General features: G+C 64.4%; 208 protein-coding genes and 2 pseudogenes (1 of these 210 only partly in view). 124 read left to right on the forward strand and 86 right to left on the reverse strand.

The window, feature by feature from the left end:
* Positions 1-211: 211 nt before the first annotated feature.
* The 7 genes from I6F09_RS12660 to I6F09_RS12690 all read right to left on the reverse strand — a co-directional run bounded on the left by I6F09_RS12660 (position 212) and on the right by I6F09_RS12690 (position 5761).
* Complete coding sequence (locus I6F09_RS12660; RefSeq protein WP_225149880.1) at positions 212-859, reverse strand: pyroglutamyl-peptidase I; 648 nt, start codon at positions 857-859, stop codon at positions 212-214.
* Positions 856-1842, reverse strand: a complete 987-nt coding sequence (gene meaB, locus I6F09_RS12665) for a methylmalonyl Co-A mutase-associated GTPase MeaB (protein WP_225188195.1) — start codon at positions 1840-1842, stop codon at positions 856-858. Before meaB ends, I6F09_RS12660 begins: the two co-directional genes overlap by 4 nt.
* A 27-nt stretch (positions 1843-1869) precedes the next feature.
* Positions 1870-2211, reverse strand: coding sequence for a DUF86 domain-containing protein (locus I6F09_RS12670; RefSeq protein ID WP_074447491.1), 342 nt, complete (start codon positions 2209-2211; stop codon positions 1870-1872).
* Positions 2212-2526 carry a nucleotidyltransferase domain-containing protein gene (locus I6F09_RS12675; protein ID WP_036006010.1) on the reverse strand — a complete coding sequence of 105 codons (315 nt, stop codon included), beginning with the start codon at positions 2524-2526 and terminating at the stop codon, positions 2212-2214. It lies immediately after the preceding gene.
* Between the two features lie 94 nt (positions 2527-2620).
* Positions 2621-4132 carry a tripartite tricarboxylate transporter permease gene (locus I6F09_RS12680; protein WP_036023147.1) on the reverse strand — a complete coding sequence of 504 codons (1512 nt, stop codon included), beginning with the start codon at positions 4130-4132 and terminating at the stop codon, positions 2621-2623.
* Positions 4133-4135: 3 nt separating this feature from the next.
* On the reverse strand, positions 4136-4627 hold the full coding sequence (locus I6F09_RS12685) for a tripartite tricarboxylate transporter TctB family protein (protein WP_109144402.1): 492 nt from the start codon (positions 4625-4627) through the stop codon (positions 4136-4138).
* A 141-nt stretch (positions 4628-4768) separates the two neighbouring features.
* Entirely contained in the window at positions 4769-5761 is a 993-nt protein-coding gene (locus I6F09_RS12690; protein WP_036006004.1) for a tripartite tricarboxylate transporter substrate binding protein, read from the reverse strand.
* A 217-nt stretch (positions 5762-5978) separates the two neighbouring features.
* Here I6F09_RS12690 and I6F09_RS12695 point away from each other — a divergent pair, with 217 nt between their 5' ends.
* On the forward strand, positions 5979-6458 hold the full coding sequence (locus I6F09_RS12695) for an SRPBCC family protein (RefSeq protein ID WP_225188196.1): 480 nt from the start codon (positions 5979-5981) through the stop codon (positions 6456-6458).
* A gap of 7 nt (positions 6459-6465) precedes the next feature.
* Here I6F09_RS12695 and I6F09_RS12700 read toward each other — a convergent pair whose 3' ends face one another.
* The 10 genes from I6F09_RS12700 to I6F09_RS12745 form a co-directional block, all read right to left on the reverse strand.
* Positions 6466-7245 carry an RsiV family protein gene (locus I6F09_RS12700; RefSeq protein WP_225188197.1) on the reverse strand — a complete coding sequence of 260 codons (780 nt, stop codon included), beginning with the start codon at positions 7243-7245 and terminating at the stop codon, positions 6466-6468.
* Positions 7246-7267: 22 nt separating this feature from the next.
* A complete protein-coding gene (locus I6F09_RS12705) occupies positions 7268-7564 on the reverse strand; it encodes a nucleotidyltransferase domain-containing protein (protein WP_109144401.1) in 297 nt (98 codons plus the stop codon).
* A 35-nt stretch (positions 7565-7599) separates the two neighbouring features.
* Positions 7600-9756 (reverse strand): methylmalonyl-CoA mutase, encoded by a 2157-nt coding sequence (gene scpA / locus I6F09_RS12710; RefSeq protein WP_225133449.1) that lies wholly within the window; start codon positions 9754-9756, stop codon positions 7600-7602.
* A 23-nt stretch (positions 9757-9779) separates the two neighbouring features.
* Positions 9780-10244, reverse strand: a complete 465-nt coding sequence (locus I6F09_RS12715) for a GFA family protein (protein ID WP_057027174.1) — start codon at positions 10242-10244, stop codon at positions 9780-9782.
* Positions 10241-12112: a methylmalonyl-CoA mutase family protein gene (locus I6F09_RS12720; protein ID WP_225188198.1), complete on the reverse strand. Its 1872-nt coding sequence runs from the start codon at positions 12110-12112 to the stop codon at positions 10241-10243. The genes I6F09_RS12715 and I6F09_RS12720 overlap by 4 nt, the downstream gene beginning before the upstream one ends.
* Positions 12113-12193: 81 nt before the next feature.
* The gene (folK, locus tag I6F09_RS12725; protein ID WP_225188199.1) at positions 12194-12685 is read right to left on the reverse strand and encodes a 2-amino-4-hydroxy-6-hydroxymethyldihydropteridine diphosphokinase; all 492 of its coding nucleotides are present in this window, start codon (positions 12683-12685) and stop codon (positions 12194-12196) included.
* A gap of 1 nt (position 12686) precedes the next feature.
* The gene (folB, locus tag I6F09_RS12730) at positions 12687-13055 is read right to left on the reverse strand and encodes a dihydroneopterin aldolase (protein ID WP_036005989.1); all 369 of its coding nucleotides are present in this window, start codon (positions 13053-13055) and stop codon (positions 12687-12689) included.
* A complete protein-coding gene (gene folP / locus I6F09_RS12735) occupies positions 13052-13912 on the reverse strand; it encodes a dihydropteroate synthase (RefSeq protein WP_225188200.1) in 861 nt (286 codons plus the stop codon). Before folP ends, folB begins: the two co-directional genes overlap by 4 nt.
* A gap of 238 nt (positions 13913-14150) precedes the next feature.
* Positions 14151-14558 (reverse strand): DUF4332 domain-containing protein, encoded by a 408-nt coding sequence (locus tag I6F09_RS12740; RefSeq protein ID WP_036005985.1) that lies wholly within the window; start codon positions 14556-14558, stop codon positions 14151-14153.
* Between the two features lie 24 nt (positions 14559-14582).
* Positions 14583-14948, reverse strand: a complete 366-nt coding sequence (locus tag I6F09_RS12745) for a hypothetical protein (protein ID WP_057027235.1) — start codon at positions 14946-14948, stop codon at positions 14583-14585.
* 339 nt (positions 14949-15287) lie between these two features.
* On the opposite strand from I6F09_RS12745, the gene I6F09_RS12750 reads away from it, so the two are divergent.
* The 3 genes from I6F09_RS12750 (at position 15288) to I6F09_RS12760 (ending at position 19833) form a co-directional block, all read left to right on the forward strand.
* Positions 15288-16916 (forward strand): helicase HerA-like domain-containing protein, encoded by a 1629-nt coding sequence (locus I6F09_RS12750; protein WP_225188201.1) that lies wholly within the window; start codon positions 15288-15290, stop codon positions 16914-16916.
* A 170-nt stretch (positions 16917-17086) separates the two neighbouring features.
* Positions 17087-18433, forward strand: a complete 1347-nt coding sequence (locus tag I6F09_RS12755) for a glycosyltransferase family 87 protein (protein ID WP_225188202.1) — start codon at positions 17087-17089, stop codon at positions 18431-18433.
* A gap of 5 nt (positions 18434-18438) precedes the next feature.
* Complete coding sequence (locus tag I6F09_RS12760) at positions 18439-19833, forward strand: M20/M25/M40 family metallo-hydrolase (RefSeq protein WP_157281489.1); 1395 nt, start codon at positions 18439-18441, stop codon at positions 19831-19833.
* Between the two features lie 202 nt (positions 19834-20035).
* On the opposite strand, the gene I6F09_RS12765 is transcribed toward I6F09_RS12760, so the two are convergent.
* Positions 20036-20815: a class II aldolase/adducin family protein gene (locus tag I6F09_RS12765; protein ID WP_225188203.1), complete on the reverse strand. Its 780-nt coding sequence runs from the start codon at positions 20813-20815 to the stop codon at positions 20036-20038.
* Positions 20816-21023: 208 nt separating this feature from the next.
* A complete protein-coding gene (locus I6F09_RS12770) occupies positions 21024-22673 on the reverse strand; it encodes a glycosyltransferase family 39 protein (protein ID WP_074447486.1) in 1650 nt (549 codons plus the stop codon).
* A gap of 328 nt (positions 22674-23001) precedes the next feature.
* Here I6F09_RS12770 and I6F09_RS12775 point away from each other — a divergent pair, with 328 nt between their 5' ends.
* Both I6F09_RS12775 and I6F09_RS12780 read left to right on the forward strand, forming a co-directional pair.
* On the forward strand, positions 23002-23862 hold the full coding sequence (locus I6F09_RS12775; RefSeq protein WP_225188204.1) for a DUF308 domain-containing protein: 861 nt from the start codon (positions 23002-23004) through the stop codon (positions 23860-23862).
* Between the two features lie 147 nt (positions 23863-24009).
* Entirely contained in the window at positions 24010-24426 is a 417-nt protein-coding gene (locus tag I6F09_RS12780) for a MucR family transcriptional regulator (protein WP_036005917.1), read from the forward strand.
* 105 nt (positions 24427-24531) lie between these two features.
* Here I6F09_RS12780 and I6F09_RS12785 read toward each other — a convergent pair whose 3' ends face one another.
* Together I6F09_RS12785 and I6F09_RS12790 are read right to left on the reverse strand one after the other, a co-directional pair.
* The gene (locus I6F09_RS12785) at positions 24532-24960 is read right to left on the reverse strand and encodes a SufE family protein (RefSeq protein ID WP_057027182.1); all 429 of its coding nucleotides are present in this window, start codon (positions 24958-24960) and stop codon (positions 24532-24534) included.
* 70 nt (positions 24961-25030) lie between these two features.
* Complete coding sequence (locus I6F09_RS12790) at positions 25031-25489, reverse strand: DUF5330 domain-containing protein (RefSeq protein WP_036005913.1); 459 nt, start codon at positions 25487-25489, stop codon at positions 25031-25033.
* A 412-nt stretch (positions 25490-25901) separates the two neighbouring features.
* On the opposite strand from I6F09_RS12790, the gene I6F09_RS12795 reads away from it, so the two are divergent.
* The 4 genes from I6F09_RS12795 to I6F09_RS12810 all read left to right on the forward strand — a co-directional run bounded on the left by I6F09_RS12795 (position 25902) and on the right by I6F09_RS12810 (position 29215).
* Complete coding sequence (locus I6F09_RS12795) at positions 25902-27767, forward strand: ATP-binding protein (protein WP_225188205.1); 1866 nt, start codon at positions 25902-25904, stop codon at positions 27765-27767.
* On the forward strand, positions 27760-28464 hold the full coding sequence (locus I6F09_RS12800; protein ID WP_036005910.1) for a peptidoglycan-binding domain-containing protein: 705 nt from the start codon (positions 27760-27762) through the stop codon (positions 28462-28464). Before I6F09_RS12795 ends, I6F09_RS12800 begins: the two co-directional genes overlap by 8 nt.
* A 147-nt stretch (positions 28465-28611) precedes the next feature.
* The gene (locus I6F09_RS12805) at positions 28612-28824 is read left to right on the forward strand and encodes a hypothetical protein (RefSeq protein WP_024339804.1); all 213 of its coding nucleotides are present in this window, start codon (positions 28612-28614) and stop codon (positions 28822-28824) included.
* 46 nt (positions 28825-28870) lie between these two features.
* Positions 28871-29215, forward strand: coding sequence for a DUF1491 family protein (locus tag I6F09_RS12810; RefSeq protein ID WP_225144051.1), 345 nt, complete (start codon positions 28871-28873; stop codon positions 29213-29215).
* 84 nt (positions 29216-29299) lie between these two features.
* Here the strand turns inward: I6F09_RS12810 and I6F09_RS12815 are convergent, their stop codons facing one another.
* Positions 29300-30274 carry a DUF2336 domain-containing protein gene (locus tag I6F09_RS12815; protein ID WP_225188206.1) on the reverse strand — a complete coding sequence of 325 codons (975 nt, stop codon included), beginning with the start codon at positions 30272-30274 and terminating at the stop codon, positions 29300-29302.
* Positions 30275-30529: 255 nt separating this feature from the next.
* Between I6F09_RS12815 and I6F09_RS12820 the strand changes: the two genes are divergently transcribed.
* The 6 genes from I6F09_RS12820 (at position 30530) to I6F09_RS12845 (ending at position 36576) form a co-directional block, all read left to right on the forward strand.
* Positions 30530-30718, forward strand: a complete 189-nt coding sequence (locus I6F09_RS12820) for a hypothetical protein (RefSeq protein WP_036005903.1) — start codon at positions 30530-30532, stop codon at positions 30716-30718.
* Between the two features lie 16 nt (positions 30719-30734).
* On the forward strand, positions 30735-31496 hold the full coding sequence (locus I6F09_RS12825; RefSeq protein ID WP_036023191.1) for a hypothetical protein: 762 nt from the start codon (positions 30735-30737) through the stop codon (positions 31494-31496).
* A gap of 273 nt (positions 31497-31769) precedes the next feature.
* Complete coding sequence (locus I6F09_RS12830; protein ID WP_225188207.1) at positions 31770-35123, forward strand: CHAT domain-containing protein; 3354 nt, start codon at positions 31770-31772, stop codon at positions 35121-35123.
* Between the two features lie 24 nt (positions 35124-35147).
* Positions 35148-35591 carry a hypothetical protein gene (locus tag I6F09_RS12835; RefSeq protein WP_057027189.1) on the forward strand — a complete coding sequence of 148 codons (444 nt, stop codon included), beginning with the start codon at positions 35148-35150 and terminating at the stop codon, positions 35589-35591.
* 8 nt (positions 35592-35599) lie between these two features.
* The gene (locus I6F09_RS12840) at positions 35600-35809 is read left to right on the forward strand and encodes a hypothetical protein (RefSeq protein WP_036005954.1); all 210 of its coding nucleotides are present in this window, start codon (positions 35600-35602) and stop codon (positions 35807-35809) included.
* 2 nt (positions 35810-35811) lie between these two features.
* On the forward strand, positions 35812-36576 hold the full coding sequence (locus I6F09_RS12845) for a hypothetical protein (protein ID WP_036005895.1): 765 nt from the start codon (positions 35812-35814) through the stop codon (positions 36574-36576).
* A gap of 35 nt (positions 36577-36611) precedes the next feature.
* On the opposite strand, the gene arsC is transcribed toward I6F09_RS12845, so the two are convergent.
* Genes arsC through I6F09_RS12865 form a run of 4 tightly spaced genes read right to left on the reverse strand, consistent with a single transcriptional unit; the run spans position 36612 to position 38593 of the window.
* Positions 36612-37013, reverse strand: coding sequence for an arsenate reductase (glutaredoxin) (arsC, locus tag I6F09_RS12850; protein WP_225188208.1), 402 nt, complete (start codon positions 37011-37013; stop codon positions 36612-36614).
* Positions 37010-37711: an MIP/aquaporin family protein gene (locus I6F09_RS12855; protein WP_036005890.1), complete on the reverse strand. Its 702-nt coding sequence runs from the start codon at positions 37709-37711 to the stop codon at positions 37010-37012. Before I6F09_RS12855 ends, arsC begins: the two co-directional genes overlap by 4 nt.
* The gene (locus I6F09_RS12860; protein ID WP_225127215.1) at positions 37711-38238 is read right to left on the reverse strand and encodes an arsenate reductase ArsC; all 528 of its coding nucleotides are present in this window, start codon (positions 38236-38238) and stop codon (positions 37711-37713) included. Before I6F09_RS12860 ends, I6F09_RS12855 begins: the two co-directional genes overlap by 1 nt.
* Positions 38231-38593: a metalloregulator ArsR/SmtB family transcription factor gene (locus I6F09_RS12865; RefSeq protein WP_225127214.1), complete on the reverse strand. Its 363-nt coding sequence runs from the start codon at positions 38591-38593 to the stop codon at positions 38231-38233. The genes I6F09_RS12860 and I6F09_RS12865 overlap by 8 nt, the downstream gene beginning before the upstream one ends.
* Positions 38594-38723: 130 nt before the next feature.
* On the opposite strand from I6F09_RS12865, the gene I6F09_RS12870 reads away from it, so the two are divergent.
* The 9 genes from I6F09_RS12870 (at position 38724) to I6F09_RS12910 (ending at position 49101) form a co-directional block, all read left to right on the forward strand.
* Positions 38724-39041 (forward strand): metalloregulator ArsR/SmtB family transcription factor, encoded by a 318-nt coding sequence (locus I6F09_RS12870; RefSeq protein ID WP_036005951.1) that lies wholly within the window; start codon positions 38724-38726, stop codon positions 39039-39041.
* Positions 39042-39089: 48 nt separating this feature from the next.
* Entirely contained in the window at positions 39090-40451 is a 1362-nt protein-coding gene (locus I6F09_RS12875; RefSeq protein WP_225188209.1) for an NAD(P)-binding domain-containing protein, read from the forward strand.
* On the forward strand, positions 40436-41623 hold the full coding sequence (locus I6F09_RS12880; RefSeq protein WP_225188210.1) for an MFS transporter: 1188 nt from the start codon (positions 40436-40438) through the stop codon (positions 41621-41623). Before I6F09_RS12875 ends, I6F09_RS12880 begins: the two co-directional genes overlap by 16 nt.
* A 60-nt stretch (positions 41624-41683) precedes the next feature.
* Positions 41684-42868 (forward strand): MFS transporter, encoded by a 1185-nt coding sequence (locus I6F09_RS12885; protein WP_225188330.1) that lies wholly within the window; start codon positions 41684-41686, stop codon positions 42866-42868.
* A 141-nt stretch (positions 42869-43009) separates the two neighbouring features.
* Positions 43010-43372 (forward strand): hypothetical protein, encoded by a 363-nt coding sequence (locus I6F09_RS12890; protein ID WP_036005883.1) that lies wholly within the window; start codon positions 43010-43012, stop codon positions 43370-43372.
* Positions 43373-43465: 93 nt separating this feature from the next.
* Positions 43466-43858: a FixH family protein gene (locus I6F09_RS12895; protein WP_225188211.1), complete on the forward strand. Its 393-nt coding sequence runs from the start codon at positions 43466-43468 to the stop codon at positions 43856-43858.
* An 80-nt stretch (positions 43859-43938) separates the two neighbouring features.
* Positions 43939-45360, forward strand: a complete 1422-nt coding sequence (locus I6F09_RS12900) for an efflux RND transporter periplasmic adaptor subunit (RefSeq protein ID WP_225188212.1) — start codon at positions 43939-43941, stop codon at positions 45358-45360.
* Positions 45357-48548, forward strand: a complete 3192-nt coding sequence (locus tag I6F09_RS12905; protein ID WP_225188213.1) for an efflux RND transporter permease subunit — start codon at positions 45357-45359, stop codon at positions 48546-48548. Before I6F09_RS12900 ends, I6F09_RS12905 begins: the two co-directional genes overlap by 4 nt.
* Positions 48549-48621: 73 nt before the next feature.
* On the forward strand, positions 48622-49101 hold the full coding sequence (locus I6F09_RS12910; protein ID WP_036005872.1) for a DUF411 domain-containing protein: 480 nt from the start codon (positions 48622-48624) through the stop codon (positions 49099-49101).
* Between the two features lie 245 nt (positions 49102-49346).
* Here the strand turns inward: I6F09_RS12910 and I6F09_RS12915 are convergent, their stop codons facing one another.
* Complete coding sequence (locus tag I6F09_RS12915) at positions 49347-49754, reverse strand: GFA family protein (RefSeq protein WP_225133467.1); 408 nt, start codon at positions 49752-49754, stop codon at positions 49347-49349.
* Positions 49755-49885: 131 nt separating this feature from the next.
* Complete coding sequence (locus tag I6F09_RS12920; protein ID WP_225188214.1) at positions 49886-50965, reverse strand: Cj0069 family protein; 1080 nt, start codon at positions 50963-50965, stop codon at positions 49886-49888.
* Positions 50966-51412: 447 nt separating this feature from the next.
* Here I6F09_RS12920 and I6F09_RS12925 point away from each other — a divergent pair, with 447 nt between their 5' ends.
* Positions 51413-52297, forward strand: coding sequence for a DUF1259 domain-containing protein (locus I6F09_RS12925; protein WP_225188215.1), 885 nt, complete (start codon positions 51413-51415; stop codon positions 52295-52297).
* 426 nt (positions 52298-52723) lie between these two features.
* Here the strand turns inward: I6F09_RS12925 and I6F09_RS12930 are convergent, their stop codons facing one another.
* The gene (locus I6F09_RS12930) at positions 52724-53524 is read right to left on the reverse strand and encodes an IclR family transcriptional regulator (protein ID WP_036005860.1); all 801 of its coding nucleotides are present in this window, start codon (positions 53522-53524) and stop codon (positions 52724-52726) included.
* Positions 53525-53694: 170 nt separating this feature from the next.
* Between I6F09_RS12930 and I6F09_RS12935 the strand changes: the two genes are divergently transcribed.
* Genes I6F09_RS12935 through I6F09_RS12955 form a run of 5 tightly spaced genes read left to right on the forward strand, consistent with a single transcriptional unit; the run spans position 53695 to position 58103 of the window.
* Positions 53695-54855 carry an aminotransferase class V-fold PLP-dependent enzyme gene (locus tag I6F09_RS12935; RefSeq protein WP_225152776.1) on the forward strand — a complete coding sequence of 387 codons (1161 nt, stop codon included), beginning with the start codon at positions 53695-53697 and terminating at the stop codon, positions 54853-54855.
* Between the two features lie 22 nt (positions 54856-54877).
* Positions 54878-55771 carry an amino acid ABC transporter substrate-binding protein gene (locus tag I6F09_RS12940; protein WP_036005856.1) on the forward strand — a complete coding sequence of 298 codons (894 nt, stop codon included), beginning with the start codon at positions 54878-54880 and terminating at the stop codon, positions 55769-55771.
* Between the two features lie 49 nt (positions 55772-55820).
* Complete coding sequence (locus I6F09_RS12945) at positions 55821-56615, forward strand: amino acid ABC transporter permease (RefSeq protein WP_036005854.1); 795 nt, start codon at positions 55821-55823, stop codon at positions 56613-56615.
* Positions 56612-57307 carry an amino acid ABC transporter permease gene (locus I6F09_RS12950; RefSeq protein WP_036005852.1) on the forward strand — a complete coding sequence of 232 codons (696 nt, stop codon included), beginning with the start codon at positions 56612-56614 and terminating at the stop codon, positions 57305-57307. The genes I6F09_RS12945 and I6F09_RS12950 overlap by 4 nt, the downstream gene beginning before the upstream one ends.
* A gap of 37 nt (positions 57308-57344) precedes the next feature.
* On the forward strand, positions 57345-58103 hold the full coding sequence (locus I6F09_RS12955; protein ID WP_036005850.1) for an amino acid ABC transporter ATP-binding protein: 759 nt from the start codon (positions 57345-57347) through the stop codon (positions 58101-58103).
* 168 nt (positions 58104-58271) lie between these two features.
* Here I6F09_RS12955 and I6F09_RS12960 read toward each other — a convergent pair whose 3' ends face one another.
* The 4 genes from I6F09_RS12960 to I6F09_RS12975 all read right to left on the reverse strand — a co-directional run bounded on the left by I6F09_RS12960 (position 58272) and on the right by I6F09_RS12975 (position 62732).
* Entirely contained in the window at positions 58272-59054 is a 783-nt protein-coding gene (locus I6F09_RS12960; protein WP_225188331.1) for a sulfite exporter TauE/SafE family protein, read from the reverse strand.
* A 219-nt stretch (positions 59055-59273) separates the two neighbouring features.
* A complete protein-coding gene (locus tag I6F09_RS12965) occupies positions 59274-59858 on the reverse strand; it encodes a DUF1254 domain-containing protein (protein ID WP_036005846.1) in 585 nt (194 codons plus the stop codon).
* Positions 59855-60433, reverse strand: coding sequence for a DUF1214 domain-containing protein (locus tag I6F09_RS12970; RefSeq protein ID WP_036005844.1), 579 nt, complete (start codon positions 60431-60433; stop codon positions 59855-59857). Before I6F09_RS12970 ends, I6F09_RS12965 begins: the two co-directional genes overlap by 4 nt.
* A 10-nt stretch (positions 60434-60443) precedes the next feature.
* Positions 60444-62732 carry a PBP1A family penicillin-binding protein gene (locus I6F09_RS12975; protein WP_225188216.1) on the reverse strand — a complete coding sequence of 763 codons (2289 nt, stop codon included), beginning with the start codon at positions 62730-62732 and terminating at the stop codon, positions 60444-60446.
* 293 nt (positions 62733-63025) lie between these two features.
* On the opposite strand from I6F09_RS12975, the gene I6F09_RS12980 reads away from it, so the two are divergent.
* The 5 genes from I6F09_RS12980 (at position 63026) to I6F09_RS13000 (ending at position 69955) form a co-directional block, all read left to right on the forward strand.
* On the forward strand, positions 63026-63535 hold the full coding sequence (locus I6F09_RS12980; protein ID WP_036042979.1) for a YcgN family cysteine cluster protein: 510 nt from the start codon (positions 63026-63028) through the stop codon (positions 63533-63535).
* A 137-nt stretch (positions 63536-63672) separates the two neighbouring features.
* Complete coding sequence (locus tag I6F09_RS12985) at positions 63673-64806, forward strand: patatin-like phospholipase family protein (protein WP_225188217.1); 1134 nt, start codon at positions 63673-63675, stop codon at positions 64804-64806.
* A gap of 11 nt (positions 64807-64817) precedes the next feature.
* A complete protein-coding gene (locus I6F09_RS12990; protein ID WP_225188218.1) occupies positions 64818-66839 on the forward strand; it encodes a S8 family peptidase in 2022 nt (673 codons plus the stop codon).
* 11 nt (positions 66840-66850) lie between these two features.
* A complete protein-coding gene (locus tag I6F09_RS12995) occupies positions 66851-68173 on the forward strand; it encodes a hypothetical protein (protein ID WP_109144371.1) in 1323 nt (440 codons plus the stop codon).
* 198 nt (positions 68174-68371) lie between these two features.
* Positions 68372-69955, forward strand: coding sequence for an MDR family MFS transporter (locus I6F09_RS13000; RefSeq protein WP_225188219.1), 1584 nt, complete (start codon positions 68372-68374; stop codon positions 69953-69955).
* Position 69956: 1 nt separating this feature from the next.
* Here I6F09_RS13000 and I6F09_RS13005 read toward each other — a convergent pair.
* The 8 genes and pseudogenes from I6F09_RS13005 to I6F09_RS13040 all read right to left on the reverse strand — a co-directional run bounded on the left by I6F09_RS13005 (position 69957) and on the right by I6F09_RS13040 (position 82285).
* Positions 69957-71602 (reverse strand): annotated as a pseudogene (locus I6F09_RS13005) (alpha/beta-hydrolase family protein).
* Between the two features lie 83 nt (positions 71603-71685).
* Positions 71686-74178: a GAF domain-containing protein gene (locus tag I6F09_RS13010; RefSeq protein WP_225188220.1), complete on the reverse strand. Its 2493-nt coding sequence runs from the start codon at positions 74176-74178 to the stop codon at positions 71686-71688.
* 104 nt (positions 74179-74282) lie between these two features.
* The gene (locus I6F09_RS13015; protein WP_225188332.1) at positions 74283-75971 is read right to left on the reverse strand and encodes a thiamine pyrophosphate-requiring protein; all 1689 of its coding nucleotides are present in this window, start codon (positions 75969-75971) and stop codon (positions 74283-74285) included.
* Between the two features lie 52 nt (positions 75972-76023).
* On the reverse strand, positions 76024-78945 hold the full coding sequence (locus I6F09_RS13020; RefSeq protein ID WP_225188221.1) for a winged helix-turn-helix domain-containing protein: 2922 nt from the start codon (positions 78943-78945) through the stop codon (positions 76024-76026).
* Positions 78946-79106: 161 nt separating this feature from the next.
* Positions 79107-79517 (reverse strand): putative quinol monooxygenase, encoded by a 411-nt coding sequence (locus tag I6F09_RS13025; RefSeq protein ID WP_225188222.1) that lies wholly within the window; start codon positions 79515-79517, stop codon positions 79107-79109.
* 79 nt (positions 79518-79596) lie between these two features.
* Positions 79597-80430 carry a VOC family protein gene (locus I6F09_RS13030; protein WP_225188223.1) on the reverse strand — a complete coding sequence of 278 codons (834 nt, stop codon included), beginning with the start codon at positions 80428-80430 and terminating at the stop codon, positions 79597-79599.
* A gap of 30 nt (positions 80431-80460) precedes the next feature.
* Complete coding sequence (locus I6F09_RS13035) at positions 80461-81474, reverse strand: aldo/keto reductase (protein ID WP_225188224.1); 1014 nt, start codon at positions 81472-81474, stop codon at positions 80461-80463.
* A 55-nt stretch (positions 81475-81529) separates the two neighbouring features.
* Positions 81530-82285 (reverse strand): alpha/beta hydrolase, encoded by a 756-nt coding sequence (locus I6F09_RS13040; protein WP_036005822.1) that lies wholly within the window; start codon positions 82283-82285, stop codon positions 81530-81532.
* Between the two features lie 336 nt (positions 82286-82621).
* Between I6F09_RS13040 and I6F09_RS13045 the strand changes: the two genes are divergently transcribed.
* From I6F09_RS13045 to I6F09_RS13065, 5 genes are read left to right on the forward strand one after another with little or no spacing between them, the layout of a single operon-like run.
* Positions 82622-83620, forward strand: a complete 999-nt coding sequence (locus tag I6F09_RS13045) for an AraC family transcriptional regulator (RefSeq protein ID WP_225188225.1) — start codon at positions 82622-82624, stop codon at positions 83618-83620.
* 18 nt (positions 83621-83638) lie between these two features.
* Positions 83639-84103: a (2Fe-2S)-binding protein gene (locus tag I6F09_RS13050; RefSeq protein ID WP_036023261.1), complete on the forward strand. Its 465-nt coding sequence runs from the start codon at positions 83639-83641 to the stop codon at positions 84101-84103.
* Position 84104: 1 nt separating this feature from the next.
* On the forward strand, positions 84105-86360 hold the full coding sequence (locus I6F09_RS13055) for a molybdopterin cofactor-binding domain-containing protein (RefSeq protein ID WP_225188226.1): 2256 nt from the start codon (positions 84105-84107) through the stop codon (positions 86358-86360).
* A gap of 8 nt (positions 86361-86368) precedes the next feature.
* Entirely contained in the window at positions 86369-87001 is a 633-nt protein-coding gene (locus tag I6F09_RS13060) for a hypothetical protein (protein ID WP_225188227.1), read from the forward strand.
* A 58-nt stretch (positions 87002-87059) separates the two neighbouring features.
* On the forward strand, positions 87060-87749 hold the full coding sequence (locus tag I6F09_RS13065) for a type 1 glutamine amidotransferase domain-containing protein (RefSeq protein ID WP_036005815.1): 690 nt from the start codon (positions 87060-87062) through the stop codon (positions 87747-87749).
* A 280-nt stretch (positions 87750-88029) separates the two neighbouring features.
* Here the strand turns inward: I6F09_RS13065 and I6F09_RS13070 are convergent, their stop codons facing one another.
* The 6 genes from I6F09_RS13070 to I6F09_RS13095 all read right to left on the reverse strand — a co-directional run bounded on the left by I6F09_RS13070 (position 88030) and on the right by I6F09_RS13095 (position 93551).
* Positions 88030-88434, reverse strand: a complete 405-nt coding sequence (locus I6F09_RS13070) for a hypothetical protein (protein ID WP_225188228.1) — start codon at positions 88432-88434, stop codon at positions 88030-88032.
* 148 nt (positions 88435-88582) lie between these two features.
* Positions 88583-90178 carry an MBL fold metallo-hydrolase gene (locus I6F09_RS13075; protein ID WP_225188229.1) on the reverse strand — a complete coding sequence of 532 codons (1596 nt, stop codon included), beginning with the start codon at positions 90176-90178 and terminating at the stop codon, positions 88583-88585.
* A 3-nt stretch (positions 90179-90181) separates the two neighbouring features.
* On the reverse strand, positions 90182-91708 hold the full coding sequence (locus I6F09_RS13080; protein ID WP_225111882.1) for a thymidine phosphorylase family protein: 1527 nt from the start codon (positions 91706-91708) through the stop codon (positions 90182-90184).
* Between the two features lie 121 nt (positions 91709-91829).
* A complete protein-coding gene (locus I6F09_RS13085) occupies positions 91830-91994 on the reverse strand; it encodes a Flp family type IVb pilin (RefSeq protein ID WP_036005811.1) in 165 nt (54 codons plus the stop codon).
* A gap of 259 nt (positions 91995-92253) precedes the next feature.
* Positions 92254-92490 carry a hypothetical protein gene (locus I6F09_RS13090; protein ID WP_036023267.1) on the reverse strand — a complete coding sequence of 79 codons (237 nt, stop codon included), beginning with the start codon at positions 92488-92490 and terminating at the stop codon, positions 92254-92256.
* A 59-nt stretch (positions 92491-92549) separates the two neighbouring features.
* Positions 92550-93551, reverse strand: a complete 1002-nt coding sequence (locus I6F09_RS13095; RefSeq protein ID WP_225188230.1) for a Ku protein — start codon at positions 93549-93551, stop codon at positions 92550-92552.
* Positions 93552-93768: 217 nt separating this feature from the next.
* Here I6F09_RS13095 and I6F09_RS13100 point away from each other — a divergent pair, with 217 nt between their 5' ends.
* From I6F09_RS13100 to I6F09_RS13200, 21 genes are all read left to right on the forward strand, one after another.
* The gene (locus tag I6F09_RS13100; protein ID WP_167361642.1) at positions 93769-93924 is read left to right on the forward strand and encodes a hypothetical protein; all 156 of its coding nucleotides are present in this window, start codon (positions 93769-93771) and stop codon (positions 93922-93924) included.
* 241 nt (positions 93925-94165) lie between these two features.
* Positions 94166-94840, forward strand: a complete 675-nt coding sequence (locus I6F09_RS13105; protein WP_036005801.1) for a response regulator transcription factor — start codon at positions 94166-94168, stop codon at positions 94838-94840.
* A 109-nt stretch (positions 94841-94949) separates the two neighbouring features.
* A complete protein-coding gene (locus I6F09_RS13110) occupies positions 94950-96326 on the forward strand; it encodes a sensor histidine kinase (protein ID WP_109144361.1) in 1377 nt (458 codons plus the stop codon).
* Positions 96327-96487: 161 nt separating this feature from the next.
* Complete coding sequence (locus tag I6F09_RS13115; RefSeq protein WP_225188231.1) at positions 96488-97888, forward strand: hypothetical protein; 1401 nt, start codon at positions 96488-96490, stop codon at positions 97886-97888.
* A gap of 98 nt (positions 97889-97986) precedes the next feature.
* Positions 97987-98256 carry a hypothetical protein gene (locus I6F09_RS13120; RefSeq protein WP_036035217.1) on the forward strand — a complete coding sequence of 90 codons (270 nt, stop codon included), beginning with the start codon at positions 97987-97989 and terminating at the stop codon, positions 98254-98256.
* Positions 98257-98387: 131 nt separating this feature from the next.
* Positions 98388-99494, forward strand: coding sequence for a c-type cytochrome biogenesis protein CcmI (ccmI, locus tag I6F09_RS13125; protein WP_036005789.1), 1107 nt, complete (start codon positions 98388-98390; stop codon positions 99492-99494).
* 37 nt (positions 99495-99531) lie between these two features.
* On the forward strand, positions 99532-100041 hold the full coding sequence (gene ccmE / locus I6F09_RS13130; RefSeq protein ID WP_036005786.1) for a cytochrome c maturation protein CcmE: 510 nt from the start codon (positions 99532-99534) through the stop codon (positions 100039-100041).
* The gene (locus I6F09_RS13135) at positions 100038-102020 is read left to right on the forward strand and encodes a heme lyase CcmF/NrfE family subunit (protein WP_225139470.1); all 1983 of its coding nucleotides are present in this window, start codon (positions 100038-100040) and stop codon (positions 102018-102020) included. The genes ccmE and I6F09_RS13135 overlap by 4 nt, the downstream gene beginning before the upstream one ends.
* 4 nt (positions 102021-102024) lie before the next feature.
* Positions 102025-102507 (forward strand): cytochrome c-type biogenesis protein, encoded by a 483-nt coding sequence (locus tag I6F09_RS13140; RefSeq protein WP_036005780.1) that lies wholly within the window; start codon positions 102025-102027, stop codon positions 102505-102507.
* Between the two features lie 112 nt (positions 102508-102619).
* Positions 102620-103963: a HAMP domain-containing methyl-accepting chemotaxis protein gene (locus I6F09_RS13145; RefSeq protein WP_036005777.1), complete on the forward strand. Its 1344-nt coding sequence runs from the start codon at positions 102620-102622 to the stop codon at positions 103961-103963.
* A gap of 220 nt (positions 103964-104183) precedes the next feature.
* Positions 104184-105764: a Do family serine endopeptidase gene (locus I6F09_RS13150; protein ID WP_225155614.1), complete on the forward strand. Its 1581-nt coding sequence runs from the start codon at positions 104184-104186 to the stop codon at positions 105762-105764.
* A 276-nt stretch (positions 105765-106040) separates the two neighbouring features.
* On the forward strand, positions 106041-106721 hold the full coding sequence (locus I6F09_RS13155) for a response regulator transcription factor (RefSeq protein WP_036023302.1): 681 nt from the start codon (positions 106041-106043) through the stop codon (positions 106719-106721).
* A gap of 181 nt (positions 106722-106902) precedes the next feature.
* The gene (locus tag I6F09_RS13160; RefSeq protein ID WP_082641338.1) at positions 106903-108129 is read left to right on the forward strand and encodes a TetR family transcriptional regulator; all 1227 of its coding nucleotides are present in this window, start codon (positions 106903-106905) and stop codon (positions 108127-108129) included.
* Positions 108130-108404: 275 nt separating this feature from the next.
* Complete coding sequence (locus tag I6F09_RS13165; protein ID WP_036005770.1) at positions 108405-109637, forward strand: branched-chain amino acid ABC transporter substrate-binding protein; 1233 nt, start codon at positions 108405-108407, stop codon at positions 109635-109637.
* 114 nt (positions 109638-109751) lie between these two features.
* The gene (locus tag I6F09_RS13170; protein ID WP_036005767.1) at positions 109752-110699 is read left to right on the forward strand and encodes a branched-chain amino acid ABC transporter permease; all 948 of its coding nucleotides are present in this window, start codon (positions 109752-109754) and stop codon (positions 110697-110699) included.
* Positions 110696-112000, forward strand: coding sequence for a branched-chain amino acid ABC transporter permease (locus I6F09_RS13175; protein WP_225111756.1), 1305 nt, complete (start codon positions 110696-110698; stop codon positions 111998-112000). Before I6F09_RS13170 ends, I6F09_RS13175 begins: the two co-directional genes overlap by 4 nt.
* Positions 111997-112746: an ABC transporter ATP-binding protein gene (locus tag I6F09_RS13180; RefSeq protein ID WP_036005761.1), complete on the forward strand. Its 750-nt coding sequence runs from the start codon at positions 111997-111999 to the stop codon at positions 112744-112746. The genes I6F09_RS13175 and I6F09_RS13180 overlap by 4 nt, the downstream gene beginning before the upstream one ends.
* On the forward strand, positions 112746-113441 hold the full coding sequence (locus I6F09_RS13185; protein WP_225188232.1) for an ABC transporter ATP-binding protein: 696 nt from the start codon (positions 112746-112748) through the stop codon (positions 113439-113441). The genes I6F09_RS13180 and I6F09_RS13185 overlap by 1 nt, the downstream gene beginning before the upstream one ends.
* Positions 113442-113807: 366 nt before the next feature.
* Entirely contained in the window at positions 113808-115268 is a 1461-nt protein-coding gene (locus I6F09_RS13190) for an ATP-binding protein (RefSeq protein WP_036023279.1), read from the forward strand.
* A complete protein-coding gene (locus I6F09_RS13195) occupies positions 115265-118234 on the forward strand; it encodes a bifunctional [glutamine synthetase] adenylyltransferase/[glutamine synthetase]-adenylyl-L-tyrosine phosphorylase (RefSeq protein ID WP_225188233.1) in 2970 nt (989 codons plus the stop codon). The genes I6F09_RS13190 and I6F09_RS13195 overlap by 4 nt, the downstream gene beginning before the upstream one ends.
* Positions 118235-118420: 186 nt before the next feature.
* Positions 118421-119314, forward strand: coding sequence for a LysR family transcriptional regulator (locus tag I6F09_RS13200; RefSeq protein WP_057027218.1), 894 nt, complete (start codon positions 118421-118423; stop codon positions 119312-119314).
* A gap of 227 nt (positions 119315-119541) precedes the next feature.
* Here I6F09_RS13200 and I6F09_RS13205 read toward each other — a convergent pair whose 3' ends face one another.
* The 15 genes from I6F09_RS13205 to I6F09_RS13275 all read right to left on the reverse strand — a co-directional run bounded on the left by I6F09_RS13205 (position 119542) and on the right by I6F09_RS13275 (position 137009).
* On the reverse strand, positions 119542-121869 hold the full coding sequence (locus tag I6F09_RS13205) for a PAS domain-containing sensor histidine kinase (RefSeq protein WP_225188234.1): 2328 nt from the start codon (positions 121867-121869) through the stop codon (positions 119542-119544).
* Positions 121870-122084: 215 nt separating this feature from the next.
* Positions 122085-123458, reverse strand: a complete 1374-nt coding sequence (locus tag I6F09_RS13210; protein WP_225188235.1) for a cation-efflux pump — start codon at positions 123456-123458, stop codon at positions 122085-122087.
* A 208-nt stretch (positions 123459-123666) separates the two neighbouring features.
* The gene (locus I6F09_RS13215; RefSeq protein WP_225188236.1) at positions 123667-124638 is read right to left on the reverse strand and encodes a zinc-binding dehydrogenase; all 972 of its coding nucleotides are present in this window, start codon (positions 124636-124638) and stop codon (positions 123667-123669) included.
* A 25-nt stretch (positions 124639-124663) separates the two neighbouring features.
* Complete coding sequence (locus I6F09_RS13220; protein ID WP_036005739.1) at positions 124664-125659, reverse strand: nitronate monooxygenase family protein; 996 nt, start codon at positions 125657-125659, stop codon at positions 124664-124666.
* 311 nt (positions 125660-125970) lie between these two features.
* Positions 125971-126645, reverse strand: a complete 675-nt coding sequence (locus I6F09_RS13225) for a hypothetical protein (RefSeq protein ID WP_225188237.1) — start codon at positions 126643-126645, stop codon at positions 125971-125973.
* A gap of 54 nt (positions 126646-126699) precedes the next feature.
* Complete coding sequence (locus tag I6F09_RS13230) at positions 126700-126903, reverse strand: hypothetical protein (protein WP_036005927.1); 204 nt, start codon at positions 126901-126903, stop codon at positions 126700-126702.
* 516 nt (positions 126904-127419) lie between these two features.
* Positions 127420-128202, reverse strand: a complete 783-nt coding sequence (locus tag I6F09_RS13235; RefSeq protein WP_225188238.1) for a fumarylacetoacetate hydrolase family protein — start codon at positions 128200-128202, stop codon at positions 127420-127422.
* Positions 128202-129221 carry a 2-dehydropantoate 2-reductase gene (locus tag I6F09_RS13240; protein ID WP_225149837.1) on the reverse strand — a complete coding sequence of 340 codons (1020 nt, stop codon included), beginning with the start codon at positions 129219-129221 and terminating at the stop codon, positions 128202-128204. The genes I6F09_RS13235 and I6F09_RS13240 overlap by 1 nt, the downstream gene beginning before the upstream one ends.
* A gap of 180 nt (positions 129222-129401) precedes the next feature.
* A complete protein-coding gene (locus I6F09_RS13245) occupies positions 129402-129830 on the reverse strand; it encodes a CBS domain-containing protein (RefSeq protein WP_036005729.1) in 429 nt (142 codons plus the stop codon).
* A 174-nt stretch (positions 129831-130004) separates the two neighbouring features.
* Positions 130005-131327 carry an oxalate/formate MFS antiporter gene (oxlT, locus tag I6F09_RS13250; RefSeq protein ID WP_036005726.1) on the reverse strand — a complete coding sequence of 441 codons (1323 nt, stop codon included), beginning with the start codon at positions 131325-131327 and terminating at the stop codon, positions 130005-130007.
* 244 nt (positions 131328-131571) lie between these two features.
* Positions 131572-132864 carry an oxalate/formate MFS antiporter gene (oxlT, locus tag I6F09_RS13255; RefSeq protein WP_036005723.1) on the reverse strand — a complete coding sequence of 431 codons (1293 nt, stop codon included), beginning with the start codon at positions 132862-132864 and terminating at the stop codon, positions 131572-131574.
* 408 nt (positions 132865-133272) lie between these two features.
* Positions 133273-134772: a tripartite tricarboxylate transporter permease gene (locus I6F09_RS13260; RefSeq protein ID WP_036005721.1), complete on the reverse strand. Its 1500-nt coding sequence runs from the start codon at positions 134770-134772 to the stop codon at positions 133273-133275.
* Between the two features lie 42 nt (positions 134773-134814).
* Positions 134815-135312 (reverse strand): tripartite tricarboxylate transporter TctB family protein, encoded by a 498-nt coding sequence (locus I6F09_RS13265; protein ID WP_036005718.1) that lies wholly within the window; start codon positions 135310-135312, stop codon positions 134815-134817.
* Between the two features lie 85 nt (positions 135313-135397).
* The gene (locus tag I6F09_RS13270; protein ID WP_036005923.1) at positions 135398-136402 is read right to left on the reverse strand and encodes a tripartite tricarboxylate transporter substrate-binding protein; all 1005 of its coding nucleotides are present in this window, start codon (positions 136400-136402) and stop codon (positions 135398-135400) included.
* Between the two features lie 469 nt (positions 136403-136871).
* Entirely contained in the window at positions 136872-137009 is a 138-nt protein-coding gene (locus I6F09_RS13275; protein ID WP_167361641.1) for a hypothetical protein, read from the reverse strand.
* Positions 137010-137272: 263 nt separating this feature from the next.
* Between I6F09_RS13275 and zigA the strand changes: the two genes are divergently transcribed.
* Together zigA and I6F09_RS13285 are read left to right on the forward strand one after the other, a co-directional pair.
* The gene (gene zigA / locus I6F09_RS13280; protein ID WP_036023317.1) at positions 137273-138478 is read left to right on the forward strand and encodes a zinc metallochaperone GTPase ZigA; all 1206 of its coding nucleotides are present in this window, start codon (positions 137273-137275) and stop codon (positions 138476-138478) included.
* Positions 138479-138601: 123 nt separating this feature from the next.
* Positions 138602-139927: an Hsp70 family protein gene (locus tag I6F09_RS13285; RefSeq protein WP_225188239.1), complete on the forward strand. Its 1326-nt coding sequence runs from the start codon at positions 138602-138604 to the stop codon at positions 139925-139927.
* 41 nt (positions 139928-139968) lie between these two features.
* Here I6F09_RS13285 and I6F09_RS13290 read toward each other — a convergent pair whose 3' ends face one another.
* Together I6F09_RS13290 and I6F09_RS13295 are read right to left on the reverse strand one after the other, a co-directional pair.
* Positions 139969-140547: a c-type cytochrome gene (locus I6F09_RS13290; RefSeq protein ID WP_225188240.1), complete on the reverse strand. Its 579-nt coding sequence runs from the start codon at positions 140545-140547 to the stop codon at positions 139969-139971.
* A gap of 153 nt (positions 140548-140700) precedes the next feature.
* Positions 140701-141144: an SRPBCC family protein gene (locus I6F09_RS13295; RefSeq protein ID WP_036005710.1), complete on the reverse strand. Its 444-nt coding sequence runs from the start codon at positions 141142-141144 to the stop codon at positions 140701-140703.
* 262 nt (positions 141145-141406) lie between these two features.
* On the opposite strand from I6F09_RS13295, the gene I6F09_RS13300 reads away from it, so the two are divergent.
* Positions 141407-141652 (forward strand): hypothetical protein, encoded by a 246-nt coding sequence (locus I6F09_RS13300; RefSeq protein WP_225188241.1) that lies wholly within the window; start codon positions 141407-141409, stop codon positions 141650-141652.
* A 109-nt stretch (positions 141653-141761) separates the two neighbouring features.
* On the opposite strand, the gene I6F09_RS13305 is transcribed toward I6F09_RS13300, so the two are convergent.
* Together I6F09_RS13305 and I6F09_RS13310 are read right to left on the reverse strand one after the other, a co-directional pair.
* Positions 141762-142448 carry a hypothetical protein gene (locus I6F09_RS13305; RefSeq protein WP_225188242.1) on the reverse strand — a complete coding sequence of 229 codons (687 nt, stop codon included), beginning with the start codon at positions 142446-142448 and terminating at the stop codon, positions 141762-141764.
* Between the two features lie 199 nt (positions 142449-142647).
* Entirely contained in the window at positions 142648-143625 is a 978-nt protein-coding gene (locus I6F09_RS13310) for an AraC family transcriptional regulator (RefSeq protein ID WP_225188243.1), read from the reverse strand.
* A 384-nt stretch (positions 143626-144009) separates the two neighbouring features.
* Here I6F09_RS13310 and I6F09_RS13315 point away from each other — a divergent pair, with 384 nt between their 5' ends.
* From I6F09_RS13315 to I6F09_RS13345, 7 genes are all read left to right on the forward strand, one after another.
* Positions 144010-147312 (forward strand): outer membrane beta-barrel protein, encoded by a 3303-nt coding sequence (locus tag I6F09_RS13315; protein ID WP_225188244.1) that lies wholly within the window; start codon positions 144010-144012, stop codon positions 147310-147312.
* Between the two features lie 124 nt (positions 147313-147436).
* On the forward strand, positions 147437-148267 hold the full coding sequence (locus I6F09_RS13320) for an outer membrane beta-barrel protein (protein ID WP_109144348.1): 831 nt from the start codon (positions 147437-147439) through the stop codon (positions 148265-148267).
* A gap of 224 nt (positions 148268-148491) precedes the next feature.
* Entirely contained in the window at positions 148492-149214 is a 723-nt protein-coding gene (locus tag I6F09_RS13325; RefSeq protein WP_109144347.1) for a GrlR family regulatory protein, read from the forward strand.
* Positions 149215-150030: 816 nt separating this feature from the next.
* The gene (locus tag I6F09_RS13330) at positions 150031-150321 is read left to right on the forward strand and encodes a hypothetical protein (protein ID WP_225155628.1); all 291 of its coding nucleotides are present in this window, start codon (positions 150031-150033) and stop codon (positions 150319-150321) included.
* 1130 nt (positions 150322-151451) lie between these two features.
* Positions 151452-151928, forward strand: coding sequence for a hypothetical protein (locus I6F09_RS13335; protein WP_225155629.1), 477 nt, complete (start codon positions 151452-151454; stop codon positions 151926-151928).
* A gap of 156 nt (positions 151929-152084) precedes the next feature.
* The gene (locus tag I6F09_RS13340; RefSeq protein WP_225188245.1) at positions 152085-153047 is read left to right on the forward strand and encodes an ABC transporter substrate-binding protein; all 963 of its coding nucleotides are present in this window, start codon (positions 152085-152087) and stop codon (positions 153045-153047) included.
* 204 nt (positions 153048-153251) lie between these two features.
* Positions 153252-153815 (forward strand): group 1 truncated hemoglobin, encoded by a 564-nt coding sequence (locus I6F09_RS13345; RefSeq protein ID WP_036023379.1) that lies wholly within the window; start codon positions 153252-153254, stop codon positions 153813-153815.
* A 432-nt stretch (positions 153816-154247) separates the two neighbouring features.
* Here the strand turns inward: I6F09_RS13345 and frc are convergent, their stop codons facing one another.
* The 3 genes from frc to I6F09_RS13360 all read right to left on the reverse strand — a co-directional run bounded on the left by frc (position 154248) and on the right by I6F09_RS13360 (position 158093).
* Positions 154248-155525, reverse strand: a complete 1278-nt coding sequence (gene frc / locus I6F09_RS13350; protein ID WP_225186279.1) for a formyl-CoA transferase — start codon at positions 155523-155525, stop codon at positions 154248-154250.
* Positions 155526-155587: 62 nt separating this feature from the next.
* Entirely contained in the window at positions 155588-157321 is a 1734-nt protein-coding gene (gene oxc / locus I6F09_RS13355; RefSeq protein WP_225188246.1) for an oxalyl-CoA decarboxylase, read from the reverse strand.
* A 76-nt stretch (positions 157322-157397) separates the two neighbouring features.
* Positions 157398-158093: a GntR family transcriptional regulator gene (locus I6F09_RS13360; protein WP_157282741.1), complete on the reverse strand. Its 696-nt coding sequence runs from the start codon at positions 158091-158093 to the stop codon at positions 157398-157400.
* A 351-nt stretch (positions 158094-158444) separates the two neighbouring features.
* Here I6F09_RS13360 and I6F09_RS13365 point away from each other — a divergent pair, with 351 nt between their 5' ends.
* From I6F09_RS13365 to I6F09_RS13410, 10 genes are all read left to right on the forward strand, one after another.
* Complete coding sequence (locus I6F09_RS13365) at positions 158445-160574, forward strand: acetate--CoA ligase family protein (RefSeq protein ID WP_036005664.1); 2130 nt, start codon at positions 158445-158447, stop codon at positions 160572-160574.
* A 195-nt stretch (positions 160575-160769) separates the two neighbouring features.
* Positions 160770-161624 (forward strand): IclR family transcriptional regulator, encoded by an 855-nt coding sequence (locus tag I6F09_RS13370; protein ID WP_225188333.1) that lies wholly within the window; start codon positions 160770-160772, stop codon positions 161622-161624.
* A gap of 92 nt (positions 161625-161716) precedes the next feature.
* Positions 161717-162685, forward strand: a complete 969-nt coding sequence (locus I6F09_RS13375) for a tripartite tricarboxylate transporter substrate binding protein (RefSeq protein WP_225111777.1) — start codon at positions 161717-161719, stop codon at positions 162683-162685.
* Complete coding sequence (locus I6F09_RS13380; RefSeq protein WP_225188247.1) at positions 162682-163167, forward strand: tripartite tricarboxylate transporter TctB family protein; 486 nt, start codon at positions 162682-162684, stop codon at positions 163165-163167. Before I6F09_RS13375 ends, I6F09_RS13380 begins: the two co-directional genes overlap by 4 nt.
* Complete coding sequence (locus tag I6F09_RS13385) at positions 163167-164666, forward strand: tripartite tricarboxylate transporter permease (RefSeq protein WP_036023341.1); 1500 nt, start codon at positions 163167-163169, stop codon at positions 164664-164666. Before I6F09_RS13380 ends, I6F09_RS13385 begins: the two co-directional genes overlap by 1 nt.
* Positions 164667-164786: 120 nt before the next feature.
* Positions 164787-166589 (forward strand): adenine deaminase C-terminal domain-containing protein, encoded by a 1803-nt coding sequence (locus I6F09_RS13390; RefSeq protein ID WP_225145966.1) that lies wholly within the window; start codon positions 164787-164789, stop codon positions 166587-166589.
* A 152-nt stretch (positions 166590-166741) separates the two neighbouring features.
* Positions 166742-168526 carry a glyoxylate carboligase gene (gene gcl, locus I6F09_RS13395; protein WP_225145965.1) on the forward strand — a complete coding sequence of 595 codons (1785 nt, stop codon included), beginning with the start codon at positions 166742-166744 and terminating at the stop codon, positions 168524-168526.
* A gap of 13 nt (positions 168527-168539) precedes the next feature.
* Positions 168540-169325, forward strand: a complete 786-nt coding sequence (gene hyi / locus I6F09_RS13400) for a hydroxypyruvate isomerase (protein WP_036005630.1) — start codon at positions 168540-168542, stop codon at positions 169323-169325.
* Between the two features lie 100 nt (positions 169326-169425).
* Positions 169426-170313: a 2-hydroxy-3-oxopropionate reductase gene (locus I6F09_RS13405; protein ID WP_225145963.1), complete on the forward strand. Its 888-nt coding sequence runs from the start codon at positions 169426-169428 to the stop codon at positions 170311-170313.
* 112 nt (positions 170314-170425) lie between these two features.
* A complete protein-coding gene (locus I6F09_RS13410) occupies positions 170426-170809 on the forward strand; it encodes a DUF1236 domain-containing protein (protein ID WP_036005622.1) in 384 nt (127 codons plus the stop codon).
* Positions 170810-170849: 40 nt separating this feature from the next.
* Here I6F09_RS13410 and I6F09_RS13415 read toward each other — a convergent pair whose 3' ends face one another.
* The 3 genes from I6F09_RS13415 to I6F09_RS13425 form a co-directional block, all read right to left on the reverse strand.
* Entirely contained in the window at positions 170850-171221 is a 372-nt protein-coding gene (locus I6F09_RS13415) for an antibiotic resistance protein VanZ (protein WP_036005619.1), read from the reverse strand.
* Between the two features lie 77 nt (positions 171222-171298).
* Entirely contained in the window at positions 171299-171895 is a 597-nt protein-coding gene (locus tag I6F09_RS13420; protein WP_225111779.1) for a thiamine pyrophosphate-dependent enzyme, read from the reverse strand.
* A gap of 8 nt (positions 171896-171903) precedes the next feature.
* The gene (locus tag I6F09_RS13425; protein ID WP_036005614.1) at positions 171904-172455 is read right to left on the reverse strand and encodes a thiamine pyrophosphate-binding protein; all 552 of its coding nucleotides are present in this window, start codon (positions 172453-172455) and stop codon (positions 171904-171906) included.
* Between the two features lie 242 nt (positions 172456-172697).
* Here I6F09_RS13425 and I6F09_RS13430 point away from each other — a divergent pair, with 242 nt between their 5' ends.
* Both I6F09_RS13430 and I6F09_RS13435 read left to right on the forward strand, forming a co-directional pair.
* Positions 172698-173747 carry a hydroxyacid dehydrogenase gene (locus I6F09_RS13430; protein WP_036023381.1) on the forward strand — a complete coding sequence of 350 codons (1050 nt, stop codon included), beginning with the start codon at positions 172698-172700 and terminating at the stop codon, positions 173745-173747.
* A gap of 116 nt (positions 173748-173863) precedes the next feature.
* Positions 173864-174304, forward strand: a complete 441-nt coding sequence (locus tag I6F09_RS13435) for a flagellar basal body rod C-terminal domain-containing protein (RefSeq protein ID WP_225188334.1) — start codon at positions 173864-173866, stop codon at positions 174302-174304.
* Between the two features lie 36 nt (positions 174305-174340).
* Here the strand turns inward: I6F09_RS13435 and I6F09_RS13440 are convergent, their stop codons facing one another.
* Positions 174341-175282 carry a dehydrogenase gene (locus tag I6F09_RS13440; RefSeq protein ID WP_225188248.1) on the reverse strand — a complete coding sequence of 314 codons (942 nt, stop codon included), beginning with the start codon at positions 175280-175282 and terminating at the stop codon, positions 174341-174343.
* 164 nt (positions 175283-175446) lie between these two features.
* Here I6F09_RS13440 and I6F09_RS13445 point away from each other — a divergent pair, with 164 nt between their 5' ends.
* Positions 175447-175659 (forward strand): hypothetical protein, encoded by a 213-nt coding sequence (locus I6F09_RS13445; RefSeq protein WP_036005605.1) that lies wholly within the window; start codon positions 175447-175449, stop codon positions 175657-175659.
* Between the two features lie 3 nt (positions 175660-175662).
* On the opposite strand, the gene I6F09_RS13450 is transcribed toward I6F09_RS13445, so the two are convergent.
* The 6 genes from I6F09_RS13450 to I6F09_RS13475 form a co-directional block, all read right to left on the reverse strand.
* Positions 175663-176238, reverse strand: coding sequence for a GNAT family N-acetyltransferase (locus I6F09_RS13450; RefSeq protein WP_036023349.1), 576 nt, complete (start codon positions 176236-176238; stop codon positions 175663-175665).
* Between the two features lie 6 nt (positions 176239-176244).
* On the reverse strand, positions 176245-178602 hold the full coding sequence (locus I6F09_RS13455; RefSeq protein WP_225188249.1) for an Orn/Lys/Arg decarboxylase N-terminal domain-containing protein: 2358 nt from the start codon (positions 178600-178602) through the stop codon (positions 176245-176247).
* Between the two features lie 96 nt (positions 178603-178698).
* On the reverse strand, positions 178699-180903 hold the full coding sequence (locus I6F09_RS13460) for a xanthine dehydrogenase family protein molybdopterin-binding subunit (RefSeq protein ID WP_225188250.1): 2205 nt from the start codon (positions 180901-180903) through the stop codon (positions 178699-178701).
* 7 nt (positions 180904-180910) lie between these two features.
* Positions 180911-181927 (reverse strand): xanthine dehydrogenase family protein subunit M, encoded by a 1017-nt coding sequence (locus I6F09_RS13465; protein WP_036005597.1) that lies wholly within the window; start codon positions 181925-181927, stop codon positions 180911-180913.
* Positions 181924-182409, reverse strand: a complete 486-nt coding sequence (locus I6F09_RS13470; protein ID WP_225128850.1) for a (2Fe-2S)-binding protein — start codon at positions 182407-182409, stop codon at positions 181924-181926. Before I6F09_RS13470 ends, I6F09_RS13465 begins: the two co-directional genes overlap by 4 nt.
* Before the next feature lie 140 nt (positions 182410-182549).
* Positions 182550-183029: an Lrp/AsnC family transcriptional regulator gene (locus I6F09_RS13475; protein ID WP_225188251.1), complete on the reverse strand. Its 480-nt coding sequence runs from the start codon at positions 183027-183029 to the stop codon at positions 182550-182552.
* Between the two features lie 143 nt (positions 183030-183172).
* Between I6F09_RS13475 and ald the strand changes: the two genes are divergently transcribed.
* From ald to I6F09_RS13490, 3 genes are all read left to right on the forward strand, one after another.
* The gene (gene ald, locus I6F09_RS13480) at positions 183173-184288 is read left to right on the forward strand and encodes an alanine dehydrogenase (RefSeq protein ID WP_225188252.1); all 1116 of its coding nucleotides are present in this window, start codon (positions 183173-183175) and stop codon (positions 184286-184288) included.
* Between the two features lie 268 nt (positions 184289-184556).
* Positions 184557-184775, forward strand: a complete 219-nt coding sequence (locus tag I6F09_RS13485; RefSeq protein WP_027546306.1) for a hypothetical protein — start codon at positions 184557-184559, stop codon at positions 184773-184775.
* Between the two features lie 111 nt (positions 184776-184886).
* Positions 184887-185945 carry a putative sulfate exporter family transporter gene (locus tag I6F09_RS13490; RefSeq protein WP_036005585.1) on the forward strand — a complete coding sequence of 353 codons (1059 nt, stop codon included), beginning with the start codon at positions 184887-184889 and terminating at the stop codon, positions 185943-185945.
* A 132-nt stretch (positions 185946-186077) separates the two neighbouring features.
* On the opposite strand, the gene I6F09_RS13495 is transcribed toward I6F09_RS13490, so the two are convergent.
* The 5 genes from I6F09_RS13495 to I6F09_RS13515 all read right to left on the reverse strand — a co-directional run bounded on the left by I6F09_RS13495 (position 186078) and on the right by I6F09_RS13515 (position 190628).
* Complete coding sequence (locus I6F09_RS13495; RefSeq protein WP_225188253.1) at positions 186078-186950, reverse strand: ABC transporter ATP-binding protein; 873 nt, start codon at positions 186948-186950, stop codon at positions 186078-186080.
* Positions 186947-187819, reverse strand: coding sequence for an ABC transporter permease (locus I6F09_RS13500; RefSeq protein ID WP_225188335.1), 873 nt, complete (start codon positions 187817-187819; stop codon positions 186947-186949). The genes I6F09_RS13495 and I6F09_RS13500 overlap by 4 nt, the downstream gene beginning before the upstream one ends.
* A 35-nt stretch (positions 187820-187854) precedes the next feature.
* The gene (locus I6F09_RS13505; RefSeq protein ID WP_225188254.1) at positions 187855-189276 is read right to left on the reverse strand and encodes an ABC transporter substrate-binding protein; all 1422 of its coding nucleotides are present in this window, start codon (positions 189274-189276) and stop codon (positions 187855-187857) included.
* 182 nt (positions 189277-189458) lie between these two features.
* On the reverse strand, positions 189459-190232 hold the full coding sequence (locus I6F09_RS13510; protein WP_036023359.1) for a Crp/Fnr family transcriptional regulator: 774 nt from the start codon (positions 190230-190232) through the stop codon (positions 189459-189461).
* 99 nt (positions 190233-190331) lie between these two features.
* A complete protein-coding gene (locus I6F09_RS13515; protein WP_225188336.1) occupies positions 190332-190628 on the reverse strand; it encodes a gamma-butyrobetaine hydroxylase-like domain-containing protein in 297 nt (98 codons plus the stop codon).
* Between the two features lie 204 nt (positions 190629-190832).
* On the opposite strand from I6F09_RS13515, the gene I6F09_RS13520 reads away from it, so the two are divergent.
* From I6F09_RS13520 to mmsB, 14 genes and pseudogenes are all read left to right on the forward strand, one after another.
* Entirely contained in the window at positions 190833-191606 is a 774-nt protein-coding gene (locus I6F09_RS13520) for a ferredoxin--NADP reductase (RefSeq protein ID WP_225186272.1), read from the forward strand.
* A 101-nt stretch (positions 191607-191707) separates the two neighbouring features.
* The gene (locus I6F09_RS13525) at positions 191708-193450 is read left to right on the forward strand and encodes a fumarate reductase/succinate dehydrogenase flavoprotein subunit (RefSeq protein ID WP_225188255.1); all 1743 of its coding nucleotides are present in this window, start codon (positions 191708-191710) and stop codon (positions 193448-193450) included.
* 32 nt (positions 193451-193482) lie between these two features.
* Complete coding sequence (locus I6F09_RS13530) at positions 193483-193716, forward strand: ferredoxin family protein (protein ID WP_007593252.1); 234 nt, start codon at positions 193483-193485, stop codon at positions 193714-193716.
* A gap of 2 nt (positions 193717-193718) precedes the next feature.
* A complete protein-coding gene (locus tag I6F09_RS13535) occupies positions 193719-194696 on the forward strand; it encodes a HEAT repeat domain-containing protein (RefSeq protein WP_225188256.1) in 978 nt (325 codons plus the stop codon).
* Between the two features lie 112 nt (positions 194697-194808).
* On the forward strand, positions 194809-195981 hold the full coding sequence (locus I6F09_RS13540; RefSeq protein ID WP_225188257.1) for a fumarylacetoacetate hydrolase family protein: 1173 nt from the start codon (positions 194809-194811) through the stop codon (positions 195979-195981).
* 300 nt (positions 195982-196281) lie between these two features.
* A pseudogene (locus I6F09_RS13545) lies at positions 196282-196416 on the forward strand (sugar ABC transporter substrate-binding protein); the annotation flags it as partial.
* Between the two features lie 5 nt (positions 196417-196421).
* Positions 196422-196568: a hypothetical protein gene (locus tag I6F09_RS13550; RefSeq protein WP_157784002.1), complete on the forward strand. Its 147-nt coding sequence runs from the start codon at positions 196422-196424 to the stop codon at positions 196566-196568.
* Entirely contained in the window at positions 196565-197341 is a 777-nt protein-coding gene (locus I6F09_RS13555) for a FadR/GntR family transcriptional regulator (protein WP_036005559.1), read from the forward strand. Before I6F09_RS13550 ends, I6F09_RS13555 begins: the two co-directional genes overlap by 4 nt.
* Entirely contained in the window at positions 197338-198264 is a 927-nt protein-coding gene (locus tag I6F09_RS13560) for a Gfo/Idh/MocA family oxidoreductase (RefSeq protein WP_225188258.1), read from the forward strand. The genes I6F09_RS13555 and I6F09_RS13560 overlap by 4 nt, the downstream gene beginning before the upstream one ends.
* 2 nt (positions 198265-198266) lie before the next feature.
* Complete coding sequence (locus tag I6F09_RS13565; RefSeq protein WP_225188259.1) at positions 198267-199343, forward strand: aldose epimerase family protein; 1077 nt, start codon at positions 198267-198269, stop codon at positions 199341-199343.
* Positions 199343-200221, forward strand: coding sequence for an SMP-30/gluconolactonase/LRE family protein (locus tag I6F09_RS13570; RefSeq protein WP_225111884.1), 879 nt, complete (start codon positions 199343-199345; stop codon positions 200219-200221). The genes I6F09_RS13565 and I6F09_RS13570 overlap by 1 nt, the downstream gene beginning before the upstream one ends.
* Before the next feature lie 71 nt (positions 200222-200292).
* Positions 200293-201363: a multiple monosaccharide ABC transporter substrate-binding protein gene (gene chvE, locus I6F09_RS13575; RefSeq protein WP_036005529.1), complete on the forward strand. Its 1071-nt coding sequence runs from the start codon at positions 200293-200295 to the stop codon at positions 201361-201363.
* Positions 201364-201608: 245 nt separating this feature from the next.
* Positions 201609-203186, forward strand: coding sequence for a multiple monosaccharide ABC transporter ATP-binding protein (gene mmsA, locus I6F09_RS13580; protein WP_225145951.1), 1578 nt, complete (start codon positions 201609-201611; stop codon positions 203184-203186).
* Positions 203183-204373, forward strand: a complete 1191-nt coding sequence (mmsB, locus tag I6F09_RS13585; RefSeq protein WP_036005525.1) for a multiple monosaccharide ABC transporter permease — start codon at positions 203183-203185, stop codon at positions 204371-204373. Before mmsA ends, mmsB begins: the two co-directional genes overlap by 4 nt.
* 100 nt (positions 204374-204473) lie before the next feature.
* Here mmsB and I6F09_RS13590 read toward each other — a convergent pair whose 3' ends face one another.
* Positions 204474-204641 carry a hypothetical protein gene (locus I6F09_RS13590; RefSeq protein WP_085974376.1) on the reverse strand — a complete coding sequence of 56 codons (168 nt, stop codon included), beginning with the start codon at positions 204639-204641 and terminating at the stop codon, positions 204474-204476.
* Between the two features lie 170 nt (positions 204642-204811).
* Here I6F09_RS13590 and I6F09_RS13595 point away from each other — a divergent pair, with 170 nt between their 5' ends.
* The 15 genes from I6F09_RS13595 (at position 204812) to I6F09_RS13665 (ending at position 219841) form a co-directional block, all read left to right on the forward strand.
* Entirely contained in the window at positions 204812-205387 is a 576-nt protein-coding gene (locus I6F09_RS13595) for a cytochrome c oxidase subunit 3 family protein (protein ID WP_036005523.1), read from the forward strand.
* A 2-nt stretch (positions 205388-205389) separates the two neighbouring features.
* Positions 205390-205650, forward strand: coding sequence for a cytochrome C oxidase subunit IV family protein (locus I6F09_RS13600; protein WP_225188260.1), 261 nt, complete (start codon positions 205390-205392; stop codon positions 205648-205650).
* A 95-nt stretch (positions 205651-205745) separates the two neighbouring features.
* Positions 205746-206198 (forward strand): cytochrome c, encoded by a 453-nt coding sequence (locus I6F09_RS13605; protein WP_225188337.1) that lies wholly within the window; start codon positions 205746-205748, stop codon positions 206196-206198.
* 41 nt (positions 206199-206239) lie between these two features.
* A complete protein-coding gene (locus tag I6F09_RS13610) occupies positions 206240-207586 on the forward strand; it encodes a cbb3-type cytochrome c oxidase subunit I (RefSeq protein WP_036023400.1) in 1347 nt (448 codons plus the stop codon).
* A gap of 63 nt (positions 207587-207649) precedes the next feature.
* Positions 207650-208462 carry a CbbQ/NirQ/NorQ/GpvN family protein gene (locus I6F09_RS13615; protein WP_225133530.1) on the forward strand — a complete coding sequence of 271 codons (813 nt, stop codon included), beginning with the start codon at positions 207650-207652 and terminating at the stop codon, positions 208460-208462.
* A 10-nt stretch (positions 208463-208472) separates the two neighbouring features.
* On the forward strand, positions 208473-210389 hold the full coding sequence (locus I6F09_RS13620) for a VWA domain-containing protein (protein ID WP_225188261.1): 1917 nt from the start codon (positions 208473-208475) through the stop codon (positions 210387-210389).
* 64 nt (positions 210390-210453) lie between these two features.
* The gene (locus I6F09_RS13625) at positions 210454-211116 is read left to right on the forward strand and encodes an HAD family hydrolase (RefSeq protein WP_128262526.1); all 663 of its coding nucleotides are present in this window, start codon (positions 210454-210456) and stop codon (positions 211114-211116) included.
* Positions 211117-211122: 6 nt separating this feature from the next.
* Complete coding sequence (locus I6F09_RS13630; RefSeq protein WP_225188262.1) at positions 211123-212073, forward strand: sugar-binding domain-containing protein; 951 nt, start codon at positions 211123-211125, stop codon at positions 212071-212073.
* Between the two features lie 216 nt (positions 212074-212289).
* Entirely contained in the window at positions 212290-213603 is a 1314-nt protein-coding gene (locus I6F09_RS13635) for a sugar ABC transporter substrate-binding protein (protein ID WP_225124741.1), read from the forward strand.
* A gap of 84 nt (positions 213604-213687) precedes the next feature.
* The gene (locus tag I6F09_RS13640) at positions 213688-214560 is read left to right on the forward strand and encodes a sugar ABC transporter permease (protein WP_057030030.1); all 873 of its coding nucleotides are present in this window, start codon (positions 213688-213690) and stop codon (positions 214558-214560) included.
* Position 214561: 1 nt separating this feature from the next.
* The gene (locus tag I6F09_RS13645; RefSeq protein WP_036005504.1) at positions 214562-215392 is read left to right on the forward strand and encodes a carbohydrate ABC transporter permease; all 831 of its coding nucleotides are present in this window, start codon (positions 214562-214564) and stop codon (positions 215390-215392) included.
* A gap of 14 nt (positions 215393-215406) precedes the next feature.
* A complete protein-coding gene (locus I6F09_RS13650; protein ID WP_036005503.1) occupies positions 215407-216414 on the forward strand; it encodes an ABC transporter ATP-binding protein in 1008 nt (335 codons plus the stop codon).
* Between the two features lie 31 nt (positions 216415-216445).
* Positions 216446-217219, forward strand: a complete 774-nt coding sequence (locus I6F09_RS13655; protein ID WP_036023419.1) for an SDR family oxidoreductase — start codon at positions 216446-216448, stop codon at positions 217217-217219.
* A 34-nt stretch (positions 217220-217253) separates the two neighbouring features.
* On the forward strand, positions 217254-218900 hold the full coding sequence (locus I6F09_RS13660; protein ID WP_225188263.1) for an FGGY-family carbohydrate kinase: 1647 nt from the start codon (positions 217254-217256) through the stop codon (positions 218898-218900).
* A 5-nt stretch (positions 218901-218905) separates the two neighbouring features.
* Entirely contained in the window at positions 218906-219841 is a 936-nt protein-coding gene (locus I6F09_RS13665; RefSeq protein WP_225188264.1) for a carbohydrate kinase, read from the forward strand.
* Between the two features lie 6 nt (positions 219842-219847).
* Here I6F09_RS13665 and I6F09_RS13670 read toward each other — a convergent pair whose 3' ends face one another.
* Entirely contained in the window at positions 219848-220735 is an 888-nt protein-coding gene (locus I6F09_RS13670) for a LysR substrate-binding domain-containing protein (RefSeq protein ID WP_036005494.1), read from the reverse strand.
* Positions 220736-220859: 124 nt separating this feature from the next.
* Here I6F09_RS13670 and I6F09_RS13675 point away from each other — a divergent pair, with 124 nt between their 5' ends.
* The 7 genes from I6F09_RS13675 to I6F09_RS13705 all read left to right on the forward strand — a co-directional run.
* Positions 220860-222281: an amidase family protein gene (locus I6F09_RS13675; protein WP_225188265.1), complete on the forward strand. Its 1422-nt coding sequence runs from the start codon at positions 220860-220862 to the stop codon at positions 222279-222281.
* 84 nt (positions 222282-222365) lie between these two features.
* Entirely contained in the window at positions 222366-223316 is a 951-nt protein-coding gene (locus I6F09_RS13680; RefSeq protein ID WP_036005490.1) for an ABC transporter permease, read from the forward strand.
* Positions 223313-224200, forward strand: coding sequence for an ABC transporter permease (locus tag I6F09_RS13685; protein WP_036005488.1), 888 nt, complete (start codon positions 223313-223315; stop codon positions 224198-224200). The genes I6F09_RS13680 and I6F09_RS13685 overlap by 4 nt, the downstream gene beginning before the upstream one ends.
* Positions 224201-224202: 2 nt before the next feature.
* Complete coding sequence (locus tag I6F09_RS13690) at positions 224203-225216, forward strand: ABC transporter ATP-binding protein (RefSeq protein ID WP_036005531.1); 1014 nt, start codon at positions 224203-224205, stop codon at positions 225214-225216.
* Positions 225213-226217, forward strand: a complete 1005-nt coding sequence (locus tag I6F09_RS13695) for an oligopeptide/dipeptide ABC transporter ATP-binding protein (protein ID WP_225188266.1) — start codon at positions 225213-225215, stop codon at positions 226215-226217. Before I6F09_RS13690 ends, I6F09_RS13695 begins: the two co-directional genes overlap by 4 nt.
* Positions 226218-226273: 56 nt before the next feature.
* Entirely contained in the window at positions 226274-227767 is a 1494-nt protein-coding gene (locus I6F09_RS13700; RefSeq protein ID WP_225188267.1) for an ABC transporter substrate-binding protein, read from the forward strand.
* Positions 227768-227995: 228 nt separating this feature from the next.
* Positions 227996-229452, forward strand: partial view of an amidase family protein gene (locus I6F09_RS13705; protein ID WP_225188268.1) — the 5' portion only. Its footprint extends 199 nt past the window's final position; only the first 1457 of its 1656 coding nucleotides appear in the window; it begins with the start codon at positions 227996-227998; the stop codon falls past the right edge of the window.

The following is a 229452-nucleotide window of genomic DNA, read 5'->3' on the forward strand; positions in this document are numbered from 1 at the left end:
CGCCAGGGCGCGGGTCCTACGTCGGTGCTCTAGGCACAGGTGGGCAAGGCGGCTCCCGGCGGATCGGCCCGGCGACCAGCCTACACCAACTGACTGGCCTCCGAACGCCAGAAGGGTACAGGGTGGGTTAGCCGAAGGCGTAACCCACCATGTCACCGCGAGTACGGAACCGTTGATGGAGATGAGGTGGATTACGCTTTGCTAATCCACCCTACGAAGCGCGCGCCTTGCGTGCCAACTGCACCATCTCCATCAGCATCGCTTCCCCCGCATCCACCAGTTCCTCCAGCGTGATGCGGGCTGCGCCCTTGCGGCGCACGCCGCCGCTGCGCGCGAGCAGCGGAATGTGGATGAACGCCGCAAGCCTGGGTCCGCCCGCCTTCACGCGCTCGATCGCGCGCCAGCTTAAGTAGTTGCAGAGATAGGCGCCGGCGTCGCGCGAGGGACGCGCGTCGATGCCGGTGAGTCGCGCGGCGCGCAGCAGCCTTGCGGTGTGCGGGCCGAACATCATCGCGTCGGCATGACCGGCGATACCGCGCTTGGTCGAGTGGGTGTTGGCGGCGTCGGGCCAGAGCATGGTGACGGCGTTGCGCGCCCGCGTCTCGATGCGCAGGTAAGGCGTGCGGGCGGCGAGGCCGAACATCAGCAGCGCGTCGGGCTTTTGCGCAGCGAGCACGTCGGGCAATTGCCGGTCGACCGCGGCATAGGTGACCGGGAAGATGTGGCTCGAGAGCACGACATCGTCGAGCGCGGGCCGGCGCAATTGCGCCAGCCGCGCCACCAGCGGCTGGGTCGGATTATGGGGCGCACCGGGAAACGGACCGAAGCCGGTGAGGAGAATGCGGAGCTTGTCGCTCATTGCAGCAACTCCAGCATCTGCTCGGCGGCGAGCGCCGGCGTAAGATGGCCATCGGCGACCTCGGCCTCGATCTTTCGGACCTTGCTCCGCACCGAGGCCTCGCTGCGCAGCCGTGCCAGCATGCGCTGCTCCAGCATCGACCACATCCACTTCACCTGCTGCTCGCGCCGCCGCGCGGCGAAATCGCCGGAGGCGTTCATCGCCTTGCGGTGATCCAGGATCTTCTGCCAGATCTTTGCGATGCCGTCGCCGGTCAGCGCCGAATAGGTCTCGACCGGCGGATGCCAATGCTCGGACCGCGGCGCCAGAATATGCAGCGCGCCGCGATAATCGGCCGCGGTGATCTTGGCGCGCTTTAAATTGTCGCCATCGGCCTTGTTGATCGCGATCATGTCGGCGAGCTCGACCAGGCCCTTCTTGATGCCCTGCAGCTCGTCGCCGCCGCCCGGCAGCATCAGGGCGAGGAAGAAGTCGGTCATGTCGCACACGGCGGTCTCGGACTGGCCGATGCCGACGGTTTCCACCAGCACGACGCCGAAGCCCGCGGCCTCGCACAACAGCATCGCCTCGCGCGTCTTCGCCGCGACACCGCCAAGCGTGCCCGAGGACGGCGAGGGTCGGATGAAGGCTGCATCGGAAGCTGACAGCCGCGCCATCCGCGTTTTGTCGCCGAGGATCGAGCCGCCGCTGCGCGCCGAGGACGGATCGACCGCGAGCACCGCGACCTTGTGGCCCTGCTCGATCAGATACGTACCCAGCGCATCGATCGTGGTCGACTTGCCGACGCCCGGCGATCCCGTGATGCCGACGCGAAACGCCTTGCCGGTGTCCGGCAGCAGCATCTGTACCAGCTCCCGCGCCAGCGCCTGATGGTCGGCGCGCCGGCTCTCCACCAGCGTGATCGTCCGGGCGAGGGCCGCACGACTGCCGGCGCGAAGGTCACGGGCGAGGGATTTGATGTCGGTGGATTTGGGACTGGTCATCATTGCTTATGGGCGTGCGAGTCCACGTCAACTGGACGGTCGCATGCGCCCTTCGACGAAAGATTTCATTGGAAAGAGATGATCTTGAACGATCGCCCATACAATCCCAACATCCGTTGCATGATAGGCGTGGCGCAAACGATTGCCGAAATTCACCATTGCTTGCCAATCTATGCTCGACGCATCTTTCTTCATCTCGTCGGGCAATCGCCGTGCGGCCTCGCAAATGACTTCCAAATAGCGTTCAGTGGCCATACGGCTGGTCTTGTCGGCGGTGAAGCGCGCGAAGTCATAGCCCGCAAGCAACGCCTCGATCTCGACAATGGCTTCGAGAATGTCTCGCAACCGGTCCTCGACGGTGGGCCGCATTCAGAACACCTCGACCAAATCGTCGGCGATGCGTTCCGCCATGCGGGGCTTTAGTAAGTTTCGCATCGATATTTGAGTTTCGAGGCCGATGTGATCCTCGATCAGTTTTACAGCCTTGAAGTAATCGAAACGTGGCTCTTGCCCATGCGGGGTCGTCTCGACCAGAACATCGAGGTCGCTGTCGGGGCGCGCGTCGCCGCGCGCTCGGGACCCAAACAGGAACAGGCGATTGATGCCCGCAGCCCTCAAGGCGGGAGCAAGCTCTCGGAGCTTTCCGACAATCGTCTGGAGTGGAATGTCTGCGACCTCGGTCATGGCCGGACATTAGCACAGGGCGAGGGCCCGGCCCAGCGATAGCAGGCCTGCTCGGCCTGCCCCGGCGGGGCAGGCGAGGCCCGCCCGCCCGATATCACCGGGTCGTTGCCGCGGCGGTCTGCGGCTGTTTCACCTTGCGCCAGATCCACACCATGACCGGCCAGAGCAGCGCGCCGATCGCCATCGCGGCGAGGATGGCCGCGACCGGACGCTCGAAGAACGGCAAGATGCTGCCGTCCGACTTGATCAGCGAGGTGACGAAGGCCTGCTCCACCATGGTGCCCATGACGATGCCGAGCACCATGGCGGCGACGGGATAGCCGTTCGTCTCCATGACATAGCCGATCACGCCGAAGGCGGCGACGGTGACGACGCCGAACATGTTGTTGCCGATCGCGAACGAGCCAACCGCGCAGCACAGCATGATGATCGGCATGATCGCCGAGCGCGGTGCCAGCAGGATGTAGGTGGCGACGCGGATCATCGCGATGCCGAGCGGGATCATGAGGATATTCGCGATGATGAACATCAGGTAGATCGCGTACATGCTCGACGCCTTCTCGGTGAACAGCGTCGGGCCGGGATTGAGGCCCTTCATGTAGAGCACGCCGATCGCGATCGCGGCGATGGTGTCGCCGGGGATGCCGAACAGCAGCGAAGGCACCCAGCCGGAGGCGATGCTGGCATTGTTGCTGGCGCCGGCCTCGACCAGGCCCTCGACATGGCCGGTGCCGAACTTTTCCGGCTCCTTGGAGAAGCGCTTCGACATCGCATAGGAGACCCAGGCGGCCATGTCGGCGCCGGCGCCGGGCAGCACACCGATGATGATGCCGACGATGTTCCCGCGCGTCATCTGCCAGCGATAGAGCTTGGTCAGCTTCCATTGGCCGGCCATGATGCTTCCGAATTTGCGCCGCGGCAGCGGCGGCGGTTCGGGCGTCAGCATCGCGCGCATCACCTGCGCCACCGCGAACACGCCGACGAGGGCCGGGATCGGCTCGATGCCGCCGAACAGATCGGTCAGGCCGAAGGTGAAGCGCGGGATGCCGCCGGGATTCTCGATGCCGATGCAGGCGACGAGCAGGCCGATGAACATGCCAGCGATCGCCTTCACGGGCGAGGAACGCGCCACCAGGGTGGCGCACATCAGGCCGAGCAGCGCCAACCAGAAATATTCGAAGGTCGAGAACGACAGCGCGATCTCGGCCAACGGCGGCGCCAGGATCATCAGCGACAGCACGCCGGCGATGCCGCCGACCGCGGAGAACCAGACGCCGGCCCCTAGCGCCAGCTCGGCCTGGCCCTTGCGCGTCATGGCGTAGGCTTCATCCGCGTAAGCCGCGGATGCGGGCGTGCCCGGGATACGCAGCAGCGCGCCGGGAATGTCGCCGGAGAAGATCGCCATCGAGGACGCCGCGACGATAGTCGCGATCGCCGCGATCGGTGACAGATAGAAGGTGACCGGGACGAGCAGGGCGGTCGCCATCGTCGCCGACAGGCCCGGCAGCGAGCCGATCACCAGCCCATACACGGAGGCTGCGAACATGGAGATGATGACCTCCCAGGTGGAGATCAGCGCGAACGCATCAATCAGGGTCTTCAACATCGATCACCAGGGCGTCGGCAGCAGGCCAACCGGTAGCGGCACGCGGAGCAGCTTGCCGAAGATGAGATGGATGGCGAATGGCGAGAGCATCGCGAGCGGCAGCGCCAGCTTCCACTTCGCCCCGAGCGCGGTCGAGGTCACGTAGACCATGATTGCCGCGGTGATGATGAATCCGAGCCGGTCGGCGGCAACAACGTAGAACAGCAGCAGCGCCGGCGGCAGCAGCGCGCGCAGGCCGTAGAGCTTGCCCTGCGGTGGCGGGGCAGCCGCCTGGCCGTCCTCGAACGGGACCAGCTCTTCCTCCTCCTCGAAGGAACGGCCGATACCGAACACGATCGCGAGCCCGCACAGTGCAAGGCCGCAGCCGATCACCAGCGGAAATACATTGGGGCCGACCGGCTGCCCCGGCACCGGCGGCAGAATGTAGCCGCCATAGGCGGCAGCCGCGCCGAGCGCGACGAGAAACGATCCCGTGACGGAGTCGGGAAGACGCATAGGGGGAGTCCTACAGGGGGTGCGCTCCCTCTCCCCGCTTGCGGGGAGAGGGTTGGGGTGAGGGGGAGTCTCCGCGGAGGAGGTGAGAGATGGACTTGCGGAGAGTTCCTCGCACCCCGATCAAGGCGTCGCAGGTGCGGATCACGCCTTGCTCAGGCCCGCGGCCTTCATCGCCTCGCCCATCTGGGCGTCGCCCTTGTCCATGAAGCCCGCGAAATGGGCCGCATCGCCCCACACGGTGCCGAAGCCGCGATTGCTCATGAAGTCCTTGAACTCGGCGGAGTCGTAGACCTTCTTCAGTGCCGCAGTGAGCTTGGTTGCGATCTCCGGCGGCAGATTTTTCGGCCCCGCAATGCCGCGCCAGGCGCCGGTTGCGTAGTCGATGCCCATGGCCTCCTTCAGCGTCGGCACGTCCTTGAACACCGGATTGCGCGCGGGCGCCATGATGGCAAGGCTCCTGGCCTTGCCGGCCTCGATGATGGCGCGCGCTTCCGGCACCGAGCAGGTGGTGAGGTCGACACCGCCGGCCGCGAGATCCTGCATTGCGGGTGCCGCGCCATTCGACGGCACCCAGGCGACCTGGTTGGCGGGCAGGCCCATCGCCTGCATCCAGCCGACCAGCGCCAGATGCCAGATGCCGCCCTGGCCGGTGCCGGAAGCCTTGAACTTCCCCGGAGGCGCCGCCTTGATCGCATCGGCGAGCTCCTTGACCGTCTTGTAGGGCGAGGAGGAGGAGACCTGGATGCCGGGCGGATCCTCGTTCATCAGCGCCAGCGGCGTGTAGCTCTTCGGCGTCAGGTCGGTGAGGCCCTGCCAGTGCATCATCGAGATTTCGACGGTCAGCATGCCGATGGTGTAGCCGTCGGGCTGCGCGGTCGCGATCGCGCTATGGCCGACCACGCCGGAGCCGCCGGTGCGGTTGACCACGTTGAAGGGCTGGCCGAGGTCTTTCTCCAGCAGCGCTGCGACGATGCGCGCGGTGGCATCGGTGCCGCCGCCGGCGCCCCAGGGCACGATCACGGTGACGGGCCGCGCCGGATAGGCTTGTGCGAGCGCGGGCTTGAAGCCAAAAGCGGCGGAGGCCGCGAGAGCGGCGGTGGAAGCCGCAAAGCTGCGGCGCGAAATCTTGGACATTTAATGCCTCCCAGCGGCGCCCGTGATGTCAGGCGCTCTTGTCAACTCCGGCATTCTAGTCGGCTTTACGTCGCCGCCGCAAGGTAGCGCTACCAACTGGAATCGCCATGTTGTGTGAAAGCAGACGGCCCGTCGAATGGCCGGTCGGAAATCGGGTGGGTTTTGTCCGCGCGCCTAGCCAACCTGTGCGCGCAACGAAACCAAAGGCAAGCCACCGATGACCCAAGCCTATTACAGCGCCGTGCTGGACCACCCGCTCGACGACGTCTGGTCCCTGATCCGCGATTTCAACAACTACCCCGCCTATATCGACGGCGTGAGCGAGAGCGAGATCGAAGACAACAGGCGCGGCGATGAAGTCGGCGCCGTCAGGCGCTTCTGCTATCTCGGAAACTGGATCCGCCAGCGCCTGGTCGATCACTCGGACCTGCAGCACAGCCTGACCTATGCCGGTCTCGAAGCGATACCCTATCCGCAAGACGACGACGGCCGGAGTCCGGCGCCGGCGCGATACCAAGGCACCATGCATCTGCGTCCGATCATCGAGGGCAACCGAACCTTCATCGAATGGTCGGTTGCGCTCGAAACTGAACCTGCGGACGCCGAGCGCTGGAAAGCGCTGTTTGCCTCCTGGATTCCCGATTGGACGGATTCGCTCGCGCGGACGCTGGCCCGAACCCGTCCGCGATCCCGTTAGCCTCAGCTCACGGCTCGTCCGCGTCGCCCTTGGGCCGCGCGCCGCCGAAGATGCGGGCGCCCTCCGATGTGAGGTAAGGCTTCAGCGTCTCCCACGGCACGAAAGCGACATACTCGCCCTCAGCGTAGGGGCCGACGGCATAGGGCGGATAGTGGAAGTTGAGGCCGGAACTCCTGCCGGCCTCGGTGGAGGGCGCGAGCGTCACCGCGCCGATCTTGAGGAGGCGCGGCTCCACGGACTTGAACCACTCGTCGGTCGCGGTCTCTCCGGCGCCGCGCTTCTTCTTCTCGTCCGTCAGCGAAGCGATGATGGCCTTCACCATCGCCTTCATGGTGGGGCCGCCATCGGCGGTCTCGGTGAAGAATGGACGGATCGAGATGCGCTTGTTGGCGGCCTTGTCCCACAGGATCGTGTTCACGTCCGAATTAGGATGGGCGCCGCGTGTGTTCATGTAGTCGTTGCGCAGGACGCTGACATAGCGGTCGGCAACCACGGAGCGGATTTCATATTTGCGCTCGAACTCCCAGCCGCCCTCCTTGAAGAACTGCGGCTCCGCTTTGCGCGCGGCAGCGGCTTCCGCGGCATTCTTGTCGAGCCACTTCTTGCCCTCCGCGAGGCAGTCCGCCGCCAGCGCCGCATCCGCCTTGATCCTGTCGCCGAGGAAGACGCGCGCTTCGATGCTCTTGGTCTTGACGATCGCATCGGGTTTGGGATCGGCGGCGTGGGCGGAAAACGCACATGTTGCGCTCAGCGCCAGGGCGACGCTCAAACCGGCGATGAACTTCAAGGTTAGTGCTCCTGCGTGAGCGTCAGAATATTTCGACAATATCGTCTGCGATCCGCTCCGCAAAGCGGGGAGAGATGGAGCGGCGAACAGTTGCCTGTGCTTGCAAGCCAGTCGCATCCTCGATGATGTGCTCGACATCGATCAAGTTGAGCAGGGAAAACGAGGTGTCCGGCTCGATCTCGACGAGCACGTCGATATCGCTATCAGGCCGATAATCGTTGCCGGCTCGCGAGCCGAAGATGGCAAGCTTTGCTACGCCCTTGCCTCGGATGGCATCCGCGTTCTTGCGTATCGCAGCGACGATTTCGTCACGCGTCATGGACACACCTGGCCGTCACACGGCCAGTCTATCATCTACTCCGCCGCCTCGCTATGCCCCAGCCGGGCGTTCAGCTTGCGGATCAGCTCCTCGGCGGCGTCCGCGATCACCGTGCCGGGCGGGAAGATCGCCTCGGCGCCGGCGGCATAGAGCGCATCGTAATCCTGCGGCGGCACCACGCCGCCGACGATGATCATGATGTCGTCGCGGCCCTGCTTCTTCAGTGCGGCTTTCAGCTCCGGCACAGCGGTCAGATGGGCGGCGGCCAGCGAGGAGACGCCGAGAATGTGCACGTCATTCTCGACCGCCTGCCGCGCGGCTTCGTCGGCGGTGGCAAACAGCGGCCCGATGTCGACGTCGAAGCCGATATCGGCGAACGCCGACGCGATCACCTTCTGGCCGCGGTCATGGCCGTCCTGGCCGATCTTGGCGACCAGGATGCGCGGGCGGCGGCCCTCGGCCTCCTCGAAGGCGTCGATCAGCGCCTGAACCTTTTCGACCTGGGTGCCCATGCTGGACGCCTCCCGCTTGTAAACGCCGGTGATGGATTTGATCTCGGCGCGGTGCCGGCCGAACACTTTCTCCATTGCGTCAGAAATTTCGCCAACGGTCGCCTTGGCGCGTGCCGCATCGATCGCGAGCGCCAGCAGATTGCCGTTGCCTTCGCCCGCCGAACGGGTGATCGCAGCGAGCGCGGCGTCGACGTCCTTCTGGTTACGCTCGGACTTCAGCCGCGTCAGCTTGTCGATCTGAAGCCGGCGGACATTGGTATTGTCGACCTTCAGGATCTCGATTTTGTCCTCGTCGGTCGGCTTGTACTTGTTGACGCCGATCACCGCCTGCTTGCCGGCGTCGATCCGCGCCTGCGTCTTGGCCGAGGCCTCCTCGATGCGCAGCTTCGGCACGCCCGCTTCGATCGCCTTCGCCATGCCGCCAAGCTCCTCGACCTCCTGGATGTGGCCCCAGGCCTTGGCGGCGAGGTCGCGCGTGAGCCGCTCCACATAATACGAGCCGCCCCAGGGATCGATGATGCGGGTGGTGCCGCTCTCCTGCTGCAGGAACAGCTGGGTGTTGCGGGCGATGCGCGCCGAGAAATCGGTCGGCAGCGCCAAGGCCTCGTCGAGCGCGTTGGTGTGGAGCGATTGGGTGTGGCCTTGGGTGGCCGCCATCGCTTCCACCGTCGTGCGCATCACGTTGTTGAAGACGTCCTGCGCGGTCAGCGACCATCCCGAGGTCTGGCTGTGCGTGCGCAGCGACAGTGAGCGCGGGTCTTTCGGATTGAACGGCTTGAGCAGCTTCGCCCAAAGCAGGCGCGCCGCGCGCAGCTTGGCAACCTCCATGAAGAAGTTCATCCCGATCGCCCAAAAGAACGACAGCCGCGGCGCGAAGCGGTCGACGTCGAGCCCTGCGGCAAGGCCGGCGCGCAAATATTCGACGCCGTCAGCCAGCGTATAGGCGAGCTCGAGATCCTGCGTCGCGCCGGCCTCCTGCATGTGATAGCCGGAGATCGAGATCGAATTGTACTTCGGCATCTTTTGAGAGGTGTAGGCGAAGATGTCCGAGATGATCCGCATCGAGGGCGCCGGCGGATAGATGTAGGTGTTGCGCACCATGAACTCTTTCAGAATGTCGTTCTGAATGGTGCCCGACAGCTTCTCCGGCGGCACGCCCTGTTCCTCGGCGGCGGCGACATAGAGCGCGAGGATTGGCAGCACCGCGCCGTTCATGGTCATGGACACGCTCATCTGGTCGAGCGGAATCCCTGCAAACAGCGTGCGCATGTCGTAGATGGAATCGATGGCAACGCCGGCCATGCCGACATCGCCGCCGACGCGCGGATGATCCGAGTCATAGCCGCGATGGGTGGCAAGATCGAACGCGACCGAGAGGCCCTTTTGCCCCGCCGCGAGATTGCGGCGATAGAACGCGTTGGAATCCTCCGCCGTGGAGAAGCCGGCATATTGCCTGACCGTCCAGGGCTGGTTGACATACATGGTCGGGTAGGGGCCGCGCAGATACGGCGCGATGCCCGGATAGGTCTCGAGGAAATCGAGCCCGGTCAGATCAGCCTCGCCATAAGCGGGCTTCACCAGGATGCCCTCCGGTGTCAGCCACGGCTCGGCGCTGCCAGTGGGCGCGGCGGTTGCGGTCCGCTCGAAGGCGACGTCGGCGAAATTCGGAATGCGGCTCATGGCTTCAACCATTTCATAAGCGCTCAATCATGATCCGGATGCTGATGGCTGACGATGGTCGCCATCTTCTCCGGTCCGTAGTTCTGTTGCGTGGTCTGGCTCGGCAGATTGGCGATGCCGACCACCCAGCCGAGGCGGGATTCGATGCCGAACTGCCGCGTCGGCACGACCCGGTCAGGGCGATCGAAGGTACCGGTCATGATCTCGATGCGATCGCCGTCGATGCGGCCGAAGCTCAGCGGCGTGCCGCAGGCGGCGCAATAGCCGCGATCGGCGATCGAGGAGGAGCGGAAGAACGACGGCTTGCCCTTGGTCCAGGCGAAATCGGTCTTGTTGATGTCGGCCAAAGAGGCGAACGGCGCGCCGCTCGCCTTCTGGCACATCCGGCAGTGGCAGATCGAAATCCTGGTCGGCGCCGTCATGACCGCAAATCGCACGGCGCCGCATTGGCAGCCGCCGGTGAGAACGGGTTTGCTGGTGTCGGTCATCGCTGTTCCATCCGTCGGTAGGCGTCCTGCAGTGCCGCAAGCGCATCGCCTCCGGCGAAGACAAAGCCCGTGACGCCGGCGGCTCGCAGCGCCGCCTCGGCCTCGGCCGGCCTGCCTGCCAGGTAGATATGTCGCCCGCCGGCCAATTGCAGGGCCTTTGCCGCGGCTTCGGCGTGTTCCGCATAGACCTTGTCGCTGGAACACAGACAGGCCAGCTCGGTGCCGGAGGCCTTGAAGGCCGCGGCCAGCTTCGCCGGATCGGCAAAGCCCTCGCTGTCAATGGCCTCAATGCCGCCCGCCTCGAAGAAGCTCTTCGCGAACGTCGCGCGCGCGGTGAAATCGGCGGGCGTGCCGAGATTGGCCAGGAACACCTTTGGCCGTGCGCCCCGCGCCTTCAAACTCGCGTCGGATTTGTCGCGCAGCGCCTCGAACGGTTCCGCGAGACGGATCGGAGGCAGCGCCTCAAACTTGTAGGTCTGTTCGCCGTAGGGTGGAAGCGCGATCGGCGCTGCCTTCAGGACAGTGGCTTCGCTCTCGTGCAGGTTCGGAAACTCGCTGGCGCCGGTCAGTATGTCCCGGCGCTTCGCGATATTGGCCTCGCGCGCCTTGCGCGTGGCCGCGACCTTGCTTTGGAACACACCCTGCTGAAGCGCCGCGAACGCGCCACCGGCGCTCTCGCTCTCCTGGAACAGGGCCCACGCGGCATCGCACAGCTGCGCCGTCAGAGTCTCGATGCCACCAGCCCCCGCCGCGGGATCGCTGACCTTGGCGAGGTTGCTCTCCTCCAGCAGCAGAAGCTGCGTGTTGCGCGCCACGCGCCGCGCGAACGGATCAGGCAGGCCGAGCGCCAGCGTATGCGGCAGCACGGTGATGGCGTTGGCACCCGCCAGTCCCGCGGCGAACGCCGCCATGGTCGCGCGCAGCATGTTCACGTAGGGATCGCGCTGCGTCAGCATGCGCCAGGCGGTATCGGCGGCGATGAACAGCGGTTTCGGCGTCAGGCCGCAAGCGCTCCCGATGCGCGCCCATAACAGCCGCAGCGCGCGGAACTTGGCCATGGTCAGGAATTGGTCGGCATCAGCGGCGAGCCGCGCATAGACCATGCCCTGCGCGGTCTCCAGCGGAATGCCCGCACCTTCGATCGCGCGCAGGTAAGCGATGCCGCAGGCCAGCACGAAAGCGAGCTCCTGCACCTCCGAGCCGCCGGCATCATGGACCACGCGGCCGTCGGCGGAGGCGAACGGCCCCTTGAAGCCGAGCCCGGCGAGGCCCTTGATGGCGCCCGTAATCACGGGGGCAATTTCGTCCCAGGTATAGGGGCTGTGGCCCCACACCGCGCCCGCCGCGAGCGGATCCAGCCCGAAGCGGATGTTGCAGGTGCCGGGATCGAGGCCGTTGCTCTTCACATATTCCGCGACATGGATCGCGGCCATCCGCGATTGCGGTCCGATCTCGAGCTCGATGCCGATGCCGGCGTCGAGGTGAATGTCTTTCAGGATCTTTGCCACCGCCTCGGCCGACGGTTCCAGGCCGAAACCGCGCGCGCCATTGGCGCCGGCGAACACCAGCGCAAGCCCGGTCGCACCGTTCTCCAGATCCTGCAGCGCCTGCGCATTCGCGAGCGCCGCATCGGGATGGTCGATCCGCTGCACGACCTGCCACGGCGCAGCCGGCGGCCGGCCCATCACCGGCGCAATGCCCTTCGCGCGCGGATAGAGCGGTTCGATCTTGATGCCGTCATAGGTCTTGCCGACCAGCTTTTCGAACGGCGCGCCCTTCAGCACGCTGTCGACCAGCTTGCGCCAGTCCTCAGGCGTGGCCTTGGGAAAATCCGCCGCCAGCGGCAGGTCGTCAGTCACGGAGGTCATGCGGCGCGGGGCTCCCGAACGTCTTGTTATTCGCAGGCGAAATTGCCATGGCGGTCCGTTCCTGCAAACGGTTGTTTTTGGTTAACCGGTATCCGGAAGCCGCTCAATGCCTTGCGCCGAGACGCTGGCGAGCCCGTCACGCACACGAATGCCCGAGATCACGCGGTCAGATGCGATTTCGGCCAGCGGCACCAGCACGAAGGCGCGCTCGAACAGGCGCGGATGCGGCAGCGTCAGGTCGGGCTTCCGCAAGGAGACATCGTCATAGGCGATCATGTCGAGATCGAGCGTGCGCGGGCCCCAGCGCCGCGCCTTGGTTCGCGTGCGGCCGAACTTCTGCTCGACTTTCTGCAGCACGAACAATAGCGCATGCGGATCGAGGCTGGTCTCGATCTCGATGCAGGCGTTGATGAAGGGATCCTGGTCCTCGTCGCCCCAGGGCGGGGTCGTATAGTCGGACGAGCGCGCGATCAGCGCCGCCTGTGCCATGCCGCAGATATGAGCGATCGCCTTCTTGAACGTCGCGCGGACATCGCCGACATTGCCGCCGAGTGCGATCAGCACGCTCGCCATGCTAGGGATGCCGCGAGCGCGTCAGCACGATGCCGACATCGTCGAAGATCGCGGCGATCGGCGCGTGCGGCTTGTGCACGGTGACCTTCACGGCGCGGATGCGCGGAAAGTGCGACAGGATGGCATCGGCCACCGCGCCGGCCGCGCGCTCCAGGAGTTTGTAATTGGTGTTCTTGAACGCCGCCGTCGTCGTCGCCACGACATCGGCGTAGGACACCGTGTCCGCGAGCCGGTCGCTGCGCGCAGGCTCCGACAGGTCGGTATAGAGCTCGAGATCGATGACGAAACGCTGGCCGACCTCGGTTTCGTGATCCATCACGCCGTGGCGGGCATGGATCGACAGGCCGGTGACGAAGATCGTGTCGGTCATTGCTTGCTCTCGATGGCCTGCGCCACCCGCAGGGCCTGCAGGGTTTCGGCGACGTCGTGGGTCCGGATGATCTTGGCGCCGCGCTGCGCGGCGATCAGATGCGCCGCGATCGAGCCGGCGAGCCGCTCCGATGGCTCCGACGGCGACACCGAGGCGATGAAGCGTTTGCGCGAGGCGCCGACCAGGATCGGCAGGCCGAACATGTCGAGCTCGCGCAAGCGCGCCAGCGCGGTCATGCTCTGCTCGGCGGTCTTGCCGAAGCCGATCCCGGGATCGAGCACGATTTTTTCGCGCGCGATACCTGCCTTCGCGGCAATATCGAGCGACCGCAGGAAGAATGTCTTGATGTCAGCGACGATGTCGATGGCGGGATCGACGCTGTCGCGGTTGTGCATGACGATGACCGGAACGCCTCTGGCGGCGATCAGCGGTGCCATGCCGGCGTCGCGCTGCAGGCCCCAGACGTCGTTGGCGATCGCCGCGCCCTGGTCGAGCGCGAAGGCCACCACCTCCGCCTTCATGCTGTCGATCGAGACAGGCACACCGAGCGCCACGACGTCCGAGAGCACCGGCTTCAGCCGCGCGAGCTCTTCCGCCGCCGTGACCGACCGGGCGCCCTTGTAGGGCCGGGTGGATTCGGCGCCGATATCGATGATGTCGACGCCGGCGGCGACCATCGCCCGCGCCCGCTCCAGCGCGCGCGCCGGCGCGATGAACTCGCCGCCGTCGGAGAAGGAATCCGGGGTGATGTTGAGCACGCCCATCACCGCAGGAAGCCGCCGGCCCACGAGCGTCCGCAGCACGTCGATCCCGGCCGAGCCGGCCGGCGGGACGGAAGGGGAGGGCGAGGCATTCATGCGCGTGGCATTGCGCTGTCGGGCAGGGGGAGTCAAGACGGGATTGGGGCCATTCGCGGCCATTCCGATGCGTGCAGACGGCCGAGAGGATGCGATGTTCTTGCCCACCCTCCGTCATTGCGAGCGCAGCGAAGCAATCCAGACTGTCACCGCGGCAAGATTCTGAATTGCTTCGCTGCGCTCGCAATGACGATCTGGGAGCAGTGGTACCCCAACCTCTCCAGCTTGGTCCGCAGCGCTAATACGTAATCTTCGGCGGCAGCTTCTTGGCCTTGGCGATGATGTCGCCGACCGACTTCTCGGAAGGCAGGACGCGGACCAGCTTCTTCTTCTCGTTGGCCTCGCGCATGCTCTGCGCCAACCTTGCCGGATTTCGATAGGCGAGCTCCCGCACCGTCGTGACGCCGGCGGCGCGGACGAGCCCGACCTTGGCCCTGCCCATGCCGGGGATGCGCATGTAGTCGGAGACGTTGGCCCATTCCAGCAATTGCTGCTCGCTGATGCCGGTCTTGGCCGAAAGCGCCTTGCGGCCCTTCACGGTGGACGCCGCCTCGAGCAGCGCGTCGGTGGTGCGGATTCCTTGCGCCTTCAACTTGTTGGCGGCAAAGGCCGGCAGGCCCTCAATCTCGGAAATCGGATATGTCATGATGCTCGATATGAAAAGCGTCGCTCAGGCGAACTGGCTGAGGCCCGGCGTCCCCGCGATGATCTTGCCCATCTGATCCGCTCCGATTTTGTCTCGCCCGTAGCGGAAAAGTTCACGGGCGACGTTTTGAATCTCGGACATGCCGAGCCCCAGGCCCATCAGGCGGGTGCCGACGGCCATCAAGCCGCCGCCCATCAGCCGCGACAGACCGCCACCGCTCTTGGAGGCTTCGATCGCAGCTTCCGCTCCGGGGATCTGGTCGATCAGGGCCTGCACACTGTCGGAAGGGCCCTCGTTGCGAAGGAAGGCCAGGATAATGCCGACGGTCTTTTCAGCGACAGCACCATCTATGCTGGCGTTTGTCGCCAGCCGTCCGATCAGCTCGTCCATAAGACCCCGCCCCTCAGCCGGTTTGCATGCCGGAATATTGCTTTCGAAAATGATCTTGAGCCGGTGTGACGTGAAATACAAGCGATGAACGCAGGCGCCGTCGCGAACGCGCGAAAAGTGTTGCCGCCGTGCAAGAGCCTAGAACGAATCGGCAAAAAATTGCCGCTATGCGAACGCCCCATTCCGACTTTCGGCCGATGTTGTCCGTCTGTTTCCGACAATGTCGCATGCGCAGGAGCCGCTGAACCGATTTAATCGGCGCACGAGATGCGTTAAACTACGGAATTGGTGCATTCGGGTTTCGCGACGCGAAACTCGGCAGAAAGATCAGAGAGAATAATGACCGCACAGGACAGCAAGCTCGGCGATACCGACGACAAGATCTTCGTCGGCAAGGGAGACGAGCAGGCTTGGCTGACGCTTGCGCTGGCCAATCGCCACGGCCTCGTCACGGGTGCAACCGGAACCGGCAAGACCGTGTCGCTGCAAGTGATGGCGGAAGGATTTGCGCGCGCCGGTGTTCCGGTCTTCGCGGCCGACATCAAGGGCGACCTCTCCGGCATCTCGGAAGTCGGCGAGGCCAAAGACTTCATCCTCAAGCGCGCCGGCGAAATGGGTCTCAAGTTTCAGCCGGACCAGTTCTCGACCGTGTTCTGGGACGTGTTCGGCGAGCAGGGACATCCGGTCCGCGCCACCGTCACCGAAATGGGGCCGCTATTGCTGGCGCGGATGCTCGACCTGAACGAGGTGCAGGAAGGGGTTCTCAACGTCGCATTCCGCGTCGCGGACGAGAACGGCCTGCCATTGTTGGACATGAAGGATCTGCGATCGCTGTTGGATGCGATTGTGCCCGCCAGCGGCAAGAAGGGACCGGATGCTGAGGAAGATCCTTTAGCCGAGATCCGGAAGGCCGCGCAGAGCTTCGGCAATGTGAGCAAGGCGACGGTTGGAACCATTCAACGCCAGCTGCTGGTGCTGGAAAACCAGGGCGGAACGAAATTCTTCGGTGAGCCTGCACTGGAGCTGAAGGATTTCATGAAGACCGATAGCGACGGTCGCGGCATCGTCAACATCCTGGTTGCCGACAAGCTGATGGAGAGCCCCAGGCTCTACGCTACCTTTCTGTTGTGGTTGCTGTCGGAGTTGTTTGAGGAATTGCCGGAAGCCGGCGACCTGCCGAAGCCAAAACTGGTGTTCTTTTTCGACGAGGCGCATCTGCTGTTCAACGATGCGCCGAAGGCGTTGATGGACAAGATCGAGCAGGTGGTTCGTCTGATCCGCTCCAAGGGCGTCGGTGTCTATTTCGTCACCCAGAATCCGATCGACGTGCCGGACAAGGTGTTGGCCCAATTGGGCGGTCGCGTGCAGCATGCGCTGCGCGCCTTCACGCCGCGCGACCAGAAGGCGGTCGCCGCTGCGGCGCAGACCTTCCGGCCCAACCCGAAGCTCGACACCGCCAAGGTGATCACGGAGCTCGGCAAGGGCGAGGCGCTGGTGTCCTTCCTCGAGGGCAACGGCACGCCTTCGATGGTGGAGCGGGTGATGATCCGGCCGCCGACGGCGCGGATCGGGCCGATCACGCCCGAGGAGCGCAAGGCGATCATGAGCAGGAGCCCGGTGAAGGGCAAATACGATACCGCGGTGGATCGTGAGTCCGCCAATGAGATGCTGCAGAAGCGCGTAGCCGGCACGGCTGCGCCTGCCGACGCACAAAATGGTGGAGCCGGCGCAGGCGGCGGCGTTCTCGGCCAGATCGGCTCGATCGTCGGCACCATCTTCGGCACCAACGTCAAGCGAGGTCGTCTGTCGACCGGCCAGGTCATTGCCCGCGACGTGACGCGATCGGTCACCAACCAGGTGATCGGCGGGATGGCCGCCAATATCGGCAAGTCGCTCGGCGGCCAACTCGGCGGCTCGATCGGCCGTACGCTGGTCCGCGGCGCGCTCGGCGGATTGCTACGGCGTTAGGCAGAGCGCCCGGTTTGAGGCAGTCGTCGTATCCGGTGAAGCTCTAGAACGTTGACCGTCGCCTGATATCTGCTCGTCCGAGCTACCACGGCGCACAAATTCAGGTGAAGGGCTCTGCAAGCCTTCGCCGGTCTGCTAGGTCCTGTGTCGTCGCCGCTCAGGACTACATCGTGACCCCGCCCGCCCCGTTGGCCAAGCCTGACGCACCCAGACGCCCGTCGCTGGGTGCGCCGCTGGATCTGCTTTTTCTGCTCTGCTGCGTCCTCCTGATCGCCCACGTGCTCGTCCCCGAGATTTTCGGCCGCGGCAAGACCAAGGACTACTCGCTCTGGTACTGGGCCGGACAGCAGGTCCTGGAGGGTGGGCCGCTGTATCCTGCCACGGCCGTCGAGCATTTCGATTTCATCTATCCACCGCTGCCGGCAATCCTGCTGGCGATCCCGAGCTGGTTCGGCAAGATCCCGCTCTATGTCGTCCTGTCGATCTTGAACGCCGTGGCGTGGTGGTACACCGCGGCGTTCTCCCAGGTCATGACCGGCTCGGACCGCGCGCCGGGTCGTTGGCTCGAGGCGCTGCCGGTCGTCGCCACCGTGACCTTCGTGTTCGACATGTTCGACCTCGGCCAGCCGAACCTCCTCCTTCTGGCGATGATGCTCTACGGCTTCTGGAGCTTGCGGCATCAGCGATCGTGGCTGGCCGGCTTCATGTTCGCGCTCGCCGCCGCCATCAAGGTGTTCCCGATCGCCGTGCTGCCCTATCTGGCCTGGCGGCGCAAATGGGCGGCCCTGGTCAGCGCGATCGTCTTCACCGGCATTCTTCTCTATGTCGTGCCGGCACCGATCCGCGGCTTCGAGCGCAACGCGGCCGAGCTGGCGACCTGGTACCAGGGCATGGTCGGGACCAGCTCGGAAAAGGGCTTTGGCCAGCGTGACGAGCAGAACTGGTCGTGGGTCAACCAGTCCCTCATTGCCGTCACGCATCGGCTGGTCCGGCCGATCAACTACAATCAGGACGATCCCAGCAAGCCGCCGCGCACCATGAATCTGATCGAGGTCGACTACAGGACGGCGAACTGGATCGTGCTCGCGCTGTCGGCGCTGCTCGGGCTCGGCTTCGTTGCGGTCATGCCGCGGCAAGCGCGGCGGACGGCGCGCTCGGATGCCGAAGAGCTCGGCATCTTGTTCTGTCTCATGACGGTCGCCTCGCCTCTGGCCCGGCAATACTATTTCATGTGGCTGTACTTCCCGGTGACGGTGTTGATGCATCGGGCCGCCTTCGACGAGCGAGCGCATGTGCGCCTGGGAACCTGGCTTGCCCTCAGTGCGGCCGGCATCCTCATGCTGTTGTCGCTGCCGTGGTTTCCGCTCGCCTTCCAGGCTTGGGGCAACAACCTCGCTGCGACCGCCATCCTCGCAGGGTGTCTCGCCTGGCACATCCGGCATCCGCCGCTTGCGGCTAGCCCTAAGGCCGCACCGGCGCTAAAACCCGGACCTCTTGAGACTCAACAATCAGGATAGCAATCATGGCCAACGCGCAGCTCCAATCCGTGCTCGACCACATCGACAAGGATTTCGATAACAGCCTGCAGCGCCTGTTCTCGTTGTTGCGGATCAAGTCGATCTCGGCCGATCCCGCCTTCGCCGATGATTGCAAGGCTGCCGCCGAGCATCTCGCCAGGGACATCGCCAGCCTCGGTGTTGCCACCGAGGTGAGGCCGACCGCGGGTCATCCCGCCGTCGTCGGCAAGACCGGCGCGGGCGGCCGGCCGCACGTGCTGTTCTACGGCCACTACGATGTGCAGCCGGTCGACCCGCTCGATCTCTGGCACCGTCCGCCGTTCGAGCCCGTCGTCACCGATCATGCCGACGGCCGCAAGATCATCGTCGCGCGCGGCGCCGAGGACGACAAAGGACAGGTGATGACGTTCGTCGAGGCCTGCCGCGCCTGGAAGAAGGTGACGGGCTCGCTGCCGGTCGACGTCACCTTCCTGATCGAAGGCGAGGAGGAGGTCGGCTCGAAGAACTTCGTGCCCTTCATCGAGGCCAACAAGGACGAGTTCAAGGCCGATTACGTGCTGGTGTGCGACACCAGCATGTGGGACCGCAACACGCCGGCGATCACGACCTCGCTGCGCGGCCTGCTCTATGAAGAGCTCAAGATCACCGCCGCCAATCGCGATCTGCATTCCGGCGTGTTCGGCGGCACCGCGATGAACCCGATCCGCCTGCTCACGAAGATCCTGGGTGGCCTGTTCGACGACGACAACCGCATCACCATCCCCGGCTTCTATGACGGCGTGAAGGACACGCCGCCCGATATCCTGGAGCAGTGGAAGAAGCTCGATTTCACGCCCGAGACCTTTCTCAAGCCGGTCGGGCTGTCGCTCCCGGCTGGCGAGAAGGGCAGGCTGCTGGTCGAGCAGGCCTCGACGCGCCCGACCTGCGACGTCAACGGCATCTGGGGCGGCTATATCGGCGAGGGCTCAAAGACCGTGATCCCCTCGCATGCCTCGGCCAAGGTCTCGTTCCGCCTGGTTCAGGGCCAGGACCCGCAAAAGATCCGCAAGGCCTTCCGTGATTACGTGACGGCGCGCATTCCCGGCGACTGCAAGGTCGAGTTCGGCGACCATTCCGCCGCGCCCGCAGTCGCGCTCGACTGGACCATGAAGCCGCTCGCCGCCGCCAGCAAGGCGCTCGCGGAGGAATGGGGCAAGGAGACCGTGCTGATGGGCTCGGGCGCCTCGATCCCGATCGTCGCCGACTTCAAGCGCACGCTCGGCCTCGACTCGCTGCTGGTGGGGTTTGGCCTCGACGACGACAACATCCACTCGCCGAACGAGAAATACGACCTGCAGAGCTTCCAGAAGGGCATCCGCTCCTGGGCAAGGATCCTCGCCGCGCTGGCGGAGGTGAAATAGGCACGGTGCGGTAGGGTGGATTAGCCGAAGGCGTAATCCACCAACTCTTGCGGGCTGCACCAAGAGAAGAGGTGGATTACGCTTCGCTAATCCACCCTACGAAGTTCACGAAACAAAAACGCCGCCCGGAATTGGGCGGCGTTTCATTCCAATACGTGCAGAGGTAGTTCGACGGAAACACTACCTCAATTTCGTGAATATCTCAAGACCGGTAGCCGGGATTGACGCGGTCGAGCTTGCGCAGCAAGGGCGGCCACACGAGGTTGTTTGCGCGCAGCTCGGCGCGGTCGCGGTTGGCGAGCAGCTCGGTGTTCTTCTCGATCGCGATATCGTCGACCGGATAGACCGGCGTGCCGAGCGCGCGCGTGCGCACCTGCATCGAGCAGGCGCGCTCGAGATGGTACATGCGCTCGAACGCGGAGGCGACCGAGCGGCCGACCGTCAGCGTGCCGTGATTGCGCAGGAGCATGTGGTTGTGGTCGCCGAGATCCTTCTGCAGCCGCGGCCGCTCCTCGTGGTCGAGCGCGATGCCTTCATAGTCGTGATAGGCGAGGTCGTGGGTGACGAGCTGGGCGGTCTGGTTCAGGGGCAAGAGCGCTTCCGCGCTGCTCGACACCGCGGTTCCGTCGAGGGTGTGAAGATGCAGCACGCAGATCGCGTCCTCACGCACCTCGTGGATCGCCGAATGGATGGTGAAGCCGGCAGGGTTGATGCTGTACTCGCTCTCGGAGAGCTGGTTGCCGTGCAGGTCGACCTTGACGAGGCTGGAAGCCGTGATTTCATCGAACATCAGCCCGTAGGGATTGATCAGGAAGTGATGGTCGGGACCGGGCACGCGCGCGGAGATGTGGGTGTCGACCAGATCGTCCCAGCCGTACAGCGCGACCAGGCGATAGCATGCGGCGAGATTGACCCGTTGCTGCCACTCGGCCTCCGTCATGTTGGAGGGGACTTCCCTCAGGCGGGCTTCTGCTGGCGACATGGCTGATCTCTCCGAACCTCGTTGTTGCGGAGGAGGAGCGTAGTCGCGGGAGAGGCTTGCGGCAAGGCGCGAGGAGCGTGGCTGTCAAGCGTGGCCCGCATGGAGCACGTAGCCCGCATGGAGCGAAGCGGAATGCGGGGCAGCTCGCACGATACCACAGGTCCCGGATTACGCTTCGCTCCATCCGGGCTACGGATACGGAGAAATCCTACGGCGCCGGGATCGACAGCAGGCTGGAAATGCCGCGGCCGCGGATGTCGTAGACGCGCGCGAACACCACGTCGTCGCGCTTGATCTCGACCATGACCGGGGCGGTGAGGCCCTTGCAGTAGAACTCGCCGAGCGTCATGGCGAAATCGGCCGCGTTGGAATCCCAGCCGATGGTGAAGTCGGGCCCGAGCGCCACCTGGGCCGGGCGCTGCGGACCGCACACCGCCACCTTCCATTTGCGGTTGCCGGGCGGCACTTCCTGGCGCTCGACGAGCTGCTCGCGCAATCCGTCGGAGGCCTGCTTCAAGGCGAGGCCCCAATAGTCCAGCATGAAGCGGTCGTCGGCGCCGCGCACGGTGCCGGCAATGTGGTTGAAGTGCGTGTATTGATAGGGGTGCAGCCGGATCATCTCGGCGAGCGACAGCGCAAGGCCGAAGCAGAAGGTGGCGAGCACGACCGGCTGCCAGGTGCGGTGATTGGCCCGCAGGCGCTCCATGGTCCAGGCGAAGGCGACGCCGCCGAGCACCGCCATCGGCGGGATCACGAAGACGAAATGGCGGATGCCGTTGTAGAGCGCCGGGCGCTTCACCATCGCGATCGCGAGCGGCAGGGTAGCAGCCAGCGTCAGCATCAGGAGGATGGTCTTGCGGCGTGCCGGAACCTCGCGCCGCGGCAGCATGGCGAAGGTGCTGACGATCGCACCGCCCATCAGAACCAGCATCACCTCGGGCAGCTGCAGGGCGAACAGCGTCGGCAGATACGACCAGGGCATGTCGGGCACCGACACGATCGCACCGTCGAACATCTCCTTCCATGGCTTCTCGAAGAAATGCGAGAAGTAGGTCAGCGCCGCCAAGGGATTGCCGGGCTCCATGATCGACCACGGCCAGATCAGGCCCATCACGAGGTAGCCGAGCACGAGGCCTGGCAGCAACACATAGACGACATGGGCGAAGCGGCGAACGGATTCGCGCGGACCTTCGGTGCGCAATTCCTCCAGGAACAGCGGCACGAAGCCGACCACGGCGTAGACCAGCGCGAGTCCGCCGAGAACACGGCAGCCGAGCGAAAGGCCGGCCCCCAAGCCGACGATCAGGATCGTGCGCGGCGATGGCTGCGGATATTCCTCGGCGAGCCGGACGAGGCCGAGCATCAGGACGACCATGGCGACCGCGAAGGGTGCATCCTTCGGGTTCATGAACATGTGGCCGTAAAAGGTCGGGCAGAGCGCAAGCAGGAGGAGGGAAGCCAGACCGGCAAGCGGTCCGCCGATGCGGCGGCCGAGCCGCCATGTCACGGCAAGCCCGATTACGCCGACGATGGCGCCGACCAGACGGCGGGTCTCGAACAGCTCGAGCGGAATGACCTTGTGCAGCAGGGCCGCGACCATGTCGAAGCCGCCGCCATACATGTAGAGATTGGCGAAGGAGAGCGCCGCGGTGTCCTTGAAGCCGGAACCGAACATGCGCAGCAGCAGGTCGGCATATTCGGCGTGGGTGTAGTCGTCCCAGCCGAGCCCGTAGTCGCGGAAGGTCAAGCCTGCAATGACGGCGACCGCGGCCAGCACCAGCATGGCGAGATCGTCGCAAGTCCGTTCGATCGAGCGCCGCTGAGGCGTGTCGATCGCCGAAGTCGTGATGGATGTCATGGCTATCGGTGCCCCGGAATCCCCTTTTGGCCCTGCTGGCGCGCGCGGGCCTCAACCCCGGACTCCCTATAGCGCAGTTCCATTACCAAGTAATTGGGCATTATGGCTAAATTCCTGATGCGACGCAGCAATTCCGGTTGGCACCCATTCAGATGACTTTGCGAGCAGCTTTAGCAGTAGCGAGCCCCGGCTGAAGGGAATGTGAATAAGTCCCTGATTTCCTTCCCTTTAGGAACACTGCCCAGAATTGGCCGTTGGCGTGGAACAGCGTATGACGGTATCGTGGCGTAGCGGTTCTCGCGCGTGATGCGCGGCCGGGGGTGGTTCGATGAATTTGGCATTGCTGATCGTGGGGATTTGCGCCGTACTGGCGGGTCTCCTCGCGGTGATTTTCGGCATGACGATCAGGGAATTCAGCCTCGGTGGGACTCTCATAGTCTCCGGCACCATTGGCGTCTGCTCCGGAATGTTACTGGTCGGCCTGCATCTGGTGCTGCTCGAGCTCAGGGGCATCGCGCGCCGGCTGGCCGGTGCGGTCGCGCCATCCGAGGTTCGGGTCAGGCCCGCGCTGCCGGGCCTCGCTGTGCCTGGCGTAGTCGCGCCCGAGCCGGTGCCCGCTGCGGCGGTGAGAGCCGAGCCGGCGCCGCCGCCACCGCCCGCAAGTCCGCCGCCGTGGCAGAGCGAAGCTGCAGCGCGCGAGCGGCCGCGTGCCGAGGCACCGCAGCAGGAGCCGGAAGCCCCGACACCGCCTCCCGCTCCGGAAGCGTCGCGCCGGCGCAACCTGCTGTTCGCCTCGACCTCGCGCAAGGAGCGCGAGCGCGCGGAGGCAAAATCCACTGAAACTGCCCCGCCGTCTGCGGAGCCCAGCGAGGCCCCGAACCTTTCGCCCCCTGCGAGCTTTGACGTGGCCTGGCCGAAGCCGGACCGTACGCGCGCGTCGGAGCCGCAGGCCGCCCCGCGCCGTCCGCCGCCGCGCTCGCCGTCGACCCCCGCAGAGACCGCCCCACCGTCGCCACCCGAGCCGCCGCCCGTGGAGCCCGCACCCGTGACGGTGCTCAAGTCCGGCGTCGTCGATGGCATGGCCTATTCGCTCTATTCCGATGGCTCCATCGAGGCGCAGATGCCGGAGGGCATGATGCGCTTTGCCTCGATCGACGAGCTCCGTGCCCATCTCGACCAGCGCGGTTGAAGCGACCGCGCGCTCAAGTAGACCGGCGCCTTTCACCAGTAATCAGTGCGTCGCCGTCAGTCATCGTGTTTCAGCCGAATGTATTCTTGACAGGGAATACTTCGGTGTCGTCAATCCTGTAAGCCACAAGCGGACAAGGGAGGGCGCATGTCGGATGCGGGGGCGAAGAATTTCATCGAGCTGACCGCGAGCATCGTGTCGGCCTATCTCAGCAACAATCCGACGCCGGCGGCCGAGATTCCGAACCTGATCAGTCAGGTGCATGGCGCCTTGGTGCGGGTTTCGTCAGGCCGCACCGAGACTGCGCCGCTGGAGCCGGCCAAGCCCGCCGTCTCGCTCAAGAAGTCGATCGCGCCCGATTATCTCGTGTGCCTCGAAGACGGCAAGCGCTTCAAGTCGCTGAAGCGCCATCTGCGCACGCAGTACAACATGACGCCGGAGCAGTACCGCGAGAAGTGGGGCTTGCCGGCCGACTATCCCATGGTCGCCCCGAACTATGCGGTGGCGCGCTCGCAACTGGCCAAGCAGATGGGCCTCGGGCAGCAGCAGCGGAAGCGGAAGTAGTCGGGGTCTTGTAGGGTGGGCAAAGGCGCAAAGCGCCGTGCCCACGAGTTTTCATTATACACAGGAGGTGGGCACGCTCCACTTTGCCCACCCTACGAGAGCATCTTACGACGCTTCCGCGAGCGCCTCTCTCGCATCGGTCTTGATGCGCTCGACCATCGAGCGCAGGCCATTGGAGCGCTGCGGCGTCAGATGATCGCGAAAGCCGAACTCGTTGAACACGGCGATCGCGTCGGTATTGAGGATCTCCCGCGGCGTGCGGCCCGAATACAGCGCGAGCACGATCGCGACCAGCCCGCGCACGATATGGGCGTCACTGTCGCCGCGATATTTCAGGACCGGCTCGCCATTGCTGCGATCGACCGTCTTCTGCAGCCAGACCTGGCTGACGCAGCCCTGCACCTTGTTCTCGGCCGAGTGTTCCGCCTCCGGCATCGGTTCCAGAGTGCGGCCGAGCTCGATGACGTACCGGTAGCGGTCGTCCCACTCGTCCAGAAGTTCGAAATTATCCCTGATGTCGTCGATCGTCGTCATATCGGCCCGCAGTTCCCGCTTACCGCCAATATAGAGACGCGAAGCCCTGAAATCGATAGGGCCTGGACGCTTAATTCGCCGGCCCCGGTCCGCGCCATTCGAGCGCAAGGTCGTCCTGGGTCAGGGTATCGCGCGGCGCCTCGCTCGCTGCAAAATCGCCTTCGCCGGCCAGCGCGATCGAGCCGGTATGGTCGGGCGCCTTCTTGCTGTCGGTCTTGCTGCCGTCGTTCCTGCCGCCGTCGATCTTGTCGTTGGTGATCTGCTCCTTCTTGTCGTTGATGATCTGATAGAGCTTCTTCGCGCCGTCCTGGGCGCGCTGGCCGATGATGGTCGCGGCCTGGCCGCCGACCTCGCAGGCCGCCGGCTGGCGCTTGCAGAACTGGGTCACGTCGGAAACGGCCGCGGTCGCGGCTTGCACCGCATCGGCGGCGCCGATCTGCGGCAGCTTGTCCGATTCGGGCGTCTTGTCCCGCGGCAGGAGCACCAGCACCAGCCCGAGCCAGAATGTGATGCGGAGCAGAAAGCGCATCTTATCGACCTGTCCGTTAGACTCCGCCCGCGGCGATCTCCCGCGGATGTCGGACCTAGCGATCCTCGATAAATCGCAAGTGATTGCCTTGAGCTTAATTCGCGGAAAATTGACGCAAGATTCTTCGGGAGCGACGTTCCGGTAAATTTTCGATTGACGCCCGTACCCATGGTTCTGCCGGCCGCCCGCATCCACCAATTCGAAACCATGCGGAGCAGGGTGAAACCCCGCGTTCACCATTCGCAGCGAAGACGTCGCCAAATCGTCTAAAAAGCTCCGCGATAACGCGGTGTCCGGCCACACGCTGTGCCGCCTTAGCACTCGTTTAAGGTCGCTCTGACACGGTGGCTCAACGACAAGGAGGCGTTCCGGCGCGTCTTCCAAGAGACGATTGAGCCGAAGCGCGAGACCCGTGACAGTTTTGAGTATCATCCGCGATTGTCTCGATGCACTGCTGCATCCCTCCGCGCGCTACGATGCGCTGATGCGCGCGCGCCATCGCGCCTTCATGGCACCGCGGCTGCTCGGCAGCCTTGCCGCCTTCGCTGCATTTCCGGTCTATCTCGCCATGCGCGGCGCGCCGAGCGCGATCGAGGTCGCGGCCTTTGCCTGGCTGATCGCGCCGATCATGTTGTCCTGGTTCCTGTCGCGCACCGGCCGTTACGAGGGCGCACACGTGCTGTCGTCGCTGGCGCTCGCCGGCCTGATCATGGCTGTCGCGATCACGACAGGCGGCATCGAATCCTTCGCCGCGGTCTGGCTGATCGTGGTTCCGCTCGAAGCTGCGCTGTCGGCCTCGCGCCGCGTCGCGGCGTTTGCCTCGCTGCTTGCGCTGTCCTGCGCCGGAATGCTGATTCTGGTCAGCCAGCTCGGCTGGCTGCCGGTGGTTGAGCCGAGTGCCGCCGAGCGCGGCGTGCTGATGGCTTTCGGGGTCACGTCTGCCACTCTTTATGCCGCCGGCCTCGCCTTCGGCGCGGAATCGCTCGCGCGCACCAGCGTCGCGCTGTTGTCGCGCGAGGAGGAGCGTTACCACCTGCTGGCGCGCAACATGAGCGATGTCATCTCGCGGCATCAGCGCAACGGTGCGGTGCAATTCATCTCGCCGGCGGTGGAGGCCATGCTCGGAGCGCAGGTGGCGCAACTGCTCGGCCACGGCCTGTTCGACCGTGTCCATGTCGCCGATCGGCCGGCCTATCTCACGGCACTGTCCGACGCGGCGCGCGGCGAGGTGCGCAGCGTCGAGTTCAGGCTGCGGCGCGAGCCCGCCGCCGAGCGCGGCCAGGTCGATTTCATCTGGGTCGAGATGCGCTGCCGTCCGCTCGATCAGGACAGCGCGCGTGACGTCACGCGCGAAGCCGAAGTCGTCGCGGTGATGCGCGACGTCACCGACCGCAAGCTTTTCGAGCAGGCGCTGGACCAGGCGCGCAGCGCCGCCGAGGCGGCCGATGCCGCCAAGACGCGCTTCCTCGCCACCATGAGCCACGAGCTGCGCACGCCGCTCAACGCCATCATCGGCTTCTCCGAGATGATCGCGCAGGAGCAGGCCTTGATGCTGGGTGCTGCGCAGCGCAAGGAATACGCCCAGCTGATCAACGATTCCGGCCAGCACCTGCTGTCGGTCGTCAACGGCATCCTGGACATGTCGAAGATGGAATCGGGCAATTTCGAGATCGCGTCCGAGCCGTTCGCGCCGCGCGCTTCGCTATTGCATTGCTGCAATCTGCTGGCGCTGAAGGCGCGGGAGAACGGCATCGACCTGATCACCGACGCGCCGCAGGACCTGCCCGTCATGACCGGCGATCCCAGGGCCTTCAAGCAGATCGTGCTCAACCTCGTCGCCAACGCCATCAAGTTCACAGAGCGCGGCGGTCAGGTCTGCGTATCGGCCGCCGTGTCCGGTTCGCAGCTGACGCTGCGCATCAGCGACACCGGCGTCGGCATCGCGCCCGACGATCTCAAGCGCATCGGCGCGCCGTTCTTCCAGGCCGGCACGACCTATCAGCGCCGTCACGAGGGCACCGGCCTTGGACTTTCGATCGTGAAGAGTCTCGTGGCGTTGCATCTCGGCGAATTGACGGTACAAAGCAGGTTGGGCGAGGGCACGGCGGTCACCATCAAGCTGCCGCTCGTCTACACGCCGCCGCAAGCCAAGCCGGCCGAGCGCAAGATTGCGACGCTGACGCCTGTGCTGCGCCAGGATCTTCAAGACCAGGATCTTCAAGACCACGCTCACGACCAGTCTCAGGACCAACCCGCTCTGGTGAAGAAAAGTGCCTAAGAAGTCTGCCAAGGACGAAGCCGCTCCGCGCCGCCGTGGTGCCAAAGCTGCGGTTGTCGACGTCGAGACCGAGCGCAACCTCGTGATGCGCGTGCTGCTGCACAGCCCCAAGGACACGCTGGCCGGCCTCGTCGCCGTCGCCGCGATCGCCGCGATCGTTGCCAATGCGCTGTTCCTCCAGACCGGCCGGCATCCCGCGCCGATGTTCGGCACGGTGATCAATCTTCCCGCGCCGTCGTCCGTGCCGCTGTCGAATCCCATGCCGCGTCCGCGCCCCGTCGGCGCCGATACCTCGCCGCTCGAGCCGCGCGCGACCGAGTTCCGTGTCGAGCCTAAGCCTGCCGAGCCCAAGCCCGCCGAGCGTGCTGCCGAAAAGCCGGTCGAGGCGACCGCCTCGACCCGCTCGAACGATCCGATGACCAATCTGGTCAAGGCGACCACCTCGACGCCGCCCGCGGCCCTGCGTCCGCCGGCGCCGATCCCGGCGCAAAGCCCGGCCGCACGCCGCATTGCCGGCGTGCAGCGCGCGCTGTCCGAATACGGCTACGGCAATCTGAAGATCACGGGCACCATGAGCGGCGAGACCCAGGCCGCGATCCAGAAGTTCGAGCGCGAGCACAAGATGCAGGTCACCGGCCAGGTCTCGGACCGGCTGCTGCGCGAGCTCGCCGCTGCGATCGGCCGCCCGGTCGAATAGCCGCACGTCGAGTGTCGTTGACGCAGGTCAATTGCCGGCGCCGGCACGATGGACCGGATCCGATACGATTGCGATTTGAGTGGGATCAATGACGGCCGGCGGCCGCAGGAACAAGATGGCTCATCTCATCAAGGAAGAGAGGTCGTCATGTTCAAGGTCTCGATTCTCGTCTGGATCATGCTCGGCACGACGCTGGCGGGCATCAGCCTCATCGTGGTGCTGATGGTCCCGAGTTTTGCCGCCGACGCCATCAGGAACATCCCCTATGCCGTGGCGGTAGGATTTGCACTCGCTATGCCGCTGTCATACTTCATCGCAACGCAGATTCGCGGTGGTCAGGACGGCACGCGCAAGGCGTGAGACGTAAAGCTGGCGTGAGGCCTCGCACTGGCCTATCGTCGAATTCATGCGTTTGAAATCCAATATTTGGGTGGCGGCTTACTTGCGCCGGTGCCAGACCGAGGGCGTGTTCGGCGCCGTGCGGCGTCGCGGTGCCGAGGAGGCGGGCGCGGTGTTCGTGAAGGTGTCGCTGCTCGACGGCCATGCGATGCTGTATGCGCCGGCGCCGCAGACCGTCTATGACGATGGCCGGCCGGTCGATCGCTTCTTCGTCCCTGTCGCGCCGCAGCCTCTGCCGGATCACACGATCGAGGAGCGGCTGATCAAGGAAATCCGCTTCGATCCGGATGCGTGGATCGTCGAGACCGAGGATCGCGCGGGCCGGCATTTTCTGGAATTGGCCAAGGCGTAGCCTCAACCGTCATTGCTCGCAATGACGGGGTTGGAGTTCGTTGCGTGCCTCACCGCTGCCGCTCGCTGAGGCGGCGTAAGCAAATCAGCGATCCGACGGATTAGTCCCCGTCCGCACCGCCGGGCTCGAGCCGGGCTGCACGCCCGGCCGCGTCTGGCTCGCGCCGGCGCGTGCGCGCTGGCGCTCCCCGTCATGCAGCGAGGACTGATACTTCGCGCGGGTGACCGCGAGCGTCGAGCCGCGCCAGGCCGCCAGCATCACCAGCGCCGATCGCTCGGCGAGACGGTCATAGAGCCGCGACAGGCGGTACACGGCGTTCACGGACGTTCCGATCTCCGGCTTGAAGAACAAGAGAATGCGCTGGAACACCGGGCTCGGCATGTCGAGCGCGCGTGCGGCAACGGCAAGCGCCTCGCCGCCGGCATCGTCGACGATCTGGGCTGCGACGCGCGAGGGCAGGATCAGGCTGTCGCCGAGCTCGAAGGTGAAGCTTTCGATATCGCCCGCGATCGCCGCCATCTCCAGGATCTGGATCGCGCGCTTGGCGCGCGCGGTCGGAATACGGGGGGCGGCTTTCAGCGGGGTCTGCGCCAGATTGTGCAGGATCAGCGCGCGCTCGGAGGCGCCGGCGCGGAAGAACATGTCGTGGATCTCGGCCGCCTCTTTCGGCTGCATCGCCAAGTTGGCGGCCATGCGTTGCTCGGCCTCGGTCGGCACGCGCGCCGGAGCAGACGCGCGCGGCGGGGCGGGGATCTCCCGGGCCAGTGGAACCCTGCGGCCTTCCTGGGTGGCGACCAGGCCGAGCTTCTGCAGGATCGGGACGGGCGTCTGCGGATAGACCGCGAGGCGGGCCTTGACGGCCGCGCGCGTCGCATCGTCGACCTGGTCGATCAGCCGCGTGGCGAGCTCGACGAATTGCCGCTGCTCGTCGTCGCTGTGGGTGCTCGTCTGGACATAGAGGTCGGTCAGCACGCGCAGCAGCGTCGGACGGACATCGACACCTTCGCGACGGGACAGGGTCATCAGCCCGTCGAATCCGGGAAACAGCGACTTGGTCATGGAGGCGTACGCAACTCGGGAAAGATACTTGGGGGCGAGCCTAGCGCAGCTTCGTTTAAAGCCTCGTTAAGGAAAACGAGGCGTGAAGCCGGCCCTGCAATTTGAGGCGTTGTCGTGCCGCAACGGGACGGCGCGGCGCGGTCCGTGCGGTTACGGTTGAAGCGGCCTGTTTACACCCCGTTAACCATGAGCTGATCTTAATGAATGCATGTTGCTGGGGCGCGTTCGGTCGCGCGGCAATTGAAGAGAGCTGACATGGGGACCATCATCGAATTTCCGGCCGGTCGCCGGGTGGGCTCGTCCGGGGATGTCGCTCCGCGCGCGGACATGGGAACGGTTCTGATCCTTCCCGTGATTCGAATCGAGCGCGAGGCGGACGAAACCAGCGGCGATCGCGGGCCGGAGCAGGGCACAGCGCCGGGGCGCCGTCGTCGCCGCCGCTGACATCCGGCTTCATGCAATGCCGGACGTCATCCGCCAGATCCGGCCTGTCCTATCGGCCGTCCTGCTCACGCTGCTGGGCGCCTTGCTCGCGGCGTGTAGCGGCGGCGACTTCGGCCGCACCCGCGAGAGCATGCGCAGCGACGACATGCATCGCTGGCTCGGTGCGGAGGTCACCTCCAGCGTCGGCCTGAGACCATCGCAATTCCAGCTCACCGACGAAGAGCGCCAGCTCCGCGATCTCGCCTATCCCATGATCGAGCCGCCGCTGTCGCGCCCCGCATGGAAGAGCGTGTTCGGCGACTACAAGGCGCTGCCCTCGCCGTGGCGTCAGAAGGTCGTGTTCGACCGCACCATGTACGGGCGCACGCTGATCGACGAGCCGCACCGCTCGCATTCCTCGCGCTATGCGCAGCTGATCGAGGACGTGCGCAACGACATCACCCGATTCGAGCCGTTCTTCGCATCCGCGATCCGCGTCATCGATCTCGACAGGAAGCGCGATGCCAGCATGGCGCGCGTCTCCGCGCTGTCGCCTAGGGAGAGGGACGACGCGGTCGCGCGCATGCAGGAGAACTCGCTGATCATCCAGTGGGTGCAGCAATGCCTGGAGCAGCGAATCTCGTCCTACCGCTGGGCGCTGGAGCGCCTGGTGATCCAGGCCCCCGACGGCATGGCCGCCGATGCCGACCGCCTGATCGGCGAGCTCGCCGCCCAGACCGCCAATCCGCCGGTTCAGGGGCAACCGCCCTATGGTCGCGCGGTGGTCTCGAAGGGCTAAGCACGCGTCCTCAGCCCTTTGAGCGCGGCCGCCCCGCGGCCGATCGGCCCGATTCCCCGGGCCGCCTGACCGGTTCCACAGGAGTGCGCCGCCTGTCGCCGCCCACCAGTTGAGGTCCTCCGGGAACCGCATTGATTGCCCTTGTCCTTCCGCGCAGGCCGGATAGGATCACCACGTTTCTTTCGAATTCATTTTGTCCAAAGGTCCTTCGAGATGAGCTTAGACGCCGCGCGTCTGCGCAAGTGCCGTCGGGACATTTCCTCGCGCCGCCTGTTGGCAGTTGCCATTCTGCTCGGATCGACCGGCTCCGCAGTCGCGCTGACCAAGGATGCGGCGCTCGATAATTGCCGGATGAGGGTCGGCAAGCCGATCGTGCAGGCCTGCATGCGCGCCGGCGGCGGACCTGCCGGAGGCGCAAATCTCGAAGCCTGCCGGGCAAAAGCAACGCCGCAGGTCAGGGCCTGTGTCATGGCGGCGCTCAATGCCGCCAATGGCCGCGCCAATGTCGCCGTCGAGCTTCCCAAGGAAACGGCGCCCAAGCTCGATGCAGGCACGGCACTGCCGAAGGATTTCGTCGCCCCGCCGCGCAGCATCTCCGACATCACGGCGATCCTCGACGGCGACAAGCCCAACGAGAAGATGATCGCGGAATTGAAGTCGGAGGCCGACGCCGTGCCCACGGGCAAGGAGTCCCGCCAGGACCTCGCGCAGCTCTATTTCGATCGCGCCAATGCACGCGCGCAGCTCGGCCGGCTCGCCGAAGCGATGGCTGACGCCGACAAGGCCGTGGAGGTCGGGCGCGGCGCAGTCGGCCCGAATTTGCTGGGGCGCATGTTGCAGCTCCAATCCCTGCAACACTCGCTCGCGGGCGATCCGAAGCGCGCGCTCGAGATCATGCAGAGACTTTTGCGCGAATCGGCCAGCATGCCGGGCGCCAAGGGATTTCAGTTCGTGACAAACCGCGGGATCGCGGTCGTTCTCATCCAGATGGGCGACCTCGCACAGGCCGAAGCCTATCTCCGCCGCACCCAGACCGCGATCCAGGAGGCCCGCACCAGCGGCCATCCCAATTGGCGTGCGGCCTATGCGAAGTTCGGCCAGAGCTGGGAAGGCGAGCTGGAGCTCACTCGCGCCGCGATCTTCGAGGCGCGCGGACAGTTCGCAGACGCCGAGGCCGCCTATCGCACCGCCGAGCTGCGCAAGCGCGCAAGCACGAAGGCCATCATGGCGTCGGACAGTGCGCCGGCCGAGACCCTTCTGCTGCAGGCGATCGATGGCACCGTGTTGAGCCAGGCGCGCATGAAGGCGAAGCAGGGCAAGCTGGCCGAGGCCGAGGTGGATGCGCGCCGCGCGCTGCTGTCGCGCCTGAAGGATACCGGCAAGTACAATCCGGTCACGCCGCGCTTCGTCATGGGGCTGGCGGGCATTTTGGTCGACCAGGGCCGCTACGAAGAGGCCGAGAAGCTCGGCCGTGTCGCCCTCGACATCAACAAGACGGTGGGTGTGCCCGAGGATTCGCAGGCGACGGTGCAGCTGCTGTCGCAGCTTGCGGGCATCCTGACGCTTCGCCGCCAGAACGCCGAAGCGGGCGAAATGTTTGCGAGGATAGAAAAGGCCGTCGCCGGCTGGGACCCGCAGCGCCGCCAGGTGTTCGAGCTCAATCCCTCTCGCATCCTGTCCCTCTATGATTCCGGACAGCTGGACGCCGGCATTGCCGCCGCGGAGCAGCTCGTGAAGAGGCAGATCGCACGGGTGGGGGAGAATCATTTCGACGCCGCCTCGGCACGCGGCACGCTGGCGGTCGGATTGATGCGCGCCCGCCGCGATGCCGATGCAATCCGCGAGTTTAGGGCCGCCATTCCGGTGATGATGGCGAGCGCCAACGATAACGCCGACGACGAGAACACGACGGTGGTGGCCGCGCGCAGCCAACGGCTGCAGACCATCGTCGAGAGCTATCTGCTGCTGCTCGGCAGGGAAGGAGGCGGCACCAATGTCGGCGAAGAGACGTTCAGCCTGGCCGATGCCGTCCGCGGCCGCTCGGTGCAGCAGGCGCTGGCTGCCTCGAGTGCGCGTGCGGCGGCAAAGGATCCCGCGCTCGCCGAGCTCGTGCGGAAAGAGCAGGATCTGAGCAAGCAGGTCAACGCCCAGCTCGGTACGCTTAACAACGTGCTCGCGCTTCCCGCAGCGGAACGTGACGAGAAAGGCGTGCAGCAGATACAGGCCTCGATCGCAGCGTTGCGCGGCCAGCGCGACAAGGCGCGCCAGGAGATCAAGCAGAAATTCCCGATCTATGCCGATCTCGTCTCGCCCAGGCCGCCGAGCGTCGCCGAGATCCGCGCGACGCTGACCGACGGCGAGGCCATGCTGTCGTTCTATTTCGGCCAGAACGGCAGCTTCGTCTGGGCCGTGCCGAAGTCGGGGCCGGTGGCATTCGCCGCCGTCCAGGCCAGGATCGGCGACATCGAGAGCAAGATCCGCAAGCTGCGCGAGGCGCTCGAGCCGCAGGCGGCGATGATCTCGGACATTCCGCCCTTCGATCTCAAGCTCGGCCATGAGTTGTACGAGCTGCTGCTCAAGCCGGTCGAGAGCGGCTGGAAGCCGGCCAAGAACCTGATCGTTGTCACCAACGGTGCGCTGGGCCTGCTGCCGCTCGCCTTGTTGCCGACGGCACCGGCGGAGGTGGCCGTCGACGAAGACCCGCTCTTCGTCGGTTATCGCAACGTGCCGTGGCTGGCGCGAACCCATGCCGTGTCGACGGTGCCGTCGGCGGCGGCTCTGCGCACGCTGCGGCAGTTGCCGCCCGGCAAGCCCGGCCGCGGCGACCTCGTCGCGTTCGGCGATCCCTATTTCAACAGCGATCAGCACGCCGAGGCGGAAGGCACGGGTGAGAAGATTCAGCTGGCCGATGCCGGCGGCAACATCACGCGCGGCGGGCCGCTGAAGCGGCGCAACAGTCCCAAGCTCGACGGCGTCGATAGCGCCGAACTCGGTCTGTTGCCCCGTTTGCCCGACACCGCGGACGAGTTGAAGTCGATCGCGCTGGCCTTGCAGGCGGATCCCTCGAAGGTGCTGTTCCTCGGCAAGAGCGCGACCGAGAGCGCGGTGAAGACGATGAATCTCTCCGGCTTCAGGATCCTGGCCTTTGCGACCCACGGTCTAGTCCCGGGCGAACTCAACGGGCTGACGCAGCCGGCGCTCGCTCTGTCGTCGCCGGTGGTGACGGGCGAGGGCGGCGACGGACTGCTGACGATGGAAGAGATTCTCGGTCTCAAGCTCGATGCGGACTGGGTCGTCCTGTCGGCCTGCAATACCGGCGCCGGCGCAGGCGCAGGGGCCGAGGCGGCCTCCGGGCTGGGCCGCGCGTTCTTCTACGCCGGCACGCGCGCCCTGCTGGTGACGAACTGGTCGGTGCACTCCCAGTCGGCGCGGCAATTGGTGACGGACCTGTTCAAGCGACAGGCCGACGATCCCAAGCTGTCGCGCAGCGAAGCGCTGCGCCAGGCGACGATGGCTCTTGTCGATGGTCCCGGCTATCTCAACAGCGAGGGCAAGACCGAGTTTGCCTATGCGCATCCGCTGTTCTGGGCGCCTTACACGATCATCGGCGATGGCGGCTTGCGTTGACGAATGGGAAAGGGGGCAAGGAAAATGAAGCGGAATGCTCTACTGGCTCTGGTGGTTGCAGGTCTGTTGGCCGCGGGATCCTCGCGCGCCGCGCCATTGATCACGGAAGAGGAGGCCAAGCTGCCGCCTCCCAAGGGCGCGGTCGCCGTCGATCAGCGCGGCATCATGCGCGGCCCGAAGATCGAGTTCGTCTCGCCGGGCGCTCCCGCGAATTCTCCTCTGCGGCTGGTGTTGAAATTCCAGTCCTATGGCGGGGCCAAGATCGATCCGGAATCGGTCAAGGTGATCTTCCTCCGAACGCCGAACGTCGACCTGACGCCTCGGGTCAGGCCCTTCGTGCAGCCAGATGGCATCAACATGCAGGATGCGGAGTTGCCGCCGGGCGAGTACACGATGCGTGTCGACATCAAGGACAGCGATGGCCGGCCGGGCACGACCGTCTTCACCCTGAAGGTTGCGCCCAAGTGAGCTCGCAGGTGAACTCGCAAGTGGCGTGCCTCTACTGCCGGTCGGAAAATGCCGAGGGTGCGCTGGTCTGCGCCTCGTGCGGGCGCGACATCGCCGTTCCCGCCACGTTGCTTGCCGAGCGCGACGATCTCTTGCGCAAGCGCGAGGATCTGCGCGATGAACTGAAGCGGGCCAGAGGCGAGATCGAAGCCATTATGAGGCGAGGGAAGTCGCGCTAGCGATGGAATGTCCGTTCTGCGCCGAGACGATCAAGGACGAAGCCATCGCGTGCAAGCATTGTTCGCGCGACTTGCGCGTCGTGCGACCGACGCTCCTCGAGATCGACGAGATCGTTGCCGAGCTGGACAAGCTCAGGCGGGATCTCGATCGTGTCAACGTCCGTCTCGAGCGCTACAACAATCCGCTGCGCTATTACGGAACGCATGCGGTGCTCTATGTGGTCATTCCAGCCCTGCTGCTGGTGATCGCGCACGTGCTCGTGACCATCACCTTCAACGTGTCCCCGATCCCGCTCCGGATTGCATCGATCGCCATACCGCTGCTGTTCGGCTTCGTGGCTTATCCGTTGCACCGGGTATCCGCCCTGACGGCGTTCGTGCTGGCGTTCCTGGCAGCGGCCGTCAGCGTCCTGTCAATGCTGACGGTTACGGGGATCCATGACCATGTTCCGATCCTTCCGACGATCTGGATCGAATGGCGTGAAGTGTTCGAATATGGCGCGAGCATCCTGCTCGCCTTCGTCTCCGGCAACATTCTCAGCGTCGTGATCTTCCAGATCCTGCCGCGTGTGCTGACGCAGGGAGGCAAGCCGAACGCTTTCGCATTCAGGGTGGCGCGGCTGCTCGGGCAGCACGTCGGCGAGGAACAGCTGCGCCGTCGTGCCCGCTTGATTCAGGATCTCATGCAGACCGTCGGGCCGCTCGCGGGCGTTGCTGCGACCGGTATCGGCTCGATCTATGCGGGGTTGAAGGGCTTGCTGGGCTAGCTCGACTGCATCTGTCTCACGGCGCGCCTTCAGGCCTAGCGCGCTTCCACCACCTCGCCGTCCTCTTTCACGAACCGGCCAACCGGATTGTCCAGGAGATCGACCACGGCTTCCGACGGCCGGCACAAGCGCGTGCCCTTTGGCGTCACCACGATCGGCCGGTTGATGAGGATAGGGTGGGCGATCATGACATCGAGGAGCTGCTCATCGCTCCATTTGGGGTCGTCCAGGCCGAGCTCCTTGTAAGGCGTTCCCTTCTCGCGCAGCAGCGCGCGGCCCGGAATGCCCATGCTCGCGATCAGTTCCTTGAGCTTGTCCCGCGAGGGTGGAGTCTTCAGATATTCGATGACATCAGGCTCAACGCCGCTCTGCCGGATCATCGCCAGCGTGTTGCGCGAGGTGCCACAGGCGGGATTGTGATAGATCGTGACGGTCATCGAACTGTCTCCGTGATTGCGACCGAGGCGGACGCGCGTGAGCGGCCGAGCAACCAGTTCATCAGCAGCATGCCCGCGAAGGCGCCGCAGAGTTCCGCGAGGATGAATCCGGGCAGGTCAGCGGGGCGAATGCCGGCGAACGTGTTCGTCAGCGACCTTGCGATGGCCACCGCAGGGTTGGCAAACGACGTGGAAGCCGTGAACCAATAGGCGGCCGTGATGTAAAGGCCGACCAGCCAGGGGATGGCCGTCCGCTGAAACCGGATGCCGGCCAGGATCGTCGCGACCAGCCCGAACGCAGCGACCGCTTCGGCGAACCATTGCGGCCCTCCGGTTCGGACCTTGGTCGAGAGGTCGAGCAGCGGCAGGCCGAACATCAGATGCGCCGCCAGCGTTCCCGCGATGCCGCCAGCGATCTGCGCGATTACGTAAAGCGCGGCCTCGTTGACCGGCAGCTCGCGCTTGCCGGTGAAGACGAGCGTCACTGCGGGATTGAAGTGGGCGCCGGAGATCGGACCGAGCACCGTGATCAGGACAACCAGGATGGCCCCGGTCGGCAAGGTGTTGCAGAGCAGCGCAAGGGCGACGTCCTTGGTCAGCGTTTCCGCCATGATGCCGGAGCCGACCACGGTGGCGACGAGAATACCCGTGCCGAGCGCTTCAGCCGCGAGGCGCCGCGGGAGATCGAAACTGTCCATCAGCCGGCCTTCGGCGCCAAATCGGTTGCACCTTCGGAGCGGCCGATTTCGCGCAGCTTGATGCCGAGCGAAAGCTTGTCGATGCTCCTCAGCGGGAGGTTCACGAATGTAGCGATGCGGTTTCTCAGATAGCGAAACGCGGTGACGAATGCCGCCTGTTTCTCCAGTTCTGAACCCTCTGCCGCGGCAGGATCCTCGATGCCCCAATGTGCCGTCATCGGCTGGCCCGGCCAGATCGGACAGGACTCGCCCGCTGCGTTGTCGCAGACGGTGAAGACGAAATCCATCACCGGTGCATCCGGAGCGGCAAACTCCAGCCAGCTTTTCGAGCGCATTCCGTCGGTGGGATAGCCCGTCTGTTCCAGCGTGCGCAACGCCAGCGGATGAACTGCGCCTTTCGGGGCGCTGCCGGCGGAGAAGGACTGAAAGCGGCCGCCGCCGTCCTTGCGCAGGATCGACTCAGCCAAGATCGATCGCGCCGAGTTGCCGGTGCATAGGAACAAGACGTTAAACCTGTGATCAGACACGGCTTCGCTCCTTTCGTTTTGGCGAGCAGCACGATTGCAAGGTCTCGACGACGGGCTCGCAAACCTCCGGCCGTCCGCCGCAGCAATCGCGCAGCAGGAAGAGCGCGACGTCGCGGAATTCGCCGAGATTGGCGCGGTAGACGATCGAGCGACTGTGCCGCTCGGAGGACACGAGGCGGGCGCGGCTCAGAATCGACAGATGCGCCGACAGCGTGTTTTGCGGGACTTCCAACAGGCGGGCGAGATCGCCGGCCGCAAGACCGTCAGGCTCGTGCCTGACCAGCGTCCGGAACGCCTCCAGACGGGTCGGTTGAGACAGCGCGGCGAGCGCCAGGACGGCTTGCTCTGTTTCCATATATCCAGATTTATGGAATTATAGGGGGCAAGTCAATCTGGAAACCTCCGGTCCATGGAGTGAGCGGTAATTTCCAATATTCTAGAAATATGGTTTGACGATTGATGCGCACGGGCGCATCATGTCGCGCATGAAGATCGACGACGCAGCAGCACGCCTGGAAGCCTTGGGGAATCGGACCCGCCTGCAGATTTATCGCGCGCTGGTCCGGGCCGGGCACGCGGGCATGCCGGTCGGCCGCTTGCAGGACAAGCTGAAGATCCCGGCCTCGACGTTGTCGCACCACATCAAGACGCTGGTCTCGGTCGGATTGGTCAGTCAGATCAGGGAATCGACCACCCTGATCTGCCGCGCCAATTTCGACGCCATGCGCGGGCTGGTCGATTTCCTGGCCGCGGAGTGCTGTGCGGAAGAAGCGGGATGCAAGGCTGCGCAGACCGCAGCCTGACTCATTTGATCAGTTATTCCATAATTCTAGAAGGATGGAGAGTTCGGAATGGACAAGACTGTAGCCATCATCGGGGCGGGGCCGGTCGGCCTCGCGGCCGCCGCTCATGTGCTCGAACGCGGCATGTCCCCTGTCGTGCTCGAAGCCGGACCCGAGGCCGGGCATGCGGTGCGGCAATGGCAGCACGTCCAGCTCTTCTCGCCGTGGGAATACAACGTCGACAAGGCCGCGGCGCGCCTGCTTGCGCCGACGGGATGGAATTCGCCGGATCCAAGCTCCTATCCGACCGGCGGCGAACTGATCGAGCGCTATCTTGCGCCGCTGGCAACGCGAACGCCGCTGCGCGAGACGATCCGGACCTCGAGCCGCGTCACGGCGATCAGCCGCGCCGGCTTCGACAAGGCGAAGACGAAGGGGCGGGACCAGGCGCCGTTCGAAATCCGTTACCAGAACGGCAAAGGCGACGAAGTGCTGCGCGCCGATGCCGTCATCGACGTCTCCGGCACGTGGTTCTCGCCCAATCCCGCCGGCAGCAACGGTCTGCCGGCGCTCGGCGAACGCGAATGCGCCGGTCGCATCGCCTATGGCATGCCGGCGGTGCGCGGCTCCGCTCGCAGCAGATACGCCGGCAAGTCCGTAGCCGTGCTCGGTGCCGGCCATTCCGCGCTAGGCACGCTGATCGATCTCGCGCGGCTCGCCGAGGAGGCGCCCGGCACCAGGCCCGTTTGGCTGCTGCGCGGCGACGATCCGGCAAAGGCCTTTGGCGGCGGCCGCAACGACAAGCTTGCCGCGCGCGGCGAGCTGGGCGCAGCCTTCGCCGCGCTCGTGACTGCCGGAAAGATCGCGGTCGAGACCGGCTTCGCTGTCACTCGCATTTCGGAGCTCGAGGGCCGCCTCAGGATTTCGACAGGCGCCGGCGCGGCTGCGCGGAGTGTCGTTGCCGATGAGCTGGTGGTGTCGACCGGCTTCCGGCCCGATCTCTCGTTTCTGTCCGAGCTGCGGCTGCGGCTCGATCCGGCGATCGAGGCGCCCCTCGCGCTCGCGCCGCTCATCGACCCCAACGAGCATAGCTGCGGAACGGTGCGGCCTCACGGCGCGCGCGAGCTGGCGCATGATGAGCCGGGCTTTTATCTCGCCGGCATGAAATCCTACGGACGTGCGCCGACCTTCCTGATGATGACGGGATACGAGCAGGTCCGATCGATCGCCGCCGACATCGCCGGCGACAAGAAGGCCGCGGCACGGGTCGAGCTCGTGCTGCCGGAGACCGGCGTCTGCACCCGCGGCAGCGTGGCGTCCGCCGCCGCGGCGGGATGCTGCGGCGGTCCGGCCAAGGCCGAACCTTCGGCCTGCTGTGCCGCCGATGAATCCGTCAAGAAGGCGGGCGGTGCGGGGTGCGGCTGCTCATGAGTCGAGGCACTGCAGGCCCGCTCACCGTCGTCATCGCCCTCGGCACCGCGCAGACCATCGCGTGGGCGTCGAGCTACTATCTTCCTGCCATCCTGGCCGCGCCGATCGCGGGCGATCTCGGTCTTGCGCCGACTTACGTGTTCGGCGCGTTGTCGGGAGCGCTCGTCATCTCCGGCCTGCTTGGTCCGAGGGTTGGGCATGCCATCGATACGTTCGGTGGGCGCAGCATGCTTGCCGTCTCGAACCTCGTTTTCGCGGGTGGCTTGCTGCTGCTGTCCGTGGCCTATGGCGTAGCGGTGCTGATCGCAGCCTGGATCCTGCTCGGCATCGGCATGGGCATGGGCCTCTATGAAGCCGCGTTCGCGACGCTTGCGCGCATTTACGGCGCCAATGCGCGACGAACGATCACCGGCATCACCCTGATCGCCGGTTTCGCCAGCACGCTCGGCTGGCCGCTCACGACTTGGCTCGCCACGGAGTACGGCTGGCGCGCGGCCTGCCAGCTTTGGGCGGTGATCCACATCAGCCTTGCCTTGCCGCTCAACCTTGCGCTGCCCGGTGCCGCTCCGTTGCATCAGGAGGCTGGACCGAGCACGGGCGCAAGCCAGCAATCCGGCGGTCAGAGCGAAACCTTCGCAATGATATTGCTGGCGTACATGTTTGCGGCCGCGAGTTTCGTCAGCTCTGGAGTCTCGGCCATCCTGCCCACCATGCTGGTTGCGTTCGGTGCCACGCCAGCACAGGCGTTGCTGGCGGGAGCACTGGTCGGACCGGCGCAGGTCGGCGCCCGCCTTCTGGAAGCAGGATGGCTTGGCCGGTTTCATCCGCTGCTGTCGGCGCGGCTCGCCATGCTCATGAATCCGATCGGGGTGCTTGCGCTGGTCGCGGGCGGTCCTTTGCTCGCACCGCTCTTCACGGTGCTGTATGGCGCGGGCAACGGCATCATCACCATTGCCCGTGGTACGCTGCCGTTGGCGCTGTTTGGGCCGGTCGGGTTCGGTAGACGGGTCGGGATGATTTCGCTGCCTTCCAGGGCAACGGGCGCCTTCGCGCCGCTTGCGCTGGGACTGATGGTGGAGCATCTCGGCAGCAGCGCGCTCTGGATCGGCGCGCTGGCCTCGGTCTCTGCATTCTTCGCGCTTCTGCTGCTCCGTGGGGATCACACGACATGAGTCGCTGTCCGATGGGAGGGGAACATTCGTAGCTTGCGCGGCTGGCCGCTGATTGCGGTGATGTGTATCGGCCAGCTCGGCAATCTGCTGCCGCACGTGACGTTGTCCGCGAATTTGGCCCAGCATCTGATGCCGGTGTGGGGATTGTCCGCCGCCGAAGGCGGGACGATGGCGAGCGGCTACGCGTTTGGCTACATGCTGGCGGTGCCCGTGCTGACGACACTGACCGATCGCATCGACGCACGGCTCGTGCTCCTCGGCGGCTCTGTCGTCAGCGGACTTGCGACCGTCGCGTTTGGCATCTTCGCGCAAGGCTTCTGGTCGGGGACCATCATCTGGTCGCTCGCCGGCCTTGGTTTTGCCGGTGCCTACATGCCGGGGCTCAAGGCACTGACGGACCGGCTGCCCGCCGGCGACACCTCGCGGGCGGTCACGCTCTACACGTCGAGCTTCTCGGTGGGCGTCGGCCTGTCGTTCCTGATCGCCCAAGTCCTCGCCGACGGCTGGGGATGGCGGACCGCGTTCTACGTGACCGGCATCGGTCCCATCGCGATGGTGGTCACGTGTCTCTTGATCGAGAGCCGCAGTCCCGCTCCAAGATCAGGACGCCTTTTGAACTTTGCGCCCGTCTTCGCCAACCGGGAGGCGCTCGGTTACATCTTCGGCTACGGCGCGCACTGCTTCGAGCTCTACGGCATTCGCACCTGGCTGGTCGGGTTCTGGACCTACGTCGTCGCGCATCAGGGTGCGCCCTCATGGCTGAGCCCGGTCCTGATGAGCTTCTGCTTTGCAGTGATCTCCATGCCGGCCAGCATCCTCGGCAACGAGGCCGCACTGAAATTCGGGCGACATCGGGCGATCACGGTGGTGATGATCGCCTCGGCTTGCGTTGCCCTCATCATCGGCTTGAATGCGACGGCTCCGGCATGGGTGCTGGCGCTGCTGCTGATGATCTATGGCCTGACAGTGCCAGCGGATTCCGGTGCATTGACAGCCGGGATGTCGGCCGCGGCTGTCTCGGAGCATCGCGGGGCGACTCTCGCCCTGCATTCGACCGTCGGGTTCGGCCTATCGGCGATCGGAGCCTGGGGAACCGGGGTTGCCCTCGATGCCGCTGGCGGCCCCCAGAGTGCAGAGGGCTGGTTGCTGGTCATCGTGCTCGCGGCCGGGATCGCGCTCGGCCCGCTCGCCTTGCTATGGTCGCGGACGGCTCGGTCCGACGAGCTGGTATCGAAGTCGCAATAGGCGAGGCAGGATGCGGGCGATCGGCCTAACAGGCCTCGGAGCCTTGGTCACGAATGCTTGACTTTGATCAAAGAATGCTTTCGGCCGCAGACTATGCTACTGAGGCTGCGTTGCGGTTCCAAAAGGTTAAAAGCACGTTTCATGCGGATCGTTCGGACCATCCTGGCATTCGCCATCGCCATCTCCCTGGCGATGCTGCCGGCTGGCGCGTCCGCTTCCGGCGTCGCGATGTCGTCGGGTGACATGAAGGCGGCCATGCAGGTCGGCGGCGACGACGATATGTCGGTGCACGATTGTTGTCCCGACATGAAGGGAACGGGCTCCGACACCGGCTACCAATGCGGGATGGGCTTCTGCTGTGTCGGCGGCACCGTCGCACTGGCAGACATTCGTCCCCTGGCGTTCGAATTCCTTGCCGTCGCGGCAGCGGAAACCGCTATTCCTGCCGATCAGGTCGTCGACTCGCGCGGCGGCAGTCCTCCCTTCCGGCCTCCTCGAATCTGATCTCTCAAGACGCGCGCGGGCACGCCCCGCGCGGCGATGACTGATGTGCGCATTCATGCGTCGCGGTCGAGATCAATTCATGAGGACAGGACAATGCTTTCCAAGTTCAGCACCGCGGCTGTTGCCGCCACCCTTTCGCTCGCCGCTTCAGTCGCCTTGGCGGGTGCCGGCGATTACGCTTTCGAGCCGGTCAATCCCGAGATGAAGAAGGGCGACGACGTCACGCTCGCCGTTCGCCTGACCAACAAGCAGACCGGCAAGCCGGTGCTTGATGCCGTCATCTTCAAGACGCGCGTCGACATGGCTCCGGACGGCATGGCCGAGATGGAATCGGCGGTCGCGCCACTGCCCTCCAAGGAGCCGGGCGTCTACGCCTTCAGGACGGACCTGCCGATGGCCGGCCGCTATCAGGTCACGCTCTCGGCGAAGGTGCAGGGCGAGCCTGAGACGGTCACCGGCAAGGTCATCGTCAAGGCGACCAAGTGAGCTTTCTGGCGCCGTCGGACGGCGCCCGAACTTCTCTTTCCCATTCACATGGACGCGCGCTCCGAGCGCGCGAAACAACCATGAAGACGTTGCGTCTCTTGACGACTCTCGCGCTCGGCAGTGGTCTCGCCCTTGGCGCGTACTGGTTCTCGAACGAGGGGCGCTGGTCGGTCCATGCCGAGGTGACCCCGGCTGCGGCGCCAGCGGACCGGACTCCGCTCTACTATCGCGATCCGAGCGGCGCGCCGCTTTGGTCCGCCGGGCCAAAGAAGGACGACCGCGGGCGGGACTATCTGCCGGTCTACGATGACGACAAGGCCGCCCAGGCAGAGCCGAAGCCACCGCAGGCGGCTTCATCGCGAAAAATCCTCTACTACCGCAATCCGATGGGGTTGCCCGACACCTCGCCGGTGCCGAAGAAGGACCCGATGGGGATGAACTATATCCCCGTCTACGAAGGCGACGACGCCGATGACGGCACGGTGAAACTGTCGCCCGGCAAGATCCAGCGCAGCGGCGTGAAGTCCGAGCCGGTGGCGCGGCGATCGGTCCAGGTCCTGGTCAAGGCGCCCGGTACGATCCAATTGGACGAGCGCCGCGTCTCGGTGATCGCGATGCGGGCCGAGAGCTTCGTGCAGAAGATCGCGGACGTCACCACCGGCTCCCGCGTCAAGGCGGGCCAGCCGCTGATGGAGATCTACAGCTCGGCGGTCGCCTCCGCGGCGGCCGACTATCTTGCGACCATCACCTCCAAGACCGTCGGCGGGGTCGAGATCTACGGCCGCGGCTCGCGGCAACGGCTGATCAATCTCGACGTCCCCGAGCGGGTGATCGCCGAGATGGAGAGAACGCGTGTCGCGCCCGTCACCATCCATTGGTCGGCGCCGCGCGACGGGATCGTGCTCGAGCGCAACGCGATCGAAGGCATGCGCGCCAATCCCGGCGACGTGCTGTTCCGCATCGCCGACACCTCGCTGGTCTGGGCGCTGGTCGACGTCGCCGAGCGCGATCTCGGCAACATCGCGGTCGGGCAGTCCGTCGCGGTGCGCGCGCGCAGCTTCCCCGGCCGAAGCTTCACCGGCAAGATCGCGGTGATCTATCCGCAGGTGAACCGCGAAACCCGGACGGTTCGCGTCCGCATCGAGCTCGCCAATCTAGATGCGATGCTGCTGCCGGACATGTATGTCGATGCCGACGTCGACACGGCCGATAGCGCGCTTGTCCTGGCGATCCAGGACAGCGCGGTGCTCGACACCGGCACGCGGCAGGCCGTCCTCGTCGACAAGGGGGACGGGCGCTTCGAGCCGCGGGAAGTGAAGCTCGGCCGGCGCGGCGGCGGCTTTATCGAGGTGCGCGACGGCCTTGCCGAAGGCGAAGCGGTGGTCACATCAGCCAACTTCCTGATCGATGCGGAAAGCAATTTGAAGGCCGCGCTCAAAGGCTTTGCCGAGGCTGCGCCTCAAGCCTCCGACGCCGGCCATGCGACGGGAGAGCACAAATGATCGCCCGCATCATCGCCTGGTCGGCGCGCAACCTGCTGCTGGTGCTGTTCGGCACCGGCTTTGCGGCGGCCGCCGGCTTCTACGCGCTGCTGCATCTGCCGCTGGATGCGATCCCCGACCTCTCGGACACCCAGGTCATCGTCTACACCGAATATCCCGGCCAGGCGCCGCAGGTGATCGAGGACCAGGTCACCTATCCCTTGACGACGGCGATGCTGACCGTGCCGAAATCGAAGGTGGTGCGCGGCTTCTCCTTCTTCGGCGTGTCGTTCGTCTACGTGATCTTCGAGGACGGCACCGACATCTATTGGGCGCGCTCGCGCGTGATGGAGTTCCTGAACGGCGCCACGTCTCGGCTTCCCGTCGGCGTCACCCCGACCATCGGGCCCGATGCGACCGGCGTCGGCTGGGTCTATCAATACGCCGTGATGTCGAAAGAATTGAACCTCGCCGACACGCGCACGATCCAGGACTGGAATCTGAAATTCGCGCTCGCCAAGGCCGAAGGCGTGGCCGAGGTCGCCAGCATCGGCGGCTTCGTCAAGCAGTACAACGTGGTGCTCGACCCGCAGCGCATGCGCGACCGCGGCATCAGCATGCAGAAGATCCGGGAGGCGATCCGTGCCAGCAATGCCGACGTCGGCGGCCGCACGGTCGAGCTGTCGGAGTTCGAATACGTCATTCGCGGCAAGGGCTACATCAAGAGCATCAACGATCTCGGCAACATCGTCCTGAAGACCAGCAACGGCACGCCGGTGCTGCTGCGGGACGTCGCCAATGTCGAGCTCGGACCCGACGAGCGGCGCGGCATTGCGGAGCTGAACGGCGAGGGCGAGGTCGCAAGCGGCATCGTGCTGCAGCGCTTCGGCGTCAACGCGCTCGACGTCATCGAAAACGTCAGGAAGCGTTTCAAGGAGATCGCGAGCAGCCTGCCGAAATCGGTCGAGATCGTCCCGGTCTACGACCGCTCGGGCCTGATCTATTCGGCGATCGACACGCTCAAGCACACGCTGTTCGAGGAGAGTATCGTCGTCGCGCTCGTCTGCATCGTGTTCCTGCTCCATGTCCGCAGCGCGCTGGTCGCGATCTTGATGCTGCCGGTCGGCGTGCTGATGGCGTTCGGCGCCATGAAGCTGCTGGGCCTGGGATCCAACATCATGAGCCTCGGCGGCATCGCGATCGCGATCGGCGCCATGGTGGATGCCGCGATCGTCATGATCGAGAACGCGCACAAGCACCTTGAGCGCGCCGAGCCCGGTCAGTCGCGCGTCCAGATCCTGATCGACGCGGCATCCGAGGTCGGGCCGGCACTGTTCTTCAGCCTGCTCATCATCACGGTCTCGTTCATGCCGATCTTCACGCTGGAATCGCAGGAGGGGCGGCTGTTCAGCCCGCTGGCGTTCACGAAGACCTTCGCGATGGCGGCCGCGGCCCTGTTGTCCGTCACGCTGGTGCCGGCGCTGATGGTGATCTTCGTCCGCGGCAGGATCGTGCCGGAGAGGAAAAACGTCATCAACCGCTTCCTGATCTTTATCTACCGCCCGGTCATTAAGGGCGTGCTGCGTGCCAAGACGCCGGTGATCCTGGCTTCGCTGGTCGTGCTCGCCGTTACGATCTGGCCGGCGCGGCAGCTCGGCACCGAGTTCATGCCGACGCTGAACGAGGGCACGCTGCTCTACATGCCGACGACGCTGCCCGGCATCTCCGTGACCAAGGCGGCCGAGCTGATGCAGACGCAGGACCGCATCATCAAGTCGTTCCCGGAGGTCGAATCGGTCTACGGCAAGGCGGGACGGGCGGCGACCGCGACCGATCCGGCCCCGACCGAGATGTTCGAGACGGTGGTCAGCCTGAAGCCAAAGGAGCTTTGGCGGGAAGGCGTCACCGTCGACAGCCTGATCGCGGAGATGGACAAGGCGCTGCAGTTTCCGGGCGTCTCCAACGCTTGGACCATGCCGATCAAGGCGCGCATCGACATGCTGTCCACCGGCATCCGCACCCCCGTCGGCGTCAAGGTGATGGGCACCGACCTCGTCGAGATCGACCGGCTGGCGAAGCAGGTCGAACGGGTGATCAAGACGGTGCCGGGCACCTCATCGGCCTATGCCGAGCGCGGCATCGGCGGCTACTATCTCGAGATCGTCCCGGATCGCGAGGCGCTCGCCCGCTATGGCATCCTGATCCAGGATGTTCAGGACACCATCGCGGCGGCGCTTGGCGGCCAGACCGTCACGACGACGGTGGAGGGGCGGCAGCGCTTCACGGTGAACATGCGCTATCCGCGCGACCTGCGCGACAATCCCAAGGCGATCGCCAGTGATATCCTGGTGCCGATGCCGGCGGGCGGCGCGGTGCCGCTCGGCGAGGTCGCGAAGGTCGAGCCGGCGCGCGGGCCGACCTCGATCCGGACCGAGAACGGCCAACTCGCGACCTACGTCTACGTCGACATCCGCGATCGCGACATCGGCAGCTACGTCGCCGATGCGCAACGCGCCGTGACTGACAGCATCCACTTCCCATCAGGATATTACGTGGTCTGGAGCGGTCAGTACGAATATCTCCAGCGCGCCGCGGCGCGCCTGAAGATCGTGGTGCCGGTGACGCTGACGATCATTTTCCTGCTGCTGTACCTGAATTTCAGGGCCATGACCGAAACCCTGATCGTGATGCTGTCGCTGCCCTTCGCGCTGGTCGGCGGCATCTGGATGATGTGGTGGCTCGGCTTCAACATGTCGGTCGCCGTCGCCGTCGGCTTCATCGCGCTTGCCGGCGTCGCCGCCGAGACCGGCGTCGTGATGCTGATCTATCTCGAGCATGCCCTGGCCGAGATCAAGGCGACGTGCAGCGCCGAGGGCAGGGGCCTCACCCGGCAGGATCTCCACGAGGCGATCATGGTGGGCGCGGTCGAGCGCGTCCGTCCCAAGATGATGACGGTCGTCGCCATCATGGCGGGCCTGCTGCCGATCATGTGGAGCACCGGAACCGGGTCGGAGATCATGCAACGAATCGCGGTGCCGATGATTGGCGGCATGATATCGTCGACGCTGCTGACGCTGATCGTGATCCCGGCGATCTTCGGGTTGGTGAAGGGTGTCCGCCTGCCGCCCACGCGCGAGGACAGAGAACAACCGGCTGAGATGCCCAAGCCGATCGGCGCCAGATTGCGCGTCGTGGAGCCGGCCGGATGAGGCGAGCCGTGACGCACGATCATATGTCAGGGCGACGGAGTGACAGAAGAGGAAGCCGAAGATGAAGCCGAAGATGAAGCAACGCGCATACCTGATGACCCGCCGGTCCCTTGTCGGGCTGATGGCCGCGGCAGCTTTTGCAAGGCCCGCCGCGGCAGCATCCGACGCAGCCGCGCTCACGGTGCACCGGGATCCGAGCTGCGGCTGCTGCGCCGGCTGGGTGCAGCATCTGCGGGACGCAGGATTTACCGCCCAGGTGGAGGAGACTCCCGACCTCGAGCCGATCCGGGCGCGTCTCGGCGTCCCCTCGAACCTGGTCGCGTGTCACACGGCAGAGGTCGCCGGTTATGTCGTCGAGGGGCACGTGCCGGCCGCGGCCGTGCGACGCCTCCTCGCGGAGCGTCCAAACGCGAAGGGAATAGCCGTGCCGGGCATGCCGGTCGGATCGCCGGGCATGGAAGGCGGCAAGCCGCAGCGTTACGAGGTCGTGCTGTTCGGTGCCGACGGTCAGAAGCCGTTCATGCGCTTCATCGGCGCGCAGGAAATTGATTGATAAAGGAGCGGACGGTGCTGCGCGATGCCTAAAGCGGAATGGCTTTAGCTCGAGTCTATAGCCGCGGGCTCGGTGCAACCTCTCCCGCTTGCGGGAGAGGTCGCGCCGAAGGCGCGGGTGAGGGCTTTCTCCTCTTGGGGACTATCCCATTGCGGAAGCACCCTCTCCCCAGCCCTCTCCCGCAAGCGGGAGAGGGGGCGCACTTACGTTGTAGCAATCAAACTACTCATTCCGCCTAGCCACCACTACGGCTGCGGCGGATAGCGCTCGAATGCCGGCAGTTCGTGCGCATGCTCCATCCAGCGCAGGCGCTCGGCGACCTGGATCTGTATCGTGGCAGGCACGGCCTCGGGATCGTCGTAGGTCGCGCTCTGGATGTCGATGATCCCCGGCAGGATGCTGGCATTGACGTAGAACAGTCCGGTTCCGCACGCGCTGCAAAAGTGCCGCCGCCCGTGTTCCGAGGAGCGGTAAACCTTCGGCTCGCCCTTGGTCACCTTGACCGCGCCCTCGGGGTACATCGTCCAGCCGACGACCGGAGCCCCGGCGTGTAGCCGGCAATCGCGGCAGTGGCAAAGCGCGTGCACGATCGCCTCGCCTTCGACCTCGTAACGGATTGCACCGCAGTGACAGCCGCCCGTGATTTTGCTCATGCGTTCCTCCGATCGAAGATGACTTCAGATCGATAGCTCTCGAGCGTTTTGGCTTCAACAATGCAACCAATTCGAGATTGCGTCCTACTGTCGCCTGACAGCTGCTGCCATTTCCGACGAGCGCGACCAGGCTAAGTTCGCGCCCGTGTGCGTTCAGTCCGCATCAGCCGTTGCTTCACCGTCCGGGCGATCGCAGCCGGCGCCTCCTCGGGGATCGCAAAGCACGAGCTCGCGTTGATCTCGCAGAGCACGTAGGTGTCTGCGCCGGCCGCATCTTTCGGCCCGTACAGGAAGTCCGCATCCCAGATCACCGGCAATGACGACTCATCGATGCCGAGCGTTGCCATCATCTGCGGCGTCCATTCGTCCTCCATCGCTCCTCGCAGCGCCTGGAATGGCGGAGCATCAAGCCCGTGCATGATCCGCGGCCCGGGCTGCGCCTCAGGCGCCTCCGGTCCCTCCGGCGGCGGCGGGATCAGCGCCTTGATCTTCTGGTGTCCGAAGCCTGCGACTTTGGCGCCGCTCATGTAGCAGCGGATCATGCCGTCGGGCAGGCGCGGTTGAAACGCCTGGTCGATGATGCAGCCGCCCCAACCGAAATAGGGCTCGCACCGTGCGAGCAGCGCATCGATCGGCATGTCCTCAGGCGTGCTGCCGCGCTGCGCATGCAGCACGCGAACCATGCCTTCGGTATCGGGCAGGGCCTCAACCTTCCAGACCCCCTGGCCGCCATTGCCGCGGTTCTGCTTCAGCACGCGCGGGCCGCTGGCACGAAGGCGCGCCGGAAACTGGCTGCGGAAGCTTGTGGCGGTGTCATAGCGGTGCGTGTCGGCGCCCCAGCCCAGATGCCGTGTCCGGTAGAGCACCTCCTTGACGCCCATCTTCAGAATGATGTCCGGATGCGCGCTCACCCATGGCCCTTGCGCCGCGACGTCGCGCAGCAGGGCGTCGAGCTCGGCGCGGGTCTTGCCCTGGTGGATCGGATCGACCCAGACCAGCACGCCGTCGGCTGCAAGCAATTGGTCGCGGACCGCGCCCGCAAAGCTCTCGTCATAGATCACTGGGAAGGCGTCGATGCCCGCGGCGGCGAGCGCTTCGAAGACGCGGACGAAGCGGCTGTTCTGCGCCATCGCCTCGCGCCGCGCGGCCGCGTCGCCGCGCGAGAGGATGGCTATAGTCTGGCGGGGAGAGGGGTGACGTTCGGTGTCCATGCGCAAGCTCCACGGATTTGCGTGCTGCGCAGAGCTTGGACCTGGGTCTCACGGGGAGTCTGCATCGTCCCCACGCCGACAATGTATGTGAAACCGCCTCGTCGTTTCAAGATGGCGGCTGGCGGGTTCCTTCAAAGGGTGAACTCTTCGTGACGTGACGCGGCCGTGCGCCGGTTGACAGTTCTGCCCTGCGGGTTTTTAGTCAGCGCGACGGGGATGTGCGATCTCCCCGCGAGGCGACATGCCCAAGCATCGCGTCCTGATCACCAAGGGCGCAGCATGTTCACACACCGCAACTCCATTCCACGACCCTCTCGGCTTGCCGGCATCCGAACCGCCATGGCATGCGCCTCCGCGGCGAGTCCGCTGTGTGTGGCGGAACGGCCGGAGCGGCCTCACTTATCCGATTGGGGCAGGGACACACCCACAGCTCAAGGGAGCTGATCCATGCATAAGACGGTTTCGGCACTGATCGGCGTCGCTGCCTGCTTCATCACGAACGCTCACGCGCAGGGCATCGACTGGCAAAAGGTCGATGAGGCACTGGGCCGCAAGCCAACCGTTGCGGACGATGTCCATCGCTACGGCTTCCCGCGCACCGATCTCACCGTGACGTTGGATGGCGTCACGATCAAGCCGGCGCTGGCGCTTGGCGGCTGGCTGGCGTTCAAGCCTGCGCATGGCGGAACGATGGTCATGGGTGACCTCGTGCTGCTTGAGACCGAGATCAATCCAGTGATGGCGAAGATGATTACGAGCGGTCTCGAGATTACTGCCGTGCACAACCATCTGCTGCGCGCAAGCCCGGCGACATTCTACATGCACGTCGCCGGACACGGCGACCCTATCAAGCTGGCGTCGGCAATCCGTGATGCGCTCGCCGAAAGCAAGACGCCCCTGACGGTCGCCGCAGCCGGGAATCCGCCCTCTATCGATCTCGACACCGCAAAGCTCGATCAGATCATCGGCGTCAAGGGGCAGGGCAATGGCGGCGTCTACCAGTTCAATGTGAAACGGCGCGACCCGATCACGGAGAACGGCATGCTGCTAACCCCCGTCGGTCCAATGGGCGTCGCGACCGCCATCAATTTCCAGCCGACCGGCGGCGGCAAGGCCGCCATCACCGGCGATTTCGTGCTGACCAGCGACGAGGTGAATCCAGTCATCGCGGCGCTGCGGACGCATGGCATCGAGGTGACGGCGCTGCACAGCCATATGCTGAACGAACAGCCGCGACTCTTCTTCATGCACTTCTGGGCCAATGACGACGCGATCAAGCTTGCTGAAGGCTTGCGCGCGGCGATCGACAAGACCGCCAGCACCAAGAGCTGATCGAAGGCACAGAAAATGCACCGTGAGGCGTTTCAATGATTGAATGTCTGACGTGTTGGGGCAGCCGACGATGCGCGCCGCTTTGGCCTTTGCGTCGCGGGCGTCGGCACGGGCCGGTCTCGTCCTGGCGCCTATGCTTGGCTGTGCTGATGGGAGGGAACGCCATGGCCGAGAGCCTGAATATTTGACGACGCTCCTGCAGGAACAGCGCCGGCAGGGTCCGAAATTTCCGGCCTTCTGTCGATGGCGGGACTCATGGAGAGCCAGCCGGCGATACAGAAGTTGCGCGCCATCCTGCCGCCGCAAGAGCCCATCGCACATGCCCGCGAGTGGGCGAAGTCGCACCGCCCGAGATATTGACCAAGGCCTGATCCGGCTTGCAGGGCGAGGACAATCTCGGTGACTGTGGACGACGTTCGAGCAGCATCAGCTTGCCGACACGGCTTCGCTTACGCCGTCCTCATTGTCCGCGAGGATCGTCTCCGATAGCAGCGCAGCGGCCTTCTGCAGGGGAGCTATGAACCGATCCAGCTCGGTGAAGCTCACCCGTGCCACGGGAACAGACACACCCAGGCACGCGATCAGCTCGCGATCCGGTGAGAGGATGGGAACGGCACAGCCGACCACGCCTCGCACATATTCTTCATTGGTCTTGGCCCAGCCGCGCTTGCGGGTCTCATCGAGCACCTTCATCAGGTGCTCGACGTCCACGATCGTGGTTTCGGTGTATCGCGTCAGCGTGAGCGCGTGGCACAGCTTCTCGCGCGCGCGTTCCGGCAGCCGGCTCATGTAGATCTTGCCGGTCGACGTGCAGTGGAGCGGGGCCGCTTCGCCGGGATTGAATTGCAGGCCTTGAGGTTGCGATACGCGGACGCTGTCGACGTAAGCAACGACGTTGTCCCGCACGACGCCGATCTCGCATTGCTCGCCGATTTCGGCGGCGACGGCGCGGAGCACCGCGTGCCGGCGGGCGGTACGGAAAGCTGCGCCGATGACGCGGGCCGACAGCGTGACCATTTGATTGCCGACCACGTACCGCTTCGTTCCCACGGCTTTCTGAAGCAGCCCGCGCTGCTCCAGATTTCCGATGAGCCGATGCGCAGTCGGCAGCGGCAGGGACAGCGCAGCGGCGATGTCCGCGACCGAGGCTGCTCTGGTCTGGCTGGCGACATAGCCAATGATCGCGAAGGCGCGGTCCAATGGCCCGTCGGTGCTCGGCTGCTGCATTTCGCCAGTCTCCACCCGAAGTACAAATTATCATTTTTCGGAATGAAATATACTGGAATATGAAAATTTGTATAGGCACTTTTGTGTCGTGCCCATATCGTTGGCGCTGCTCGGTGGTGAACAGGATTTGTGCAGTGCGAGCCACCGGGGAAGTGCTTCAGGAGATCGGGATGTCAGGCCATTACGACGTCGATGCCGTGCGGAGGGAGTTTCCGGCTGCCGAGCGGATCACCTATCTCGATTCCGGCTTCCAGACGCCGCTTGCGCGCCCCGTCAAAGCGGCGATCGATCGTTTTCTGAGCGAAGGTCTCGAGACCGCCGGCCCGAAGAGCGTCTGGCTCGATCGCGTCGAGCAGACGCGCGAAAAGCTGGCGCGGTTTCTCGGCGTATCGGGCGACGGGATCGCCTTCACCAAGAACACCTCGGAAAGCATGAACATCGCCGCGAATGCGCTGCCGCTGCGCGCCGGTGACAAGGTCCTGATGATCCACGGCGATCATCCGAACAACGCCTACGCGTTCCTCAATCTGCGGCGCAAGGGTGTGACCGTCGCATTCGTGCCGATGACGGAGATCGTGAACGCCGACAGTCTTCGTCCCTACATCGATGCGAGCACGAGGGCGATCTCGATCTCGCAGGTGACATTCCATGCCGGCCATCGTTTCGACATCGAAAGCATCGGCGCCCTCTGCGCGGAGAAGGGGCTCCATTTCGTCGTCGACGTGATGCAGGCGATCGGTGTTGTGCCAATCGATGCGAAAGCCATGCGCGCGACCTTCATCGGTTCGGGCAGCCATAAGGGGCTGCTCGTGCCGCAAGGACTGGGCCTGCTCTATTGGGACAAGTCGAGGGCTGAGATCGAGCCGACCTATCTTGCGGCCGCGAGCCTCGCTGAAGTCCCGGCCGATCTGATCGCCCGGCCTGACAGGCTCGATCCGGCCCCGAGCGCGCGCCGCTTCGAGCTCGGCAATTTCAATCTTCCGGCGATCCATGCCCTCGATGCCTCGCTCGACATGATCGAAGCGCTGGGCGTCGAGAACATCCAGAACCATTGTTTCGATCTCGGCGATCATCTCATCGCCCGGCTCGATGTGCTGGGCGTTCGCCTGGTCGGCCCTCGCGCGCGGCAGCATCGCGCGCCGCACATCTACGTCATTGCGCTGCCCGCGGCCGAATGGCTCGGCCATTTCGAGGAGAATAACGTCCGCGTGTCGCCGGAGCGGGACGGCATTCGCGTGTCGTTCGGGATGTTCAACACGATTGCCGACGTCGACCGCCTGATCGAGGTCATCCAGCGGCGCGGCGTGAAGCCATCATCGAGAGCCGCATAGGCTGTCCAGCAAGGAGACGTACATGACGAAGTTTGCATGTGTCTTGAGCATTCTGTCGGTCATTGGCGGCCTCGGCAGCGCCGCTTCTGCCGCCGACAGCCCCACGCTGGCCAGGATCAAGTCGAACGGCGCCATCACCATCGGTCATCGCGAGGCCTCGATCCCGTTCTCCTATCTCGGTCCCGACCAGAAGCCGATCGGGTTCTCGCTCGACCTCTGCGCGGCCATCGTCGAGCGCATCAAGGCGGAGACCGCCTTACCCAATCTCAAAGTCAATTACGTTCCGGTGAACTCGTCCAATCGCATCCCGCTGATCCAGAGCGGCACCGTCGACATCGAGTGCGGCGGCACGGCCAACGACAGGAAGCGGCAGGAGCAGGTCTCGTTTTCCGTCACCACCTTCGTCAGTCAGCCGCGCTGGCTGGTCAAAGCGGACAGCGGCCTGAAGACGGCCGGCGATCTCAAGGGCAAAACCATCGTCGTCACCCAGGGCTCGAATGCCGTCGGCTTCGCGCAAGGCGTGAATGCGAAGGAGCAGCTCGGCTTCAACATCGTCCAGGCAAAGGACCATGCCGAATCCTTCCTGATGTTGAACACCGGCCGCGCGGCCGCCTTCATGGAAGACGATATTCTGCTCGCCGGCCTCAAGGCCGCAGCTCCGAAGCCGGATGCGCTGATATTTCTCCCCGAGGGTTACGCCAAGATCTATTATGGCCTGATGTTCACGAAGGGCGATACTGGCTTCAAGGCGCTCGTCGACGACGTTCTGTCGAAGCAGATGGCGTCGGGCCAGTTCGAAAAGACCTACGCCAAATGGTTCACGAGGCCAATTCCGCCCAAGAATGAGAACCTGGCGTTTCCGCTGACGGTCGAGCTCACGGAACGGATCGCGCGTCCCAGCGACGCGGTGGACTAATTGCGACGTCGGCGGAGAGTGTCCCGCAAACCGAGCCCTGAGGTTCGCCATGTTTGCAGTGCTTTTTGAACAGACCGCAGACGGCCAGCGCTATATCGACTGGCTCGTCTCGGGCCTCGGCTGGACCCTCACGCTGGCGTTTTTCGGCTGGTGGATCGCCTTCGCGGTGGGGGTCATCGTCGGCATCGGCCGCACCGTGCAGAACCGAGCCGTCGCGGCGCTTGCCCGCCTCTATGTGGAGATCTTCCGCAACATCCCCGTGCTGGTGCAGATGTTTCTCTGGTACTTCGTCCTGCCGGAGATTCTTCCCGCCTCGCTCGGGAACGCCATCAAGCAGATTCCGCCGCCCTGGGGATCGTTCTTTCCGGCGCTGGTGTGCCTCGGTCTCTACACCGCCGCCCGGATCGCCGAACAGGTGCGTGCCGGGATCGAGGCCCTGCCGAAAGGTCAGGTCGAAGCGGCAAGCGCGCTCGGGCTCAGCGGGTATCCGACCTATCGCTACGTCATCGTGCCGCAGGCGCTGCGCCTGATCATTCCGAGCCTGACCAGCGAGGTGATGGGCATCTACAAGAACACCTCGGTCGCGCTCACCATCGGGCTGATGGAGCTGACGGCGCAGGCCCGCCAGATCAGCGAAGCGACATTCCAGACCTTCACCGCTTTCGGCGCCGCGACGCTTGTCTACCTCGCGCTGGCGCTCATCGCCTATCAGGGGATGGCGTTGATCGACAGGGCCGTGCGCATTCCGGGGACGAGCCCTGCGGACGACGCAGTCAAGCCGGGCGCGACGCACGCCATCCAACCGCTTGATTCCCTGCCTGACGCGATGGAGGTCGTGAAGTGACCAGCCTCGATTTCTCCGTTGTGCTTCAGGCGTGGCCTTACCTCTGGTCGGGCCTGCTGTTTTCCCTGGCGCTGACCGCCGTTGCTTTCGTGGTCGGCCTCGTCCTCGGCACCTGCCTGGCCCTCGTGCAGCACTTCGAAGTGCCCGTGCTCGGCAAGCTCGTGCGCGGCTATGTCGCCCTGATGCGCTCGATCCCGCTGATCCTGGTCCTGTTCTGGTTCTTCTTCCTGGTGCCGATCGTGCTCGGTCATCTCGGCGGAAGCGGGCGACCGGTCCCGATCGGCGCCACCTGGACCGCCTTCATCACCTTCGGCCTTTTCGAGGCGGCCTATTACTCGGAGATCATCCGCGTCGGATTGCGCGCCGTGAACCGGGGTCAGTTCGAGGCCTGTCAGGCCCTCGCATTGTCGACCTTCGATACCTATCGCGCCGTGATCCTGCCGCAGGTGCTTCGCGTCGCCAGCCCGATCATCCTGAGCCAGACCATCATCCTGTTCCAGGATACCTCGCTGGTCTACGTGCTCTCGCTCACCGATCTGCTTGGCGCAGCCTCGAAGCTGGCGCAGCTCAATGGCCGTCTGGTCGAGATGTATCTGGTGATTGCGGTGGTCTACCTCGCGATCAGTTCGGCGGCATCGCAATGCGTGGCGTCCTTGCGCAAGCGATATGCGATCGCGGGACTACGCCGCTAGCGCTGCGCACGGTCATCCCAGTCTTTGGAGAGGAAAAATGCTTGAGTTCGCTGAGGGGAATCGGGCGTCCATCGTCACCGTTGAAAATTTGGTGAAGCGGTTCGGCCATTTCACGGCCCTGAACGACGTCAATCTCACGGTCGCGGTCGGCGAGAAGATCGTGCTGTGCGGCCCCTCCGGCTCGGGCAAGTCGACCTTGATCCGCTGCATCAACCACATCGAAAAGCACGATGCGGGGCGCATCGTCGTCGACGGCATCGAGCTGTCGGACCGGATGACCGACGTCAACGGCATACGTCGCGAGGTCGGCATGGTGTTCCAAAGCTTCAACCTGTTTCCGCACCTCTCCGTCGTCGAGAACTGCATGCTGGCGCCGATGAAGGTGCGGGGCCTGTCCCGCACTGATGCGCATGAGCGCGCGATCGGTCTGCTCCGCAAGGTGCGCATCCACGACCAGGCGAACAAATATCCGGGGCAGCTCTCCGGCGGCCAGCAGCAGCGCGTCGCCATCGCGCGGGCGCTGTGCATGCAGCCGAAGATCATGCTGTTCGACGAGCCGACCTCGGCGCTCGACCCGGAGATGGTCAAGGAGGTGCTCGACACCATGGTGGAGCTCGCGAAAGACGGCATGACCATGGTCTGCGTCACGCACGAGATGGGCTTTGCCCGCGAGATCGCGGACCGGGTGGTGTTCATGGATCGCGGCTCGATCGTCGAGGAAGCCGATCCCGAAACCTTCTTCCGCGCGCCGAGGACGGAGCGGGCGAGGGATTTCCTCGGCCAGATCATCCATTAAAGCGCGATGCGATTAGGATGAATCGTCATCGCGCTTTAGGTTATTGTTTGAAGCATGATCTTTTCGGAAAACCGCTTCACACTTTTCCGGATCATGCTCTAGCGATCCGTCTCGATCTGCGAACCGATCGAGGGCGCATCGCCGGTTGCGGCATTGTTTCGAACCAGCCTACTCATGCCGCCAGATTCTCACCGCCGAAATGACCAGGATCACGGCCAATCCCGGCAGAAGAATCGAATTCGGGACGACGCCGAGAAGCAGGCCGCCTATGAATGTCCCGACGACCGACCCGATGGCCATTGCAAGCATGAACTGCCAATTCGCGCGGAGCACCGAAAAGCTCTGGTCGCGACTATAGCGCGCAAATCCCACCAGCATGGTCGGCAGGCTCACCGCGAGCGAGAGGCTGCCCGCGAGCTTCACGTCCGCGCCGAACAACAAGATCAGGGTGGGAATCAGGAATTCCCCTCCGGCAACGCCGAGCAACGATGCCACGATCCCGATCGCAAAGCCCGCTGCTATGCCCGCGACGATCAGGCTCACGCCTATCAGCGCCGGTGGGGTTGCCGCCTCGTTGCCATGTGCGAACAGAAGCATGCCGGCGATCAGGAGCAGCAGGACGGCAATGATCCTGTAGAGCGTCCCGGACTCCAGACGCGTCGCCCAGGATGCCCCCGCATAGGCGCCGACGAGGCTGCCCGCCAGCAGGTTCAGGATTATCGGCCAATGGGCATGTATCTCCGCGAGCGGAACGGCGCGTGCGCGAAACGGCAGTGCGCTCGCCACCACGATCAGGCTCGTCGCCTTGTTCAGAATCACGGCCTCGAGGCCGCGAAATCCGAACAGGCTGATGAGCAGGGGCAGCCGAAATTCTGCACCGCCGAGACCGATCAAGCCGCCCAGAGTGCCGATGATTGTGCCCGAGCCGAACGCGGCAGGATTGTTTCGCATGGACACGGAAAGATGCGCCAAAGACAACACCCGCGACGGACGGCTCCGTGCGGGTGTGATCAACTCTCGATGATGCAGTATGCCCCTGTTTTGCCCGACGAGTCAAAGGTACGCACGCGTCCCCGGCGGTATCGTTGCGGTCGGCGGAAGAGCGTAATGATTTCAACGCCCCGCTACTGTGCATGGGGTTGTTTTCGCACTTTTTGTTGGCGGCCGCGCTCACCGCCGGCTGCGCGGTGCCTCGGCCTTGGCCGGCGGCTCGGTCTGCGGGGCGCAGGTCGCAGCCTGGAGCGAGCCTTGCGCCTGCTGCATCAAGCCGGGCTCGGGCGCGAGCGCCTTCATCAGGATCAGGCCGGTCGTGGTCGGGGAATCGATGATCAGGCGGTCGGCCGCGGTGACCTCTTCGTCCTCCGGCAGCTCGCTATGCTGCGCTTCCGTCATCAGGTCGAGCTCGATCACCTTGCGGCCCGCGGAGCGGTCGTTGATGGCGTAATAGGCGATCTCGTTGCGGGTGTAGAACGACACCGAGGTGTAGGCCTGGCTCACCGGCACGGTGAGCTTGATCGGCCCGCCAGACAGATCATAACGACAGATCGCCAGCGCGAAGGCCGGATCCATGAACGGCATCGGCGAATTGTTGGGATCGGCGAGGGGAAGCTGGGTGACGGCGTTCACCCTGGTCATCGGCGTCAGCCGCGAATAGGCATCCTGTGTGGCAATCCGCGGCAGCGCCAGCACGCTGACGAGATGGACCACGAGGCCCAGCACCACGCCGGCGACGACGGTGAAGACGAGCCGGATCATGAGCAGCCCACCGTGGTGATGCTCGGCATCGGCGCATCGCGCTGGGTGCGCGTTCCAACGCCGACCGGCGTGTCGTAGAGACGCAGCATCAAGGCGTAGCGCTCGATGCCGCCGGTCGGCAGCCAATTGCCGGCGCGCGAGCGCGAGGCGATCCGGATCTCGAACGAGCCGTCGGAGGAGCGCACGATCTCCTGGCTGGTGAAGCCGTAGCGCTGCAGCGAATTGGCGACGAGATGGCCCTTGCGGTCGTAGAGCGTCAGCGTCCAGAACCGCGCCGGCGGCGTCACGCCGGAGACGACCACGTCGCAGCGGCCGTCGAGCGCCTTCTTCCTGTCGTCGGTGGTGGCGGTGAAGGCGACACCGTCGCCGGTGCCGATCGGCAGCTCGCCGTTGCGGACGATGGTGGCGCGCGAATAGGGATCGACGTCGGCGGTGCCGGTGCGCGGCCGTGCCGTCCAGGGGCCGATGGTCAGCGCGCCGATCTCGGTGCCGCGCGTCGTGGTCATCCACGTCGCGCCGACGCCGACGACCGTCGCGAGAAGGAGCGCCGTCAATGTGGTCAGGATCAGCCGCACTTGCTTTCGATCAGTTCTTGCGCGGGGCAGAGGCGTTGGCGTTGTCTTCCGCATAGTTCTGCGGGAAGGCGAGCGCGCTCGTCGACGAGGACGGCCTGGCCGGCTTGCTGTCATTCGCCGTCGATTTGTTCGCGGCCTTGGCCGCATCATCCAGCAGCTTCTCGACCCGCACCAGGATGTCCGCGCCGCGCTTGGTCAGCACCGGCGGCGGACCGGGCTTGGTCTCCAGCACCTTCGGCGCCGCGTTGGCCTGCGCGTTGCTCACATGCTGCGGCGGCAGCTTCTGGCCCATGCCGATGCCGGGAATCTCCCGGACCTCCACGCCCTGATGCGCCACGAGCATGATGTCGTGCCAGGTCTGCGCCGGCAGCGAGCCGCCGGTCATGCGGTTGGTCGGCGAGTAATCGTCGTTGCCGTACCACACCGCGCAGGTGAAATTGCCGGTGAAGCCGACGAACCAGGCGTCGCGATAGGCATTGGTCGTGCCGGTCTTGCCCGCGGTCGGAATGCCGTCCAGCGCGGCGCGCCGTGCGGTGCCTTCGCTGACGACGTGGCTCATCATGCCGGACATGTCGGCGGCGACGGAGGCGGGGATCGCCTGCCGCGGCTTCGGCCCGTCGCGGTCCCAGCGCCAGACCAGATCGCCCGCGCCGGTGCGCACTTCCAGCACCGCATGCGGCGTCACCGCCTTGCCGCGATTGGGGAAGGTCGCGTATGCGACCGCGTGCTCGAGCACGTTGACCTCGTCCGAGCCGATCGGCAGCGACGGCGTGTCGGGCAGCGGCGCCTTGATGCCGAAGCGGCGCGCGACCTCGACGATCTTGGCGCGGCCGACCTTGGCGGGGTTCTGCGTCTTGGGCTCGTTCTTCCGGCCGATCTCGATCGACAGCTTTACCGGCACGACGTTGATCGAACGCGTGATCGCCTGCGTCAGCGTCACCGAGCCGGAATAGGAATGGCCATAATTCTGCGGGCACCAATTGCCGATGCAGACCGGGCCGTCGACCACGATCGAGTTGGGCGTGTAGCCGTTCAGCAGCGCGGTGGTGTAGACGTAGGGCTTGAACGAGGAGCCGGGCTGGCGATAGGCGTCGGTGGCGCGGTTGAACTGGCTGGCGCCGTAGTCGCGGCCGCCGACCATGGCGCGGATGCCGCCGTCGAGATCGGCGACGACGGTCGCGGCCTGCGTCGCGTGATAGTCGCGGCCGAACTGGCGCAGCTGGTTCTCGACAGCGTCTTCGGCCGCCTTCTGCACGTTGGCATCGATCGCGGTGCGCACCACGAAGACGCGCTCGGTGTAGGACTTCGGGAAGGTATCGACCAGCTTGCGCATCTCGTCGAAGGCGTAGTCGAGATAATAGTTCGGCGAGGCCTCGTCGCGGCGGTCGACCGCGAAGGCCGGGTTGCGGCGGGCGCCGAACACCTGGCCCTCGGTCATGAAGCCGGCATCGACGAGGTTGTCCAGCACGACGTTGGCGCGCGCGCGGGCGGCGGGCAGGTTGATGTGCGGGGCGTACTTGGTCGGCGCCTTGAACAGGCCGGCGAGCATCGCCGCTTCCGCCAGCGTCACGTCGCGCGCGGACTTGTTGAAGTAGAAATGCGCCGCGCCGTCGACGCCGAAGGTGCCGCCGCCCATATAGGCGCGGTCGAGATAGAGCTTGAGGATCTCGTTCTTGGTCAGGCGCCATTCCAGCCAGATCGCGAGGAAGGCCTCGTTGACCTTGCGCTCGATGGTGCGCTCGTTGCTCAGGAACAGGTTCTTGGCGAGCTGCTGGGTGATCGAGGAGCCGCCCTGGCGCACGCCGCCCGCTTGCGCGTTGGTGACGAGCGCGCGCGCAGTGCCGGCGATGTCGATGCCGAAATGCTCGTAGAAGCGGCGGTCCTCGGTCGCCAGCGTCGCCTTGATCAGCACGTCCGGAAAGTCTTCCAGCGGAATGGAGTCGTTGTGCTTGATGCCGCGGCTGCCGATCGGGCTGCCGTAGCGGTCGAGGAAGCTCACCGCGAGGTCGGACTTCTTCAGCCAGTCCTCGTCCGCGGTCTCGCGGAAGGCCGGGATGGCGAGGGCGAGCATCACGACGAGGCCGCCGAGCCCGAGGGTTGCGGCCTCCGAGAACGGCTCGATGAACACCCAGCGCTTCCACCGCCCGACATAGAAGCGGTCCATGAAGGTCGAGTAGCGCTCGTAGAGCTCGCGGATGCCCTTGGCCGAGGAGAACAGCGAGGAGTCGATGCGCGCATCGAGATCCAGGAAGAAATTCCGGATCCTCTGCTTCCAATGCGGTGGTATGATCTGGCGCACCTAGAACCCTTGCGGCTTGCTTCGAAAGCGTTCAAGCACCCGGCCGGGGCGGCATCGAGACGTCTTGCGGGTATGTTGCGGCAAACCCAAGGCGCCCGGCCAGCATCCGAGGGACTTGCTGTTCCTTCTAGCCGAGCGGGGCTCATAAACCAATGGCCACGCTCGCTATTTTGAACAACAGGCCTAATTGACCCCCGGTTCATTACAGGCCTCAAAGGGGCCTCGCTTGCACCATTGCCGCCGCGCGCCCTAGATGGCGTTGCCGTAGCTCTTTCGAACTGTTGTTGAGGCGCATGACCGCAGCTCCCAAACGATCTCAAGGCCAGGAAGGATTCTTCTGGAAAACCAAGACGTTGGAACAGATGTCGGAGCGCGAGTGGGAAAGCCTGTGCGACGGCTGCGGCCGCTGCTGCCTGAACAAGCTCGAAGACGAGGATACCGGGCAGATCTACTTCACCCATATCGGCTGCAAGCTGCTCGACGGGACGAGCTGCGCCTGCAAGGACTATCCGAATCGTTCCGACAAGGTTCCGGACTGCGTCCGCCTGACCCCGGCCAATGTCCGCACCCTGAACTGGCTGCCGCCGAGCTGCGGCTACAAGCTCGTCGCCGAAGGGCGCGACCTCTATTGGTGGCATCCGCTGGTTTCGGGTGACCCCAACACCGTGCACGAAGCCGGCGTCTCCGTGCGCGGCCGCGTGGAGGGCAGCGAGGAGGAGGTCCCGGACGAGGAGCTCGAGGACCACATCGTGCAATGGCCGGCGACCTTGCCGAAGCGGGCGCGTCTGAAGAAGCGACCTTGAACAGCTGTGCGCAGCGGTCGCATGCAGATGCGCTTCACATTCAGGGGTTGAGGTGCTAAGCTGGTTGTAGATTCTGCTATGGCTATATTCAGGTTGTTTTGAATTGCTGAAGGTACCCTAGGATTTTTGGGGGCCCCATGATTTCCGATCCGGTTCACCCGATACCGACCGACGACGAGAACAAGCCGCTGGAACCAACCACTGCGCTCTGCCTTTCCGGCGGAGGATATCGCGCGATGGTGTTTCAAGTCGGCGTCCTGTGGCGCCTATATGAAACAGGACTGCTGAAGAACGTCAGGCGCATATCGAGCGTTTCCGGCGGGTCGATCACTGCCGGCATGTTGGCGCTGGCGTGGCCGGGCCTCAGCTTCACACCCGACAGCGTCGACAGCGATTTCATTCCGAAATTCGTCGCGCCGTTGCGCGCCTTCGCCGGCATCACAATCGATGCCGAGTCGGTCATCCTGGGCGCGCTGTTACCAGGCAGCATCGGCGACCGGATTGCCGAGTCGTATGACGATCACCTGTTTCGCGGCAAGACTCTGCAGGATATGCCTGACGAGCCGCGCTTCGTGATCAATGCGACGAACGTGCAGTCAGGCGCGCTCTGGCGCTTCATGAAGCCCTATATGCGCGACTACCGCGTCGGCGAGGTGAAGAATCCAGAAATTCTGCTGGCGCAAGCCGTGGCGGCGTCCTCCGCTTTTCCTCCGGTCCTCTCTCCCTTCGAATTGCGCCTCAAGGACAGCGATTTCGTGCCCGGTACCGGGCTCGACCTGCAGCGGCCTCCATTTACAACGCGCGTCGTTCTCAGCGATGGCGGCGTCTACGACAATCTCGGCCTCGAGACCGCATGGAAGCGCCACCAGACCGTTCTGGTCAGCGACGCCGGCGGCAAGATCGAGGCTGAGGAGGAGCCGGAGACGGATTGGCCGCGGCATTCCTACCGGATCCTCAATCTGATCGACAATCAGGTGCGTTCGCTGCGCAAGCGCCAGGTCATCGACTCCTTCAAATCGGGAACGCGCAAGGGCGCCTATTGGGGCATCCGCACCGACATCGTGAATTACGGGCTGGCCGATGCTCTGCCGTGTCCTTTCGAGCGTACATTGCAACTTGCGGAAGTGCCGACACGTCTGAAGCGGTTGGACGCGACGACGCAGGAAAGACTGATCAACTGGGGCTACGCCGTGTGTGATGCAGCCCTGCGCAAGCATCTCGCGGCGGTCGGGCCGCCGCCCGCCTTTCCCTATCCGCAGTCTGGTGTCTGAGGAAGACGACAATGGCGGACGACAAGGGGCGTAAGCGGCGTGCAAAACCGCAAAGCGGCACACCCAAGAGCCGCGGGCCGACTTGGCCGGTCTCGGCCGACGGAAGACCCAAGCAGTTCTCTGTTCCGCCCGAAGTGGTCGAACATATCCTCCTGGGTCCCCGCGACGACAGGCGCGTGCTGCAGGACTCGCCGCTGCTCGGCGATGTCTGGGCGGCTTACGCTCTCGATCCGGGCATCGCCCAGGACGTTCTGATTACGCCGCACAAGAATGCGACCGCGGTGAGCGTGGCCCGTACCATCGCAGGCGCGCTGAAAGTGCCGGTCGAATCTGCGCCGCCTGGCCGGCCTCCAACAAAGGCCAAGGTCGCCTATTTGCAGGGGCTCGTCGGTGCGCGGCTCTATTTCGACCAAGTGCTGCGCATCCTGGTGCCGCGGACACAATGGTGGCGCGAGCCGAAGGTGGCCGAAAGGATCGAAGGCGTGGATGCCGGCGATAATGAGGGGACGATCAAAAAGCTGCTCCAGCAAGGGCCGAAGAGATCCAACGCGCTGCGCGAACGCACATTGGACAATGCCACGTCGCTCCAAAGGTATATCGCGCTCGCCGGATTGATCTACTGGATTTGCAAGCTGGAACGTCCCGTCGGTTGGGACGAACCACTGGAGCCACTGACCTTTGAGCAGGCATTGGAACGATACCGGGACTATGCTGACGAGATTCTCTCCGGCATGTTCGCACTTTATGAAGTAGTCAAAGCGGACGAGAATGCTCGGCAGCAGAACGACGGCGTCGATACCAGGAGCGAGCCGGCGGAAGAGAGACCAACTTGTATTTTCCAGGTATCGCTCAACCGATCGGCCGTTCCCGCGCTCGATCGGTCGGTGCCAGCGGTCAAGGCCGACGCTGCGAGGTCGCTGTTCAACGTCCAGTGCAAGAACATCGTTTGGGCAGTTCTTGATTCCGGTATTCAAAACAATCACGACGCGTTCATGACGTCCGGCGAGAAGCCGACGTCGCGTGTCAGGAAAATCTTCGACTTCACGAATATTCGAGAGATCGTTAGCAGTGAGACGGGTGACGTCGATGCTCAAACCCGCGAAAAGCTGATCCGAACGTCCGGGCTCGCTGAAGCCGAGGTGGACGTCAATCTAGAGAAGATTGCCGAAGACTTCGAGAAGGAGCGCCCCATCAACTGGGCGACCGTCGAAAGGCTAATCACGGTCAAGAGGCCGGATCCAAACGACAAGTCTGAAAAGCTGCCCAGTTCGCACGGGACCCACGTTGCCGGAATCATCGGAGCGGACCAGAAGGACGGCAGATACGCTGGCGGCATGTGCCCGGACATCGGACTGTACGATTTCCGCGTGCTGGGTGCGAGCCTGGAGGAGACCGAGTTCGCCGTTATCGCTGCCATGCAGTACATCCGTTACGTCAACGAGCGGCACAACTACATCATGATTCACGGCGCGAATCTCAGCCTCTCAATTCCCCATAACGTGCGCAATTTTGCATGTGGGCGGACGCCGATTTGCAACGAATGCGAGCGTTTGGTCGAAAGCGGAGTGGTGGTCGTGGCCGCAGCGGGCAATCGCGGCTTTCAGAAATTCGAAACGAAGGACGGTCCGTTCGAAAATTACGCCGCCTTCAGTATTACCGATCCAGGAAACGCCGAGGGCGTCATCACGGTTGGATCGACCCACGGGAATTGGCCGCATACATACGGAATCAGCTTCTTCTCGAGCCGCGGTCCAACTGGCGATGGCCGCGCGAAGCCGGATCTCGTCGCGCCCGGTGAGCGAATTCTATCGACCGTTCCGAATGATGATTGGGCTCCGGAATCGGGCACCAGCATGGCGGCTCCCATGGTCAGTGGAGCCGCGGCGATGCTGCTCGCCCGATACGAAGAGCTGATCGGGCAGCCGCGTCGGGTCAAACGCATCCTGTGCGAGAGCGCGACGGATCTTGGCCGCGAGCGCAGCTTTCAGGGGCACGGCATGCTCGACGTGTTGCGGGCTCTTCAATCGATCTGAGGAGGAATGCGATGCATTTTAGCCTTGACGTCTTGCGTGCCCGCAAGGGCGATTGCCTGATCCTTCATTTCGGAACAGCTGACGATCCGCATCTGATGCTGATCGATGGAGGACCTGCCAAGGTCTATAAGCCACATCTGGCGCCGAGAATCGCGCAGATTCACCGTTCGCGCGAATTGGAGCCGAATGATCCCTTGCCGATAGACGTTGTGATGATCAGTCATATCGACGACGATCACATCAGGGGCATTCTCGAACTAACGGCGGATCAGCTGGGCAACAGTCCCGATCTCCGTCTCAAGGTCGCCAGCCTGTGGCACAACAGCTTTGACGATCTGCTTACGACTGCGCCTGAAGAACTGTTGTCCGGATTTGGGCCGGCGTCATTCGAGGCAGGCACTGCGCGCAGGCCGGATTTTGACGCAATTGAGCCCGACGAAGAGTCCGACGAGGAAGAGGTGCATCAGACGGTGGATGTTCTCGCCGGCATTTCGCAAGGCCGTCAATTGCGTGATGATCGGGAAGTCTTGCAACGTCGGTCGCCGGCACGTCGGCAATGGAAACTGAACCACAAATTCGACGGCGAGCTGATCGTCGCAACCGAGGATACGGAAGCGGTGACGTTGGATGGCGGCCTCAAGATGACCGTGGCCGGACCGATGCAGCCGGAATTGATGGCCCTTCAGGAGGCCCACGATAAATGGCTGCGGGAGCAAAAGCAGGGGAAGAAAAGCCCGGAAGCAATGCTGGCGGCATTCGTCGACAAGTCGGTGCCCAATCTCTCCAGCATCGTCGTTTTGGCTGAAATGGGCGGCAAGAGCATGCTGCTGACCGGCGACGCGCGTGGCGACAAGGTCTTGGAGGGACTTGAGCTAGCCAGGTTGCTCGCCCCCGGAAAGACGCGCCACGTCAATCTTCTCAAGGTGCCGCACCACGGCAGCGACAACAATATGGAGACGATCTTCTTCGAACGTCTGCCTGCCGATCACTACGTCTTCTCAGGCGATGGCGAGCACGGTAACCCCGAACGAGCGACCCTGGAAATGCTGCTGAAAGCACGGGGCGTCGACGCCGAATACACAATCCACCTGACCTACCCGATTGACGAGATCGATATCGAGCGCCAAGCCGACTGGGAAAAGGAGCAGGCGAAGGAAAAGGCGCGCAAGAAGAAGAATCCGGCAACCAAGAAGCCGGTTCGAGAAAATTGGTCGCCGGAAAAGCACAGCCTCGGCGCTCTGTTCCGGAGCAATCCCAAGTTCGGCAAGAAAGTGGTCATCGTTGATCCCGGCAAACCGCATCTGATCAACTTGCTGGACCCCATTGAGCTTTAGTGGGCTTGGGGGCGCTCAGGCCCCAAGTAGACCTCAATACTGCGCCGCTCCGCCTGTCGATCACGGAGCCGCGAGGATGCGTCGGCGGGATGCACCCATGCGTCGCGGTGCCTGCCTGGGAAGAAATTTCCCCTCTACATTGGGCTGCATAGTACGAATCCTTCGCGGTGTTGCACCGCGTCACGACGCCCGATCGAGATGAACAAGTTCGACCGGCAGAGCGATTCTGCCGACATCCAGGCCTTGCCCGACGACATTGCCGAAGAGCTGTCCCGCCTGCCGAGCGAGGTCATCAGCGTCGACGACGCGCCCTCGATCGCCCCGCCGGTGCCGCTGAGCTCCGACGAGGTCCGCACCATCGTCATCAGCCTGATGCTGACGATGTTCCTGGCCGCGCTCGACCAGACCATCGTGGCGACGGCGCTGCCGACCATCGGACGCCAGTTCCAGGACGTCTCCAATCTGTCCTGGGTGATCACCGCCTATCTGCTCGCCTCGACTGCGGTTGCGCCGGTGTTCGGCACGCTCAGCGACATCTACGGCCGCCGCGTCATGATCATCATCTCGCTCAGCCTGTTCGTCGCGGGCTCGGTGCTGTGCGCGATCGCGCCGAACATGCCGATGCTGATCCTGGCACGCGGGCTTCAGGGCCTCGGCGGCGGCGGCATCATGCCGGTGGTGCAGACCGTGATCTCCGACGTGGTGAGCCCGCGCGAGCGCGGGCAGTACCAGGCCTATTTCTCCAGCGTCTGGATGGTCGGCGGCATCCTCGGCCCGGTCATCGGCGGCGTGTTCGCCGAGCATCTGCACTGGTCGATGATCTTCTGGATCAACCTGCCGCTTGCGGCCGCAGCACTCGCATTGCTGCTGCCGAAGATGAAGAAGATCCCGGTGTTCCACCGCAAGCGCAAGGTCGACTGGCTCGGCGGCCTCTTGCTGATGGCGTCCGCCGTGGTCTTCATGCTGGTGCTGACCTGGGGCGGGACGCGCTATGCTTGGCTTTCGCCGACGGTGCTGGCGATGGTGGGCGGTGCCGTCGGGCTCGCGGTGACCTTCGTATGGCATGCCCGGCGGGCCGACGAGCCGTTCCTGCCGCTGCCCTTGCTGACGGGATCGGTGGCGCCTTTCGCGCTGACCGCGGGCGGCTGCGGCCTCGGGGCGATCACCGGCCTGACCGTGCAGCTGCCGCTCTATTACGAGCAGGTCTATCATCTCACCGCCAGCGAGGCGGGGCTTGCGCTGATCCCGCTCGCGGCGGTCTCGACCGTCGGCGCGGCCGTCGCCGGCCGCACCATGGCTCGGGCCAAGCACTACAAGCGCGTCGCCATCGTCGGCACGTCATGGGCCGCGCTGTGCGGTCTCGTTCTCACGGTCACCACCTTGCCGCTCTGGGGCCTGCTGCTGCTGATGGCCGCGTTCGCGCTGGGACTCGGCACGACTTTTCCGGTGTGCGTGGTCTCGCTGCAGAATTCGGTGGCGCGTCCGCAAGTCGGCACCATCACCGGCGCGATGAACTTCTTCCGCTCGCTGATGTCCTCGTTCACGGTGGCGGCCTTCGCCGCGATCCTGCTCATCGCGCTCGGCACCGACGTCCCGCTCGCCGGCGAGCATCACGCCGCGGGCGCCGTCGCGATACCCGCCGACGACATGCGGCACGCCTTCCGCTACGTGTTCGGCGCCGCCACCGCGCTGATGACGATCGCTGCGCTGTGCCTGATCGCGATGGAGGAGCGGCCGCTGGCCGGACCGTCGGCCAAGCAGTCCGTGGAGATGGCCGAGTAGGCTAGCCGCCTCGATCGGCGTAAGGCTCGTTTGCGACATTGCCCTCGGCGGCCTTTCGCGCCGCCGCTGCAAGATGGGTCTTGAGCTGCGCCGCGTCGGGGGACCAATCATGGACATCGGTGACGGCGACCCAGGCATCGACGTAATGTTCGGGCGCATAGACATGGCCAAAGCCCATCGGCGTATTGGTCGCGACCGCCATGTCGAGGGCGAGCTGCAGCATTGTCACGACTGGATACCATCGCAGCTCCGGTGACACATCCGGCCCGCGCGGCGCCGTCATCCAGTCAGGGGCCCGATAGGCGTCGTGATAGGCGAAGAAGGTGATCGCGTCGCTCGCATATTGCAGATAGACGACGCGCATCGGACCCCAGGGCGCATCTGCCGGCACCGTCGGTCCATTCTGGTTCATGAAGCGCACGAAGCGGCCGTCGCGGAATTCCGGCAGCCAGGCCGGCGTGCCCGGATTGCGGTTTGCCGTGATCGAGCGCCAGATGCAACTTTCGAACGGCGCGCCGCTCAAAAGTGCGCCCGCAATCGGATCGCCGATCATCTCAGACAGCTCTGCGGATTTTTCCGAGTTCATCGCGCCGAGGCTCAGTCCGTGCAGGTACAGCTTCGGCCGCCGGTTCTTCGGCAGCGTCGCCCAGTAGCCGTAGATTTCCGAAAACAGGGCGCGCGCCGCCTCTGCACCGGATTCGGGCTGAAACAGCAGCGTCAGCGGACTGTTGAGATAGGAATACTGCATCGCGACACTGGCGACGTCGCCATGGTGGAGATATTCGACGGTGTCCATCGCGGCAGGGTCGATCCAGCCGGTTCCGGTCGGCGTAACGACGATGAGTGTGTCGCGTTCAAACCCGTGCTGCCGCTTGAGCTCGTCGAGCGCAAGCCGGGCGCGCGCTTGCGCCGTCTCGGCGCCGCCAAGGCCGACATAGACCCGCACGGGCTCCAGCGCGGGCCTTCCTGTAATGGCACTGATCTCCGTTGCGGTCGGCCCCGAGGCAATAAATCTCCGCCCCATGCGTCCAAGCTGCGTCCACTTCACCAGCGAGGCGGCACTTCCCGTTCGTTCGGGCGCGGTCGGCTGCGGCCGCTCGGGCTCGAGCAAGGCGTCGACTTCGCGAAAGGACACATCGAGCGCGTTGAACGCCGTGCGGATCAGGACATTGCTGGCGATTGACCAAAACAACAGGCCCGCGGCGAGCACGCCGATGACGTTCGCGATCCTCCGGGGAATGACGCGCCTCGCACGCGCGGCGATGAGGCGCACGGCAAGCGCGAACAGCCGCGCCAGCACCAGCAGCACGACGAACGTCATCACGGCGATGGCGCAGACCTTGAGCGGATGGGCGTCTCGACTGGCGCCATCTTCATCATGGTGCGGATCGAGTTCTGCCATCCGGCCGCCCGCCACAGAAAAACAACGACGACGAGCAGGCAGGCGGCCGCCACCAGCGCGTTTGCGGTCGATCTCAGGCGCGCCGGCGGCTCGGGCAATTCCAGATAGTGCCACAGCCAGCGCCAGACGTTGCCGGCGAGATAGCCGATCCCGAAGCAGGCGCCGGCGATGGCGCCCTGCGTGAGATAGCTCCGCGGGATCAGCGTCGGCGTCAGCGCGGCTGCGAAGAACAGGGCACCGAGCATGAGGCCGACGCCGGAGAACGACAGCAATTGCCGCCGAATGAGCCACGCCAGTTTGCCGAAAGCACCCACCGCGCGATTCAACCTCAGCTATTGCCTGACAGACCACTCTTGCGCGGCAGCACGATCGTGAATTCAGTAAACTTGCCCGGCGCGGTCGCGACGTCGATCGTGCCGCCGTGCTGCTTCACGACGATGTCGTGGGTCATCGACAGCCCGAGGCCGGTGCCTTCGCCGGCTGGCTTGGTGGTGAAGAACGGATTGAACATTTTCTCCTTCACATCGTCGGCAATGCCGGTGCCGTTGTCGCGGATCGTGATCTCGACGTCATCGCCGCGATCGCGCGTCGCGGCGGTCACAATCGGCTCGTAACCGGCGGCACCGTCGGCCTTGCGCCTGATGACCGCGTGGAAGCCGTTCGAGATCAGGTTCAGGAGCACGCGGGTGATTTCCTGCGGAAACACTTCGGCCTGTCCGGCCGCTGGATCGAGCGCGCGCTTCAGCGTCACGTGGAATCCGGGCTTCTCGGCGCGTGCGCCGTGATAGGCGAGATTCAGGCTCTCCTCGACCAATGCATTGATGTCGCTCAGCCCATGCTCGCCGCCGCCTTCGCGCGAATGCAGCAGCATGTTCTTGACGATGGAATCGGCGCGGCGGCCGTGCTGCACGATCTTGTCGAGGTTGTCCTGCAGAAGCCCCGTCAGCTCGTCGACCTCGCTGCGGACATTCTCGGGGAGCGGGACCGGCGCGAGCACCTCGTTCAGCTCCTCGGTCAGCTCGGCAGACAGCGAGGCGAAGTTGTTGACGAAGTTGAGCGGGTTCTTGATCTCGTGCGCGATGCCGGCCGTGAGCTGGCCCAGTGACGCCAGCTTCTCGGTCTGGATCAGGCGGTCCTGCGCGGCGCGGAGATCATCGAGCGATTTGGCGAGCTCGCTGGTGCGGTCCTGAACCTCGTTGAACAGGCGCGTGTTCTCGACCGCGATCACGGCCTGGTCGGCAAAGGTCTTGAGCAGGTTGATGGCTTTGTCCGGAAAATAACCGGGCTCCCGCCGCGTGACGGCGATGGTGCCGATCGCAAGGCCATCGCGCAGCATCGGCACCACGAGGATGCTGCGATAACCGCGTGTTCGCGCCAGCTCCTTCATGGCCTCGGTAAGATCAGGCTCGTTCTGCATGTCGCTGCGGAAGGCATACTCGCCGCTGCTCGCCACCCGGCTGTGAATGCCCGACGAGGACAGCGGCGTCGGAAACGAGCTCAGCAGATCCGCATTGCCGGCCTCATTGTCGGTCGTGAAGGCGGCCAGATGCAGCGTCCCGTCGACGACGCGGGTGACGGTGGAGGAGTGCGCTCCGATCAGCGCCTTGGCGCTGTCGGAAATGGCCTGGAACACCGGCGTGACATCGGACGGTGAAGCCGCGATCACCTTGAGAATGTCGGCAGTCGCAGTCTGACGTTCCAGTGCTTCCTTGGTCGCGTTGAACAGGCTGACATTCTTGATCGCGATCACGGCCTGGGCGGCGAAGGTCTGCAGCAGGCGCACGTGATGCTCGGCGAAGTTGCCGGTCGCGCGGCGCGTCGCGATGATGATGCCGATGGCTTCGCCTTCGCTCATCAGCGGCGCGAACAGCATGCTGCGATAGCCGCGGGCCCGCGCGATGTCGCGCGCGGCCGGCTCGAGCTCGGTGTCGGGCAGTTGAGCGGCGGCACCATTGGCCACCAGCTGGTAGGGCGGAAATTGTGCGAACGGCACCGGAAAGGACGCTTGGAGCACGCGATCGCCGGCCGGATCGGTCGGCGTGAATGCCGCAAGGTGCGCGGCACCGTCGATATAGCGGAGCACCGCGGTGGAGAAGCCGCCGATCAGCCGGTTGGCGTTGGTGGCGATGGCCGCGAATACCGGCTGCACGTCGGACGGGGATGCCGCCATCACCTTCAGGATGTCGGCCGTCGCGGTCTGGCGCTCCAGCGCCTCCTTCGTCTCGTTGAACAGGCGCGCGTTCTCAATCGCGATCACGGCTTGGTCGGCGAAGGTCTGCAGCAGCTGGACGAGGTCGGGCGCGAATGATCCTGGCTCGGCGCGGGTGACGCTGATCATGCCGACCGGCGCGCCCCGGTTCATCAGCGGCATGAATAGCACACTGCGGAAGCCGCGCAGCCGCGCCAGCTCCCGGTTCAGTTCAGGGACGTCGGCCGCCTCGCTGTCGGGAAACTGGATCGTCTGGCCCTCCCGCACGAGGCCAAAAGTCGGGAAGTCCGCGATCTTGCGCGGGAACGACGCCTTGAGCCCCGCGTCCGCCTCCGGATTGGTCGGCGTGAACGCCACGAGGTGAAGCTCGTCGCCGATGAACTGAAGCACGGTGGCGGAGAAGCCGCCGAGCAGGCGCTTTGCGCTGGCGGCGACCGCCGTAAAGACCGGCCGCGCATCGGACGGCGAGGCCGCGATGGTACGCAGGATCTCGGCGCTGGCGCTCTGGCGATCCCGAGCCGTCGCAAGCTCGGCCCGCAGCTGCGCAATCTCGGCGGCGGCCGACCGCAATCGGCGCTCGAGTTCCTCGATTTCCTGCAAAACGGTCGTCATTCCCGGTCCAGCTTGATGCCGCGGCGTGCGCGGCACCGGGCCGGATTATCACAACTTCTGCGGCCGGAGCCAGCGCCTCGCAGCCGTGCCCGCACCGGCTCCGCTCACGTGCCGGGCCGCGACACCTCGGTCTCCTTGGCTGTGATGAACTCCAGCAGCACCGGCACGCCTTCCCTCGTCTTCGCGATGCCGCGCTTGATCGCGGGCACGATGTCCTCCGGCCGCGTCACCCGCTCTCCGTAGCCGCCGAAGGCGCGGGCCATCGCGGCGTAGTCGCCGGAAATGTCGGTCGAGCGATATTTTTCGGTCGAGATCGGCATCACCTTCAGCTCGATCGCCATCGAGAAATTGTTGAGCAGGATCGACATGATCGGGATGCGCTCGCGCACCGCGGTCTCGAAATCCATGCCGGTGAAGCCGATCGCAGCATCGCCCCAGACGTTGATGCAGAGCTTGTCGGGCTTTGCCAGCTTGGCGCCCATCGCAAGACCGAGGCCGTAGCCAAGCTGCGTGGTTTTGCCCCAGCCGAGATAGGTGAGGGGCTCGACCGATCGCCAGAACGGCGAGAGCTGGTCGCGCGGGCTGCCGGCATCGTGGGTGATGATCGTATTCGCGATGTCAACGGTGTGCTGGAGATCCCACAGCACGCGGTAGGGGCTGAGCGGCGCGTCATTGCTGGTCAGCTTCGGCATCCATTTCGCCAGCCATTCCTTGTGCGAGGCTGCGATCTCGGCCGCGACGGCGGATGCATCGCGATCCGCGGTGACGGTCTTGCCGATCTCCTCCAGCAGCGCGTCGAGCACGAGGCCGGCATCGCCGACCAGGCCGATCTTCGCTTCGACGTCCTTGTTGAGATGATTGGGATCGAGCGTCGAATGAATGATGGTCTTTCCCTTCGGCATCGCGATGCCGAAATTGGTCTCGGTGAAGGAGCAGCCGATGCCGAAAATGACGTCGGCCTCGGCCAGAAATTTCGGCACCGCGCGCGGCACTGCAAGGCCGCCGGAGCCAAGCGACAGCGGATGAGTCTCCGGAAACGATGATTTGCCACCCAAGCTGGTGGTGACGGGGATCGCCAATCGCTCGGCGAGCCGTTTCAGCTGCGGCCAAGCCTGCGCGTAATGCACGCCCTGGCCGGCATAGATCACCGGCCGTTTTGCGTTCACCAGCAGGCTGGCGGCTTCCTTGACGTGAACGGGGTCGGCGCCGTAGCGGGTGCGCAGCACCGGCGTGTAGTTCAGCGGCTCCGGCACCTCCTCGTTCCACATGTCCGAGGGGATCTCGACGATGACGGGCCCGCCGCGGCCGTTCTTCAGCCTGGTGAAGGCGCGGCGGAAGATGTTGACGACTTCGGTCGCGAGAATGATCGGCTCGGACGATTTCGCGAACGGCTTCATCGCCTCGCTGGAATTGAAGTTCGGCTCGATATGCGCCAGCCGGCGCTGATAGCCCATCGGCAGCACCAGCACGGGAACGGATTCGCCGAAGCACTGCGCCACGCCGCCCATCGCATTCTCCGCGCCCGGCCCGTGCTGCATGCAGAAGGCACCGATGCTGCGCCCCGACGTTACCCGCGAAATCGCATCCGCCATGTGGATGCCGACGCGCTCCTGCCGCACCATCACGGGGCGGATCTCGGCCTTGGCCGCGTGTTCGATGAGATGGTTGACCGGATAGCCGCAGAGGATCTCGATCCTCTCGCGCCTCATGATTTCCGCAATGGCGGTGCCGAGCTTCATGGCGTCTCTCTCCCTGGCAAGGCCGGTTGATCCGGCTTGTTGGGAGGAGAGGATCAGGAATTTCCGGGAGCGTAAAGCGCGGGCGGCGAGCGCGGCGGTAGGCCAGCTATGCGTCGCGAGCGTGCACCGGCTCCATCCTGCGATGGTCGCTGCAGCCGCTCGCGGTCGGCTGCAGCAGGCGCTGGGCCGCAAGCAGATCCGGTGTCCCGAACCCCTCGGTGAACTCGTGATAGATCGGCGAGAGCAGCCGGACAGCCTTGGATCTGCGGTCGGTGGCGATCCAATGTGCCGCGAGATCGGTCGCGATCCGCAATTGGAACGTCAGCGCGCCTATCCTGCGCGCTTCCGCGAGCGCTTGCTGAAACCGCTTTTCGGCGCGCAGCGGCTCGCCGGTGTGGAGAAGGATCGCGGCGTCAACTCTCTGGAGCTCCGGACGGCACCAGCGCTCGCCTTGGCGTTCCTGATGCTCGATCGCCCGCGTGATGGCTTCTTGCGCCTCCGCGATCCGCCCTTGCCTCAGATAGGCGCGGGCGAGGACCGCGAGATAGCTGCCGATCCGCATCAAGAACCGGCATTCTGTCAGTTCGTCGATCGCGGCTCGAATATCCTCCACCGCGCGTGGATCGCCCCGCAGGTCGCGAAGGCATGCGGAGAAATAGCGCTCGACCGGAACCCAGCGTGAGATGCGCTCGCGTTCAAGGTTGCGACGCAATCGCTCAGTGTAGCTCGCGAGCGCGTCAAGATTGCCGGTTTCGAGCGCAACGGGAAGGGCGGCGAGCCCAAATGCGTTCGACTGTGACACCCAATGGCCGCTGCGGTCCGCGGCATCGATGGCGTCCTTGGCGAGCCTCGCCGCGTAGTCCGCTTGCCCTTGCATCCACGCGACGAAGGGCAGATTGAAGCGGACGGTGATGAACCGATAGACTTCGTTCGCGTCCTTGCGCGAACGCCCTTCGGCCAGCGAGTAGGTCGCTGCAAGACGGTCGAGAACAGGGCGGCTCCTGCTCAATTCGCCGGCAAAAGCGCGAGCCCAGGCCAGCGCGCGATCGGCTTCGGACGTCGCCGTCAGATCGCGATCGCGGTCGGCGAGCTCAGTGGCCTCTTCAAGATAAGATATGGCGCGCTCGACCTGGCCGATCTGCAGCAGGTAGAAGCCGAACCCGACCAGCGCCCGCTGCTGATATTCGATGTTGCCGGCCCGCTTTGCAAAGAGGATGGCATCGAGCCAGGCAATCTCGTTCTCATTCGACATCTTGCGGGCGTAGAAGAGGCTCCACCCAAGGGCGCAGGCGAGTTTTGTCTTCGACAGATCGTCGCACGGGACGGTCTTGGCCAATGCGAGCGCGTCCGCATACCGCGCCTGCGCTTCCGACAGGATCGACGTCTCCGACCACAAGGTGATCGCCGCAACCGTGAGCCTGATCCCGAGTACGGCATCGCCGTGCTCGCCGAACGCCCATGAAAGAGCGGCGCGCAAGTCGGCGATGCGGCCAAGGTAACGCTGGGTCCAATCGGCCGGCTCGCGCCAGTTCCACTCCTCCTCGGACTGCTCGAACAGCGTGAGGACACGTTGCGCATGACGGCGCAGCGCCTGGTCGCAGGCAGGATCGGCCCGGCGCCGCTCGCTCGCATAGCGGCATGTGCTGTCGAGCAGGCGATAGCGCAGGCTCGCGCCATGTGCCTGCGCGCCCAAAAGCGATTTGGCAACGAGACTGCCGAGGCCGGTGACGACGTCGACCGGCGTGAGCCCAGCCGCTTCGGCGACGAAGACCGCGTCCTCGACCTCGAATGCGTCGCTGAACACCGAGAGCAGGCCGAACAGTCTGGCTTCCCGCTGCGACAGCAGTCTGAAGCTCCAGTCGATCGTCGCCATCAGCGTTTCATGACGCGGCGGCGCGCCATCGGCGGCGGGGGCACGAAAACCCAAATTCTGGTCGAGCAACTCCACCAATTGGTGAGGATTGAACCTGCCGATCTGGGCTGCCGCCAATTCGATGGCCAGCGGGAGGCCGTCGAGCGAGTGGCAGATTGCGGCAACGGCCTCGCAATCATCATCGACGAATTGGTAGTCCGCCCATTCGGCGGCGCGGCTGACGAACAATTGCACTGCCGGAAACCTGACGGCTTGATCTGGGGTCAGGGCGTGGCCGGGTTTGGGTGAGACCAGGGAGCCGAGCCGGACGACGTGCTCGGTGGCGGTGCCGAGCGGTTCGCGGCTCGTCGCAAGCAGCTTGGACGGCGATGCCTCCGCCATGAACCTGCCGGCGAAGATCGTTGCGGCTGGCAGGACGTGCTCGCAATTGTCCAGAATGACCAGCATCTGCCGCGGTTTCAGATAGTCGATGGCCGCAGCCAGGCTGTTGTCCGGATTGCCCCTGATGCCCAATGCCGTCACCAGTGCGGCGCCGAACAGCGTCGGGTCGGAGATCGTTGCGAGATCGACGAAGCACACGCCGTCGCGGCACTGTGGCGCAAACGCCTGGGCTACAGCCAAGGCAACCGTCGTCTTGCCGATTCCTCCGGCGCCCGCCAGGGTCACGTGCCTGTTGCCGGTCAACAGACCGGTAATTTCGTCGATTTCCGCTTCACGACCAACGATGCCGCGCAGCAATGGCGGACTAGACGAGGGAAGCGGTTCGGCGAGCGCAAGATCGTCCTCGACCTCGCCGATGCTGATCTGCACCTGCGCGATGAACTTGTATCCACGGCGCGCCACGGTCGCGATGTAGAGGGGCTCGATCTGGGTGTCTCCCAGCGAACGCCGCAAGCTCCACATGTTGACCTTGAGATTGCTGTCGTGGACGAAGGTGCCCGGCCAGGCCGCCGCCATCAGTTCGGTCTTGCTGACGAGTTCGCCGCACCGCTGTACCAGCACATGCAAGAGTTCGAATGCGCGTCCGCCCAGCTTGACCGGACGCCCGTCGAGAAGCAGCAACTGGCGGCGCGGAATCAGCCGAAAGGGGCCGAAGCAGTAAGTGAGCTCCCGTCGGTCCGTGCCCCGTTGGCGTGTCTCCGTGGCAGCCCGCATTGCTCATTCCAGTCGATCAATCAGATCGCCAGAATTATCATGCACTGCACAATAGTTAAAGAGAGCCGTTCGGAATTCGCCCGATTGCGCGGCTTTGTCCGAAACAGGGCTGCGACAAATTCGCTCGCGTGCTGCGGCGTGCTCGCTTGCGCAGCCTTCAGCTAATTTTTGGGCTTGCCAAGAACGGCCATGTGCATGACCTCGACGCCGCCGTCGGCGAGTTCTGGCAGCCTGGCGAACCAGTCCTTTACGTATGGCATCGCGTTGTGCGCGTCGAAATCGGCTCGGGTGGCGAAAATCTCGTAGAAGATGAAATGACCCGGCTTGGTGCGATCTTCCTGAAGGAAATAGACCAGGTTTTTGGGATCGCCACGGACCAGCTCGATCAGCGGCAGGGTGGCCGCGCGCAGCAGATCCTCCTTTCCAGGCTTGGCTCGCACCTGCGCCACGACGGAATATGCGCCTTCCTGAACCTGTTGATAGCGAACGCCTGGCGCTTCCTGCACTGCGGCGGAAAGTGTCGTCGTTACGAGCAACAAGGCGGTTAGCAAGAGAAATCGGACAGTTTGCATGACGAGGTCCTCTGCAGGTAAGTAAGCCGCGGGCGGCCGGGTCAGGGGCGCTGACCGGTCGCCTGCCGCGTCCAAGGAATTAGCGCACGATCTTTTGCTGCCGCTTCGCCAAGGCCTCGCTGAAGCGCTTCTTGACGGGGCCGAGCGCCTTGACGAACTCGAGCTGCTCGCCTTCGGGCCCCTTGCAGTAGATCAGCTCCCAACCGTTCGAAGGTTCGGCGGTCACCCGGTTCGTGTTGGTGCTGCGGGGCGCGGCCTTGCGATCCGCTTCCGTCATGAGACGGATGGTGCGGTTCGCTCTCACCTGCGTCATGCCGCGGCGCGCCGATTCCGCTTCGAGATCGGCAATGAACTTGTTGAAGTCCACATCGTCGCGAACATAGAAGCAGATGTGCATCATGCGCGGGAAAGCAGGACTCATGTGCTCCAGCGGTTCGGCGAAGCTCTTGGCGCTGCCCATGGGCTGATCAGCCTCGCGATATTGCAGCAGCTCCAGCACCATGTTGTCGAACTGGATGAAGCGGACATCGAGCCGCTGTGCCCCGCTTCGCAAGTCGGGCACGCCGATGGTTCGCGGATTGACCCCACGTGCATTCGCCTCGATTTCCTGGTCGGCCAACAGCGTGTTCTGCACCCCGTCGCCCTGGAAGTCGCCGTGCCGGAACACCTCGGTGCCGCCAAGCACCTCCGTGTAGAACTGGTAGGCCCGCTCCATGTTCTGGACCGTCAGCCCGAAATGCTGGACGCCCTGGAGCCGCGCCCCGAGCGGCGCCTCGTCGCGCTCGCCATCCTGTGTCGCGGCCCGCGCGTCGATGGCCGTGCCGGCGACGAGGCCCGTGACGACGGCGGCGCCGGCGGTCTGAAGCAGGGCGCGGCGGTCCATGCCGGTGGGGTTGTTGGTTTCATCTGTCATGTTGCTCTCCTTGGTCATTGGGTGGATTGGTCAATCGGCGGCGGGAAGCGGAGCTGCGGGGCTGACCAGCCCATCGGAGCGGAGCTCGCGCCAGAAGTCCGCCGGGATGCCCTGATCGAGCGCAGCGCGATCCTCGGCGATGCGCCCCGGGCGGCTCGCACCGGGAATGACGGCGGCAACCACCGGATTGGCGAGCGCGAACTGCAGGCCGGCCGCTTTCATGCTGATCCGATAGCGGTCGGCGATCGCCTTGATCCGCGCCACCTTCTTGAGGATTTCGAGCGGCGCCGGCGCATATTCGAAGTTCGGGCCGCCGACGAGCGCGCCGGAACTGTAGGGGCCGCCGACGACAATCGCGAGCTCGTGCTCGGCGACCACCGGCATCACCCGCTGCAGCGCCCTTGCGTGGTCGAGCAGCGTGTATCGGCCCGCGAGCAGGAAGCCGTCGGGGCGCGGCTCTTCGAGCGCGAGCAGCAGCTCGATCGGCTCGACCCGGTTGACACCGAGTCCCCACCCCTTAATCACGCCCTCGTCCCGCAGCTGGTCGAGGGCCTTGAACGCGCCCTTGCGGGCGCTTTCGAACACCGAGAGCCACTCGTCGCCGTAGAAATCCTGCGCAACGTCGTGCACGAAAGCGACGTCGATGTGGGAAGTCGCGAGCCGCTTCAGGCTGTCCTCGATCGAGCGCAACGTTCCGTCCCGGGAATAATCGTTCACGATCCGGTTCGGGCGGCCGTACCTGAATACGCCGCCCTTCTCGCCGAGGTCGCGGGCATCGACGTCCTCGATCTCGTCCAGGATCAGGCGGCCCACCTTGGTGCTGAGCACGTAGTCGCTCCGCGGCCGGCCGGCGAGTGCGGCGCCGATGCGGATCTCCGCAAGCCCCGCGCCGTAGAACGGCGCGGTGTCGAAATAGCGAATGCCGTCGTCCCAGGCTGCGTTCACCGTCGCGAGCGCTTCCCGCTCCGGGATGTCGCGGAACATGTTGCCGAGCGGCGCCGCGCCGAACCCTAGTCGTCCCGGCAGAATATCCTTGAGGGCCATGTTGCTAGTCCTTGTCTGCGAGGGCCAAGTCCGTCGGTGTGCGGCGCAGCCGATCTCAGTCGGTCGCTGACGTGTCTGCGCTTCTGATGAACGCCGCGACCTCGCGCGGATGCGACAGCATGACGGCGTGGCTGCTCTTCATCTCCGTCACCTTCGCGCCGGAACGCTTGGCCATGGTGCGCTGTGCCGTCGGCGGGATCATGCGATCCTCGCTCGTCACCATGTAATAGGTCGGCTTCGTCTTCCACGCCACGCGATCGACCTTGGTCTGCACCGCCTGCAATCCCCAGGGCAGCTGCGCGGCGCCCATGAAGCGGGTCGTGGCCGGGTCGACATCGGCCGCGAAAGAGGTGGGGAATTTTGCGCGGTCGACGAGCAGATAATTGCCCTCGGTGACCAGCGGAGCTTTGTGCTCGCCGGCGGGCACCGGGGCTTCCGCCAGCGTGCTGACGGACTCTCCGGCGTCAGGAGCAAAGGCAGCGAGATAGACCAGGCTGCGAACCTTGGGATTGTCGCCGGCTTCCGTGATGACCATCCCACCATAGGAATGCCCGACCAGAATGACGGGATGCCGCGCCTTGGCGATCACGCGCTCGGTCTCGGCGACATCGTCGCGAAGCGTGATCGTCGGCTGCTGAACGACGAGCACCTCATAGCCCGCCTCCGAGAGGATGCCGTAGGTGTCCTTCCAGCCCGAGCCATCGACGAAGGCGCCGTGCACGAGAACAATCGAAACATTCCTGTCGGCCGCGGCCGCGGGGGCGGCGGTTGCGATCGACAACGCGGCAAGCGCGGAGGTAAGCGGCTTCATGTCAGGCTCCTGTCCTCTATACGGCGACATTGTCGTTGGTGCGCCTTCACTAGCGCACGCCCGCATTGCGATATTTCCGATTCCTGCGCGATGACGCACGCATCTTGCTGAGGTGCGAGGAGATCAAGCTTGCGAAGCCGAACACGTCTGGCGCCAAGCCTTTGCCTTGGCTGGCTTTTACCTCTTTTAACCGTGCCGCCTCTGGACTTCGCTGGCGCAGCTTGTGAGTAATTCGCGATCGGCGTGGCAGTGACCGGGGCTGCAACTCACCACCGGATGGAATGATCGCTCGCGCGATACGGGGCCGGGAATCGCCGCAACGAAGCGGAGGTCGTAATGGCGCTCGTGACGCATGGAGATCACAAGTACAAGAACAGCGAGAAGCTCGCGGGGGTCAATGATTGGCCGGGGCTGAGCATCGAGCATCGCAAGTTCGAGGCAGGCTGTCAGGCAACGCCCGTTCCCATCTGCACCGAGCTAGTCATGCTGCTGTCGGGCGGGGGCATGGTGTGCCGTGCCGGCAACGGCGAAATCCAGAAAAGTCTTGCGCGTCCGGGCATGACTTATCTCGTGCCCGTGGGGACGCAGGAGAGCCATCTCGAGCTTTCGGACCGGATGGAATGTCTTCATCTCTATCTGCCGTCGACACTGCTTGACCACAGCGCGCTTGCGGATTTCGGCATCGATCCGGCCAAGGTCGAGATCGCCTATGCTCACGGCCTGGCGGACCAGGCGCTCTTCCACATCTGCTCGCCGCTTCGCGATCTGCTCCATCGCCCGCGCCAGCCGACCGACGCGCTGTTCGTGGAGGGGATCCAGGTCACCCTCGCGGCGCATCTCCTGGGCAATTACACGATCGACCGCTGGCGCGCGCCCGACAAGTCGCCGGCGCTCGACGCGCGACGCCTGCAGCGCGTGCTGGACTATATCGAGGCGTCTCTCGGCAGCGATATCAGGTTGGAGGATCTGGCGACCCAAGCCTGCCTCAGCCCCTATCATTTTTCCCGGCTGTTTCGCGAGGCGACCGGACTGTCACCGCACCGTTATGTCACCGATCGCCGCGTCCACGCCGCGCGAGAGGAGCTCGCGCGCGACCACCTGTCGCTGGTCGAGATTGCCCTGGAGTTCGGTTTCGGCTCGCAGGCCAATTTCACGCGCGTATTCCGCAAGGCCGCAAATCTCACCCCAGGGCAGTATCGCGAATTGTGCTGTGGCCAGGCGGAGGTGAAAGCCGATTGGCTCGAAAGCCATTCCGCAGGGATTGCGCATGATCCAGCAGGATTCGGAAATACGGCGCAATGGGCGTCGAGCATTGCTGTTGCAGCGACCAGGTAGGCGAGAGGACATATCGGCATGATCGAGCTCAAGGTGAACGGGATCAAGCGCCAGGTCGACGTCGTGCCCGAGATGCCCCTGTTGTGGGTGCTGCGTGACGAACTGGGCATCACCAGCGCCAAATACGGCTGCGGGGTCGCGCAATGCGGGGCCTGCACCGTTCACATCGACGGCAAGGCGGTGCGGTCCTGCCAGGCCCATATCGGCGAGGTCGCGGGCAAATCGGTCGTCACGCTCGAAGGCTTGCACAACAAGGACCAAAATCCGGTCTTGCAGGCCTGGATCGCGCATCAGGTGCCGCAATGCGGCTACTGCCAGACCGGTCAGATCATGCAGGCCATCTCGCTTCTTGCATCGATCCCAAAACCGACTGACGAGCAGATCAACCAGGTGATGTCCGGCAATCTCTGCCGCTGCGGCACCTATCCGCGCATTCGTGCGGCGATCCATGCGGCCGCCGCAAACAAGATGGCGGAGAAGTGAGATGGGCGACATGCAAACCCTTTCGCGTCGGGCTTTCGTGTTCGGTTCTGCCGCGGTCGCCGGTGGCATCGTTTTCGGTGCCTATGGTCCGGCCGAAGCGGCCGCGCCGAGTGCCGATGGCAATCCGCTGGCCGCCGGACTCGGCCCGAATTCCGTCACCTTCAATCCATGGGTCGAGATCAGCCCCGACAAGATCACGCTGATCGCGCAACACGCCGACATCGGCCAGGGCGTCGGCTCGGTGCAGCCGATCATGATCGCCGAAGAGATGGACCTCGACCCCGGCCAGTTCGAAGTCCGCTTCGCCGGTCCGAGTCCCGCTTACTTCAACACCGGATTCAAGGAGGAGCTGGCGCCGTTCCTGGCCGCGGACCAGAGCCCTGCGGCCGAAGCGGCACGTGCTGCGGCGCTGGAAAGTCTTCGCAAATCCGGCCTGCAGATGACGGGCGGTTCGAGCACGATCCCGGACACCTATGAGAAGCTGCGCGTGGCAGGGGCAGTTGCGCGCGAGACGTTGAAGGCAGCTGCGGCCAAACGTTCGGGCGTCGCAATCGCCGACATCCGCACGCAATCCGGCCACGTGATCCTGCCCGACGGAAGCAAAATTCCGTACGTCTCACTGGCGGCCGAGGCCGCAAGAATTCCGCCGGTGCTCGATGCGCAGCCGCGCGATCCCTCGACCTGGCGCATGCTGGGCAAGCCGATGACGCGCCTCGACGTGCGCGCCAAAGTTATGGGCGAATTGCAATTCGGCATCGATCAGAAGATGGAGGGCATGCTCTACGCCTCAGTCAAGCTGAACCCCGGCAAGGGCCAGCCGCTGAAATCCTACGACGCCAGCAAGGCGCGCGCGATGCCGGGCGTGAAGAAGATCCTCGAGATCAAGAACGGCGTTGCGGTGATCGCCACCAACAGCTGGTACGCGATGAAAGCCGTCGACGCCATCGCTTGCGAGTGGGCGCCTTCGGCCTATCCCGCCGAGCAGGCCGATCATTGGAAAGTGCTGGAATCATCGTTCAAGCCCGAATTCCTCGGCAAGGAGTGGCGGACGATCGGCGACGTCGGAGCCGGCCTGAAGACGGGCAAGCTCGTCGAAGCCGAATATCGCGCCCCTTACGTGGCGCATCAGCCGCTCGAGCCCTTGAACGGGATCGGTCTCGTCACCGACAAGGGCATGGAAATCTGGGTTGGCCATCAGAGCCCGCAGGCGGTGCAAGCCATCGCGGCGAACGCTATCGGCCTCAAGCCGGAGCAGGTCACCTTCCACAATCAATGGACCGGCGGAAGCTTCGGCCATCGTCTCGAATTCGAGAACGTCCGCGTGCTCGCCGAGATCGCCAATCAGATGCGCGGGACGCCGATCAAGCTCGTCTTCTCGCGCGAGGAGGATTTCCTTCAGGATATTCCGCGGCAGATTGCGATCGCGCGTCACAGGGGAAGCGTCGCCAACGGCAAGATCGTTGCGACCGACCTGCAATTGGCATCGACGGCGCCGTTCAAGGGACTGCTCGAGCGCATGGGTGCACCCTCGAAGGATCCCGATCCTCAATTGGCCGCCGGCACGTGGAACGTCTATTACGACATCCCCAACTTCCGCGCCATCAGCTACGAGGCGCAAGGGCTGTCGCCGTGCACCACGTGGCGCTCCGTGGGAGCGTCCACAGCCGGCTTCTTCACCGAAAGCTTCATTGACGAATTGATCCACGCAGCCGGCCTCGATCCCATGAAGGCGCGCATCGCGATGTGCAATGTGCCGCATTATCGCAAGCTGCTGGAGACAGTCGCGGAGATGTCGACCTGGAAGGGGCCGCTCGGCAACGGCAGGGGCCGCGGCGTCGCCTTCGTCGAGTCGTTCGGGACACCGGTTGCCGAGGTCGTCGAGGTGACGGCGACGGACCGTGGCATCCGGATCGACAAGGTCTGGGTCGCGGTCGACGTCGGCAAGGTGATCGATCCCGTCAATTTCGAGAACCAGGTCCAGGGCGGCGTCGTCTGGGGCCTAGGCCACGCGATCAATTGCGAAATCACCTACTCAAAAGGCGCGGCGCAGCAGACCAATTACAATCACCATGAGGCGATGCGGATCCACCAATGCCCGGTCATCGAAGTTCGCGGGCTCGAGAACGATCCGAAGGTGAGGGGCCTCGGAGAGCCGCCGGTGCCACCCGCCGCGCCTGCGCTTGCCAATGCGATCTTCGCGGCGACCGGAAAGCGCATCCGCGAAATGCCCTTCAACAAGTTCATCGATTTCGTGTGAGACACGCCATGCAGAGATCTCTGATCGCGTTGGTCTTGGCAGCGTCGGCCGTCGCCGCCCTGACCGGGATCGTCGCCGCGAAGGACGAGGCCGCCAAGGACCTGCTGCCGCCCGGTAGCGTCAGCCGCGCCGAGGGGCTGGAGGCGTGGAAGCGGATCGAAGCCGTCGTGACCCATCCACGGTGTGCCAACTGCCATGTCGATGCCAAGGCGATACCGATCTGGACGCCGGCCGGCGAAACCAAGCCTCGCCCGCATGGCATGAACATCCATGGCGGCGAGAGCCGCATCGGAGCGGAAGCGATCCCGTGCTCGACCTGCCACATGACCTCGACCCAGGCGAACGAGCCGGCGCCCTCGCCGCCGCGCGCCGGCATCGATTGGCAGCTCGCCCCGCTGGCTTTCATCTGGTTCGGCAAGAGCGGCGCCGAGATCTGTGCCCAGATGAAAGATCCCAAGCGCAACGGCGGTCGCGACGCCGCTGGTCTCGTCGGGCATTTGCGGCACGATGCCTCGCTGAGCGGCTTCATCCCGCGCGGCTGGGCGCCCGGAGCCGGCCGCTCAACGCCGCCCGGCACCTTCGAGGATCACGTCAAGGACATGGCGATGTGGGGCGCGGCCGGACAGCCCTGTCCGAATTGAGGTGGTCTCCGCACCGCGGCAAGGCGATCCCAGATAGCATTATCGAAAGGAGAAAACCATGACCCAACACGTCCTCTTCATTGTCACCAACGCAGCCGTGATCGGACCGCATAGTCGCAAGACCGGCTTCTTTTTCGCCGAGGTTGCCCATCCTTTCGAGGTGCTCGACAAGGCTGGGATCGCGGTGGAGTTCGCGTCGCCGGCCGGGGGGTGGACGCCTTACGATGCATATGACGAGAAAGATCCTGCTCAGAAGGATTTCCTCGCCAGCAAAGCCTTTCGCCGCCTGAATCACAGCCGTAAATTATCCGAGGTGGATGCCGCCGACTACGACGCCATCCTGATACCCGGCGGTCTTGGTCCCATGGTGGACATCCAGCGCAATGCGGCGGTCCAAAGTGCCGTTGTGCGAGCCTGGAGCACCGGCAAGCTCGTCGCCGCTGTCTGTCACGGGCCGTGCGCGCTGCTTGGCGTCGACCTCGGCGATGGCGTCCCGTTCGTGCGCGGCAAGAAGCTGACATCCTTTTCGAAGAAGGAAGAGTACGACTATGCGCGCGATGACGTACCTTACGAGCTCGAGGATGCGTTGAGGGCAGAGGGTGCCGAGTACTCGTCCGCGGCCAATTGGCAACCTCACGTCGTCGTCGATGGCCGGCTCATCACGGGCCAGAACCCCGCCTCTGCCGGAGCGCTCGGAAAAGAGTTGCTGGCCGCCCTCAAGGATAGGAGCAGCGGCGCGAAAACCTGAAGATTCGCAAGGACGAATTCGAGCGGGATGGGCGCGGCATCTGAAGCTGTGCTTACATCCCTCTTTGCAGCAGGGCTATCGCATTTGGGAGTTTCCCCGGCGGCCATCCTTCGAGACGCCCGCTATGGGCGGGCTCCTCAGGATGAGGGCGGAGTGCGCGGCAGCCATTTCAACGAGCACTGATGCTGACTAGCCTCATCCTGAGGAGGCGCGTCAGCGCCGTCTCGAAGGACGAGGCGTGCGCGCAGGCCGCCGCCACAAGTCATATCCGATTGCTCTGCTATTTGCAGCTCTGGCAGATCATCAGCTTTCGCTTCAACGCCTCATCTTCTTGATCGAGACCATCCGGATTGGACCTGGTGTCCCTTGCTGCGCGCGAACGCGCAGGCGGCGTCACGCGGCTCGGAGTGCCAACGTCATCGACGGTGCCGACGCTGAAGCCATCGTAGTCGGCGGCCGGATTCGGTTGAGGCCGGCCAATCACGGAAGGCTCCCTGCTGGACGTCGCTGCTGGAGTTCCGTTCGTCGTTACCCGGGCGGGCTTGGTGGCACCCGGGCGTGGCGGCGCTGCATCGGGCCGAGCAAGCGAAACCGGCGGCGCGGCCGAAGTTTGGCCTCTGGCGCTGTCGTGCGGCCAGGCGACGACAGACATGAGGCCGATCGTCAGGAGCATCACGCGTCTCATCCGCATTCTCTCGGCAGCGCTGGTTGATCGATTGGCGGCATGGCTCGTCGAGCCCGTTCCGCCGGAGAATATCAGCACCCAGAGGGCCGTCAAAGCGCCGTAGCCTGGATGAAGCGAGGCGCAATCCGGATTATTGTTTCCACGAGCGCTACGCCGTTTCCTGCAGCGCCCGCCGCAGCCTTCGGATGATGACGCCGCGGGCGCGGTCGTCGGCGGCGGCTGCGACGCGATCGTTGATGTCGAGCATCAGCTCGGACATCTCGTTGTGCCAGTCGAGACGCGTCACGGCCTCCGGCGACAGTCGCCGGCGATGATCGGCGTCGAGCACGCGCGGTTCGGGTGCCGCGAGCTCGAAAGTGTCGTCCAGCATCGGCTGGTAGATCCTGGCCGCGGGAATGATGCGCTCGGCGACGCGCTCGGCCAGGCCCGCAACCGCCGCTTCCTCGCCGTGGACCAGGAACAGCCCGCGCGCGATGGGACGACGCGCCGCGATCCAGCTGGCCATGCCGGCGCCGTCGGCATGACCCGAATATTCGTCGATCATGCGGATGCGGGCGGCGACCTTGATCTCGTCGCCCTGGATGCGGACGGCCTTGGCCCCGTTCTGAAGGAAGCGGCCGAGCGTGCCGTTGGCCTGGAAGCCGGCCAGAAGCACGGTCGCGCGCTCGTTCCACAGCCAGCGCTTCAGATGATGGCGGATCCGGCCCGCATCGCACATGCCGCTCGCGGCGATGATGATGTGAAATCCGGACAGACGCATGATCGCCTTGCTCTCGTCCGCGGTCTCGGTGAATTTCAGATGCGGCGAGTTGAGCAGGCGCGTGGCGTCGACCGACGGATCGAGGCTCTCGGAATGGCGGCGGAACACTTCGGTCGCGCGGATCGCGAGCGGTGAATCAAGGAAAATCGGCGCCGTCGGAAACTCGCGGTGCTCCATCAGGTCGACGAGATCGACGATCAGCTCCTGGGTGCGCTCGACCGCGAAGGCGGGCAGCAGCAGCGCGCCGCCGGCCGCCGCGGCAACGCGCACCTCGGCCGCGAGGTGCTTGCGGCGAAGCGCAGGTGTCGTGGCCTCGCGCACGCGGTCGCCATAGGTCGATTCCGAGATGACGTAGTCGAAATCGCTCGGCGCTTCGGGATCGGGCTGGAGCAGCTTGGCCTCCGGCCCGACGTCGCCGGAGACGAGCACGCGCAGCGGCCGCGCCGCGCCTTGCTCGGCGATTTCCAGCTCGATCGAGGCGGAGCCGAGCAAATGGCCGGCGTTCCAGTAGCGTGCGCGGACGCCGGGGATCACGTCGGTCCAGCGTTCGTAGTCGACGGCGCGGAACGATCGCAGCGATGCGATCGCATCGGCCTGCGTGTAGATCGGCTCGACCTCCTTGCGCCCGCGCGAAGCATTGCGCCGGTTGAGCTGCTTGACCTCCGATTCCTGGATGTTGCCGGCATCGGGCAGCATGTAGGAGCAGAGGTCGATCGTGCCGCGCGTCGCCAGGATCGGCCCCTCGAAGCCCGCGCGCACGAGCTTCGGCAAGAGACCGCTATGGTCGATGTGAGCGTGCGTGAGCAGCACCGCATCGATGTCGGCGGGGCGAAACGGAAAGGCGCGATAATTGAGCTCCTTCAGCGTCTTCTGGCCCTGGAACAATCCGCAATCGACCAGGAAACAGCCGCTTGCGGTCTGGAACAGATAGCTCGAGCCGGTCACGGTGCGGGTGGCACCGCAGAATCGAACGGTGATGCTCATCTGTCATTCTCCGAGGGGCTTGCCGTTGATCGCATAGCCGTCGTCGGCCGCAGTCGCGCTGGCCGCCAAATCGTGCTCCGACCGGCCGAACGTGTAGACGCGATAGAGTGGCTCGCCCTGCTCGACGCGGTCGCCGATCTTCTTGAACAGGCGGATGCCGGCGCCCTTGTCGAGCGGCGCGCCGGCGGTGCGGGCGAGGCGGTTCAGACGCAGGCAGTCGATTGCGGACACGATGCCGTCATGCCTCGCCTCGACGTCGAAGCTGAGCGGTCCGAGCTCGTTGCTGCATGTCGAGGGGCCCTGTGCGTCGATGATCTTCTGCATCTGCTGCAGTGCCGCGCCGCTATCCAGCAGTTCGCGCGCCCGGGCATAGCCGGCCCCGCCGCGCAGCTTGGGATCGTATTCCAAGAGATGGGCGGCGAGCCGGAGCGACTTCTCGCGCAGATCGCGCGGCGCATCCTTGTCATTGCCGAGCACCGCCATGACGTCGTTGGCCTCCAGCACCGGCCCGATGCCGTTGCCGATCGGCTGGCTGCCGTCGGTCGTGATCACCTCGACGGTCCGGCCGAAGCGGTCGCCGACGAATTCGAACAGCTTTCGCAGCCGCATGGCCTCGACGCCGCCGGTGACCTTCGCGGTCGGCCCGACCGGAATGTCGATCAGCAGATGGGTCGAGCCTGCCGCGATCTTCTTGGACATGATGGACGCGACCATCTGCTCGCGAGTATCCAGGCTCAGCGGGCGCTCGACCGAGATCAGGACGTCGTCGGCCGGCGACAGGTTCACGTGCCCGCCCCAGATCAGGCAGCCGTTGCAGGAGGAGACGATCGCCTTCATCTCCTCGACGGAGATATTCACCCGCGCCAGCACCTCCATCGTGTCGGCGGTGCCGGCCGGCGAGGTGATCGCGCGCGAGGAGGTCTTCGGGATCGGCAGGCCATGTGCGGCGACGATCGGCACCACCACCATCGAGGTGCGGTTGCCGGGGATGCCGCCGATGCAATGCTTGTCGACGACGACAGGGGTCGGCCAGACCAATTGCGTGCCGGCCTGCGCCATGGCCCCCGTGAGGGCGAGCAACTCGTCGCTGGTGATGAAGCTCGCCGACCCGATCAGGAAGGCGGCGATCTCCATGTCGGAGTAGCGATAATGGGCAAGGTCGCTGATGATCGCGCCGATCTCGGCCTGGCTCAGAGTTCGTCCGCGGATCTTCGCACGCACCGCTTCCAGGCTCTCCGGAGGCGAGGCGGGCCTGACCGTGACCTCCGTTCCGACCGCTTCGGCGAAGCGCCGGAACGCAGGCTCGGAGAGGCCGATCTCGTCGGGAGCCGCGAGCGTATCGTCGTCCGTGATCAGCAGGGTCGCCAGCAGAACCTTGCCGCCCTGACGAAGCTCGACGCGGCTGAAGCCGCGGAAGATCTCCGCGCGCAGCGCCTTGGAGCGCCTCGAGACGACGACGACGTTCTCACGGCCGGTGTCGAGGCGGACGCGGCGGATCTTCAGTTGGGAATGCGGAAGGTCTGGATGCATGGACGGGCCGGCAGCAGGGAGTCGGACCTCCATGCTTAGACGTCGCCGTCCCGATGCTGTTGACCCAGATCATGGCCCGCCGCTACGGCGGGCAGCCGCTGCGCAGGCCGTTGGCCGGCGGTTACTTCATCGCCGTGCTGACAGAGTTGAACTTGTTGTTGAGCAGCGCAGCGCCCGTGCTGTTGACGATGGTCACGATTGCCAGAGCGATCCCTGCGGCGATCAGGCCGTACTCGATTGCGGTTGCGCCATTCTCATCGGCAAGGAAGGACCTAAGCAGACGCATTGCCAACTCCTGTTCATCCGATCCGATGGATGGTCGCGTCGTTATCGGACTTGCAAATCGATCGAATAAATCTTCGAGCGCGCCAAAACACGGCGATCGCACCTTACCTCGTACGACGGCATTCATTAAATTAGGGTTCCGTCGATCCGTTCAAATGAAGTCAAACCGACAGCCCGGTGCATTGCCCCCATTGGCTTGACCGCTTAACCGATTGTTGAGCCTGTTCGTCAACGAATAGGCAAGGATGTCTCGATCGCGCTCATCCGCGCCGGCCGTCCGTATTCAGCGCCCGCAACATCGCGATGCGGGCGAACATCACCCAGCCGCCGCCGGTCTCGGCCGCATTGATCAAGGTCTCGATCGCGGTCTGCCAATGCGCCTCGTGCTGGGCGTCCTCGGGCAGCTCCATGATGTAGTCGGCGGCTTCTTGAAGCGTGAGCAGCTTGCGCTTGTTGCTCACGCGAACGGGATCGTCGAACGCCGTCGACCAGGGCATGTCAGGCCGGCCGATCGGCGAGGAGAGACATCACGGCGTGATCGCGGGGCGTGGTGCTGTCAGCCGGCCTTCTTTGCCCGCGCCGGCGCGCGCACCGGCTTGTCGGCGGCCGTCTTCGGCGTGGTCGCAGCCTTCGCCGCAGCGTCCTTGCCGCCCTTGCCTGATATCGGCAGCAGCATCTCGCGCTGGCCCTCGACGCGCTTCTTCGGCTTCTTGGCCTTGGTGTACTTGGCGGTCTCCTTGTCCGTGTCCCTGGCGACCTTCGCCGCGGGGGCCGCGTCCTTCTCGTTCGCGATGCTCTTCTTCAGCGCGTCCATCAAGCTGATGACGTTGCCGCCGGTCTTCGGTGCGGCCTTGGCGGTGATCGGCATGCCGCTGCGCTTCTTGTTGATGAGATCGATCAGAGCGGTCTCGTAATGATCCTCGAACAGCTCGGGCTCGAACGCGCCGGACTTCTTCTCAACGATGTGCTTGGCGAGGTCGAGCATGTCCCTCGTCAGCTTCACGTCCTGGATGTCGTCGAAATATTCCTTCTCGCTGCGGACCTCGTAGGGGTAGCGCAGCAGCGTGCCCATCAGCCCGTTCTCGAGCGGCTCCAGCGCGATGATGTGCTCGCGGTTGGTCAGCACCACGCGGCCGATCGCGACCTTGTCCATGCTGCGGATGGTCTCGCGGATCACCGCATAGGCGTCGTGGCCGACCTTGCCGTCCGGCACGAGGTAGTAGGGGCGGATCAGATAGCGGTTGTCGATGTCGGCCTTGGGCACGAACTCGTCGATCTCGATCGTGTGGGTGGAATCGAGCGCGATGTCGTCCAGCTCGTCCTTGGTGACCTCGATATAAGTGTCGGTGTCGACCTTGTAGCCCTTGACGATGTCCTCGGAGGTCACCTCGTCGCCGGTCTCGGCATCGACCTTGAGATACTTGATGCGGTGGCCGGTCTTGCGGTTGATCTGGTTGAACGAAACCTTCTCCGTATCCGAAGTGGCCGGATAGAGCGCGACCGGGCAGGTCACGAGCGACAGACGCAGAAAACCCTTCCAATTGGCGCGGGGGGCCATGGGCTACTCCAGACGCAACAGCGGACAAGCTTTGAGGATACCATCGCCCAGTTGCGAATCATAGCAACCGCCGGCGCGGAATCTTGCAACGGCGTTAATCGCCGCCTGCGCCGTGTTTGCTGGACCGGAACATCGCCCGAGATGACGCGTTGCCCTGGCAATTCATCGCCGAGGAGGTCGCGGCCATCCGACGCGACAGCCACAGATCGAGGTCACCATGGCAACCAGGCGAGAGCAGAACCGGATCGTCGAAACTCCGACCGAGGCGCGCCAGGGCGAGCCCGGACCTTCGGTGGCGGCGCTGCTCGCCATCTCGACCGGGCTTGCGATCCTGATCCTCGCCGTCGTCTGGTTCGTGTTCTTCCGGACCTGACGGCCGGATCGGCACGCCGGCACCTTCCGGCTCGCCGCGCGATGCGGCACGTTGCGCCCACCATGCCACCGGCTCCTCCGGCGGCATGGTGGGCGCAGTCGCATTTGCGCGCGCCGGGTCGTATATGACCAAAAAGTAACGTAGCCCGGTTCCCTGCGTTCATATTCAGTTCACGCCGGAATTGCTCATCTGTGGCGGTGTTCATGTCGCCTGTTCTTGCAGCCTATCCTTGGAGAGAAGCGTGCGCCTGCTCGTTGTTGAGGACGACCCCGATCTCAATCGCCAGCTCACCAAGGCGCTGACCGACGCCGGCTATGTCGTCGATCGGGCTTTCGACGGGGAGGAGGGGCACTATCTCGGCGACAACGAGCCGTATGACGCCGTGGTGCTCGATATCGGCCTGCCGAAGAAGGACGGCATCTCGGTGCTGGAAGCCTGGCGCCGCAACGGCCGCACCATGCCGGTCCTGATCCTCACTGCACGCGACCGCTGGAGCGACAAGGTGCAGGGCTTCGATGCGGGCGCCGACGACTACGTCGCAAAGCCGTTCCACCTCGAGGAGGTGCTGGCGCGCATCCGCGCCCTGCTGCGCCGCTCCACCGGCCATGCCCAGAGCGAATTGACCTGCGGCCCGGTTACGCTCGACACCCGAACCGGCCGGGTCAGCGTGTCGGGCAATCCCATCAAGATGACCTCGCACGAATATCGGCTTCTGGCCTACTTGATGCACCATTCCGGGCGGGTGGTCTCGCGCACCGAGCTGGTCGAGCATCTCTACGACCAGGATTTCGACCGCGACTCCAACACCATCGAGGTCTTCGTCGGCCGCATCCGCAAGAAGCTCGACGTCGACATCATCCAGACCGTCCGCGGCCTGGGCTATCTCCTGACCCCGCCGCCGGCCCCGGGCGCCTGAGGCGTTCCGGCCTTTGAAGTATCTTGGCTTGACGGGAGGCCGAACAGGGCCCTTGGTCCGGTCATGACGTCCGACCACCTGCCATCCTGCGCCGCCCGGGATCATTCCGATGGCCGCTAGCTCGCTTGCGAACCGACTGTTCCTGTCGGCGACCGCCTGGCTCGTGGTGATCCTGGCCATCACAGGCGTGGTGCTGTCGTCGGTCTACAAGAACGCCACCGAGCGCGCCTTCGACCGCCGGCTCAATCTCTACCTGCGCACCCTCATCGCCGAGGTCGCAACGCCCGACGAGCCGCCGGACCGTCAGTTCCAGTCGCTTGGCGAGCCCCTGTTCGACCTGCCGCTGTCCGGCTGGTACTGGCAGATCACGCGGACCGACACCGAAAAGCCGGAAGTGCGCTCCTCGCGCTCGCTTTGGGACAAGAAGCTACCGAAGCTCGAAGAGCAGGGTGCCGAGCTCACCGCCGCCGGCATCCGCCTCGCCTATGTCGATGGGCCGGAAGGGCAGAATCTGCGCATGGTGGAACGGCCGGTCGATCTCGGTGCCGACGGCAAATTTCTGGTCAGCGTCGCCGGGGACGATACCGAGATTTTCGACGAGACACGCAGCTTCGACTACTATCTCGGCGGCACCTTCACGGCGCTCGGCATCGTGCTGCTGCTGACGACCGTGTTCCAGGTCCGTTTCGGCCTTGCACCGCTCAAGCGCATCTCGGACGCGATCGCCGACATCCGCTCCGGGCGGGCGGAACGGCTCGAGGGTGAATTCCCGGTCGAGATCGCGCCGCTGGCGCGCGAGACCAACGCGCTGATCGACGCCAATCGCGAGATCGTCGAGCGGGCGCGCACCCATGTCGGCAATCTCGCTCATGCGATCAAGACGCCGCTTTCGGTCATCGTCAACGAAGCCAGCGCGCATGCCGCCGATCCGTTCGCGGAGAAGGTGATGGAGCAGGCGGATGTGATGCGCGACCAGGTCGCCCATCATCTGGAGCGCGCCCGCATCGCGGCACGGGTCTCGGTGGTCGCGACCGTGACGGAGGTGGCGCCTGCCATCGAGGGGCTGCGGCGGACCATGGAGAAGATCCATCGCGACCGCGGCATCGTGGTCGAGGCCAAGGCCGATCCATCCGCCAAGTTCCGGGGCGAGCGGCAGGATCTTGAGGAGATGGTCGGCAATCTCGTCGACAATGCCTGCAAATGGGCGGCCTCCCGCGTCCTCATTGAGGTCCTGGTCGAGCCGCAACAGCGGGCCGGCGCCGGCCCGCGTTTGCGGGTCATCGTCGACGACGACGGCCGTGGTCTGTCGGAAGCCGAGCGCGCCCAGGTCGCCCGGCGCGGCAAGCGCCTCGACGAGTCCAAGCCCGGGTCGGGACTGGGGCTGTCGATCGTGACCGACCTCGCGGCCCTCTATGGCGGCAGCCTTTCGCTCGGCAGCGCTCCGACTGGGGGTCTGCGCGCCGAGCTGGTTCTTCCCGGACTATAATCCCTTGTTTCGACGACAATTTCCGGCGTGGCCGAGGCTCCTCCAGCGAAGCATGGGAGGCATTCGAGGCAGCTTCCTAAACGGCTTCTTAAGTGGGGACCCCCTATGATCGCGCCGGACCCATCCCATGTCCGCCATTTTACCGTGCATTACCCGGGCGCATGAGCCAGACATCGATCGAGCGGCTGAGGGAATATCTCGCGCAGCTCCCGCCGCAGTCGCAGGCACTGCTGATGCGGGAGTTCGAGCGTGCGCTGGAGCGCGGCCAGGACACGGCGGTGGCCACCCTCGTGCTCGAGCAGCTGCGCAAGATCGTCCGCAAGAGCGAGGCCGACGAGACTTTGCCGCCGCGCACGGACGATCTGTCGCGGCTCCTATTCCAGGTGTTGGAACCGTTCCTCGTCGAAGCGGGCACTCCTGTCAGGGCCGGCCAGATTCGCCGCTCCTCGCTGCAGCCGATCTGGCAGTGGCTTGGCCGTGACGGCGCACCGGACAAGGTGAACGAATTCGAGGCGGCGCTGGCGCGCATGCCGGCGGACAGTGCTGGGCAGGTCGAAGCCCTGGCGCAGAAGCTTCAGGCGGTGGCCGCGGACGCCATCTTCGAGCTGACGGGGCCGGGCGGCGGCGACAAGTCGCGGGCGCTGGCCCGGGTCGGACCGCCCAACGTGATCGAGGATCTCTATTCGATCGGTGCGGTGCTCCAGGTCCGGGACGCCATTGCGACATTGAACGAGAAATTACCGCGCACCTTGCGGGCCTTCGGGGATTCCCAGATCGCCTCGGTGACGTCGGCGCTCAACATTCCGGCGCTTCAGACGCCGCAGATGCTGCCTTTCGCCTTGTCGATCGTCGTGCAGCGGATGACCGCGCCCTGGCAGATCATCCGCCTTGCGGTCAAGATAGCGGCGTCCGATGACGAGATCCGCGTCGCGGCGACGCCCTACGGTATGGCCGTCACGATAGCCCTGCACGATTTGTCCTGCGTCGCCGCGGTCCTGCGCATGGACATCAAGCGCGGCCATTTCGACAATGTCGCCGGCAACCTCAAGACGCTGCACGACGGCGTGCGCGGACTGCGCACCGAGCTCGACCTGCGCAACGATTCGACCTGGGGCAAGCAACTGACGTCGATCCGGGCCGACATCTCCAATGCGCTGCAGTCCGAGATCGACAGCGTTCCCGGCCGCGTCCGCCGCATCCTGCGCCAGCGCCCCGAAAAGGACATTCCGCCGGGCGCGCGGATCGACAGCACCGAAGTCGAGGAAACGGTGGCACTGATCGACTTCGTCGCGACGTGCCGCAACTATGCGAGCGAGCTTGCGATCAACGAGGTGACGCTGCGTACCTTCTCCGATCTCCAGCAATATGTGGAACGGTCGACCGAGCAGCTGGTGCAGTCGCTGCGTGCCGCCGATCACAAGGTCCGCACCTATCGGCAGCAGCAGGTGCAGGCCGCGATCCGCTTCTGCCAGGTGCTGTTCGGCGACGATTACGCCTCATTGATGAGCCGGGCCGCCGAAAATGCACTCACGGGCGAGCGCAAATCGTCGCGCGCAGGCTGATCGGCGCGCATTTTTCCTGATCACAATTTTAAGTTGACGACGCCGATGGCGCACCGTACTTTCGCGGTGCAAGTCTGGAAATTTCCATCTGTAGGCGCATGAAACCGGTCATCAGCTCGATTGAAATTGAGAACCGCGTCATCGTTGCCAAGTATCAACGGCTGATGGTTGGAGCCAAGGTGGTGCTGGTCGAGAAGGCCAGCGATCGGCAGCTGCCTGAGACCGCCACCAGGGTTGCATCTCGGGTTCCGGTCGGAGCGCTGCGCATCAGATTGCCGGATGCAATCAAGCCGGGAACATACTTCCTGAAGGCCTTCAACGGGCACGGCGAGCAGGCCGCGCAAAGTGTCGACTTCGAGATCGGCTAAGCCGTTGGATTTTCACCTTTTCGGCACTACATGCGGTTGCGCCGCCTTGACAATTGTCAATTGCCGCATCGTCCGGCCGTGGTGTAAAGGCACCTACAGGCGCGGTTCGGGCGCCGCCGGAAGCTTGCCAGATGACGCTATGGTTCGTGTTCGCGCTGATGACGGTCGCGGCGATTTTCGCCGTGCTCTTGCCGCTTGGCCGCACCAGCCGCGCGCAGGATCAGGGCAGCGAGGTCGCGGTCTACAAGGACCAGCTGGCCGAAATTGAGCGTGATCTCGCCGCAGGGTTGATCTTGGCGCCGGAGGCGGAGGCTGCGCGCGTCGAGGTCAGCCGCAGGCTGCTCGCGGCGGCGGCCAGCGAGCCGGCAACGGCGCCGAAGTCGAACCTCAAATGGCGCCGTGCGGCGGCCGTGCTGGCGCTTGCCGGACTGCCGCTCATCGCGGCCGGCGTCTACATGCCACTCGGCTCGCCCCGGCTGCAGGACTTTCCCCTTGCGCAGCGGGAGCGCGGGGGTGGCATGGCGCAGTCGCTCGAGAACCTCGTCGTGCAGGTCGAGCAGCATCTTGAGAAGAATCCGACGGACGGGCGCGGCTGGAACGTGCTCGCGCCGGTTCTGGAGCGGCTCGGCCGCTTCGACGACGCGGTGCGCGCCTATCGCAACTCGCTCACCTACAATGGCGAAAGCGCGGAGCGCAGGTCCGATCTCGGCGAAGCGATCTCGGCTGCCGCCGGCGGCGTGGTGACCGCCGAGGCCAAGGCCGAATTCGAGCGCGCACACGCCTTGAACGCCGACGATCCCAAGGCGAATTACTTTCTGGGCCTTGCCGCCGAGCAGGACGGCCGCAAGGACGACGCGGCCAATATCTGGCGCGCGCTGCTTGCGAAAGCGCCTGCGGATGCGCCGTGGCGTGCCCTGGTGCAGTCCTCGCTGGCGCGGGTCGGTGGCGGCGGCACGCTGCCGGCGCTGTCCGACGAGACGATTGCTGCCTCCAAGGACATGGCCGAAACCGATCGCAACGCCATGGTGCGCGGCATGGTCGATCGTCTCGCGACGCGGCTGAAACAGAACGGCGACGATGTCGAGGGCTGGCTGCGCCTGGTGCGCGCCTATCTGGTGATGGGCGAGCGGGACAAGGCAATGGGCGCTTCGGCCGATGCCCGGCAGGCGGTTGCCAGCAACGCCGAGCGGCTGCGCCAGCTCAACGAAGGCCTGAAGACTCTCGGGATCGGCGGATGATGATTTCGGGACGAGAGATGCGGAGAACGGATACGCCATGACGCGCAAGCAGCGACGTATGACCATCATCGGCGGATCGCTCGCCGTGCTCGCGCTCGCCGCCGCGCTGGTGCTCAACGCGCTGCGCGACTCCATCGTGTTCTTCTCGACCCCGACCATGGTCGCCGAGAAGCATGTCGAGCCCGGCAAGCGGTTTCGCCTCGGCGGCTTGGTGCAGCCCGGCTCGCTCCAGCGCGGCGACAATCTCGCGGTGACGTTCGAGGTCGCCGACGGCAACGCCAAGCTGCCGGTCGCCTTCAAAGGCATTCTGCCCGACCTATTTCGCGAAGGGCAGGGCGTCGTGGCGGAAGGCGCACTCGATGCCAACGGCGTGTTCAAGGCCGATACCGTCCTTGCCAAGCACGACGAGACCTACATGCCCAAGGACGTCGCCGATGCCCTGAAGAAGCAGGGGCACTGGAAGGACGATTACGGCGCCCAAGCTTCTGGCGCTGCCAAACCCGCGGCGACGACCGCCCAGGGCAATCCGCAGGGAGCGGTGCGGTGATCGCGGAATCAGGACATTACGCGCTGGTGCTGGCGCTCGCCCTCGCACTGATCCAGTCCGTCGTGCCGCTGGTCGGTGCGCGCCTTGGCGACGCCGCCCTGATGAACGTGGCGCGCTCCACCGCGCTCGCGCAGCTGCTGTTCGTCGGCGCCTCGTTCACCGCGCTGGTGATGCTGCACGTGAACTCGGATTTCTCCGTCGCCAACGTCTACGAGAATTCCCACTCGATGAAGCCGCTGCTCTACAAGATTACCGGCGTGTGGGGAAACCATGAAGGCTCGATGCTGCTGTGGGTGTTGATCCTCGCGCTGTTCGGCGGCTTGGTCGCCAGCTTCGGCAATAATCTGCCGCTCTCGCTGCGCGCGCATGTGCTGGCTGTGCAGGCCTGGGTCGCCAGCGCGTTCTACCTCTTCATCCTGATGACATCGAACCCGTTCCTGCGCATCGCGAGCCCCCCGATCGAGGGACGCGATCTCAATCCCGTGCTCCAGGACATCGGTCTCGCCGTGCACCCGCCGATGCTCTATCTCGGCTATGTCGGCTTCTCGATCTCGTTCTCCTTCGCGATCGCGGCGCTGATGGAGGGACGGATCGATGCGGCCTGGGCGCGCTGGGTGCGGCCCTGGACGCTGGTCGCCTGGATCTTCCTGACCCTCGGCATCGCCATGGGCTCGTATTGGGCCTATTACGAGCTCGGCTGGGGCGGCTGGTGGTTCTGGGATCCGGTGGAGAACGCTTCGCTGATGCCCTGGCTCGCCGGCACCGCGCTATTGCATTCGGCGCTGGTGATGGAGAAGCGCAACGCGCTGAAGGTCTGGACCATCCTGCTCTCGATCCTGACCTTCTCGCTGTCGCTGCTCGGCACCTTTCTGGTGCGCTCGGGCGTCATCACCTCGGTGCACGCCTTCGCCACCGATCCGACCCGCGGCGTGTTCATCCTCTTGATCCTGTGCCTGTTCATCGGCGGCAGCCTGTCGCTGTTCGCGGGCCGCGCCACCTCGCTGAAGCAGGGCGGCCTGTTCGCGCCGATCTCGCGCGAGGGCGCGCTAGTGCTGAACAATCTGCTGCTCACCGTGGCCTGCGCGGTGGTGCTGTTCGGCACGCTCTATCCGCTCGCGATGGAGATGCTCGCCGATTTCAAGATGTCGGTCGGCGCACCCTTCTACAATCTGAGCTTCGCGCCGCTGTTCGCGCTGCTGCTGCTCGCGGTGCCGTTCGGGCCGATGCTGGCGTGGAAGCGCGGCGACCTGCTCGGCGTGATGCAACGTCTGCTCGCGGCCGGCGTTGCCGGACTGGTCGTGGTCGCCATCGTCTGGGCCTGGGTGCGGGGCGGCAGCGCGCTGGCGCCGCTCGCGATCGGCCTCGGCGTCTTCGTCATCGCCGGCGCGGTCACCGATCTGGTCGAGCGGACGGGCCTGGTGCGCCTGCCGTTCGCAACGGTGCTGCACCGGGCGCGCGGCCTGCCGCGCTCGGCCTGGGGCACCGCGTTCGCGCATGCCGGCCTCGGCGTTGCGCTGATCGGGATCGTCTGCGAGACCACCTGGAACAGCGAATACATCGCGACCATGAAACCGAACGAGACTGCCCATGTCGCCGGCTACGATCTGAAGCTCGACGGACTGTTTCAACGCCAGGGCCCGAACTACCGCGAGATGATCGCAGAGTTCAAGATCAGCCGCGATGGCGAGGCGGTCACGGTGATGACGCCGTCCAAGCGCAGCTTCACCACCCGCGGCTCCTCGACGACGGAGGCCGCGCTGTTGACCAGCGGCGCGAGCCAGCTCTACGTCTCGCTCGGCGACGCCACCGCCGAAGGCGCCATCGCCGTGCGCATCTATCACAAGCCGCTGGTTCTCCTGATCTGGTGGGGACCGGTGCTGATGGCGTTCGGCGGCGTGCTCTCACTCTCCGACCGCCGTCTGCGGGTCGGCGCGCCGAAGCCGGCGCGGGCCAAGCAGCGCCTCCAGCCCGCGGAATGACCCGATGCGCCGGATGATGGCCGCGTTCATCGCGTTGGTGTTGCTGGCTTTGCCGGCGGCCCACGCCGTGCAGCCCGACGAGATCATGCCGGATCCGGTGAAGGAATCGCGCGCGCGCGAATTGTCGCGCGAGCTTCGCTGCATGGTTTGCCAGAATCAGTCGATCGACGATTCCGATGCGCCGCTGGCACGCGATCTCAGACTGCTGGTGCGCGAGCGCATCGCGGCCGGCGACAGCAATTCGCAGGTGCTCGATTTCCTGGTGGCGCGGTACGGCGAGTTCGTGCTGCTCAAGCCGCGCTTCGAGCTGCAGACCCTGCTGCTGTGGCTGCTCGGGCCGGTGCTGCTGATCGGCGGCGGCCTGGCGCTGTGGCTGCAAATCCGCCGCCGCTCGCGAACTGGTGTGGACGTACCGGCACCGCCGCTCACGCCCGACGAGAAGGCACGGCTCGCGGCCTTGATGTCGGACGAACCCAAATCGCCCTGAAGCCGTCTACGTCGTGCCACGCAGTGCGCGGCAACGGCTGCGTGGTTCATGCTAAATTGACCTTTGTCTGGAAGCTTGTCGCGAGATTTGATTCCAGCTCCTGAGTCCCCCGATGTTCGCGAACAGCAATCTGACGATCCGCTTCCTGGTCGGCGCCGTCGTCGCTGCGTTATTGTTCCTGCTTGGCATCGGCGGCGGCACCGGCTTCATCGCGGTCCTCTATCTCAACAACGAGATCACCAGCCTGTCCTCGAACTTCGCCGCGCTGAGCGGCCCGGCGCGCGACCATGCCATGCAGATCTACCAGCAGGCGCAGACCGCGTTTTCTTATTTCCTGGTCGCCTGCGGCGTGATCGCCGTCGTCGCTTTCGCGATCTGCTTCACCACCTGGTTCGCCGTGCGCAACGGCATCCTCAATCCCCTCGCGGCCATCGTGCATGCCATGCGCGAGGTTGCCGACCAGAAGTTCGAGACATCAGTCCCGGGGCTCGGCCGCACCAACGAGATCGGCCTGCTCGCCGGTGCGCTGGAGGTGTTCAAGACCAACGGCATCGAGCGGCGCCGCCTCTCCGAGCAGCAGCTGCATGAAGCGCAGCATCAGGCCGAGCGGTCGAAATTCCTCGATAACAGGATCAAGCGCTTCAACGATCTCGTCGCCAGTGTCGTCGCCAGCGTGGCGTCATCGGCCGTGCATCTGAAGACCAACGCGGAGACGCTGTCGCGGACCGCCAACGACACCAGCACCAAGGCCAATGCGGTCGCGAGCGCGGCGAGCCAGGCCAGCGCCAGCGTGCAGACGGTTGCAGGGTCCGCCGAGGCGATGACGAACTCGATCGGCACGATCAGCCGCCGCGTCACGGACGCGACCCAGCGCGCCGAAGGCGCTGCAAGCCAGGCGGAGAAGAGCCGCGATACCATTCACACGCTGTCGGATGCCGCCGAAAAGATCGGTGAGGTCGTCCAGCTCGTCCAGGCGATCGCATCGCAGACCAATCTCCTGGCGCTCAACGCCACCATCGAGGCGGCACGGGCCGGCGAAGCGGGCAAGGGGTTTGCGGTGGTCGCCTCGGAAGTGAAGAACCTGGCGCATCAGACCAGCAAGGCGACGGAGGAGATCACCTCGCAGGTCGCCAGCATTCAGGGCATCACCGCGGAGACCCGCGGCGCGATCGACGGCATTTCCAGGACGCTGTCGGAGATCTCGTCGATCATGTCGGGCATCGAGGTCGACACAGCCCAGCAGCGCAACGCCACACAGGAGATCACGCGCAGCGCCCAGGACGCCGCGCGCGGAACCCTCGACGTCTCCAACCATATAGTCCAGATCACCTCCACCTCGGCCGAGACCGGCCGCATGGCGGCCGAAGCCAGGGATTCGGCCGTCGATCTGTCGCGGCAGGCCGAGACCTTGAAGCGCGAAGTCGACGAGTTCATCGTCAGTGTCAGGGCGAGCTGAGGGGCCAGAATTCGCGCCTGCCGCTTTGTCGGGAACTCGATTAAGTTCCTGTAAGACCACGATTTTTGGCCTGTGCTGAACTGCCGCATCCGCCTCGACACATCATTACGAAAGTTTAACCCCGCCGCCAGCGCGCGGTAAGGCGGGAGTCCCCATCTTCAGGTCCGCAAGGTGCCGGCATCTGGCACCAACAGGAATTCAGGGCTCTGGAGATTTCCGCATGAACGATCGTATCGACCTTTCGAACCTCCCGTCCTACCGGCAGCCGCGCCGGTCGGTGTTTTCCGCGCGCAAGCTCGCGTTGATGGCTTCCGTCGTCGCCGGTCTCGGCGCGGCCGTCTATGGCTTCAGCCCGTCGTCCTCGCCGGCCGACCTGTTCTCCAGCCCGGCGCATGCGCAGGTCAACAACGAGGTCCGCAAGGTCGAGCGTCCGGTCGGATTCGCCGACGTCGTCGAGCGCGTGAAGCCTTCGGTGATCTCGGTCAAGGTCAACATGAAGGAGAAGACCGCGAGCAATGACGACGGCGACGATTCCTCCTCGCCGTTCCAGCCGGGCTCGCCGATGGAGCGCTTCTTCCGCCGCTTCGGTGGTCCGGATGGTTTGCCCCCCGGCCTGAAGGGCGGCCGTGGCCGCGTCGTGCAGGGGCAGGGCTCCGGCTTCTTCATCTCGGCTGACGGCTATGCCGTGACCAACAACCACGTGGTCGATGGCGCCGACAAGGTCGAGGTTACCACCGACGACGGCAAGACCTACACCGCCAAGGTGATCGGCACCGACCAGCGCACCGACCTCGCGCTGATCAAGGTCGAAGGCAGCACGAACTTCCCCTTCGCCAAGCTCGCCGACAGCAAACCGCGGATCGGCGACTGGGTGCTCGCGGTCGGCAATCCCTTCGGTCTCGGCGGCACCGTGACCGCGGGCATCGTCTCGGCGAGCGGCCGCGACATCGGCAACGGCCCGTATGACGATTTCATCCAGATCGACGCGCCCGTGAACAAGGGTAATTCCGGCGGTCCGGCCTTCGACACCAACGGCGAGGTGATGGGCGTCAACACCGCGATCTACTCGCCCTCCGGCGGCAGCGTCGGCATCGCGTTCTCGATCCCGGCCAACACCGTCAAGAGCGTGGTTGCGCAGCTCAAGGACAAGGGCTCGGTCAGCCGCGGCTGGATCGGCGTCCAGATCCAGCCCGTCACCTCCGACATCGCCGACAGCCTCGGCATGAAGAAGGCCGAAGGCGCGCTGGTGGCGGAGCCGCAGGCCAACGGTCCGGCCGCGAAGGCCGGCATCGAGTCCGGCGACGTGATCACCGCGGTCAACGGCGACCCCGTCAAGGATGCCCGCGAGCTCGCCCGCACGATCGGCGGCATGGCGCCCGGCGCGTCCGTGAAGCTCAACGTGCTGCACAAGGGCCAGGACAAGGTCGTCAACCTCACCCTCGGCCAGCTGCCGAACACGGTCGAGGCCAAGGCCGACACCGACAAGGACAGCGGCAAGGGCGCCAGCAAGGGCACCGACGTGCCGAAGCTCGGCATGACCGTTGCGCCGGCCAATTCCGTGGCCGGTGCCGGCAAGGAAGGCGTCGTGGTCACCGAGGTCGATCCGAAGAGCGCGGCGGCCGAACGCGGCTTCAAGGAAGGCGACGTGATCCTCGAGGTCGGCGGCAAGAGCGTGGCGACCGCCGGCGAAGTCCGCGACGCGATCAACGCGGCGCGGACCGACAACAAGAACAGCGTCCTGATGCGCGTGAAGAGCGGCGGCCAGTCGCGCTTCGTCGCGGTGCCCATCGCCAAGGGCTGAGGCCTTCAGGAGGCCTACGAGATGAAGGGTACCGCCGGCATCAGTCGCCCCCGCCGCCGGTGCCCTTCGGGGAAGCAGCGCAACGCTGGCTTCCCTCATCTACCTTCCGGTGGAATTACGCCCCCCTCCGTCGGAAGGCCTAGGGCGGTGAGGTCCCCCCAGCTTCACCGCCCGCCTTTTTCCCCGCTTCGAGCCTCTCCTGCTCGGCTTGCATGCGGTCGCCGCTCGCGCCATGTTTAGAGAAGGTTGACCTCCTTGACCGCCGCCGAACGCACGATGCGCCTCCTCATCATCGAAGACGACCGCGAATCCGCCGACTACCTCGCCAAGGCGTTTCGCGAAGTCGGACACATCGCCGACCACGCCGCCGACGGCGAGGAAGGCCTCGCCATGGCCGAGAACGGCGAATACGACGTGCTGGTGGTCGACCGCATGCTGCCCAAGCGCGACGGCCTGTCGCTGATCGGCGCATTGCGCGACAAGGGCAATACGACGCCGGTGCTGATTCTCTCCGCGCTCGGGCAGGTCGATGACCGCATCAAGGGTCTGCGCGCCGGCGGCGACGATTATCTGCCGAAACCCTATTCCTTCGCCGAGCTGCTGGCCCGCGTCGAAGTGCTGTCTCGCCGCCGCGGCGGTCCCGCCGAGGAGACGCTTTATCGCGTCGGCGATCTCGAGCTCGACCGGCTCTCGCATCGCGTCGCCCGCGGCAAGGACGAGCTGACGCTGCAGCCGCGCGAATTTCGCTTGCTCGAATACCTCATGAAGCACGCCGGCCAGGTGGTGACGCGGACCATGCTGCTGGAGAATGTCTGGGACTATCATTTCGATCCGCAAACCAACGTCATCGACGTGCACATCTCGCGGCTGCGCTCCAAGATCGACAAGGGCTTCGAGCGCCCGCTGCTGCACACGATCCGCGGCGCCGGATACATGATCCGTGACGGCATGAGATAGGGCGTTCGGCGTCGATCTACGGCGCGCCTGCAATCATCGGCTGCGTCTTCATTTGCACCGCCGTCCGAGGGTTGCGGGCGATACTGGCCTAACGCCTCGTCCGATGGCAAGAATATCCGACGTGTGGTAGTGGACGTTTCACCGGGGTGAATCCGTCCACGATAAGGAAGGATATTCAAGCTTGCAAGTCGCCGCCTTCCCGTCCGACCGAGCTGAAGAGATCCTCGTGTCGGCTTCCAAGCTGTTTGCCCGCCATAGCTATGCGAATGTGACGATGGAGCAGGTCGCAGCATCGGTTCGATCGGTGCCGGGAGCGCTGTACCACTACTTCCGCGACAAGGAAGACCTGATCTTTCACTGCTACCTGCGCGGTCTTGCGATCTACAGGCACGAAATCGAGACGGCGGCCGAACCCGGGATAGACGGGCTCGAAATCGTCAGGCGCTTCATAAGAGCCCGGCTGCGGCCTGAAGGCCAGCGCATGATCCTGTTCTCCGACATCGATGCACTGGCTGCGTCTTACAGCAAAGACGTGCATGCCAGGCGCTGGCAGAATGCCGCGCTACTCGCCGACTTTCTGAAGCGTGGCATTGCCGACGGCTCGATTGCCTGCGAGGAGCCGCTCCTTACGGCCGTCGCCCTCATCTCCATCCTGGATTGGGTTCCGTTCTGGTTCTCCGAGCGCGACTATTATTCGCGCCAGCAGGCGATTGATGCCATTGACGACATCATCACGCATGGGGTGTATCGGCGTGAGATTGCCTTACCGGACATGCCTGAAGCGCCGAGCCTGGCACCATTTCTCCAGTCCCGCTCGAAATTGAACAAGCGCGCCGCGAAGCTGGACAGGATGCTCTCGATTGCTTCGGACAGTTTCAATCGAAGGGGCGCGTCCGGTACGTCGCTCGAGAGCATCGCGGCGGAGGCAGGCATGACCCGCGCCGGCATCTATTATCATTTCAGCGAGAAGGAGCGCCTCTTGCTGGCTTGCCTGCGAAGAGGTCTGGCCGGTGAGATCGGGATTCGAGAATATTTGCAGGACCTGAGGCTCGGGGCGTTCGATTACGTCGTCCAGAGAGTCCGCCTGTTGTTGATGCTGCACGATACCCCTTGCGGCCCGAAGGCGACCTACCACAACATCAACTATCTCAACGACGTTGACCGCAAGCACTATGTCAGGCAGGTGCTCGCAACGATCCAGCAGGACCAGAGAAACCACCAGTGTTGGATCGACGAGGGATACTTCCGCAGCGTCGACACTTACTTCGCCGAACGCGTTCTGACTGGAATGGGCCACTGGTACCCGATCTGGTTCAGGGACGAGCGGAGCTGGTCTCCGATGCAGATTGCCGATTATTTTTCGCGGCTGTTCCTTTTGGGGCTCAAGCCCCGTCGGGGAGTGGTATAAAGCAACCAATCTGAGACCCTGATCGCGCTCTTCATCCTTTCCCGTTCGGACTTGATGTCAGCCGCAGATTGAGCGCGGCTTTGATCCCAAAAGTTGCCTGTGAATTCAATATTCCGGACGGCGCGCGGCAATCTTCACGTTGGGGCCGCAATTATTTCTTGCACCAAAACTTTACACAGTATTCAATATTGGAGTAGCGAAGAGTGGGCGCGACCGACGTTGTGAGTCAGCTTCGATCGCCAAGGACAAGAACATACAAAAGGGAGAAGGCCAGGATGCACAAGCTCGCAATTGCTGCGGCGGCAGCGCTGACGATGCTCGGAGGAGCGGCATTCGCGCAGGAAACAATCAAGTTCGGCTACATCGATCCGCTGTCCGGCGGTGGCGCCAGCATCGGTGAAGGCGGCTTGAAGACGTTCCAGTATCTGGCTGACGAGATCAACGCCAAGGGCGGCATATTGGGCCGCAAGATCGAGATTCTGCCTCTCGACAACAAGACCAACCCGCAGGAAAGCCTGGTGCAGGCGCAGAAGGCCATCGATGCCGGCGCCCGCTTCATCACGCAAGGCAACGGCTCGTCGGTCGCCGCAGCGCTGTCCGACTTCGTTACCAAGAACAACACGCGCAATCCCGGCAAGGAAGTGCTCTACTTCAACTATGCCGCCGTAGATCCGAGCCTGACCAACGAAAAGTGCAGCTACTGGCATTTTCGCTGGGATGCGAGCTCCGACATCAAGATGGAAGCGCTCACCAGCTACATGAAGGATGTCCCCGCGATCAAGAAGGTGTACCTGATCAACCAGGACTACTCCTTCGGCCAGTCGGTGCGTGCGGATGCGCGCAAGATGCTGGGCGCCAAGCGGCCCGACATCCAAATCGTCGGTGACGAACTGCATCCGCTGTTGAAGATCACCGACTTCTCGCCTTATATCGCCAAGATCAAGGCTTCGGGCGCCGATAGCGTCGTGACCGGCAACTGGGGCCAGGACATCGCACTGCTGCTCAAAGCCGCGGCGGACGCCGGCCTGAAGGTCAATTGGTACACCTACTATGCCGGCGGCGCTGGTGGTCCGACCGCAATCAAGCAGACCGGTCTCGACCATCAGGTCTTCCAGATCACCGAGGGCTTTGCCAATTCCGGCCACCAGCCGGCGATGGACTTCGAAAAGACCTTCCGTGCCAAGGTCAACATGTCGCTTTGGTATCCGCGCGCCGTCAACGAGATGCGCATGTTCAAGGCCGCGGCCGAGAAGGCCAACTCGCTCGACCCGGTGAAGGTCGCGGCTGCCCTCGAGGATCTCAAGTTCGAGGTGCTGGATGGCGGTGAGGGCGTCATGCGCAAGGACGATCACCAGTTCTTCCAGCCGATCTACATCTCCTCCTTCGGCAAGCTCGCTGCAGACGAGCCGTTCGACGAGGAAGGCACCGGCTGGGGATGGCATCTGGTTTCCAAGATCGACACATCCAAGACGATGGTTCCCACAACCTGCAAGATGACCCGGCCGTAAGCCTGGAATAGCTTTGCCTTCCCGCAGCCGACAGCGGCTCGCGGGAAGGTTGCTGCTCGCATCCGGACCGACTTCGCCGGGGCCGTTTCTGTCCCGGCCAGAGGTGTGATTACTGTGCTTGAACTGATCGTTATATCGACGCTGAACGGTCTGCTGTTCGGCATGCTGCTGTTCCTGCTGTCGAGCGGCCTGACCGTCATCTTCAGCATGATGGGCGTGCTCAACTTCGCCCATGCCAGCTTTTACATGCTCGGCGCCTTCTTCGGTTTCCAGCTCACCAAATGGATTGGCTTCTGGCCGGCCCTGCTGCTGGCTCCGCTGCTGGTCGGCGCGATCGGCATGGCGGTCGAGCGCTACGGCCTGCGCAATACGCACAAGCACGGCCATGTGGCGGAGTTGCTCCTGACCTTCGGTCTTGCGTTCGCGATCGAAGAAATCGTGGCGATGATGTGGGGCAGGAGCCCCGTCGATTACCGCGTGCCGGCGCTGCTCGACTTTCCGGCCTTCACGATCTTCTCGACGAATTATCCCGCCTACAAGATTTTCATGCTGGCTGTGTCGATCCTGATATTCATCGTGTTGCTGATGGTGCTCAAGCGCACGAGGGTGGGCCTGATCGTTCAGGCCGCGCTGACGCATCCCCATATGGTGGGGCATCTCGGTCACAATGTCGGACGCATATTCATGCTGGTGTTCGGCGTCGGCAGCGCGCTGGCGGGAATTGCCGGCGTGATCGCCGGTCCGGCGCTGGTGACGCAGTCCGACATGGCCGCGGCGCTGGGACCGATCCTGTTCGTCGTCATCGTGTTTGGCGGCCTCGGCTCCTTGCCGGGCGCCTTCATCGCCTCGCTGGTGATCGGCCTGATACAGACCTTCGCGGTGGCGCTGAACGGTTCGTTGGCGAGCGCCTTCGGTCCGCTCGATCCGTCGGCAGGGCCGTCCGTGCTCACCGACATCTGGAACGTCACCATTGCCCAGGTGGCGCCGATCGTACCCTACCTGCTGCTGGTGATCATTCTGATCGTACGCCCCATGGGCCTGATGGGGACGCGCGAGACATGAACGCCAAAACGACATCGACGCCGACATCGACAATCGCAGGGAAGCCGGCCGGCGACGGCCTGCGCTTCTACGGCATATGGCTTGCCGGCATCGCCGTGCTGATCGTGCTGCCGCTGATCTTCTCCTCCGGCGGCTCGCTGACGTCCTTCAGCCTGATCGGCATCGCGATCGTGTTCGCGCTGTCCTACAACATCCTGCTCGGCCAGACCGGCCTCTTGTCGTTCGGCCATGCGGTGCATTACGGCCTCGGCGGCTTCGCAGCGTGCCACATGATGAATGCAGTGGTCTCGCACGGCTGGCCAATCCCGCTGCCGTTCATACCGCTGTTCGGTGGACTCGGCGGCCTCGTTTTCGCGATCATCATCGGCTGGCTGATGACCAAGCGGGCTGGTACCGTGTTCTCGATGATCTCGCTCGGCATTGCCGAACTGGTGGCGTCGTCCTCGCTGATCCTGCGTTCGGTGTTCGGCGGCGAGTCCGGAATATCGACCGACCGCACGGCTTTGCCGAAGATCTTCGGCTTGAGTTTCGGCCCGCAGCTTCAGGTCTATTACCTCATCGCGTTCTGGCTGGTGATCTCGGCCGTCGCGATGTATGCGCTGACGCGGACCCCGCTGGGGCGAATCAGCAATGCGGTGCGGGACAACCCCGAGCGCGTCCAGTTCATCGGTTATGATCCGCACGTGGTGCGCTACATCGCCTTCTGTTTTGCCGGCTTCTTCGCTGGCGTGGCAGGGGGCCTGGCCGCGATCAACTTCGAGATCGCCAACGCCGCCTATCTCGGCGCGATCCAATCCGGCCTCGTGCTGTTCTCGACCTTCATTGGCGGCGTCGCGTACTTCTTCGGACCCATCCTGGGTGCAATCCTCGTGACCTATCTTCAGCTCGGGCTGACCAGCGTCACCGGCGTGTGGCAGCTCTATTTCGGCATTATCTTCATCGGCATCGTGATGCTGTCCCCCGGCGGCATCGCCGGGCTGGTCATGATGCACCGGCCGCTGGTTCGCGCCGGAACTCTGCCGACGGTGATCCCTTCCTATCTGATCGCGGCGGTGCCGACCTTGGCACTGGCTTGCGGTGTGATCCTGACGATCGAATCGATCGCGCGCACGCATAGCGGTCAGGGCAATCCGATCAACCTGTTCGGCGTTGCCTTCAGTCCGGCGTCGCCGCTGACGTGGGCGAGCGCGGCGGTCCTCCTCATCGGCGGCTTCTTCGTCGCGCGCCTGAGCTGGCGGCGCGTCGCCGAGGCATGGGACCGCGCGGCGACGGTCGCGCGCGATCGGGGGTACTTGGCATGACGGCAGCGATCGAAGTCCGCGCCGTTGAGAAGCGCTTTGGCAATGTCGGCATCATCCGCGATCTCAATCTCAGCGTCGCGCAAGGTGAGCGTCACGCCATAATCGGTCCGAACGGTGCCGGGAAATCGACGACGTTCAATCTCATCAGTGGCCACATCAAGCCGACCTCGGGCGAGGTGAGACTGAACGGCGATGTGATCTCCGGCCTCAGGCCGTTCGAGATCAACCGGCGCGGCCTGTCGCGGTCGTTCCAGGTCACCAACGTATTCGCGCGCATGTCGGTCTGGGAGAACGTCCGCTGTGCCGTGCTGTGGGCGACGGGGCACCGTTACGCCTTCTGGAAGAACGTCGATAGCCTGCCGGAGGTGCGCGAGCGCACGGCGCAAATCCTCGACGACATCCATCTGACGCATCGGCGCGATGTTCCGGCCGGCTTGTTGACCTACGCGGAGCAGCGCGAACTCGAGATCGGCATCACCATCGCCAGCGGCGCGACCGTCGTGCTGCTGGACGAACCGACGGCGGGCATGAGCCACGCCGAGACCGACCGCGCGGTGTCGCTGATCCGGCGCCTGACCGAGGGCAAGACCCTGGTCATCGTCGAACACGACATGAGCGTTGTGTTCGGCCTGGCCGACCGCATTTCCGTGCTGGTCTACGGCCACATCATTGCTTCCGGCACGCCGGAGGAGATCAGGCGGGACCCGAAAGTTAAGGAAGCCTATCTCGGCGAGGAGGCGCACTGATGCTGAAGGTCAGGGACCTGCACGCCTATTACGGCAAGAGCCACATTCTCCAGGGCGTCGATCTCGACGTTGCGGCAGGCGAGGTCGTCAGCCTGCTCGGCCGCAACGGCGTCGGACGTTCGACAACTGTCAAGGCGATCATGGGCGAGGTTGCGCCGCAAGGCACGATCCGCTTCAAAGGCAAGGACATCGCGGGGCTGCCGAGCTACAGGATCGCGCGCCTCGGTCTCGGCTATGTGCCGGAGCATCGGGACATCTTTCCGGGGCTGACGGTCCGCCAGAATCTGCTCCTCGGCATCAAGGATACGCGGCGTCCCGGCAAATGGCAGCTTCAGGACATGCTCGACATGTTTCCGAATCTTGCCGCGCGGGCAGATACGCCTGCGGGGGTGCTGTCAGGCGGCGAGAAGCAGATGCTCACGACGTGCCGGACCCTGATGGGCGACCCCGATCTCATCATGATCGACGAGCCGACCGAAGGTCTTGCGCCCTTGATCGTGCAGCAGGTCGGCGATCTCATCGCCCGCATTGCGCAGGCCGGCGTCGCAATTTTGCTCGTCGAGCAGAAGCTGTCGATTGCGATGAAGATCTCCAACCGCGTCTACGTCATGGGGCACGGTCGTGTGGTCTTCGAAGGTACGCCCGAGCAACTGAAATCAAACAGCGACGTTCGCGCGCAATGGCTGGAAGTGTGAGGGAAGCCGGCGGGTTTGACCGCAATGGCGCGATGCCCTCGACAAGGACGTCCGCCCGTAACGGCTGATGTTCCTCAGCGTGGTCGGAAGGGGAGGCCCACAGCGGATCACTGCTCCCGCAGGCTCCGTCCGGTGTCCGCATGGCCCGAGCTTGCGGGGATTTAACTTGGTTCCGATCGAGTGCCCCTTTAACGTTCCGCGTGCGCCTATCACGTGTGGTCACGAATGCCTTTCGCGTTGCTCGTTCCACAAGGGACCTAGGCGCAGGTGCGACAATCTAAAGGCTATGTTATTGTAAACAAAGCGAAATACGTGAGTGTCGATGCTCGTGATGCAGGCGCGTGGTTGAAACTGGGTACATGATCCGTGACGGCATTCGGTAAACTCGTCCGCACCACGGCGTTCCGGCTGACGCTGGTCTATCTGCTGCTGTTCGCGATGTTCGCGGCCTCGCTGCTGGCCTATTTCGCCTGGAATACGCGGCGGCTGATCACCGAGGAGATCACGCAGACCGTCAATGCCGAGACCTCGGAGATCAACGAGATCTACGACCGCCGCGGCCTAGTCGGTCTCGTGCGCACGATCGAGTATCGGGCGCTGCGGCCAGGCGCCAATCTCTATCTCGTGACCACGCCGACGGGCCAGGCGATCGCCGGCAATGTCGGCTCGCTGGCGCCGGGCGTTATGGCGACGCGCGGCTGGTCGGAGACAGCCTACCGGCGGATCGAGGACAGCGATGACCGCGATCATCGCGCGCTCGTTCGCGTCACCGAATTGGAGAACGGCTTCCGGCTTCTGATCGGCCGCGACCTCGCCGAGCGGCGGCGCCTGTTCGGCATCGTCGCCAAGGCGGCGCAGTTTTCGGTCTTGATCGTCGTCGTGCTCGGCCTCGGCGGCGGCATCTTCGTCGCGCGGCGGGTGCTGAGGCGCATCGACGCGATGACCGGCACGGCGCAGCGGATCATGACCGGCGATCTCAGCGAGCGCCTGCCCGTGGGGCGCAGCGGCGACGAGATCGATCGCCTCGCCGAGAACCTGAACGCCATGCTGGAGCGGATCGAGGCGCTGATGGCGGGGCTGAAGGAGGTTTCCGACAACATCGCCCACGACCTCAAGACGCCGCTGACGCGGCTGCGCAATCGCGCCGAGGAGGCGCTGGCGAGATCGGGCTGCGAGGCGGATTATCGCGCCGCGCTGGAGCGGACCATCGAGGAGTCCGACGGGCTGATCCGGACCTTCAACGCGCTGCTGATGATCGCGCGCGCGGAATCCGGACAGGCGCGCGGCAACATGGACGACTTCGACGCCGCAGAGGTCGCGGAGGGCATCCACGAGCTCTACGAGCCGCTCGCCGAGGACGACGGCATGACCCTGAAGGTCAAGTGCGAGCCGACGCCGGTTCATGCCAATCGCGAGCTGATCAGCCAGGCGCTCGCCAATCTTGTCGAGAACGCGATCAAATACGGCCAGCCCGCGGCACAGCCGGCGGGAACCGTGGTCAGCATGGACGCGAGGCAAATCACGATCGAGGCGAGGCGCGAGGGCGACCAGGTGCTGCTCAGCGTCACCGATCGCGGCCCCGGCATCCCCGAAGCCGACCGCAAGCACGTCATCGAGCGATTCGTGCGGCTGGAGGCCAGCCGCACGCTGCCGGGCTCGGGCCTCGGCCTCAGCCTCGCCTCGGCGGTGGCGACGTTGCACGGCGGCGAATTGCGCTTGGGCGATGCCCATCCCGGCCTCGTCGCCACGCTCGTGCTGCCGGCGCGCGCGGGCGCCGGCGACAGGGTTGCTCCGCCAACACCGGATGTGCCACAGAAGGTGGCATGAACCACTCCGCGCCGGGAAACGCGGACAAGCATGGTGAGAGGCTGGCCGCACGCTTCGCGGAGGCTCCCCATATTGCCGCTTCCGCAACCGATGAACCCCGTTTCGAAAGCTGGCTGGCCGAGCTCGAGCCGGCACAATCGGCCCGTCTCGAAACGCATCTCGGCCATCCCTTCGCCCGCGAGATCCTGACCGGGATTGCGGAATTCTCGCCGTATCTGTTCGAACTGGTGCGCGCCGATGCCTTGCGCCTGATCCGGCTGCTCGAATGCGATCCGGATGCGCATCTGACGGCGCTGATCGCGGAGGCGCGCAGCGCGGTGCTCGCGGCTTCGGAGGAGGCGGAGGTGATGCGGCTGCTCCGCCGCATGAAGGCTGAGGCTGCGCTCCTGATCGCGCTGTGCGACATCGGCGGTATCTGGCCGGTGATGCGGGTGACGGCGGCGCTGACCGATGTCGCGGTGTCCTCGGTGCAGGCGGCACTGCAATATCTGCTGCGGCAGGAAGCCGCACGCGGCAAGCTCTCACCGCCCAATCCCGAGGCACCCGAAGAGGGCTGCGGGCTGATCGTGCTCGCGATGGGCAAGATGGGTGCGGGCGAGCTGAACTATTCCAGCGATATCGATCTCATCGTGTTCTTCGATCCCGATGCGACGACCCTCGCACCCGATATCGAGCCGCAGCCGTTCTTCGTCCGCGTGACGCAAGGCATGGCGCGCATCCTGCAGCAGCGCACCTATGATGGTTACGTCTTCCGCGTCGATTTGCGACTGCGGCCCGATCCGTCCTCGACGCAGGTGGCGATCTCGCGGGACGCCGCGCTGAACTATTACGAGCGGGAAGGGCGCACCTGGGAGCGCGCCGCGATGATCAAGGCGCGGACCTGTGCCGGCGATTCAAAAGCGGGCGAGGCATTGCTCGCCGAGATCGCGCCGTTCGTCTGGCGCAAGCATCTCGACTTTGCCGCACTTGCCGACGTACACGACATGAAGCGGCAGATGCAGACCTATCGCGGCCAGAGCGAGGTTGCGGTCGAGGGCCACAACGTCAAGGTCGGACGCGGCGGCATTCGCGAGATCGAATTCTTCGCGCAGACCCAGCAATTGATCGCCGGCGGCCGCCATCCGGAATTGCGGGTGCGGCCGACACTGCGGGCGCTTGACGTGCTCGCCGCCAGCAACTGGATCACTGTGGCGGCGCGTGACGAGCTGGCGACCGCCTACGAATTCCTGCGCCGTGTCGAGCATCGCCTGCAGATGATCGCCGACGAGCAAACCCACACGCTGCCGGAGGACAAGCAAGCGGTCGAGCGCTTTGCGTGGTTCTTCGGCTATCGGACTCGGGAGGCCTTTGCGCGCGACCTCTTGCGCCAGCTCCAGATCGTCCAGGGCCATTACGAAAAACTGTTCGAGGGCGATGACCCCACCGGCACGGCGAGGCTGCCGGCGCTCGACTACGGTGCGGGCCCCGATGATCCGCGCCTGCTGCAGCACCTCGCGACGCTCGGCTTCAAGAAGCCCGCCGCGGTCGCGCAGACGGTGCGCGACTGGATCACCGGCGACTATCGCGTCTTCCGCGTTGAGGCGACGCGAAGCGCCTTCGTCGAGTTCGTGCCGGCCTTGATCGACGGCCTTGCCCATGCCGAAGAGCCGGATCGCGCCGTCGTTTCGTTCGATCATTTCCTCGGCGCGCTGCAGCGCGGCGGCCGGCTGATTACGCTGCTCGGCCAGAACCGCGATCTCGTCGCGCTGGTGGCGCTGGTGCTGGGAGCCGCGCCGCGGCTCGGCGACATGCTGGCGCGGCAGCCTCAGCTGATGGATGGCCTGATCGATCCGCGCTTCTTCGGCGCCATGCCCGACAGGCAGGAATTGTCGGGGCGGCTCGCGACCACCGTGCAGGACGCCGGCTCATACGAGGAGTTCCTCGATCGCCTGCGCCTGTTCGGGCAGGAGAGCCTGTTCCTGATCGGCACACGCATCCTCTCCGGCACCGTCTCGGCGCAGCAGGCGAGCACGGCCTTCGCCGACGTCGCGGAGGGAATCGTCCACACCGTGCACGGTCTCGTCGCCGATCGCTTCGCCGCCCAGCACGGCCGCATCAAGGGTCAGGAGACCGCGATCGTCGCGATGGGCCGGCTCGGCAGCCGCGAGATGACGGCCTCGTCCGATCTCGACCTGATCCTGCTCTATGATTTCGACGGCGACCATCCGGACTCCGACGGGGTGAAATCGCTTCACGGCGCACACTATTTCGCCCGTTTCACCCAGCGCCTGATCAGCGCCTTCACGACCCGCACCAATTACGGCGTGCTCTACGAGATCGACATGCGGCTGCGACCCTCGGGACGCGCAGGTCCGGTGGCTTCGAGCCTCGTCTCGTTCGCGGACTACCAGGCGAACGAAGCCTGGACCTGGGAGCACATGGCATTGACGCGTGCGCGCGTGGTCTCGGCTTCGCCCGAATTCCGGGAACGGATCGAGCGCGTCATCCGCGATGTCCTGACCCGCCGCCGCGATCCCGCCATCACCGCCAACGACGTCGCCGACATGCGGCGCGCGATCGCGCAGGAGAAGGGCGAGGCGGATTGCTGGGATCTCAAGCATGCCGCCGGCGGCATGGTCGATATCGACTTCATCGCGCAGTATCTGCAGCTCGTGCACGCGCACGACAAGCCCGAGATTCTCGACGTCAGCACCATGCAGGTGCTGGAGAATGCCTGCAGGATCGGCGTGCTCGCGCAATCCGAGACGGAGATTTTGCGGGCCGCGGCGCGGCTCTATCACGACCTCACGCAGATCCTGCGTCTCTGCGTCAGCGAGCGCTTCAAGCCTGATACCGCCGGCACCGACCTGCAGCGCGTCATGGCGCGCGCTGGCGACGCGCCGGACTTCTCCTCACTGGAGGCGCGGGTGAAGGAGACCCAGAGCGAGGTGCGGCGCGTGTTCAGGGCGCTGCTGGAAGGGTCATAGCCTGCTTCAGCGCGGTGACCGAGCTCATCGCTCAGAAGCTGCGATTGCGGATTCGGACCGATTTGCAACCGCAATCGAGCGATACGGATTGGTCATGAAAGTTGGACCGGCTGCGGGTTTTTACGTGTTGGTGCAGGTCCGGCGTGCTAACTTGCATGCCAAGATGGAATCCGAGGGGACGACCGGTTGATCGACAAGCTTGAACTATTGCTGGCGCTGGCGAAGGAGCGGCATTTCGGACGCGCGGCCGAGGCCTGCGGCGTGACGCAACCGACGATGTCGACCGGGCTCAAGCAGCTCGAGGAAATTCTCGGCGTGATGCTGGTCCAACGCGGCTCGCGCTTTCAGGGATTTACGCCGGAAGGCGAGCGGGCGCTCGACTGGGCGCGGCGGATCGTGGGCGATGCCCGCGCGATGCGCGACGAGATCAACGGGCTGAAGCATCAGCTCTCCGGCGAGATCCGCATCGCGGCGGTCCCGACCGTGCTCGGCATGGTCGCCGCGCTGACGACGCCGTTTCGTGCCAAGCATCCGGAGGTGCGCTTCCGCATCCAGTCCACCACCTCGTCCGAGGTGCTGGGGCTCTTGGAAAATCTCGAGGTCGATGCGGGGCTGACCTATATCGAGAACGAGCCGATCGGCAAGGTGCGCACCATCCCGCTCTACAACGAGAGCTATCGCCTGCTCACCGCGCCGGACGCGATGTTCGGCGATCGCGAGACGGTGACCTGGACCGAGGTCGGGCAAGTGCCGCTGTGCCTCTTGACGCCAGACATGCAGAACCGCCGCATCATCGACCGCGCATTGCGATCGGTCGGCGCGGAGGCGACACCGACGTTGACGTCGAACTCGCTGCTGGTGCTGTTCACGCACGTCAAGACCGGACGCTGGGCGAGCGTGATGCCGGCCAAGCTCGCCGAGACACTCGGCCTGTCCGACACCGTGCGGTCGATCCCGATCGTCGATCCCGAGGTCACTTACAGCATCGGCCTGGTGATCCCGCAGCGCGATCCCATGACGCCGCTGATCGCAGCTCTGGTCAACGTCGCGCGCGAAGTCGCGCCGACGCTGCAATCGTAAGCGGAAGGTCTTTTGGCTGAGCCGAGTGAACCGAGAGCTCTTCTTCCCCTCTCCCCTTGTGGGAGAGGGTGGCTCGCCGCGTAGCGGCGAGACGGGTGAGGGGTATCTCTCCTCCCGAAAGTATTGCGCGTGGATAGACACCCCTCATCCGGCGCTTCGCGCCACCTTCTCCCACGAGGGGAGAAGGGCATCCCAGATCGAAACTAACTCGATCGTTGCTCGCGGTTTTAAGCCGCAGCCGATATCCCGGCCGCCTTTACCGCATCCCGCGGAAGGGTCACGCGGACGACGGTGCCGACCTCGATCTTCGAGCGCAGGCGCATCGAGCCGCCGTGGAGCTGCGCCAGTGAGCGGGCGATGGCAAGGCCGAGGCCCGAGCCGTGATAGGTCTTGGTGAGCTGGCTCTCGACCTGCTCGAAGGGACGCCCGAGCCGCGCCAGCGAATGCGGTGCGATGCCGATGCCGGTGTCGGCGATCATCAGCACGATCCTGTCGTCGAGCTGCCGGCTGCGCACCACGACGCGTCCGCCGTCCGGCGTGAACTTCACCGCGTTGGAAAGCAGGTTGACGATGATCTGCTTGGTGGCGCGGCGGTCGGCGACGACCGAGATGGGTTTCGCGATGTCGGCATCGAGCGTCAGGTGCTTGTCCTGCGCACGGCCGGTGACGACCCTCAAGGATTCGGCGAGCGTCTGCGCGAGGTCGAGCTCTTCCATGTCGAGCTTCATGCGGCCGGCCTCGATCTTGGACATGTCGAGGATGTCGTTGATGACCTCGAGCAGATAATGGCCGCTGGTCAGGATGTCCTGGCAGTATTCCTGGTACTTCTCGCTGCCGAGCTCGCCGAACATGCCCGAGCCCATGATCTCGGAGAAGCCGATGATGGCATTGAGCGGCGTGCGCAGCTCGTGGCTCATATTGGCGAGGAATTTCGACTTGGTCTGGTTGGCTTCCTCGGCGCGGGTCTTCTCGCGCTGGTACTTTTCGGCGAGGTCGGCGAGCTCGACCGCCTGACGCTCCAGCGCGGCCTGCGAGCGCTTGAGGTCGATGACGGTGGCGCGCAGGCGCAGATCGTTGTCGACCAGCTTCTGCTCGTGCTCCTTGATGCGGGTGATGTCGGTGCCGACCGAGACGTAGCCGCCGTCCTTGGTGCGGCGCTCGCTGATGTGCAGCCAGCTGCCGTCGTCGAGCTGCGCCTCGAAGGTGCGCGCCCCCGGGCCCTGGGCCGCGGTCTCGTTGTGGCGGGTGCGCACCTCCGGCATGCGGCCGACCTCGAGCACGGTCTCGTAGGAGGTGCCGGGGATGACGGCGCTGTCGGGCAGCTTGTGCAGGCGCTGGAAGTGCGAGTTGCAGAGCACCAGGCGGTCGCTCGCATCCCACAGCACGAAGGCCTCCGGAATGGTCTCGATCGCGTCGCGCAGGCGGAGGTCGGCTTCCACGGTCTTTTCGGCGAGGCTCTTCTGCTCGGTGATGTCGACGGCGATCCCGATCAGGTGGACGCTGGAATCGGTCGCCCCGCGCGTCTTCTCGCAGCGGACGCGGAGCCAGATCCAGTGGCCGTCGACATGCTGCATGCGGAAGGTCTGGTCGATATGGTCGATCTTCTCGGAGATGAGCTGGTCGGCGATCGCGAACAGGTCGATGTCGTCGGACTTCACCAGCGCATTGACCTCTCCGAAGGTGAGGAGTTCGTGACGGCCGTCGAGACCGAGGATCGAGAACATCGACTGCGACCAGAAGATCCGGCCGCGCGACAGGTCCCAGTCCCACAGCCCGCAGCGGCCGCGGTTGAGCGCCGTGTCGATGCGGCCGCGCACCGCGTCGTTGATGAGGTCGCCTTCGCGGGCGCGGGTCGACTGCCAGTGGAAGGCGAAGCCCAGGATCAGGACGACGAAGCCCGTGGTCGCCGACAGCGTCACTGAAAGCGCGGCGTCCGAGCCCCAGATCGGCTCGTTGCGCTCCTGGATCACGGTGACGAAGCCGGGCAGTGACTTGATCTGCCGCGAGGTCGCCATCGCCGCGTTGCCGCTCGGCAGCGTCAGGTCGGAGACGTTGGCGTCGCGTGGCGGCGCCGCGACCAGCTGCGCGGTCGTGATCGCATCGAGCAGGCGGTCGTTGCCGATCGGGTCGCTGTCGGCCGGGATGCGCGCGAGGATGCGGCGGTCGATGCCGGCGGAGGTGACGATGACGTGCCGGCCCGAGGCCGTGGCCCAGGACGGAATGAGATCAGGCAGCAGCGTCGGCAGGCCCTCGATGGTCTTGAGCCGCTCCTGGCGAACCGAAGTGAGGCGGTCGATGCGCTCGGCGAGCAGGTCGGCGAGCGCCGAAATGTCGTGTCGGATCACCAGCCGCTTCTGGCGCGTTTGATCGACCACCTGCACGAAGGCACCGAGGCAGATCGTGATCAGGAAGGCGATGATGAGCGTCGGCACGGCGCGACGCAGCGCCGGCTCCGCGATCAACAGCCGATGATAGGCAGGTTTCGCGATCGATTGCGCCAATCCCTTGATCGAATCGGATTGGACGCACGCGTTCGCGGCGTCTGCACGCGACATGCCTTCGGCCCCCTGAAAAACGAGTTCCGGAAGCAGCCCCACGTCACTTCCGAATCACACCGATTTGAATCCAGTTTTCGCGGGCTGTCGAGAGTCAACGAATCGTTAACGCGAAATTATTCTTATCCAACACGCAGTTTGTGCGTCGCGCGTCCGCAAAGGCACGGGTGCAACGAGTCCGAAACGAGAACGTGTGACTCGTCGCGCATTCTTCATCACGCCCGCGGCGGCTCGGCGTGGCTGATGACGCGCTTCACGCTCGGGAACGCGCGCCGCAACGCACGCTCGATCGCGTCGACATGCTCGTGCACCTTGATCACGCTCATCGACGGTGTTGCGCGGCAGTGGAAGTTGACGATCTCGCCGGCATCCGTGTTGCGGACGCGCACATTGTGGATGTCGTGGATCTCGCCGCCGGCGGCATATTCCGTCAGCGCGGCGGCGATGGTCCGCACCCGGTCCGGCGTGGCATCGACCCCGAACGGAAGTTCCGGTTCCAGCGGCTCGATGTGAACGTCGACCTCGACGTCCTCGCCAAACTCCTCCTGGATGTTGCGCTCCAGCGTGTTGGCGATGTCGTGCGCGGCCTCAAGCTGCATGTTGGCATCGACCTCGAGGTCGATGCTGACGATCAGCTTGACGCCGAGATCGTGCACCGTGACGTGGTGGACGGCGAGGGCGGAATTGCGCGCGATCACCATGATGCGGTCGCGCACGGTCTCGTTGTCGCGCGCGACGGGCACTGCGGCGAAGGTAAGGTCGGCATCGCCGAAAGCCTTGGCGACGGCGGCCTGCGCGTTGCGCTTGATGTCCTCGACCCGGTCGATCGGATAGGTCCGCGGCACCTTCGCGATAGTGTCGATGAACGTGGTCGCTCCGACCATGCGCACGCGCAAGCGTTCGACGTCGATCACGCCGGGCACGCTGCGGATCGCCGCTTTGGCCTTCTCCTGCGCGCCTTCGGGAGCGCGATCGACCAGCGTCTGCACGGTCGAGCCGGCCATGCGCAGGCCGAGCGCTGCGATCATCACGGCAACCGCTGCGGCCGCCGCGGTGTCGCCCCACCAGAAGCCGAGCCCAGCCAGGATCAGGCCCACGATCACGGCGCAGGAGCCCATCACGTCCGAGGCGAAATGCAGCGCGTCGGCCGCCAAGGCCTGGCTTCTGGTCTCCCGCGCGGCACGGTGCAGGGCGCGGGCGCGCCAGAGATTGACGGCGATGTCGATCACCAGCACCACGAACGGCACGGCAGAGATGGTCGGCGGCGGGGTTCCCTCGCGCAGCCGGCTATAGGCCTCAACCAGGATGCCCCCGGCCAGCACGTAGAGCAGGGCGGTGACGCCGAGCGCGGAGATGCTTTCCAGCTTGCCGTGGCCGTAATGGTGCTCCTCGTCGGCGGGCTTGTCGGACACCCGCACCACCGCCCAGGTGATGATGGTCGCAACCAGGTCGATCAGGGAATGCAGGGCTTCCGAGATCAGCGCCAGCGAGCCGATCGCGATCCCGACCGCGAACTTGGCCGCCGCCATGCCGCCGCTGGCGAAGATCGAGATGGCCGCGACCGAGGTTTTGTCGTGCTGGAAGGTCATGGGCGGGGATTTAGCAGCCCCGTGTGGGACATCAAGCGATGATCCACAGGATGTAGTCGCTAGTGAGTTGCAGGAGCGGTCTACGCCTTGCTCCGGCCCCGTAGGGTGGGCAAAGGCGCGTTAGCGCCGTGCCCACCATTCGTCCGCGATGGATGCAGATCGTGGGCACGCTTCGCTTTGCCCACCCTACCGGGCCGCTGCCGGCGCCCTACGGCACCGTCACCACGATCTTCCCCAGATGCTTGTTCGCTTCCATGTGCTCGAACGCCTTGTCGATGTCGTCGAACGCGAACACCTTGTCGATCGGCAGTTGCAGCTTGCGCGATTCCACCGCGGCCCAGATGTCCCTGCGGACCTCGGCAAAGATCTCGCGGACCTCCTCGATGGTACGGGTACGGAAGGTGACGCCGACATAGTCGATGCGGCGGGCCGCGTGCAGGTCGAAATTGAAGTCGGCATGGGTGCCGCCGAGGCGGCCGACATTGACGATGCGGCCCTTGATCTTCGTCGCGGCGAGGTTCTGGTTGGCGACCTTGCCCGAGACCTGGTCGACGACGAGGTCGACGCCTTCGCCGTTCGTCGCCTTCAGCACCTCGTCGACCCATTTCGGATCGGAGCTGTCGACGGCGAGGTCGGCGCCATACTCCTTCAGCCGGCCGCGGCGATACGCGTCGGTGGACGAGCCGATCACCAGCTTCGCGCCCTTGAGCCGGGCGATCTGCATCGCCATCAGCCCGACGCCGGAGCTCGCGCCCTGCACCAGCACGCTCTGGCCAGCCTGCACCCCGCCGATCGTGACGACGGCGTTGTGCATGGTCGCGAGCGCGACGGGGAGGGTGGCGGCCTCCTCGAAATTCATGTTCGAGGGCGTGTGGAGCAGCCGGCCGTGATCGGCCAGCGTATACTCGGCGAACGCCGCGCCGCCCGATCCCATGATGCGGTCGCCGATCTTCACGCCCTTCGCATCGGGCCCGAGCTCGGCGACCTCGCCGGCCCATTCCATGCCCAGCACGGTGCCGACGCCGCCGGCCGCGCCATGGGCGTGGCCCTTGCGCATGCCGGTGTCGGCGCGGTTGAGGCCGCAGGCGCGAACGCGGACGAGCACCTGCGTGCCTTTGGGCTTTGGTTGAGCGACGTCGGAAATCCTCGCGCCTTCAGGGCCGTAGACGTAGGCTTTCATGCAATACTCTCACGTCTTGCAGTGATTATTCCGCCGCTTCGCGTTGTGACTGAACGATCATCCCCTCGAGCCGGCTGCGAATGATCGCCTCCGCCTCGCGCACGATGCGGGAGACGAGCTCGGCACAGCTCGGGATGTCCTGGATCAGGCCCTGCACCTGGCCGGCCGACCAGATGCCTTCGTCGGAATTGCCGGTGGCATAGACCATCTTGCCGCGGGCACCGGCGACGAGCTCGCGGATGTCCTCGAACTTGGCGCCTTCCTTCTCCATCGCGACGACCTTGGTCGAGACCGCGTTCTTGGCCACGCGCGAGGTGTTGCGCATGGTGCGGAAGATCAGCTCGGTCTCGCGCTCGTCATTGGCGACGATCTTCTCCTTGATGAGCTGATGGATCGGGCTCTCCTTGGTGGCCATGAAACGGGTGCCCATGTTGATGCCCTCGGCTCCCAGCGCCAGCGCCGCGACCAGGCCGCGGCCATCGGCAAAGCCGCCAGAGGCGATCATCGGAATCTTGATCTTGTCGGCGGCGGCCGGGATCAGGATCAGGCCGGGCGTGTCGTCCTCGCCGGGATGGCCGGCGCATTCGAAGCCGTCGATCGAGATGGCGTCGACGCCCATCCGCTCGGCCGAGAGCGCGTGACGGACGCTGGTGCATTTGTGCACGACCTTGACGCCGTGCTTCCTGAACTCGTCGACATGCTCCTGCGGCTTGTTGCCGGCGGTCTCGACCACCTTGATGCCGCTCTCGATGATCGCGGCGCGGTATTCGGCATAGGGCGGCGGCTTGATCGCCGGCAGGATGGTGAGGTTGACGCCGAACGGCTTGTCCGTGAGGTCGCGGCAGCGCGCGATCTCCTTGGTCAGGTCCTCCGGCGTCGGCTGGGTCAGCGCGGTGATGAAGCCGAGCGCGCCGGCATTGGCGACCGCGGCGACCAGCTCGGCGCGTCCGACCCATTGCATGCCGCCCTGAACGATCGGGTGCTGGACGCCGACGAGCTTGGTGAACCGTGTCTGCAACATGATCTGTTTCCCCCGCGCCCCGCGTGGCGCTTTGTTCTCGGTTGATGGCGGCAGGATGCCGCTGGGGGTGGGAAAAGTCTATTGCGCCGCCCGGCGGGGCGACCATGCGGAAGGCGAGGAGATTCCGCGGGGCGGATAATTGGGGTGCGCTGCTGCCTGATGAGGGCAAGCTCTTTCCTCAAACTCCGCCGTCATACCCCGCGAAGGCGGGGTATCCAGTACGCCGCGACCTCTCGGCTCTACCCTCGCAGTCTCTGGAATACTGGATTGCCCGCCTCCGCGGGCAATGACACCGAGTATGGGGCGAAGAGCTACTTCGCCGACAGCCGCACCATCTGGCGCCCGCCGTTGATTTCCTTGAGGCTGTTGACGAAGTTTTCCGGGCGCTGCCAGCGATGGGGGACCTTCAATCCCATGAACTCCGCGATGTCGCCGATGAAGCCGGTACAGTTTATGGTCTCGGCATTCCAGACTGGAGAGCTGGCCTGCAACTCCTTGATGTAGGCGAACACGCGCTTGGCGTCGGCTTCGTTGAGATAGACCCGATAGCTCGCGGTCAGATATTCCGGATCGAGATCGCCGTAGCTGGCGCCGGTCTCAGATGGCACAAAGGTGATGTGACCGAGCACGTAAGCGAGCGTATCGCCGGCCGGCGTCAGGCCCGCAACCTCGACGGCCTTCTCACTGGTCTTGCCGTACCAGACGAAGGCATGGCCCCAGCTCGCGGCCGTGCGGGCGCGGAAGTCGACGTAATAGGGGCCTTTCTCCGCCCGCGCGACCGAGCGCCGCGTCGATTGCGGCTGTGGTCGCGGGGCGGTGTCGGTCGTAGCAAGCGCGTTCGCATCGCCAACGCGCCTGTCGGTCTGCTTGTCGGTCTGCTTGTCGGTCTCATGGGCCGAGGCCGAGGGCGTCGTGCATGAGAGCATAGCTGCAAGAGCGAAGCCCGCGAGGATGCAGGATCCCGATCGACCAGCTTTGTTCGTCACGCTATTCCCCCTCGACCATCGAGCGCAAATGTCTGACGCGTATTTCGCTGCGCGTCAGTAGCGCGCGGCGACCGGGCCCGGCGCCTTGCCGATCGGGGCCTTTCCAATCGGGCTCTTGCCGATCGGCATCTTGCCGATTGGCGCCTGCTCGCCCGGATAGGCTGGCACGGGCTGGCGGCGCGGCAGATCCGCAGCGTTTGCAGCCGTCGCAAAAGCAAGCGTGGCACCCAGAGCAAATACAATCTTCTTCACAGCGATACCCCTAGAAGGTTTGGTCCAAACACGGTCATGCCGTGCCCCCAGACACGCCTTCCAAAAGGGCGGCCGAATGCGTCCAAGTTGCGGCGCGCACGGGACATGTTGGCGGCATTGCTCGGGCGCGCGGAGATGTGATGTGTCTGGATGTTTCCCGGGGGCGCGCAGCACCGGAATTGCGTCAACGCCAGGCGCTGCGGAACGATGCGAGGTGGCGCGCACGTCCCTGTGCCGGCCCGCTTGCACCCAGGCCAGCCGCCACCGCCAGGACGAACCAACGTTCCCCGGGCTATTTCTTCCCGAGCAAGTTCGACCGAATCCTATCGGCGAACCAGACCACGAAGATCGCGGCGAACGAGAGAGCGAAGTACAGCACGGTCCACAGCAGTGCGTTGCCGGCATTCGACATGTGCGTCCTCCCTTGCATCAGAAATCAATCTTTTGCCGGGGAGGGTAGCCTTGGCCGCGACGGCGGGTTTGCGCCAGATCAATTTTGCTGCTCTGCGGCGGCGAAAAAGTCTACAGCCGAAACTCGTTGGTGAGCTCGCCGATGCCGTCGATCGCGACGGTCACCGTGTTGACGGGCTCCTTCATCACGCCGACGCCGACCGAGGTGCCGACCGCGATGAGGTCGCCGGGCGAGAGGGTCATGTCGTGGGAGATCCTGCTCACCAGCTCCTGCGCGCTGAAGATCATGTCCGAGATCGGGTAGTTCTGCCGCTCCGCGCCGTTGAGGATGGTGCGAACCGTGAGTTTTGCCGGATCGAGACCGGTCGCGATCACGGGACCGAACGGGCCGTAATCGTCGATGCCCTTGGCGCGGGCCCATTGGGCGAAGGTGGGGTCGCGCGTCAGGATGTCGTTGGCGGTAATGTCGTTGACGCAGGTGTAGCCGAAGATGAAGCCGTCGGCCTCATCTGGCGAGACACGGGCGCAGGTCCTGCCGATGACAATGCCGAGCTCGCCCTCATAGGTGGTCTTGCCGTCGTAATAAGACGGGCGGCGGATCACGGCGCCAGGTGCGGCGATGCTGGTGGTGGCCTTGAGCAGGTACAGCGGCTCCGGCGGTTTGGGCTGGTTCAGCTTGGCCGCGAGCGCGTGGAAATTATTCCAGAGCGCGACGATCTTGCTGGGCACGCAGGGCGCAAGCAGCTCGACCTCCGAGAGCGCCAAAATCTTGCCCGTTGCGGCGTTGCGGCCGACCATGTCGCCCTCGTGCACGGTGATGCCGGAGGACGTCAGCGTGCCGAAGCCCGTCGTCCCGGCATGGCGGAAGCGCAGCCATTTGGTCACGCTCGTCATCACGCCACCGCCAGTGCGCGCGAATCAGCCGGTGTCGAGACGCCGTCATAGAGGCCGGCGATGCGGGCGCGCTGCGTCACCATGGCCAGCACCGAATCGAGCGCGGGCGTGGCGATGCCGGTGAGCCGGCCCATCTCCTGCACCACGGTGACGAGCGGATCGATCTCCATCGGGCGGCCGCGCTCGAGATCCTGCAGCATCGAGGTCTTGTGCGCGCCAACCTTGCGCGCCCCCTCTATGCGGCGCTCGACGTCGACGCGGAACTTGACGCCGAAGGTCTCGGCGATGGCTTGCGTCTCCACCATGATCGCGCGCGACAGCGCGCGCGTGGCGGGATCGGTGCAGATCACGTCGAGCGTGGCGTGGGTCAGCGCGCTGATCGGGTTGAAGCAGACATTGCCCCAGAGCTTCAGCCAGATCTCGTCGCGGATGCGGTCGAGCACGGGAGCCTTCAGGCCGGCGGCGGCGAAGAGATCGGCGAGGTGCTGCACGTCGGAGGTGATCTCGCCCGAGGGCTCGCCGAGCGGAAAGTTGTTGCCGTAGACGTGGCGGATCACGCCGGGCGCCTCGATCTCGGTGGCGGGATAGACGATGCAGCCGATGGCGCGCTCGGCCCCCAGCTCACGCCACTGCCGGCCGCCGGGATCGATGCTCTCCAGCGTCGAGTTCTCGTATTGGCCGCCGTGCTTGTAGAAGTACCAGTAGGGAACGCCGTTGACGGCGGTGACGATGCGGGTGTGAGGCCCGAGCAGCGGCTGCATCTTTTCGATCACGCCGGTGATCGAATGGGCCTTCAGCGTGATGATGATGAAGTCCTGCACGCCGAGTTCGGTGGGATCATCGGTGCAGCGCGGATGAACGGTGTGCTTTTCCTCGCCCGCGAGCAGCGTCAGGCCGCGCTCGCGCATGGCGGCAAGGTGCGCGCCGCGTGCGATCAGGCTGACGTCGGCGCCCGCGCGCCCGAGCTGAACCCCGAGATATCCGCCGATCGCGCCGGCGCCGTAGATGCAGATCTTCATGAAATCCTCGCGAGCAGAGACGGATTTTGGGACGAAAGATCCGGTCCGGCTCGGAAGGATCCGAGCCGGGGCCGGCAGTCGCAGGGGGAAGTTTTGCCGCTCTAAAGCGCGATGCGCTTTAGTCTATTGTTTGAGCATGATCTTGTCGGAAAACCGCTGCGCACTTTTCCGGATCATGCTTTAAGCCGCCGCTTGCGGCGTGCCGTTGAGCGCCTCATCCATCGCCGCGGCGATGTCGCGCATGCTGATGACGGAGACGAGGCTGTAATCGTCGATCACGGGCAGATGGCGGATATGATGACGGTTCATCAGATGCCGGACGTGCTCGATCGTGTCGGTGGAGGTGCAGGACACCAGCTGCTGCACCGAGACCAGCTGGGAGACCTTGACGTTGACGGCGCCCGCGCCGTGCTCGGCGACGGCGCGCACCACGTCGCGCTCGGTGAACATGCCAACCGCGGTGTTGCCCTCGGAGCGGACCACATCCTTGACCACCAGCGCGCTGATATTGTTGGCGCGCATCAGCTTGGCCGCGATCCCCACCGTTTCGTTCATACGTACCGTGACAACGCGCGGCGTCTTCTTGCGCAGAATGTCTCCGACCAGCATTGCAACCTCCCTGGGTGAGTGGTGAGGAAGTGTGGTATACATAATGCCAATCGTCAAGCGCTGGATTTGGCGGATCCGAAAAATCTTGCGACAGGCGTACTGACATTATCGCCGTGCCCAAAAAGAAAGGGGCGCATCGCTGCGCCCCTCTGCAAGCCGGCAAGGTGCGGCGCCTTACGCCGTCTCGGTCTTGGCGGTTCCGCTTGCGGTCTCCGTGCGCTCGGCTTCCTGGCCGAGGATGAAGGCGCGGCGCAGCGGCTTGATCACGAGCAGCGCCATCAGCGCCGCCGTGGCGTTCAGCGCCACCGCCACCACGAATACGGCCTTCCAGCCATAGGCGGTCGAGATCACGCTCGCGAGCGGGACGAGCAGGGAGGCCGTGCCCTTCGCGGTGTAGAGCATGCCGTTGTTGGTGGTTGCGAACTTCGCACCGAAGGTGTCGCCGCAGGTCGCGGGGAACAGCGAATAGATCTCGCCGAACACGCCGAAATAAACCGCGGTGGCCAGCACGAAGACGACAGGCACCTGGCCATAGGCCGAGAGCGTCAGCAGCATCAAGGCCGCGGTGCCGAAGGCGATGAACATGGTGGGCTCGCGGCCGATCGTGTCGGAGACCCAGCCGAAGAAGGGTCGCCCGAATCCGTCGAAGATGCGGTCGAGCGAGATCGCGAAGGTCAGCGCCGCCATCTGGAAGCCGGCGAGCGTCACCGGCTTGTCGGCGATCTTGAAGTCGTGTGCGATCGGGGCGATCTGCGCCGCAGTCATCAGTCCGCCGGAAGCGACCATGACGAAGACGAGATACATCGCCCAGAAAACAGGGCTGCGCAGCACTTGCGGCGGGGTGAAATCGATCCTGGTCTGCGGCAGGTTGATCTGCTTCTTCTTCGGCGGAATGGAGAGGCGCGGCGGCTGGATGAAGAAGGCGAGCACGAACACGACGAGGCCCTGGGCGATGCCGAAGGTGAGGAAGGCGTGCTGATAGCCGCTCGAGGCGATCATGCTCGCGATCGGCACGATGGTGATCGCGGCCCCTGCGCCGAAGCCGGCGGCGGTCGCGCCCGCCGCGAGGCCGCGGCGGTCGGGAAACCATTTCAGCGCGTTGCCGACGCAGGTGCCGTACACGGCACCCGCGCCCATGCCGCCGACGATCGCCGCCGCATAGAGCAGGGTGAGGCTGTCAGCGGAGGCGTTGAGGATCCAGGACAGTGCGATCATCACGCCGCCGAACATGATGACGATGCGCGGGCCGTATTTGTCGACGAACCAGGCCTCGACCGGCACCAGCCAGGTCTCGGTGACGACGAAGATGGTGAAGGCGAGCTGGATCGCGGTGCGCCCCCAGTGGTGGGCGGCATCGATCGGATCGACGAACAGCGTCCAGCCATATTGCAGATTGGCGATCATCGCCATGCAGACGATGCCCATGCCGAGCTGGAGCCAGCGGAAACCGGTGCGAAGCGGCGCGGCGGTGACGGCGCCGTCCGGGCTGGAAATCATCGAGAACCTCCCAGCGCCTGATTGTCCGTGACACAGGATCGCAAGACGACCTGGTGTCGCGAGTATTGTGGCTTATCGTCGCAGGCGCGGCGCGGAGATTGGTATACGATATTCCAGATTGCAAGCCCTAACTTGTCACTTCTTGGTGGCTCCGCCCGCGCCCCGGCGAGGCGATGCGACGATCGCCAAAGAAAAACGCCCGGCCGTGAGGCCGGGCGTCGTGCTTGCTGAATTGTATCGCCGGTCAGATCGTCGATTTCGCGACCACGACCTTGCGCCAGGGCTTGAGCACCGCGATCGCCAGCACCGAAGCCAGGATGTTGGCGCCGGCCGCGATGATGAACACGCTGTCCCAGGTCCCCGATGTCTGCTGCATGTAGTTGGCGATCGGCACCAGCAGCGCGGCGGTGCCCTTCGCGGTGTAGAGCAGGCCGGCATTGGTGGTCGCGAACTTGGTGCCGAACGTGTCGGTGCAGGTCGAGGGGAATAGTGAGTAGATCTCACCCCAGGCGAAGAACACGAAGCCCGAGAGCAGCACGAACCAGACCGGATCGTGACCCCAGAGGTAGAGCATCCAGATGCCGAACCCTTCCATGCCGAAGGCGATGAACATCGTGTTCTCGCGGCCGATCATGTCGGAGATCCAGCCGAAGAACGGACGCGTCAGGCCGTTGAGCACGCGGTCGATCGTGGCCGCGAAGGTCACCGCCGTCATCGTCACCGCCATCAGCGTGACCGGGACGCTGTCGACCTTCCAGTCAACCGCGATCGGCTTCAGGTTCGCGGTGACCATCAGTCCACCCGCGCCGACGATCACGAACATGAAGTACATCAGCCAGAAGATCGGCTGGCGCAGCACTTCGGTCGGCTGATAGTTGCGCCGGGTCTGGATGATATTGGCATTCGCCACCACGTGCGGCACCTGGCCCGCTTTCGGCGCGAGCAGAAAGAAGGCGAGGAGGCAGATGATGATGCCTTGCCCGAGGCCGAAATAGAGGAAGGTGGTCTGGAATCCGCTGTCCTTGATCATGGCCTGGATCGGCGCCACGGTCAGCGCGGAGCCTGCCCCGAAGCCGGCCGCCGTGATGCCGGCCGCAAGACCGCGCTTGTCCGGAAACCATTTCAGCGCGTTGCCGACGCAGGTGCCGTAGACGCCGCCGGCGCCGATGCCTGCGATGATCATGCCGAGATAGTAGCCGTTCAGCGAGGTCGCCTGCGCGTTGATCGCCCAGCCGATAGCGCAGAGCACGCCGCCGACCAGCACCACGATGCGCGGGCCGTATTTGTCGACGAACCATCCTTCAACCGGCACCAGCCAGGTCTCGAACAACACGAAGAGCGTGAAGGCCCATTGGATCGAGGCACGATCCCAGCCGAACGTCTTCTGGATGTCGGGGACGAAGAACGTCCAGCCATATTGGTAGTTGGCGATCATCACCATCGCCGCCACACCGATCGCCAATTGCGCCCAGCGATAGGCATCGCTTACGCGCGCGGCACTCGGGGCCGCTGCTGCCGACTGCACCATGTCCGTCATCAAAAACCCTCCCAAACGCGCCCATCATTTTTATGCATGCGCTGGCGCGCACTCTGGTATGCAATATGCCAAGATTCAAGCGAGGACGGGAGGGTGCGGCGAAATAGCGCGGGCTTGTTCACATGCGCTATGAGCGCGGAAATGTAAAGCCCGATCGCGTCGGCGTGATGGCGGCGATTGCAGTTGATTAAAGCTAAGAGGCTGTTTTTACAGCGCTTTATCTCGGATCGGCGACGTCGCGGGGCGTTGTTGAAAGCCTATGCACTTGGCGTTCTTGCAGGCCTGCATTGGTCGCGTGCGCCGAGGCGCCGTCGGCGGGGGACGGCGCAATCTCTGGAATTCTATATTCCAGAAGTCTGGAGTGCGGCAATTTGGCGTCGGTACCGATGCGGATTGCGCAGATCCCCCTCACGCCATCGACGTGCGCAGCCGGCTGTAGCCTTCCTGGATCGCGGACCAGAACAGGGCGACCAAGCCGAGCGCCATGATGGTGCTGACGAGGCCGTTGGAGAAGAACACCCCGAGCGATCCTTGCGAGCCCAGCAGCGATTGTCGGAAGGCTTCCTCGGCCTTGTCGCCGAGCACGATGGCGAGCACCAGCGGCGCGAGCGGGTAATTGCACTTCTTCAGGAGATAGCCGATCACGCCGAACACCAACATCAGCATCACGTCGAAGGTGCTGTTGTGCACCGAATAGGCGCCGATCGCGCAGAGCACCAGGATCAACGGCGCGATGATGCCGAAGGGTACGCGCAGGATCGCGGCGAAGATCGGCACGCAGGTGAGTACGACGATGAGCCCGACGAGATTGCCGAGATACATCGAGGCGATCAGGCCCCAGACGAATTCCTTCTGCTCGACGAACAGCATCGGGCCAGGCTGCAGGCCCCAGATCAAGAGGCCGCCGAGCAGCACGGCGGCGGTCGGCGAGCCCGGCACGCCGAGCGACAGCATCGGCAGCAGCGCCGCGGTGCCGGCGGCGTGTGCGGCCGTCTCCGGCGCGATCACGCCCTCGATCTCGCCCTTGCCGAAATTGTTGCCGCGTCGCGCCAGCCGCTTGGCGATGCCGTAGCTCATGAAGGAAGCAGGCGTCGCGCCGGCCGGGGTGACGCCCATCCAGCAGCCGATCAGGCAGGACCGCAGCGATGTCATCCAATAGGCGGGCAACTCGCGCCAGGTCTGGAGCACGACACGAAGGTTGATGCTGGCTTTGCCGCCGCGGAAGGCGAGCCCTTCCTCCATGGTCAGCAGGATCTCGCCGATGCCGAACAGGCCGATCACGGCGATCAGGAAGTCGAAGCCGTTGAGCAGTTCGGTGATGCCGAAGGTCAGCCGCAATTGTCCGGTGATCGAGTCCAGCCCGACCGCCGCGAGCGCAAAGCCGATCATCATTGCGGCGATGGTCTTGAACGGCGGCTCCTTGCTGAGGCCGACGAAGGAGCAGAAAGCGAGGAAATACACCGCGAACTTCTCCGCCGGCCCAAATCGAAGCGCAAAGCCCGCGACGAGCGGCGCAACCAGCGTGATCATGACGACGGCAAACAGCGCGCCGACGAAGGAGGAGGTAAAGGCCGCCGTCAGGGCCTCGCCGGGCTTGCCCTGCTGGGCCATCGGATAGCCGTCGAAGGTGGTCGCCACCGACCATGGCTCGCCAGGGATGTTGAACAGGATCGAGGTGATGGCTCCCCCGAACAATGCGCCCCAATAGATGCAGGACAGCATGATGATGGCCGATGTCGGCGGCATGCTGAAGGTCAGCGGAAGCAGGATCGCGACGCCGTTGGCGCCCCCGAGCCCCGGCAGCACGCCGATGAGGACGCCGAGCGTGATGCCGATCACCATCAGCATGATGTTGTAGGGCTGCAGGGCGACCGCGAAGCCGTGAAACAGATTGGCCAACTCTTCCATGTCAAAACGTCCTGCAGCAGCAATTGAATGGGTGGATGGGTCTCACAGGCCGAGCCATTCCTCGAGCGGCCCCTTGGGCAGAGGGACGAGGAACCAGCGCTCGAAAACGAGGTAAGTCACGACCGGCATGCCGACCGCCACCGCTGCGACGGTCAGCCAGCGATAGCCGCCGAGCCAGCGCATGAACCAGGCGATGAAGAGCATCGAGCCGACGTAAAGGCCGATGAACGGCATTGTGCCGACGTAGATGGCGGTCGGCACCACGACGCTCATGACCTGGCGCAGCTGCCCCCATTCGGCGAACAACCGTCCGTCGTCGTCGCGCTGCGCGTTCCAGACGTTGATCGCACTCGCCGCGACGATGGCCGCGCCGATATAGAACGGGAAAAATCCGGCGCGCGGCCCCTCCGGGCCCCAATTGATGCCGGCCTTGAGGCTGCCGAAGATCACGATGAGGCCGAACACGCCGATCAGCAGCCCCATGCCGATTTCCAGCGTCTTGTGGGCGGGGCCGGATTCGGCTCGGGATCGTTCAGTCATGAGGCCTCCAGGCGGAAATGCAGTCTTTCGCAGTCGCTGCCGGCGCGAGGACGCGCAGCATCCTCGGCCGTCATCGATGCCAGGCTCAATTCGATGCGAGGAAGCCGGCTTCCTTCATCAGGCTTTCGTGCCGCTTCTCCTCCGCCTCGATCCACTTGGCGTAATCGGCGCCGGTCAGGAAGGTCGTGTTGAAGGCGCCGCTCTTCATGAACTCCTGCCATTCCGGCGTGGCGCGCACCTTCTTGAACAGCTCGACGTAATATTCGACCTGGTCCTTTGTGGCCTTGGGCGACATGAAGATGCCGCGCAGCATGAGATATTCCATCGCAAGGCCCTGCGACTTGCAGGTCGGAATATCCTTCCAGGCCTTGCCCTCGGCGATCGGCTCGTCATAGGCCATCGGCTGGGCGTCGAACACGCAGAGCGGACGGAGCTTGCCGCCGCGCCATTGCGCGACCGCCTCGATCGGGTTGTTGACGGTCGAATCGACGTGGTTGCCGACCAGCTGCACCGCGACTTCGCCGCCGCCCTTGTAGGGAATGTAGGTGAACTTGGCGTCGATGGCCTTCTCGATCCCGACCGTGATGATCTGGTCTTCCTGCTTGGACCCGGTGCCGCCCATCTTGAACGTGCCGCTTGGTGCCTTCTTCGCGGCCTCGACATAGTCTTTCACGGAGCTGTACGGCTTCTCGGCATTCACCCAGAGCACGAACTCGTCGAGCGCGAGCATCGCAACCGGAGTCAGATCCTTCCAGTTGAAGGGGATGCCCGTCGCCAGCGGCGTCGTGAACAGGTTCGACAGCGTGATGATGATCTTGTGCGGATTGTTCGCCGACGTCTTCACATCGAGGAAGCCTTCACCGCCTGCGCCGCCGGCCTTGTTGATGACGACCAGCGGCTGCTTCATCAGATTGTGCTTGGTGACGATGCCCTGGATGGTGCGCGCCATCTGATCGGCGCCGCCTCCGGTACCCGCGGGCACGATGAACTCGACCGGACGGACCGGCTCCCAGGCGGCACGGCTAGCGGTGCTGCTCGCGCACGACATCACCATTGCCGCCAACGCGACATTCAGAACGAATGGCTTCATCTTGTTCACTCCCTGTCGAACCCTCAACGCAGCCGCTCTTTGTCGGCTTGCGTCAGCCCATCCCGAGTCACATGCCCCGGGATTACCCTTGCGGTCTAGCACCCATGGCAGTCCCGATAGAAACTGTATGAGCAGGGATAACGCGCGGCATCCGCATCTTTCGACTAAGGCTTCGCCAAGGGCGCGGCAAACATGGCCACTCGGCCTTCCGTCCTGCGTTACGCTTCCCCGTCCTTACACTTTTGAATCGTGCAACCGTTCTTGTTTGAATGGATGGTATGCGAAATGCCAGTAGACAAACAACCGGAATCGTCGGTTGGCCTCGGCGGACTAATCGTCGCAGTTGCGCTCGCCTGCGTGGGAGGGCGCTGCCAAACAGAAATGGCCCCGACAGGCGAGGCCATTTGGTCAAGCACCGTGTTTTTGGCTTCTGTGCCGTCGCCCGTTCGGTGAGGCAGCGAAGGCCTTCTTACAGGCCGAAACGCGGCAAGTCCCCGTTGCGATTGGAGATTTCGGCGCTCGCCAGCAGCAAGCCGTCGATCGCGGCCATCAGGCGGGCGAACAGCGAGGAGGAGGGCGCAAGAGCGACAGAAGCGGTCTTGGACATCGGAAATCCCTTTCTTGAGAACAGTCAGTCTTGCTGTCTCATTCCTGGGAACAATCTATGTATGCCAGATGCCAGCGTCCATGCTCTTGTTTGCATAGCAGCATTCTTTCTTCCGCATTGCGGCATAGGCGGTGAACCCTGGGCGGGCCGAGCGCCTTGACAGGGTCCGGTTGAATAGAGAATGTAATGTTATAACATTACATAGTGAGATGCCGTGTCTCGTCGTCCTCGGCCCATCCCCCTCAAGAGGCTGTTCGATCTCCATGCCCAAACTCCCCGTCACCGTCTTGTCCGGCTTCCTCGGGGCTGGAAAGACCACTTTGCTGAATCACGTCCTGAACAATCGGCACGGCTTGAAAGTGGCGGTAATCGTGAACGACATGAGCGAGGTGAACATCGATGCGGACCTGGTCCGCGATGGTGGTGCCAACCTCTCGCGGACTGATGAGAAACTGGTGGAGATGACCAACGGTTGCATCTGCTGCACCCTGCGCGACGATCTCCTGAGGGAAGTACGTGCGCTCGCCGAAAGCGGGCGCTTCGATTATCTGCTGATCGAATCGACGGGCATTTCGGAGCCGCTCCCGGTCGCAGCGACGTTCGATTTCCGCTCGGAAGAGGGCGAAAGCCTCTCCGATATCGCCCACCTGGACACGATGGTGACGGTGGTCGACGCCGCCAACCTGCTGAAGGACTATTCCTCGACCGAGTTCCTCGGCGAGCGCGGCGAGGCGCTGGACGGCGACAAGCGGACGCTGGTCGATCTCCTCGTGGAGCAGATCGAGTTCGCCGACGTGATCGTCCTCAACAAGGTGGACGATGCCTCGCCGCAACAGCGCGAGGCGGCACGGCAGATCATCCGCTCGTTGAATCCCGAAGCCGACATCATCGAGGCCAATCACAGCCGCGTGCCGTTCGACCGCGTGCTCAACACCGGCCGGTTCGACTTCGAGAAGGCCCAGCAGCATCCGCTCTGGTACAAGGAGCTCTATGGTTTCGCCGACCACGTGCCTGAAACGCAGGAATATGGCGTGAAGAACTTCGTCTACCGCGCCCGCCGGCCGTTCGATCCGGCGAAGTTCGACAAGTTCGTCAAGGCATCCTGGCCAGGCGTGATCCGGGCGAAGGGTCATTTCTGGCTGGCGACGAGGCCGCAATGGCTCGGCGAGATCAGCCAGGCGGGAGCGATCGTGAGGACCGAAGCGCTGGGGTTCTGGTGGGCGAGCGTTCCAAAGGAGCGGTGGCCGAACGATGAGGCCTGGCGCAAGCGGCTCGACCAGTATTGGGACAAGCTGTACGGCGATCGTCGCCAGGAGATCGTGTTCATCGGCACCGGCATGGACGAGGCCGAGATCCGTGGCAGGCTGGACGCATGCCTTGTCCCTGATACGTCCACCATGGACATCGCCGCATGGTCCGCTCTCGCCGATCCGTTTCCGGCCTGGCGTCGAGGCGATCAGTCCAACTGATCGACGTGCCTGCCAGGCACGCGGCGTGAGGTTCGAGCTCGACCATCTCGGACCAGGTCTTGCAAGGGGACGGCAAAGCCGTTAGTGCTCTGCCCCCTTTCCAAGCATCATTCAGAGTGGTTCATGTCGAGCGCCTCGCCCGCCGTCTCGATCGGCATCGATTTTGGCACGAGCAACACGGTCGTTGCGCTGGCGGCGGACGACCGCCGGGTCGAAGCCATTCGCTTCGACCATGGCGGGCAGCGTCACAGCGTCTACGTGTCGGCGCTGTGCTTCTGGGAGGACCGGCCGGGCGCCGGTGCCCAGGCCGAGGGCGGGCCATGGGCGATCGAGCAGTTCCTCGAAGGACGCCACGTCTACCGCTTCCTGCAATCGTTCAAGACCTTCGCAGCGAGCTCGAGCTTCAACACCACGCAAGTCTTCCGGCAGCGCTACAAATTCGAGGACATCCTGGCGGCATTCCTGCGCACGCTGGCGCGCCACGGCGGGGACAAGTTCGGCTTCGAGGCGGCGAACATCACCGTCGGCCGCCCGGTGCGCTTTGCCGGCGGCAATCCCGACGAGGCGCTGGCGATGCAGCGCTACCGCGCCGCGTTCGAGCGCTTGGGCGCCGGCCACGCGCGCTATGTCTACGAGCCGGTGGGCGCGGCGTTCTCGTTTGCCCGCAGGCTGGAGCGCGATGCCACCGTGCTGGTGGCCGATTTCGGCGGCGGCACCAGCGACTTTTCCGTGATGCGTTTCTCGCGTGCGGGCGGCGTTCTTCGCGCCGAGCCGCTCGGCCATGCCGGCATCGGCGTTGCCGGCGACACCTTCGACTATCGCATCGTCGACCACATCGTGTCGCCGCGGCTCGGCAAGGGCTCCAGCTTCCGCTCGTTCGACAAGGTGCTGCCGGTTCCGACCGGCCATTACACCAACCTGGCGCGCTGGCATCAGCTCGCGATGATGAAGAGCAACGGCGATCTGCGCGAGCTCCGCGAGCTCGCGCGCACCGCGCTGAAGCCCGAGCTGCTCGAGGACTTCATCACTATCGTCGATCTCGACCTCGGCTTTGCGCTTTACCGCGCGGTGTCCGACGCCAAGGTGGCGCTCTCGGCGCAGGACGAGGTGGACTTCCGCTTTAGGGGCGGCGGCGTCGACATCGGCGCGGCCATCACGCGGAAGAAATTCGAAGCCTGGATTGCCGACGACATCGCCCGGTTAGGTGCCACCGTCGACAAGGTGCTGGCCGAGGCCCGCATCGCCTCGCGCCAGGTGGAGAAGGTGTTTCTGACCGGCGGCACCTCGTTTGTGCCTGCGGTCCGAAAATTGTTCGCCGACCGCTTCGGCAACGAGCGCCTGATGTCCGGCGACCAGTTCGAGTCGATCGCCTATGGCCTGGCGCTGATCGGGCACAGTCCGGATCCCGAGCGCTGGACGGCAGGCGGAGGGCCTGCCGCGAAGGCATAGCAGGCGGCGTTCGGCGTCTGTGCGGCGACGCTGTTCGATCGCTATTTCTGCTGAATTCGGTTCAGGTAGTCGATCACCGCGAGAATGCGAGTCCGCACGACGACCTCCGGGTTCTGCTGCGGCCCTGCCTTTTGCCAATAATAAGAATCGACGGCGTGAGGCAGGTTGACGATGGGGTTGAACCGCTCGCCCCAGATCGGCATTTCACGGGTGCCGTGCGCCGGAACCGATTTCGACCCGTATATGGTTTCGTAAACGGCGTTGGTGGGAAACACCCCGTTGTTGTTCTTGGTCAATATGGTCAAGTCGGAAGGCCGGATCTTGAGCTGACTGCTGACGGGTCCGCTGCCCCTTGCATCGGCGCCATGACAGCTCGCGCACGAAGACTGAAATTCCGCCTTGCCGATATCGACGTCTTCGCCCTTGGCCGCGGTGGCGAAACCGGCGGCAACACCGGCAATGATCAACCATTCGACAGCAGATCGCATCATTTCGCCTCCGACGCGCGCAGGGAAGACTTCTGCTCCTAGCCGCTTCGCCGTCTTGACGGCTTGATGCATATCAAGACCGCACACCAGTGCCGCCGCGTGGGCAAAGGCGCGCTCCGCCGTGCGCGCCATCTGGCAAGTGCCGTTGGGTGGGCAAAGACGCGCTCTTCGCGCGCCGTGCCCACCATCTTTGCGAGGTTGAGAGACCGTTGGTGGGCACGCTTCCGCCTTCGCTCGTCGAGCTACGGCGGACAAGTCGCTTTGCCCACCCTAAGATACTGACCGCTATTCATTGATCTCCGGCTCGACGAGCTTGGCCAGATTACGCAGCGATTCCTGCCAGCCGAGATAGCACGCCTCCGGTGGAATGACGTCGGGGATACCGGCCTGCGTGATGTCGATCTCGGTGCCGACCGAGACTTTCTTCAGGATCACGGTCACCTGGATTTCGCCGGGCAGGTTGGGGTCGTCGAATCTGTCGGTGTAGCGGAGACGTTCGCCCGGCACGAGCTCGAGATATTCGCCGCCGAACGAATGGCTGTTGCCCGTCGTGAAGTTCCGGAACGACATCTTGAACGTGCCGCCGACCTTGGGCTCGAAATGATGCACGGTGCAGGTAAAGCCGTTCGGCGGAAGCCATTTCGCCATCGCATCGGCTTCCAGGAAGGCGCGATAGACCTTCTCCGGGCTGGTGGCGAGAACGCGGTGCAGGCGGACGGTATTGGGCATGGTTGTTATCCTTCGATGATTGATGGGCCCGAGCTGGCCTCTATGGCCCATTCATGTCACGAGGACGACGGGCAAGCCGCCGATCCGACAGGGCTTTGCGGATTTTTTGTCGCGGGTGCCGGGACCGCGAACCCTCATATGCGAGAACCCTGCCTGCACAGGGGCCGCACAGCGCAGAAGCTCTCTCCAGGTTTAACCGCGCACGTGAGGAACACGGAGCGTATCGGCTTGTTGTTGGCAGTCAGAACAGGAGACAGGTCAGATGATCAAGAAGCTCATGCTGGGCGCAGTGATCGCCTCGATGATGGGATCCACCGCAATGGCGCAACCCAGTCAGCAACAGGGAGGCGCGCAATCCGGGGTGGGCGGAACAAGCGACACCACGAAGAACAATGACAAATCCAAAGGCGGCATGACGACCGGGACCTCGTCGACCGGCACCACGGACGGCTCGGGCAGCAGCACCCCTGGCGGACAATCCTCCAAGAAGAGCTCGACGCCCAAATGAGTTCAGGAGGCGCTCATTGTCGGTCTACGACCAAACGATGGGCGCAAACTTCAAGCCGCGGCAAGGAAGTTCTTTGCGGAGCAGCGGCGCGCTCTTTGATCGGCTCGGCCTAGGCCCCAACGTCATTCGGTGTCATTGTGAACGCCAATCTGTAACGACCTGGCGTCGGACCATCCTGCGCGCCCGCTCTTTGAAGCGATGGCGGCGAGAGCTGTCCGGCGATGACAGCGTCAACCGCATCGATATCGTAACCTGACAACAGAATGATCCAGTCGGCGGCACCGTCATTGCCGCGGATTTGCTGTTCAGTGGTGGGCGAACTCGTCTTGGGCGTATCGGTCAGGAGGAGGTGGGCGCCCGTCAGCCCCGGCTTGGAGGCGAGAGCGCCAAGCGTATCGAGAAGGCGCGCCTGCAGCTCGGCGGCCCGTCCGTTGAGCGGCGACAGCCCGATGGTGGCGAGCGCGCCTGCGATGCCGCCGCCAAAGCTCGCGGCGATCCGGCACTGGCTGCGCACCATGCCGAGATGATGTGGCATCATCTTTGTCGACCACGGTGTCGGCGCATTGAGCCGGTCGAGATATCCCTTCGACGTAAGGACGTCGTAGTGCTCGAGCTCGTAGAGCACGAAGAAGCCCTCGGCGTCCGTCGTGCTGGTCCACCGTGACCCGCGCCGGAAGCCGGGAATGCTCAGCCGCTCGGGAAAGTGCTCGTGCGAATGCCAGTCGCCGAACTCGCTGCGCTGCTCCGGGCGGACGCTCCACCACATCGCGACGGCGGCCTTGCCGAGCAGTGACATGCTGACCTCCCTGCCTTGCGCGGGGCTATCGCATTTGAAAGCTTCGCGATAGCCCTGACTTTCTTGCGGACACTTTGCCTCAACACCAACAGGGGCGGCAAGGTGTCTCCGCCTGGCAAGCCGCAGCCACGACGCGATCGGAGGCGATCATGGTGCGTGGTGGACGCGAGCCCAGCGGAGCGCCGGACTGCGCGTCCGATCACATCGGCTCGCCGACATCGCGCCGATAATGCCTCGGCGAAGTTCCGAAGCGGCGGCGGAAACAGCGGTTGAAGTAGGACACCTCGTTGAATCCGCAGGCATAGGCGATATCGCTGATCTTCGATCGGTTGTAGCGGGAATCGAGCAGCATCTTCCGTGCCTTCTGCAACCGCAGCTCGGTGACACGTTCGGTAAAGCTCGATCCGGTCTCCTGCAGCAGTTCCTGGACGTAACGCGGCGAAAGCCCTAACTTGCGTGCAAGTTCGCTCGGCGAAAACGACGGATCAGCGAAACGCCTCCTGATATCTGCGATCACGTCCTGCAGCCGCGCGGCACGCAACCCGCGCCGCGTCGCAAGCTCGGCTGAATCGCCGCGGGCGCCGAGGGCCAGCGCGACCAGATCGATGAGATGCGTGCCGATGTTCTCCTTCAGCACGAGGTCGGCATCGATGTCGGAGTCGATGACGATGGCGAGATAGCGCTCCAGGTGACGCAAGGCCGGCGATGCAGCCAACGGCGTCAAGGCAAGGTCCTCGAAATTCGGCAGCCGCTCGGCCAGCAGCGCGCGCGGCACCGTAATGCCGCGAAAGGCGATCGGCCCATCAAGTTGCGACGCGATCGGCGCGGCGTTGGTATAGAGCATCGCCTCCCCCGCGCCGCGAATGGCCTCGCGGCCTTCCTGCCTGATTAGCGTACTCACACCGTTGAACGTGGTGCCGATGATGTAGTCGCCGCGGGTATCGGCTTCGACGTGACGCTGGGTACGAACTGCCGTCTGAATATTAGCCTCAATCTGGGTGACCGCGATATCGCCGAGTTTCAGGAATTCGGACCGCGAGTAAAACGGCGCATCGGGAAAGAACGAAATGTCCGCCGCGCACAAATGGTCGGTGAACAGGTCGAGCCACAGCCGCTGGCGCGCACCTTCGTCAAGATGCGCGGGAAGCTGATCCGAAGCGAATACGACCTTGGACATCGTTGCACGGCAAAGTTCAGGTGTAACTTGATACCGCCGCAGAGTTTATCGCGGCGCAAGCGCTACGTGTGCGGTAAAGCGCCGCATTCTCTGCGAGAACCAATTGGCTGCGCGCGCCAGTCTAAGTCGAGCGCGTCGCTGTCAAACTTCGTCATGCTTTGAACGGGCGAATGTATCCACCGAGCAACATGGATTCCGAAAAGGGCAGACGATGCGGAATCGTTCAACTCGGGTGCAGGCCAGGACAAGAAGCCGATGGCCATGACGTGTCAGTAACTTAGCCATCAAACGACGGCGGCAAGGGCGTGGTGCGCTACGCCTTTTGACGGGGCGCGTTCCTGTGGTTTTGGAGCGCCTGCTTTGGAATTGGAATTGGGGGGTGGAGTGAAAAAGCTGACATCACTGACGGGCGCTTCATTGGCTGGCGCCTCGATCATGGTTTCTGCAGGAGCTCTGGCCGCCGACCTCTCTGTGAAGGCGCCACCCCGACCCGCTTGGGTGGATAGCTGGGCGGGGCCTTATATCGGCGCCTATTTCGGCGCGGGTGCCGGACGTGTGACGGAATCCTCGACGGGCCGTTTCGGTAACAGTTCTGTCTCGACAAACGCCGGCGTTGTGACGTCGAGCTCGACCTTGGTCGGAACGACCGCGAGCAATCTTGCGGGCGATGTGACCGGTTCGATGGTCGATCTGTTCGCGGGGTATAATTGGCAGGCCGGGAGTATCGTGGCGGGCGGGCAGGTCGAAGGCACGGTCTTTTCCGATGTCGCGTTGAAGCCGTTCGGCAACGAGACGCTCAACAGCGTCAGCACCAACGTGCTGCTCGGGGCGGTGACCTCGACGGGTGCCCGCACCGCGATCGTGCAGAGCAACCAGCAGCTGCGCTCGCGGGTCGGGCTGATCGGCCGGGTCGGTTTTCTCGCGCGTCCGGATCTGCTGCTGTATGGCCTCGGCGGCCTCGAGCTCGGTCACTTTACCTTTGCCGACGGCGCCGATCCTTTCGGCGGTGACAACAACAAATGGGTTGCCGGCTACACGGTCGGCGCCGGCGGCGAGCTGAAGCTGACCGGCAATTGGTCGCTGCGCGGCGAGTATCGGTATCTGAACTTTGGCTTCAACCGGAGCGCAGCCGCCAGCTCAACGGCCAGCTCGGCGACGGGCGCAACCACGTCCGTCTCGACTAGCAGTCAATCCTTTTCGTCACGCATAAATGCTGATTTCCACCTGGCCAAGATCGGTCTGGTCTACCAATTCGGTGATTCCGGGCCGCTGTCCGCAATGGCGGCGATACCTTCGGCAGCACGCGGGTCTTCATTCGCAGGCGCCTGGGGTGACAGCTGGGCCGGCCCCTATATCGGTGCTTACGTCAGCGCCGGCGCCGGGCGGGCAAGGCAGACCTCCACGAGAATCGACGACGAAGGCAATGCCAGCAGTCTCGGCGGGTCGTCGGCGTTCACGCGATCAGGATTCGGCAATCTCGCCGGCGACATGACCGGTTCGATGGTCGATCTGTTCGCGGGCTACAATTGGCGAACCGGCAATGTCGTGGTCGGCGGGCAGATCGAAGGCACCCTGTTCAGCGACGTCACCACAAGGATGGTCGGCAACGAGGCATACAGCTCGGTGTCGAGCGACAACGGCGTCGTCACCTCGACAGAATCGGGGACGAACAGCATCGAGGACCGGCAGCAATTGCGCTCGAACGTCGGCGTGATCGGCCGGGCCGGTTATCTGGTGACACCGAATGTGCTGCTGTACGGCCTCGGAGGCCTGGCGCTGGGGCACCTGACCTATCCCGACAATTATCCCGACCCGGAAGCGCAGGTCAGCGACAAGAACGGCAAATGGGTGGCCGGTTATGTCGCGGGCGCGGGCGGCGAGGTCAAGCTGACGGACAGCTGGTCGCTGCGCGGCGAATACCGCTACATGCATTTCGGATATGACCGTAACGAGCCGTCAGGCAACTCGTCGACGTCCGTATCGGGCGGCGGCACCAACACGTCCACCAACAGCACCGTCCACCGGCGGCATATCGATGCCGATTTCCACGTCGGCAAGGTTGGACTGGTTTACCAATTCGGCGCGTCAGGCGCGCGGTCGGCGATGGCGGCACCGCCGGGCCCGGCCTGGAGCGACGGCTGGGCGGGACCCTATATCGGTGCCTATTTTGGTGCCGGTGCCGGACGTGCGGCGGAAACCATCGCAACGAACAACAGCAGGACCAGCACGACCACCAGCGTCGGGACCACGACCTCCACCAGCACTGAATCGGCGCGCGGCCGTCCCGTCGGGGACGTGACGGGCTCGATGGTCGATCTTTTCGCGGGCTACAATTGGCGCGCCGGCAATGTCGTGGCCGGCGGGCAGATCGAAGGCTCGGTGTTCTCCGACGTTACGTTCAACACCATCGGTCCTCAGACATTCACCTCAGTCGACACCTCGAACGGAGCTGTCACCTCGCGGTTCTCGGGCTCGCAAACCGCTGCGAGCCAGGCTCAGCAGCAGCTGCGTTCGAATGTCGGCGTGATCGGCCGGGCCGGTTATCTGTTGACACCGAACGTGCTGCTCTACGGCCTCGGGGGTCTGGCGCTGGGGCATTTCACTAACGCAGACGGGGACTTCAGCCGCGGCGATTCCAGCGGCAAGTGGGTGGCCGGCTACACATTGGGCGCCGGCGGCGAAGTGAAGCTGACAGGCAATTGGTCGCTGCGTGGCGAGTATCGCTATGCGCATTACGGCTTCGACCGCGACGAATCCAGCAAATTCGCATCGAACTCGCAATCGACCGGATCCTCCAGGACCTCTGTGTCCACCGACAGCACCCATCGTCAGATCAATGCCGATTTCCACACCGGGAAGATCGGCATGGTCTACCGGTTCGGTGAAGGCGGACCGCGTTCGGCCATGGCCGCGATGCCTGGCGCGCCCAGCGACCACTGGGCGGGCCCCTATCTCGGCGCCTATTTCGCTGCCGGCGCAGGCCGCGCCCGACAGAACCTCGCCTCGACGGCCGACTCCGCGCAGCAGAATTTCAATGGCGCCGTGCTAACGACGAATGGCGTCGTCAGCACGACGACCCGCGGCAATGCCGTCGGCGACACGATGGGCTCGATGGTCGACCTGTTCGCAGGCTACAATTGGCGAGCCGGCAATGTCGTGGCCGGCGGTCAGATCGAAGGCACGCTGTTCTCCGATGTCGCGTTCAAGACGGTCGGCGAGCAAACGAGGAATACCCGGCAAGTTTCCAACGGTGTCGTGACGACAGGTGTCAATCAGGTGGCGATGCAGGCCAGCGAGCAATTGCGCTCGAACGTCGGCGTGATCGGCCGGGCCGGCTATCTCGTGACCCCGAACTTGATGCTTTACGGTCTCGGCGGCCTGGCGCTGGGCCATTTCACTTTTCCCGATCCCGGCAATTTCGAAGGGCCCAACGGCAAGTGGGTGGCGGGTTATACGGCCGGCGCGGGCGGCGAGTTCAAGCTGACGCAGCGATGGTCATTGCGCGGCGAATATCGCTACATGCACTTCGACATCGACCGCAACGAGACACGGACCAGCTCGAGCACGCAGACCCTGGGCACCACGACCATTTTCAGGTCGAACGCAGACACCACGTCGCGAAAGACCAGTGCGGATATTCACATTGCGAAGATCGGTGCCGTCTATGGCTTCTGCTATTGCGACTAGGTGCACGGTGGCAAACGCGCATGCAGATGGTGGTTGCGATCACCTCTGTGAAATAGGCAGGCGAAAAGCCGCTACTGAATCGTTCCATGGGTGCGCCGCCTCTCGGCGCAATTTGAGGGAAGTCATGAAATCCATTGTCTCTGGTACTCTCCTGCTCTCGGCTCTCTGTCTCTCCCACGCCGCCTTCGCGGCCGATCTTGCCAGGGCCTACACCAAGGCGCCGCCCGCGCCGGTCGCATTCAGCTGGACCGGTTTTTACGCCGGCGTGCATGGCGGTTATGGCTGGAGCGATCCGACCGCGACCTTCGATCCCGGCGCGCTCGCAACCGGGACGGTGCCCGGCTATGTCGTCACGGGCGGGACTGGGCCGTTCACCCTGGATGTGAGCCCCAAGGGCGGATTCGGCGGCGGCCAAATCGGCTATAACTGGCAGTCCGGCACGTTCGTGTACGGCCTGGAAGCGGATGTCAGCGGCGCTGCCATCAGAGAGACGGCGAGCCGCCCCTTCAGCGTCACCGGAACGATCGGCGGCGACAATGGCGCCTTCACCGGCGTATTCAATCTCAAGCAGGAAATCGACGTCTTCGGCACGATCCGCGGACGTCTCGGATACGCGGCGAACAATGTGCTGATCTACGGTACCGGTGGCTTCGCCTGGGGCCACGTCAAGAACAGCATCTTCACCTCCAACCTCGCCACGCCGAATATCGCCAATTTCAACGGTTTCTTCCCGGCCCTGACGCGAAGCGCTTCCTCGTCGGAGGTCCAGGTGGGTTTCTCCGCGGGTGGCGGTCTTGAATGGGCATTCGATCCGCGCTGGACGTTCAAGGCCGAGTACATCTACATCAATCTCGGAAAGTCGAACGGCAATGCTCTTGCATTCCCCGGAGCGTCCTTCACGGACACCGAGGTTCAGCTTCATACGGCCAAGGGCGGCATCAATTATCGGTTTTGACTGAATGGATTTTGTGGTGCTTAGTGGTGGTAACGCAGGCGCGGCCAGTAGCGAACCACGGGCAGGGCAGAGCAAGTCTGCTCTGCCCCGAACTCAGACGTCAACTTGTTCGGCTATCGCGAGGGCGTCATCGACCCCGATGTCGAAATAATCGAACGGTACTCTCGGTCTTCCGAGACTAGCCGCTGAGCAAAAGAGGAGTCCGAGTCAATCGGTGGTGCCGGATGAACGAGTTATCAAGCACTTTCGACGGCCTCTTCAAAAGTGAATTCTCGATCAATCAAATGGTTGGCCGGAGCGTCACGTACGTGCGCCGGGGCAAGTTGCTGGGCGGCAATTCAGGGTTTGCTCATATAGGGAATTACCATGTCGAGGGGGACTCAATCCGTGTCGATGTGACCAGCCGACGACACAATTTTGGCGCCGATCATCAGTCTTTGCTCGGTTCCGACGTCTCGTCAATTTCCGTCGTTGGAAGAGCCGTTGGCAAGGCGTTTCACTTCGAGGGCAGTTCCCCGCAGGTGCCGGGTGCCGTCTTTCGATCCATCATGACCCCGCTGGATGAAAGCGACCTTCCGGCGCCCGGGATGATTGGTGAAGGTGGCATTTCCAACGGATTGTACTCCATCCATCTCAAAATCTTGGACGGCGTCCCCGGCGGCCTGACTGGAGTGATGCTATTGAACAACGGCCGTATCCTGGGTGGCGATGCCTTCTTCTACTATCTGGGGTCATATTCCTCCTCCAGCGGTCGATGGAGAGGGCAGATGGTCAATCAAGAGCATACGCCGGCGCGAGGGGAAGACCCGGTATTCGGCGGACACGAGATTGGAATTGGTTTTTCCGGGACGTGCGATGCCAAGGGCGGTTTCCTCGAGGGCACGGCGCTTGCGGGCAAGCGCAGCATCAGGTTCGAAGCTGATCTGAAATTGATCTGCGCTGCTTAAGGGGCGCGAAAGCCGAGGGCGCAGCTGCCGCGCGAAGCTAGAAGATCGGTTTCGCTCGGAGTTGGTCCGTCGGCGTCAATAGGCTTAGCACTGAGCGCTGCAAGGGAGGCGAGAAGTGCTCTCAGAGGAAAAGACGAGTACTACGCTGTTGAAGGTGATGTTAGGGCTCATCGCAGTCTGGGGTGTCGGCTGGATTGAGAAGAAGCTGTTCGGCCACTGGACCAACCTGGGCATCTTTATCGGGTGGATTGTCGGAGTGATGATCGCCTATGGCATAGATCATTTCCGAAATCGAAACGGGACGTCACCGAGGGGGAGCGCCGCGGAACCGGAGAGCAGTGAACGTCAGCCTGAAGGGAATGCATCAGCTCCCCTGAGAGGAGTAAACGGACCGGGTTTGCCGGGACACATGGACTTCGATCTAGATCAAACAGCCTCTCGACCCACGTAATTGCCCACGTTGAGCTGCACCGGAGGGAGCAGGGAATGTTCATTAATCGCCCTACGCGGACGATGCATTTACTTGCTTGGGCAATAGCCGCCATCGGTCTTCTCACGATCCTTTCGATGGCGCTGGGGCCCTCTTGAGGAGAGCGAACCGGCACCCTGAGGAGTGGACAGGCGCGCAGCGCCTCGGAGCGAGTGACTTCAATGCCTGTTTCGACAGAGGTTTGATGCGCCGCACACCCATCATTTTTCCAAGCTCAAGTAGTCGAAATAGAGATAAGCTACTTGAAGTTGTCAACCGAACCGCGGCGTAGCTCGCGAACCGGCCTGTCCTAGTCGCTTTGAGCACTTAAAAGTGTGGAGGAGGAGATGAAACGGCTGCTATTCGTTGGGCTTGTCGCGCTTCAATCGATCGGTATCGGATTGGCTCATGCCCAATCCGACGACTTAGTCAGACGCATCGAGCTGGGCATGAGGCTTATTAAAGTAGGATGCCCTACCGGCTCGGCAACGCAGAAAACAGAAGTGAAGGGAAATGCGACCGGTCGCATTACACTGTTGGGACCTGCTGACGCATCCGCCGACGCCGGCGCCAGTGTCAACTTCACGAAGGAGGAAGCCCACGGGCTGGTGGCTGCACTGCAAAAAAGAAGTAACTGACAGCGGAGTCAAACTCTCTGAGCGACAGCTCGATTGCCTAAAGCCCTATATCGACCGAATCTTCGAAGAGCTTTTCCCGAACAAGAAATCAGGTACACGCGATGAAAAGCGTTTAGCTCTTGCAGACCTTCATACTGCATTCAGAAAGATTGCAAGGCACGCGTATGGAGAGCAGATTGGTCCCCCTTTGACGTACGGGGTTAGCATCAATGACGACAAAATTGAGATATTCAACAGATCTTCGGCTTATTGGGCTCGCCTCGGCGATCTCAAACCAGAACCGGAATTTGTAACGCACGCTCCGGGGCTTCCACATCTCAGATTATATTGCCTGCTAAGCGACTGCGTGTCTCAGGTCTACAAAGATGGAAATTCCGAAAAAAGAAGCTACGCCCCAGTCTATGTAAAAATCGGAGCAGACCCGAAGCCGCTTGAGAATGCATTTGCTCGCGTGATCCGCCTATATTGAATCTAGCAGTTGTTGTGTCGCTTTTTTCCGCTCTCTGAGAGTTCCTGAGGGAGTGGACGGGTTTGAGCCTGAATCGGGCTAGAGGTCTTTTGGCGCAACCCCCGATTCACTTATCTTAATGAGCTGCGCACTTCCTCTTCTCTACTCTTAGACCGTTCAAGTCTTGTGGCGAGGGCGTCGATGCAGAACCACCGCACGATTGTGTTTGTCGAACGGCTGAACGAACTCTCTTCCCAACTTGCAGAACTAGAAGAACTCCGCCTCAAGGTCGAAGAGGCGGAGCGACTCGCCTGCGCTGTGCATACGTCGCGTTCGCCCGGACCTCTGACCACCCGCTGGAAACACAAATGCGCGCCAGACGCCGCGACATAGATTGGCACTTCGCCACTGTTGTCGTGACGCTGCTCTGGCTAGCGTGCTTTCCGCGACGCTGTTCGTGGTCCTTTTGCGTGGGCACCCCTGAGAGGAGTGACAGTCAGTGAAAGTCGCGCATTGGCTTGTCGCTGACGTCCTTGCGCCTCGCGAGACTGCGATACCGCCGCCAAAGCTCTGGCGATCCGGCACTGGCTGCGCACCATGCCGAGATGATGCGGCATCATCTTCGTCGACTACGATGTCGGAGCATTGAGCCGCTCGAGATAGCCAACGAGCACTGACGCCGATGAGCCTCATCCTGAGGAGGCGCGTGAGCGCCGTCTCGAAGGACGAGGCGTGCGCGCAGGCCGCCACCAGTCAATGCGAAGGACGGGGCGGTGATCGATCCTGCGAGGGTCGGCTTCGTCGGTTCTCGCTCGGCGGGGCGACCGGCCTCGTGCTGATGGGGATCAAGCCGGATTTCGCCAGGGTCGCCAGCCTCTGCAAGGAGACGACCGGCATGTGCGCACAGCCTCACAACGGCGAGACGCCGCCCGAGCCGATACAGGACGCGCGCATTCGCGCCGCCGTCATCGTTGATCCCGCACCGGCGACCCTGACGCGGGACACCGCGGACGGTGTAATGCTAAGGGACACGACGAGCGACCATGGTGCGAGCTACGATCTGATTGCAATTAAGCCGGACCGCGCCCCAGTTGACCTCGCCTCCGTGCTGCCGCCGGCCCGTTTATTTGTGCGTGCCACCTGGGGAATACCTGATTAGTTCGGCTGTACTTCTTCCGCTTCTGGCCCTTGGCAGACCTATTGCGGCTTCGTGTTCGACAGCAGCTTTTGACCCGAAGCAGTCATTGCACCCGGTCTCACGAAAAAAGTGCTAAGCTGATCTTCCCACAGGCGTGATCCCTAGAGGGAGCGACGCATGCGACGGCGGGAATTCATAGCCTTCAGCGGTGCCGTAGCAATCCTCCCATATACTGCGGGGGCTCAGGCCCAAGTCCGCCGCGTGGGTGCGCTCCTAGCTAGCCCTCTAAGCAGGCCGATTCTCGAAAGAGTATTGAAGGAGAAAGGATGGCTGTTGGGTCAGAACCTGCTCATAGACTATTGCATAAGCGATGGCGATACTGAGGAGAGCCGCAAGTGCGCGCGCGAATTGATCTCGTTGAAGCCTGATGTCTTGTTCGCGGTTACCAACACGTCGATGGCGTCACTGCAAGCTGAGGGGTCTAATATCCCGACCGTATTCGCGATGGTCAGCGATCCGATTGGAATGCGCTATGTCGAGACTTTCGCGCGGCCCGGTCGTAATGTTACCGGGTTCACTGCCTTTGTACCATCTCTCGGGGGTAAGTGGGTCTCCCTGCTGAAGGAAATCGCGCCGCAGATTGAGCGGATCGGCGTTGTCTACAACCCAGAACCAGGGAATAACTCTGCTGCGTTTCTCGCTTCGATAAAGGCCGTCGCACAAACCTCCGGAGTGGTTTCGGTGGAGACGCCCCACGGCGATAGCTCCAGCATCGAACGGCTAATCGTATCTCTCCAAGACACGCGGAAAGCTGGTCTTGTTTTTCTACCTGACGCACTGACTGCCGCACGACGGAAGGAAATGACCGCGCTTGTTGCTAAGTGCAGGTTGCCCGCGATCTACTTCCTACGACTATTCTGCGATGTAGGGGGTCTTGTTTCGTATGGAGTAAACCTCAATAAAATATATGCAGGCGCGGCATCCTACGTTGATCGAATTTTGCGCGGCGCCAATCCGGCAGACCTGCCAGTGCAAGCTCCGACCGAATTCGAATTCATCATCAACCGCAAGATCGCGAGGGTGCTCGGCTTGGAATTACCTGAAAGCCTCCTAGCCCGCGCCGATGAAGTTATCGAATAGAGAGCCGACTTCCGCTTGTGGCCCATCGCAGACGTCCCGGGCGGCCACACAAGCGAATGTGCGGTGAATCGTTCTTAGCGTGTAACCCCGACGCTTCCATCTTAATCCATCGACCTAAAATTTAATGCCGGAAGAAAGTGACGAAATCCGACCGGCTGCATGCTCCCAACGGATTATCCTGCTGCCTCACCAGAGGAGGTGACCATGGTACAATTTATTCCGACTTCCATCACACGACGAAGCATGGTCGCAGGAATGGCGCTGACCGCCGCCCCGACGACTGCATTGCAGGGAGCGAGTAAGGCATACGCGCAGGCCCAGCAAACCTCGCCTGAGAAAAGTCTGTATGAGCGGCTGGGCGGCGTTTTTGCTATTGCGGCCGTGGTGGATCACTTCAGCGACGCTGTCGTGAAGAATCCCGTCGTGGGCCAGAAGTCCAAGAATCCGCAACTACGAGAATGGCACACCAAGAACCTGACAAGGTTGCCGGGCCTCAAGTTCATGCGGACGCTGTGGGTCTGCGACGTTTCGGGCGGGCCCCTTAAGTTCGCGGCCACCAAGCCTGGCGCGACGCCGCTCGGACTTGAGGAAGCGCACCGCAATCTCAGAATATCTCCGGCAGAGTTCGATGAGGTCGCGGCGGAACTCGGGCGGAGCCTCGACTTTGCCAAGGTCCCTAAGCGCGAGAAAGCCGAGGTGCTGGCTGCGTTTGCCGCGCACAAGGACGAGGTTACCGCCGGGTCTGCGACGGTCGGCAAGCGCGGCTGAAGGGTGATCTTCCCGGTCTTCGCTAGCACCGACTGGCTCCGGCTGGGCGGGCACGTTGGATCGCGCCGCGATCCGTCCAGTTGTGGCCCATGCTGACGTCCCTCGGGCTGACGTCCGATAAGCGCCCTTGGACTCCAGATCTCTGCAGCCCCATCCGCGAACAGCGTGTGGTCGGGATCCGCTCCGATGTGCAGCAGCCAGCGCCTGATGTGCGCTCCCGGCATGATAGCCACGATGGCATAATACCCCTGTTTTGCCCGACGGGTCAGAATTTTTTCGTCGAATCAGAAATATCGTTGTGTGCCAATGGGATGGCTACTGTGCATGGGGTTGTTTTCCAGTTTTGATTTTGAGCCTGCGATTGCACGCCTTCACAAGCAAAAGGGGCCGCCCCTTCGGACGGCCCCTTTGGTCTCGTGAAATGTGGTCCGCTTACTCCGCGGCCTGCTTCTGCGGCGGGTCGAGCGCGCCGGACTTGTGGATCTCGGCGACCTGGTGATCGCTGAAGCCGAGCACCGAGCGCAGGATCTCGTCGGTGTGCTCGCCGAGCAGCGGCGATCGCGTCACGTCTGCCGGGCTATCCGACAGCTTGATCGGGTTGCCGACCGAGACGTACTTGCCGCGGGTGGGGTGGTCGACCTCGACCACGGTGCCGGTGGCGCGCAGCGACTGGTCTTCCGCGATCTCCTTCATCGACAGGATCGGGCCGCAGGGGATGTCGTCCTTGTTGAGGATCTCCATCGCCTCGAACTTTGTCTTCGTCATCGTCCACTGCTCGATGCGGGCGAAGATCTCGTTGAGGCGCGGCAGGCGCGCCGCCGGCTTGGCGTAGTTCGGATCGGTCTTCCAGGTGGGTTCGCCGATCACATCGCAGATCTTCTCCCAGACCGGGGCCTGGGTGATGAAGTAGATGTAGGCGTTGGGATCGGTCTCCCAGCCCTTGCACTTCAGAATGCGGCCGGGCTGGCCGCCGCCGGAATCGTTGCCGGCGCGCGGCACGGCGTCGCCGAACGGCACGCCTTCGCCGAACTGGCTGTATTCCTTCAGCGGGCCGTGGGCGAGCCGCTGCTGGTCGCGCAGCTTGACGCGGCAGAGGTTGAGCACGCCGTCCTGCATCGCGGCGGTGACGCGCTGGCCCTTGCCGCTGTGGGTGCGCTGGTAGAGCGCGGTGACGATGCCGAGCGCGAGGTGCAGGCCGGTGCCGCTATCGCCGATCTGCGCGCCGGTGACGAGCGGGACGCCGTCGCGGAAGCCGGTGGTGGAGGCGGCGCCGCCGGTGCACTGGGCGACGTTCTCGTAGACCTTGCAGTCTTCGTACGGTCCGGGGCCGAAACCCTTGATCGAGGCGACGATCATCTTCGGGTTGATCGACTGGATCTTCTCCCAGGGAAAGCCCATGCGATCGAGCACGCCGGGGCCGAAATTCTCGACCAGCACGTCGCACTTCTTGATCAGCTCGGTGAGGACTTCCTTGCCCTTGGGATTTTTGGTGTCGAGCGTGATCGAGCGCTTGTTGTGGTTGAGCATGGTGAAATACAGGCTGTCCACGTTCGGGATGTCCTGCAGCTGGCCGCGGGTGATGTCACCCACGCCCGGGCGTTCCACCTTGATCACGTCGGCGCCGAACCAGGCCAGCAGCTGCGTGCAGGTCGGTCCTGACTGGACGTGGGTGAAGTCGAGAATGCGAACGCCCTCGAGCGCTTTGGTCATCGTATTGCTCCGTACTCTGTCTGCCCCTGCACCCGGCAGGGAATAAGGGTTGAGGGGTGGACTTACTTCTTCTTCTGCAGAACGCTCTGTGGATTGAGGTTGCCGATGCGGCCGCTCTCCGAGCCGGCGGCCGGATCGATCACGGCGTTGATGAGCGTCGGCTTGCCGGACTTCATGGCGTCGTTGACGGCACGCTTCAGCTCGTCCGGCGAGGTCGCGTTGACGCCGACGCCGCCGAAGGCTTCCATCATCTTGTCGTAGCGCGCGCCCTTGACGAACACGGTCGTTGCCGGATCGGAGTTGGCGCCGTTGACGTCGGTGCCGCGATAGATGCCGTCATTGTTGAAGATGACGACGCAGATCGGCAAATTGTAGCGGCAGATGGTCTCGACCTCCATGCCGGAGAAGCCGAACGCCGAGTCGCCTTCCACGGCCAGCACGGGGTGGCCGGTCTCGAGCGCGGCCGCGATCGCCTGGCCCATGCCGATGCCCATCACGCCCCAGGTGCCGACGTCGAGACGCTTGCGGGGCTTGTACATGTCGATGACGCCGCGGGCGAGGTCGAGCGTGTTGGCGCCTTCGTTGACGAGGATCGCCTCGGGATAGTCCTTGATGACGTTCTTCAGCACACCGAGCGCGCCGTGATAATCCATCGGCGATTTGTTGTTCATGAGCTTCGGCGCCATCTTGGCGACGTTCTCTTCGCGCTTGGACGAAACGGCGTTGGTCCATTCGGCCGGCGGGGCGGTCCAGGATGATCCCATCGCCTGGTTGAAGGCGGAGACGACCGAGCCGATGTCGCCGACGACGGGCGCGACGATCTCGACGTTGGAATCCATCTCCTTCGGCTCGATGTCGACCTGGATGAACTTCTTCGGCGCCTCGCCCCAGCTCTTGCCCTTGCCGTGCGACAGCAGCCAGTTCAGCCGCGCGCCGATCAGCATGACGACGTCGGAGTCCTTCAGCACCGTCGAGCGGGCGGCGCCGGCGCATTGCGGATGGGTGTCGGGCAGCAGGCCCTTGGCCATGCTCATGGGCAGGAACGGAACGCCGCTCTTCTCGACGAAGCTCTTGATCTCCTCATCGGCCTGCGCGTAGGCCGCGCCCTTGCCGAGGATGATGAGGGGGCGCTTGGCGCTCTTGAGCACGTCGAGCGCGCGCTTCACGGATGCGGGCGAGGGGATCTGCGCGGGCGCCGCGTCGATCACCTTGACCAGCGACTTCTGGCCGGCCTCGGCGTTCATGACTTGGCCGAACAGTTTTGCCGGCAGGTCGAGATAGACGCCGCCCGGACGGCCTGAGACCGCAGCGCGGATGGCGCGGGCGAAGCCGATGCCGATGTCCTGGGCGTGCAGCACGCGATAGGCCGCCTTGCACAGCGGCTTTGCGATCGCAAGCTGGTCCATCTCCTCGTAGTCGCCCTGCTGGAGGTCGACGATCTCGCGCTCGGAAGAGCCGGAGACCAGGATCATCGGATAGCAATTGGTGGTGGCGTGGGCGAGGGCGGTGAGACCATTCAGGAAGCCGGGCGCCGACACCGTGAGGCAGACGCCGGGCTTCTTGGTGAGATAGCCGGCGATGCCGGCGGCGTAGCCGGCGTTCTGCTCGTGACGGAACGAGATCACGCGAATACCCGCGGCCTGCGCCATGCGGCCCAAATCCGTGATCGGGATGCCCGGCACATTATAGATGGTGTTGATGCCGTTCAGCTTGAGCGCGTCGATGACGAGATGGAAGCCATCCGTCAGTTCCTGCTCGGTGCCCGGTGCTTCGGACTTGGTCGCGGTATTCAGCATGGGCCTTGTCTCCCTGGTCTCAAGGTCGTTGGGGCGAGTTGTTCGCCCTTCTGGTGAACGTTGCTTAAGTGAACAGTTACGTAAACAGTTCTTGGCCGTGCGCTTCGACGTAAGCGGCAAGGCCGAGGGTGTGATCGCGGGCGCGCTTCTCGGCAAGCTCGGTGTCGCGCGCTTCCAGCGCTTCGATGATGCCGAGATGCTCGGGCAGTGACGTCGCGGTGCGGTCCTTGCGTCCGATGGTCAGCTGGCGATAGCCGCGCACGTGCAAGAGGAGGTCGTTGGTGAGATCGACCAGCACGGGGGATTCCGACAGCGAGATCAGCGCCTGGTGGAAGGCGATGTTGGCGCGCGAATATTCCTCGACGTGATCCTCGGGCAGTCGGTCCTTGCCGAAATCCTTGAAATAGTCGCGCAGCGCCGTGATGTCCTTCTTGCGCGCGGTGGTGGTGATGAGGCGGGCGGCCATGCTCTCCAGCGCCGCCCAGGCGCGGATCATGTCGACGATCTCGCTCTTGGTCCTGCGCACCACCATGATGCCGCGGCGGGGCACGGTCTTCACGAAACCGTCCTGCTCCAGCATCGCGATGGCCTCGCGGATCGGCGTGCGGCTGACGCCGAGCCGTTCGGACAGCGCGCGCTCGTCGAGCATCACCGGCTCGGGCGTCGAGTAGATGTCCATCTTGAGGATGGCTTCCTTCAAGGCGTCATACGCCTTGTTCTTGAAGCTGCTCTCCGGGGCAATACGAACGATTGCGATGTCTGCCTCGGCCATGTTCGGCAACGCCTTGGTTGGTTTCCGTAGTGACACGACGAATCTCCTCCAGTGGGGAGTCGTCTTTTACAGGAATATTAACTGGAAAGTTTTTGGCATACCACATGCCAGAATGTCAAGCTGCCTATTTTTTGCGGCCTTCTAGGCCATGCACCAGCTTGACAAGTTGGCTTCTGGCATACCAAATGCCATCGCCAGCCATTTTTGATCCATGCCGGCGGAGTAGTCTTGAGGCTTATGCCACTCCGTACCGCCGCATGGAACAGAGCGCGGCGAATGGCAAGCATCATGGGCAGCCGCAAACACGCGCGCGCTTTGAAAAGAACGAACTGAGGTCAAGGGAGAAGCCACATGTCCAATTCCAAAGATGCCGTCCGCAAGGTGCTTGACCAGGTCAAGGCGGACAATCGCACCAGCCTGACGGCCCCGGAAGGCAAGCTGGTCTGCGACGCCTACGGCATTCCGGTGCCGAAGGAGGGCGTGGCCAAGTCGGCGGGCGAGGCCGGCAAGATGGCTTCGTCCATGGGCTTCCCCGTCGTGATGAAGATCGTCTCGCCGGACATTCTCCACAAAACCGAAGCCGGCGGCGTCATCGTCGGCCTCAAGACGACCGAGGAGGCCGAGAAGGCCTACGAGACCATCCTCGGCAACGCAAAGAAATATAAGTCCGATGCCAAGATCGAAGGTGTGCAGGTGCAGCAGATGTTGGCCGGCGGAACCGAGGTCATCGTCGGCTCGATCACCGACGGCTCGTTCGGCAAGCTGGTCGCCTTCGGCCTCGGCGGCGTGCTCGTCGAGGTGCTCAAGGACATCACCTTCCGCCTCGCGCCGGCGACCAAGGAAGACGCGCTCTCGATGCTCGACGGCATCCAGGCGCACGAGATCCTGAAAGGCGTGCGCGGCGGCGAGCCGGTGAACCGCAACGCGCTCGCCGACGTCATCGTCAAGGTCTCGCAGCTCGTCACCGATTTCCCTGAGATCGTCGAGCTCGACCTCAACCCGGTGTTCGCGACGCCGAAGGATGCCACGGCCGCAGACGTCCGCATCGTGGTCGACTTCGCCTACAAGCCCAAGCCGAAGCCGCGTCCGACCGATGAGATCGTCGCGGCGATGAACCGCATCATGCAGCCGAAGGCGGTCGCCGTGGTCGGCGCCTCCGCGGAGGACGGCAAGATCGGCAATTCCGTGATGAAGAACCTCATCAACGGCGGCTACAAGGGTGAGATCTATCCGATCCATCCCAAGGCCGCCGAGATCCTCGGCTACAAGGCCTACAAGAGCGTCAAGGACGTGCCTGGTGTGATCGACGTCGCGGTGTTCGCAATCCCCGCGAAATTCGTCGCGGCCGCGCTGACCGAATGCGGCGAGAAGAAGATCCCGGGCGCGGTGCTGATCCCGTCGGGCTTCGCTGAAGCCGGTGCGCCGGAGCTGCAGGCCGAGATCGTCGAGGTCGGCAAGAAGTACGACATCCGTCTGATGGGGCCGAACATCTACGGCTTCTATTATACGCCCGCCAATCTCTGCGCGACCTTCTGCACCGCCTATGACGTCAAGGGCCATGCGGCGCTGTCGTCGCAGTCGGGCGGCATCGGCATGGCCATCATCGGCTTCTCGCGCTCGGCCAAGATGGGCGTGTCCGCGATCGTCGGCCTCGGCAACAAGTCCGATATCGACGAGGACGATCTGCTCGCCTTCTTCGAGCAGGACCCGAACACCAATCTGATCGCCCAGCACTGCGAAGACCTCAAGGACGGCCGCGCCTTCGCGGAAGCCGCAAAGCGCGTGTCCAAGAAGAAGCCGGTGGTGGTGCTCAAGGCCGGCCGGACCTCGGCCGGCGCGAAGGCGGCGTCGTCCCACACCGGCGCGCTCGCCGGAAACGATCGCATCTATGAGGACGTGTTCAAGCAGTCCGGCGTGATCCGTGCCCGCTCACTTCGCCAGTTGCTCGAATTCGCCCGCGGCGTACCGGTGCTGCCGACGCCGAAGGGCGAGAACGTTCTCATCATCACCGGTGCCGGCGGCTCGGGCGTGCTGCTGTCGGACTCCTGCGTCGATAACGGCCTGTCGCTGATGTCGATGCCGCCGGATCTCGATGCGGCCTTCCGCAAGTTCATCCCGCCGTTCGGTGCTGCCGGCAATCCCGTGGATATCACCGGCGGCGAACCGCCGATCACCTACGTCAACACCGTGAAGCTCGGCCTGTCGGATGAGCGCATCCACGCGCTGATCCTCGGCTATTGGCACACCATCGTCACGCCGCCGATGGTGTTCGCTCGCAACATGGTCGAGGTGAAGAAGGAGATGGAGGCCAAGGGTTTTGTGAAGCCGATGGTTGCCTCGCTCGCTGGCGACGTCGAGGTCGAGGAGGCCGCCGAATATCTCTATCAGAACGGCATCCCGGCTTACGCCTATTCGACCGAGCTACCGGTCGAGGTGCTTGGCGCCAAGTACAAGTGGGCGCGCGGGGCAGGGCTGCTCTGAGCTTGCGTTCACCTCTCCCCGCTTGCGGGGAGAGGCCGGAATTTGCACAGCAAATTCCGGGCGAGGGGGAGCTTCCGCGAGTCCAATTGCCACTGTCCTTGCGGAAGCTCCCTCTCACCCTGACCCTTTCAGAGCGAGCGTTGCTCGTCTCGGCCCCGCAAGCGGGAGAGGGGAAGAGAAGAAATGCAGGTCGCGATGAGCAAGAACGTGATCCGGCGCAAATCGCTCGAGCCCAAATCGGCCTCGGAGGCCGATCACGAGAGCCGCGACGGTGGCGTGCAATCGGTCGACCGCGCGCTGTCGATCATCGAGACGCTGGCCGAGGACGACGAAGGCTATCGTCTGAGCGATCTCGCGATCCGCACCGGCCTGTCGGCGTCCACCGTGCACCGGCTGCTCGCAACGCTCGAAAGCCGCCGCTTCGTGCAGTTCGACCGTGGCGAATCCAAATGGCATGTCGGGGTGCGCAGCTTCACGGTTGGCGCCAGCTTTGCGCGGCGACGCAATTTCTCCGCACAGGCGATTCCATATTTGCGCAAGCTGCGCGATCTCACCCGCGAGACGGCCAATCTCGCCGTGGTCGACGATGAGTTCATCATCGTGCTGACCCGTATGGAAAGCCGCGAGATCATGCGCTCGCTGACCAAGGTCGGCGGCCGCGTCCCCATGGTGACCTCCGGCGTCGGCAAAGCGGTGCTCGCAACCTATTCAGACGAGGATGTCGGCGCCGTCATCCGTCATCACGGCATGCCCCGCCTGACCGAGAAGTCGATCGTGCGCCCGAGCGACCTGTTCAGGGAGCTCGAGAAAATCCGCAAACAGGGCTTTGCCGTCGACGATGAGGAGGCGCAGATCGGCCTGCGCTGCGTCGCCGCGGTGGTATACAACGCGCTGGCAGAACCGCTTGCGGCGATCTCTGTTTCCGGCCTGACGAGCCGCGTCACCGACGAACGGTTGCCGGAGATCGGCCAGATCGTCCGGGACGTCGCGGCGGAACTGACTGCCGCGCTCGGCGGGGTGATCCCGGCGCCCCGTGACCAAAAACCCTGAGGCATGTCACTGGACAGCATCGGCCGTTTTGGTTGATATGCGACCAAACGACACAATGCGGCAAACGTCCGCATGAGCCTGGAGATGCCCACATGTTCCGATTTCCCGTGCGCCTTGTCGGCGCAGCCGTCGCGTTGACTCTGGCGGCAGCCAATCCGGGCTTTGCCCAGCAGCTCGAGCTCAAGCTGATGGCGCCGGCGGCTCCGGGCGGAGGCTGGGACCAGACCGCGCGCTCGATGCAGCAGGCGCTGGTGGCTGCGGGCGTCGCCCGCAGCGTGCAGGTCACCAATGTTCCCGGTGCAGGTGGCAGCGTCGGCATCGCGCAGTTCGTCAACGGCGCCAAGGGCGACGGCAACCAGATGATGGTCAACGGCTTCGTCATGGTCGGCGCGCTCGCCATGAACAAGTCGCCGGTGACGCTGGAGCAGGTGACGCCGATCGCGCGCCTGACCGAGGAAATCCAGGTGATCGTGGTTCCCGCGAACTCACCGATCAAGACTGCGCAGGATCTGGCCGCCGCGGTGAAGGCCGATATCGCCAAGGTCACCTTTGCCGGCGGTTCGGCCGGCGGCGTCGACCATGTGATGGCGGCCTTGTTCGCCGGCGCCGTCGGTGCCGACGCCAAGAAGATCAATTACATCCCGTTCTCCGGCGGCGGCGAGTCGCTGGCGGCGATCCTCGGCGGCAAGGTCACCGCGGGCATTTCGGGGCTCAGCGAATATGAAGGGCAGATCAAGTCCGGCAAGCTGCGCGCGATCGGCGTGACCTCGGAGAAGCGCATCGCAGGCAACGACATCCCCACGTTCAAGGAGCAGGGCATCGACCTCGTGATCGCCAATTGGCGTTCGGTGGTCGCGCCTCCCGGCATCACGCCGGAGCAGCGCAAGACCTTGAGCGATGCGGTCGAGAAGATGGTGAAGTCTGACGCCTGGAAGGAGATCCTCAAGCAAAAAGGCTGGGAGGACGCCTATCTGGGCGGCGACGCTTTTGCCGACTTCCTGAAGAAGGAAACGGCCCGGGTCACCGACGTGCTGAAATCGGTCGGCTTGGTCAAGTCATGACCTCGGGCGATCCCGTCCAGCCGCCGCGGCGCGTCGACCGCGCCGGTCTCGTCATCGCGGCATCGCTTGCGGTGCTCGCCGCCGTGCTGGTCTGGGACGCGCGCGGCCTGCAATCCGCCGCGATGTACGGGATGGGGCCGGAGGCGATGCCGGTTGTGGTCGCCTGCGGCCTTGCGCTGCTTGCGATCGGCAATTTCATCGACACACTGCGCGGCAATCTGCCGGCACGCGAAAGCGCCGATCCCGTGCCTGTGGTTCTGATCCTCGTCGGTCTGGCGCTGCTGATCGCCATCATCGGCTTTGGCGGCGGCTTCATCCTGGCGACCTCGGCCCTGTTCGTGACGACCTCGGCGGCCTTCGGGCGCCGTGCCATCCTCATCGACGCCATCATCGCTCTCGTGATGTCGACCCTCATCTATCTCGCGTTCGACCGGTTGTTGACGCTGAGCCTGCCTGCCGGCCCGCTGGAGCGACTGCTGTGATGGATACCTTTGCCGCGCTGGCTCACGGCATGGCGGTCGCCGTCCAGCCGATGAACCTGCTTTACGCGCTGATCGGCGTGTTCCTCGGCACGGCCGTGGGCGTTCTGCCCGGCATCGGCCCGGCATTGACGGTCGCGCTGCTGCTGCCAGTGACCTACAAGCTCGACCCCGGCGGTTCGCTGATCATGTTCGCCGGCATCTATTATGGCGGCATGTACGGCGGATCGACCACAGCGATCCTCATCAACACGCCGGGTGAAAGCGCCTCGATGGCGACCGCGCTCGAAGGCAACAAGATGGCCAAGGCCGGCCGCGGCGGGCCGGCGCTTGCGACCTCCGCAATCGGTTCCTTCGTCGCCGGCACCATCGCCACCATTGGCTTGGCTTTCCTTGCGCCATGGCTGGTCGATGTCGCCGTGCGCTTCGGTCCGGAGGATTATTTCGCGCTGATGTGCGTTGCCTTCGTCACGGTGTCGGCGACCTTCGGCGATTCCCCAATCCGCGGCCTGACCAGCCTGTTCATCGGTTTGACGCTCGGTCTCGTCGGCATCGACAAGTTGACCGGTCAGGCGCGGCTTGCGTTCGGCGTTCCTGAATTGCTCGACGGCGTTGAAGTCACAACGCTCGCGGTCGGCCTGTTCGCGGTGGGCGAGGCACTCTACGTCGCATCGCGCCGCCACCACACCGAGGAGAAGCTGGAGCCGGTGCGCGGCTCGCTGTGGATGACCAAGGAGGACTGGAAGCGGTCTTGGAAGCCATGGCTGCGCGGGACCATGTTCGGTTTCCCGATCGGTGCGCTCCCGGCCGGCGGCGCGGAGATCCCGACCTTCCTGTCCTATTCGACCGAGAAGCGGCTGACGAAGCATCCCGAAGAATTCGGCAAGGGCGCGATCGAAGGGGTCGCCGGCCCCGAAGCCGCCAACAACGCCTCCGCCGCCGGCACGCTGGTGCCGCTGCTGACGCTAGGCCTGCCGACCTCGGCGACCGCCGCGATGATGCTGGCGGGCTTCCAGCAATACGGCCTCAATCCGGGCCCGCTGCTGTTCGCCGAGCGGCCCGACCTCGTGTGGGGTCTGATCGCAAGTCTTTTCATCGCCAACATGATGCTGCTGGTGCTCAACCTGCCGCTGGTCGGCCTATGGGTGCGGCTGCTCGCGATCCCGCAGCCCTGGCTCTATGCCGGCATCCTCGTGTTCGCGACCATGGGCACGATCGCGGCAAAGCCGTCCGTGGTGGAATTGTCGATGCTGGCCGGCTTCGGTGTGCTCGGCTTCCTGATGCGCCGGTTCGATTTCCCGATCGCGCCCGTCGTCGTCGGCCTGATCCTGGGCCCGATTGCCGAAAGCCAGCTCCGCCGCGCGCTCGCGATCAGCCTCGGCGATCCCATGACGCTGCTGCAGAGCCCGATCTCGGCGACGCTCCTCGGCGTCGCGCTGATCGCGCTGGTGGCACCCTTCGTCTTGAAGGGGCTCGGGCGGTTCAAGGCGAATGAGGACTAGCGGAACTCATCAACGGCCAGTTTGCCCAATGCGTAAGCAAAGGTGCCGTTTTATTTGAGTTGCCCCTGCCGCCGTCGGGGGCAACCATCGCTGGGCTGTCCAATATCCGTGAGAGCCCCGATGACCAAACTCACCCGCTTCACCGTTGCTCCCCTGCACAGCATGACGCGGCGCTTGGCCGATGTTGCGTCGGCCCGCGTCGCGCCGGATCTCGTCGTCACGGGGGCGCGGGTGCTCTCGACCTATTCGGAGCGCATTCATCAGGGGCGGGAAGTCTGGATCACAGGCGGCCGCATCGCGGCGGTGAAACCGGCAGGCACAGCCAAGAAAGCCTGGAGCGATGTTCCGCTGTATGACGCCGCCGGTGGCATCATCGCGCCCGGCCTCGTCGATCCGCACATCCACATCGAATCCTCGATGGTGACGGCCTGCGCCTATGCCGAGGCTGCGTTGCTGAACGGCACCACCACGATCTTCTGCGACAGCCACGAGATCGGCAACGTCATGGACGTCGCCGGTGTGGAGGCGATGCTGGAAGATGCGCGCGAGGCGCCGCTGTCGATCTTCTTGACCGTGCCGAGCACGGTTCCCGCGACCTCGGCTGAACTGGAGACGGCGGGCGGCGACCTCACGCCGGACAAAATCGCCGGTCTGTTCGATCGCTGGCCCGAAGCGGTGGCGCTTGGCGAGAAGATGGATTTCGTGCCTGTCACGATGGGCGACGAGCGCAGCCATGCCATCCTCTCCGCAGCCTTGAAGCGGGGGCGTCCCGTTTCCGGGCATGTCTACGGCCGCGAATTCGTTGCGGCCTATGCGGCATCCGGCGTCACCGACACCCATGAGGCGATCGACCGCGACATCGCCGATGACCTGCTCGATGCCGGCGTCTGGGTGTTTTTGCGCGGGGGACCGCCGACTACGCCCTGGCACTCGCTGCCGCAAGCGATCCGAACAATCACCGAGCTCGGGGCCTCGCACAAACGCACCGCCGTGTGCACGGACGATCGTGACGCCGATGATCTCCTGCTGTTCGGTCTCGACTGGGTCGTGCGGGAAGCCGTGAAGGCGGGGATGTCGCCCGAGCAGGCCTGGTCAATGGGCTCTCTGCATGGCGCGACCCGCTTCGGGATGGAAGGCGATATCGGCGGGCTTGGCGGCGGCCGCCGCGCCGATCTCGTGCTGATGGACGATCAGCTCGAGCCACAATGCACCTGGTATGGTGGCGAGCTCGTGGTCGAGCACGGCAAGATCACCCCGCGTCTCGATCAGGCGCTGTCGCATCGCTACCAATATCCCAAGGGAGCCTATGCGACCGTCAAGCTGCCGCAGACGATGAAGCTGACGCCCGAATTGCCGGCCAAGGCCTGCGCCGTCAACGCCATCAAGACCGCGCTGCCTGGCATCACGCTGATCCACGAGAAGGTCGCGATCGAACCCGCAAAAGACTGGCCGTCGCTGTTCGCGCGCTATGGCCTCTGCTTCGTCGCGGTGGTCGAGCGTCATGGCCAATCCGCGGGCAACGTCGCCCATGGCCTCTTGAAGGATTTCGGCCTGAAGCGCGGCGCGGTCGCCTCCAGCGTCGGACACGACAGCCACAATCTCATCGTCGCTGGCACCAACGAGGGCGACATGCAGGTCGCCATCGCCGCCATCAAGGAGCGGCAGGGCGGCGTCTGCGTCGTCGCCGACGGCGAGGTGAGGGCGCTGGTTCCGCTGCCGATCGCAGGACTCCTGTCCGACAAGCGTGTCACCGAAGTGGCGGAAGAGGTGAAGGTGCTGAAGAAGGAATGGGTCGAGGCCGGCTGCACCATCCCGTACATGGGCTTCAATTTGATTCCGCTATCGGTCATTCCGGAAATTCGCATCACCGATAAGGGACTCGTGCTGGTGCCGCAGATGCAGCTGGTGCCGCTGTTCGAGTGAGCTGCTTTCACGCATCTGTTGATCTAACCGATTGACACGTCCACGATTTTCTCGTGGTTGCCGCATCGTGGAAAATAAAATCGGTCTCGTTGAGATCGGCTTCTGCGTATCTGATGATCTCGCTCGCTGACGCAATTTGAGCGAGGTCCGATATGGCGAAGATGCGAGCTGTCGATGCGGCCGTGCGTATCCTGGAGAAGGAAGGTATATCGACGGCCTTCGGTGTTCCCGGCGCTGCAATCAATCCACTTTACTCGGCGCTGAAGAAGCGCGGCTCGATCCGCCACATCCTGGCGCGCCATGTCGAGGGCGCTTCGCACATGGCCGAAGGCTATACACGCGCCAAGGCCGGCAATATCGGGGTCTGTATCGGCACCTCCGGGCCGGCTGGCACCGACATGATCACCGGTCTTTACTCCGCGATCGCCGATTCCATCCCGATCCTCTGCATTACGGGGCAGGCGCCGCGCGCGCGGCTCTACAAGGAGGATTTCCAGGCGGTCGACATCGAGTCGATTGCAAAGCCTGTCACGAAGTGGGCACTGACGGTACGTGAGCCGGCGCTGGTGCCGCGTGTGTTCAGCCAAGCCTTTCACGTGATGCGCTCAGGCAGGCCGGGGCCGGTGCTGATCGACATGCCCCTCGACGTGCAGCTCGCCGAGATCGAGTTCGATGACGAGACCTACGAGCCGCTGCCGGTCTATAAGCCCGCCGCGACGCGCAAGCAGGTCGAGAAGGCGCTGGAGATGCTCAACGCCGCCGAACGGCCGCTGATCGTCGCGGGCGGCGGCATCATCAACGCCGACGCCTCGGATCTGCTGGTCGAGTTCGCCGAAATCGCCAACATACCCGTCGTGCCGACGCTGATGGGATGGGGCGCGATCCCCGATGATCACGTGCTGATGGCCGGCATGGTGGGTCTCCAGACCAGCCACCGCTATGGTAATGCCACGCTGCTGGAGTCCGACTTCGTGCTCGGCATCGGCAATCGCTGGGCCAACCGCCACACCGGCTCGGTCGAGACCTACACCAAGGGTCGCAAATTCGTTCACGTGGACATCGAGCCGACGCAGATCGGGCGCGTGTTCAATCCCGATCTCGGCATCGTCTCGGACGCAAAGGCCGCGCTCGAACTGTTCGTCGCCGTCGCCAGGGAGTGGCGGCGGTCAGGCAGGCTCCGCGAGCGCCAGGCGTGGCCTGCGGCCTGCCGCGACCGCAAGAAGACGATGCTGCGCAAGAGCCATTTCGACAACGTCCCGATCAAGCCGCAGCGCGTCTACGAGGAAATGAACAAGGCGTTCGGCCGCGACACCACCTATGTCACCGTGATCGGCCTGTCGCAGATCGCCGGCGCGCAGTTCCTCGGCGTCTACAAGCCCCGCAACTGGATCAATGCCGGGCAGGCGGGGCCGCTCGGCTGGACGCTGCCGGCCGCGCTCGGCGTGCGCGCGGCGTGCCCGGAGCGCGAGATCGTCGCGCTCTCCGGCGACTACGATTTCCAGTTCCTGATCGAGGAGCTCGCGGTCGGCGCGCAGTTCAATCTGCCCTACATCCACGTCGTCGTGAACAATTCCTATCTCGGCCTGATCCGACAGGCCCAGCGCGGCTTCGACATGGACTATCACGTCCAGCTCTCCTTCGAGAACATCAACGCGCCCGAGATCGGCGTCTACGGCGTCGACCATGTCGCGGTCGCCGAAGGCCTCGGCTGCAAGGCCATCCGCGTCACCGACCCGAAGGACACGCAGGCAGCGTTTGCGACCGCCCGCGAATTGATGGCCAAGCACCGCGTGCCTGTGGTGGTCGAGTTCATCCTCGAACGGGTCACCAACATCGCGATGGGCGCGGAGATCGACAACATCGTCGAGTTCGAGGAGGTGCTGGACCTTCCGCTCGACGAAGTCGAGACCACGCGCGTGCTGCAGCCGGCGGAATAGGGGAAGAAGCACCATGCCGAAATTTGCCGCCAATCTCACCATGCTCTTCAACGAGATGCCGTTCCTCGACCGCTTTGCGGCGGCGAAGGCGGCGGGCTTTGCCGGGGTCGAATATCTCTTCCCCTATGATTTCGACAAGGCGCAGCTGCGCGAGCAGCTCGAGGCGCATGGCTTGACGCAGGTGCTACACAATCTCCCCGCCGGCAACTGGGCGGGGGGCGAGCGCGGCATTGCGATCCTGCCCGACCGCATCGCCGAATTCCGCGACGGCGTGTTCCGCGCGATCGATTATGCCAGGGCGCTCGATTGCGAGCAGCTCAACTGCCTCGTCGGCATCGCCCCTGTCGACGCCGATCCGCACGAGCTTCGGGAGACGCTGGTCGGGAATCTGCGTTTTGCAGCTTCGTCGCTGGCGCGAGAGAACATCAAGCTATTGGTCGAGCCCATCAACACGCTCGACATTCCCGGCTTCTTCCTCAACGGCACCGAGCAGGCGGTGCAGCTGATCTCCGAGGTGAGATCGAACAACCTCTTCATCCAGTACGACATCTACCACATGCAGATCATGGAAGGCGATCTCGCCCGCACCATGCAGGAATATCTGCCTCAGATTGCTCACGTCCAACTTGCCGACAATCCCGGCCGTCACGAGCCCGGCACCGGCGAGATCAACTATCCCTTCCTGTTCCGCCACCTCGACGCGATCGGCTATCGCGGCTGGATCGGCTGCGAATACAAGCCGCGCACCACGACGCTGGAGGGCCTGTCGTGGCATGCGGCACAGACGTTTGAGACCTGAGAATATTGCCACGTCGGCGGTGCGCTCCCTCTCCCGCTAGCGGGAGAGGTGCACCGAGTGCGCGGATGAGTTTTGCTACTCCAACTGTGAGAAATCAGACATGACCAACATCGGCTTCATCGGACTTGGCACCATGGGACGGCCGATGGCCGGCCATCTGCTGGCTGCGGGCCATCGGGTGCTTCTGCGTGACGTTGCTCCGATCGCGCCGGAGCTGATGTCCGCGGGCGGCATCGCCTGCACATCGGCCAGGGAGGTCGCGGAGCAGGCGGACGCGGTCATCATCATGGTGCCGGATACGCCGCATGTGGAGGCCGTGCTGTTCGGCAAGGAGGGCGTCGCTAGCGGCATCTCCAAGGGCAAGATCGTCGTCGACATGAGCTCGATCTCGCCGCTGGCGACGAAGGAGTTTGCGAGGAAGATCGAGGCGCTCGGCGCCGATTATCTCGATGCGCCGGTGTCGGGCGGGGAGGTCGGCGCCAAGGCGGCGAGCCTCACCATCATGGTCGGCGGGCCCGAGCGGGCCTTTGGCACCATGAAGCCGATCTTCGACAAGATGGGCAAGAACGTCACGCATGTCGGCGCCAACGGCGACGGGCAGACGACAAAGGTTGCCAACCAGATCATCGTCGCGCTCACCATCGAAGCCGTGAGCGAGGCCCTGTTGTTCGCATCCAAGGCCGGTGCGAATCCCGCGCTGGTGCGCAAGGCGCTGATGGGCGGCTTCGCGTCCTCGCGAATTCTGGAGGTGCATGGCGAGCGCATGGTGAAGCGCAATTTCGATCCTGGCTTCCGCATCGAGCTGCACCAGAAGGATCTCAATCTCGCGCTCGAAGCTGCGCGTGCACTCGGCCTGTCGCTGCCGAGCACGGCGGTGGCGCAGCAATTGTTCTCGTCCTGCACTGCACATGGCGGCAAGGCCTGGGATCACTCCGCCATGGTGCGGGCGCTGGAACTGATGGCGGGGCATGAGATCGCCAGGGCCTGAACTGTTACGCGGTAACACTGTCCAGTGATGCATCTTTCGTCGCAGGGGAACCGGAACAATGCTCCGGCCCCGCGGGTTGAAGGCGCAGGACAATCACTGGAGACAAAACACCATGAAAACCCGTCTTGCGATTACGTTGGCTGCAGCGTCGCTGCTGGCGTCGAGCGCAGCCTTTGCTCAGTCGACGACCGAACAGGGCGCCAGGGACGGCGCGCGTGCAGGTGGCGACATCGGCGGCCCGATCGGTGCAATGGTTGGCGGCACCGTGGGTGCAGCCGTCGGCGCCGGTCTCGAAATTCCGAATGCGGTCCTCGGCGGAATTCCTCGCAGCGACTCCGTCGTGGTCCAGGAGCGCGTCGTGGTCGGCGAGCCGCTGCCTCCGACCGTGGTGCTGCGGCCCGTGCCGAACTACACCGAATATCGCTATGCGGTCGTGAACGATCGCCGTGTGATCGTCGAGCCGCGCACACGCCGCGTGGTCAAGATCATCGACTGATCGACGCAATTCTTTGTGCTGAGCAGGGCCCTGCGGAGCATCACTCCGCGGGGCCTTCGCTTGTCATGGCGGAGCTGGTGCGAAAGCGCGAGAGTAGCCGGTCTGCGGCGGCGGCGAGTGCAAAGCCGAGGCACGCGGTGGCAGCATCGACCAAAAAATCCACCAGCCGCGCGTGACGGCCGGGTGCCCAAAATTGCATCAGCTCGAGAACGCCGATCAGGACGACCGCGGCCGCTGCGCTCAGTAGGCGCCGGCGTGGATAGGCGAGGCCGAAGGCCAATCCCACCATGACGAAGGCAAGCGCATGTTCGCCGTCCTGACCGAGGTCGGAATGGGGGCGAAGGCCGGGAGGACCGAGGGTGGCGAACGTAACGGCAGCGGCGAGCAGCCAGGCAAAGGTACGAATGAACATCCGGGTCGCTTAGCACGAATTTGGTCGGGTTGTCGCGAGGCTCGTATCAGATCGCCGTGTAGTTAATGACAAAAATGTTAAAGCGGATCGCGCACGCCGAGGCCATGCATGAAGCGTTCCCGGATCTGCACGGGGTCGCGCCGGGTGGTGCCCACGCCGGGCTTGTCGTCGATCCTGACCGCGATCAGGCTCGGCTCGGAAGCGGCCATGGCGTCGTCGACCAACCGCTCGAAATCTTCCTCGTCCGCGGCCCAGGCGCTGCTCGCAAGACCAGAGCCAATGGCAATGGCGACGATGTCGGCAACGTTCGCTGCCGGCGTCGGCTGCGCCCCGGTGATTTGGTAGATGCCGTTGTCCATCACGATCATCGTGAGGTTCTTCGGCTTCAAGGCTGCAATCGTCGAGAGCGCACCGAGCTGCATCAGGAGCGAGCCGTCGCCTTCGAGCGCGAAGACGCGGCGGTCGGGCTGCGCCAGCGCCACGCCGAGCGCGATCGGAAAGGCGAGTCCCATGCTGCCCAGCATGTAGAAGTTCTGCGGGCGGTGGCCGGCGGCCCACAGATCGAAATTGGTGTTGCCGATGCCGCCGATCACGGCTTCCTCGTGCTTCAGCTTCGCGATCAGCCGCGAGGTGACGTCGAAGCGGTTCATCACCTTGGTGTTGCCAGTGTTCATCGTCGGCCTCACTTGTCGAAGACCTTGCCGCCCGTCAGCAGCGGGTTGAGGATCAACGCCACCGGCGCCTGCGTGGTGACGGCCTGCTTGATCGAGCGGTCGGCGATGAATTCGAGCTCGTCGAGCCGGGTGATGGTGTGATGCTCCAGCGCCAGCGAATCCAGCACCGGTCGCATGGTGCGGCAGACCAGGGACTGGCCGTAGTTGAATTCGCCGAGCGTGCCGCGCTCAGAGACGAGCATGATCAGCGGAATCTGGTAGGGCACTGCGAGCGAGGCCAGCACGTTTGCGAGCGTCGCAAAGCCGGAGGTCTGCATCAGCACCGCGCCGCGCCGACCGCCCATCCAGGCGCCGGCGACGATGCCGACGGCCTCTTCCTCACGGGCGGTCGCGAAAGTGGTGAAGAAGGGATCGGCGTGCAGGTTCTTGATCAGCGGCGTCAGCACGCGGTCCGGCACGTAAGGGATCAGGTTGATCTCGTTCCGCTTCAAGGTTTGCAGGACGATGCCGTGCCAGCTTCCGTCGCTGCTCCCCTGCGGCTGCTGTTCCGCAATCGCCATCGCGCTCTCCCTGGGGCCGCGCATGCTTCTTGGTTCTTGCCGTCGCGGCGGTCTGCCGAACTTGACGCGGGCAGCGGGATTGTCAACATGTCCGCGCCGTCACCGTGATCTGCGCCAGCAGGCCTGCCGTGGCCGGCACCGCCATGGCATAAGCGGCGACAACCAGAACACGGGAGGGGGCATAGGAGGGCGCGCATCGCGCTGACCGTGCGGACCTCCCGCGAACGAGCGGAAGGGTCCTGATGTCCGTCAACAACAAGCGCGTCGTCTACTCCAATTATTTGGCCAATCCGATCTATATCGACATCCTGAAGGCGCGGTCCGACGTGCGGGTCGATCGCATCGAAAATGGAAGCCCTGAGGATGTTTATGGCCCGCTCCTCGGCGCTGCCCACGTCTACCAGGTCGGCGCCGCCCGCGATGAGCTCGCCCCGCATTTCCATGTCGATGCCGCCTTCCTGAAGCGGACGCCGAATTTGCTGCTGGTCTCCAGCAACGGTGCCGGCTTCGATCCCGTCGACGTCGAGGCCTGCACGGAGGCAGGCGTCGTAGTCGTCAACCAGTCCGGCGGCAACGCCCATTCGGTCGCCGAGCACGCGCTGGCGATGATGCTGACGCTGTCCAAGCGCATCATCCAGTCGGATCGCCGGCTGCGCCGCGAGCGCGACGTCAACCGCAACGATCTCGTCGGCAACGAGGTCGAGGGCAAGACCGTCGGCGTCATCGGCCTCGGCAATGTCGGCCGGCGCATCGCCGCCTTGTGCAAGGGCCTGCTCGGCATGACAGTGCTTGCCTACGATCCGTATTTGTCGGCTGAGGTGATGGCCGAGCGGGGCGGGGAGAAGGTCGAGCTCGACGAGCTGTTGCGCCGCGCCGATTTCGTCTCGATCTCATGCCCGCTCAACAAGGGCAGCCGCAACTTGATCAGCACACGCGAATTCGCGCTGATGCAGCCGCATGCCTATTTCATCACCACCGCACGCGGCTTCATCCACGACGAGGACGCGCTGCTGCAGGCGCTGCGCGACAAGCGCATCGCCGGTGCCGGCCTCGACGTCTGGTCCAAGGAGCCGCCGCCGCCGGAGCATCCGCTGCTCCAGTTCGACAACGTGCTGGCGAGCCCGCACACGGCAGGCGTCACCATCGAGGCGCGCCAGAACATGGGCCGGATCGCCGCCGAGCAAGTGCTGGATGTGCTCGACGGCAAGCGCCCGCCGCGCATCATCAATCCCGAAGCCTGGCCGCGCTATGCCGAGCGCTTCAAGCAGGCTTTTGGCGTGACGCCGGGGTAGGGCGCGCGAAGCCCAGTCGCGCGCCGATCCTTGGTTATCAGGATGAAAACGGAGAGCGGTGGATTTTACTGATGGCGTGAATGAACGCGTATGACCTCTCCTGTAGATCAGGGAGCATGAGCATACTTTCGATTGCGACATCCGGACTTTCTGCGGCGAGTTTGCGCGTGAACGTGGCGGCGAGCAATATCGCCAACATCAGGACGACCGGCCCACTACCCGCGTCAGGCGGGTCGAGCGCATCGGCCGGTGCGGGCATTGCTCCAACGTTTCCTGCAGCCTACGTGCCCTTGCGGGTCGATCAGGTCTCCCAGTCGAGCGGTTCGACGCCGGGCGGTACGGTTGCGACCGTATCGACGGTATCGCCGAGCTATACCGCGCAATCCGACCCGAGCGCTTCCTTCGCAAACCAGGACGGCCTGGTGGCAGCGCCGAATGTCGATCTTGCTAGCGAATTCGCTCAGCTGGTGACCGCAAAATACAGCTTCGTTGCCAATGCGAAGGTCATTCAGGCCTACGCCGAGACGCAAGACACGCTCCTCGACATCAAGGCGTGAGGGCTGACGTCGGCCATGTCTCGCCAGCCTGGGCCACTACCCCAGCTTTGCGCCGAGCTGCTGGAACACGGCCTCGCAGGTCATGAGGTCGAGATGGACGCCGCCCGCGTTCTTGAAGAACGTGATGTCGGACGGTGACGTTCGCCCCTGCACAAGGCCGCCGACGAGGTCGTAGAGGTCGCCGAGGACGTCTGCCTCGCTGATCGCGCCGCTCGCGATCGGCTGCAGGATGTCGCCGACGCCGTGGAAGGCGGATTCCCGCCGGTCCACGAAGACGCGGGAGCGCTTGGCCGCCTCGTCATCAGCCTCCCGGGTTTGCGGTGTGTAGCCGCCGACGAGGTCCAGATGCGTGCCCGGCCGCAGATTGAGGCCCTTGATCAGCGGCTGATGCGCGCGGGTGCAGGTGGTAATGACATCGGCCTCGCGCGTCGCGGCGTCGAGATCCGTGATTGCTTCCGCCTTGATGCCGGCCTTCGCCAAGCGCTGAGCGAGATCCACGCCCCGGTCCGGGCTGCGATTCCAGATCAGCACGCGCTCCAGTGACGGCCGCACGGTGCGATGACCCCGGATCAGCCATTCGGACATCTCGCCGGCCCCGACGCAGAGCAGCGTCTCGGGATTGGGCGGGGCGAGCAGTTTCGTGGCCAACGCGGAGTCGGCTGCGGTGCGCCAATGCGTGATCTCGGTCCCGTCCATCGCCGCCAGCGGCCGGCCGTTGGTGCCGTCGAACAGCACGCACACGGCCTGCACCGCCGGCATCCTGCCTTCGGCCAGATTGGCTGGAAAGCTGGTGAACATCTTGCTGGCCATGTATCGGCCGGGATCGACGGCGCTGCGGATGACGTATTGCCCCCTCTCGTCTCCAAGGAAGGCGTCCAGCACCTCCATCTTCGGCCGGCGATGCGCTTCTTCGAGGGCCGCAATCAGGATCGGAAAGGTCAGAGCCTTCGTGACTTCGGTATCGGAGACAAAGTGCAAGGCAAGTTCCTCATTGGCGACCGGCATTTGCCCATAAACCCGCGCGGCAGGTTCCGCAACGAATCTTCCGCCGGGACTGGACAAGCCTTGATCCGCGTCAAAATCTCCTTTCCCCGTCCGGCCTAAATGGGACTAGAGTGCCGGCGGGCAGGCAGGGAGGTCCCATGTCAACTTATGTCGTCAGGTTCATGAAGGACGTGCTCGGCGAATACGGCCGGCAATGCGAGGTCTGCCAGGGCACGCTCGAGATCGACGCCGCCGACGAGGACGAGGCCAGGGAACGGGCGAAAGCGAGGTTCTGCAAGGACCAGGCGTTGCATCACTGGTCACTGCATGCCGACCGCATCCATGTCAGACCCGCCGACTTCCCGTCGTAGCGACTAGCGCCCGGGTGCCGTGACGGGCGGGGGCGTCGTCGTCCCCGCGCCGAGCGAGCGTTGCACCATGACGGTGTCGGACCAGCGGCCGTGGCGGTAGGCAACGCCGCTGAGCAGGCCGGCGCGTGCGAAACCGAACCGCTCGTGCAGCGCCAGCGAGGGCGCGTTATCTGCATCGATATAGCCGATCATCTGGCGGAAGCCGGCCGCCGCGCAGGCGTCGATCAATTCCTGCAGCAACAGCCGTCCGACCCCGCGGCCGAGATGGGCGTGGTGGACGTAGATCGAGTGCTTGGCGGTGTAGCGATAGGCCGGCCTTTTGCGGAACAGCACGGCATAGGCATAGCCGACGACCTCGCCGCGCCAGGTCGCAACCAGATGCGGCAGGCGGGTCTGCTTCAGGTTCTTGCGCCGGTCGCGCAGATCGTCCGGCTCCGGCGCACCGGTTCCTTCGACATCGCGCGGCACGCCGCTGCGGACGTGATGGCGGTAGATCGCCAGCATCGCCTCGATGTCGCTTTCGCGTGATGGCCGAACCAGGACGGGTTCATCGCTCGCGCGCGCAGCTGCTTCGTTCATCGGCACCTACTCGGTCACGACATAAGTGTAGAGCCCGATGCGCCCATTCGCATCGACCTCCTTGTAGACGCCCTGGATCTCGACGTCGAAGCCCGGAAATGTGTTGAAGCAGGTCTCGAACATCTTGAGATAATCGATCATGGGCTTGGCTCGTTCCGTCAGCCGCTCGCCGGGCACGATGGTGGCGATGCCGGGCGGGTAGACCACGAACGGCGTGGTCGCGATTCGGCCCGCGATCGCCTCGATCGGGAGGTAGTCGACGTCGTTCTTGAACAGATAGCGCGCGGCATCGCGGGGCGACATCGCGATCTCGGGCATATGCTCGGACATGAACTGCCGCGCCTGGAGCGCGCTGACATCGGCGGTGCGGAAGAAACGGTGCATCTCGCCGCAGAGGTCACGCAGCCGTGCACCGGCGTAGCGCGCCTGCCGCCTCTGATAGAATTCGGGGATGACGTCGGCGAGCAGCGCATTGTCGTCGTGCAGTCGCTTGAACGCGACGAGGCCGGAGATCAGCGTGCCCGCCTTGCTCGCCTCGACGCCGGGCGTGAGCAGGAAGAGCAGGGAGTTGAGGTCGTTCTTCTCGGGGACGATGCGGTTCTCGCGCAGATATTGCGCGACGACCGGCGCGGGAATGCCGTGCTCGGCATAAGCTCCCGTCGCACGATCGAACCCGGGCGTGAGCAGCGTCAGCTTGTTCGGATCGGTCATGGCAAAGCCTTCCGCGAGATCGGGAAAGCCGTGCCAGTTGGTATCCGGGGAGAGCTGCCACAGCGCGGGGTTGGTGGCGAGCTCGTCGGTCGAGAGGGTCTCCCAGGCGACGTTATGCGCCGCGCCGGGACGGCTGACATCGGCAATGGCGACGCGATCGGGAACGAAGGGCTCGAAGAACCAGCGGCGATCCGGGTTCTGCTCCTTCTCCTCGAACTCCTGGCGCATCGCGCGGATCTTCTTGCGCAGCTCGATGCCGAGCCGGATCGTGTCGTCCCACAGCACTTCGCCGGAGCGGCCCTTCATCATCTGTGCGCCGACGTCGAGCGAGGCGAACAGCGGGTAGAACGGCGAGGTCGAGGCGTGCTGCATGAAGCTCTCGTTGAAGCGGCGGTGCTCGACGCGACGCTTCTGGCCGCGGATATGGCGGTCCTTGATGTGGATCTGCGAGGCCTGCGAGAAGCTTGCCAGCTGCTTGTGGGTCGACTGCGTCGCGATGATGCCGGGGGCGTCGGGCGAGAGATTTACCAGCCCCATGGCGAAGCGGCCGGCATAAAGGGGGTGGAATTTCATGAAGCCGGCCCAAGCCTCGTCGAACAGGATGTAGTCGCAGAGATGGCCGATACGCTTGATGATCATCTCGGCGCTGTGGATCGAGCCGTCATATGTGCACTGCTCGACCACGGCGACACGGAACGGCCGCTCCTTGCGCCAAGCGTCGCGATCGTTCACCAGGGGATGGTTGCGGATCGCCTCGCGCAAGCTCTTCTCTTCGAGCCGGTCCCAGCGCATCGGGCCGATCAGTCCCCAGGCGTTGCGAACGGTCGGCACATAGACCGGGATGCCGCCATTGATCATCAGCGCGCCGTGATGGGCGGCCTTGTGGTTGTTGCGGTCGAACAGCACGAGATCGCCGTCGGTGACGAGGGCGCCCAGCGCGACCTTGTTCGAGGTCGAGGTGCCGTTGAGCACGAAATAGGTCTTTTCCGCACCGAAGATCGCCGCCGCTTCCTTCTGCGCCCTCAGCGCCGGGCCCTCATGGGTGAGGAGGTCGCCGAGGTCGAGCACGGAATTGTCAAGGTCGTCGCGGAACACGGATTCGCCGAGATGCTCGACGAACACGCGCCCGATCGGGCTGCGGTTGTAGAACACGCCGCCATTGTGGCCCGGGCAGGTCCAGAGCTGGTTGCCTTCCTCGGCATAGTCGACCAGCGCGCCGAAGAACGGCGTCTTCAGCGTCTCGGCATATTGCTTCAGCCGGCTGATCAGGTTCTTTGCGATGAAGGTTGGCGTCTCCTCGGACAGGAAGACATAGCCGTCGATGAAATCGAGCACCTCGACCGGCAAATCCTCGAACCGCTTGCGGCGGATCAGGAGGATGATCGGGAAGTCGAGGCCGCGGCGGCGCATCAGATTGATCAGCGCCGAGGTCTTGCCTTCCAGGCCCTTCTTGCCCCAGTCCACCACCATGCAGCCGATCGCGGCATCGGTCTGCACCGCCATCTCGGCATCCTCCAGCTTGCGGGCCCGGACCACCTCGAAGCCGGAGCGCTGGATCTCCTCGATGATCTGGTTGAAGCGGACGCCTTCGAGATCGTCGGCATCGAACACAGGGGCCGCGAACAGGAAGTTGAAGCGCTTGAAATAGTCCATGGCAGGTCCCGAATGTGCAGGAAGATACAGCTCTCTGCACATTCGATGACATCTGGATGACATGCCCGAGTGCTGCGGCAAGGTTAGCCTGACGCTTCACTCCAGCAGCTTGTCCAGTGTGATCGGGAAGCGCCGGATGCGCTTGCCGGTGGCATGATAGACGGCGTTCGCAATTGCGGCCGGGACGCCGACGATGCCGATCTCGCCGAGCCCCTTGATTCCCAACCGGTTGATGCGGTCGTCGGGCTCGTCGACGAAAATGACGTCAATGTCGTGGACGTCGGCGTTCACGGGAATGTGGTATTCGGCAATGTTCGCGTTCATGATGCGGCCGAAGCGGTGATCCATCACCGTTTCCTCGTGCAGCGCCATTCCAATACCCCAGACGACCCCGCCCATGATCTGGCTGCGGCCGGTCTTGGTGTTCAGGATGCGCCCGGCCGCGACCGCATTCACGATCCGGGTGACGCGGATAATTCCCAGCTCCTCGTCGATCTTCACCTCCGCGAAGACCGCCGAATGTGTGTTGCGGGCGTGCGATTTATCCTCCGCGAATTGGTTGAGCTTCTCCTTTTCGATCCGCTCGAGCTTGCTGTGGCGCATGACATCCGCAATCGAGACAGCGGCCCCGCGACCGTCGCTGCTGGCGATCATGCCGTCAGTCAGGGTGACGTCGGCGGCGTCGAGGTCAGCGAGCGGTGAGCCCGGCATGGCCTTGGCAAGACGTGCGAGTTCCCAGCGAATTTCTTCGGTCGCTCCTAAGACCGCATGCGCGCTTGATGCCGCCATCCAGGAGCCGCCCTCGACGGGGGCTTGCGGCAAGGTCGAATCGGCGAGCCGGACGCTGATATTCTCGATCGGCAGCCCGAGGGCATCGGCCGCGACCTGCGCCACGATGGTGTACGTGCCGGTGCCGATATCGGACGCGGCGCAGGAGACCTCGGCATGGCCGTTGGCCGTCAGCACGATGCGGACGGCGACCGGCATCTGCAGCGCCTCCCACACCCCAGTCGCCATGCCCCAGCCGACCAGTTCCTTGCCGTCTCGCATGGAACGCGGCGCCGGATTACGCCGGCTCCAGCCGAACGCTTCGGCGCCGCGGGCGTAGCACTCGCGCAGCTGCTTGCTGGTGTAAGGCAGGCCTTGGCTCTGGTCGCGATCCGAGTAGCACCTCAGGCGCAGCTCGACCGGATCGAGCTTCAGCGCGACGGCCAATTCGTCCATGGCGCATTCGAGTGCGCACACGCCCGTTGCCGCACCCGGCGCGCGCATGTCGCAGGGCGTCGAAACGTCGAGGTCGACCAGCTTATGGGAAAAGTTGCTGTGGGGACTCTTGTAAAGCTGCTCGGCCCAGCCCGTATCGTTGCGCGAAAAATCCTCATAGCGTGAGGTCACGGCGATGGCTTCGTGGGTGATCGCATCGAGGGTGCCGTCCGGCTTTGCACCGAGCGCAACGCGCTCGATGGTCATGGGACGATAGCCCAGGCCATACATCTGTTGCCGCGTCAGCACGACGCGGACGGACCGCTTCAGTGCGAGCGCGGCAAGGGTTGCCAGCACCACCTGGTGCTGCGGCCGCAGGCCCGAGCCGAAGGCGCCGCCGACATAAGGCGAGATCACGCGGATGTCGTCCGGTTCCTTGCCGAAAACACTGCAGAGAAACTTCTGGACGTTCTGGACGCCCTGCGTTTTGTCGTAGACCGTGAGCCCGCCACTGCCGTTCCAGACGGCTGTCGTCGCGAAGAGCTCCATGGGGTTGTGGTGCTCGGTCGGAATGACGTAATCCGCCTCGTGGCGCACGGCCGCGCGCGTCAGGGCTGCTGCGGCATCACCACGCGGCTTGTGCGGTTGATCCACTTTTTCGGCCTTGCCGCGTTCGGATTCAAGATCGGTCGAAAACGCCTCCTGCTCATATTCGACGCGAACGCGGGTTGCGGCGAACTTGGCGATCTCCCAGTCCTCCGCGACGACCAGTGCGATCGGCTGGCCGTTGAACTTGACCTTCTCATCATAGAGCGGCCGGAACGGCGAGCCCTTCTCCGGCGCCACCTCATCCTTCCAGGCTTCGTCCTTGTCGGCGAGGGGCGGCCGATGTTCATGCGTGAGCACGTCGACCACGCCCTTCACCTTCAGCGCCTCGCTGGTGTCGAGACGAGCGATGCGCCCACGCGCGATGCTGGCCTCGACGACGAAGCCGTGAAGGAGACCGTCTGCTGCGAATTCGCCGGCATATTTGGCGGCCCCGATGACCTTGGCGCGGCCGTCGACGCGCGACGTTGGTGTTCCGACATAGGCGTTCATCGGGTCCTCATGCGATCTTCTTGTGAGCTTGTGATTGCGGCGTGGCGCTTGCGGCCTGCATCAGCGCACGCACGACGGCTCGGCGCGCCAGGTCGATCTTGAACCCGTTGTGGGAGCGTGCCGTCGCTCCCTGCAGCAGCAGGTCGGCGGCGCGCCCGAAATGATCCGGTGTTGCCGCCTGACCGCGCAATGCGGCTTCGGCCTCGAGGCTTCGCCAGGGCTTGTGGGCCACGCCACCGAGCGCAAGGCGCGCTTCGCTGATCGCGTTGCCCTCCAGGTCGACCGCGGCCGCGACCGAGACCAGAGCAAAGGCGTAGGACAGCCGGTCGCGGATCTTCAGATAGCTGTAGTTCCGGGCAAAGCCGTGCGGCGGCAGCTCGATGGCGATAATGATCTCGCCGCTGCCGAGATTGGTATCGAGATGAGGCTTGTCCTCGGGAAGCCGATGGAAATCCGTCAGCGCGATGGTGCGCTGCCCCGAGGGGCGTGCGATATGCACGAGCGCGCCGAGCGCGGCCAGCGCCACGCTCATGTCGGATGGATTGGTCGCGATGCAGGAGTTGCTGGTGCCGAGGATGGCATGGTTGCGGTTGAGGCCATCGAGGGCCGAGCAGCCCGTGCCGGGGCTTCGCTTGTTGCAGGGTGTCGTGGTGTCATAGAAGTAGGGGCAGCGCGTACGTTGCATCAGATTGCCCCCGACCGAGGCCATGTTGCGCAGTTGCGCGGAGGCGCCGGCCAGGATGGCGCTGGCAAGGAGGGGATAGCGCTGCTCGATCAACGGGTGGTAGGCGAGGTCCGAATTCGGCACCAAGGCGCCGATGCGCAGACCGCCGTCCGCCGTCTCCTCGACGTCGCGGAGCGGCAGGCGGGAGATGTCGATCAGCCGGGAGGGCCGTTCGACGTTCTCCTTCATCAGATCGATCAGGTTGGTGCCGCCGGCGATCAACTTCGCACCGGGATCGGCGGCGAGCAGGCGGATGGCGTCGGCAACATCGCTTGCGCGGGAATATTGGAAGTTGTTCATGACCGGCTCATTGCCTGCTCGATCGCAGCCACGATGTTGAGGTAGGCACCGCAGCGACAGAGGTTTCCGCTCATCAGCTCCCGGATCTCATCCGCATCGCGCGCACGGCCTTCGGCCAACAGGCCCGCGGCAGAGCAAATCTGCCCCGGCGTGCAATAACCGCACTGAAAGGCATCGTGGTCGATGAAGGCCTGTTGCAGAGGATGCAGCGCGCCGTCCCTGGCCAAGCCTTCGATGGTCGTGATCTCGGCGCCATCCTTCATGACGGCCAGGGTCAGGCAGGAATTGACCCGTCTTCCGTCGATCAGCACGGTACAGGCACCGCATTGGCCGTGATCGCAGCCTTTTTTGGTGCCGGTTAGTTGCAGACGGTCACGTAGCGCATCCAGAAGCGTGGTCCATGGCATGACCTCGAGCGCGCGGCTTTCGCCATTGACGACGAGGTTGATCGGAATGCGTTCGGGGATCGTAAGGTCGGCCATGGTGTATTTCCCTGCGGAAAGGCCGAGCCGGGCAAATTTTGCAAATGACGCGAGAATGCGTTGCCGCCGCTGGCCGATAGCGCCCAACGGATGACGGGTTGCTTGGTTCCCGACCGGTTCTCCCGATTGAATTTACGAGATCAGCGCTTCGTCTCGCTGAACACCACAGTCGGTACCGCGCGGTTGACGATCTCGCGCAGCGCGAAGCTCGATTGCACCCGCGCGACGCGCGGCAGTCGGGACAGCTCGGTGCGGTGGATGCGCTCGAAATCCTGGATGTCGCGGGCGAGCACGATCAGGATGTAGTCGTCCGTCCCCGACATCAGGAAGCAGCGCACGACGGAGGGACATTTCGTCACCTCTGCCTCGAACGCCTTCAGCGCCTCGTCGCTCTGGCTCTCCAGCGCGATGCGAACCAGCACCGTGGTGGTGAGGCCGAACTGGGCCAGGTCGAGCGCGGCCTGGTAGGCCTGGATGTAGCCGTCATCCTCCAGCGCCTTCTGCCGCCGCGCCAGCGCCGTGCTCGACAAGCCGATCTTGTTGGCAAGCTCGGTGTGGCTGGCTCGCGCATTGGTCGTGAGTTCCGCGAGGATGGCGAGGTCTTTCCGGTCGAGGGCCAAGGTTTCGTTTCCAGCGTCAAAGGACCATTTCGCGCCGGAAACCGGCGCGGGCGCTGCCAAGGTAGCGGATATTTGCACGAAACCAAACCGACCCTCTCGCTACGATCAACAATGGAATCAAAGCATTGGCGAGGGAGATCAAGATGCGCGTCGGAGTCCCGAAGGAGATCAAGGTGCAGGAATATCGGGTCGGGCTCACCCCAGGTGCGGTCCGCGAATACGTTGCCGCCGGGCACCAGGTGACGGTCGAGAGCGGCGCCGGCAGCGGCATCGGTGCGTCCGACGAGGTGTACCGGCGGGCAGGGGCGTCCATTGCCGAGACCGCTCGCGAGATCTTTGCAAAGTCCGACATGATCGTGAAGGTGAAGGAGCCGCAGAAGAGCGAATGGGCTCAGCTTCGCGAAGGCCAGATCCTTTTTACTTACCTTCATCTTGCGCCGGATCCCGACCAGGCCAAGGGCCTGCTTGCTTCCGGCTGCACCGCAATCGCGTATGAAACCGTCACGGACGCGAGCGGTCACCTCCCGCTGCTCGCCCCGATGAGCGAAGTCGCCGGCCGCCTCGCCATCGAGGCCGCCGGCGCCGCGCTCAAGCGTTCCAGCGGCGGCCGCGGCCTGCTGCTCGGCGGCGTGCCCGGCGTGCAGCCGGCACGCGTCATCGTGCTCGGCGGCGGCGTGGTCGGAACGCAGGCGGCACGCATGGCCGCCGGCTTAGGTGCCGAAGTCACCGTGATCGACCGCTCGATCCCGCGCCTGCGCGAACTGGACGATCTGTTTGTTGGACGCGTACGCACCCGTTTCTCCACCATCGAGGCGGTCGAGGACGAGGTGTTCGCCGCCGACGTCGTGATCGGTGCCGTGCTGGTGCCCGGCGCCAGCGCGCCGAAGCTCGTCACCCGTGCGATGCTGAAATCGATGCGGCCGGGAGCCGTGCTGGTCGACGTCGCGATCGACCAGGGCGGCTGCTTCGAGACCTCGCACCCGACCACGCACGCGGAGCCGACCTACGAGGTCGACGGCGTCGTTCACTATTGCGTCGCCAACATGCCGGGAGCCGTGCCGGTGACCTCGAGCCAAGCCCTGAACAACGCGACGCTGCCGTTCGGCCTGATGCTCGCCAACAAGGGATTTGCGGCCATCTTGGAGAATCCGCATCTGCGCAACGGGCTCAACGTGCATCGCGGCCGGGTGACGAACAAGGCGGTGGCGGAGAGTCTGGGGCTGGAGTTTGCGCCAGTAGAGAGCGGACTGGCGGCGTAGCGAGATGGGCCATCGTCGGTGCGGCGCCATCAACCGACTGGAAGATGGCGCTGCCGCCGTGCTCCCGAGCCCTCGGGGAATCCCGACGCGGTGAAGGCGTTGTGACCGGAGCGGCGGTGTCCAAATAGGCGGAAAGAAGAAAACTATTGCCGCGGTCCTGTCAGGAGGAAGGAGTTTCCCCTTCTGAGGGCAAAAACGCCAATCGCTTCCATTGCTGTTTGCAGCCGAAACGACGACATTTCCGCCAGAAATTGGTGGATCGGCAGCCATGGAACGCACTGGATTTGAGCCCTTCGGCGAGCAACTGGTGTCCGCAACGGACACACAGCCGAAGTCGCGCGCCTCGAAGCTCCTGCTGCGGGCCGGCACCACCCTGTTCTGGTCGCTGGTCGCGGGCATCGTGCTGGCCCGTGCAGCCTTCTTCGAGCCCGGCATCTATGACGGTTTCAGCCGCGTCGCCTCGCTGGCCAAGAACCTGATCTTCTGAGGCCGTTTATTCCGGTCCGAGGACAGAACTTCTCTCGGCCCTGATATGTCGAAAACATATTTCCCAATCGGGTCGTGGTGCGTATAAATCTTTCTCCTTCGGGAGAGATTTGTGTCGCAGAATCAAGCATCCAGCCCGGCCGATTCCAAGCCGGTCACCGCCGCGGGCCGTATTGCGGCGCTGATTCCGGGCATCCTCCTCTGCGTTCTCGTGGCCGGTGTGTCGGCCCTGCTCGAGCGGGCCGAACTGGGTATGTTCGAGCACCCCTATGTCGAGGCGCTGGTCATGGCGATCCTGCTCGGCATGGCGGTGCGCAGCTTCTGGAAGCCGGCCCCGCGGTGGCAGGCCGGCATCGCCTTCAGCGCCAAGCAACTGCTGGAAGTCGCGGTGATGCTGCTCGGGGCCTCCATCAGCTTTGCCGCGATCGCGGCTTCCGGCATTGCGCTGCTCGCCTCCATCGCCGCGGTCGTCGTGGTCGCGCTCTGCGTCTCCTTCGGCCTCAGCCGGCTACTCGGCCTGTCGACGCGGCTGTCGATCCTGATCGCCTGCGGCAACTCGATCTGCGGCAATTCCGCCATCGCCGCAGTGGCGCCCATCATCGGCGCCAGCAACGACGAGATTGCATCCTCGATCTCCTTTACGGCGATCCTTGGCGTGATGATGGTGCTGGGCCTGCCGCTGCTGATCCCGCTGCTGCAATTGTCCGCAACGCAGTACGGCATTCTCGCCGGGCTCACCGTTTACGCAGTGCCGCAGGTGCTCGCCGCGACGGTGCCGGCAGGTCTCGTCTCAACCCAGATCGGCACGCTGGTGAAGCTGATGCGTGTCCTGATGCTCGGCCCGGTCGTCGTCGGCCTGTCGCTGGTCGCTTCGCGCTGGCAGAGCGATGCCAAGAAAACCAGCGTCGGCTTCTTCCGCCTGGTCCCCTGGTTCATCCTCGGCTTCCTTGCGCTTGCGACCCTGCGCTCGCTGGAGATCGTGCCGGCGACGGTGGTTGGCCCCGTGACGACGATCACGAGCTTTCTCACGGTGGTCTCGATGGCCGCCCTCGGCCTTGGCGTCGACGTGCGCGTGCTCGCCAATGTCGGCGGTCGGGTGACGGCGGCCGTGACGCTGTCGCTGCTGCTGCTGCTGGGGATCAGCATCGCGCTGGTGCACTGGTTCAAGTGATCAGGGCAAAGCTGCAGTAGGGTGGGCAAAGGGGCGCAAGCGCCGTGCCGACCGTTCTATAAGAGACGGAGAACCGTGGGCACGCTTTCGCTTTGCCCACCCTACGAGACCGTCATTGCTGCGAGCGGTAAGCTAAATCACGTCCGCGAGCGAGTGGCCGTGCAGCTCGATGTTCAGCCCCTGCATGCCCAAGTCGTTGATCTCGCCGCCCATCGCCTTCAGGCTCTCTTCGCGGATCAGCGACATCAGCCCGCGGCGGAGCGCCAAGAATTCCGACGACATCATCATCGATTGCTGCCGCGGCCGCTCCAGCGGGATCGGGATCTCCGCCTTGATCGAGCCCGGCCGCGCGGTCATGCAATAGACGCGGTCGGACAGGAAGATGGCTTCGTCAATGTCGTGGGTGACAAACAGCACCGAGATCTTCAGCCGCTGCCACATATTGGTGAGGATCTGCTGCATGATGACGCGCGTCTGCGCGTCGAGCGCGCCGAAGGGCTCGTCCAGCAACAGCACTTTCGGTCCCGTCGCGAGCGCGCGGACGATGCCGACGCGCTGCTTCATGCCGCCGGAGAGCTTTTCCGGATAATGCTTTTCGAACGCGTCGAGTCCCGCAAGCCCCAACAGCGTGCGCGCGGCGCGTTCGCGCTGCGAGCGCGGCATGCCGCGCATCTTCAGGCCGAACTCGACGTTCTCGCGCACGGTTTTCCACGGAAAAAGAGAATATTGCTGAAACACCATGCCGCGTTCGGCGCTCGGACCGTTTACCCGCTCGCCGTCGACGGTAACGACGCCGGTCGTCGGCTTGAGGAAGCCTGCGACCGCATTGAGCAGCGTCGACTTTCCGCAGCCGGACGGGCCGACGATCGACACGAACTCGCCGGGCCGCACATGGATCTGCGTGTCGGTCACGGCCTGCACCGCGCCCTCGATGGTCTCGTAGGCGAGGGAGAAGTTCTTGACTTCAATGTGGCCTTTTGGGCTGTTCACTAGCACCTCGCTCATGTCGACCTCCACGGCATTACCAATTGCCCTGCGCCCCTGATCAGCAGGCTCGACCCGAGGCCGAGCACCCCGATCGCGATCATGCCGAGCGCGATGTCGGCATATTGGACCAGCGAATAAGCCTCCCAGGTGAAGTAACCGATGCCGTACTGACCGGAGATCATCTCGGCCGCGATCAGCGACACCCAGGCGACGCCCATGCCGACGGTGAGGCCGGTGAAGATGTGCGGCAGCGAGGCTGGGAAATAGACCTCCCGGAAGATCGAGCGTTCGCGCGCGCCGAGACATTGCGCGGCGCGTACCAGCACGGGGTCGACCAGCGACATGCCGTGCAGGGTGTTGACGAGAATCGGGAAGAACGAACCGAGGAAGGTGATGTAGACGATGCTCTGCTCGTTGGTCGGCCACAGCATGATCGCCATCGGCACCCAGGCGATTGCCGGGATCGGCCGCAGCACTTCGGCGACCGGGAAAATCACCTCATGCACCAGCTTGAAGCGCCCCATGATGAGGCCGAGCGGCACGCCGACGATCGCCGCGAGCGAGAATCCGATGAAGATGCGCCGGCAACTGAGCAGGATGTGCATCAGGAATTTAGGATCGTGAATCGCCTTTATGAAGCTGTCATAGACCGCGAGCGGCGAGGGCACGTTGGTGAAGCGCACGAAGAACACGACCCGATAGGTCGTGAGCAGGTGCCAGACCAGCAGAAAGGCGAGCAGCGAAATCACGCCGATTGCCGCCGCGCGCAGACCTGCCCGATTGAGCCGGTACCAGCGCAAGGCGAATGTACCGAAGGAAGGCGGCGTCGTAGGCCGGATGATGGCGGCGGGCGCGGAGCCCGCCTCAGCAAGTGCTGTTGCCGGCATGCTGTCCTCGGGCTGTCTGACGAGGGCGGGGCTGCTCACGTCTTGCCTCCGCCGACGGCGGCCTTCATCGCTTCATCGAAGCCGAGCACCTTGCCGCTGATCTTGGCAGCGTAGGCTTCGGCGTCCTTCTTCAGCAGGAACGGGGCGACCTCGCTATTGCCGACCGCGAAGAAGGCCTGATCGGCGAACAGCTTGATGCCGCGCGTGGTGTCGAAGACGTAGGCGACGTTGATTTTCTTGCCCTTGGCCTTGTAGTCGGCATAGGCGCCGAGCGTGCAGCTGGCGGACGAGAAGGGCATGATGCCGGCACCGTCGACCCAAACTTCGCCCGCCTTGCGCGGATCGGTGATGGGCTTCTTGCAGAAGCTGTCCTCGCCCGAGATCTCATAGTTGTTGGTGCTCGCGTGCTGGGCGTCGTAGTCGAGCTTCATTTCAGCATAGGCCTTGCGGATGTATTTGTCGTCGACCCATTTTTTCGGATCGAACTCCTTCATGCGGCCGAGATTCTGCAGCACCTTGACGTCGGTCGTGGCCGCATCGATCAGCGCCGGCTTGATAGTCGGATCGGTCGTCATATTGCCGCTGGGCCCTAAGAAGATGTAGACGACCTCCTTGTTGATGCCGGTCCATTCCTGGATCTTCTCGGCGGCCAGCTTGGGATCCGCGCGCAGCCACTGATTGGCGGCGATTAGCGCCTTGAAATAGGCGACGACGACCTCGGGATATTTTTCGGCGAAGTCGGTGCGGACCACGATGCCGTGGAAGGTCGGCAAGTTCGTTTCGACGCCGTCGAAGATCTTCCGCGCGAAGCCGCGGAACGGCAACAGCTCGGCGAAGGGGACGAAATCGGCGTGCCCGTCGATCTTCTTCTCCTGCAGATTGGTCGAGCCGACCTCCGGGCTCTGGCTGACGAGCTGGAAGAAATCGGACGCATAGCCGCGATCCTGCATCGCTTTCAGCACCATGCCGTGCGCGGCGGAGCCGAAAGGCACGCTGACGAGCTTACCCTTGAGATCGGCGAGGTCGTAATAGGGTGAGTCCTTGTGGACGACGAGGCCGTTGCCCGAGCCGGACAGGCTGTAGGCGGCGATGCCGACGAGGCGGCTCTTGCTCTCCGGATTGCTCTCGAAGGTGAATCCGTTCACGATGAGCGGATAGTCGCCCATCATCCCGATCTGCAGCTTGTTCGCCATCATCGCGTTGGTGACGGGCGGACCGGAGGTGAAGTTCTGCCATTCGAGCTCGAACTTGATGTTGGCGTATTTGCCGTCCTTCGGCAGGTACTTCTCGAGCAGTTGCAATTGGCGGATGACGACGCCTGCGGTGACCGTGTTGGTCGTGGTATCCTGCGTTCCGATGCCGAGCTTGACGGTTTCCGCAGAAGCCGGCTGCGCGACGAGCAGCGCCAGCGACGTCACCGACATCGCGATCGAGAGCGTGGGAAGATGGCGGACCATTCTCATCCTCATTCGGTTGGATGTGCTGTGGGTGCCATGATTGGGGGAGGGCGCAAGCAGGGCAAATCCGGAGTGGCCGCCGCAGTCGATTAGTTGCCGGGAAAAGCTGATTGCATACTCCTTGGGCAGTCCTGCACTATAAAGCCGCTTGCCTGTGCATCGGCCATGGTCGCGGGCGCCCTTCAATCCGTCGCCTGGCCGCGCATCTCCTCGAGAATGTCGGTCCGGCAGACCACGATCTGCGACCGTTTGGTCAGCACGATTCCCTTTTCCTGCATCCGCTTCAGGCTGATCGTGACCCATTGCCTGGTGGCGCCGACCATGTGGGCGATGTCGGCGTGGGTGAAGGCCGCGGCGATCACCGTGCCGTCGGCATCCTCGACGCCGTAGAGCTCGACGAGATGCAGCAAGAGATGGGCGAGACGCTGCGTGATCGAGCGCGTCCCCAGCATCTGGGCCAGCGCCGAATAGCATTTGCCCTTGAACGTCAGGCCTTCGATCAGGCCAATCGCGAGGTTCGGGATCTCTGTAGCAAGGGACCGCAGTTCCTTTCCGGGCAGGTGCACGACGCTGCAATTACTGGAGGCAACGCCGGACCATTGATGCACGGTGCCTTCGAACACTTCGGGACCGCCGACGAAATTGCCAACATGCCAATAGGCCAGCGTGATTTCGCGTCCAAGTGGCGAGGTGTAGAACACGCGGATGCGGCCGCTCTCGATCAGCCAGATGCCGTCATGCTTGCCGCCCTGGCTGAACAGCGTCTGGCCGCGGTTGAGGACCTTGCGGCGGCCCTGCTTCAGCACCAACTCCCGCTCGCGAGGTGAGAGCTTGTCCATCAACGGTGGTGGACCCCCGATCCATTGCTGGTTCTCGGTGAGCAGTAGCGAGGAGCTGCCGGCAGGCCGTATCGCTGCGGGAACAGCCCCGCGCACCGCATTCGCCGCCTGCAACATCGCCTGCCTCCCGAACGTTCAAATCGTTCTAAAGAGGAGCAATGTCCGTGCCAGATGGGGGCAGACGCCTCGCGCGGGGAAACGACACCGAAGACCGGGTCACTGCCCCGCCAAGTTCAGCAGATACGACTTCGGATATATTCCCCGGTTGTGCCCATCCGAGAACGAGATGTTCAGCCCATAGCCGAGATCGCCGATGTCGGTGATCGCAATTCCCGGAAACGCTTTGGGGAAGCGGCCGTCGAAGCGGGCGCGGGTGCAATGGGCGCATTTGCAGGAGAGGCGGAGTGTTTCGGCGGAAACGCTGAGCGCGCCGCCCTGCGCGGTGCGGACCAGGAGCGAAGCGAGATCGGCGCTGGCTTCGTAGCCGGCCGCGGTCGGTGCCACCAATGTCATCGTCATGACGAACCTCTGACTTCATTCTACGTCGAGGCGGGAACGCACGAATAGCAACTAATTGCCGGTGCGGGCGGGATCGCGAGCCCGCTCTTCGAGCAACCCACGCTAAATGTGAAACTAATCGACCGGGAACTTCACTTCCGAATTGCCGGACTCTCCTCTCTCCGAAACCTTGCGCGTCATCGACGACAAGGAGAGACGATGAGTGCATTTCAGAAGGAAACGGTTCTGTCGGTCAGGCACTGGACCGATTCCCTGTTCAGCTTCACCGCGACGCGCGATCCCGGCTTCCGCTTCCAGAACGGCCAGTTCGCAATGATTGGACTGGAGGTCGAGGGCAAGCCGTTGATGCGGGCCTACAGCATGGCCAGTGCCAATCACGAGGAGGCGCTCGAATTCTTCTCGATCAAGGTGCAGGACGGCCCGCTGACCTCGCGCCTTCAGAAGATCAGGGAAGGCGACATCATCCTGGTGGGTCGCAAGGCGACGGGCACGCTGATCACCGGCAACCTCATTCCGGGAAAACGCCTGCTGCTGCTTTCAACCGGAACGGGCCTAGCGCCCTTCGCCAGCCTGATCAAGGACCCCGACGTCTATGAGAATTACGAGACCATCGTGCTCGCCCATGGCTGCCGCCAGGTCTCGGAACTCGCCTATGGCGAGCACCTCGTCGAGGACCTGCGCAATCACGAATTCTTCGGCCCCTTGATCCGCGACAAGCTCGTCTACTACCCGACCGTCACCCGCGAGCCGTTCCGGAATCGCGGCCGCATCACCGACCTGATCGCCTCGAACCAGCTCTTCGAGGATATCGGACAAGCGAGCCTCGAGATCGAAACGGACCGCATCATGCTGTGCGGCAGCCCGGCGATGCTCGAGGAACTCCGCGCGATGTTCGCGGCGCGCGGCTTTGTCGAGGGCAACCATAGCCAGCCCGGCCATTTCGTCATCGAAAAAGCCTTCGTCGAGCGCTGAGCTACAAATCGCGTCCCAGCGACAACTAATTGCTATCGCGGCGACGCCCCCTGAACAAATCTGACGCAAAGGCGCCGGGATCGGCGAACCAGGAGCAAGCGATGGCACTAGATCAGATCGTCGACGGACTTTCGGAAGTTTCCTGCGATGTGCTGGTGATCGGCGGCGGCACAGCCGGCCCGATGGCGGCACTGAAGGCGAAGCTGAAGAACCCGACGGCCAATGTCGTCCTGCTCGAGAAGGCGAACGTCAAGCGCTCCGGCGCGATCTCGATGGGCATGGACGGGCTCAACAACGCCGTCATCCCCGGTTACGCGACGCCGGAGCAGTACACCAAGGAAATCACCATCGCCAATGACGGCATCGTCGATCAGAAGGCGGTCTACAAATACGCCCAGAACTGCTACAAGATCATCGAGGAACTGGACAGCTTCGGCATTCGCTTCCTGAAGAACGAGAACGGCGACTACGCCGTCAAGAAGGTGCATCACATCGGCACCTATGTGCTGCCAATGCCGAACGGCGAGACCGTGAAGAAGGCGCTGTATCGCCAGCTCCGCCGCGCCCGCATCCTCATTTCCAACCGCTACATGGCGACGCGCCTGGTCAAATCGGGCGACGGCCGCATTGCCGGCGCCATCAGCGTCAATACGCGTACCGCCGAGATGCTGGTGATCAAGGCCAAGGCCGTGATCCTCTGCATGGGCGCCGCCGGTCGCCTCGGTCTGCCGACGTCCGGCTACATGTTCGGCACCTACGAGAACGCCGCCAATTCCGGCGACGGCTACGCCATGGCCTATCACGCCGGCGCAGCGCTCGCGAACCTCGAATGCTTCCAGATCAACCCGCTGATCAAGGACTATAACGGCCCGGCCTGCGCCTATGTCGCCGGCCCGTTCGGCGCATATACGGCAAACAACGAAGGCTCGCGCTTCATCGAATGCGACTACTGGTCCGGCCAGATGATGCTGGAGTTCTACAACGAGCTCCTCTCCGGCAAGGGCCCGGTGTTCCTCCAGCTCAAGCATCTCCACCCCGACACCATTTCCGAGGTCGAATCCACGCTGCACAAGGTCGAGCGTCCGACGCGCGGCCTGTTCCAGCAGGGGCGCGGGGTCGACTACCGCAGTGAGTCCATCGAGATGCATATCTCCGAGATCGGCTTCTGCTCCGGCCACAGCGCGTCAGGCGTGTTCGTCGACGACAATGCCCGCACCACCGTACCCGGCCTCTACGCCGCCGGCGACATGGCGAGCGTCCCGCACAATTACATGCTCGGCGCCTTCACCAACGGCTCGGTCGCAGGCATCGACGCGATGGAGTTCGCCGACAACCATGATTTCGCGGAATTCGACGCGGCCGACGTCGCCATGGAACGCGAGCGCGTGATGGCGCCGACCAAGCGCGAGGACGGCATTCCGCCGAACCAGATCGAGTACAAGACCCGCCGTCTGGTCAACGACTATCTCCAGCCGCCGAAGGTCACGCGCAAGTATGAGCTCGGCATGCGGCGGCTCGCCGAAGCGCGTGAGGATATGCAGGAGCGCATGATCGCGCGCAACGCGCACGAATTGCTGCGCGCGCTCGAAGTGCAGTCGATCATGGACTGTGCCGATATGGCCGCACACGCCTCGCTCTACCGCGAAGAGAGCCGCTGGGGTCTCTATCACTGGCGGACGGATTTCCCGGAGAAGGACAACGAGAACTGGTTCTGCCACACGCTGCTGTCCAAGCAGGACGGCAGGATGACCAGCGAGAAGCGCGCAGTCGAGCCCTATGTCGTGCCGATCGCGGACGACGAGAAGGACCTCTACGACAAGCAGCGCATTCGCGCCTCGGCCTGATTCACCAGAACATACCCAACAGGAGACATCACATGCCTCTCGCGTCCTATCAGACATCGGTCCCGGTGGTCGTCGACGATGCCAAATGCATCGCCGACAAGGGCTGCACCGTCTGCGTCGATGTCTGCCCGCTCGACGTGCTGCGCATCAGCGACATGACCAACAAGGCCTACATGGCCTATGACGAGTGCTGGTATTGCATGCCCTGCGAAGCGGATTGTCCGACCGGCGCCGTCACCGTCAACATTCCCTATCTGTTGAGGTGATCATGTCGAGCCCGTTCGAATCCTATGACGATCTCGAGGACGCCGACGAGCGGCTGCAAGCGGCCGATCCCGCCGAACGCCGCGTCGCCATCATTGCACTCGGCCATTCCGGCGATCCCGTCGCGGTCGCACATCTCGCCAAAATGGTCGCCGATCCCGATGCCGGTGTGCGCCAGCAGGTCGCGATGGCGCTCGGCGAGTTCGACGGACCGGAGGCAGCAAGCGCGTTGGTGAAGCTGCTCGTCGATCCCGAGAGGATCGTCGCGGCGGCTGCGGCCGACAGCATGGCTGAATTCAAGGACCCCGCCTGCGCCGACGCGATCCTGCCGCTGGTCAGGCATACCCACGCTTTCGTCCGCATGGGCGCTCTGCGCGCGCTGAAGGAACTGCGCCGCAGGGATACACTCAAGCCCGCGCTGGAAGCGCTCCAGGACCCTGACGCCGCCGTCCGTGTGCAGGCGATCGGCGTGATCGGCTTTCTCAAGCTGGAAGAATCCATTCCGGCGCTAACCGCGCTGATCAACGATCCCGATGCCCATGTGCGCCGCGCCGCCGTGAGCGCATTGGCCTTTTCGCAGATGAAGCCGGCGGCGGAGACCATCACCCGCGCGCTGAAGGATGCCGACTGGATGGTCCGCGAGATGGCAGCGGAGACGCTGGGTCTCAACGTGAATGGTGCAATCGCGGCTGATCAGCTCGTCGGCTGCCTCGCGGACGAGTTCTGGCAGGTGCGGCTGAAGGCGATCCGCAGCCTTGGCAAGATGAAGATCGAACGCGCGGTGCGGCCGATCGGCAATTGCGTCAATCACGACCAGGCGAATTTGCGCAAAGAGGCCGCCGCCGCGCTAGGTGAGATCGGCCACCCTGACGGCGAGGCATTCCTGGCCGTGATCGCCGACGATCCTGATCCTGATGTCCGCAAGAATGCGCGCTGGGCACTGCACCAGATTGCAGCGCGAAAGGCGCGGGCAGGGGCATAGTTGCACGGCGCGTCGCCGCTCTGGACTTCCAGCGCCAGACGTTTATTGGTCTTCGCTCACGGGAACGGCCGCTGCGAATGCGGCCATTCCTTAGAACAGCGAGGACGCGGCCATGACGACATTGACTGTAAAGGACCTTCTCCCCGAGGACGGCACGAAGGGGACGCTGGTCGGCCGCGTCTGGCTGCCGCAGGTCAACGGTCCGGCCGTCGCCGCCATGCGCGGTGACGGTGTGTATGACGTCACAGCAAAATTTCCGACCATCAGTGCGCTCTGCGAGACGGACGATCCCGCCAAGGCGCTTGCCGCCACCAAGGGCGAGCGCATCGGTGATCTCGAGGCGATCGTCGCCAACACCCCGCCGGACGGGCGCGATCCCCAAAAGCCCTGGCTGCTCGCGCCCGTCGATCTCCAGACGCTGAAGGCCGCCGGCGTCACGTTCGCGATCTCGATGCTGGAACGCGTTATCGAAGAGCGCGCCAAGGGCAATCCGGCCTCGGCCGAAGCGATCCGGAAAGAAGTGACGCGCCTGATCGGCGACGATCTGTCAAAGCTCAAGCCGGGCTCGGATCAGGCGATGCACCTGAAGCAAGTGCTGATCGATCAGAATGCCTGGAGCCAATATCTTGAGGTCGGCATCGGTCCGGATGCCGAGGTTTTCACCAAGGCGCCCACCTTGTCGTCGGTCGGCACCGGCATGGATGCCGGCCTGCACCCGAAATCGACCTGGAACAATCCCGAGCCCGAGCTCGTGCTGTTCGTGTCGAGCCGCGGCAAGATCGTCGGGGGCGCGCTCGGCAACGACGTGAACCTGCGCGACTTCGAGGGCCGCTCGGCGCTGCTGTTGTCGAAGGCCAAGGACAACAACGCGTCCTGCTCGATCGGCCCGCTGCTGCGCCTGTTCGACGACACCTTCACGCTCGACGACGCGCGCAGGCTGGACATCAGCCTGAATGTCACGGGCGCGGACGGCTTCGTTCTCGACGGCCATTCCTCGATCAGCAAGATCAGCCGCGATCCGACCGATCTCGTCGCGCAGACCATCGGCAAGGTGCATCAATATCCTGACGGCTTCGTGCTGTTCCTCGGCACCATGTTCGCACCCGTGAAGGATCGCGATGCGCCGGGGCAGGGATTCACCCACAAGCGCGACGACGTTGTCACTATCGCAGCGCCTCAGCTCGGCAAGCTCGTCAACCGCATGCGCACCAGCGACGAGTGCGAGCCCTGGACGTTCGGCATCGGCGCACTGATGAAGAACCTGGCGCAGCGGAAGCTGATCTAGCGCTGCTGCCCTTCGCCTCCCGCAAGCGGGGGCGCACCTTCGCCCCGCTGACAGCTGAGGCTCCATCGCGCCGCCTAATTTTTTCATCCCTCCGTTGCATGAAGGGAGCAAAATCGCGCTGAACGTGTCACAACTCAGCTCGCTCCACCTCGGCTGCGTTTGCTCCAAATAGTCAAATAATATGACTAGTCGGAACTCAACTTCCGTGAAATAGTGCCCGCCGCTGGCGCGAAGGCCGGCCTGTGGGTGCCATGCTACCAATCGGCGCCCCCGGATAAAACATCTTGGGAGACGCGCCTGATGCCCCCTAAAGCTCTCTGTGCGGCCAGCGCCATGGCCGCCTTGTTGCTCGCGACGCCGGCCAGCGCCCAGCTCACGATCGGCTTCTCGCAGATTGGATCGGAATCCGGCTGGCGCGCGGCCGAAACGTCCGTCTCAGCATGAAGTCGACCTCCTGCACCGCGCCAAAGCTCTTGCTGATCCCCCGCACCTCGGGCGTGCTTCTATTCGCCTTCATCGCCCTGCTGCAGGGGCTGGTCGCGCTTGCGCGCCGGCCGGCGGCGAAGCATGCGGGAGCGGCGTCATGACCTCGCGGATCGTCGTCATCCCGACCCGGCGGGCCCATTCCAACCATGCGGAGGTGGCGCGTTCGATCGGCGTCGACATCATCGCCGGCCGCTATGCGGAAGGCACGCGCCTGCCGGGGGATGCCGAGATGATCGCAATGTTCGGCGTGTCGCGGCCGGTGCTGCGCGAGAGCGTCAAGACGCTGGTCGCCAAGGGCCTGCTCACCACCAAGGCGCGGGTCGGCACCGTCGTGCGCGAGCGAGGTGCCTGGAACATGTTCGACGCAGACGTGCTGGCCTGGCACCTCGATGCCGGCATCGACAAGCGCTTCCTTGACGACCTCGCCGAGATCCGTCTCGCCGTGGAGCCGCGCGCGGCGATGCTGGCGGCAACACAGCGATCCGAGCAAGACATCAGCGAGCTGCGCCGCAGCATGGATCGGATGCGGCATGAAGCGTCCGACTCGGTCGGTTTTGCAGATGCAGATCTCGCGCTTCATGTTGCCGTGGCGCGTGCCTCGGGCAATCTGTTCATGCGCTCGATTGGGCATGTCATTGAAGCAGCGCTGCGCGCCTCTTTCCTGCTCAGCGCTCCGGTCGAGCCGGAGGATCGCGATACCGTGCTGCTCTGGCATCAGAAGATCGTCGATGCCATCGTCGCGGGCGATGCCCATGCCGCATCCGAGGCCATGGTCTATGTCATTCACAACGGCATGCGCCGCCATGACAGTACGGCGATCGAAACCGCCCCGGCCGAGCCGCCACCGTCGGCCGACACTGGAGAACAAGCGTGACAGACCTTCGCATCGCCATCGTCGGCTTCGGCAAGATCGCGCGGGACCAGCATGTGGCGGCGATCGCCGCCACACCGGGCGCAACGCTTGCCGCCGTGGCGAGCCGCAACGCCTCGCTGCAGGGGGTGCCGCATTTTGCGACCATCGAGGAATTGCTTCAGAAGGGGCCGCCGATCGACGCGGTCTCGCTCTGCACGCCGCCGCAGGTGCGACGGGCCCAGGCCGCGGCGGCGCTCGCCGCCGGCAAGCACGTCATGCTGGAGAAGCCGCCGGGCAACGGCGTTGCCGAGCTTGATCCGTTGATCGCGATGGCGGCGGGTGCGAAGCGGACATTGTTTGCGACCTGGCATTCGCGCTATGCGCCGGCGGTGGAGCCGGCCCGGCAATGGCTCACTGATCGGCACATCAAATCCGTTCACATCAGCTGGAAGGAAGACGTGCGTGTCTGGCATCCCGGGCAGGGCTGGATCTGGGAGCCCGGCGGCCTCGGCGTGTTCGATCCGGGCATCAATGCGCTCTCGATCCTGACCAGGATTCTGCCGAAGCCCGTGTTCGTCACCGCGGCCGAGCTGGCCTTTCCAGCCAATTGCCAGGCGCCGATCGCGGCGAACGTGAACCTGACGGATATCAGCGGCCTGCCCGTGACCGCCGAGTTCGACTTCCGCCAGACCGGACCGCAGAGCTGGGATATCCTCGTCGAAACCGATCAGGGCCGGCTGACGCTGTCCAGCGGTGGCGCGCGCATGGCCGTCGACGGCAAGGTGCTTGCCGAAGGGCCCGATGAGGAATATCGCGGGCTCTACCGACGCTTCGTCGCGCTCGCAGCAACCGGCGCAAGTGACGTCGATCTGACGCCGCTCCGTCTCGTCGCCGACGCCTTCCTGCTCGGCAAGCGCACGATCGTCGAACCGTTTGTGGATTGAGCATGGCCGCATCAACAATCACAAGAGACGTGTTCGGGACGCTGCCCGACGGCCGCGAGGTCGAGCGCGTCGTGCTGCGCGGGGAGGGCGGCTTCGAGGCGCGCATCATCAGTTACGGCGCGGTGCTGCAGGCGTTGATCGCGCCGGATGCCAACGGCGGATATGACGACGTCGTGCTTGGCCATGATGCCTTCGCCGGCTATCTCGCCGAACGGAAGTTTCTGGGCGCCACCGTCGGCCGCTATGCCAACCGCATCGCCAAGGGACAGTTTTCGCTTCAAGGCGAGACGGTGCAGCTAGCGGTCAACAACGGTCCGAATGCGTTGCACGGCGGGCTCGAGGGTTTTGATCGCAAGCTCTGGGAGATCGCGGAGATCGACGAAGGCGCCGAGCCCGCGGTGACGCTCACCTATGTCAGCCCGCATGGCGAGGAGAGTTATCCCGGTAGGCTCGACGTTCGCGTGACCTATCGCATCACCGGGCCGACCGAGCTGTCGCTGCTGATGGAAGCGCGGACCGACCGGCCGACCGTCGTCAATTTGACCAACCACAGCTTCTTCAATCTCGAGGGTGCGACGTCAGAGACGTCCATTCTCGACCACCGCCTGATGGTCGCCGCCGAGCAGTTCCTCGCCATCGATGCCACCGCCATTCCGCTGCCGGAGCCGCCGCGCAGCGTGGCCGGCACGCCGTTCGATTTCCGCAAACCGTGGCCGGTGGGTGAGCGCATCCGCGAAGGTGACCCGCAATTGCGCAACGGCAGGGGCTACGACCACACCTACTGCCTCGGGCGCGACGGCAAGCTTGCGCTCGCGGCGCGGCTGGAGGCGCCGCGCTCCGGGCGCATCATGGAGCTGTTCACCGATCAGCCCGGACTTCAGGTCTATTCGGGCAATTATCTCGACGGTACGATGTCGGGCAAGGGCGGCAAGCTGATCCGGCAATCGGACGCCATCTGCCTGGAGCCGCACATCTGGCCCGACGCTCCGAACCGGCCGGACTTTCCGAGCCCGCGCCTCGATTCCGGCGAGGTCTATCGCCATCACACGGTCTATCGCTTCTCAGTGAGGTCGCCATGATGGAGCAGGTGCCGACGGCTGTCCTCTCGAACCATCCTTGCCATCTCGGCGAAGGTCCGACCTATGACGTGACCACGAATACGGCCTGGTGGTTCGACATCCGCGAAGGCAAGCTGTTCGAGGCGCAACTCGGCAGCGGCTCTGTCCGCACCCACGCGCTCGGTCGGATGGCGAGCGCGCTGGGGCGCATCGACGCCGAGCGGCAGCTGATCGTCGCCGAGGACGGCCTCTATATCCGCAAGCTCGCTGATGGTGCGATGACGCTGTTCTGTCCCCTCGAAGCGGACAATCCGGCGACGCGCTCAAACGATTGCCGCGTGCATCAATCCGGTACGTTCTGGATCGGCACCATGGGCAAGAAAGCCGAGCCGAAGGCGGGCGCGATCTACGCCCTTCATCGCGGCAAGATCTCGACGCTGTTTCCCGGCATCAGCATTCCCAATTCGATCTGCTTCTCGCCCGACGGCGCCACCGGCTACTTCACCGACACGCCGCGTGCGGTGCTCTATGCCGTGCCGCTCAACCCCGCGACCGGCCTGCCGCGCGGCGAGCCGGAGGTGCTGTTGCGCCACAGCGGCATCGGCGGTCTCGACGGTTCGGTATGCGACGCCGACGGGCAGATCTGGAATGCGTGCTGGGGCGCGAGCCGGATCGACGTCTACTCGCCGCAAGGCGAGCGCCTGCGTTCGCTTAGCGTGCCGGCGAAGCAGGCGAGCTGCCCCGCCTTCGTCGGCCCCGACCTGTCGCGCCTGCTCGTCACGTCGGCCTGGCAGGATATGGACACGGCGGCACGCGCTGCCGATCCGCAAGCCGGCTGCACCTTTCTGCTCGAAGCAGCCGCGCGCGGACGCGCGGAACCCGACGTCAAGCTCGCATAGGAGGCCCAAGCCGTACACGACCGTCGTTCTCGACACCACGAAGAAAGTCTGACACCCAAAGGGAGTGAAACATGCTGAAACTGAAGACAACATTTCTCGCGCTGGCGTTGGCCAGTGCCGCCACGATGGCCACAGGCGTCGCTGCCTTCGCCCAGAAGGCGACGGTCGGCATCGCCATGCCGACGAAGTCCTCGGCGCGCTGGATCGACGACGGCAACAACATGGTCAAGGTGCTGAAGGAGCGCGGCTACAACACCGACCTGCAATATGCCGAGGACGACATCCCGAACCAGCTCTCCCAGGTCGAGAACATGGTGACCAAGGGCGCCAAGGCGCTGGTGATCGCCGCGATCGACGGTACCACCTTGTCCGACGTGCTCAAGCAGGCGAAAGCAAAAGGCATCACCGTGATCGCCTATGACCGCCTGATCCGCGGCACGCCGAACGTCGACTATTACGCGACCTTCGACAACTTCCAGGTCGGCGTGCTCCAGGCGGAATCGATCGTGCAAGGTCTCGGTCTGAAGGACGGCAAGGGCCCCTTCAACATCGAGCTGTTCGGCGGCTCGCCCGACGACAACAATGCCTACTTCTTCTACAACGGCGCCATGAGCGTGCTGAAGCCGTATATCGACAGCGGCAAGCTCGTGGTCGTGTCCGGCCAGATGGGCATGGATAAGGTCGCGACCCTGCGCTGGGACGGCGCCACTGCGCAGGCCCGCATGGACAACCTGCTCAGCGCCTACTACGGCAACAAGAAGGTCAACGCCGTGCTGTCGCCATATGACGGCCTCTCGATCGGCATCATCTCCTCGCTGAAGGGCGTCGGCTACGGCAGTGCCGGCCAGCCGATGCCCATCATCTCGGGCCAGGATGCCGAGGTGCCCTCGATCAAGGCGATGCTGCGCGGCGACCAGTACTCGACCATCTTCAAGGACACCCGCGACCTCGCCAAGGTGACCGCCGACATGGTCGACGCCGCGCTCGCCGGCAAGCAGGTCACCGTCAACGACACCAAGACCTACGAGAATGGTGTCAAGACCGTGCCGTCCTATCTGCTGAAGCCGGTTGTGGTCTACAAGGACAATTGGGAGAAGACCCTGGTCGACAGCGGCTACTACAAGAAGTCGCAGTTCCAGTAAGACTCTCTCTTTTTCCCCTCTCCCCGCTTGCGGGGAGGGGGTTAGGGTGAGGGGCCTCTTTCCATACGGGCAGTGGTTGGTATGCACTCCGTCATTGCGAGCGCAGCGAAGCAATCCAGTCTGCCACCGCGGAAATTGTCTGGATTGCTTCGCTGCGCTCGCAATGACGATGTGGATGCAGCGATATCAGTCAACCTCTCCCCGCACGCGGGGAGAGACGAAGTAACGCAAGGGACACCAAAGCCATGACCGCCATGCTGGAGATGCGCAACGTCAGCAAGAGCTTTGCCGGCGTGCAGGCATTGCGCGACGTCAACTTCTCGGTTCGCGCCGGGCAGATCCATGCGCTCGTCGGCGAGAACGGCGCCGGCAAGTCGACGCTGATGAAGGTGCTGAGCGGGGTCTATCCGCACGGCAGCTACGAGGGCACCATCGTCTTCGAGGGCGAGGAGCGCCGCTTCCGCGACATCAATGATTCCGAGGCGCTGGGCATCATCATCATCCATCAGGAGCTGGCGCTGATCCCGCTGATGTCGATCGCGGAGAACATCTTCCTGTCGCATCCGCCGTCGAAGTTGGGGGTGATCGACCGCGACGAGGTCTACCGGCGCACGCGCGAGCTGCTGGCGCAGGTCGGCCTGAAGGAATCGCCGGATACGCTGATCACCGATCTCGGCGTCGGCAAGCAGCAGCTTGTCGAGATCGCGAAGGCGCTGTCCAAGCGGGTGCGGATGCTGATCCTGGACGAGCCGACCGCGAGTCTCAACGAGGCCGACAGCGCCGCGCTGCTCGAACGGCTGATGACGTTCCGCGAGCAGGGCATCGGCTCGATCCTGATCTCGCACAAGCTGAACGAGGTTGCCAAGGTCGCCGACCACATCACCGTGCTGCGCGACGGCCGCACGGTGGACAGCATCGACTGCCACGCCGAGCAGATCCAGGAAGACCGCATCATCCGCAGCATGGTCAACCGCGATATGGCGCACCGCTTCCCGGAGCGCAACGTGAAGATCGGCGAGCCGGTGCTCGACGTCGAGAACTGGTCGGTCTATCACCCCATTCATCCCGAGCGGCAGGTGATCAAGAACGTCAGTTTCGGTGTCAAGCGCGGCGAGGTCGTGGGCATTGCCGGGCTGATGGGGGCTGGGCGCACCGAGTTCGCCATGAGCCTGTTCGGCCGCTCCTGGGGCACCAATATCAGCGGCACTATCCGGCTCGAAGGCCGGGAGATCGCGCTGCCGAGCGTCGCCGCCGCGATCGACGCCGGCCTTGCCTACGTCACCGAGGACCGCAAGCAGCTCGGCCTGATCCTCGCCGACGACGTCCGCAAGAACATCACGCTGGCGAGCCTCGACCAGGTCGCACCGGGCAGGGTGATCGACGATATCGCCGAGCTCAAGGTCGCCAGCGACTACCGCAACCGGATGCGCATCCGCTGCTCCGACGTCTACCAGGAGACCGGCCAGCTCTCCGGCGGCAACCAGCAAAAGGTCGTGCTGTCGAAATGGCTGATGACCGACCCCAAGGTCCTGATCCTGGACGAGCCGACCAGGGGTATCGACGTCGGTGCCAAATATGAGATTTACTGTATCATCAACGAGCTTGCGGAAGCCGGCCGCGGCGTCGTGGTGATCTCCTCGGAGATGCCCGAGCTGCTCGGCATCTGCGATCGCATCTGCGTCATGAACGACGGCGCCTTCGTCGGCGAGTTCAAAGGCTCAGAGGCGACACAGGAAAAGATCATGCGCGCCATCATGCGCAACGAACGAAGCATTGGGAACGCCGCGCCCGCGGCCGCGGAGATGGGAGGATTGCAGCCATGACCGACAAGACGGTTTCGCTGCCCGAGGAGCGCCGGCACGGCAGCTTCATCAAGAACAATTTGCGCAATTACGGCATGTTGATGTCGCTGGTTGCAATCATGCTGTTCTTCCAGGTCGTGACCGGCGGCACGCTGCTGCAGCCGCTCAACCTCACCAACCTGGTGCTGCAGAACAGCTACATCGTCATCATGGCGCTGGGCATGCTGCTGGTCATCGTCACCGGCCATATCGACCTTTCGGTCGGCTCGGTCGCGGGCTTCATCGGCGCCGTGGCGGCCTTGCTGATGGTGACCTACAAGGTCGATTATACGCTCGCCTTCATCGCTTGCCTCGCGCTCGGTGGCGCGATCGGTGCGGCGCAGGGCTATTGGGTGGCCTATTTCAAGATCCCCTCCTTCATCGTGACGTTGGCGGGCATGCTGGTGTTCAAGGGCCTGGCGCTCGCGGTGTTGCAGGGCCAGTCGCTCGGGCCGTTCCCGGCCACCTTCCAGAAACTGTCCTCGGGTTTCATTCCGGAGCTGCTGCCTGAGGCCGGCACGCTGCATCCGACCTCGATGCTGATCGGCGCCGTTCTCGCGCTCGGGCTCGTCTATGCCAGTGCCAAGGGAAGGTCGCGCGAGCAGTCGCACGGCATCGAGGTCGAGCCCTATGCGTTCTTCCTCGGCAAAAGCATCCTGCTCGCCTGCGCCGTGCTCTATTTCACCTATCTGATCGCCTCGCATCGCGGCTTGCCGAACGTGCTGGTGATCATGACCGCGCTGATCGCGCTCTACGGCTTCGTCACCCGCCGCACCGTGATCGGCCGGCAGATCTACGCGGTCGGCGGCAACGCCAAGGCGGCGAGCCTGTCGGGCATCAAGACCGAGCGGCTGACCTTCCTCACCTTCGTCAACATGGGCGTGCTGGCCGCGCTCGCCGGCCTCGTCTTCGCCGCGCGGCTCAACACGGCGACTCCGAAGGCCGGCCTCGGCTTCGAGCTCGACGTCATTGCCGCCTGCTTCATCGGCGGCGCCTCGGCCTATGGCGGTGTCGGGCGAGTCGGCGGTGCCGTGGTCGGCGCCATGATCATGGGCGTGATGAACAACGGCATGTCCATCCTCGGCATCGGCATCGACTATCAGCAGGTCATCAAGGGCCTGGTGCTGCTGGGCGCGGTGTGCATCGACGTGTACAATCAGCGGCGGTAGCGCTTCGTAGCCCGGATGCAGCGCAGCGTAATCCGGGTCTCTGCGCTTGGTGAGATTTCCCGGATTGCGCTGCGCTGCATCCGGGCTACGGTCCTAAGCACTACGGCAGCGGTGATTGCGTCGTGAACAGCACGGTCGCGATCCCGATCGAGAGCCCCACCGCCGATACGGTTCCCACCGTCGACAGCACGCCCATGCGCCTGAGCGCGATGGCGAAGGCAATGATGATGGGTGTTGCGGTCATCAGCCCGATCTGTGCATCGCTCATGGGATCGTCCGGCGCTCCGTGAAGCTCTGAGCCGGTTCGTACCGCGAAACGGCTGGCTGAACGTTGTGTCGGCGCAAACAGGAGCCCTGCAGTCCTCCAGTTTGTCCGGCAACAAATTCGGAACCGGGTGGCCGAGCTAAGTCTGACCGGTGTCCTGATCCGGAAAGACGATGTCGACGGCCGAGTGCGAACAGCAGGAAACAGGCTGGGGAATCCTGCAGGATCTCCCCGGCGATCCCATGATCTGGGTGCTGATCTTCAGCGAACTCGTCGCCTTCGGCCTGCTCCTCGGCGCCTTCTCTGTCGCCCGCGCGATTCACCCCGCGGTGTTCGCGGCCGGGCAGGCCACGCTCGATTCGCATCTCGCCGGCCTCAACACCGTCGTGCTGGTGACCAGCGGCTGGGCGGCGGCCCGGGCGACCAAGGCCGTGCGGAATGGACAACGGGCAACGACACGATACTGGCTTCTCGGCGCCATGGCGCTCGGCTGCCTTTTCATCGCGATCAAGCTCGCAGAGTACGCCGAAGAAACCGGGCGCGGGGTCGGGCTTGAGACCAATCCCTTCTTCACGCTCTACTTCCTGCTGACCGGCTTTCATCTCCTGCACGTTGGCCTCGGCATCATCATTCTCGCCGTGGTCTGCCGCCGTGCCGGGATATCAGGCGTCGAGACGGGAACGGCCTTCTGGCACATGGTCGATCTGGTCTGGATCGTGATGTTCCCGATCCTGTATCTGGTGAAATGACGATGCCAGATCGTGTCGACGTCACCTGGTTCGCCTTGATCGGCCTTGCGCTTGCGACCGTCCTGCTGCCGCCGCTAATACCACGGGCGCTGCTCGGCAACGCTCTGCTGCTTGCCTTCGCCGCGCTCAAGGGGCATCGCATCGCGCTCGACTTCATGGATCTTCGCGCCGTCCCCGCACTCTGGCGCGGTCTCGTCGCGAGCTGGATCCTCATCGTGCTGCTGCTTGCCTGGCTCGCCTCGGCGCTCGTCGCCCTGATCTGACGCGCTCATTGCGCCCTGACAAAGAACGGGCCGGGCAAAGCGGCAATAAATCACACCATCGCAATTTCGCAGGAATCAACCGGAAAGGATTGGCAATGGCTGAACGCCTGACCAAGTCGGCCGCTCGAAACGTCTTCTACGGCGGCTCGGCCTTTTTCTTCGCCATCTTCTTAGGGCTAACGGCGCACAGCCATTACTACATGGCCACGACATCGACCGACGCAGCCACGCTGACGTCTTCGGTTGCCCGCGGCAAGCACGTCTGGGAGAAGAATTCTTGCATCAACTGTCATACCCTGCTGGGCGAGGGCGCCTACTTTGCGCCTGAAGTCGGCAATGTCTGGGATCGCTGGGGTGGCAACGAGGATCCGGCCGCCGCGCGCGAGACATTGAAGGCCTGGATGCAGTCGCAGCCTTCGGGCGCACCGGGCCGCCGGCAGATGCCTCAATTCAACCTCACCGACCAGGAGCTCGATGATCTCGCCGACTTCCTGCAATGGACCAGCAAGATCAAGCGCCAAGAGTGGCCGCCGAACAAGGCGGGCTGAGCGCATCGCTTCCTGAAATCCCTCAAGACAGAGAGCCTGAGATGAAATATCAGACCCAGAAAGTCGCGATGCTGTATTTCTACGGCGCGCTGACCCTGTTCGTGGCGCAGGTCCTATTCGGCCTCGTCGCTGGAACGATCTACGTCCTGCCCAACACGCTGTCGACCCTGCTGCCGTTCAACGTCGTCAGGATGATCCACACCAACGCGCTGATCGTGTGGTCGTTGATCGGCTTCATGGGCGCGACCTACTTCCTGCTGCCCGAGGAAACCGAGACAGAGCTCTACAGCCCGCTGCTGGCCAAGATCCAGTTCTGGATGTTTTTCGGTGCTGCGGGTGTGGCTGTGGTCGGTTATCTCTTCCAATACCACGAGGGCCGCGAATTCCTCGAACAGCCCTTCATCATCAAGGTCGGCATCGTCGTCGTCTGCCTGATGTTCCTGTTCAACGTCACCATGACGGCGCTGAAGGGCCGTAAGACCACGATCACCAACATCCTGCTATTCGGGCTGTGGGGCGTTGCGATCTTCTTCCTGTTCGCCTTTTACAACCCGGTAAATCTCGCGGTCGACAAGATGTACTGGTGGTATGTTGTTCATCTCTGGGTCGAGGGCGTCTGGGAGCTGATCATGGCCTCCGTGCTCGCTTATCTCATGATCAAGCTCAACGGCATCGACCGCGAAGTGGTCGAGAAGTGGCTCTACGTCATCATTGGGCTGGCGCTGTTCTCCGGCATCCTCGGCACCGGCCATCATTTCTACTGGATCGGCGCGCCCGGTTACTGGCAGTGGATCGGCTCGCTGTTCTCCACGCTCGAGGTCGCGCCGTTCTTCACCATGGTGATCTTCACGGTGCAGATGACCTGGAAGGCCGGCCGCAAGCACCCGAACCGCGCTGCATTGTTGTGGTCGGTCGGCTGCTCGGTCATGGCGTTCCTCGGCGCCGGTGTCTGGGGTTTCCTGCACACCCTGTCCTCGGTCAACTACTACACCCACGGCACCCAGGTTACCGCCGCGCACGGCCATCTCGCCTTCTTCGGCGCCTATGTGATGCTGAACCTGTCCGTGATGGCCTATGCAATCCCACAGATCAGAGGGCGTGCGCCCTACAATCAATGGCTCTCCATGGCGAGCTTCTGGATCATGTGCACCGCCATGATGGTGATGACCTTCGCGCTGACCTTCGCCGGCGTGGTCCAGGTCCATCTCCAGCGCGTGCTCGGCCAGGGCTACATGGACGTGCAGGACCAGCTCGCGATGTTTTACTGGGTCCGGCTGGGGTCCGGCGTGTTCGTCGCGATCTCCGCGCTGATGTTCGTGTGGGCCGTGCTTGTGCCCGGTCGCGCCCGTCAGCCGGTCATCCCCGGCGCGTTGCAGCCGGCCGAGTGAGCGCGCAAAGGCGGCCGTGGCTCGCTGCGGCCGCCGTCACTATGTGAATTCCGGAGAAAGACCATGAATGCAGCACTTCTCGCCGTGGCGAAGCCCGAACCTCAGCCGCCCGCCTATATTGCCAGTGGCAACGAATGCGCGCTGTTCGAGCACGCTTGGCGCAATCAGCTGCCGGTGCTGCTGAAGGGGCCGACCGGCTGCGGCAAGACGCGCTTCGTCACGCATATGGCGGCGCGGCTGGGATTGCCGCTGCACACCGTCGCCTGCCACGACGATCTCACCGCGGCCGATCTCACCGGCCGCTATCTGCTCAGGGGCGGCGATACCGTGTGGAGCGACGGCCCGTTGACGCGGGCGGTGCGCGAGGGCGGCATCTGCTATCTCGACGAGGTCGTGGAGGCGCGCAAGGACGTAACGGTGGTGCTGCATCCCCTGACCGACGATCGCCGCATCCTGCCTCTGGAGCGTACCGGCGAGCAGCTTGCCGCGCCGAACAGCTTCATGCTCGTCGTCTCCTACAATCCAGGCTATCAGACGCTGCTCAAGGCGCTCAAGCCGTCGACGCGGCAGCGCTTTGTCGCGATCGAGTTCGGCTTCCTGCCGCCGGAGCAGGAGATTGCGGTGGTCGCCGCCGAGAGCGGACTATCGCCGGAGCGCGTGCGGCCGCTGGTCGGGCTGGCTGGCCGGCTGCGCGCGCTGAAGGGCCACGACCTGGAGGAGGGTGTCTCGACCCGGCTCGTCGTCTATTGCGCGACCCTGATTGCGGCCGGCATGCCGACGGCCGATGCCGTGCTCGCTGGCATGATCGAGCCGCTGACCGACGATGCCGATGTCAAGGCGGCGCTGCTGGACGTCGCGCGTGCCGTGATCGGCTGAGGCGGCTCCGATGCTCGATTTCCTCGAACTGGAAGAGACCGTCGGCCGCGCCTGGCACCGCATGGTCGGTGGCACCGCCAGCTATCCGGTTCATGCCGAGCATGCGGTCTCGCTTGCGGAAATGAGAAACAGGCTCGCGGTGATGTTCCGCGCGCTGGGCGGTGAGGCGGGTGTGCAGATCGCCGGTGCCGGCGCGCGCAAGTCCGGGCATCGGCTCGGCTGGCGGCAACGCATCGGTCTCGGTGACGAGCGCCTGGAGCAGCCGGGCCGCGATGCCACCTCCATCTTCCTTCCTGAAAGCATCGCGATCTTTCCCGACAACGCGCTGAATGCAGCGCTCTATCGCTGGCTCGCGGCATGGTTCGCAGCCGCGCCGATCGAAACCATCACCGAATCCGATCCGCTGCGGCGGGATCTTCTGGTGTTGCGCCGGGCCAGCGAGACGGCGGTCTTCGTGCTCACGCAATTTCCCGGCCTCGTCGACGACTATGCGCAACTCGCCGCAGCAACTGCCGAAGCCAGGCCGCGTCGCCCCTTGCCGCGCATCGAGCAGGAGGTCGAGCAGATCGTGCTGGCGCTACTTGGAACCGGAAAGGCGCCTGCGGGCAAGCTGTGGCCGGCGATGATGGGAACGGAGCCGCTGCCGGTCAAGGCGTCGCCTGGCTATCGCTCGATGCTTCCGTGCCCGCTGTGGGGCGATTGCTGGACCCGCGAGCTGTCGCCTGCGCATGCGGGCGTGGATGAATGCGCCGATGGTGCGGAGGCCGCGAGCGAGGACAATCGCAAGCACTTTGCCGTGCGCGAGCGCGAGGACGGCGCCAATCGCCGCGATCCCTTCGTACTCAACCGCTTCGAGAAAATTCTCGCGATGGCCGAGATGGTCAATGTCGACCGCCCCACCGATGACAGTGAGGAGGAGGATGCGCAGAAGGCGGCGGACGATCTCGAGGAGATAACGCTCAGCCGCCGCAGCGGCAAGCCGGCGGGCCGGTTCAAGTTTGATCTCGACCTCCCGCCGGAGGCCCTCGATGCCTCGCGCTTGACTGCGGACCTGACCTATCCAGAATGGGATTATCGCAGCGGCTCCTATTTGCCGGATCATTGCCGCGTACTCGCATCTGCCGCCCCCGAGAATGGGGAAAGCTGGACGCCCGACGAGACCATGCGCCGGCACATCCGCCAGGTGCGCCGCCGCTTCGAGGTCCTGCGGCCGCGCCATGAGTTGATGCGTGCCCAGGCCGACGGGCATGATCTGGATCTAGATGCGCTGGTGCGTGCGCGGTGCGATCTCCGCGCCGGCAGCAGCAGCGGTCTTGATCGCGTCCATTTGGCGATGCGCCCGCAAGGTCACGATCTCGCTGTCACGCTGCTGGTCGACGTCTCGCTCTCCACGGACGCCTGGGCCAATGGCTACCGCGTGCTCGACGTCGAGAAGGAGGCGCTGCTCGTGCTTGCCCACGGCCTATCCGCCTGCGGCGATCACCACAGCATCCTGACCTTCACCTCGCGCCGGCGCTCCTGGGTGCGGCTCGAGACGGTTAAGGCGTTCGGCGAGCCGATGAGTGACGTGGTCGAGCGCTGCATTGGCGCGCTCAAGCCCGGCTATTACACGCGGATCGGTGCGGCGGTACGGCATGCCGCCGCCGAGCTTGCACGCCAGCCGCAGCGCAAGAAGCTGCTGCTCGTCCTCACCGACGGCAAACCGAACGACGTCGACCACTATGAAGGGCGCTTTGCGGTCGAAGACACCAGAAAGTCCGTGCAGGAAGCGCGCCGGCTCGGGATCACGGTGTTCGGCGTAACGATCGACGCGGCGGCGCAATCCTATTTTCCGGCCCTGTTCGGGCGCAGCGGCTATGCGATCGTCGGCAACATCAAACGATTGCCCGCGGCACTGCCGGCGATCTACCGGCAGGTGGCCCACTGATGCGGTTCATGCAACTGGGCGTTGGGCTATTGCTCAAGGCTTGGGTATATGATCGAATGGCCGGATGGAGCAGGGCCGGCCAAATCCCGATCTGATCATCTTCGACTGTGATGGTGTGCTCGTCGACAGCGAACTCTTGAGCTGCCGCTGCCTGTCCGAGGTCCTGGCGGAATTCGGTCTCGTGCTCAGCGAGGAGCAGGCGCTCGAGCTGTTTCTCGGACGCAGCACCAAGGCCGTCGAGCAGCATTATCGCGATCTCGGGCACTCGCTGACGGACGCCTTCCCGCCCCGACTGAAGTCGCGTGTGCTGGAGAATTTTGCTGCCTCGCTCGCGCCGATTCCCGGGGTGGAGGCGGCGATCTCGGGACTGACCGTGCCGTTCTGCGTGGCCTCGTCGAGCGACCTCGACCGCGTCTCGCTCTCGCTCGACGTCACCGGTCTTCGGGCATATTTCGGCGATCGGATCTACACCGCGCAGATGGTCAGGCACGGCAAGCCGGCGCCTGATCTCTTTCTTCATGCGGCCGAGAGCATGCGCACGCCGCCATCGCGCACGCTGGTGATCGAGGATAGCGTCAGCGGCGTGCAGGCGGGTAAGGCGGCCGGCATGACCGTCTGGGGATTTGTCGGCGGCGGCCATTATCGCAGCCGCGATGGCCGGGCTATATTATCGGCCGCCGGGGCCGATCGGGTCTTTACACATATGAGCGATCTCTGGGAGGTGTGAGCGCGCATGGCCGCCGAGAACGACAAGTCGAGACTCGACGACGCCGCGCGCGCCGGCTGGCTCTATTTCATTGCCGGTCACACACAGGACGAGATCGCAAAGATGCTTCAGGTGTCGCGGGCCTCGGCGCAGCGGCTGGTCTCGTTGTGCCTCGCCGAGCGGCTCATCACCTTCCGGCTCGAGCACCCCATCGCAGCCTGCATGGAGCTGGCGGCGCGCTTGAAGCAACGGTTCGACCTCGTTCATTGCGAGGTGGTGCCGGCCGATCCGGCCGCGCCGCAGGCGGTGGCTGGAATCGCCGAGCGCTGCGCCAATTTGCTCGATTCCACGCTGCGTTCGGAGACGCCCGTGATCGTCGCGCTCGGCACGGGCCGGGCGGTGCGTGCCGCCGTCGAGCGCGTCACGCCGATCGAGCGGCCCAATCACCAGATCGTCTCGCTGGTCGGCAACATCTCCGCCGACGGCTCGGCGAGCTTCTACGACACCGTTGGCCGGCTCGCCGATCGCACCGGCGCGCGACACTATCCGATGCCGCTGCCGTTCCTGATGTCGTCGGAGGACGAGCGCAACAGGATGGTGCGCATCGAGCCGATTGCGAAGGTGAAAGCGGTCGCAGCCAAAGCGGATTTGCGCCTTGTCGGCATCGGCCAGATGGACCAGAAGGCGCAGGTGCACATCGACGGCTTCGTCACCCGCGACGAATTGTTCGAGATGATGCGGCTGGGCGCCATCGGCGAGATCACCGGCTGGGCCTATGACGCCAAGGGCCGCCTGCTCAAGGCCGGCACCAACAAGCGCCTCACCAGCATTCCGCCGGAAGTGCCGGCGAAGACCACCACGATCGGTGCGGCGCTGGGCGCAGCCAAGGTGGCGGCGATTGCAGCCGCGCTGAGCGGCGGGCTGATCAACGGATTGATCACGGACGAGGCGACGGCAAGAGCGATTCTGGAGCGGTAAAGCGCTCACGCTTCGCGTGCCTACCACACTGGATGCTCCGCGTTCGCGGAGCACGACAGCCGTGGGTGAAGCAAAACCTCCCCATCCTTCCCGCACCGCAGCACTCACAAGTTGCTGGAATGCCCACGCGGCTGCTTGACAACGTGCCGCCCTTGCGCTGAACATACGCCCAACGCGTGGGCATATGCCCAAAACGCGAATTGAGGGGAGGTCACCGTGAAACATGTCCTGGGCGCCGTCTGCGGCGCGTCTTGCCTGCTGCTGGCCGTCCCGGCGACGGCCGAAACGACCCTGACGATCGCCACCGTCAACAATGGCGACATGATCCGCATGCAGGGGCTGACGGGTGAGTTCACCAAGAAGAACCCTGATATCTCGGTCAAATGGGTGACGCTGGAGGAGAACGTGCTGCGCCAGCGCGTCACCACCGATATCGCCACCAAGGGTGGCCAGTTCGACGTCCTCACCATCGGCACGTACGAGGTGCCGATCTGGGCCAAGAAGGGCTGGCTGGTACCGCTCGCCAACCTCGGCGCCGATTACGACGTCGCCGACCTCCTGCCCAAGATCAAGGACGCGGTCTCCGCCGACGGCAAGCTCTACGCCGCGCCGTTCTACGGCGAGAGTTCGATGGTGATGTACCGCACCGATCTGTTCGAGAAGGCCGGCCTGAAGATGCCGGAAAAGCCGAGCTGGGATTTCGTGATCGATGCGGCCAAGAAGCTGACCGACAAGAGCGCCGGCACCTACGGCATCTGCCTGCGCGGCAAGGCAGGCTGGGGCGAGAACATGGCGTTCCTCTCGGCGATGGCCAATTCCTATGGCGCGCGCTGGTTCGACGAAAAGTGGCAGCCGCAGTTCAACACGCCGGAATGGAAGACGACACTCACGACCTACGTCAACCTGATGAAGGAAGCCGGGCCTCCCGGCGCCAGCTCCAACGGCTTCAACGAGAATCTGGCGCTGTTCAACGCCGGCAAATGCGCGATGTGGATCGACGCCACGGTCGCGGCGTCCTTCGTCACCAACCCTAAGGAGTCTAAGGTCGCCGACAAGGTCGGCTTCGCGCTCGCGCCCAACACCGGGCTCGGCAAGAACGCCAACTGGCTGTGGGCCTGGAATCTCGCAATCCCTGCCGGCTCCAAGAAGACGGAAGCCGCCGAGAAGTTCATCGCCTGGGCCACCAGCAAGGACTACACCAAGCTGGTGGCTTCGAAGGAGGGCTGGGCCAACGTGCCGCCGGGCACGCGTACCTCGCTCTACCAGAACGATGAGTACCTGAAGGTCGCGCCGTTTGCGAAACTGACGCTGGCCTCGATCGACGCCGCCGATCCCAACAAGCCGACGGTGAAGCCCGTTCCCTACGTCGGCGTGCAATACGCCGCCATCCCTGAATTCCAGGGCATCGGCACGCAGGTGGGCCAGCAGTTCTCGGCGGCGCTTGCGGGATCGATGACGGTCGATGCGGCGCTCACGGCTGCGCAGTCCGCTACCGAGCGCGAGATGAAGCGCGCCGGCTACATCAAGTGAACCCGGGCTCTCCCTGAGCTCAAACTTGCGGCCATCCATCCTTGCTGGATGGCCGCCCTTCTTCCTCCGAGCGGAGCGCCAAGAATGGCAACCCGGCAGACGCAGCTTCTTGCGCGGTCGCTCCTGACCCCGGCCGTCGGACTGCTGTTCATCTGGATGATCGTCCCGCTGGCGCTGACGATCTACTTCTCGACGCTGCATTACAGCCTGCTCGATCCCGGCTCGGAATCGTTCGTCGGCCTTGAAAACTTCCGCTACTTCCTCACCGATCCTGCCTTCCTCGCCTCGCTTCAGAACACGCTGGTGCTGGTCGGCTCGGTGCTGGCGCTGACCATCCTGCTCGGCATTCCCCTGGCGCTGCTGATGGACCAACCCGTGATCGGCCGCAATATCGTGCGGTTGATGGTGATCGCCCCGTTCTTCGTGATGCCGACGGTGAGCGCGCTGGTCTGGAAGAACCTGTTGATGCATCCGGTGTCGGGATTGTTCGCCTGGCTCGCCTCGCTGTTCGGCCTGACGCCGATCGATTGGTTCAACGACGTGCCGCTGTTTGCGGTGATTTTGATCGTGACCTGGCAATGGTTGCCGTTCGCGACCCTGATCCTGCTCACCGCGCTGCAATCGCTCGACGAAGAGCAGAAGGAAGCCGCCGAGATGGACGGCGCCAGCGCCGTTTCGACCTTCATCTACATCACGCTGCCGCACCTCGCGCGTCCCATCACGGTGGTGATCCTGATCGAGACCATCTTCCTGCTCACGGTGTTCGCCGAGATCTTCGTCACCACCGGCGGCGGGCCGGGCCTGCAAACCACCAACATCGCCTTCCTGATCTATTCGCAGGCGCTGATCCAGTTCGACGTCGGCAGCGCCTCGGCGGGCGGGCTCGTCGCGGTGGTCATCGCCAACATCGTCGCCTTCTTCCTGGTCCGCATCGTCGGCCGCAACCTGGAGGCCTGACATGGCACGGATGGCGACGACGCGGCGGGTGATGATATCGACGGCGGCGGCCTGGCTGTTCGGCTTCCTGATCTTCTTTCCGATCCTATGGATGGGGCTGGCGAGCTTCAAGACCGAGCTCGAGGCCTTCGCGATCCCGCCATCCTTCCTGTTCTTCCACTGGACCACCGAAAACTACGCGACCGTGCAGGAACGCAGCGATTATCTGCACCACGCGATGAACTCGATCATCATCGCCGGCGGCTCGACGCTCATTGCGCTGCTGATCGCCATTCCGGCGGCCTGGTCGATGGCGTTCTCGCCAACCAAGCGCACCAAGGACATCCTGCTCTGGATGCTCTCGACCAAGATGATGCCGCCGGTCGGCGTGTTGGTGCCGATCTACCTGATCTACAAGAGCCTCGGGCTGCTCGATTCCCGCATCGGCCTCGTCTTCATCCTCTGCCTCGGGAATCTGCCGATCGTCATCTGGATGCTCTTCACATATTTCAAGGAGATCCCGCGCGACATCTTAGAGGCCGCGCGCATGGACGGCGCCACGATCGGCCGCGAGCTGGTCTATGTGCTGACGCCGATGGCGATCCCGGGACTGGCGTCCACGCTGTTGCTCAATCTGATCCTGGCCTGGAACGAGGCGTTCTGGACGCTGAACCTGTCCACCTCGAGCGCTGCGCCGCTCACCACGTTCATCGCCTCCTATTCGAGCCCCGAAGGGCTGTTCTGGGCAAAACTGTCGGCGGCGTCCACGCTGGCGATCGCGCCCATTCTCGTCCTGGGTTGGTTCAGCCAGAAGCAGCTCGTGCGCGGGCTCACCTTTGGCGCGGTGAAATAGGGGGCTGCCGGATCATGGGTCAGATCACACTTCAGGGCGTGCAGAAATCCTTCGGCCCCGTGCACATCATCAAGGGCGCCGACCTCGAGATCGCCGATGGCTCCTTCGTGGTGTTCGTCGGTCCCTCCGGCTGCGGCAAGACCACGCTGCTGCGGCTGATCGCGGGGCTCGAGGACGTCAGCGGCGGCAAGATCCTGATCGACGGCAAGAACGTCGTCGATACGCCGCCTGCCAAGCGCGGGCTGTCGATGGTGTTCCAGTCCTACGCGCTCTATCCGCATATGAGCGTGCGCGGTAATATCGGCTTCGGCCTCAAGATGGCGGGACTGCCGAAGGACGAGATCAACCGCAAGGTCGAGGCGGCCGCAGCGACGCTGAACCTCACGCCCTATCTCGACCGCAAGCCGCGCGAGCTCTCCGGCGGCCAGCGCCAGCGCGTCGCGATCGGCCGCGCCATCGTCCGCGAGCCCAAGGCATTCCTGTTCGACGAGCCGCTCTCCAACCTCGACGCCGCGCTGCGCGTGCAGATGCGCATCGAGGTGACGCGACTTCAGAAGCAGCTCGGCACCACCGCGATCTACGTCACCCACGACCAGGTCGAGGCCATGACCATGGCCGACAAGATCGTCGTGCTCAACGGCGGCAAGATCGAGCAATATGGCTCGCCGCTGGAACTTTACGAGCGACCCGCCAATCTCTTCGTCGCCGGCTTCATCGGCTCGCCCAAGATGAATTTCGTCACCGGCGAGCCCGCTTTGCAGAAGGGGGCAGCGACGATCGGCGTCCGGCCGGAGCATCTGAAGATCGAGCGTGACGGCGGTGGCGGCTGGCAGGGCACCATTGCGGTGGCCGAGCATCTCGGCAGTGACACCTTCCTCTACGTCGACGCCGGTGCGCTCGGCATGCTGACGGCGCGCTACATCGGCGAATTGAGCCTGCATGCCGGCGACCGGGTGTCGCTGATGCCCGACCCTGCACGCATTCACCGCTTCGACGAGAGCGGCAACGCTCTTCGGGGCTGACAAGAAACGGCAAGAAGACGGAAAGACGACCATGTATCTGGAAAAATTCAGGCTGAGCGGCAAGACCGCGTTCATCACCGGCGGCGGCCAGGGCATCGGCCTCGCCTGCGCGGAGGCGCTGGCCGAGGCCGGCGCGAAGGTCATCATCGGCGACCGCGACGGCAAGGTCGCCGACGGCGCCAAAGCCAGCCTGAGGGCGAAGGGCTACGACATCGAGACCGCAATCATGGACGTCACCAACACCACACGCGTGGCGGAGGTGGCAAATGATCTCGTCGCCCGCCATGGCAAGGTCGACATCCTCGTCAACAATGCCGGCATCGCGCGGAGCGAGACGCCGGCCGAGACCGTTACCGACGAGCACTGGCTCAACGTCATCGACGTCAATCTCAACGGCACCTTCTGGTGCTGCCGCGAGTTCGGCAAGCACATGTTGAAGGCTGGAAGCGGCGCCATCGTCAATGTCGGCTCGATGAGCGGCTTCATCGTCAACAAGCCGCAGGAGCAGTGCTTCTACAACGCCTCCAAGGCCGCCGTGCACCATCTGACCAAGTCGCTGGCCGCCGAATGGGGCGCGCGCGGCATCCGCGTCAACGCGGTGGCGCCGACCTATATCGAGACGCCGCTCAACGCCTTCGTGAAGAGCAATCCGAAAATGTATGACGCCTGGATCGGTGGAACTCCGATGGCGCGCATGGGGCAGGTCGAGGAGATCGCCTCCGTCGTGCTGTTCCTCTCGTCCGAGGCCGCGAGCCTGATGACTGGCAGCATCGTGCTGGTGGATGGCGGCTACACTTGCTGGTAGGCTCACCGTCAAAACGGACGGACCGGGAGAGACCATGCCGCGAGCGTATATCGGCGTCGACGTGGGGACCACGAGCACGCGGGCAGGGGTGTTTGACGAGGCCGGCACGCTGCTCGCGACGGCCCGGCATCCGATCAGGATCTGGCACGAGGCCGGCGACATCGTCGAGCAGTCGTCGGAGGACATCTGGCAGGCCTGCGCCAAATCGGTGCGCGCGGCGATGTCGCAAGCAGCGATTACGCCGGGCAGCATCGGCGGCATCGGTTTCGACGCCACCTGTTCCCTCGTGGTGCTCGATCCGCAAGGCGAGCCGCTCACCGTCAGCACCTCCGGCGAGGCGCAGCGCAACGTCATCGTCTGGATGGACCATCGCGCCACGGCCGAAGCGCGGCTGATCAACGAGACCGAGGATGCCGTGCTGCGCTATGTCGGCGGCTCGATCTCGCCGGAGATGGAGATGCCGAAGCTGCTATGGCTGAAGCGGCATCTGCGCGCGAGTTTCGATGCCGCCGGTCACTTCTTCGACCTGGCCGATTATCTGACCTGGCGGGCGACCGGCGCGCTGCAGCGCTCGACCTGCACCGTCACCTGCAAGTGGAACTATCTCGCCCATGACGGCGGCGGCTGGAGCGCGCCGTTCTTCAAGCGCATCGGCCTGTCCGACTTCGTCGCCGAAAAATACGCGCGCATCGGCACCGAAATCGTTGCGCCCGGTACGCGCCTCGGCAAAGGTCTCACGCCGGCAGCAGCAGTCGAGCTCGGCCTTCCTCCGGGCACCCCGGTCGGCGCCTCCCTGATCGATGCCCATGCCGGCGGTATCGGTGCGATTGGCGGCCGTGACGGGGCAGCCGGCCCGAGCGATGTCGGCGATCGTCTCGCCTACATCATGGGAACGTCGGCCTGCATCATGGCGACGACGAAGGAGCCGTGCTTCGTGCCGGGCGTTTGGGGTCCCTATTATTCCGGCATGGTGCCGGATTTCTGGCTCAATGAAGGCGGGCAGTCCGCCGCGGGCGCTGCGATCGATCATCTCCTCAAGTCGCATCCCGGCCATGGCGAGGCGAGCGCGGCGGCACGCAGCGAAGGCCTCGATCTCATCGATTTCCTCGAGCGCCGCATCATCGCGCGCTCCGGCGGTGCCAGCCGTGCCGCGCTGCTGGCGCGCGACGTCCACGTGCTGCCGGAATTCATTGGCAACCGCTCGCCCTATGCCGATCCCGACACGCGCGCGGTGATCGCGGGCCTTGATCTCGACACCGATATCGCCGCGATGGAACGGCTGTTCGTCGCCGGCCTCTGCGGTCTTGCCTACGGGCTTGCGGAGGTCATCGAGGCTTTTGCCGCGCATGGGGTCCGCTCCAGCATCATGATCATGGGTGGCGGCGCCAGCCGCAGTCCTTTGGTGCGGCAGATCATGGCGGATACCACCGGTCTCACGGTCGCGTTGCCGCAGACGAAGGAGCCGGTGCTGCTGGGCGCCGCGATGTTAGGGGCGGTCGCCGGTGGCGCCTATGCCTCGATCGGTGAGACCATGGCCAAGATGTCGGCGCTGGGGCGCAAGAGCGAGCCGACCGCGCCTGATATGGCCGCGTTTCACGCCCGCAAGCGCGAGGTCTACAAGCTGCTGCGCGAGCTCGATCGCGGCAGCCGTGCCGCGATGCGCAGCGTCGCGAGAGGTTGAAGGACATGCTGATTGCCTGCGGCGACGCGCTGATCGATTTCGTGCCGACGCGAAACGTCGAAGGGCGCGAAGCGGTGATGCCCGCGGTCGGCGGCTCCTGCCTCAACGTCGCGATCGGCATGGCGCGGCTGGGCGCGCCGACTGGTTTCGTCGGCGGCATCTCGACCGACCTGTTCGGGCGCATGATCGCCGATCATGCCTCCGCATCGAAGGTTGCACTCGATCTCGCCACCCGCAGCGACCACCAGACCACGCTCGCCTTTGTCCGCATTGTCGAGGGCGAGTCGCACTACGCCTTCTACGATGCCGAGACCGCGACGCGGAACTGGACTTACCGGCATGGGTCCATTCCGTTCGATACTGTCGAGGCCGTCCATGTCGGCTCGACCACGCTGGTCAACGACCAGGGTGCGGCCGAGACCAAGGCGCTGATCGCAGACGCGCGGGCGTCGTCCACGATCTCCTTCGATCCGAATTGCCGATCGAACCTCGTCAAGGACAAGCCAACCTATCTCGCCCGCATGGTCGAGTTCTCGAGGAGTGCCGATCTCATCAAGATGTCGGACGTCGATTTCGCCTATCTCTTCGGCGAGGAGCCGTATCAGCAGCGCGCGAGCACATTGCTGGGGCAGGGGACGAGCCTCGTCGTCATCACCCGCGGCAATAGCGGTGCCATAGCCTGGCATGCGCAAGCAGGGCAGATCGAAGTGCAAGCACCGAAGGTCGAGGTGGCGGACACTATTGGCGCCGGCGACAGCTTTCAGGCGGCGCTGCTGTTGGCACTTTACAAGCAGGATCGCATCGCCCGGCCGAGATTGCAGGACATCGGCGCGGACGAGCTCCGCCGTGCGCTTTCCTTCGCCGCCAATTGTGCCGGCCTGACCTGCACCCGTCCGGGCGCCGATCCGCCTTGGAGCCACGAGATCAATTGGGACTGGTAGCCCACGTCACATCCGCGCGACGGCCTTCTCGGCACATTTGAGGAAGGTTCCGATCAACGGACTGTGGGAGTCCCGCCGCCAACAGACTGCGATGTCGAGGGAGTCAGTGACGTCACGCAGGGGTCTGAACACGACTCCGCGTGGCGCGCCGAGCTGTGCGCAGGCCGGCAGGATGGCGAGACCTTCGCCGGCCAGGACCAGGCTCATCGCCGAATGCACCGTCTCCACCCGGCTGGCGATCGGCATCACCACCTGGTGCCGACGCAATAAAGGGACGACCGCGGAGGAGGCGGGCCCATGGTCCGGATGCGGGAGTGCGATCAGCGGGCGGCCCTGCAGCCGGGCCATCGGCACCGAGCTCAAGCGGGCGAGTGGCGAGCGGATCGGCATGGCCAGCATGAAAGGCTGTGCACCGATCTTTGCCACCTGTATCTCGGGATGATTGATTGCGGGCATACACAGCGCGACTGTGACGCTGCGGTCGAGCACGCGGGCCTCACGCGTCGAGGCGCTCAGCTCAACGAAGCTGAGATCGACGCCGGGAACTGCGCGGCGCAGTTCGGGGATGAGTCGCGGCAACATCGCATTCGCCAGCACGAACATGTAACCGACTGACAGCCGGCCGCGCCGTCCCGAAGCAACCGCGCGTGCGGCTTCGGCGCCGTCGGCTGCCAACGCCAGCGCTTCGCTGGCGCGCGCCAGCAATGCCTGGCCGGCCTCGGTCAGATCCATGCCACGGGTGCCGCGGCGGAACAGCGGCGCGCCGATCTCGGCCTCGAGCTTGCGGATCTGGACCGAGAGGGGCGGCTGCGCCATCCGGAGCTGCTCGGCCGCCTTGCCGATGCTGCGCGCCTCGGCGACGGCGACAAAATAGCGGAGCCGGCGAAGATCCATTGGCATACCGAGAGCGTATGGGTTGGCGATAAAAATCGTATTGGACGGCGAGTTAACAAAACTGTCATTCTCGCTGTCAATGTCTTCGGGCCAATGGCGGCCCGCTTCGGAGCGTGATGTGACGATGAACGGCGATCCCTGTCTGTTGTCCGCGACCGAGCTGCGCGGTCTCGTCGCGGCAAAGCGGATTTCGCCAGTCGAGCTCACCCGCGCTGTGCTTGCCCGCGCCGAGGCCCTCCAGCCCGAATTGAACTGCTTCGTCACGTTGTGCGGCGACGAGGCGATCGCAGCGGCGCGCGAAGCCGAGCGCAAGGCGATGGCGGGCGAACCGCTCGGCCTGCTGCACGGCATCCCCGTAACCGTCAAGGACATCGTCAATACCAAGGGGGTCAAGACCACCTTCGGCGCCGTTCCCTACAAGGATAATGTGCCGGCCGAGGATGCCGTCGCCGTCGCGCGGTTGCGCAGCGAAGGCGCGATCCTGATCGGCAAGACCACGACGCCGGAGTTCGGCAGCAAGTGCCTCACCGATTCACCTTTGTTCGGTCGGACCCGCAATGCGTGGGACGCCTGCCGATCCTCCGGCGGCTCCAGCGGCGGCGCGGCGGTCGCTGTGGCGAGCGGCATCGCGCCGCTCGCTATTGCGACCGACGGCGGCGGCTCGACACGAATTCCGGCCGCCTGCAACGGCGTGGTGGGCCTGAAGCAGAGCAACGGCGTGATCCCGCACAGCCAGGCGCTCGACGTGTTCGGCAACCAGACCTATGTCACGCCGACCACCCGCACCGTCGCGGACACCGCGCTGATGATGCAGGCGATGGCGGGCGAAGATCCTATCGATCCCTGGTCGATCGCCGTGCCCGTGCCCGACTTCATCGGCACCGCCGCCCCGCATGGTGATTTGCGCGGGCTGAGGATCCTGTACTGCCTGACGCCGCCGGGCCGTCCGGTATCGGCCGAAGTCGCCGCCAATTTCAAGGTGAGCCTCGACCGGCTGGCCGGGTTAGGGGCCGAGCTCGAGGAATTCTCCGGCGAGGGGTTCGACATCGAGCCGATCTGGCGCGCCATCAACCACACCGTCTGGCGCACGCGCTTTGCCAAGCTTGCGGCCGAGCATCGGGACGAACTGAGCGAGGCCTTCCTCAAGCAGCTCGCGCTCGCCAGCGAAGTCAGCGGCATCGACTATCAGGAGGCGATGTTCGCGCGCACCGCGTTGTTCCGCCGCGTGCAATCGCTGCTTGCGCGCGGTCACCTGCTGGCGATGCCGACGCTGACGCGCACCGCGCTGCCGATCAAGCAGGACCTGTTCGGCAATATCGAGATCGACGGCAGGCATTACGACACCGTCCGGCCGCATTGGTTCCCCTGGACAATGCCGTTCAACATGACCGGTCACCCCGCGATCAGCCTTCCCTCGGGCTTTGCCCGCGACGGGCTGCCGATCGGGCTCCAACTGGTCGGCCGTTTCCGGGCCGATGCGGAATTGCTGCGCGTGAGCGCTCTGTTCGAGGCGTCAAGCGACCTTCTGTCCCGCTGGCCGTCTTGAGGAGATGGAGATGCAGCAAAGAGCTTGCTTAAGGCGTCCGGACATGTTGATCGTGGCCTGGGTGAGCCCTGAAGCCGAGCGCGCATGAGCGTCTTTGTCCTCCGACGTCTGTTGACTCTGCTGGCGACGCTGGTCGGCGCATCGCTGATCATCTTCCTGGTGCTGGACGCGCTGCCCGGCAACGCAGCGCAGATGCTGATGGGCGCCGATGCTTCGCCCGACGCGGTGCGCGCGCTCACCGTCAAGCTCGGGCTCGACCAGCCGCTGGCGGTTCGCTATTTGCAGTGGATCAAGGGCCTCCTCGTCGGCGATCTCGGCAATTCCTACGTCTACGGCACCCCGGTCGGCAGCCTGATCGCCGAGCGGCTGGTGCTGACCATTCCGCTCGCGATCATGGCCATGACGATCACGGTGACGCTGGCGCTCTCGGCCGGTATCTACACCGCCGCCAACCACAACAAGCTCGGCGATGTCGGCGTGATGTCGTTGACCCAAGTGGGCATCGCGCTGCCGAATTTCTGGTTCGCGATTCTCCTGGTGCTGCTGTTCTCGGTGCGGCTGCAATGGCTTTCGGCCGGTGGCTTTGCCGGCTGGGAGGACGGCATCTGGCCGGGGATCAGGTCGCTGCTGTTGCCCGCGATCTCGCTCGCGGTGGTGCAGGCCGCGATCCTCGCGCGCGTCACGCGTTCGGCCGTGCTCGAAGTGCTGCGCGAGGATTTCGTCCGCACCGCCCGCGCAAAGGGCCTCGGCAAGCGCGAGGTGCTGTGGAGCCACGTGCTGCGGAATGCCATGATCCCCGTGATGACCGTGATGGGCCTGCAATTCGCCAATCTGCTCGCCGGCACCATCGTGATCGAGAACGTGTTCTACCTGCCGGGCCTCGGCCGCCTGATCTTCCAGTCGATCGCCAACCGCGACCTGATCGTGGTGCGCAATTGCGTGATGTTGCTCGCCGCGATGGTGGTGATCGTCAATTTCGTGGTCGATGTGCTCTATGCCTTCATCGATCCCCGCATCAAGGTGCACGACCTGTGAGCGCGCCCATCACCATCGACGCGCCCGTCGCAACGCGTCCGCTGCCGGCGCGCACGTTCTGGCGCCGCGCGCTGCGCCACCGCAGCTTCGTCCTCGGTGGCACGCTGAGCCTTCTGGTGCTGGCTTCGGCACTGTTGTCGCTGGTATGGACGCCTTGGTCGCCTTACGAAATCGACATCGCCGCAAAGCTCCGCCCGCCCTCGGCGGCGCATTGGCTCGGCACCGATTCCTTCGGCCGCGACATCGTCTCGCTGCTGCTTGCGGGCGCCCGATCCACCATCATGGTCGGTGTCATCGCCGTCAGCATCGGTCTTACCTTCGGCGTCACTCTGGGTCTGATCGCCTCGGCCCGGCGCGGCTGGACGGAGGAGATCATCATGCGCTTTTCCGATTTCACCTTCGCCTTTCCGGCCGTGCTGTCCGCGATCATGCTCGCCGCCGTCGTGGGGCCGGGCATGGTGACCTCGATCGTCGCGATCGGCATCTTCCAGATCCCGACCTTGACCCGGCTGACGCGCGGCTCGGCCAATGCGATCTGGGCGCGTGAATTCGTGCTGGCGGCACGGGCGGCGGGCAAGGGGCGCTTCCGCATCACCATCGAGCATGTGCTGCCGAACATCCTGTCGATCCTGATCGTGCAGGTCACCATCCAGTTCGCGCTCGCCATTCTCGCCGAGGCCGCGCTGTCCTATCTCGGCCTCGGCACGCAGCCGCCGCAGCCATCCTGGGGACGGATGCTGAACGATGCGCAGACGTTGCTGTTCCAGTCGCCGATGCTCGCGGTCTATCCGGGCGTTGCGATCGCAATCTCGGTGCTCGGCCTCAACCTGCTCGGTGACGGATTGCGCGACCTGCTCGATCCCCGGCTGGCGCGGGAGCGATGACGATGGCCGAGTGCTCCAACATGCCTCTAATCGTGGTCGACAATCTCGGCGTTCGCCTCAACACCAGCCGCGGGCCAGCGCAGGCCGTGCGCGGTGTCAGCTTTGCGCTGAAGCGCGGCGAGACGCTCGGGCTCGTGGGCGAGTCCGGCTGCGGCAAGTCGGTCACGGCGTTGTCGTTGATGGGGTTGCTGCCGGACAGTGCCGTCGTGACCGGCAGCGTCAAGCTGGACGAAGATGAACTCGTCGGACTTGCGGATTCTGACTATTGCCGCCTGCGCGGCAACCGCATCAGCATGATCTTCCAGGAGCCGATGACTGCGCTCAATCCGATGCACACGATCGGCAACCAGGTCGCCGAGCCGCTGCGCCGTCACAAGAGTTATTCGGCGGCGCAGGCACGTCGGGAAGCAATCGCTTTGCTCGACCGCGTCGGGCTGCCCGACCCCGCACGTCGTGTCGATGCCTATCCGCACCAGTTCTCCGGCGGGCAGCGTCAGCGCATCACCATCGCGATGGCGCTTGCCTGCGAGCCGGACCTGTTGATCGCGGACGAGCCGACCACCGCGCTCGACGTCACCATCCAGGGCCAGATCCTCGACCTCATCGCCGATCTCGTCGAGGAGCGCGGCATGTCCATGATCCTGATCTCGCACGATCTCGGCGTCATTGCCGAGAACGTCCAGCGCATGATGGTGATGTATGGCGGCACCGTCGTCGAGAGCGGCCCGACCGACGAGGTGTTCCGTCGCATGGGCCATCCCTACACGCAGGGCCTGTTCCGTGCCCGGCCCAAGCTCGGCGCGCGTAAGGGGACGCGGCTGAGGACGATCTCCGGCACGGTGCCGGAGCTCGCCGATCTGCCGTCCGGCTGCACCTTCTCCGATCGCTGTCCACTCGTGATCGACCAGTGCCGCGCCGCGTTGCCGCCGATGGTGGATGTCGGCCCCGGCCATTTTGCGCGTTGCATAAGAACGGACGTGTCGATGGCCGAGCGCGTCGGAGCGCTGACCGCATGAGCATCGCCCCGCTTCTCGACGTCAGGGATCTCGAACAGCGCTACACGCTGCCGCGCGAGAGCCTGTTCCGTCCGCCGGGGCAGGTGCGCGCACTCAACGGCGTCAGTGTGCAGGTCCGGGCCGGCAAGAGCCTCGGCATCGTCGGCGAGTCCGGCTCCGGCAAGTCTACCTTCGCGCGCGTCGTGATGGCGCTGGAGCGGCCGACGGCAGGACAGGTCGCGCTGCTCGGGCGCGATCTCAACCGCTTGCCGGCCGACGGGCTGCGCCGCGCCCGGCGCGATTTCCAGATGGTGTTCCAGGATCCCTATGGATCGCTCGATCCGCGGCAGACCATCGCGCGGATCGTCGCCGAGCCGCTGACCGTGCTGGAAGGTGCCGACCGCACCACGTTCCGCGACCGCGTCGCCGCGGTGCTGCGCCAGGTCGGCTTGCGCGATGCGGACATGGAAAAATATCCGCACGAATTCTCCGGCGGCCAGCGCCAGCGCATCGCGATTGCGCGTGCGCTGATCACCCAGCCGAAGCTGATCGTTGCCGACGAGCCGGTCTCGGCGCTCGACGTCTCCGTGCAGGCCCAGGTGCTGAACCTGATGCAGGACCTCCAGGAGCAGTTCGGCCTGAGCTACATCCTGATCAGCCATGACCTCGCCGTGGTCGACTATCTCTGCGACGAGGTCGCGGTGATGTATCTCGGCCGCATCGTCGAGCAGGGGCGGCCAGAGGATTTGTTCGAGCGCTGCGCCCATCCCTATACGCGGGCGCTGCTGGAGGCGGTGCCGCGGGCTCGCGCCGGAGGTGGCCGGCGCCGCCGCGGGGCCCAGGCGATCGCCTCGCACTCGGCGGTGACGACCGGATGCCCCTATGCATCGCGCTGCCCGCTTGCCGACCAGCATTGCCGCGAGGTTCCGCCTGCGTTACGCAAGGTGGGCGAGGGGCACCTTGCCGCCTGCCACAAGGCCGAGGCCGTGATGGCGTTGCCGCAGGCGGCCATGGAAGGTTAGTGTTCGGGGCAGGATTGGCGTTAAGCTGGAAACAGGATTGGCCGGGGAGTTTGCGCATGTTCAGGAAATTATCGATCGTCGCCTTTGCCGCTGCGCTCGTCGCGGCGCCTTTGCCGGTGCTGGCGCAGAGCAAGAAGGACAGCGTCGTCATGGGGATGACGCTTGAGCCGCCGGGGCTCGACCCCACCAACGCCGCCGCTGCCGCGATCGCCGAGGTCACGCTCTACAATATCTATGAGACGCTGACCAAGATCAACGAGGACGGCTCCACCTCACCGCTGCTCGCCGAGAGCTGGACCGCGTCGCCCGATCTGAAGACCTATACGTTCAAACTGCGCAAGGGCGTCAAATTCCACAATGGCGAAGCGTTCGATTCCGCGGCGGTGAAGTTCTCGTTCGAGCGCAACGCGGCGCCCACCAGCACCAACAAGGACAAGAGCCTGTACCAGGCCTTCGAGAAGGTCGAGACGCCCGACGCCGACACCGTCGTGATCACGGTGAAATATTCCGAGCCGAACCTGCCGTTCCTGCTCGGCCAGGCGGGCGGCTCGATCGTCGAGCCGAAGAGCGCTGGCACCAATGTCACGCAGCCGGTCGGCACCGGACCGTACCAGCTTGGCGCCTGGGCCAAGGGCTCTTCGATCACGCTGAACAAATGGGCCGACTACCGCAACGCCTCTGCGATCAAGCTGTCGAAGGTGACGATCCGCTTCATCTCCGATCCGGCGGCGCAGGCCGCGGCGTTGCTCTCGAACGACGTCGACGCATTCCCGCGCATCGCGACCCGCGTGGTTGCTCAGTTCAAGTCTGATCCGCGCTTCACGGTGCTGATCGGCGGCTCCAGGGCCAAGACCATCGTGGCCATCAACCATCGCAAGAAGCCGCTCGACGACGTCCGCGTTCGCCGCGCCATCCTCGCCGCGATCGACCGCAAGGCCTTGATCGACGGCGCGGTCGAGGGTTACGGCACGCCGATCGGCAGCTTCTACACGCCGGGATCGCTCGGCTATGTCGACACCACCGGCATCAACCCGTACGATCCCGAGAAGGCCAAGAAGCTGCTGACTGAAGCCGGCGTCACCACGCCGCTCGAACTGTCATTGAAGCTGCCGCCGCCACCCTATGCGCGGCAAGGCGGCGAGATCGTCGCCGCCCAGCTCGCCAAGGTCGGCATCATCGCCAAGATCGAGAACGTCGAATGGGCGCAATGGCTGTCGCAGGTGTTCGCCGGCAATGGCCCGCACAATTTCGATCTCACCATCGTCAGCCATGTCGAGCCGTTCGACCTCGTCAAGATCACGGAGCTGGACTACTACCTCGGTTACAACAACGAGAAGTTCAACGCGCTCTACAAGCAGATCGTCTCGACGCCGGACGAAGCCGGCCGCGCCAAGCTGCTTGGCGATGCCCAGCGCATGCTGGCGACCGATGCAGTCTCGGCTTACCTGTTCCAGCCGCAATGGCCCACCGTCATCAACAAGAAGCTGAAGGGCGTCTGGAAGGAAGTCCCGCAGTTCGAGAACGACTTCTCCGCTTGGTATTGGGAATAGGCGGCGTCCATTGCTGTGCCCTCTCCACGCGTTGGAGAGGGCAGCTCCAAACAAAACCTGAAAAACAACCCCATGCACAGTAGCCGGGGTCAGTCATTTCAATGGCTTGCACGTTGCGCCTGTGTGATCGACGCGATGCGCCCGAAAGTTGACCCGTCGGGCAAAACACTGGCATGATGGCATGCTCGAGTCTCGTGGTGGAGACGCGCGCCGTCGGTCGAGGCAGCCGTGCAGAAATCATCCCGCCGCAATGCCGGCATTGCCGCGGCGGCCGTCAGCGCCGAGGCGCCGATCTCCCCAAAGCTTGATCATGCAAGGCTCGATCATGCGTCGATGAGCGATATCGCTCATGCTTTGGCCGATGGGCATGTCACTGCCACGGCGCTGGTCAAAGCCTTTCTCGCGCGCATCGAAGCCTACGACCGTAATGGACCGCAGCTCAACGCGGTCCGCGCGCTCAATCCCAACGCGCTCACGATCGCGGGCAGGCTCGACGGCGTCAAGCCGTCGGCCAAGCGGCCGCTGGCCGGCATCCCGATCCTTGTGAAGGACAACATCGCGACCGGCGACGCTCAGCCGACCACGGCGGGCTCGCTGGCGCTGGAAGGCGCCCGCGCCCGGGACGATGCAACGCTCGTCAAGCTGCTGCGCGAGGCCGGCGCGGTGATCCTCGGCAAGGCGAATCTGACCGAGTTCTCCAACATGCTCGCGGTCGACATGCCTCCCGGCTATTCGTCGCTGGGCGGTCAGGTCAAGAATCCCTATGCGCCGGCGCTGGCCGACGATCACGGCATCCCCGTCGTGTCCCCGGGCGGCTCGAGCGCGGGTTCGGCGGTCGCGGTGGCGGCGGGCTTGTGTGCGGCCTCGATCGGCACGGAGACCTCGGGCTCGCTGCTCTTTCCCGCCAGCCAGAATGGCCTCGTCACCGTGAAGCCGACGGTCGGGCTCATCAGCCGTGCCGGCATCGTGCCGATCTCGCATAGTCAGGACACCGCGGGGCCGATGACGCGGACCGTGCGCGACGCGGCGCTGCTGCTCAATGTGCTCGCGGCCAAGGACCCGCTCGATCCGGCGACGCAAAAGCAGCGGCGGCCGGCCGATTACACCGCCGGTCTGACGCGCGATGCGATGAAAGGTGCGCGCATCGGCGTGCCGAGCGATCCCGCCGATCCGCTGAATGATCCCTTCTTCCGCAAGCTGCCCCTCAAAGGAGCGAAGGTGGTAGGGGAAGCGATCAAGGTGCTGGAGGATCTCGGCGCCGTGATCGTGCGCGCCAGCATTCCGACAGCCGGCTGGATGAGCGGACCGGGTACGATCATGGCCGTGCTCAACCGCAATCCGCTGAGCGCCAACAGGGGCAATGCGGTCCCGCAGCGGATCGTCTTCATCTACGAGCTGAAACGAGATCTCAACCTCTACCTGAGGGATTGGGCGACCAACACCACCATCAAGACCATGACCGACATCGTGACCTTCAACGAGGCCAATGCGGGCAAGGCGCTCCGCTTCGGCCAGGACAACTTCCTCGCAGCCGACCTCACCCGGGGCGACCTAAGCGAACGCGAGTACAAGGCGGCACTCGCCATGGACCTGCTCAGCGCCAGGACCCGCGGCATGGATGCCTACATGAACCAGCACAAGCTCGACGCCGTGCTGTTCCCGGGCAGCGAAGGCGCCGCAATCGC

It is taken from the genome of Bradyrhizobium sp. IC3195, assembly GCF_020193585.1.
GTDB lineage: Bacteria > Pseudomonadota > Alphaproteobacteria > Rhizobiales > Xanthobacteraceae > Bradyrhizobium > Bradyrhizobium yuanmingense.

Excerpts from the sequence above, each read along its gene's own strand:
- I6F09_RS13690 (WP_036005531.1), top strand. The coding sequence starts at position 224,203 with ATGGCCGAGTGCTCCAACATGCCTCTAATCGTGGTCGACAATCTCGGC.
- I6F09_RS12900 (WP_225188212.1), top strand. The coding sequence starts at position 43,939 with ATGAAGACGTTGCGTCTCTTGACGACTCTCGCGCTCGGCAGTGGTCTC.
- I6F09_RS13520 (WP_225186272.1), top strand. The coding sequence starts at position 190,833 with ATGAGTGCATTTCAGAAGGAAACGGTTCTGTCGGTCAGGCACTGGACC.
- I6F09_RS13285 (WP_225188239.1), top strand. The coding sequence starts at position 138,602 with ATGTCGAGCGCCTCGCCCGCCGTCTCGATCGGCATCGATTTTGGCACG.
- I6F09_RS12660 (WP_225149880.1), bottom strand. The coding sequence starts at position 859 with ATGAGCGACAAGCTCCGCATTCTCCTCACCGGCTTCGGTCCGTTTCCC.
- I6F09_RS13615 (WP_225133530.1), top strand. The coding sequence starts at position 207,650 with ATGAATGCAGCACTTCTCGCCGTGGCGAAGCCCGAACCTCAGCCGCCC.
- I6F09_RS13430 (WP_036023381.1), top strand. The coding sequence starts at position 172,698 with ATGTCCGTCAACAACAAGCGCGTCGTCTACTCCAATTATTTGGCCAAT.
- I6F09_RS13335 (WP_225155629.1), top strand. The coding sequence starts at position 151,452 with ATGAGCCTCATCCTGAGGAGGCGCGTGAGCGCCGTCTCGAAGGACGAG.
- I6F09_RS13610 (WP_036023400.1), top strand. The coding sequence starts at position 206,240 with ATGAAATATCAGACCCAGAAAGTCGCGATGCTGTATTTCTACGGCGCG.
- I6F09_RS13630 (WP_225188262.1), top strand. The coding sequence starts at position 211,123 with ATGGCCGCCGAGAACGACAAGTCGAGACTCGACGACGCCGCGCGCGCC.
- I6F09_RS13300 (WP_225188241.1), top strand. The coding sequence starts at position 141,407 with ATGATCAAGAAGCTCATGCTGGGCGCAGTGATCGCCTCGATGATGGGA.
- I6F09_RS13010 (WP_225188220.1), bottom strand. The coding sequence starts at position 74,178 with ATGACGACCGTTTTGCAGGAAATCGAGGAACTCGAGCGCCGATTGCGG.
- I6F09_RS12845 (WP_036005895.1), top strand. The coding sequence starts at position 35,812 with ATGGAATGTCCGTTCTGCGCCGAGACGATCAAGGACGAAGCCATCGCG.
- I6F09_RS12960 (WP_225188331.1), bottom strand. The coding sequence starts at position 59,054 with ATGCGAAACAATCCTGCCGCGTTCGGCTCGGGCACAATCATCGGCACT.
- I6F09_RS13120 (WP_036035217.1), top strand. The coding sequence starts at position 97,987 with ATGAAACCGGTCATCAGCTCGATTGAAATTGAGAACCGCGTCATCGTT.
- I6F09_RS13655 (WP_036023419.1), top strand. The coding sequence starts at position 216,446 with ATGTATCTGGAAAAATTCAGGCTGAGCGGCAAGACCGCGTTCATCACC.
- I6F09_RS13195 (WP_225188233.1), top strand. The coding sequence starts at position 115,265 with ATGAACCACTCCGCGCCGGGAAACGCGGACAAGCATGGTGAGAGGCTG.
- frc (WP_225186279.1), bottom strand. The coding sequence starts at position 155,525 with ATGACCAAAGCGCTCGAGGGCGTTCGCATTCTCGACTTCACCCACGTC.
- I6F09_RS13505 (WP_225188254.1), bottom strand. The coding sequence starts at position 189,276 with ATGGTCCGCCATCTTCCCACGCTCTCGATCGCGATGTCGGTGACGTCG.
- I6F09_RS13470 (WP_225128850.1), bottom strand. The coding sequence starts at position 182,409 with ATGGCCGACCTTACGATCCCCGAACGCATTCCGATCAACCTCGTCGTC.
- I6F09_RS12825 (WP_036023191.1), top strand. The coding sequence starts at position 30,735 with ATGCCGGACGTCATCCGCCAGATCCGGCCTGTCCTATCGGCCGTCCTG.
- I6F09_RS13405 (WP_225145963.1), top strand. The coding sequence starts at position 169,426 with ATGACCAACATCGGCTTCATCGGACTTGGCACCATGGGACGGCCGATG.
- I6F09_RS13455 (WP_225188249.1), bottom strand. The coding sequence starts at position 178,602 with ATGGACTATTTCAAGCGCTTCAACTTCCTGTTCGCGGCCCCTGTGTTC.
- I6F09_RS12980 (WP_036042979.1), top strand. The coding sequence starts at position 63,026 with ATGACCGCAGCTCCCAAACGATCTCAAGGCCAGGAAGGATTCTTCTGG.
- I6F09_RS12690 (WP_036006004.1), bottom strand. The coding sequence starts at position 5,761 with ATGTCCAAGATTTCGCGCCGCAGCTTTGCGGCTTCCACCGCCGCTCTC.
- I6F09_RS13620 (WP_225188261.1), top strand. The coding sequence starts at position 208,473 with ATGCTCGATTTCCTCGAACTGGAAGAGACCGTCGGCCGCGCCTGGCAC.
- I6F09_RS12775 (WP_225188204.1), top strand. The coding sequence starts at position 23,002 with ATGAATTTGGCATTGCTGATCGTGGGGATTTGCGCCGTACTGGCGGGT.
- I6F09_RS13530 (WP_007593252.1), top strand. The coding sequence starts at position 193,483 with ATGCCTCTCGCGTCCTATCAGACATCGGTCCCGGTGGTCGTCGACGAT.
- I6F09_RS13515 (WP_225188336.1), bottom strand. The coding sequence starts at position 190,628 with ATGACATTGGTGGCACCGACCGCGGCCGGCTACGAAGCCAGCGCCGAT.
- I6F09_RS13570 (WP_225111884.1), top strand. The coding sequence starts at position 199,343 with ATGGAGCAGGTGCCGACGGCTGTCCTCTCGAACCATCCTTGCCATCTC.
- I6F09_RS13235 (WP_225188238.1), bottom strand. The coding sequence starts at position 128,202 with ATGACGAGCGTGACCAAATGGCTGCGCTTCCGCCATGCCGGGACGACG.
- mmsB (WP_036005525.1), top strand. The coding sequence starts at position 203,183 with ATGACCGACAAGACGGTTTCGCTGCCCGAGGAGCGCCGGCACGGCAGC.
- I6F09_RS12770 (WP_074447486.1), bottom strand. The coding sequence starts at position 22,673 with ATGACATCCATCACGACTTCGGCGATCGACACGCCTCAGCGGCGCTCG.
- I6F09_RS13495 (WP_225188253.1), bottom strand. The coding sequence starts at position 186,950 with ATGAGCGAGGTGCTAGTGAACAGCCCAAAAGGCCACATTGAAGTCAAG.
- I6F09_RS12940 (WP_036005856.1), top strand. The coding sequence starts at position 54,878 with ATGACGAAGTTTGCATGTGTCTTGAGCATTCTGTCGGTCATTGGCGGC.
- I6F09_RS13240 (WP_225149837.1), bottom strand. The coding sequence starts at position 129,221 with ATGAAGATCTGCATCTACGGCGCCGGCGCGATCGGCGGATATCTCGGG.
- I6F09_RS13460 (WP_225188250.1), bottom strand. The coding sequence starts at position 180,903 with ATGAACGCCTATGTCGGAACACCAACGTCGCGCGTCGACGGCCGCGCC.
- I6F09_RS13070 (WP_225188228.1), bottom strand. The coding sequence starts at position 88,434 with ATGAGACGCGTGATGCTCCTGACGATCGGCCTCATGTCTGTCGTCGCC.
- I6F09_RS13565 (WP_225188259.1), top strand. The coding sequence starts at position 198,267 with ATGGCCGCATCAACAATCACAAGAGACGTGTTCGGGACGCTGCCCGAC.
- I6F09_RS12930 (WP_036005860.1), bottom strand. The coding sequence starts at position 53,524 with ATGCAGCAGCCGAGCACCGACGGGCCATTGGACCGCGCCTTCGCGATC.
- I6F09_RS12705 (WP_109144401.1), bottom strand. The coding sequence starts at position 7,564 with ATGACGCGTGACGAAATCGTCGCTGCGATACGCAAGAACGCGGATGCC.
- I6F09_RS13540 (WP_225188257.1), top strand. The coding sequence starts at position 194,809 with ATGACGACATTGACTGTAAAGGACCTTCTCCCCGAGGACGGCACGAAG.
- I6F09_RS13380 (WP_225188247.1), top strand. The coding sequence starts at position 162,682 with ATGACCTCGGGCGATCCCGTCCAGCCGCCGCGGCGCGTCGACCGCGCC.
- I6F09_RS13700 (WP_225188267.1), top strand. The coding sequence starts at position 226,274 with ATGTTCAGGAAATTATCGATCGTCGCCTTTGCCGCTGCGCTCGTCGCG.
- I6F09_RS13590 (WP_085974376.1), bottom strand. The coding sequence starts at position 204,641 with ATGAGCGATGCACAGATCGGGCTGATGACCGCAACACCCATCATCATT.
- I6F09_RS12785 (WP_057027182.1), bottom strand. The coding sequence starts at position 24,960 with ATGACGACGATCGACGACATCAGGGATAATTTCGAACTTCTGGACGAG.
- I6F09_RS13140 (WP_036005780.1), top strand. The coding sequence starts at position 102,025 with ATGCGCCGGATGATGGCCGCGTTCATCGCGTTGGTGTTGCTGGCTTTG.
- I6F09_RS13485 (WP_027546306.1), top strand. The coding sequence starts at position 184,557 with ATGGAACGCACTGGATTTGAGCCCTTCGGCGAGCAACTGGTGTCCGCA.
- I6F09_RS12675 (WP_036006010.1), bottom strand. The coding sequence starts at position 2,526 with ATGACCGAGGTCGCAGACATTCCACTCCAGACGATTGTCGGAAAGCTC.
- I6F09_RS13210 (WP_225188235.1), bottom strand. The coding sequence starts at position 123,458 with ATGACCTTCCAGCACGACAAAACCTCGGTCGCGGCCATCTCGATCTTC.
- I6F09_RS12955 (WP_036005850.1), top strand. The coding sequence starts at position 57,345 with ATGCTTGAGTTCGCTGAGGGGAATCGGGCGTCCATCGTCACCGTTGAA.
- I6F09_RS13345 (WP_036023379.1), top strand. The coding sequence starts at position 153,252 with ATGGTACAATTTATTCCGACTTCCATCACACGACGAAGCATGGTCGCA.
- I6F09_RS13695 (WP_225188266.1), top strand. The coding sequence starts at position 225,213 with ATGAGCATCGCCCCGCTTCTCGACGTCAGGGATCTCGAACAGCGCTAC.
- I6F09_RS13065 (WP_036005815.1), top strand. The coding sequence starts at position 87,060 with ATGACCCAACACGTCCTCTTCATTGTCACCAACGCAGCCGTGATCGGA.
- I6F09_RS12995 (WP_109144371.1), top strand. The coding sequence starts at position 66,851 with ATGCATTTTAGCCTTGACGTCTTGCGTGCCCGCAAGGGCGATTGCCTG.
- I6F09_RS13390 (WP_225145966.1), top strand. The coding sequence starts at position 164,787 with ATGACCAAACTCACCCGCTTCACCGTTGCTCCCCTGCACAGCATGACG.
- I6F09_RS13375 (WP_225111777.1), top strand. The coding sequence starts at position 161,717 with ATGTTCCGATTTCCCGTGCGCCTTGTCGGCGCAGCCGTCGCGTTGACT.
- I6F09_RS13025 (WP_225188222.1), bottom strand. The coding sequence starts at position 79,517 with ATGCAAACTGTCCGATTTCTCTTGCTAACCGCCTTGTTGCTCGTAACG.
- I6F09_RS13205 (WP_225188234.1), bottom strand. The coding sequence starts at position 121,869 with ATGTCGCGTGCAGACGCCGCGAACGCGTGCGTCCAATCCGATTCGATC.
- I6F09_RS13295 (WP_036005710.1), bottom strand. The coding sequence starts at position 141,144 with ATGCCCAATACCGTCCGCCTGCACCGCGTTCTCGCCACCAGCCCGGAG.
- I6F09_RS13330 (WP_225155628.1), top strand. The coding sequence starts at position 150,031 with ATGAAACGGCTGCTATTCGTTGGGCTTGTCGCGCTTCAATCGATCGGT.
- I6F09_RS13600 (WP_225188260.1), top strand. The coding sequence starts at position 205,390 with ATGCCAGATCGTGTCGACGTCACCTGGTTCGCCTTGATCGGCCTTGCG.
- I6F09_RS12760 (WP_157281489.1), top strand. The coding sequence starts at position 18,439 with ATGGCCAACGCGCAGCTCCAATCCGTGCTCGACCACATCGACAAGGAT.
- gcl (WP_225145965.1), top strand. The coding sequence starts at position 166,742 with ATGGCGAAGATGCGAGCTGTCGATGCGGCCGTGCGTATCCTGGAGAAG.
- I6F09_RS13060 (WP_225188227.1), top strand. The coding sequence starts at position 86,369 with ATGCAGAGATCTCTGATCGCGTTGGTCTTGGCAGCGTCGGCCGTCGCC.
- folP (WP_225188200.1), bottom strand. The coding sequence starts at position 13,912 with ATGAATGCCTCGCCCTCCCCTTCCGTCCCGCCGGCCGGCTCGGCCGGG.
- I6F09_RS12925 (WP_225188215.1), top strand. The coding sequence starts at position 51,413 with ATGCATAAGACGGTTTCGGCACTGATCGGCGTCGCTGCCTGCTTCATC.
- I6F09_RS13325 (WP_109144347.1), top strand. The coding sequence starts at position 148,492 with ATGAACGAGTTATCAAGCACTTTCGACGGCCTCTTCAAAAGTGAATTC.
- I6F09_RS13075 (WP_225188229.1), bottom strand. The coding sequence starts at position 90,178 with ATGAGCATCACCGTTCGATTCTGCGGTGCCACCCGCACCGTGACCGGC.
- I6F09_RS12780 (WP_036005917.1), top strand. The coding sequence starts at position 24,010 with ATGTCGGATGCGGGGGCGAAGAATTTCATCGAGCTGACCGCGAGCATC.
- I6F09_RS13270 (WP_036005923.1), bottom strand. The coding sequence starts at position 136,402 with ATGAAGCCATTCGTTCTGAATGTCGCGTTGGCGGCAATGGTGATGTCG.
- I6F09_RS13445 (WP_036005605.1), top strand. The coding sequence starts at position 175,447 with ATGTCAACTTATGTCGTCAGGTTCATGAAGGACGTGCTCGGCGAATAC.
- I6F09_RS13420 (WP_225111779.1), bottom strand. The coding sequence starts at position 171,895 with ATGAACACTGGCAACACCAAGGTGATGAACCGCTTCGACGTCACCTCG.
- I6F09_RS12885 (WP_225188330.1), top strand. The coding sequence starts at position 41,684 with ATGTGTATCGGCCAGCTCGGCAATCTGCTGCCGCACGTGACGTTGTCC.
- I6F09_RS13050 (WP_036023261.1), top strand. The coding sequence starts at position 83,639 with ATGATCGAGCTCAAGGTGAACGGGATCAAGCGCCAGGTCGACGTCGTG.
- I6F09_RS13000 (WP_225188219.1), top strand. The coding sequence starts at position 68,372 with ATGAACAAGTTCGACCGGCAGAGCGATTCTGCCGACATCCAGGCCTTG.
- zigA (WP_036023317.1), top strand. The coding sequence starts at position 137,273 with ATGCCCAAACTCCCCGTCACCGTCTTGTCCGGCTTCCTCGGGGCTGGA.
- I6F09_RS13465 (WP_036005597.1), bottom strand. The coding sequence starts at position 181,927 with ATGAACAACTTCCAATATTCCCGCGCAAGCGATGTTGCCGACGCCATC.
- I6F09_RS13265 (WP_036005718.1), bottom strand. The coding sequence starts at position 135,312 with ATGACTGAACGATCCCGAGCCGAATCCGGCCCCGCCCACAAGACGCTG.
- I6F09_RS13510 (WP_036023359.1), bottom strand. The coding sequence starts at position 190,232 with ATGTTGCAGGCGGCGAATGCGGTGCGCGGGGCTGTTCCCGCAGCGATA.
- I6F09_RS13320 (WP_109144348.1), top strand. The coding sequence starts at position 147,437 with ATGAAATCCATTGTCTCTGGTACTCTCCTGCTCTCGGCTCTCTGTCTC.
- I6F09_RS13155 (WP_036023302.1), top strand. The coding sequence starts at position 106,041 with ATGCGCCTCCTCATCATCGAAGACGACCGCGAATCCGCCGACTACCTC.
- oxlT (WP_036005726.1), bottom strand. The coding sequence starts at position 131,327 with ATGATTTCCAGCCCGGACGGCGCCGTCACCGCCGCGCCGCTTCGCACC.
- I6F09_RS13360 (WP_157282741.1), bottom strand. The coding sequence starts at position 158,093 with ATGGCCGAGGCAGACATCGCAATCGTTCGTATTGCCCCGGAGAGCAGC.
- I6F09_RS13180 (WP_036005761.1), top strand. The coding sequence starts at position 111,997 with ATGACGGCAGCGATCGAAGTCCGCGCCGTTGAGAAGCGCTTTGGCAAT.
- I6F09_RS13100 (WP_167361642.1), top strand. The coding sequence starts at position 93,769 with ATGGCAACCAGGCGAGAGCAGAACCGGATCGTCGAAACTCCGACCGAG.
- I6F09_RS12815 (WP_225188206.1), bottom strand. The coding sequence starts at position 30,274 with ATGACCAAGTCGCTGTTTCCCGGATTCGACGGGCTGATGACCCTGTCC.
- I6F09_RS13055 (WP_225188226.1), top strand. The coding sequence starts at position 84,105 with ATGGGCGACATGCAAACCCTTTCGCGTCGGGCTTTCGTGTTCGGTTCT.
- I6F09_RS13150 (WP_225155614.1), top strand. The coding sequence starts at position 104,184 with ATGAACGATCGTATCGACCTTTCGAACCTCCCGTCCTACCGGCAGCCG.
- I6F09_RS13115 (WP_225188231.1), top strand. The coding sequence starts at position 96,488 with ATGAGCCAGACATCGATCGAGCGGCTGAGGGAATATCTCGCGCAGCTC.
- I6F09_RS13415 (WP_036005619.1), bottom strand. The coding sequence starts at position 171,221 with ATGTTCATTCGTACCTTTGCCTGGCTGCTCGCCGCTGCCGTTACGTTC.
- I6F09_RS12745 (WP_057027235.1), bottom strand. The coding sequence starts at position 14,948 with ATGGACGAGCTGATCGGACGGCTGGCGACAAACGCCAGCATAGATGGT.
- I6F09_RS13260 (WP_036005721.1), bottom strand. The coding sequence starts at position 134,772 with ATGGAAGAGTTGGCCAATCTGTTTCACGGCTTCGCGGTCGCCCTGCAG.
- I6F09_RS12750 (WP_225188201.1), top strand. The coding sequence starts at position 15,288 with ATGACCGCACAGGACAGCAAGCTCGGCGATACCGACGACAAGATCTTC.
- mmsA (WP_225145951.1), top strand. The coding sequence starts at position 201,609 with ATGACCGCCATGCTGGAGATGCGCAACGTCAGCAAGAGCTTTGCCGGC.
- I6F09_RS13555 (WP_036005559.1), top strand. The coding sequence starts at position 196,565 with ATGACCTCGCGGATCGTCGTCATCCCGACCCGGCGGGCCCATTCCAAC.
- I6F09_RS12915 (WP_225133467.1), bottom strand. The coding sequence starts at position 49,754 with ATGAGCAAAATCACGGGCGGCTGTCACTGCGGTGCAATCCGTTACGAG.
- I6F09_RS12765 (WP_225188203.1), bottom strand. The coding sequence starts at position 20,815 with ATGTCGCCAGCAGAAGCCCGCCTGAGGGAAGTCCCCTCCAACATGACG.
- I6F09_RS13080 (WP_225111882.1), bottom strand. The coding sequence starts at position 91,708 with ATGCATCCAGACCTTCCGCATTCCCAACTGAAGATCCGCCGCGTCCGC.
- I6F09_RS13175 (WP_225111756.1), top strand. The coding sequence starts at position 110,696 with ATGAACGCCAAAACGACATCGACGCCGACATCGACAATCGCAGGGAAG.
- I6F09_RS13095 (WP_225188230.1), bottom strand. The coding sequence starts at position 93,551 with ATGGCCCCCCGCGCCAATTGGAAGGGTTTTCTGCGTCTGTCGCTCGTG.
- I6F09_RS12865 (WP_225127214.1), bottom strand. The coding sequence starts at position 38,593 with ATGGAAACAGAGCAAGCCGTCCTGGCGCTCGCCGCGCTGTCTCAACCG.
- folK (WP_225188199.1), bottom strand. The coding sequence starts at position 12,685 with ATGGCGAGCGTGCTGATCGCACTCGGCGGCAATGTCGGCGATGTCCGC.
- I6F09_RS12965 (WP_036005846.1), bottom strand. The coding sequence starts at position 59,858 with ATGATCCGGCTCGTCTTCACCGTCGTCGCCGGCGTGGTGCTGGGCCTC.
- I6F09_RS13665 (WP_225188264.1), top strand. The coding sequence starts at position 218,906 with ATGCTGATTGCCTGCGGCGACGCGCTGATCGATTTCGTGCCGACGCGA.
- I6F09_RS13625 (WP_128262526.1), top strand. The coding sequence starts at position 210,454 with ATGGAGCAGGGCCGGCCAAATCCCGATCTGATCATCTTCGACTGTGAT.
- I6F09_RS13220 (WP_036005739.1), bottom strand. The coding sequence starts at position 125,659 with ATGTTGCAGACACGGTTCACCAAGCTCGTCGGCGTCCAGCACCCGATC.
- folB (WP_036005989.1), bottom strand. The coding sequence starts at position 13,055 with ATGACCGACACGATCTTCGTCACCGGCCTGTCGATCCATGCCCGCCAC.
- I6F09_RS13290 (WP_225188240.1), bottom strand. The coding sequence starts at position 140,547 with ATGGCGCGCACGGCGGAGCGCGCCTTTGCCCACGCGGCGGCACTGGTG.
- I6F09_RS12945 (WP_036005854.1), top strand. The coding sequence starts at position 55,821 with ATGTTTGCAGTGCTTTTTGAACAGACCGCAGACGGCCAGCGCTATATC.
- scpA (WP_225133449.1), bottom strand. The coding sequence starts at position 9,756 with ATGAGCCGCATTCCGAATTTCGCCGACGTCGCCTTCGAGCGGACCGCA.
- I6F09_RS12810 (WP_225144051.1), top strand. The coding sequence starts at position 28,871 with ATGCGTTTGAAATCCAATATTTGGGTGGCGGCTTACTTGCGCCGGTGC.
- I6F09_RS13425 (WP_036005614.1), bottom strand. The coding sequence starts at position 172,455 with ATGGCGATTGCGGAACAGCAGCCGCAGGGGAGCAGCGACGGAAGCTGG.
- I6F09_RS12875 (WP_225188209.1), top strand. The coding sequence starts at position 39,090 with ATGGACAAGACTGTAGCCATCATCGGGGCGGGGCCGGTCGGCCTCGCG.
- I6F09_RS13550 (WP_157784002.1), top strand. The coding sequence starts at position 196,422 with ATGAAGTCGACCTCCTGCACCGCGCCAAAGCTCTTGCTGATCCCCCGC.
- ccmI (WP_036005789.1), top strand. The coding sequence starts at position 98,388 with ATGACGCTATGGTTCGTGTTCGCGCTGATGACGGTCGCGGCGATTTTC.
- I6F09_RS12870 (WP_036005951.1), top strand. The coding sequence starts at position 38,724 with ATGAAGATCGACGACGCAGCAGCACGCCTGGAAGCCTTGGGGAATCGG.
- I6F09_RS13535 (WP_225188256.1), top strand. The coding sequence starts at position 193,719 with ATGTCGAGCCCGTTCGAATCCTATGACGATCTCGAGGACGCCGACGAG.
- I6F09_RS13340 (WP_225188245.1), top strand. The coding sequence starts at position 152,085 with ATGCGACGGCGGGAATTCATAGCCTTCAGCGGTGCCGTAGCAATCCTC.
- I6F09_RS12740 (WP_036005985.1), bottom strand. The coding sequence starts at position 14,558 with ATGACATATCCGATTTCCGAGATTGAGGGCCTGCCGGCCTTTGCCGCC.
- I6F09_RS13660 (WP_225188263.1), top strand. The coding sequence starts at position 217,254 with ATGCCGCGAGCGTATATCGGCGTCGACGTGGGGACCACGAGCACGCGG.
- I6F09_RS12905 (WP_225188213.1), top strand. The coding sequence starts at position 45,357 with ATGATCGCCCGCATCATCGCCTGGTCGGCGCGCAACCTGCTGCTGGTG.
- I6F09_RS13675 (WP_225188265.1), top strand. The coding sequence starts at position 220,860 with ATGAACGGCGATCCCTGTCTGTTGTCCGCGACCGAGCTGCGCGGTCTC.
- I6F09_RS12985 (WP_225188217.1), top strand. The coding sequence starts at position 63,673 with ATGATTTCCGATCCGGTTCACCCGATACCGACCGACGACGAGAACAAG.
- I6F09_RS13680 (WP_036005490.1), top strand. The coding sequence starts at position 222,366 with ATGAGCGTCTTTGTCCTCCGACGTCTGTTGACTCTGCTGGCGACGCTG.
- I6F09_RS12715 (WP_057027174.1), bottom strand. The coding sequence starts at position 10,244 with ATGACCGACACCAGCAAACCCGTTCTCACCGGCGGCTGCCAATGCGGC.
- I6F09_RS13040 (WP_036005822.1), bottom strand. The coding sequence starts at position 82,285 with ATGAAGCCGCTTACCTCCGCGCTTGCCGCGTTGTCGATCGCAACCGCC.
- arsC (WP_225188208.1), bottom strand. The coding sequence starts at position 37,013 with ATGACCGTCACGATCTATCACAATCCCGCCTGTGGCACCTCGCGCAAC.
- I6F09_RS13020 (WP_225188221.1), bottom strand. The coding sequence starts at position 78,945 with ATGCGGGCTGCCACGGAGACACGCCAACGGGGCACGGACCGACGGGAG.
- I6F09_RS13090 (WP_036023267.1), bottom strand. The coding sequence starts at position 92,490 with ATGCCCTGGTCGACGGCGTTCGACGATCCCGTTCGCGTGAGCAACAAG.
- I6F09_RS13145 (WP_036005777.1), top strand. The coding sequence starts at position 102,620 with ATGTTCGCGAACAGCAATCTGACGATCCGCTTCCTGGTCGGCGCCGTC.
- I6F09_RS13605 (WP_225188337.1), top strand. The coding sequence starts at position 205,746 with ATGGCTGAACGCCTGACCAAGTCGGCCGCTCGAAACGTCTTCTACGGC.
- I6F09_RS13110 (WP_109144361.1), top strand. The coding sequence starts at position 94,950 with ATGGCCGCTAGCTCGCTTGCGAACCGACTGTTCCTGTCGGCGACCGCC.
- ccmE (WP_036005786.1), top strand. The coding sequence starts at position 99,532 with ATGACGCGCAAGCAGCGACGTATGACCATCATCGGCGGATCGCTCGCC.
- I6F09_RS12895 (WP_225188211.1), top strand. The coding sequence starts at position 43,466 with ATGCTTTCCAAGTTCAGCACCGCGGCTGTTGCCGCCACCCTTTCGCTC.
- I6F09_RS13500 (WP_225188335.1), bottom strand. The coding sequence starts at position 187,819 with ATGCCGGCAACAGCACTTGCTGAGGCGGGCTCCGCGCCCGCCGCCATC.
- I6F09_RS13525 (WP_225188255.1), top strand. The coding sequence starts at position 191,708 with ATGGCACTAGATCAGATCGTCGACGGACTTTCGGAAGTTTCCTGCGAT.
- hyi (WP_036005630.1), top strand. The coding sequence starts at position 168,540 with ATGCCGAAATTTGCCGCCAATCTCACCATGCTCTTCAACGAGATGCCG.
- I6F09_RS12680 (WP_036023147.1), bottom strand. The coding sequence starts at position 4,132 with ATGTTGAAGACCCTGATTGATGCGTTCGCGCTGATCTCCACCTGGGAG.
- I6F09_RS13450 (WP_036023349.1), bottom strand. The coding sequence starts at position 176,238 with ATGAACGAAGCAGCTGCGCGCGCGAGCGATGAACCCGTCCTGGTTCGG.
- I6F09_RS12990 (WP_225188218.1), top strand. The coding sequence starts at position 64,818 with ATGGCGGACGACAAGGGGCGTAAGCGGCGTGCAAAACCGCAAAGCGGC.
- chvE (WP_036005529.1), top strand. The coding sequence starts at position 200,293 with ATGCTGAAACTGAAGACAACATTTCTCGCGCTGGCGTTGGCCAGTGCC.
- I6F09_RS13645 (WP_036005504.1), top strand. The coding sequence starts at position 214,562 with ATGGCACGGATGGCGACGACGCGGCGGGTGATGATATCGACGGCGGCG.
- I6F09_RS12720 (WP_225188198.1), bottom strand. The coding sequence starts at position 12,112 with ATGACCTCCGTGACTGACGACCTGCCGCTGGCGGCGGATTTTCCCAAG.
- I6F09_RS13385 (WP_036023341.1), top strand. The coding sequence starts at position 163,167 with ATGGATACCTTTGCCGCGCTGGCTCACGGCATGGCGGTCGCCGTCCAG.
- I6F09_RS12890 (WP_036005883.1), top strand. The coding sequence starts at position 43,010 with ATGCGGATCGTTCGGACCATCCTGGCATTCGCCATCGCCATCTCCCTG.
- I6F09_RS12790 (WP_036005913.1), bottom strand. The coding sequence starts at position 25,489 with ATGCGCTTTCTGCTCCGCATCACATTCTGGCTCGGGCTGGTGCTGGTG.
- I6F09_RS12820 (WP_036005903.1), top strand. The coding sequence starts at position 30,530 with ATGGGGACCATCATCGAATTTCCGGCCGGTCGCCGGGTGGGCTCGTCC.
- I6F09_RS13185 (WP_225188232.1), top strand. The coding sequence starts at position 112,746 with ATGCTGAAGGTCAGGGACCTGCACGCCTATTACGGCAAGAGCCACATT.
- ald (WP_225188252.1), top strand. The coding sequence starts at position 183,173 with ATGCGCGTCGGAGTCCCGAAGGAGATCAAGGTGCAGGAATATCGGGTC.
- I6F09_RS13215 (WP_225188236.1), bottom strand. The coding sequence starts at position 124,638 with ATGAAAGCCTACGTCTACGGCCCTGAAGGCGCGAGGATTTCCGACGTC.
- I6F09_RS13275 (WP_167361641.1), bottom strand. The coding sequence starts at position 137,009 with ATGTCCAAGACCGCTTCTGTCGCTCTTGCGCCCTCCTCCTCGCTGTTC.
- I6F09_RS13085 (WP_036005811.1), bottom strand. The coding sequence starts at position 91,994 with ATGCGTCTGCTTAGGTCCTTCCTTGCCGATGAGAATGGCGCAACCGCA.
- I6F09_RS12910 (WP_036005872.1), top strand. The coding sequence starts at position 48,622 with ATGAAGCAACGCGCATACCTGATGACCCGCCGGTCCCTTGTCGGGCTG.
- I6F09_RS13410 (WP_036005622.1), top strand. The coding sequence starts at position 170,426 with ATGAAAACCCGTCTTGCGATTACGTTGGCTGCAGCGTCGCTGCTGGCG.
- I6F09_RS12920 (WP_225188214.1), bottom strand. The coding sequence starts at position 50,965 with ATGGACACCGAACGTCACCCCTCTCCCCGCCAGACTATAGCCATCCTC.
- I6F09_RS13245 (WP_036005729.1), bottom strand. The coding sequence starts at position 129,830 with ATGCTGGTCGGAGACATTCTGCGCAAGAAGACGCCGCGCGTTGTCACG.
- I6F09_RS13365 (WP_036005664.1), top strand. The coding sequence starts at position 158,445 with ATGTCCAATTCCAAAGATGCCGTCCGCAAGGTGCTTGACCAGGTCAAG.
- I6F09_RS13035 (WP_225188224.1), bottom strand. The coding sequence starts at position 81,474 with ATGGCCCTCAAGGATATTCTGCCGGGACGACTAGGGTTCGGCGCGGCG.
- oxlT (WP_036005723.1), bottom strand. The coding sequence starts at position 132,864 with ATGACGGACATGGTGCAGTCGGCAGCAGCGGCCCCGAGTGCCGCGCGC.
- I6F09_RS13305 (WP_225188242.1), bottom strand. The coding sequence starts at position 142,448 with ATGTCACTGCTCGGCAAGGCCGCCGTCGCGATGTGGTGGAGCGTCCGC.
- I6F09_RS13045 (WP_225188225.1), top strand. The coding sequence starts at position 82,622 with ATGGCGCTCGTGACGCATGGAGATCACAAGTACAAGAACAGCGAGAAG.
- I6F09_RS13435 (WP_225188334.1), top strand. The coding sequence starts at position 173,864 with ATGAGCATACTTTCGATTGCGACATCCGGACTTTCTGCGGCGAGTTTG.
- I6F09_RS12835 (WP_057027189.1), top strand. The coding sequence starts at position 35,148 with ATGAAGCGGAATGCTCTACTGGCTCTGGTGGTTGCAGGTCTGTTGGCC.
- I6F09_RS13165 (WP_036005770.1), top strand. The coding sequence starts at position 108,405 with ATGCACAAGCTCGCAATTGCTGCGGCGGCAGCGCTGACGATGCTCGGA.
- I6F09_RS12935 (WP_225152776.1), top strand. The coding sequence starts at position 53,695 with ATGTCAGGCCATTACGACGTCGATGCCGTGCGGAGGGAGTTTCCGGCT.
- oxc (WP_225188246.1), bottom strand. The coding sequence starts at position 157,321 with ATGCTGAATACCGCGACCAAGTCCGAAGCACCGGGCACCGAGCAGGAA.
- I6F09_RS13595 (WP_036005523.1), top strand. The coding sequence starts at position 204,812 with ATGTCGACGGCCGAGTGCGAACAGCAGGAAACAGGCTGGGGAATCCTG.
- meaB (WP_225188195.1), bottom strand. The coding sequence starts at position 1,842 with ATGACCAGTCCCAAATCCACCGACATCAAATCCCTCGCCCGTGACCTT.
- I6F09_RS13650 (WP_036005503.1), top strand. The coding sequence starts at position 215,407 with ATGGGTCAGATCACACTTCAGGGCGTGCAGAAATCCTTCGGCCCCGTG.
- I6F09_RS12685 (WP_109144402.1), bottom strand. The coding sequence starts at position 4,627 with ATGCGTCTTCCCGACTCCGTCACGGGATCGTTTCTCGTCGCGCTCGGC.
- I6F09_RS13370 (WP_225188333.1), top strand. The coding sequence starts at position 160,770 with ATGAGCAAGAACGTGATCCGGCGCAAATCGCTCGAGCCCAAATCGGCC.
- I6F09_RS12670 (WP_074447491.1), bottom strand. The coding sequence starts at position 2,211 with ATGCGGCCCACCGTCGAGGACCGGTTGCGAGACATTCTCGAAGCCATT.
- I6F09_RS13670 (WP_036005494.1), bottom strand. The coding sequence starts at position 220,735 with ATGGATCTTCGCCGGCTCCGCTATTTTGTCGCCGTCGCCGAGGCGCGC.
- I6F09_RS13030 (WP_225188223.1), bottom strand. The coding sequence starts at position 80,430 with ATGACAGATGAAACCAACAACCCCACCGGCATGGACCGCCGCGCCCTG.
- I6F09_RS12805 (WP_024339804.1), top strand. The coding sequence starts at position 28,612 with ATGTTCAAGGTCTCGATTCTCGTCTGGATCATGCTCGGCACGACGCTG.
- I6F09_RS13640 (WP_057030030.1), top strand. The coding sequence starts at position 213,688 with ATGGCAACCCGGCAGACGCAGCTTCTTGCGCGGTCGCTCCTGACCCCG.
- I6F09_RS12855 (WP_036005890.1), bottom strand. The coding sequence starts at position 37,711 with ATGGACAGTTTCGATCTCCCGCGGCGCCTCGCGGCTGAAGCGCTCGGC.
- I6F09_RS13310 (WP_225188243.1), bottom strand. The coding sequence starts at position 143,625 with ATGTCCAAGGTCGTATTCGCTTCGGATCAGCTTCCCGCGCATCTTGAC.
- I6F09_RS12695 (WP_225188196.1), top strand. The coding sequence starts at position 5,979 with ATGACCCAAGCCTATTACAGCGCCGTGCTGGACCACCCGCTCGACGAC.